General features: G+C 64.2%; 201 protein-coding genes, 17 tRNA genes and 1 pseudogene (2 of these 219 cut by a window edge). 83 read left to right on the forward strand and 136 right to left on the reverse strand.

Annotated elements, in window-relative coordinates:
* The 7 genes from K8U54_RS02225 to K8U54_RS02255 all read left to right on the forward strand — a co-directional run.
* Nucleotides 1-352, forward strand: partial view of a YebC/PmpR family DNA-binding transcriptional regulator gene (locus tag K8U54_RS02225; RefSeq protein ID WP_249908682.1) — the 3' portion only. The gene continues 350 nt to the left of window position 1, outside the view; only the last 352 of its 702 coding nucleotides appear in the window; its start codon lies off the left edge, out of view; its stop codon occupies nt 350-352.
* 126 nt (nt 353-478) lie between these two features.
* Entirely contained in the window at nt 479-1,066 is a 588-nt protein-coding gene (locus K8U54_RS02230; protein WP_249908683.1) for a hypothetical protein, read from the forward strand.
* 2 nt (nt 1,067-1,068) lie between these two features.
* Entirely contained in the window at nt 1,069-1,473 is a 405-nt protein-coding gene (locus K8U54_RS02235) for an NUDIX hydrolase (RefSeq protein ID WP_249908684.1), read from the forward strand.
* Nucleotides 1,474-1,855: 382 nt separating this feature from the next.
* Entirely contained in the window at nt 1,856-2,110 is a 255-nt protein-coding gene (locus K8U54_RS02240; RefSeq protein ID WP_249908685.1) for a hypothetical protein, read from the forward strand.
* A 151-nt stretch (nt 2,111-2,261) separates the two neighbouring features.
* Nucleotides 2,262-2,594 carry a DUF2025 family protein gene (locus tag K8U54_RS02245; RefSeq protein WP_249908686.1) on the forward strand — a complete coding sequence of 111 codons (333 nt, stop codon included), beginning with the start codon at nt 2,262-2,264 and terminating at the stop codon, nt 2,592-2,594.
* A 61-nt stretch (nt 2,595-2,655) separates the two neighbouring features.
* Nucleotides 2,656-3,054 (forward strand): GNAT family N-acetyltransferase, encoded by a 399-nt coding sequence (locus tag K8U54_RS02250; protein ID WP_249908687.1) that lies wholly within the window; start codon nt 2,656-2,658, stop codon nt 3,052-3,054.
* Between the two features lie 154 nt (nt 3,055-3,208).
* On the forward strand, nt 3,209-4,240 hold the full coding sequence (locus K8U54_RS02255) for a GGDEF domain-containing protein (RefSeq protein WP_249908688.1): 1,032 nt from the start codon (nt 3,209-3,211) through the stop codon (nt 4,238-4,240).
* Between the two features lie 1,036 nt (nt 4,241-5,276).
* Here K8U54_RS02255 and K8U54_RS02260 read toward each other — a convergent pair.
* The 4 genes from K8U54_RS02260 to K8U54_RS02275 all read right to left on the reverse strand — a co-directional run bounded on the left by K8U54_RS02260 (nt 5,277) and on the right by K8U54_RS02275 (nt 8,343).
* The gene (locus tag K8U54_RS02260) at nt 5,277-6,932 is read right to left on the reverse strand and encodes a cation acetate symporter (protein ID WP_249908689.1); all 1,656 of its coding nucleotides are present in this window, start codon (nt 6,930-6,932) and stop codon (nt 5,277-5,279) included.
* Nucleotides 6,929-7,240 carry a DUF485 domain-containing protein gene (locus K8U54_RS02265; RefSeq protein WP_249908690.1) on the reverse strand — a complete coding sequence of 104 codons (312 nt, stop codon included), beginning with the start codon at nt 7,238-7,240 and terminating at the stop codon, nt 6,929-6,931. The genes K8U54_RS02260 and K8U54_RS02265 overlap by 4 nt, the downstream gene beginning before the upstream one ends.
* A gap of 117 nt (nt 7,241-7,357) precedes the next feature.
* A complete protein-coding gene (locus K8U54_RS02270; RefSeq protein ID WP_249908691.1) occupies nt 7,358-7,702 on the reverse strand; it encodes a hypothetical protein in 345 nt (114 codons plus the stop codon).
* Between the two features lie 68 nt (nt 7,703-7,770).
* Nucleotides 7,771-8,343, reverse strand: a complete 573-nt coding sequence (locus tag K8U54_RS02275) for a flavin reductase family protein (protein WP_249908692.1) — start codon at nt 8,341-8,343, stop codon at nt 7,771-7,773.
* Between the two features lie 194 nt (nt 8,344-8,537).
* Here K8U54_RS02275 and K8U54_RS02280 point away from each other — a divergent pair, with 194 nt between their 5' ends.
* From K8U54_RS02280 to K8U54_RS02290, 3 genes are all read left to right on the forward strand, one after another.
* Nucleotides 8,538-10,247 carry an amidase gene (locus K8U54_RS02280; RefSeq protein ID WP_249908693.1) on the forward strand — a complete coding sequence of 570 codons (1,710 nt, stop codon included), beginning with the start codon at nt 8,538-8,540 and terminating at the stop codon, nt 10,245-10,247.
* A gap of 97 nt (nt 10,248-10,344) precedes the next feature.
* Nucleotides 10,345-11,058: an AzlC family ABC transporter permease gene (locus K8U54_RS02285; protein ID WP_249908694.1), complete on the forward strand. Its 714-nt coding sequence runs from the start codon at nt 10,345-10,347 to the stop codon at nt 11,056-11,058.
* Entirely contained in the window at nt 11,055-11,366 is a 312-nt protein-coding gene (locus tag K8U54_RS02290; protein WP_070886801.1) for an AzlD family protein, read from the forward strand. Before K8U54_RS02285 ends, K8U54_RS02290 begins: the two co-directional genes overlap by 4 nt.
* Nucleotides 11,367-11,540: 174 nt before the next feature.
* Here K8U54_RS02290 and K8U54_RS02295 read toward each other — a convergent pair.
* Together K8U54_RS02295 and K8U54_RS02300 are read right to left on the reverse strand one after the other, a co-directional pair.
* Nucleotides 11,541-11,616, reverse strand: a tRNA-Thr gene (locus K8U54_RS02295).
* Between the two features lie 68 nt (nt 11,617-11,684).
* Nucleotides 11,685-12,524: a CvfB family protein gene (locus K8U54_RS02300; protein WP_249908695.1), complete on the reverse strand. Its 840-nt coding sequence runs from the start codon at nt 12,522-12,524 to the stop codon at nt 11,685-11,687.
* Nucleotides 12,525-12,679: 155 nt separating this feature from the next.
* Between K8U54_RS02300 and K8U54_RS02305 the strand changes: the two genes are divergently transcribed.
* Both K8U54_RS02305 and K8U54_RS02310 read left to right on the forward strand, forming a co-directional pair.
* Entirely contained in the window at nt 12,680-12,871 is a 192-nt protein-coding gene (locus K8U54_RS02305) for a hypothetical protein (RefSeq protein WP_170833962.1), read from the forward strand.
* A gap of 234 nt (nt 12,872-13,105) precedes the next feature.
* Nucleotides 13,106-15,313, forward strand: a complete 2,208-nt coding sequence (locus K8U54_RS02310; RefSeq protein WP_434059979.1) for an LTA synthase family protein — start codon at nt 13,106-13,108, stop codon at nt 15,311-15,313.
* Nucleotides 15,314-15,886: 573 nt separating this feature from the next.
* Here the strand turns inward: K8U54_RS02310 and K8U54_RS02315 are convergent.
* Entirely contained in the window at nt 15,887-16,294 is a 408-nt protein-coding gene (locus K8U54_RS02315) for a transcriptional regulator (RefSeq protein WP_249908696.1), read from the reverse strand.
* A 154-nt stretch (nt 16,295-16,448) separates the two neighbouring features.
* Here K8U54_RS02315 and K8U54_RS02320 point away from each other — a divergent pair, with 154 nt between their 5' ends.
* The gene (locus K8U54_RS02320; RefSeq protein ID WP_249908697.1) at nt 16,449-18,224 is read left to right on the forward strand and encodes a S8/S53 family peptidase; all 1,776 of its coding nucleotides are present in this window, start codon (nt 16,449-16,451) and stop codon (nt 18,222-18,224) included.
* Nucleotides 18,225-18,287: 63 nt separating this feature from the next.
* Nucleotides 18,288-18,575 carry a hypothetical protein gene (locus tag K8U54_RS02325; RefSeq protein WP_249908698.1) on the forward strand — a complete coding sequence of 96 codons (288 nt, stop codon included), beginning with the start codon at nt 18,288-18,290 and terminating at the stop codon, nt 18,573-18,575.
* A 39-nt stretch (nt 18,576-18,614) separates the two neighbouring features.
* On the opposite strand, the gene K8U54_RS02330 is transcribed toward K8U54_RS02325, so the two are convergent.
* The 3 genes from K8U54_RS02330 to K8U54_RS02340 form a co-directional block, all read right to left on the reverse strand.
* On the reverse strand, nt 18,615-19,964 hold the full coding sequence (locus K8U54_RS02330; protein WP_249908699.1) for a DEAD/DEAH box helicase: 1,350 nt from the start codon (nt 19,962-19,964) through the stop codon (nt 18,615-18,617).
* Nucleotides 19,965-20,060: 96 nt separating this feature from the next.
* The gene (gene rarD / locus K8U54_RS02335) at nt 20,061-20,963 is read right to left on the reverse strand and encodes an EamA family transporter RarD (protein ID WP_249908700.1); all 903 of its coding nucleotides are present in this window, start codon (nt 20,961-20,963) and stop codon (nt 20,061-20,063) included.
* Nucleotides 20,964-21,244: 281 nt separating this feature from the next.
* A complete protein-coding gene (locus K8U54_RS02340; protein WP_249908701.1) occupies nt 21,245-21,559 on the reverse strand; it encodes a 3-phosphoglycerate kinase in 315 nt (104 codons plus the stop codon).
* 74 nt (nt 21,560-21,633) lie between these two features.
* Between K8U54_RS02340 and K8U54_RS02345 the strand changes: the two genes are divergently transcribed.
* From K8U54_RS02345 to K8U54_RS02365, 5 genes and pseudogenes are all read left to right on the forward strand, one after another.
* Nucleotides 21,634-22,551, forward strand: coding sequence for a LysR family transcriptional regulator (locus K8U54_RS02345; protein WP_249908702.1), 918 nt, complete (start codon nt 21,634-21,636; stop codon nt 22,549-22,551).
* A gap of 4 nt (nt 22,552-22,555) precedes the next feature.
* Nucleotides 22,556-22,702 (forward strand): annotated as a pseudogene (locus K8U54_RS02350) (alpha/beta fold hydrolase); the annotation flags it as partial.
* A 116-nt stretch (nt 22,703-22,818) separates the two neighbouring features.
* Complete coding sequence (locus K8U54_RS02355) at nt 22,819-23,373, forward strand: peptidylprolyl isomerase (RefSeq protein ID WP_249908703.1); 555 nt, start codon at nt 22,819-22,821, stop codon at nt 23,371-23,373.
* A gap of 128 nt (nt 23,374-23,501) precedes the next feature.
* Nucleotides 23,502-25,337 (forward strand): ABC transporter ATP-binding protein, encoded by a 1,836-nt coding sequence (locus tag K8U54_RS02360; RefSeq protein ID WP_249908704.1) that lies wholly within the window; start codon nt 23,502-23,504, stop codon nt 25,335-25,337.
* 198 nt (nt 25,338-25,535) lie between these two features.
* Complete coding sequence (locus K8U54_RS02365; protein ID WP_249908705.1) at nt 25,536-25,799, forward strand: DUF2790 domain-containing protein; 264 nt, start codon at nt 25,536-25,538, stop codon at nt 25,797-25,799.
* Nucleotides 25,800-25,841: 42 nt separating this feature from the next.
* Here the strand turns inward: K8U54_RS02365 and K8U54_RS02370 are convergent, their stop codons facing one another.
* Complete coding sequence (locus K8U54_RS02370; RefSeq protein WP_249908706.1) at nt 25,842-26,966, reverse strand: GNAT family N-acetyltransferase; 1,125 nt, start codon at nt 26,964-26,966, stop codon at nt 25,842-25,844.
* Nucleotides 26,967-27,310: 344 nt separating this feature from the next.
* Between K8U54_RS02370 and K8U54_RS02375 the strand changes: the two genes are divergently transcribed.
* Both K8U54_RS02375 and K8U54_RS02380 read left to right on the forward strand, forming a co-directional pair.
* Nucleotides 27,311-28,408: a porin gene (locus tag K8U54_RS02375; protein ID WP_074880517.1), complete on the forward strand. Its 1,098-nt coding sequence runs from the start codon at nt 27,311-27,313 to the stop codon at nt 28,406-28,408.
* A gap of 155 nt (nt 28,409-28,563) precedes the next feature.
* The gene (locus K8U54_RS02380; RefSeq protein ID WP_249908707.1) at nt 28,564-29,259 is read left to right on the forward strand and encodes a DUF2057 family protein; all 696 of its coding nucleotides are present in this window, start codon (nt 28,564-28,566) and stop codon (nt 29,257-29,259) included.
* A gap of 55 nt (nt 29,260-29,314) precedes the next feature.
* Here the strand turns inward: K8U54_RS02380 and K8U54_RS02385 are convergent, their stop codons facing one another.
* Both K8U54_RS02385 and gcvA read right to left on the reverse strand, forming a co-directional pair.
* Nucleotides 29,315-30,439, reverse strand: coding sequence for a beta-ketoacyl-ACP synthase III (locus tag K8U54_RS02385; protein ID WP_249908708.1), 1,125 nt, complete (start codon nt 30,437-30,439; stop codon nt 29,315-29,317).
* A 176-nt stretch (nt 30,440-30,615) separates the two neighbouring features.
* Complete coding sequence (gcvA, locus tag K8U54_RS02390) at nt 30,616-31,515, reverse strand: transcriptional regulator GcvA (protein WP_249908709.1); 900 nt, start codon at nt 31,513-31,515, stop codon at nt 30,616-30,618.
* 106 nt (nt 31,516-31,621) lie between these two features.
* Between gcvA and K8U54_RS02395 the strand changes: the two genes are divergently transcribed.
* Entirely contained in the window at nt 31,622-32,326 is a 705-nt protein-coding gene (locus K8U54_RS02395) for an SDR family oxidoreductase (RefSeq protein WP_249908710.1), read from the forward strand.
* Between the two features lie 73 nt (nt 32,327-32,399).
* On the opposite strand, the gene K8U54_RS02400 is transcribed toward K8U54_RS02395, so the two are convergent.
* Nucleotides 32,400-33,368 (reverse strand): NAD(P)H-quinone oxidoreductase, encoded by a 969-nt coding sequence (locus K8U54_RS02400; RefSeq protein ID WP_249908711.1) that lies wholly within the window; start codon nt 33,366-33,368, stop codon nt 32,400-32,402.
* Nucleotides 33,369-33,463: 95 nt separating this feature from the next.
* Here K8U54_RS02400 and K8U54_RS02405 point away from each other — a divergent pair, with 95 nt between their 5' ends.
* Nucleotides 33,464-35,587, forward strand: coding sequence for a carboxy terminal-processing peptidase (locus K8U54_RS02405; RefSeq protein WP_249908712.1), 2,124 nt, complete (start codon nt 33,464-33,466; stop codon nt 35,585-35,587).
* A gap of 194 nt (nt 35,588-35,781) precedes the next feature.
* The gene (locus tag K8U54_RS02410) at nt 35,782-37,566 is read left to right on the forward strand and encodes a bifunctional diguanylate cyclase/phosphodiesterase (RefSeq protein ID WP_249908713.1); all 1,785 of its coding nucleotides are present in this window, start codon (nt 35,782-35,784) and stop codon (nt 37,564-37,566) included.
* Here K8U54_RS02410 and K8U54_RS02415 read toward each other — a convergent pair.
* The 3 genes from K8U54_RS02415 to K8U54_RS02425 form a co-directional block, all read right to left on the reverse strand.
* The gene (locus tag K8U54_RS02415; RefSeq protein ID WP_070886769.1) at nt 37,548-37,913 is read right to left on the reverse strand and encodes a hypothetical protein; all 366 of its coding nucleotides are present in this window, start codon (nt 37,911-37,913) and stop codon (nt 37,548-37,550) included. The two genes, K8U54_RS02410 and K8U54_RS02415, sit on opposite strands and share 19 nt — an antisense overlap.
* Entirely contained in the window at nt 37,910-38,227 is a 318-nt protein-coding gene (locus tag K8U54_RS02420; RefSeq protein WP_249908714.1) for a helix-turn-helix domain-containing protein, read from the reverse strand. The genes K8U54_RS02415 and K8U54_RS02420 overlap by 4 nt, the downstream gene beginning before the upstream one ends.
* Before the next feature lie 128 nt (nt 38,228-38,355).
* On the reverse strand, nt 38,356-38,907 hold the full coding sequence (locus K8U54_RS02425; protein WP_249908715.1) for a TetR/AcrR family transcriptional regulator: 552 nt from the start codon (nt 38,905-38,907) through the stop codon (nt 38,356-38,358).
* A gap of 188 nt (nt 38,908-39,095) precedes the next feature.
* Here K8U54_RS02425 and K8U54_RS02430 point away from each other — a divergent pair, with 188 nt between their 5' ends.
* Together K8U54_RS02430 and K8U54_RS02435 are read left to right on the forward strand one after the other, a co-directional pair.
* Nucleotides 39,096-40,262, forward strand: coding sequence for an efflux RND transporter periplasmic adaptor subunit (locus K8U54_RS02430; protein WP_249908716.1), 1,167 nt, complete (start codon nt 39,096-39,098; stop codon nt 40,260-40,262).
* A gap of 14 nt (nt 40,263-40,276) precedes the next feature.
* Nucleotides 40,277-43,411: an efflux RND transporter permease subunit gene (locus K8U54_RS02435; RefSeq protein ID WP_249908717.1), complete on the forward strand. Its 3,135-nt coding sequence runs from the start codon at nt 40,277-40,279 to the stop codon at nt 43,409-43,411.
* 42 nt (nt 43,412-43,453) lie between these two features.
* Here K8U54_RS02435 and K8U54_RS02440 read toward each other — a convergent pair whose 3' ends face one another.
* The 7 genes from K8U54_RS02440 to K8U54_RS02470 all read right to left on the reverse strand — a co-directional run bounded on the left by K8U54_RS02440 (nt 43,454) and on the right by K8U54_RS02470 (nt 49,934).
* Nucleotides 43,454-44,836, reverse strand: coding sequence for a tripartite tricarboxylate transporter permease (locus K8U54_RS02440; RefSeq protein WP_249910379.1), 1,383 nt, complete (start codon nt 44,834-44,836; stop codon nt 43,454-43,456).
* Entirely contained in the window at nt 44,836-45,369 is a 534-nt protein-coding gene (locus tag K8U54_RS02445) for a hypothetical protein (RefSeq protein WP_249908718.1), read from the reverse strand. The genes K8U54_RS02440 and K8U54_RS02445 overlap by 1 nt, the downstream gene beginning before the upstream one ends.
* Nucleotides 45,370-45,485: 116 nt before the next feature.
* Nucleotides 45,486-45,896 (reverse strand): hypothetical protein, encoded by a 411-nt coding sequence (locus K8U54_RS02450; protein ID WP_249908719.1) that lies wholly within the window; start codon nt 45,894-45,896, stop codon nt 45,486-45,488.
* A 2-nt stretch (nt 45,897-45,898) separates the two neighbouring features.
* Entirely contained in the window at nt 45,899-46,357 is a 459-nt protein-coding gene (locus K8U54_RS02455) for an FAS1-like dehydratase domain-containing protein (protein WP_249908720.1), read from the reverse strand.
* Entirely contained in the window at nt 46,357-47,595 is a 1,239-nt protein-coding gene (locus K8U54_RS02460) for a CaiB/BaiF CoA transferase family protein (RefSeq protein ID WP_249908721.1), read from the reverse strand. Before K8U54_RS02460 ends, K8U54_RS02455 begins: the two co-directional genes overlap by 1 nt.
* A 153-nt stretch (nt 47,596-47,748) precedes the next feature.
* Nucleotides 47,749-48,651 (reverse strand): hydroxymethylglutaryl-CoA lyase, encoded by a 903-nt coding sequence (locus K8U54_RS02465; RefSeq protein ID WP_249908722.1) that lies wholly within the window; start codon nt 48,649-48,651, stop codon nt 47,749-47,751.
* Nucleotides 48,648-49,934: a hydroxymethylglutaryl-CoA reductase, degradative gene (locus tag K8U54_RS02470; protein WP_249908723.1), complete on the reverse strand. Its 1,287-nt coding sequence runs from the start codon at nt 49,932-49,934 to the stop codon at nt 48,648-48,650. Before K8U54_RS02470 ends, K8U54_RS02465 begins: the two co-directional genes overlap by 4 nt.
* 117 nt (nt 49,935-50,051) lie before the next feature.
* Here K8U54_RS02470 and K8U54_RS02475 point away from each other — a divergent pair, with 117 nt between their 5' ends.
* On the forward strand, nt 50,052-51,449 hold the full coding sequence (locus K8U54_RS02475; RefSeq protein WP_249908724.1) for a PLP-dependent aminotransferase family protein: 1,398 nt from the start codon (nt 50,052-50,054) through the stop codon (nt 51,447-51,449).
* A 6-nt stretch (nt 51,450-51,455) separates the two neighbouring features.
* Here K8U54_RS02475 and K8U54_RS02480 read toward each other — a convergent pair whose 3' ends face one another.
* Entirely contained in the window at nt 51,456-53,081 is a 1,626-nt protein-coding gene (locus K8U54_RS02480; protein WP_249908725.1) for a methyl-accepting chemotaxis protein, read from the reverse strand.
* Nucleotides 53,082-53,162: 81 nt separating this feature from the next.
* Entirely contained in the window at nt 53,163-53,969 is an 807-nt protein-coding gene (locus K8U54_RS02485) for an EAL domain-containing protein (RefSeq protein WP_434060008.1), read from the reverse strand.
* Nucleotides 53,970-54,319: 350 nt separating this feature from the next.
* On the opposite strand from K8U54_RS02485, the gene K8U54_RS02490 reads away from it, so the two are divergent.
* Nucleotides 54,320-55,321, forward strand: a complete 1,002-nt coding sequence (locus K8U54_RS02490; protein ID WP_249908727.1) for an AraC family transcriptional regulator — start codon at nt 54,320-54,322, stop codon at nt 55,319-55,321.
* Between the two features lie 177 nt (nt 55,322-55,498).
* Here K8U54_RS02490 and glpT read toward each other — a convergent pair whose 3' ends face one another.
* The 19 genes from glpT to leuC form a co-directional block, all read right to left on the reverse strand.
* Nucleotides 55,499-56,845 carry a glycerol-3-phosphate transporter gene (gene glpT / locus K8U54_RS02495; protein WP_249908728.1) on the reverse strand — a complete coding sequence of 449 codons (1,347 nt, stop codon included), beginning with the start codon at nt 56,843-56,845 and terminating at the stop codon, nt 55,499-55,501.
* A 332-nt stretch (nt 56,846-57,177) separates the two neighbouring features.
* Nucleotides 57,178-57,254: transfer RNA gene (locus K8U54_RS02500), tRNA-Asp, on the reverse strand.
* Nucleotides 57,255-57,351: 97 nt separating this feature from the next.
* Nucleotides 57,352-57,428: transfer RNA gene (locus K8U54_RS02505), tRNA-Asp, on the reverse strand.
* Between the two features lie 37 nt (nt 57,429-57,465).
* A tRNA-Val gene (locus K8U54_RS02510) sits at nt 57,466-57,541 on the reverse strand.
* Between the two features lie 99 nt (nt 57,542-57,640).
* The gene (locus K8U54_RS02515; RefSeq protein ID WP_249908729.1) at nt 57,641-58,405 is read right to left on the reverse strand and encodes an SDR family oxidoreductase; all 765 of its coding nucleotides are present in this window, start codon (nt 58,403-58,405) and stop codon (nt 57,641-57,643) included.
* Nucleotides 58,402-59,613, reverse strand: a complete 1,212-nt coding sequence (locus tag K8U54_RS02520) for an O-succinylhomoserine sulfhydrylase (protein ID WP_249908730.1) — start codon at nt 59,611-59,613, stop codon at nt 58,402-58,404. The genes K8U54_RS02515 and K8U54_RS02520 overlap by 4 nt, the downstream gene beginning before the upstream one ends.
* A 67-nt stretch (nt 59,614-59,680) precedes the next feature.
* Nucleotides 59,681-61,186 carry an amidophosphoribosyltransferase gene (gene purF, locus K8U54_RS02525; protein ID WP_075929523.1) on the reverse strand — a complete coding sequence of 502 codons (1,506 nt, stop codon included), beginning with the start codon at nt 61,184-61,186 and terminating at the stop codon, nt 59,681-59,683.
* 28 nt (nt 61,187-61,214) lie between these two features.
* Entirely contained in the window at nt 61,215-61,781 is a 567-nt protein-coding gene (locus K8U54_RS02530; protein WP_249908731.1) for a CvpA family protein, read from the reverse strand.
* 79 nt (nt 61,782-61,860) lie between these two features.
* A complete protein-coding gene (locus K8U54_RS02535) occupies nt 61,861-62,508 on the reverse strand; it encodes an SPOR domain-containing protein (RefSeq protein ID WP_249908732.1) in 648 nt (215 codons plus the stop codon).
* Complete coding sequence (gene folC, locus K8U54_RS02540; protein ID WP_249908733.1) at nt 62,492-63,799, reverse strand: bifunctional tetrahydrofolate synthase/dihydrofolate synthase; 1,308 nt, start codon at nt 63,797-63,799, stop codon at nt 62,492-62,494. Before folC ends, K8U54_RS02535 begins: the two co-directional genes overlap by 17 nt.
* A complete protein-coding gene (gene accD / locus K8U54_RS02545) occupies nt 63,796-64,680 on the reverse strand; it encodes an acetyl-CoA carboxylase, carboxyltransferase subunit beta (RefSeq protein WP_249908734.1) in 885 nt (294 codons plus the stop codon). The genes folC and accD overlap by 4 nt, the downstream gene beginning before the upstream one ends.
* Nucleotides 64,681-64,852: 172 nt before the next feature.
* Nucleotides 64,853-65,485 (reverse strand): phosphoribosylanthranilate isomerase, encoded by a 633-nt coding sequence (locus K8U54_RS02550; RefSeq protein ID WP_070886748.1) that lies wholly within the window; start codon nt 65,483-65,485, stop codon nt 64,853-64,855.
* A 58-nt stretch (nt 65,486-65,543) separates the two neighbouring features.
* Nucleotides 65,544-66,395, reverse strand: coding sequence for a tRNA pseudouridine(38-40) synthase TruA (gene truA, locus K8U54_RS02555; RefSeq protein WP_434059980.1), 852 nt, complete (start codon nt 66,393-66,395; stop codon nt 65,544-65,546).
* A gap of 159 nt (nt 66,396-66,554) precedes the next feature.
* Nucleotides 66,555-69,374, reverse strand: coding sequence for a FimV/HubP family polar landmark protein (locus tag K8U54_RS02560; RefSeq protein WP_249908735.1), 2,820 nt, complete (start codon nt 69,372-69,374; stop codon nt 66,555-66,557).
* Between the two features lie 146 nt (nt 69,375-69,520).
* Complete coding sequence (locus K8U54_RS02565) at nt 69,521-70,525, reverse strand: aspartate-semialdehyde dehydrogenase (protein WP_249908736.1); 1,005 nt, start codon at nt 70,523-70,525, stop codon at nt 69,521-69,523.
* A gap of 153 nt (nt 70,526-70,678) precedes the next feature.
* On the reverse strand, nt 70,679-71,791 hold the full coding sequence (asd, locus tag K8U54_RS02570) for an aspartate-semialdehyde dehydrogenase (protein ID WP_249908737.1): 1,113 nt from the start codon (nt 71,789-71,791) through the stop codon (nt 70,679-70,681).
* 54 nt (nt 71,792-71,845) lie between these two features.
* Entirely contained in the window at nt 71,846-72,928 is a 1,083-nt protein-coding gene (gene leuB, locus K8U54_RS02575) for a 3-isopropylmalate dehydrogenase (protein ID WP_249908738.1), read from the reverse strand.
* A gap of 196 nt (nt 72,929-73,124) precedes the next feature.
* Nucleotides 73,125-73,772, reverse strand: a complete 648-nt coding sequence (gene leuD, locus K8U54_RS02580) for a 3-isopropylmalate dehydratase small subunit (protein ID WP_249908739.1) — start codon at nt 73,770-73,772, stop codon at nt 73,125-73,127.
* An 11-nt stretch (nt 73,773-73,783) separates the two neighbouring features.
* Entirely contained in the window at nt 73,784-75,211 is a 1,428-nt protein-coding gene (gene leuC, locus K8U54_RS02585; RefSeq protein WP_249908740.1) for a 3-isopropylmalate dehydratase large subunit, read from the reverse strand.
* 333 nt (nt 75,212-75,544) lie between these two features.
* Here leuC and K8U54_RS02590 point away from each other — a divergent pair, with 333 nt between their 5' ends.
* Entirely contained in the window at nt 75,545-76,450 is a 906-nt protein-coding gene (locus K8U54_RS02590; RefSeq protein ID WP_249908741.1) for a LysR family transcriptional regulator, read from the forward strand.
* Nucleotides 76,451-76,540: 90 nt separating this feature from the next.
* The gene (locus K8U54_RS02595; RefSeq protein ID WP_249908742.1) at nt 76,541-79,465 is read left to right on the forward strand and encodes an EAL domain-containing protein; all 2,925 of its coding nucleotides are present in this window, start codon (nt 76,541-76,543) and stop codon (nt 79,463-79,465) included.
* A gap of 51 nt (nt 79,466-79,516) precedes the next feature.
* Here K8U54_RS02595 and K8U54_RS02600 read toward each other — a convergent pair whose 3' ends face one another.
* Nucleotides 79,517-79,969, reverse strand: a complete 453-nt coding sequence (locus K8U54_RS02600) for an Hsp20 family protein (protein WP_070886739.1) — start codon at nt 79,967-79,969, stop codon at nt 79,517-79,519.
* Nucleotides 79,970-80,089: 120 nt separating this feature from the next.
* Between K8U54_RS02600 and K8U54_RS02605 the strand changes: the two genes are divergently transcribed.
* The gene (locus tag K8U54_RS02605) at nt 80,090-80,836 is read left to right on the forward strand and encodes an SDR family oxidoreductase (protein ID WP_249908743.1); all 747 of its coding nucleotides are present in this window, start codon (nt 80,090-80,092) and stop codon (nt 80,834-80,836) included.
* Here the strand turns inward: K8U54_RS02605 and K8U54_RS02610 are convergent.
* Nucleotides 80,820-81,833, reverse strand: a complete 1,014-nt coding sequence (locus tag K8U54_RS02610) for a tRNA dihydrouridine synthase (protein ID WP_249908744.1) — start codon at nt 81,831-81,833, stop codon at nt 80,820-80,822. The two genes, K8U54_RS02605 and K8U54_RS02610, sit on opposite strands and share 17 nt — an antisense overlap.
* Before the next feature lie 156 nt (nt 81,834-81,989).
* Between K8U54_RS02610 and K8U54_RS02615 the strand changes: the two genes are divergently transcribed.
* Nucleotides 81,990-82,379, forward strand: a complete 390-nt coding sequence (locus tag K8U54_RS02615; protein WP_249908745.1) for a hypothetical protein — start codon at nt 81,990-81,992, stop codon at nt 82,377-82,379.
* A gap of 4 nt (nt 82,380-82,383) precedes the next feature.
* Here the strand turns inward: K8U54_RS02615 and K8U54_RS02620 are convergent, their stop codons facing one another.
* From K8U54_RS02620 to uvrB, 8 genes are all read right to left on the reverse strand, one after another.
* Nucleotides 82,384-82,818, reverse strand: a complete 435-nt coding sequence (locus tag K8U54_RS02620) for an acyl-CoA thioesterase (protein WP_249908746.1) — start codon at nt 82,816-82,818, stop codon at nt 82,384-82,386.
* A 214-nt stretch (nt 82,819-83,032) separates the two neighbouring features.
* Nucleotides 83,033-83,108: transfer RNA gene (locus K8U54_RS02625), tRNA-Glu, on the reverse strand.
* Between the two features lie 48 nt (nt 83,109-83,156).
* Nucleotides 83,157-83,232, reverse strand: a tRNA-Ala gene (locus K8U54_RS02630).
* A gap of 49 nt (nt 83,233-83,281) precedes the next feature.
* Nucleotides 83,282-83,357: transfer RNA gene (locus K8U54_RS02635), tRNA-Glu, on the reverse strand.
* Nucleotides 83,358-83,416: 59 nt separating this feature from the next.
* Nucleotides 83,417-83,492, reverse strand: a tRNA-Ala gene (locus K8U54_RS02640).
* Between the two features lie 146 nt (nt 83,493-83,638).
* On the reverse strand, nt 83,639-85,120 hold the full coding sequence (gene gltX / locus K8U54_RS02645; RefSeq protein ID WP_249908747.1) for a glutamate--tRNA ligase: 1,482 nt from the start codon (nt 85,118-85,120) through the stop codon (nt 83,639-83,641).
* 194 nt (nt 85,121-85,314) lie between these two features.
* The gene (locus K8U54_RS02650; protein ID WP_249908748.1) at nt 85,315-85,830 is read right to left on the reverse strand and encodes a nucleoside 2-deoxyribosyltransferase; all 516 of its coding nucleotides are present in this window, start codon (nt 85,828-85,830) and stop codon (nt 85,315-85,317) included.
* Nucleotides 85,827-87,842: an excinuclease ABC subunit UvrB gene (uvrB, locus tag K8U54_RS02655; protein ID WP_249908749.1), complete on the reverse strand. Its 2,016-nt coding sequence runs from the start codon at nt 87,840-87,842 to the stop codon at nt 85,827-85,829. Before uvrB ends, K8U54_RS02650 begins: the two co-directional genes overlap by 4 nt.
* 166 nt (nt 87,843-88,008) lie before the next feature.
* Here uvrB and K8U54_RS02660 point away from each other — a divergent pair, with 166 nt between their 5' ends.
* Entirely contained in the window at nt 88,009-89,205 is a 1,197-nt protein-coding gene (locus K8U54_RS02660) for an amino acid aminotransferase (RefSeq protein ID WP_249908750.1), read from the forward strand.
* 66 nt (nt 89,206-89,271) lie between these two features.
* Nucleotides 89,272-89,347 (forward strand) — tRNA-Asn (locus K8U54_RS02665).
* 340 nt (nt 89,348-89,687) lie between these two features.
* On the opposite strand, the gene K8U54_RS02670 is transcribed toward K8U54_RS02665, so the two are convergent.
* From K8U54_RS02670 to K8U54_RS02770, 21 genes are all read right to left on the reverse strand, one after another.
* Nucleotides 89,688-91,088: a sigma-54-dependent transcriptional regulator gene (locus K8U54_RS02670; protein ID WP_249908751.1), complete on the reverse strand. Its 1,401-nt coding sequence runs from the start codon at nt 91,086-91,088 to the stop codon at nt 89,688-89,690.
* A gap of 3 nt (nt 91,089-91,091) precedes the next feature.
* Nucleotides 91,092-92,297, reverse strand: coding sequence for a sensor histidine kinase (locus K8U54_RS02675; protein WP_249908752.1), 1,206 nt, complete (start codon nt 92,295-92,297; stop codon nt 91,092-91,094).
* A 205-nt stretch (nt 92,298-92,502) separates the two neighbouring features.
* Nucleotides 92,503-93,975 carry a sigma-54 dependent transcriptional regulator gene (locus tag K8U54_RS02680; protein WP_249908753.1) on the reverse strand — a complete coding sequence of 491 codons (1,473 nt, stop codon included), beginning with the start codon at nt 93,973-93,975 and terminating at the stop codon, nt 92,503-92,505.
* 185 nt (nt 93,976-94,160) lie between these two features.
* On the reverse strand, nt 94,161-94,457 hold the full coding sequence (gene fliT / locus K8U54_RS02685; protein ID WP_249908754.1) for a flagellar protein FliT: 297 nt from the start codon (nt 94,455-94,457) through the stop codon (nt 94,161-94,163).
* A gap of 30 nt (nt 94,458-94,487) precedes the next feature.
* The gene (fliS, locus tag K8U54_RS02690) at nt 94,488-94,865 is read right to left on the reverse strand and encodes a flagellar export chaperone FliS (RefSeq protein ID WP_249908755.1); all 378 of its coding nucleotides are present in this window, start codon (nt 94,863-94,865) and stop codon (nt 94,488-94,490) included.
* A 75-nt stretch (nt 94,866-94,940) separates the two neighbouring features.
* A complete protein-coding gene (gene fliD, locus K8U54_RS02695; RefSeq protein ID WP_249908756.1) occupies nt 94,941-96,389 on the reverse strand; it encodes a flagellar filament capping protein FliD in 1,449 nt (482 codons plus the stop codon).
* 63 nt (nt 96,390-96,452) lie between these two features.
* Complete coding sequence (locus K8U54_RS02700; protein WP_249908757.1) at nt 96,453-96,809, reverse strand: flagellar protein FlaG; 357 nt, start codon at nt 96,807-96,809, stop codon at nt 96,453-96,455.
* Nucleotides 96,810-96,880: 71 nt separating this feature from the next.
* A complete protein-coding gene (locus K8U54_RS02705) occupies nt 96,881-98,383 on the reverse strand; it encodes a flagellin (protein ID WP_249908758.1) in 1,503 nt (500 codons plus the stop codon).
* A 412-nt stretch (nt 98,384-98,795) separates the two neighbouring features.
* Complete coding sequence (flgL, locus tag K8U54_RS02710; protein WP_249908759.1) at nt 98,796-100,070, reverse strand: flagellar hook-associated protein FlgL; 1,275 nt, start codon at nt 100,068-100,070, stop codon at nt 98,796-98,798.
* Nucleotides 100,071-100,238: 168 nt separating this feature from the next.
* A complete protein-coding gene (flgK, locus tag K8U54_RS02715; RefSeq protein ID WP_249908760.1) occupies nt 100,239-102,284 on the reverse strand; it encodes a flagellar hook-associated protein FlgK in 2,046 nt (681 codons plus the stop codon).
* Nucleotides 102,285-102,290: 6 nt separating this feature from the next.
* Nucleotides 102,291-103,514, reverse strand: a complete 1,224-nt coding sequence (gene flgJ, locus K8U54_RS02720) for a flagellar assembly peptidoglycan hydrolase FlgJ (protein ID WP_249908761.1) — start codon at nt 103,512-103,514, stop codon at nt 102,291-102,293.
* A gap of 12 nt (nt 103,515-103,526) precedes the next feature.
* On the reverse strand, nt 103,527-104,624 hold the full coding sequence (locus K8U54_RS02725; RefSeq protein WP_249908762.1) for a flagellar basal body P-ring protein FlgI: 1,098 nt from the start codon (nt 104,622-104,624) through the stop codon (nt 103,527-103,529).
* Between the two features lie 12 nt (nt 104,625-104,636).
* The gene (gene flgH, locus K8U54_RS02730) at nt 104,637-105,350 is read right to left on the reverse strand and encodes a flagellar basal body L-ring protein FlgH (RefSeq protein ID WP_249908763.1); all 714 of its coding nucleotides are present in this window, start codon (nt 105,348-105,350) and stop codon (nt 104,637-104,639) included.
* Between the two features lie 61 nt (nt 105,351-105,411).
* Complete coding sequence (gene flgG / locus K8U54_RS02735; protein ID WP_249908764.1) at nt 105,412-106,197, reverse strand: flagellar basal-body rod protein FlgG; 786 nt, start codon at nt 106,195-106,197, stop codon at nt 105,412-105,414.
* 46 nt (nt 106,198-106,243) lie between these two features.
* Nucleotides 106,244-106,984 (reverse strand): flagellar basal body rod protein FlgF, encoded by a 741-nt coding sequence (locus K8U54_RS02740; protein WP_070886717.1) that lies wholly within the window; start codon nt 106,982-106,984, stop codon nt 106,244-106,246.
* A gap of 192 nt (nt 106,985-107,176) precedes the next feature.
* A complete protein-coding gene (locus K8U54_RS02745; RefSeq protein WP_249908765.1) occupies nt 107,177-108,580 on the reverse strand; it encodes a flagellar hook protein FlgE in 1,404 nt (467 codons plus the stop codon).
* 43 nt (nt 108,581-108,623) lie between these two features.
* Nucleotides 108,624-109,295 (reverse strand): flagellar hook assembly protein FlgD, encoded by a 672-nt coding sequence (gene flgD, locus K8U54_RS02750; RefSeq protein ID WP_249908766.1) that lies wholly within the window; start codon nt 109,293-109,295, stop codon nt 108,624-108,626.
* 14 nt (nt 109,296-109,309) lie between these two features.
* Entirely contained in the window at nt 109,310-109,753 is a 444-nt protein-coding gene (flgC, locus tag K8U54_RS02755) for a flagellar basal body rod protein FlgC (RefSeq protein WP_027906146.1), read from the reverse strand.
* Nucleotides 109,754-109,764: 11 nt separating this feature from the next.
* Nucleotides 109,765-110,175 carry a flagellar basal body rod protein FlgB gene (gene flgB, locus K8U54_RS02760; RefSeq protein ID WP_249908767.1) on the reverse strand — a complete coding sequence of 137 codons (411 nt, stop codon included), beginning with the start codon at nt 110,173-110,175 and terminating at the stop codon, nt 109,765-109,767.
* 285 nt (nt 110,176-110,460) lie between these two features.
* On the reverse strand, nt 110,461-111,288 hold the full coding sequence (gene cheR / locus K8U54_RS02765; RefSeq protein WP_249908768.1) for a protein-glutamate O-methyltransferase CheR: 828 nt from the start codon (nt 111,286-111,288) through the stop codon (nt 110,461-110,463).
* Nucleotides 111,289-111,390: 102 nt separating this feature from the next.
* On the reverse strand, nt 111,391-112,314 hold the full coding sequence (locus tag K8U54_RS02770) for a chemotaxis protein CheV (protein ID WP_249908769.1): 924 nt from the start codon (nt 112,312-112,314) through the stop codon (nt 111,391-111,393).
* Between the two features lie 80 nt (nt 112,315-112,394).
* Between K8U54_RS02770 and flgA the strand changes: the two genes are divergently transcribed.
* The 4 genes from flgA to K8U54_RS02790 all read left to right on the forward strand — a co-directional run bounded on the left by flgA (nt 112,395) and on the right by K8U54_RS02790 (nt 115,032).
* Nucleotides 112,395-113,153 (forward strand): flagellar basal body P-ring formation chaperone FlgA, encoded by a 759-nt coding sequence (gene flgA / locus K8U54_RS02775; RefSeq protein ID WP_249908770.1) that lies wholly within the window; start codon nt 112,395-112,397, stop codon nt 113,151-113,153.
* Between the two features lie 143 nt (nt 113,154-113,296).
* Nucleotides 113,297-113,632: a flagellar biosynthesis anti-sigma factor FlgM gene (gene flgM / locus K8U54_RS02780; RefSeq protein WP_249908771.1), complete on the forward strand. Its 336-nt coding sequence runs from the start codon at nt 113,297-113,299 to the stop codon at nt 113,630-113,632.
* Nucleotides 113,633-113,736: 104 nt separating this feature from the next.
* Nucleotides 113,737-114,204: a flagella synthesis protein FlgN gene (locus K8U54_RS02785; protein WP_249908772.1), complete on the forward strand. Its 468-nt coding sequence runs from the start codon at nt 113,737-113,739 to the stop codon at nt 114,202-114,204.
* 78 nt (nt 114,205-114,282) lie between these two features.
* Nucleotides 114,283-115,032 (forward strand): flagellar brake protein, encoded by a 750-nt coding sequence (locus K8U54_RS02790; protein WP_249908773.1) that lies wholly within the window; start codon nt 114,283-114,285, stop codon nt 115,030-115,032.
* A gap of 144 nt (nt 115,033-115,176) precedes the next feature.
* Here the strand turns inward: K8U54_RS02790 and K8U54_RS02795 are convergent, their stop codons facing one another.
* The 4 genes from K8U54_RS02795 to K8U54_RS02810 all read right to left on the reverse strand — a co-directional run bounded on the left by K8U54_RS02795 (nt 115,177) and on the right by K8U54_RS02810 (nt 121,515).
* Nucleotides 115,177-116,508 (reverse strand): MFS transporter, encoded by a 1,332-nt coding sequence (locus K8U54_RS02795; RefSeq protein WP_249908774.1) that lies wholly within the window; start codon nt 116,506-116,508, stop codon nt 115,177-115,179.
* Between the two features lie 156 nt (nt 116,509-116,664).
* Nucleotides 116,665-117,321, reverse strand: coding sequence for a YceH family protein (locus K8U54_RS02800; protein ID WP_434059981.1), 657 nt, complete (start codon nt 117,319-117,321; stop codon nt 116,665-116,667).
* Nucleotides 117,322-117,750: 429 nt separating this feature from the next.
* A tRNA-Arg gene (locus K8U54_RS02805) sits at nt 117,751-117,825 on the reverse strand.
* A gap of 222 nt (nt 117,826-118,047) precedes the next feature.
* Nucleotides 118,048-121,515 (reverse strand): indolepyruvate ferredoxin oxidoreductase family protein, encoded by a 3,468-nt coding sequence (locus K8U54_RS02810; RefSeq protein ID WP_249908776.1) that lies wholly within the window; start codon nt 121,513-121,515, stop codon nt 118,048-118,050.
* 465 nt (nt 121,516-121,980) lie between these two features.
* Here K8U54_RS02810 and K8U54_RS02815 point away from each other — a divergent pair, with 465 nt between their 5' ends.
* The 4 genes from K8U54_RS02815 (at nt 121,981) to K8U54_RS02830 (ending at nt 123,233) form a co-directional block, all read left to right on the forward strand.
* Nucleotides 121,981-122,448, forward strand: coding sequence for an Lrp/AsnC family transcriptional regulator (locus tag K8U54_RS02815; RefSeq protein WP_249908777.1), 468 nt, complete (start codon nt 121,981-121,983; stop codon nt 122,446-122,448).
* A gap of 178 nt (nt 122,449-122,626) precedes the next feature.
* A complete protein-coding gene (locus K8U54_RS02820) occupies nt 122,627-122,863 on the forward strand; it encodes a hypothetical protein (protein WP_249908778.1) in 237 nt (78 codons plus the stop codon).
* A 10-nt stretch (nt 122,864-122,873) separates the two neighbouring features.
* Nucleotides 122,874-123,020 (forward strand): hypothetical protein, encoded by a 147-nt coding sequence (locus tag K8U54_RS02825; protein ID WP_249908779.1) that lies wholly within the window; start codon nt 122,874-122,876, stop codon nt 123,018-123,020.
* Between the two features lie 30 nt (nt 123,021-123,050).
* Complete coding sequence (locus tag K8U54_RS02830; RefSeq protein WP_249908780.1) at nt 123,051-123,233, forward strand: PA3371 family protein; 183 nt, start codon at nt 123,051-123,053, stop codon at nt 123,231-123,233.
* Nucleotides 123,234-123,250: 17 nt separating this feature from the next.
* On the opposite strand, the gene phnN is transcribed toward K8U54_RS02830, so the two are convergent.
* Nucleotides 123,251-123,829: a phosphonate metabolism protein/1,5-bisphosphokinase (PRPP-forming) PhnN gene (gene phnN / locus K8U54_RS02835; protein ID WP_249908781.1), complete on the reverse strand. Its 579-nt coding sequence runs from the start codon at nt 123,827-123,829 to the stop codon at nt 123,251-123,253.
* 416 nt (nt 123,830-124,245) lie between these two features.
* Here phnN and K8U54_RS02840 point away from each other — a divergent pair, with 416 nt between their 5' ends.
* Nucleotides 124,246-124,575: an Arc family DNA-binding protein gene (locus K8U54_RS02840; protein WP_249908782.1), complete on the forward strand. Its 330-nt coding sequence runs from the start codon at nt 124,246-124,248 to the stop codon at nt 124,573-124,575.
* 119 nt (nt 124,576-124,694) lie between these two features.
* Here K8U54_RS02840 and mgtE read toward each other — a convergent pair whose 3' ends face one another.
* A complete protein-coding gene (gene mgtE / locus K8U54_RS02845) occupies nt 124,695-126,143 on the reverse strand; it encodes a magnesium transporter (protein ID WP_249908783.1) in 1,449 nt (482 codons plus the stop codon).
* Between the two features lie 321 nt (nt 126,144-126,464).
* Here mgtE and K8U54_RS02850 point away from each other — a divergent pair, with 321 nt between their 5' ends.
* Entirely contained in the window at nt 126,465-126,959 is a 495-nt protein-coding gene (locus tag K8U54_RS02850; RefSeq protein ID WP_249908784.1) for a DUF4124 domain-containing protein, read from the forward strand.
* Nucleotides 126,960-127,014: 55 nt separating this feature from the next.
* Here K8U54_RS02850 and K8U54_RS02855 read toward each other — a convergent pair.
* The 15 genes from K8U54_RS02855 to K8U54_RS02925 form a co-directional block, all read right to left on the reverse strand.
* Nucleotides 127,015-127,091, reverse strand: a tRNA-Arg gene (locus tag K8U54_RS02855).
* Nucleotides 127,092-127,200: 109 nt separating this feature from the next.
* Nucleotides 127,201-127,277: transfer RNA gene (locus K8U54_RS02860), tRNA-Arg, on the reverse strand.
* Nucleotides 127,278-127,387: 110 nt separating this feature from the next.
* Nucleotides 127,388-127,464 (reverse strand) — tRNA-Arg (locus K8U54_RS02865).
* A 68-nt stretch (nt 127,465-127,532) separates the two neighbouring features.
* Nucleotides 127,533-127,623: transfer RNA gene (locus K8U54_RS02870), tRNA-Ser, on the reverse strand.
* Nucleotides 127,624-127,684: 61 nt separating this feature from the next.
* Nucleotides 127,685-127,870, reverse strand: a complete 186-nt coding sequence (gene csrA / locus K8U54_RS02875) for a carbon storage regulator CsrA (RefSeq protein WP_013792214.1) — start codon at nt 127,868-127,870, stop codon at nt 127,685-127,687.
* Between the two features lie 179 nt (nt 127,871-128,049).
* The gene (locus K8U54_RS02880; RefSeq protein ID WP_249908785.1) at nt 128,050-129,288 is read right to left on the reverse strand and encodes an aspartate kinase; all 1,239 of its coding nucleotides are present in this window, start codon (nt 129,286-129,288) and stop codon (nt 128,050-128,052) included.
* A 110-nt stretch (nt 129,289-129,398) separates the two neighbouring features.
* On the reverse strand, nt 129,399-132,023 hold the full coding sequence (gene alaS / locus K8U54_RS02885) for an alanine--tRNA ligase (protein ID WP_249908786.1): 2,625 nt from the start codon (nt 132,021-132,023) through the stop codon (nt 129,399-129,401).
* A 315-nt stretch (nt 132,024-132,338) separates the two neighbouring features.
* Nucleotides 132,339-133,340 (reverse strand): low-specificity L-threonine aldolase, encoded by a 1,002-nt coding sequence (gene ltaE / locus K8U54_RS02890; RefSeq protein ID WP_249908787.1) that lies wholly within the window; start codon nt 133,338-133,340, stop codon nt 132,339-132,341.
* A gap of 37 nt (nt 133,341-133,377) precedes the next feature.
* Nucleotides 133,378-134,388 (reverse strand): succinylglutamate desuccinylase, encoded by a 1,011-nt coding sequence (gene astE / locus K8U54_RS02895; protein ID WP_249908788.1) that lies wholly within the window; start codon nt 134,386-134,388, stop codon nt 133,378-133,380.
* A 9-nt stretch (nt 134,389-134,397) separates the two neighbouring features.
* Nucleotides 134,398-134,682 carry a topoisomerase II gene (locus K8U54_RS02900; protein WP_249908789.1) on the reverse strand — a complete coding sequence of 95 codons (285 nt, stop codon included), beginning with the start codon at nt 134,680-134,682 and terminating at the stop codon, nt 134,398-134,400.
* Between the two features lie 41 nt (nt 134,683-134,723).
* The gene (astB, locus tag K8U54_RS02905; protein ID WP_249908790.1) at nt 134,724-136,079 is read right to left on the reverse strand and encodes an N-succinylarginine dihydrolase; all 1,356 of its coding nucleotides are present in this window, start codon (nt 136,077-136,079) and stop codon (nt 134,724-134,726) included.
* Nucleotides 136,076-137,530 carry a succinylglutamate-semialdehyde dehydrogenase gene (gene astD / locus K8U54_RS02910; protein ID WP_249908791.1) on the reverse strand — a complete coding sequence of 485 codons (1,455 nt, stop codon included), beginning with the start codon at nt 137,528-137,530 and terminating at the stop codon, nt 136,076-136,078. The genes astB and astD overlap by 4 nt, the downstream gene beginning before the upstream one ends.
* Nucleotides 137,531-137,806: 276 nt before the next feature.
* On the reverse strand, nt 137,807-138,823 hold the full coding sequence (astA, locus tag K8U54_RS02915) for an arginine N-succinyltransferase (RefSeq protein WP_249908792.1): 1,017 nt from the start codon (nt 138,821-138,823) through the stop codon (nt 137,807-137,809).
* Nucleotides 138,824-138,875: 52 nt separating this feature from the next.
* Nucleotides 138,876-139,892 carry an arginine/ornithine succinyltransferase subunit alpha gene (aruF, locus tag K8U54_RS02920; RefSeq protein WP_070886690.1) on the reverse strand — a complete coding sequence of 339 codons (1,017 nt, stop codon included), beginning with the start codon at nt 139,890-139,892 and terminating at the stop codon, nt 138,876-138,878.
* 126 nt (nt 139,893-140,018) lie between these two features.
* Nucleotides 140,019-141,239 carry an aspartate aminotransferase family protein gene (locus tag K8U54_RS02925; RefSeq protein WP_249908793.1) on the reverse strand — a complete coding sequence of 407 codons (1,221 nt, stop codon included), beginning with the start codon at nt 141,237-141,239 and terminating at the stop codon, nt 140,019-140,021.
* Nucleotides 141,240-141,687: 448 nt separating this feature from the next.
* On the opposite strand from K8U54_RS02925, the gene K8U54_RS02930 reads away from it, so the two are divergent.
* Nucleotides 141,688-141,957 (forward strand): hypothetical protein, encoded by a 270-nt coding sequence (locus K8U54_RS02930; RefSeq protein ID WP_249908794.1) that lies wholly within the window; start codon nt 141,688-141,690, stop codon nt 141,955-141,957.
* A gap of 78 nt (nt 141,958-142,035) precedes the next feature.
* On the opposite strand, the gene K8U54_RS02935 is transcribed toward K8U54_RS02930, so the two are convergent.
* The 3 genes from K8U54_RS02935 to K8U54_RS02945 form a co-directional block, all read right to left on the reverse strand.
* Nucleotides 142,036-143,088: an NAD(P)H-dependent flavin oxidoreductase gene (locus K8U54_RS02935; protein WP_249908795.1), complete on the reverse strand. Its 1,053-nt coding sequence runs from the start codon at nt 143,086-143,088 to the stop codon at nt 142,036-142,038.
* A gap of 118 nt (nt 143,089-143,206) precedes the next feature.
* Nucleotides 143,207-144,169 (reverse strand): sugar kinase, encoded by a 963-nt coding sequence (locus K8U54_RS02940; protein ID WP_249908796.1) that lies wholly within the window; start codon nt 144,167-144,169, stop codon nt 143,207-143,209.
* 210 nt (nt 144,170-144,379) lie between these two features.
* Nucleotides 144,380-145,600: an amino acid deaminase gene (locus K8U54_RS02945; RefSeq protein ID WP_249908797.1), complete on the reverse strand. Its 1,221-nt coding sequence runs from the start codon at nt 145,598-145,600 to the stop codon at nt 144,380-144,382.
* A gap of 174 nt (nt 145,601-145,774) precedes the next feature.
* Here K8U54_RS02945 and K8U54_RS02950 point away from each other — a divergent pair, with 174 nt between their 5' ends.
* The 5 genes from K8U54_RS02950 to K8U54_RS02970 all read left to right on the forward strand — a co-directional run bounded on the left by K8U54_RS02950 (nt 145,775) and on the right by K8U54_RS02970 (nt 151,083).
* A complete protein-coding gene (locus tag K8U54_RS02950) occupies nt 145,775-146,638 on the forward strand; it encodes a MurR/RpiR family transcriptional regulator (protein WP_249908798.1) in 864 nt (287 codons plus the stop codon).
* A 3-nt stretch (nt 146,639-146,641) separates the two neighbouring features.
* Nucleotides 146,642-148,105, forward strand: coding sequence for an N-acyl-D-amino-acid deacylase family protein (locus K8U54_RS02955; RefSeq protein ID WP_249908799.1), 1,464 nt, complete (start codon nt 146,642-146,644; stop codon nt 148,103-148,105).
* Nucleotides 148,106-148,121: 16 nt separating this feature from the next.
* Nucleotides 148,122-148,514 carry a RidA family protein gene (locus K8U54_RS02960; protein WP_249908800.1) on the forward strand — a complete coding sequence of 131 codons (393 nt, stop codon included), beginning with the start codon at nt 148,122-148,124 and terminating at the stop codon, nt 148,512-148,514.
* A 114-nt stretch (nt 148,515-148,628) separates the two neighbouring features.
* Nucleotides 148,629-150,098: a sodium:solute symporter family protein gene (locus tag K8U54_RS02965; protein ID WP_249908801.1), complete on the forward strand. Its 1,470-nt coding sequence runs from the start codon at nt 148,629-148,631 to the stop codon at nt 150,096-150,098.
* Nucleotides 150,099-150,228: 130 nt separating this feature from the next.
* Entirely contained in the window at nt 150,229-151,083 is an 855-nt protein-coding gene (locus K8U54_RS02970) for a DMT family transporter (protein WP_249908802.1), read from the forward strand.
* Between the two features lie 22 nt (nt 151,084-151,105).
* On the opposite strand, the gene K8U54_RS02975 is transcribed toward K8U54_RS02970, so the two are convergent.
* Together K8U54_RS02975 and K8U54_RS02980 are read right to left on the reverse strand one after the other, a co-directional pair.
* Complete coding sequence (locus K8U54_RS02975) at nt 151,106-152,917, reverse strand: glycoside hydrolase family 15 protein (protein WP_249908803.1); 1,812 nt, start codon at nt 152,915-152,917, stop codon at nt 151,106-151,108.
* Nucleotides 152,910-153,710, reverse strand: coding sequence for a glucose 1-dehydrogenase (locus K8U54_RS02980; RefSeq protein WP_249908804.1), 801 nt, complete (start codon nt 153,708-153,710; stop codon nt 152,910-152,912). Before K8U54_RS02980 ends, K8U54_RS02975 begins: the two co-directional genes overlap by 8 nt.
* A 148-nt stretch (nt 153,711-153,858) precedes the next feature.
* Between K8U54_RS02980 and K8U54_RS02985 the strand changes: the two genes are divergently transcribed.
* Complete coding sequence (locus K8U54_RS02985) at nt 153,859-154,356, forward strand: CinA family protein (RefSeq protein ID WP_249908805.1); 498 nt, start codon at nt 153,859-153,861, stop codon at nt 154,354-154,356.
* Here the strand turns inward: K8U54_RS02985 and K8U54_RS02990 are convergent.
* Nucleotides 154,353-156,146: a thiamine pyrophosphate-requiring protein gene (locus K8U54_RS02990; protein ID WP_249908806.1), complete on the reverse strand. Its 1,794-nt coding sequence runs from the start codon at nt 156,144-156,146 to the stop codon at nt 154,353-154,355. The genes K8U54_RS02985 and K8U54_RS02990 overlap by 4 nt on opposite strands.
* Nucleotides 156,147-156,589: 443 nt before the next feature.
* Between K8U54_RS02990 and K8U54_RS02995 the strand changes: the two genes are divergently transcribed.
* From K8U54_RS02995 to K8U54_RS03010, 4 genes are read left to right on the forward strand one after another with little or no spacing between them, the layout of a single operon-like run.
* Nucleotides 156,590-157,012 carry a YgaP-like transmembrane domain gene (locus K8U54_RS02995; RefSeq protein ID WP_249908807.1) on the forward strand — a complete coding sequence of 141 codons (423 nt, stop codon included), beginning with the start codon at nt 156,590-156,592 and terminating at the stop codon, nt 157,010-157,012.
* Nucleotides 157,013-157,057: 45 nt separating this feature from the next.
* The gene (locus K8U54_RS03000) at nt 157,058-157,471 is read left to right on the forward strand and encodes a helix-turn-helix domain-containing protein (protein ID WP_249908808.1); all 414 of its coding nucleotides are present in this window, start codon (nt 157,058-157,060) and stop codon (nt 157,469-157,471) included.
* Nucleotides 157,468-157,872, forward strand: coding sequence for a phage holin family protein (locus tag K8U54_RS03005; RefSeq protein WP_249908809.1), 405 nt, complete (start codon nt 157,468-157,470; stop codon nt 157,870-157,872). Before K8U54_RS03000 ends, K8U54_RS03005 begins: the two co-directional genes overlap by 4 nt.
* Nucleotides 157,869-158,537 carry a DUF3618 domain-containing protein gene (locus tag K8U54_RS03010; RefSeq protein ID WP_249908810.1) on the forward strand — a complete coding sequence of 223 codons (669 nt, stop codon included), beginning with the start codon at nt 157,869-157,871 and terminating at the stop codon, nt 158,535-158,537. Before K8U54_RS03005 ends, K8U54_RS03010 begins: the two co-directional genes overlap by 4 nt.
* Nucleotides 158,538-158,624: 87 nt before the next feature.
* Here K8U54_RS03010 and K8U54_RS03015 read toward each other — a convergent pair.
* Nucleotides 158,625-158,701 (reverse strand) — tRNA-Asp (locus tag K8U54_RS03015).
* Between the two features lie 12 nt (nt 158,702-158,713).
* Nucleotides 158,714-158,789 (reverse strand) — tRNA-Val (locus K8U54_RS03020).
* A gap of 321 nt (nt 158,790-159,110) precedes the next feature.
* Between K8U54_RS03020 and rdgC the strand changes: the two genes are divergently transcribed.
* From rdgC to sugE, 3 genes are all read left to right on the forward strand, one after another.
* Nucleotides 159,111-160,031: a recombination-associated protein RdgC gene (gene rdgC, locus K8U54_RS03025; protein WP_070886671.1), complete on the forward strand. Its 921-nt coding sequence runs from the start codon at nt 159,111-159,113 to the stop codon at nt 160,029-160,031.
* Nucleotides 160,032-160,281: 250 nt separating this feature from the next.
* The gene (locus K8U54_RS03030; protein ID WP_249908811.1) at nt 160,282-161,220 is read left to right on the forward strand and encodes a bile acid:sodium symporter family protein; all 939 of its coding nucleotides are present in this window, start codon (nt 160,282-160,284) and stop codon (nt 161,218-161,220) included.
* Between the two features lie 277 nt (nt 161,221-161,497).
* The gene (gene sugE, locus K8U54_RS03035) at nt 161,498-161,815 is read left to right on the forward strand and encodes a quaternary ammonium compound efflux SMR transporter SugE (RefSeq protein ID WP_249908812.1); all 318 of its coding nucleotides are present in this window, start codon (nt 161,498-161,500) and stop codon (nt 161,813-161,815) included.
* Nucleotides 161,816-161,849: 34 nt separating this feature from the next.
* Here sugE and K8U54_RS03040 read toward each other — a convergent pair whose 3' ends face one another.
* From K8U54_RS03040 to K8U54_RS03075, 8 genes are all read right to left on the reverse strand, one after another.
* Nucleotides 161,850-163,724: an MFS transporter gene (locus K8U54_RS03040; RefSeq protein ID WP_249908813.1), complete on the reverse strand. Its 1,875-nt coding sequence runs from the start codon at nt 163,722-163,724 to the stop codon at nt 161,850-161,852.
* Between the two features lie 95 nt (nt 163,725-163,819).
* Nucleotides 163,820-164,710 (reverse strand): LysR family transcriptional regulator, encoded by an 891-nt coding sequence (locus K8U54_RS03045; RefSeq protein WP_249908814.1) that lies wholly within the window; start codon nt 164,708-164,710, stop codon nt 163,820-163,822.
* A 253-nt stretch (nt 164,711-164,963) separates the two neighbouring features.
* A complete protein-coding gene (locus K8U54_RS03050; RefSeq protein ID WP_249908815.1) occupies nt 164,964-167,030 on the reverse strand; it encodes a pyridoxamine 5'-phosphate oxidase family protein in 2,067 nt (688 codons plus the stop codon).
* 194 nt (nt 167,031-167,224) lie between these two features.
* The gene (locus K8U54_RS03055; RefSeq protein WP_249908816.1) at nt 167,225-167,842 is read right to left on the reverse strand and encodes a glutathione S-transferase family protein; all 618 of its coding nucleotides are present in this window, start codon (nt 167,840-167,842) and stop codon (nt 167,225-167,227) included.
* A gap of 130 nt (nt 167,843-167,972) precedes the next feature.
* On the reverse strand, nt 167,973-168,302 hold the full coding sequence (locus tag K8U54_RS03060) for an AzlD domain-containing protein (protein ID WP_249908817.1): 330 nt from the start codon (nt 168,300-168,302) through the stop codon (nt 167,973-167,975).
* Nucleotides 168,302-169,012, reverse strand: a complete 711-nt coding sequence (locus K8U54_RS03065; protein WP_249908818.1) for an AzlC family ABC transporter permease — start codon at nt 169,010-169,012, stop codon at nt 168,302-168,304. The genes K8U54_RS03060 and K8U54_RS03065 overlap by 1 nt, the downstream gene beginning before the upstream one ends.
* Before the next feature lie 206 nt (nt 169,013-169,218).
* The gene (locus K8U54_RS03070) at nt 169,219-170,061 is read right to left on the reverse strand and encodes a helix-turn-helix transcriptional regulator (protein WP_249908819.1); all 843 of its coding nucleotides are present in this window, start codon (nt 170,059-170,061) and stop codon (nt 169,219-169,221) included.
* A gap of 3 nt (nt 170,062-170,064) precedes the next feature.
* Nucleotides 170,065-170,634: a GNAT family N-acetyltransferase gene (locus K8U54_RS03075; RefSeq protein ID WP_249908820.1), complete on the reverse strand. Its 570-nt coding sequence runs from the start codon at nt 170,632-170,634 to the stop codon at nt 170,065-170,067.
* Nucleotides 170,635-170,874: 240 nt separating this feature from the next.
* On the opposite strand from K8U54_RS03075, the gene K8U54_RS03080 reads away from it, so the two are divergent.
* Together K8U54_RS03080 and K8U54_RS03085 are read left to right on the forward strand one after the other, a co-directional pair.
* A complete protein-coding gene (locus K8U54_RS03080) occupies nt 170,875-174,351 on the forward strand; it encodes a hybrid sensor histidine kinase/response regulator (RefSeq protein ID WP_249908821.1) in 3,477 nt (1,158 codons plus the stop codon).
* Between the two features lie 266 nt (nt 174,352-174,617).
* The gene (locus tag K8U54_RS03085; protein WP_249908822.1) at nt 174,618-174,956 is read left to right on the forward strand and encodes an FKBP-type peptidyl-prolyl cis-trans isomerase; all 339 of its coding nucleotides are present in this window, start codon (nt 174,618-174,620) and stop codon (nt 174,954-174,956) included.
* 34 nt (nt 174,957-174,990) lie between these two features.
* Here K8U54_RS03085 and rmuC read toward each other — a convergent pair whose 3' ends face one another.
* Together rmuC and K8U54_RS03095 are read right to left on the reverse strand one after the other, a co-directional pair.
* A complete protein-coding gene (rmuC, locus tag K8U54_RS03090; RefSeq protein ID WP_434060009.1) occupies nt 174,991-176,400 on the reverse strand; it encodes a DNA recombination protein RmuC in 1,410 nt (469 codons plus the stop codon).
* 135 nt (nt 176,401-176,535) lie between these two features.
* Nucleotides 176,536-176,943 (reverse strand): tetratricopeptide repeat protein, encoded by a 408-nt coding sequence (locus K8U54_RS03095; RefSeq protein WP_249908824.1) that lies wholly within the window; start codon nt 176,941-176,943, stop codon nt 176,536-176,538.
* Between the two features lie 526 nt (nt 176,944-177,469).
* On the opposite strand from K8U54_RS03095, the gene K8U54_RS03100 reads away from it, so the two are divergent.
* The 5 genes from K8U54_RS03100 to K8U54_RS03120 all read left to right on the forward strand — a co-directional run bounded on the left by K8U54_RS03100 (nt 177,470) and on the right by K8U54_RS03120 (nt 181,777).
* A complete protein-coding gene (locus tag K8U54_RS03100) occupies nt 177,470-180,070 on the forward strand; it encodes a YdbH domain-containing protein (protein ID WP_249908825.1) in 2,601 nt (866 codons plus the stop codon).
* A gap of 14 nt (nt 180,071-180,084) precedes the next feature.
* The gene (locus K8U54_RS03105) at nt 180,085-180,276 is read left to right on the forward strand and encodes a YnbE family lipoprotein (protein ID WP_249908826.1); all 192 of its coding nucleotides are present in this window, start codon (nt 180,085-180,087) and stop codon (nt 180,274-180,276) included.
* Nucleotides 180,277-180,286: 10 nt separating this feature from the next.
* A complete protein-coding gene (locus tag K8U54_RS03110) occupies nt 180,287-180,631 on the forward strand; it encodes a YdbL family protein (protein ID WP_249908827.1) in 345 nt (114 codons plus the stop codon).
* Between the two features lie 151 nt (nt 180,632-180,782).
* Nucleotides 180,783-181,016, forward strand: a complete 234-nt coding sequence (locus K8U54_RS03115; RefSeq protein ID WP_249908828.1) for a zinc ribbon domain-containing protein — start codon at nt 180,783-180,785, stop codon at nt 181,014-181,016.
* Nucleotides 181,017-181,153: 137 nt separating this feature from the next.
* Nucleotides 181,154-181,777, forward strand: coding sequence for a LysE family translocator (locus K8U54_RS03120; RefSeq protein WP_249908829.1), 624 nt, complete (start codon nt 181,154-181,156; stop codon nt 181,775-181,777).
* Nucleotides 181,778-181,789: 12 nt separating this feature from the next.
* On the opposite strand, the gene K8U54_RS03125 is transcribed toward K8U54_RS03120, so the two are convergent.
* Both K8U54_RS03125 and K8U54_RS03130 read right to left on the reverse strand, forming a co-directional pair.
* On the reverse strand, nt 181,790-183,412 hold the full coding sequence (locus K8U54_RS03125) for a methyl-accepting chemotaxis protein (RefSeq protein ID WP_249908830.1): 1,623 nt from the start codon (nt 183,410-183,412) through the stop codon (nt 181,790-181,792).
* Between the two features lie 193 nt (nt 183,413-183,605).
* Nucleotides 183,606-184,331, reverse strand: coding sequence for a GntR family transcriptional regulator (locus K8U54_RS03130; protein ID WP_249908831.1), 726 nt, complete (start codon nt 184,329-184,331; stop codon nt 183,606-183,608).
* 136 nt (nt 184,332-184,467) lie between these two features.
* Between K8U54_RS03130 and K8U54_RS03135 the strand changes: the two genes are divergently transcribed.
* The 5 genes from K8U54_RS03135 to K8U54_RS03155 all read left to right on the forward strand — a co-directional run bounded on the left by K8U54_RS03135 (nt 184,468) and on the right by K8U54_RS03155 (nt 190,239).
* Nucleotides 184,468-185,289, forward strand: a complete 822-nt coding sequence (locus K8U54_RS03135; RefSeq protein WP_249908832.1) for an ABC transporter ATP-binding protein — start codon at nt 184,468-184,470, stop codon at nt 185,287-185,289.
* 13 nt (nt 185,290-185,302) lie between these two features.
* Nucleotides 185,303-186,292 carry an ABC transporter substrate-binding protein gene (locus K8U54_RS03140; protein WP_249908833.1) on the forward strand — a complete coding sequence of 330 codons (990 nt, stop codon included), beginning with the start codon at nt 185,303-185,305 and terminating at the stop codon, nt 186,290-186,292.
* Nucleotides 186,293-186,299: 7 nt separating this feature from the next.
* The gene (locus tag K8U54_RS03145; RefSeq protein ID WP_249908834.1) at nt 186,300-187,049 is read left to right on the forward strand and encodes an ABC transporter permease; all 750 of its coding nucleotides are present in this window, start codon (nt 186,300-186,302) and stop codon (nt 187,047-187,049) included.
* Nucleotides 187,050-187,098: 49 nt separating this feature from the next.
* Nucleotides 187,099-189,468, forward strand: coding sequence for a DUF3604 domain-containing protein (locus K8U54_RS03150; protein ID WP_249908835.1), 2,370 nt, complete (start codon nt 187,099-187,101; stop codon nt 189,466-189,468).
* A gap of 279 nt (nt 189,469-189,747) precedes the next feature.
* Entirely contained in the window at nt 189,748-190,239 is a 492-nt protein-coding gene (locus K8U54_RS03155; protein ID WP_249908836.1) for a hypothetical protein, read from the forward strand.
* Between the two features lie 7 nt (nt 190,240-190,246).
* On the opposite strand, the gene K8U54_RS03160 is transcribed toward K8U54_RS03155, so the two are convergent.
* Nucleotides 190,247-190,699, reverse strand: a complete 453-nt coding sequence (locus K8U54_RS03160; protein ID WP_249908837.1) for a DNA methylase — start codon at nt 190,697-190,699, stop codon at nt 190,247-190,249.
* A gap of 222 nt (nt 190,700-190,921) precedes the next feature.
* Between K8U54_RS03160 and yghU the strand changes: the two genes are divergently transcribed.
* Nucleotides 190,922-191,761, forward strand: coding sequence for a glutathione-dependent disulfide-bond oxidoreductase (yghU, locus tag K8U54_RS03165; RefSeq protein ID WP_249908838.1), 840 nt, complete (start codon nt 190,922-190,924; stop codon nt 191,759-191,761).
* Nucleotides 191,762-191,966: 205 nt separating this feature from the next.
* Here the strand turns inward: yghU and K8U54_RS03170 are convergent, their stop codons facing one another.
* From K8U54_RS03170 to K8U54_RS03200, 7 genes are all read right to left on the reverse strand, one after another.
* The gene (locus tag K8U54_RS03170; RefSeq protein ID WP_249908839.1) at nt 191,967-193,475 is read right to left on the reverse strand and encodes a tripartite tricarboxylate transporter permease; all 1,509 of its coding nucleotides are present in this window, start codon (nt 193,473-193,475) and stop codon (nt 191,967-191,969) included.
* Nucleotides 193,476-193,478: 3 nt separating this feature from the next.
* Nucleotides 193,479-193,937, reverse strand: coding sequence for a tripartite tricarboxylate transporter TctB family protein (locus K8U54_RS03175; protein ID WP_249908840.1), 459 nt, complete (start codon nt 193,935-193,937; stop codon nt 193,479-193,481).
* Between the two features lie 85 nt (nt 193,938-194,022).
* Nucleotides 194,023-195,003, reverse strand: coding sequence for a Bug family tripartite tricarboxylate transporter substrate binding protein (locus tag K8U54_RS03180; RefSeq protein ID WP_249908841.1), 981 nt, complete (start codon nt 195,001-195,003; stop codon nt 194,023-194,025).
* Between the two features lie 1,099 nt (nt 195,004-196,102).
* Nucleotides 196,103-196,702, reverse strand: coding sequence for a hypothetical protein (locus K8U54_RS03185; protein ID WP_249908842.1), 600 nt, complete (start codon nt 196,700-196,702; stop codon nt 196,103-196,105).
* A 77-nt stretch (nt 196,703-196,779) separates the two neighbouring features.
* Complete coding sequence (locus K8U54_RS03190) at nt 196,780-197,685, reverse strand: hypothetical protein (protein WP_249908843.1); 906 nt, start codon at nt 197,683-197,685, stop codon at nt 196,780-196,782.
* Nucleotides 197,682-199,091, reverse strand: coding sequence for an AAA family ATPase (locus K8U54_RS03195; RefSeq protein ID WP_249908844.1), 1,410 nt, complete (start codon nt 199,089-199,091; stop codon nt 197,682-197,684). The genes K8U54_RS03190 and K8U54_RS03195 overlap by 4 nt, the downstream gene beginning before the upstream one ends.
* Before the next feature lie 156 nt (nt 199,092-199,247).
* Nucleotides 199,248-199,550: a DNA-binding protein gene (locus K8U54_RS03200; RefSeq protein ID WP_249908845.1), complete on the reverse strand. Its 303-nt coding sequence runs from the start codon at nt 199,548-199,550 to the stop codon at nt 199,248-199,250.
* A gap of 90 nt (nt 199,551-199,640) precedes the next feature.
* Between K8U54_RS03200 and K8U54_RS03205 the strand changes: the two genes are divergently transcribed.
* The gene (locus K8U54_RS03205; protein WP_249908846.1) at nt 199,641-199,856 is read left to right on the forward strand and encodes a DNA-binding protein; all 216 of its coding nucleotides are present in this window, start codon (nt 199,641-199,643) and stop codon (nt 199,854-199,856) included.
* 106 nt (nt 199,857-199,962) lie between these two features.
* On the forward strand, nt 199,963-200,085 hold the full coding sequence (locus tag K8U54_RS25170) for a hypothetical protein (RefSeq protein ID WP_283939397.1): 123 nt from the start codon (nt 199,963-199,965) through the stop codon (nt 200,083-200,085).
* A 45-nt stretch (nt 200,086-200,130) separates the two neighbouring features.
* On the opposite strand, the gene K8U54_RS03210 is transcribed toward K8U54_RS25170, so the two are convergent.
* Together K8U54_RS03210 and K8U54_RS03215 are read right to left on the reverse strand one after the other, a co-directional pair.
* Nucleotides 200,131-200,661, reverse strand: coding sequence for a DUF4124 domain-containing protein (locus K8U54_RS03210; RefSeq protein ID WP_249908847.1), 531 nt, complete (start codon nt 200,659-200,661; stop codon nt 200,131-200,133).
* Between the two features lie 199 nt (nt 200,662-200,860).
* A tRNA-Ser gene (locus tag K8U54_RS03215) sits at nt 200,861-200,950 on the reverse strand.
* 291 nt (nt 200,951-201,241) lie between these two features.
* Between K8U54_RS03215 and imuA the strand changes: the two genes are divergently transcribed.
* From imuA to K8U54_RS03230, 3 genes are read left to right on the forward strand one after another with little or no spacing between them, the layout of a single operon-like run.
* Nucleotides 201,242-201,862, forward strand: coding sequence for a translesion DNA synthesis-associated protein ImuA (gene imuA / locus K8U54_RS03220; protein WP_249908848.1), 621 nt, complete (start codon nt 201,242-201,244; stop codon nt 201,860-201,862).
* Between the two features lies 1 nt (nt 201,863).
* The gene (locus K8U54_RS03225) at nt 201,864-203,273 is read left to right on the forward strand and encodes a Y-family DNA polymerase (RefSeq protein ID WP_249908849.1); all 1,410 of its coding nucleotides are present in this window, start codon (nt 201,864-201,866) and stop codon (nt 203,271-203,273) included.
* Nucleotides 203,270-206,356, forward strand: a complete 3,087-nt coding sequence (locus K8U54_RS03230; protein ID WP_249908850.1) for an error-prone DNA polymerase — start codon at nt 203,270-203,272, stop codon at nt 206,354-206,356. The genes K8U54_RS03225 and K8U54_RS03230 overlap by 4 nt, the downstream gene beginning before the upstream one ends.
* A 207-nt stretch (nt 206,357-206,563) precedes the next feature.
* Here the strand turns inward: K8U54_RS03230 and K8U54_RS03235 are convergent, their stop codons facing one another.
* The 6 genes from K8U54_RS03235 to K8U54_RS03260 form a co-directional block, all read right to left on the reverse strand.
* On the reverse strand, nt 206,564-207,019 hold the full coding sequence (locus K8U54_RS03235; protein ID WP_249908851.1) for a GNAT family N-acetyltransferase: 456 nt from the start codon (nt 207,017-207,019) through the stop codon (nt 206,564-206,566).
* 81 nt (nt 207,020-207,100) lie between these two features.
* Nucleotides 207,101-207,526 carry a group I truncated hemoglobin gene (locus K8U54_RS03240; RefSeq protein WP_434059982.1) on the reverse strand — a complete coding sequence of 142 codons (426 nt, stop codon included), beginning with the start codon at nt 207,524-207,526 and terminating at the stop codon, nt 207,101-207,103.
* A gap of 2 nt (nt 207,527-207,528) precedes the next feature.
* Nucleotides 207,529-208,395 (reverse strand): DUF3034 family protein, encoded by an 867-nt coding sequence (locus tag K8U54_RS03245; RefSeq protein ID WP_434059983.1) that lies wholly within the window; start codon nt 208,393-208,395, stop codon nt 207,529-207,531.
* The gene (locus tag K8U54_RS03250) at nt 208,392-210,698 is read right to left on the reverse strand and encodes a putative bifunctional diguanylate cyclase/phosphodiesterase (RefSeq protein WP_249908852.1); all 2,307 of its coding nucleotides are present in this window, start codon (nt 210,696-210,698) and stop codon (nt 208,392-208,394) included. Before K8U54_RS03250 ends, K8U54_RS03245 begins: the two co-directional genes overlap by 4 nt.
* A complete protein-coding gene (locus K8U54_RS03255) occupies nt 210,685-211,362 on the reverse strand; it encodes a methylamine utilization protein (RefSeq protein ID WP_249908853.1) in 678 nt (225 codons plus the stop codon). The genes K8U54_RS03250 and K8U54_RS03255 overlap by 14 nt, the downstream gene beginning before the upstream one ends.
* Before the next feature lie 177 nt (nt 211,363-211,539).
* Nucleotides 211,540-212,292, reverse strand: coding sequence for an AraC family transcriptional regulator (locus K8U54_RS03260; RefSeq protein WP_070886636.1), 753 nt, complete (start codon nt 212,290-212,292; stop codon nt 211,540-211,542).
* 197 nt (nt 212,293-212,489) lie between these two features.
* Between K8U54_RS03260 and lon the strand changes: the two genes are divergently transcribed.
* The 4 genes from lon to mdoH all read left to right on the forward strand — a co-directional run bounded on the left by lon (nt 212,490) and on the right by mdoH (nt 220,569).
* Nucleotides 212,490-214,877 carry an endopeptidase La gene (gene lon / locus K8U54_RS03265; protein ID WP_249908854.1) on the forward strand — a complete coding sequence of 796 codons (2,388 nt, stop codon included), beginning with the start codon at nt 212,490-212,492 and terminating at the stop codon, nt 214,875-214,877.
* A 177-nt stretch (nt 214,878-215,054) separates the two neighbouring features.
* Nucleotides 215,055-216,311, forward strand: coding sequence for an acyltransferase family protein (locus K8U54_RS03270; protein ID WP_249908855.1), 1,257 nt, complete (start codon nt 215,055-215,057; stop codon nt 216,309-216,311).
* Between the two features lie 143 nt (nt 216,312-216,454).
* Nucleotides 216,455-217,999, forward strand: coding sequence for a glucan biosynthesis protein G (locus tag K8U54_RS03275; protein ID WP_249910383.1), 1,545 nt, complete (start codon nt 216,455-216,457; stop codon nt 217,997-217,999).
* The gene (mdoH, locus tag K8U54_RS03280; protein WP_249908856.1) at nt 217,996-220,569 is read left to right on the forward strand and encodes a glucans biosynthesis glucosyltransferase MdoH; all 2,574 of its coding nucleotides are present in this window, start codon (nt 217,996-217,998) and stop codon (nt 220,567-220,569) included. Before K8U54_RS03275 ends, mdoH begins: the two co-directional genes overlap by 4 nt.
* Here mdoH and K8U54_RS03285 read toward each other — a convergent pair.
* The 3 genes from K8U54_RS03285 to K8U54_RS03295 all read right to left on the reverse strand — a co-directional run bounded on the left by K8U54_RS03285 (nt 220,552) and on the right by K8U54_RS03295 (nt 222,276).
* Nucleotides 220,552-221,343: a hydroxypyruvate isomerase family protein gene (locus K8U54_RS03285; protein ID WP_249908857.1), complete on the reverse strand. Its 792-nt coding sequence runs from the start codon at nt 221,341-221,343 to the stop codon at nt 220,552-220,554. The two genes, mdoH and K8U54_RS03285, sit on opposite strands and share 18 nt — an antisense overlap.
* A gap of 52 nt (nt 221,344-221,395) precedes the next feature.
* On the reverse strand, nt 221,396-221,764 hold the full coding sequence (locus K8U54_RS03290) for a DUF5064 family protein (protein WP_249908858.1): 369 nt from the start codon (nt 221,762-221,764) through the stop codon (nt 221,396-221,398).
* Nucleotides 221,765-221,964: 200 nt separating this feature from the next.
* Nucleotides 221,965-222,276 (reverse strand): DUF2288 domain-containing protein, encoded by a 312-nt coding sequence (locus K8U54_RS03295; RefSeq protein WP_249908859.1) that lies wholly within the window; start codon nt 222,274-222,276, stop codon nt 221,965-221,967.
* A 290-nt stretch (nt 222,277-222,566) separates the two neighbouring features.
* Between K8U54_RS03295 and K8U54_RS03300 the strand changes: the two genes are divergently transcribed.
* The 3 genes from K8U54_RS03300 to K8U54_RS03310 form a co-directional block, all read left to right on the forward strand.
* On the forward strand, nt 222,567-223,688 hold the full coding sequence (locus K8U54_RS03300) for a branched-chain amino acid ABC transporter substrate-binding protein (protein ID WP_013792295.1): 1,122 nt from the start codon (nt 222,567-222,569) through the stop codon (nt 223,686-223,688).
* Between the two features lie 118 nt (nt 223,689-223,806).
* On the forward strand, nt 223,807-224,730 hold the full coding sequence (gene livH, locus K8U54_RS03305) for a high-affinity branched-chain amino acid ABC transporter permease LivH (protein WP_249908860.1): 924 nt from the start codon (nt 223,807-223,809) through the stop codon (nt 224,728-224,730).
* Nucleotides 224,727-225,219, forward strand: partial view of a high-affinity branched-chain amino acid ABC transporter permease LivM gene (locus K8U54_RS03310; RefSeq protein ID WP_249908861.1) — the start only. It continues 767 nt past the right edge of the window; the window shows 493 of its 1,260 coding nt (coding positions 1-493); its start codon is at nt 224,727-224,729; its stop codon lies off the right edge, out of view. Before livH ends, K8U54_RS03310 begins: the two co-directional genes overlap by 4 nt.

Consider the following 225,219-nt stretch of genomic DNA (forward strand, 5'->3'; position numbering starts at 1 on the left):
GCTGGGCGGCAGCGGCTCGGTGGCCTGGGATTTCGACCACGTCGGGCTGATCGAAGCCTCCAGCGACAGCGGCGCCGACCCTGAACTGGCCGCCATCGAAGCCGGCGCCCAGGATTTCGACGAGGCCGACGAAGGCAATACGCTGTTCATCACCGAGCCGACCGACCTCGACCTGGTCAGCCGCGCCCTGCCCGAGCAAGGCTTCACCGTCAACTCGGCCAACCTGGGTTACCGCCCGAAGAACCCGGTTACCAGCCTGACGCCTGAGCAGCGCGAAGAGGTCGAAGCCTTCCTGGAGGCCATCGACAACCACGACGACGTGCAGAACGTCTACGTGGGCCTCGCCGGCTAAAACTAGCAGCAAGGGGCAAATTGCGGCAATCCATCACGGTATTGCTGCCATAACCCGGTATACTGTCCGGCTTCCTTCTGCGCCGACCACGGGCGCAGCGGGATACAGCCTTACAGGAGCTTCATCGTGCACAAATCCCTCTTTCTCGCCGCCTGCCTTATGCTCGGAGCTTGCAGCAGCGTCCCACACTCGTCGCCGGCACCACTTGCGGCCGACCAGGACAGCATCGTACGCAGCAACCTGGAGGCGATCCATAACGCCCAGGTCGTGCCGCTGCCGCTGGATCCAGGCAGCAAAGCGCCTCACGGCCTGGCAAGCGACGCCAGCATGCAGTTCGGCAGCTCGCTGTCCAACTACCGCGTCTATTCCCTGAAACTCAAGCAGGGCGAGCGCTATCGCCTCAACGTCAACTCGCTGTGCGACCACACCTGCATGGGCATCAACAAGTTCGCCCTGAAGCCCCGCGCGGTGCTGATGGACGCCTACGGCACGGTGATTCCCAACAAACCGACCCGCCCGGCCACGGTGATCGGCATGACCAGCATGGGCTGGGATGGCGAAGCGCCGGAAGATGGCACCTACTACCTGCTGGTGGCTGCCGACAGGGAAGACATCGGCCGCACCATCGTCATCGACGACGTGTGGATCAACAACTCGCCGCTGATGGCGGTGAAGGTCGGCCTGCTGGAAACCCCGCCCCGCCACCTGCGCTGAACATGCCGTCGCGCACCCTGAACATCGCCGCCGCCTGCCTGCTCGACGACGCCGGCCGGCTGCTGCTGGTACGCAAACGCGGTACCCGGATGTTCATGCTGCCCGGCGGCAAACGCGAAGCCGGTGAAAGCGCCCTGCAGGCCCTGGCCCGCGAGCTCGCTGAAGAACTCCACCTGCAGCTACCCGAGGCGGCGTTCACGCCGCTGGGCCATTTCAATGAAATGGCCGCCAACGAAGCCGATACCCGCGTGGCAGCCGATATCTTTCGCGCCGCCCTCCGCCATCCGGTTGCCCCGGCAGCCGAACTCGAGGCGTTGCGCTGGCTGGCGCCCCAGGATCCGCGCGGCGACGACCTGGCGCCGCTGCTGCGCCTGCATGTACTGCCGGTGATCTGGCCGCACGCCTGAGCGCACCTCTGCCTCTCGGGCGCCGATAGCCACTATCGAAGTGAATGATTTCTGCGCCGACGAGCCAGCCAATAGCCTAGGGTCTGTTGCCGTTTCACGCACGGCCGCGCCGGAGCCCGTTTTGCCGCGAGGCAAGGCACGAGCCGCGAAGTTTAGCTAGCTAAATGAGCCGGCGAGAAACGCAGCATCGCGGCAAAACGGGCCCGGCCCTTCGGGTTGCGCGAGAAATCTCGCCATGCGTTGTTGGAGGACTTGAAAAGGGAACGCCATTCCCTGCGTCCTCCGCCTAGCCTGGCGAGATTTCTCGCGGCAACGCGGCTCGCGTTGAAACGGCAACAGACCCTAGACACCATCTCAACGGCTTCGCTTACAGGTGCCCGCCATGCAACGTCCACTGCTCGTTCTGCTCACCCTCCTCACCCTCTCGCTAGCCGGCTGCGCCACCCCGCAGTCGGCCGCCGAACGCCCCTACACCGACGCCGAGATCAAGCAGTTCGCCCTGGAGATGCTCAGCCGCAGCGGCCTGCAATACGAGGATTACGAGAAGATCCGCAGCGCTCTGCAGGCACCCAGCTACCGCGTATCCAACTCGATCCGCGATGTCGGCCCGCAACCCCGCGTGCTGCCGGAAGGCTGATCGACCGCGCAGAGACGGCCTGGGCGACAGCTGCGGCAACGCGTACAGCATGGCGCAGCGGCCCGCTGCCGGTTCGTTGATCCACGGCAACGCCCTTCTGCACGCAGCGCTTAGCCTGAGCCGATCCATTGCGCTATCACGAGGGCTCACCATGGCTATCACTTCCGCCGGCATCTGCGCCGCTGCCGATCAGTTGCAAGGCTTCGTCGGCTTCAACGTCAAGACCGGCCAGCATATCGTGCGTTTCAGCGAAGACTCCTTCGGCCTGGACGTCGCCGAACAGAGCATCACCCCGACCAGCGAGTTCGTCTGGCAAGCCGCGGACGACGCCGAGCTGATGACCCTCAAGCGCGAGCGTCTGCGCCTGCTGGTCGAGCTGCGCATCGACGAGCGCCTGGCCATCAGCGAACCGCTGCGCGTCTACCTGCGTCGTGACGACCTGCCGGAGATCAGCGCCGTGCGCCTGTTGCAACGCAGCACCTGAGCCTGGCAGCCAGGGCAGCTGGAACGTAGACTGGCGCCCCGTCCATCACTACCTCACGTCAATGCCCGAGTTTCGCTGCCTGCCCGACCACCTGCGCCCCCTGGCCGACAAGTTCTACCGCAGCCAGCAATCGGCCATGCGCACCCGGGCGGCCCACCAGGTGTGGGTGGCCAAACGCACGCAGATCATCGCCGCGCTGTGCCTGCAGCCGATGGCTCACGGCCAGTGGCTGACCAGCCTGCTGGTCGACGCCGAGCAGCGCCGGCAAGGCGTGGCCAGCGCCCTGATCAGCCACGCCCTGCACGCGATCGACACACCGGTGTGGCTGTTCTGCCATCCCGATCTCGAACCCTTCTACGGCCGCCTGGGCTTCGCGCCCTGCCCATCGCCGCCCGCCCCCCTGGCCGAACGCCTGCAGCGTTACAAAAAGAAAAAGATATTGAACGTAATGGCACGTTGATATTTCATAAGAGCTGACGTGACGCTGGCAATCGAGCCACCTCGCTTCGCGATAGCCGCTACTGCCCACCGTGGCCGATACCCACGGATTCCAGCGCTACCGGGAAACGAGCACTGCTGCCAGGCGAACGCGCGACCAATGAGAACAACAGGCCATGGGCAGACCGTTCAATCGTGCTCTTGCGCGGCTGCGCAGGGACTTTCAGCTCTCCATCATTACCCTGATGGGGTTCTTCGGGGTACTCGGTATCTCGCCTTACGCCATCTATCGCCTGTCGCAAGGCAACTACGCGGTCGGTATCGCCGACACCATCATCGTGCTGTCGACCCTCTTCGCCATGGGCTACGCCTGGCGAACCGGCGACACGCGCAAGCCGGGGCTCTGCCTGATGGTCGTCGCCTCCCTGTGCGCCACGCTGATCGTCATCAAGCTGGGCATCAACGGCCTGTTCTGGATCTATCCGCTGATCCTTCTCAACTTCTTCATGGTGCCGCCGCTGCTGGCATTGCTGGCGACCGTCGCGGTGCTGGTCGCGCTGGTGGTCTACTCGAGGTTGATACCGGGTACGGTATTCGAAAACGATTACCAGATGCTGTCGTTCATCGTCACCGCGATGCTCTCCAGTACCCTCAGTTTCATCTTCGCCCAGCGCGCGAGCTACCAGCGCAAGCAACTGCAGTCCTGGGCCACCCGCGACGCGCTGACCGGCGCCCGCAATCGCCGGGTGATGGATCAGGAGTTGAAGATCGCCGTGGCGAACAAGCGCCGGCACGACATCAGCAGCGCCGTACTGGTCATAGACATGGATCACTTCAAGCAGGTCAACGATCGCTTCGGTCATGCGGTGGGCGATCAGGTGCTGGTGAATTTCGTCGAGCTGACCAATCGCTGCTTCCGCCACGAAGACCGGCTGTTCCGCTTTGGCGGTGAAGAGTTCCTGTTGCTGCTGTGCAATACCAACGAAAAGGGCCTGCGCACGGCCGCTCTGCAGTTGCAGGCGCAGATCGCCCAGCATCTGACCAGCCCGGGCGGACCGGTGACGGTGTCCATGGGCGGCGCCGTGCTGTACGCCAACGAGCGCTGGCAGGACTGGCTGCAGCGCGCCGATCACCAGCTTTATGAAGCCAAGCGCGCCGGACGCAACCGCATCCATATCGACACCTACCAGGTGGCCGCACTGGCCTAGCGAAGGCGGCAGCGGACTCTTCACTCCGCGCCGGCCGCTGGCTCGGCGAGCCTGTCTGGCCGAGCCTGTCCGGCCGAACCTGTCCGGCCAGACCAGCAGCCCGCCCCGAGGCCAAACGCTGGCACGTTCAGCCAGGTAGCCTGGCAAAAACGAACGCCCTCGTGCCTGCCCTTGAAGCAGCCTCTCGAGTGACGACGTAAAAACGCTCTTCGCATAGCTTGAGGAAAGTGCGGGTTAACACCGGACTGGCGAGTTTGTGTGAGCTGTCGATAATTCGGCACCTTCCATTAGCGCGCTGCCTGGCCGGATGGGTTTCGCCCCTTACGGGCGACTCACTTTCTTTGCTTGTGCAAAGAAAGTGAGCAAAGAAACACACCCCTACATACGGCCCCGGCTGCGCCGGGGTTCCCTCGCTCCATCACTGTTCCAGGGGCACGACCGGATGCGGCCCACTGACGAAAGGCCATCCCTGGCCCATCGCAGCTCTCGCGGCATCCATGCCGCTCAACCCCTTACACAGCGATTCCACTCGGCCTCCTGAAGGGGACTTGGGCGTCGTCTGTGAGATCGCAACTCGAGAGCAAAAGCAAAAACAGACGCTGCCTAACTTGAGTCCGTGGAAATCTTGCAAGCTCGCGCTCCGGTCCCGTCAGGAGGCCGAGTGGAGGTGTCGCGTAGGGGGATGAGCCGCATGGATGCGGCGAAATACCGATGGCGGCCCCGCTTAATGGGCCAGGGATGGCCCATGTAAGCCGGCCCCCGGAGCGGCGCCGGAGCGAGGGGAGTTTCGCGCAGCGAAACCCGGATGTCGGGGTGCCCTTCTTTGGCACACCTTTCTTGGGCAAGCAAGAAAGGTGTGGCGCCCGTAAGGGGCGCAACACAAAGGGTCAGTAGACGCAGTAATGGATAGTGCCAAGCCAGTAAGTGATACGCACACAAACTTGCCAGTCCGGTACCAAGCCTATCCTCCCCGCGAAATGCGAATAACAAAAAAGGGGCGACCCGCAGGCCGCCCCTTAGCTTACCCGTCGAGCGATCAGTGGGCCGAGGCGCCGCTGGCTCCCAGGCCGGTGTGCGAACGCACGAACTGCGGCAGGAACAGCGCACGTTCCTCTGCAGCCGCTTCGGACTTGTCGGTGATCGAGAAGAACCAGATACCGACGAACGCCACGATGATCGAGAACAGCGCCGGATACTCGTACGGGAAGATCGCCTGCGCGTGGCCGAGCACGGTGACCCAGATGGTCGGGCCGAGCACCATCAGCACCACCGCGGTGATCAGGCCCAGCCAGCCGCCGATCATGGCGCCCCGGGTGGTCAGGTTTTTCCAGTACATGGAAAGGAACAGCACCGGGAAGTTACAGCTCGCCGCGATGGAGAACGCCAAGCCCACCATGAACGCGATGTTCTGTTTCTCGAAGAGAATACCCAGGCCGATGGCCAGCACCCCCAGGCACACGGTGGTGATCTTCGAAACGCGCAGCTCGTCCTTTTCGTTGACGTTGCCCTTCTTGAACACGCTGGCGTACAGGTCGTGGGAAACCGCCGATGCGCCCGCCAGGGTCAGGCCGGCAACCACCGCGAGGATGGTGGCGAAGGCCACGGCCGAGATGAAGCCCAGGAAAATGCTGCCGCCCACGGCATTGGCCAGGTGCACCGCCGCCATGTTGTTGCCGCCGAGCAGCGCGCCGGTGGCGTCCTTGAAGACCGGGTTGGTGCTGACCAGCAGGATCGCGCCGAAGCCGATGATAAAGGTCAGGATGTAGAAGTAGCCGATGAAACCGGTGGCGTAGAACACCGACTTGCGGGCTTCCTTGGCATCGCTCACGGTGAAGAAGCGCATCAGGATGTGCGGCAGGCCGGCAGTACCGAACATCAGTGCCAGGCCCAGGGAGATCGCGGAAATCGGGTCCTTGACCAGGCCGCCCGGGCTCATGATCGCTTCGCCGTTGGCGTGGACCTTGATGGCTTCGGAGAACAGCGTGGCGAAGTTGAAGCCGACGTGCTTCATCACCATCAGCGCCATGAACGACGCACCGGAAAGCAGCAGCACCGCCTTGATGATCTGCACCCAGGTGGTGGCCAGCATGCCGCCGAACAGCACGTACATCACCATCAGGATGCCGACCAGTACGACCGCCACGTGGTACTGCAGGCCGAACAGCAATTCGATCAGCTTGCCGGCACCGACCATCTGCGCGATCAGGTAGAAGGCCACCACCACCAGCGAGCCGCTGGCCGACAGGGTGCGGATTTCCTTCTGCTTGAGGCGGTAGGACGCCACGTCGGCAAAGGTGTATTTACCCAGGTTGCGCAGGCGCTCGGCGATCAGGAAGAGGATCACCGGCCAGCCGACCAGAAAGCCGATCGAGTAGATCAGGCCGTCGTAGCCCGAGGTGAACACCAGGGCGGAAATACCCAGGAAGGAGGCGGCCGACATGTAGTCGCCAGCGATCGCCAGGCCGTTCTGGAAGCCGGTGATGCCGCCCCCTGCGGTGTAGAAGTCCGACGTTGATTTGCTGCGCTTCGAGGCCCAGTAGGTGATGCACAGGGTGCCACCGACGAAGGCCAGGAACATCAGGATGGCAGGGGTGTTGACCGCCTGACGTTGCACGTCACCGGTCAGCGCGTCGGCCCACAGGGCCGGTGCCATGGCCATCAGGGCCAGGGCGCCAAGGATACGGCCGATCATTTGCCCACCTCGTCCAGGATGGCCTGGTTCAGGTTGTCGAACTCGCCATTGGCGCGACGAACATAGATACCGGTGAGCACGAAGGCCGACAGGATCACGCCGACACCGATGGGAATGCCCCAGGTGATCGGCGAGTCGGCACTGATGCGGGTACCGAGCAGGCCAGGCACGAAAGCGATGAGCAGAATGAAGCCGACATAGATGCCGAGCATGATGGCGGAGAGTATCCAGGCGAATCGCTCGCGCTTGGCTACAAGCTCCTTGAAGCGCGGATTTTGCTCGATCCGCTGGTAGATGCTGTCGTTCATTTTATTGTTATCCTCCACAGCAGGATGCTGGTACGGATAACTGTATGTCAGCAGTCGACTTGCGACAGACGACCTTAGTCGAAGCCCTCTGTTTTTTAGACCAAAGTCTAATGCGACTTAGCGCCGCTGCTCGTACCGCTGGGTGCCCTGCCCCGGGTAACGCTGTACCTCATAACCGTTGGGATATTCGATGCTCTGGCGGATACCGCCGCGGGTTTCGAAGGTGGAGCTGCGCTGGCCGCTTTCGTAGCGGCTGGAGTCGATGCCCTGGGGAATCCGCTGGCCACCGTAGAGGTGGTAGCGCTCCTGCCGTTCATAGGTGTCGACGCTGCCGCTCGCTCCGGGGCTGACATAGGCCTTGGGAATCACGCGGATGGTCTGCGGCGCACGCTCGTCGGCGAACGTGGCGGAGGCGCCGGCCATGATGGTCAGCGCCAGGGCAAGACTGATCGATGCTTTCATGGCGAACTCCGTGCGAGGCGCCAATGCGCCCTCGATGCATGTCTATCTGGGACAACGCCAGACGCGGATCATTTGCGGGTCAGCGCCTCGCCGATGGCATAAAAGTGACCGCCGGCGACATGGTGAAGGCTGCGCCAGGCCGGATCGGCGTCCTCGAAATGCCAGCGCCCGTCGCGAAACACCCGGTCGTCGGCCCAGGCTGCGGTGACCTCGCCGATAAACAGGTCGTACGCCTGCTGGTTGTGCGGCTCGTCGATCAGCCGGCAGGCCAGCCATGCCGAACAGCCGGCCACGAACGGCAGATCCATGTCCCCGAGCGAAAACAGTTCGACGCCGCTGGCGGCCAGCTTGCCCGGTTCCTCGTTGAGACTGCGCGAGCCGACCTGATAGGTCAGCTCCAGCTGCGCGGCAGTGGGCACCTGGATGACGAACTGCCCGCTGCGCTCGACCAGCACGCGGGTGGCGGTGATCTTGTCGAGCACCACGGTCAGCTTGGGCGGATCGAAATCCAGGGCGCAGGCCCAGGCGGCGGCCATCACCCCGTCGACGCCATCATGACGGGCGGATACCAGTACCGTCGGGCCATGGCTGAGCAGTCGGTAGGCCTTGTCCAGGCTCACGGGCTTGATCGGATCGTGCATATTGGCATCTCACTGAAATCCAGGTGCCACTGTACAACATTGGGCCTGTGCAAAAAATTGAACGCCTGGGGCTGCCTCTTATGCACCGGTGGCACTAGAATCGACCCTCGACCGGCTCCGCATGAGCCGCCATTCCACCGGGCAAGAGGCACGCCAAGAACGTCGCCGGCCCGTGAGCCATCAGGGGTGACAGCATGTTCGAGGTAACCGAAGTCTCCATCGCCGAGCTGCGCGCCGCGCTCGAGGCCGGCCGCACTACCGCGGTCGAACTGGTCGAGGCCTACCTCGCGCGGATCGATGCCTACGATGGCGCCGAGACGGCCACCCGGCTCAACGCCGTGGTGGTGCATAACCCCGATGCCCTGAAAGAGGCCGAGGCTTCGGACGCCCGTCGCGCCCGTGGCGAAACCCTGAGCCCGCTGGACGGAATTCCCTACACCGCCAAGGACAGCTACCTGGTCAAGGGCCTGACCGCTGCTTCGGGCAGCCCGGCCTTCAAGGATCTGCTCGCCCAGCGCGACGCCTTCACCATCGAGCGCCTGCGCGCCGCCGGTGCCATCTGCCTGGGCAAGACCAATATGCCGCCGATGGCCAATGGCGGCATGCAGCGCGGCGTCTATGGCCGTGCCGAAAGCCCCTACAACGCCGATTACCTCACCGCGCCGTTCGCCTCCGGCTCCTCCAATGGCGCCGGCACCGCGACCGCCGCGAGCTTCTGCGCCTTTGGCCTGGCCGAGGAAACCTGGTCGAGCGGCCGTGGTCCGGCCTCCAATAACGGCCTGTGCGCCTACACGCCGTCGCGCGGGGTGATTTCGGTGCGCGGCAACTGGCCACTGACCCCGACCATGGACGTGGTCGTGCCCTTCGCCCGCACCATGGCGGACCTGCTGGAGATCCTCGACGCAGTCGTCGCCGACGATCCCGACACCCGTGGCGATCTGTGGCGCCTGCAGCCCTGGGTGCCGATCCCCAAGGCCAGCGAGGTACGCCCGGCGTCCTACCTGGAATTGGCCGCTAGGCCCGAAGCCCTGAAAGGCAAGCGCCTGGGCGTGCCGCGCATGTACATCAACAGGGACGAACTGGCCGGCACCAGCGAAAAGCCCGGCATCGGCGGCCCGACCGGGCAGCGCATCCATACCCGCGCCTCGGTGATCGCCCTGTGGGAGCAGGCGCGCGCTGCCCTGGAAAACGCCGGCGCCACGGTAGTCGAGGTGGATTTCCCGCTGGTGTCCAACTGCGAGGGCGACCGCCCCGGCGCGCCGACGGTGTTCAACCGCGGCCTGGTGTCCCGCGAGTTCCTGCATGACGAGCTGTGGGAACTGTCGGGCTGGGCCTTCGATGATTTCCTGCGCGCCAACGGCGACCCCAAGCTCAACCGCCTGGCCGACGTCGACGGCCCGCAGATCTTCCCCCACGACCCCGGCACCCTGCCCAACCGTGAAGACGACCTGGCCGCCGGCATGGACGAGTACGTGCGCATGGCCGAGCGCGGCCTCAAGGCCTGGGACGAAATCGCCAGCGTGCCGGACGGCCTGCGCGGCCTGGAGAAGACCCGCCAGCTCGACCTCGAACACTGGATGGACGAACTCGGGCTCGACGCCGTGCTGTTCCCCACCGTCGCCGACGTGGGCCCGGCCGACGCCGACGTCAACCCGCAATCCGCCGATATCGCCTGGAGCAACGGCGTCTGGGTCGCCAACGGCAACCTTGCCATTCGCCACCTCGGTGTGCCGACGGTTACCGTGCCCATGGGCGTGATGGCCGATATCGGCATGCCGGTCGGCCTGACCTTCGCCGGCCGTGCCTATGACGATAACGCGCTGCTGCACCTGGCCTCGGCCTTCGAAGCCACCGGCAACAAGCGGCAGATCCCGCCGCGCACGCCGCCCTTGAAGACCCGTTGACGGCACCACGGGATCGGCAGGCCAAGACCGCCGATCCCGATTTTCCCTCGGCAGCCTCGCCGCGCTGAACACCACCAAAGCCCCCATCAGGAGCCCCATGCCTGCCCCACAACAACGGTCTCTGCAAACCCTCGACCCCGCACTTACCTGGAATGGCTTCCGCCAGTTTCTGCCCATCTCGGCCTTCGTGGTGCTGTTCGGGCTGGCATTCGGCCTGGCCGCCACGCAAACCGGGTTGAGCAGCGCAACCAGCCTGAGCATGAGTGCCCTGGTGTTCGCCGGCGCCTCGCAATTCGCCGCGCTGGACATGTGGGGCACGCACATTCCGCTGGTGCCCCTGGCGCTGACGGTCTTCGCCATCAATGCCCGCCACCTGCTGATGGGCGCCACCCTGTATCCCTGGCTCAGCAACCTGCCGCCGGCCAAGCGCTACGGGGTGATGCTGGTGGCGTCCGACGCCAACTGGGCCATGTCGATGCAGGCCTTCGGCACCGACAAGCCCGGGCTCGGCCTGTTGCTCGGCGGTGGCCTGGCGCTGTGGCTGGCCTGGCTGATCGGCACCTGGCTGGGCATCTATTTCGGTAGCGCCATCGACGACCCGGTGAGCTTCGGCCTCGACATGGTGATGGGCTGCTTTCTGCTGGCCATGGTGGTGGGCGGCCAGAAGAACCTGCGCATGCTGGTCATCTGGGCGGTCGCCGCCAGCGCATCGCTGCTGGCCTACTGGTACCTGCCCAGCAACAGCCACGTGGTGGTCGGCGCCCTGGCCGGCGGTGCCCTGGGCGCTCTGTGGATGGAGAAACAACCATGATGCTCGAAACGGCCGGCTCCGGCGCTCTGATCGTGGTGGCCGTGATGGCCGTGGTCACCCTGGCCACCCGCTGGGGTGGCGTGTTCGTGATGTCATTCGTGCCGATCAACCTGAGAACCCAGCAGTTCATCAGCGCCATGTCCGGCTCGGTGCTGGTGGCCCTGCTCGCCCCCCTGGCGCTCGAAGGCGACGCAGGCGCCAGGCTGGCGCTGCTGAGCACCGCCATCGTCATGCTGCTGGTCAGGAAACCGCTTGCCGCCATTGCCGCGGGCATACTGGTCGCGGCCCTGGTTCGCCACCTGGTGTGACTCGGGACCAAGCGCGCCGGCCTAACGGAGACAGGGGAGGCAACGCAGCACACGACCACGGCGAGCGTGCGGACAATGCCTGGACGTAGAGTGCTGCGAGCCGTGTCTGAAAGACCGCCACGCAGCGGCCTTTGGGGAAATCCGCTGTGATTGGAGATTCACGGGGAAAACTAATGGTGCCGGAGACAGGAATCGAACCTGCGACCTTCGCGTTACGAGTGCGCTGCTCTACCGACTGAGCTACACCGGCGGGGCTCGCATTATTGGCAAGCGCCGCCTGCCGCTCAAGTGCTTTTTGCGACGCCTGTCGTGGTGGGGCTACTTGACCAGTTCGATGCGCTCGTCATGGATGCGGATCAGGCCCTGCTTGTACAGGCCGCCGATGGCTTTCTTGAAGTTGCCCTTGCTGACCCGGAACATCGCGCTGATACGCTCCGGCGCGCTCTTGTCGCTCAGTTCCAGCACCCCGCCACTGTCACGCAGGCGCTGCAGGATCTGTTCCCCGAGGCTGTCAGCGACTTGCTGGCCGACCGGTTGCAGGGCGAGGCTGATCTTGCCGTCGCTGCGCATTTCCTTGATGAAGCCCGGCTGGCGGATGCCGCCACGCATGTAGCCGATCACTTCGTTCTTGTGGATCAGGCCCCAGTGCTTGCCGTTGATGATCGCCTTGAAGCCCATGTCGGTGGGCTCGACCACCAGCAGGTCGACCTCTTCGCCAGCCTGGTAGGTGGCCGGCACCTTGTCCAGATAGCGATCCAGGCGCGCGGTGGCGGTGATGCGGCGGCTGCGCTTGTCGACGAACACGTGCACCACGCAGTAATCGCCGATCTGCAGCGGGCGCTTTTCTTCCGAATGCGGCAGCAGCAGGTCCTTGGGCAGGCCCCAGTCGAGAAACAGGCCCACGCGGTTGATGTCGACCACCTTGAGGCTGGCGAATTCGCCGACCTGCACCCTGGGCTTGTCGGTGGTGGCGATCAGCTTGTCTTCGCTGTCCAGGTAGACGAACACGTTGAGCCAGTCGTCTACCTCGCTCGGCGTCTCCTTGGGGATATAGCGCTTGGGCAGCAGAATCTCGCCGTCCGCTCCGCCGTCCAGGTACAGACCGAAGTCGGTGTGCTTGACGACCTGCAAGGAATTCATACGTCCGATAACAGCCATGGTACCTACCCTCGTTTCCAGGCCGGCAGTGTACAGGACTCGTCGCCGGGAAACCCGGCCGGCGACCGCGACCTCATCCATTGGTCATCGAATGAACAGCTGAGCGCTCAGCGGTGATACAATGGGCGGCCATCTTGATGACTCGAGTAGGCAATATGACCGTCATGCGCGTCAAAGCATCCCACAGCAAAGCCAAGCCCGCCCCTGCGGTGGAAACCAGTGAATCGATCGACGCTCAGGTAGCGGCGTTCCTCAAGTCCGGCGGCAAGATCCAGGAGATCGCCAAAGGCGTCAGTGGCCAGACCAATGGCCCCGCCAGCCGGCACATCACCATTTCCAAAAAGTGATTTTCTGCATCGACCTGCAGCGCCCCACGTCGGGCGCCAGGTCGGCAGTCTCTCCCCCTCGCCCGTCCGGGCAATGATTTGAACGACTTATTTCCCGTCTTCAGCGCTTGTCGCTGGCGATGAGCACATGCATGTTTCAAAATGATGTCAGCGTTTTTTCAGCGTTCGAGCCCTTGGTCGATCCAAAGGCCTGCTGAAAGCCATCGTCTGTCGATCATCGTTTAAGGAAGATACGTGCGTTCTCTCAGCCCCTGGCTGCAGCGGCCGACCAGCGCCCTGCTGGTACTGGTCATGCTGTTCATTGCATTGCCGTTACTTGGCCGCTATTCACTGGGCTGGTCGCACCCGTTCGGTTACCTCTCCGACCTGGCAATTGGCAGCCTGCTGCTGTGGCTGGCACTGCGTCGTCGCCTGTTCTTGGGCATTCCTCTGCCAGTGGCCTGGGTGGTCTTCAACCTGGGCACCGTCGAGCTGGTCAGCGCCGTAGGCCGCATGCCGGAACTGGCGGACCTGCATTACCTGACCGACCCTCAGTTCCTCAGCCACTCGACCCAAGGCGGCGGGCTGACCCATCCCTGGCTGGCCGGCGCGTTGATCCTGGCCGCACTGGCGTTCTTCGTCGTGCTCGCCGCGCGCCCGCCGGCGCGCAAACCGTCGGTTGCCTGGCTGCTGGCCCCCCTGGCGTTGTTCGCCGCCCACGCCGTCTACCAGTACCGCAGCCCCAGCGAAGCGGACCAGTGGGTGCAGTTCAACCTGCCCCATAAATGGCTGGCCGAAGGGCTCAGCCTCGCCCAGCTGGAGGTCGAGGACTGGATGAGCCGCGGCCAGCCCAACAGCCCACCGGATGTCACCGGCCTGACCCGCCTGGACATGGACGGCACGCCGCTGCTGGGGCCAGGCCGTGCCCGCAACGTGCTGATCGTTACCCTGGAAGGCATTCCCGGCGCCTATATCGACGCCAGCCGTCGGGCCATCGGCAGCCATTACCAGGCTGACCTGATGCCGCGCCTGAGCGCCTGGGCCGAGCGCGGCATGCTCACCAGCGACTACGTGCTGCACGCCCACCAGACCATTCGTGGCCTGTACGCGATGCTCTGCGGCGACTACGACAAGCTGGCCTCGGGAACGCCCAAGGGCCTCGAGCTGCTGGGCAATGCCGAGCGCGCCGCCCAGTGCCTGCCGGCCCAGTTGCGCGACAACGGCTTCAGCACCCACTTTCTGCAGGGCGCCGGGCTGCGTTTCATGGCCAAGGACCAGATCATGCCGCGCATGGGTTTCGACAAGACCCTGGGCCGCGACTGGTTCCGCAACACGCCGTACCTCGACTTCGCCTGGGGCATGGACGACCGCGCCTATTTCGAAGGCGCCCTGAGCTACGTCGATGGCCTGCGCAAGCACAAGACCCCGTGGATGCTGACCCTGCTGACCGTCGGCACCCACCAGCCCTATTCCGCGCCGGCCGATTACCTGGAGCGCCATGACAGCGCCAAGCAGGCCGCCATCGCCTACCTCGACGATGCCATTGGCGACTTCCTCGACGGCCTGCACCAGCGCGGCGTGCTCGACGACACCCTGGTGGTGGTGACCTCCGACGAATCCCACGGTATCGAGAACGTGCGCCTGGCGTCGGCCTGGGGTTTCAATCTCATGCTGGCGCCCGAGCAGGCGCAGTTGCCGTCGCTCAAGAGTGGCGTCTACGGGCACATCGACCTGACCGCCTCGATTCTCGACTACCTGGCCCTGCCGCTGCCGGCGAACATCGCCGGGCGCTCGATGCTGCGTGACTACCCCCATGGCCGCCAGATCATCTCCTATACCAATGGCCTGCTGCGCGAGCACGACGGCCAGGGCACGCTGACCGAATGCAACTTCCAGCAGGTCTGCCGGCGCTACGCCAGCCCGGGGTTCATCGCCGAGCACGCCGAGTACCTGGGCCGGGTCAGCGGCAAGCCGGCGCGCCAGGTGAGCCTGCGTGCCGAGCTGCTGGATCGCTCGTTGACCGATGGCCAGGACAACCAGGTGCTGCAGTTCGCCAGCAACGAGCGCATTCGCCTGCGCACCACACCGGGCGATGACTGGGCCGACAACCTGATCGGCGCCCAGTACCTGGAACTGCCCAAGGGCACCCAGACCCGCGTGACCCTGAAGATCAACGCGCTGAGCATGAGCGAAGCCGGTGCCACCCTGCGTCTGAAGACCAAGGAATTCGACCGGGACGTGCTGATCAACGTCCCGCCGATACCGCGCTTGAAGAAGGGCCGGCCGGTGGAGCTGAGCTTCGCCTTCGACAACCTGGATACCCGCAAGGCGTTCTCCTTCCACCTGATCGGCGAAGGCCAGGGGGCCATCGAAATCGCCGATTTCCGCGTCGAGACGCACCCGATCGAGACCGAGATGCTGGCTGCCAAGGTCGAGGAAGAACCCGAGGAACTGACCCAGTGACGAGACGGCTCACTGCTGGGCGTAGCGGCGTTCGATCTCCCGGTACTCGCCGCTGGTGATGATGGCGGCAAGGCCGCGGTCGAAGCGATCGATCCCGCAGCACCAACTGATAGGGCGTCGGCGGGAACGGCGGGGCCTCGGCCATGCGCTGAAACTCCTCGCCCAGCATCACCCGCGCACGCTGGAAAGCACGCACCGAATAATGGCCCAGGTCGGCGATACGCTCGATCCGGTAGCGCTGGCCTTCAGGGCCACGGCCACGTTGTCGTAACGGATATAGGGCCTGTTCACACTTCCGCACGGCCGCGCCGGAGCCCGGTGCAGGCGCTCCATCGGCGCGTAGGACGGCACCACCTTGATGCCGGCGGCCCGCGAAGCGGCAGCAACGTAGGTAGTTTTTCAACAGCCTGATAAGGCGGGTTTGTGCGTGCCGAAACCGATACGCAGCTCATTGGCCGTGGCATCGAGCGCCACCACCAGCAGCAGTCCGATTGCCTCGCCGCACCGACCCTGCCCATCAGCCTGGCAGGTCAGCGCGGTATGCACAGCTCGCAGCCAGGGCGCAGGAGGGTATCAGACCAGCGTCGCCCGTGGCGCCAGCCCATCGAACACCTCAGGCGTCAACGCCGCCAGGCCATGGCGGTCGAGCACCTCACGGGGGTGTTCCTCGCCCGGGAAGGTGCTGTCGATCATGCTCAGCAGTTGCGCGCCGCGCGGGGTGAGCACGAAGTTCTCGCCATTGCCGCCCTCAGCCTCGGGGCGCGGCGCGATGAAGCCGCCGTCGAGCAGCGTGGCCTCGTATTCGTCGGCCTGGGCCTTGAGCGAATCGAGGTTGTCGATCGGCTTGCCGGCCTGTTGCAGCGCCTCTGCCAGTTCCTCGGCGCAGCGGCGTGGCACGAATGGCTGGCCGGCGCCGGTCTGCACCTCGTGGAGCATGCGCTCGACAAGGTCCCAGTTATGGGTTTGCTGGTGAGTCGTCATCGCCTGTTCTCCTGTTGTCTTCGGCGCTTCACGCGCCTGTAGAGGTGTGACGTCGGCGCCGTGAACAAGGTTCGGGCTATCTGCCGAACGCAGCCTGAACCAAGGCCTGCGCCACCAGTCTGAGGCGCATCCCCCTGCACAAAGGATTTCTGCCATGCTCCGCCGGCCCCTGCTGCGCCCCGTCTTCAGCGCTCTGCTCGTGGCAGGCATCGTGCCCACGACACTGGCGGCCGAGCCGCTGCGGCTCAAGCACCTGTATCGCTGCGAAGACGTGCTCGACACCCAGCGCCAGACCTTCTGCCTCACGGCCAGCGGGGTGTCCGACGGCCAGTTGCAGGTACTGCTCGATGGCAAGCCACTGCCCGCCGGCGCCGTGAAACGTGAAGACGGGCTGCGTATCACCCTCGAGAGCAAGCGCTACCAGAGCGGCCCGCTGTGGCTGAAACAGGGCGACGAGTTGAGCAATCCGGTGTGGCTGTCGATGGCCGGCAGCCACGTTGTGGCTGCCAGGCCAGGTGAAGTGGCAGAGAACATGGACGGCCTCAACACCTATGTCGATCTGGTCAGCGTGGTCATCGAGGAAGATGCCGAGGGCCTGGACACCGCCAAGGCGCTGGCCAAGAAATACGGCGCCGAGGTGGTCGGCGCGATTGCGCCGCTCAATACCTATCAGCTGCGCCTGCCGGCCAAGGATCTGGTTCAGCGTGACGCCATGGTGCTGCGCCTGGGCAGCGAGCTGAGCGTGGATGCCGTGGTGATCGAGGAATCCTCCGCCGAGGAGCAGGAAGCGCCGGCGGGCGCGAGCCAGGAAGAGCAGCTGGGCGAAGAGGAATGGGCCGCCAACCGCTTCGTCGATGCGGTCAACTATTACCAGCGGCGGATTCCCTCCAAGCGCGCGCCCATCGACACCCAACCGGTACGTATCGGCCTGATCGAGCGCAACGTCGATTTCGATGCGCCGGACTTCAAGGATTACCTCGGCGCCGCCGAGCGCCAGGGCCACACACCGCATACCCGCCTGTACAGCCGCGATGCCGACAAGCCGGACGGCCACGGCTCCACCGTGGCCGGCATCCTCGCCGCACGCTGGAACGATGGTGGCAACACCGGTTTCCTGCGCGGCCTGGACGGCGCCGGCCCGGGCTTCGAGGTGATCGTCGACCGCAACTCCGATGCCGGCATCACCGCCAACATCGCTGCCTCGGTCAACCTGGTCGAGGACGGCGTGCGGGTGCTGAACTGGAGCTGGGGCATTCACCGTATCGGCGCCAGGAACATTCACGGCGACGAGATCGACTCGCTGGTGCGCTCGGGCGTCGCCATGAGCGGCTATGAAGAACTGCTGGAGGAATTCTTCCTGTGGCTGCGCCGCGAGCACCCGGATGTGGTGGTGGTCAACTCCGCCGGCAATGGCGCCTCGTTCTCCGGTGCCGACGACTATCGCCTGCCCTCCTCGTTCGTCACCGAACAGCTGTTCGTGGTCGGTGGCCACCAGCGCAGCGAGCGCAAGGACGTGGCCGTGGATGATCCGGCCTACGTCAAACGGCGCAGTTCATCCAACGTCGACACCCGCGTGGACATCACCGCGGCGGCCTGCGTGCGCGCCTCCACCGCCGAGGAGAACCAGCAGGGCAGCGTGCATTGCGGCACCTCCTACGCCACGCCATTGGTAGCTGGCGTGGTGGCCGCGCTGATGTCGATCAACCCGGACCTGCACCCCGATCAGTTGCGCATGCTGCTGCGCCGCAGCGCCATGACCATCGGTGAAGAATTCGATTTCGAGCCTACCGATGCCGACGACCTGACCGCGCCGATCCTGCCCTCGGAGCGCGGCTTCAACCTGCACGACAAGGACATCGGCCGCTCCGCCCGGCTGGACATGCAGAAGGCGCTGGACCTGACCGTCAGAAGCCTGAACAACAAGCAGTAACCCTGAACCTTGACGGCTGGCGGGCACTCAACCGCTCGAACGGGAAGGCGTGAGGATTGGAGCATGATCAAACATATCGCACTGCTTTGCGGCCTGGCTCTCGCCCTCTACGGCGTAGGCCAGGCGCAAGCCTGCACGGCCGACGAGGCGACCGCCAAGGCCCAGGAACTGGCAGCCAAGATCGAGGAAATCACCCAGCGCGACCCGGAGCGGGCCGCGGTACTGCGTCAGGAACTCAAAGAGGCGCCGCCGCAAAGCGCCGGCCAGCATGCCACCGACTGCGACGCCTATGACCAGCGCCTGCAGGAGCTGGAAGACATCGGCGGCGAGGTCGAGGAACAGGTGCAGTAGCCGGTCACCGGCAATCGTTGACGGTGACCGGAGTAGCCATCAGGCGTCGGTCGACGGCGCCTTGCGCTTGAGCGGCGCCAGGCCGTCCTGGCTGACCAGGCCTGCATCGCTCTTCGGCTTGTTCACCGTGTTGCGCTTGGCCGGAGTTTTCGCCGCGGGTTTCTTGGCGATCTTCTTGCCGGTTTTCGGGTCGACCTTTTTCTTCTTGGTGCCGGCGGCCTTGCCGGACGCCTTGAGGTTCTTCGGCCCCTGGTAGCTGCCCTTGAGTTCCTTGACGGTACGTTTCTCGAAGCGCTGCTTGAGGTAGCGCTCGATGCTCGACATCAGGTTCCAGTCGCTGTGGGTGATCAGCGAGATGGCCAGGCCTTCGGCGCCGGCCCGCCCGGTACGCCCGACACGGTGCACGTATTCGTCACCGGAGCGCGGCATATCGAAGTTGATCACCAGATCCAGGCCCTCGACATCCAGCCCGCGGGCGGCCACGTCGGTGGCGACCAGCACCTTGACGGCGCCCTGTCGCAGGCGATCGATGGCCAGCTTGCGATCCTTCTGATCCTTCTCGCCGTGCAGCACGAAGGTCTTGAATTCCTTGGCCACCAGCTTGCCGTACAGGCGGTCGGCCTGGGCACGGGTGTTGGTGAAGATGATCGCCTTGTCGTAGGTCTCGTTGCTCAGCAGCCACTCGACCAGCTGTTCCTTGTGGTAGTTGTGGTCGGCGGTGATGATCTGCTGACGGGTGCCTTCGGCCAGTTCGCTGACGCGGTTGAGCTGCAGGTGCGTGGGCTCGCGCAGCACCTTGGCGACCACCTCGCGCAGGCCGGCACCGCCACTGGTGGCGGAGAACAGCAGGGTCTGGTGCTCACGGCCGCACAGCTCGGCCAGGCGCTGCACGTCCTCGGCGAACCCCATGTCGAGCATGCGGTCAGCCTCATCGAGCACCAGTACCTCGACGTCGTCGAACAGCAGGTTGCCGGCGTTGGCATGCTCGATCAGCCGGCCGGGGGTGCCGATGACGATATCGATCTTGCGCAGCATGGCGGCCTGCACCTTGAAATCCTCGCCGCCGGTGATCAGCCCGGCCTTGATGAAGGTGTACTGGGCGAAGCGCTCGACTTCCTTGAGGGTCTGCTGAGCCAGTTCGCGGGTCGGCAGCAGGATCAGCGCACGCACGCTGACGCGGGCAGTGGAGCTGCCGTCACCAAGCAGGCGATTGAGCATCGGCAATACGAAGGCGGCGGTCTTGCCGCTCCCCGTCTGGGCAATCACCCGCAGGTCCTTGCCTTCCAGCGCCGGGGGAATCGCAGCGGCCTGCACCGGGGTCGGCTCGGTGAATTTGAGCTCGGCCACGGCTTTGAGCAGGCGTTCATGCAGGGCAAATTGGGCAAACACGGGGCAACCTCGATGCAAATGCTAAATCAGCCGCATAGGTTACCGCGTTCGCGCCTCGGGGCCGAATGCTTTCTCTGAGCGGTTAGTCGAAAGCACTCAAACCGCGGTGTGCATACGCCGCTGCTTGATCAGCAAGCGGCCGCTGTCCCAGCCCACCAACACCACGGCCACCCAGATCGGCAGGTAGGTCATGAACTGGTCCGGATCGAACCGTTCGCCGAGAAACAGCAGGCTGAACGCAAACAGCAGCACCGGCTCCACGTAGCTGAGAATGCCGAACAGCCCCAGCGGCAGCAGGCGCGACGAGGCCATCATCAGCGCCAGGGCGATGGTGCCCAGCAGCGCCATGCCCGGCACCATCCACCACAGGCGCGGATGCTCGACGAACATGCCGCCCGGCGCCCAATGGACGATCAGCCAGATGGCCAGGGGCGCCAGCACCAGCATCTCCAGCACCAGCCCGGGCAGCGCGTCCAGGCGCATCCAGCGGCGCAGCATGAAATACGGCGGGTAGCCCAGGGCCGTGACCAGGGTGACCCAGGAAAATGCCTGGGACTGCCACAGCTCGTGCAGCACCCCGGCCAAGGCACAGGCCACGGCGAGCCGCTGCAGCGGGCGCAGGCGCTCGCCATAGAACACCCGACCAGCCAGCACCATGGCCAGGGGCAGCAGGAAGTAACCCAGGGACACGTCGAGCATATGGCCGGTCAGCGGTGCCCACACGAACAGGAACCATTGCAGGCCGATCAGCGCCGCGGCCAGTGGCAATGCGGCCAGCAGCAGCGGCTCGCGGCCCAGGCGCTGCAGGGCGCCCAGCAGCAACGGCCATTGACGCAACAGGGTGAGCAGCAACAGCACGGCCGGAATCGACCACAGCACACGCTGGGCGAACACCTGGAAACCGTCCAGCGGCGTGAGCATCTGCACGTAACCGGGAATCAGGGCGAAGAGGATCGAGGCGCTGACAGAGAACAGCACGCCGGGTCCGGAAAGCGTCATCGCACACCTCGAAGATAGGAAAGTCGCCCCGAGCCGCTCAGCCGCTCGGGCCGTGGCACCACGCCGGCCGTCAGGCGAGCAGCGCTGCACGGATGGGCGGCGCACCATAACGGTTCGCTGGCCGGCAGACAATCCGCACGGCATGCCGTCTCCGTGGTGGCTGCCAGCCGCCTGCGCCAGGGGGAGGCTGCCCGGGTGACATCCGATAGGAAACGTTGATTATTCGTGGATAATCATCGATGAAGTTGATTTGTTCGGCCGCTGACCCTAGTCTGACCAGCCTATTGAGGCTGGCAGTCGAGCTGCACGCGCAGGCGGATGATGCTGCGTGCGAATTTCACCGTGAGGTTGCCGCTCTGCCCGGCTGCCAGCTTGACGCTACGGGTGCGCGGCGCTTCGGGGCCGTTGCGAAACACCGCCTTGCAGGCGGCGGCCTGCTGGCCGAAGTTCTGCACCCGTACGGCAGCCATGTTGTGATCGATTTCCTGGGTACTCGCCGACACTTCGGCGCCGTTGAACTGCTTTTCCAGTTCGATGGGATAGGCCTGCACCGCCAGCGGCACGCAGGCGATCAGTGCGCAACAGAGTTTTTTCATGGCCAGCCTCCGAGGTGAGCCGTCAGTTTAGAGCCAGGGCCCGTTCGTGCACAGCCGCTGGTCAAGGAGAACAGATGAAGGCTCCACGCGTTACCCTCGACCAATGGCGCACCCTGCAGGCCGTGGTCGACCACGGCGGCTTCGCCCAGGCGGCCGAGGTGCTGCACCGCTCGCAGTCGTCGGTCAGCTACACCGTGGCGCGCATGCAGGAACAACTGGGCGTGCCGCTGCTGCGCATCGACGGGCGCAAGGCGGTGCTCACCGAAGCCGGCGACGTGCTGCTGCGCCGTTCCCGGCAACTGGTCAAGCAGGCCAGTCAGCTCGAAGACCTGGCCCACCACATGGAACAGGGCTGGGAGGCCGAGGTGCGGCTGGTGGTCGACGCCGCCTACCCCAGCGCCCGCCTGGTGCGTGCCCTGACCGCCTTTATGCCGCAGAGCCGTGGCTGCCGGGTGCGCCTGCGCGAGGAGGTGCTGTCCGGCGTCGAGGAGGTGCTCAAGGAAGGTGTCGCGGACCTGGCGATCAGCGCCTACAACATTCCAGGCTTTCTCGGCTCGGAAATGAGCCCGGTGGAATTCCTCGCCGTGGCCCATCCCGATCACCCGCTGCATCGCCTGCAGCGCGAGCTCAATTTCCAGGACCTGGAAACCCAGATGCAGGTGGTGATTCGCGACTCCGGGCGCCACCAGCCCCGCGATATGGGCTGGCTTGGCGCCGAGCAGCGCTGGACGGTGGGCAGCCTGGCCACGGCGGCGACCTTCGTGGGCAATGGCCTGGGCTTCGCCTGGCTGCCGCGGCACATGATCGAGCGCGAACTCAGGGATGGCCTGCTCAAGCCGCTGCCGCTGGACAAGGGCGGCAACCGCAAGCCGGTGTTCTTTCTCTACGCCAGCAAGGACAAGGCCCTGGGCCCGGCCACGCAGATCCTTACCGACCTGATCCAGCGCTTCGACTCTGCGCCGCTCGACGCCGCTCCCGTTACGCCGGCCTGAGCCAATGGCCTTTTTCGAGCACCGCGGCTGCCGGCTGTACTTCGAGGAGCACGGCGCGGGATCGCCAGTGCTGCTGGTGCACGGCCTGGGCTCCAGCACCCTGGATTGGGAGCTGCAGATTCCGGTCCTGGCTGGCCGCCATCGGGTGATCGCCGACTCACGCCATGCCACGCCGCTCGACCAGCCCGAACACTTCAACCGCAGCCTGCTTGCCTTTCTGCAGGAAGTCGAAAACACTGCCGCCACCTCATCCAAGGACTAGACCCGATGCTGAAGAAACTCGCCCTTACCGCCTGCTCGCTGCTGTTCACCGCCCACCTGATGGCCGCGGAAAACCCCACGGTGCTGCTGACCACCAGCCTGGGTGAAATCGAGGTGCAGCTCGACGAGCAGAAAGCGCCGATCAGTACCCGCAACTTTCTCGCCTACGTGGACAGCGGCTTCTACAAGGGCACCGTGTTTCACCGCGTGATTCCGGGCTTCATGGTGCAGGGCGGCGGCTTCGACGAGAACCTGCGCCAGAAGCAGACCCAGCCGCCGATCAAGAACGAAGCCGACAACGGCCTGCACAACGTACGCGGCACCCTGGCCATGGCCCGTACCCAGGTACGCGACTCGGCCACCAGCCAGTTCTTCATCAACCACACCGACAATGCCTTCCTGGATCACGGCTCGCGCGACTTCGGCTACGCGGTGTTCGGCAAGGTGACCCGCGGCATGGAAGTGGTCGACCGTATCGCCCAAGTGCGCACCGCCAATCGTGCCGGTCAGCAGAACGTGCCGGTCGACCCGGTGGTGATTCTCGACGCCAAGCGCCTCTGATACTGCTACCCTCCTCCAGGTAACCCATGTGCCAGGGCACGTGGGTTTACCTCAGCGCCCCGCGCGCCTGCCCCTCGGCAGCCCTCTCCATTCGCCACTCCATCATCCGCCAGAGCAGACTGCACCCCATGTTGTTTCGCCGCTTCGAAAACCTCATCGACATCTTCAAACCCAGCCCCGACGTGGCGCCGCCCAGCGGCATGCTGCGCTTCTACGCCCATTACCTGAAGCAGGTATGGCCGCTGATGGTGGTGGTACTGGTGGTCGGGTTCTTCGCCGCGGTGATCGAAGTGGCGCTGTTCAGCTTTCTCGGCCAGTTGATCGACATGGCCCAGGCCACTGCCGATGCGCGCACCTTCTTCGCCGAGCACCAGGGCGAGTTGCTGTGGATGGCCCTGGTGGCGCTGATCATCAGGCCGCTGGTATTCGGCCTGCATAATCTGTTGACGCACCAGGCGATCAACCCGGGGCTGACCAACCTGATCCGCTGGCAGAACCACCGCTACGTGCTCAAGCAGAGCCTGAATTTCTTCCAGAACGACTTCGCCGGGCGCATCGCCCAGCGCGTCATGCAGACCGGCCCGTCGCTGCGCGACTCGGCCATGCAGGTGATCGACGCCCTGTGGCACGTGGTGGTCTACGCCGGCAGCGCGCTGTACCTGTTCGCCGCCGCCGACCTGCGGCTGATCGTGCCGCTGACGCTGTGGATCATCGGCTACAGCGCGGCACTCTGGTATTTCGTGCCACGCATCAAGGAGCGTTCGGCCGCTGCCTCGGCGGCGCGCTCCAAGGTCATGGGCCGGGTGGTCGATGGCTACAGCAACGTGGCCACGCTCAAGCTGTTCGCCCATTCCCGTGAGGAAGAAACCTACGCCCGCGAGGCCATGCAGGAGCTGCTCGACAAATTCCGCCTGCAGTCGCGCACCATCACCAGCCTGGATTTCCTGATCACCTGCATGAACGGCCTGCTGATCGTCGGCACCGGCGCCCTGGCCCTGTGGCTGTGGAGCGAATCGCTGATCAGCACCGGCGCCATCGCCCTGGCGCTGGGCCTGGTGATCCGCATCAACAACATGGCCGAATGGATCATGTGGGTGGTCAATGGCATCTTCGAGAACGTCGGCACCGTGCAGGACGGCATGCAGACCATCGTCCAGCCGCGCCACGTGCTCGACCACGAAGACGCCAGGCCCCTTGAGGTTCAACAGGGCGGCGTACGCTTCGACGCCGTGCACTTTCACTACGGCAAGCAGGGCGGCGTGATCAGCGGCCTGGACATCAACATTCGCCCCGGAGAGAAGATCGGCCTGGTCGGTCCTTCCGGTGCCGGCAAGTCGACCCTGGTCAACCTGTTGCTGCGCCTCTACGACCTGGAAAGCGGGCGCATCCTCATCGACGGCCAGGACATCGCCGAGGTCAGCCAGGAAAGCCTGCGCGCCAATATCGGCGTGGTTACCCAGGACACCTCCCTGTTGCACCGCTCGATCCGCGACAACCTGCGCTACGGCCGCCCCGACGCCAGCGATGAAGAGCTCTGGGCCGCTGCCCGCAAGGCCCGCGCCGATGGTTTCATCGCCACCCTCGACGACAGCCAGGGCGGCCTGGGCTTCGAGGCCCAGGTGGGCGAGCGTGGCGTCAAGCTCTCCGGTGGTCAGCGCCAGCGCATCGCCATCGCCCGGGTGCTGCTCAAGGACGCGCCGATACTGGTGCTCGACGAGGCCACCTCGGCGCTGGACTCGGAAGTCGAATCGGCGATCCAGGAAAGCCTCGACAGCCTGATGGACGGCAAGACGGTGATCGCCATCGCCCACCGCCTGTCGACCATCGCGCGCATGGATCGCCTGGTGGTGATCGACAAGGGCCAGGTGATCGAGACCGGTACCCATGCCGAGCTGATCGCCCGCGGTGGCCTGTACGCGCGCCTGTGGCAGCACCAGACCGGCGGCTTCGTCGGCGTCGACTGAGACCGGGTGGGCGCTCGTCCGGCGCGGCTGCCAGCGGCAAACTAGTTAGCTAGCTAACAGATATCAATTTTCATGATACCCACTAACGAGACCATCAATTTCCGCCGCTTCGGCTTTGCTGGTCATATGAGTCCACCAGGCAACGCAATCGAATGGGTCGATGCGGTTGCCGGCCATCGAACCATCGAGGACTCCATCATGAAAGTCGCAACCGCTATTACCGCCCTGCTCTCCAGTCTCGCCCCTGCCGTGTTCGCAGCCGATATCCAGAACAAACCGGGTGCCGGCCTGCCGACCGAGGATTACCACTACGGCATGAAAGTCGATGTACAGAAGGTGCTCTACCGCACCGACGTTACCGACAAGCGAGGCGTGGTGCCGGTGATCATGGTCTACACCGACAGCCAGGGTGAAACCCACAAGATGCGTTTCCTCGAGTGGGGCGGCCGTTACGATGGTTGATCGGGCGCATGCTGCACGCTGCGGGCAACCGCAGCGCGCCGCTCACGCCTGCCGGTAAGGCAACATGGCCCGCGCCTGTTCGGCATAGGCCAGCACACCCAGCCGTTCCTCCTGCAGAAACCCCGCCACCGCATCACGCAAGCCCTCGTGCACCAGGTAGTGCCAGGAGTGGGTGAGGGTCGGCTCGAAGCCACGAATCAGCTTGTGCTCACCCTGGGCACCGGCATCGAAGCGCTGCACCCCCTGGGCGATCGCCTGCTCCATGCCCTGATAGAAGCAGGTCTCGAAGTGCAGCCTGTCGAACTCGGCCAGGCAACCCCAGTAACGCCCATACAGGCTGTCGCCACCCTGCACGCTGAAGGCCATGGCCACTGGCTGCGCAGCGCGGCAGGCCAGCACCACGCGAATCGCCGCGGGCATGCGCTCGGCCAGCAGGCTGAAGAAGTCGCGGGTCAGGTAGGGCCGCTGGCCACGCAGGTGGTAGGTATTGGCGTAACAGTGGTAGACGAAATCCCACTCCGCTTCGCTCAACTGGTGCCCCTCGCGCCAGTCGAACGCGATGCCCTGCCCGGCCACCTGCTCACGCTCCTTGCGCATCTGCTTGCGCTTGCGCGAGCTCAGGGTATCGAGGAAATCCTGAAAGTCCCGGTAGCCACGGTTGTGCCAGTGGAACTGGCAGCCCAGGCGCTGCAGCCAACCAGCCCGATCTTGCAGCACCTGGTCGCCAGCGGCATCGGTGAAATTGACGTGCAGGCTGGAGAGCCCCTGCTCCTCCAGCGTTGCCGTGACGCCATCAAGCAGCTGCCCTGCCGCCGCGGGCGAACCCAGCAGGCGCTGGCCCGTCACCGGCGAAAACGGAATGGCGCCGAGCAGCTTGGGGTAATAGCCGATCCCGGCGCGGCGGCAGGCGTCGGCCCAACCGTGATCGAACACGTATTCGCCCTGGGAATGGTATTTGACGTAGGCCGGCAGCGCCGCCAGGGGCTGCCCTTGTGCACCGAGCAACAGCTGATGGGCAGCCTGCCAGCCACTGCGCCCACCGACACTGCCGCTGTCCTCCAGGCTGGTCAGAAAGGCATGGCGCAGAAACGGCTGCTCGCTGGACAACAGCGCATCCCAACTCGCAGCCGGCACGCCGTGCAAGGAATCGGCGAGAACAAGGGTCATGGCAAGGCTCCAGCAGGAAATATCCAGGGCAGGTCGTGGGACTGCAACCAGCATGATGCCGTCGCATATGGGCGACCACAACCGCCGCCATCCTCAAACTTTAATAATCGACCTATAAGGTTCGGCCGCGTGATTACGCCCCTTCGACACCCCCTTCCGGCGCCCGCCAAAAAAGCCTCATATCAAGCGCAACCTTCTGATTTTCAAAAAGTTCCCCAGACTTGAAAATGTCACGCCACAGCAAGCCTTCTGTCACATCCGATTTCCATAATCGCCTCCGTCCAAACCGACGATGTCATGCCACCGGCACTGACGGCGTTTCATAAACGAAGGAGCTTTTTTCAATGAAGATGAAGTTGATTGCGGTTGCTGTTGGTGCTGCCCTGTCGGTACCTGCTGTGGCAATGGCAGACGTGAGCATCTACGGCCGTGCGCACGTATCGGTTGACTACCTCGATGACGGTGCCCGTTATTCCGAAACCAACCTGTCGAGCAACTCCTCGCGTCTGGGCTTCAAGGGCGACCATGAAATCAACCCGGATCTGAAAGCCTTCTTCCAGATCGAGCAGCAGATCAACTTCACCACTGGCTCGTCCGATGGCGGCACCAGCTTCGCCACCCGCGATACCTTCGTCGGCCTGGGCGGCAACTTCGGCGCCATTCAGGTCGGCCGTTTCGACAGCCCGTTCAAAGTCGCTCGCGGCCCGTTCAACCTGTTCGGTGACCAGGTCGGCGACATGAACAACCTCGCCCGCGTCACTGCCGGCCGCCTCGACGAGCGTTACGACAACACCATCCAGTACACCACCCCCGACTTCAGCGGCTTCAACGTCAAAGTGGCCTATTCGATGTACCGCGGCCAGTCGCTCAACATCACCGACACCACTGCGAACAACGAAGACAGCGACGCCTTCAGCACCTCGCTGAACTACCTCGGCGGCCCGCTGGAAGCCTCCCTGGCCTACGAGAAGGTCGAAGAAGACACCCTGCGCGGCGAAGCCGACTCCATCCGCGCCGCTGTCGCCTACAAGATCGTCGACAACTTCAAGCTGGTCGGTTTCTACCAGACCACCGATTTCGATGGTGTCAGCACCACCACCAGCGCTCAGCGCGATGCGGGTACTTTCAACGTCTACGGTCTGGGTGGCGAGTTCGCCATTGCCAAGAACACCGCACTGAAAGCCACCTGGATGACCAACGACAGCGACGCCGATGATTCCGACGCCACCATGTGGGTCGTAGGCATCGAGCACAAGCTGGACAAGGCCGTACGCGTCTATGCCAACTATGCGGTAGTGGATAACGACGACAACGTCGCCTACTCGCCGTGGATGCAATCCCGTACCGCTAACCCGCAGAACCAGTCGGTCGTCAACGGGGTGAACGAAGCCGCTGGTGAAAAAGCCGCCGGCTTCACCGTAGGTCTGCGCTACGACTTCTGATCCCGCCCGCGGATTGGAATGAAAACGAGCCGGGCTGTTCTTCGAGAGCAGCCCGGCTTGTCATTTAACTGACACCTCTCCGTCTTATTCTCGCGTTCGAAATGTAACCGTCCCCGTACCGCCGCCACCGGCGGGTCTTCTCCCTAGGAGTCTTCATGCGCCGTTTGTTCGTTATCGCCCTGGCCGGGCTGCTGGCCGCTTGCGCTCAGCAGCCCAAAGTTCAGCTGTATTCCGGTGCACCTCAGCCGCAGAGCGAAGTGCTGACTGTCGTGGTACCTGGCGAGCTGGAAATCCGCAGCATCAACGGCCAGCCCTACAAGGCGGCCAATGCTGCCTACAACCTGGATGACAAGCAGCTGCTGCTGCAGCCGGGTGCCTATCAGGTTCAAGCCTTCTACAAGAATGGCTTCGACGTTGCCGGCGGTATCAGCCATGAGATAGTGCGCAGCCGCACCGCAATCTTCGACATCGATGGCAAAGCGGGCGACGTGTGGCGCCTGGAATTCGACCGCCCGCAGAACCTGTCCGAAGCCAAGAAGTTCGAAGAAGAATTCAAGGCCTGGGCGGTGAACACGCGCACCGGTGAACGTGAACAGGCCCAACAGGGTAATCGCAACGTTTCGGCACTCGCGGCCTTGATGGGCACCAGCGAAATCGCCGCTCAGCCCACCACCGTCGCCCCGCTGGGCAATACTCCGGCACAAGCCGCACAGCCGGTGGCGCTGCAGCCTGCGCCGGCCCAGGCTGCCGCCCTGCCGCACAACGACGCCACCCTGACCACACTGCAGCAAATGTGGAACCTGCTGACCCCGGAAAGCCGCGCCGCCTTCCTGAAATGGGCCAAGCAGTAAGCGATGAACCGAGCTCCTGCCACCGGCGGGAGCTCATCCTCAGCGCTCACCGCACTCAGCGTTTGCGCAGAATCACGCTGCCGATCGAGTAGCCGGCGCCAAACGAGCTGAGCACACCCAGGGTGCCTGCCGGCAGATCATCCTGGTGCTTGTGCAGGGCAATCACCGAGCCGGCCGAACTGGTATTGGCGTAGGTGTCGAGAATCACCGGCGCCTCATGGGCCTCCGGGTCACGGCCCAGCAGCTTGCGAGCGATCAGCTGGTTCATGTTGAGGTTGGCCTGGTGCAGCCAGAAGCGCTTCACATCGGCCACATCCAGGCCATTGTCCTGCAGGTGGGCGGCGATCAGTTCGGCCACCATCGGGCAGACCTCCTTGAACACCTTGCGCCCTTCCTGCACGAACAGCCGACCTTCGGCCACTGCACCTGCCTCGTCGGCGGCGCGGTTGAGAAAGCCGAAGTTGTTGCGGATGTTGTTGGAAAACTGGGTCAGCAGCTTGGTGCCGACGATCTCGAACTGATGCTCGGAGGTCGCCAGGTCCGCACGCTCCAGAATCACCGCCGTGGCCGCGTCGCCAAAGATGAAATGGCTGTCGCGGTCGCGGAAGTTCAGGTGCCCGGTGCAGATCTCCGGGTTGACCATCAGGATCGCCCGCGCCTGGCCGAGTTGAATGCTGTTGGCCGCGGCCTGGATGCCGAAGGTCGCCGAGGAACAGGCCACGTTCATGTCGAAGCCGAAGCCCTGGATACCCAGCGCCGCCTGCACTTCGATGGCCACCGCCGGGTAGGCGCGCTGCAGGTTGGAACAGGCGACGATCACCCCGTCGATGTCCGCGGCCGTCTTGCCGGCACGGGCCAGCGCCTCTTCGGCGGCCGCCACCGCCATCTCGCAGAGAATGCCCCACTGCTCGTTATCCCGCTCGGGGATCGAGGGCACCATGCGTTGCGGGTCGAGGATGCCCTGCTTGTCAATCACGAAACGGCTCTTGATGCCCGAGGCCTTCTCGATGAAGGCGCTGTTCGACTCGTTCAGCGCCTCGATCTCGCCGCGTTCGATGGCCGCGGCGTTGTCCGCATTGAACTGCTGCACATAGGCATTGAAAGACGCCACCAACTCGTCGTTGGAGATGCTGTTGGCCGGGGTATAAAGGCCCGTACCGCTGATGACGACGTTATGCACGCTGCTTCCTCTTGTTCGTGGCGATGGCCTGGCAGACCGCGGCGAAGGGCCGGCGGCACCGGTGCACGGGCGAGCGACACACGTCGCTTCACAACCCGTTTTCACTGGCGCTCAAGTGTGCCACAGGCCTGGGGGTCTCGCCCATTGGGCAGATAAGCCGGGAATCGAAGACGCGGTCATCGAAGATCGTCGCGGGTCTGCGCCAGCAGCCAGTCACGAACCATCGCGAAGGGTGCCTGCTGCCTGACGCGCCGTGGGCCGAGCAGATAGAACCCGCGGTCGTCCCGCAACGTGGCGTCAAAGGGGTTGATCAGGCGCCCGGCCTGAATGTCCCGGGCGACAAAAAAACGATTGGCCAAGGCAATGCCCTGGCCCGCGATCGCCGCCTCGATGGCCAGTGACGTCTGGTTGAAGCGCACGCTTCTGGCAGAGGCCTGCAGCGCGTCGGGGAACAGCAGATCGAGAAACCGCGGCCAGAGGTTGTGGGCGTCATGCAGCAAGGGATAACGCGCCAGGGTCTGCAGGTCGTCCGCAGCGCCCAGGCGTTCGAGCAACCCGGGGCTCACCACGGCGACAATCGCCTGCTCCAGCAACAGCTCGGCGTGCAGGCCAGGGCCGAACGGCGGGCAGCCATAACGCACGGCCATATCCACACCATCGTTGTGAAAGCTGGAAAGCCGCTCGCTGGCGAGGATTCTCAGGTCGACGTCCGGGTGACGCGCCGAGAAGTCCGGCAGTCGCGGAATCAGCCATTTCGAGGCGAATGTCGGCGTCACGCTGATCGTCAGGTGCGAGGGCGCCGGCCGCAGCGCCCGGGTGGCGTCAGCGATCTGCTCGAAGGCCCGGCGCACGCTCTGGCTGTAGCCTCTGCCGCTCTCGGTCAGCGCCAGACCACGCGCCTGGCGCTCGAACAGCTTGACTGACAGATCAGCCTCCAGGGCTCGAACCTGCTGCGCCACCGCGCTCTGGGTAACGCCCAGCTCATCGGCGGCCAGGCGAAAATTCAGATGCCGCGCCACCACCTCGAATACGCGCAGGGCATTGAGCGATGGCAAATGGCCGAACTCTTCCGACATGACTGTAGTTTTTCTACTGATTAAGGGTACCAGGGCTGCCTCTCTGCCTGGCCAGGCAAGCTGTTAGCCTCACAGGACATTCATCTGCATCTGTGGAGACAATACGATGCCTGTAGAAAAAGTAGCAATCATCACGGCTGCCGGCAGCGGCATGGGCGCCGCAGCCGCCCGACGACTCGCGGCCGATGGCTTCAGGGTCGCCATCCTCTCGTCGTCGGGCAAGGGCGAGGCGCTGGCTGCAGAGCTGGGCGGCTTCGGGGTGACGGGCAGCAATCAATGCGGCGAGGATCTGGAAAAGCTGGTCGACGGCACGCTGGCGCGCTGGGGGCGCATCGACGTGCTGGTCAACAGCGCCGGCCACGGTCCACGGGCACCGATTCTGGATATCAGCGACGAAGACTGGCACCGCGGCCTGGACACCTATCTGCTCAACGTGATCCGCCCGACCCGCCTGGTCACACCGCTCATGCAGAAGCAGAAGGCCGGGGTGATCATCAACATATCCAGCGCCTGGACGTTCGAACCCAGTGAGCTGTTCCCGACCTCGGCGGTGTTTCGCGCCGGCCTGGCGTCGTTCACGAAGATCTTCGCCGACACCTATGCAGGCGACAATATCCGCATGAACAACGTACTGCCGGGCTGGATAGACAGCTTGCCGGCCACCGAAGCGCGCCGGACCAGCGTGCCGTTGCAACGCTATGGCAGCAGCGAGGAAGTCGCGGCGACCATCGCCTTTCTGGCTTCCGCGGGAGCCGCCTACATCACCGCCCAGAACATCCGGGTGGATGGCGGCGTGACCCGCGCCGTCTGATCGCCGCGCCTTGCCGCCGAGCTACTGCGGATGACCGCGAGCGCCCACCACCCTGGACGCTCGCCGGCGGACCTCAACTCAGGCTGTCGTCGATGACCAGCACCAGCTTGCCGTTGACCTGGTTGCCTTCCAGGGTCGCGTAGGCTTCGTGGGCCTCGGCAATCGGGAAGGTGCGGGCCAGTTGCGGCTTGAGTCGCCCCTCGCTGAACAGCGGCCACACGTGCTGGCGCAGGTCACGCAGCAGTTCGGCCTTGAACAGATCGTCGCGGTTGCGCAGCGTCGAGCCGATCAGCTGGATGCGCTTGCCGAGCACCTGGGCCATGTCGATCTCGGCCTTGCGCCCGCCCATCAGGCCGATGTTCACCCAACGGCCATCGCGCGCCAGCAGCTTGAGATTGAGCGCGGCGTAGCTGGCGCCAACCGGGTCGAGGATGACCTCGAACGGGCCGAAATCATCCGCCACCTGCAGGCCGTCCTCGCCGCGGATCGCGCCGCCGCTGGCGCCCAGGCTCTGGCAGTACGCGAGGCGTTCCTGGGAGCCGACGGTCACCCAGCAGCTGCTGCCGAAGGCCTTGCACAGCTGGATGGCCGCCGAGCCGACGCCACTGGCGCCGGCATGCAGCAGCACCTTCTCGCCAGGCTTCAGACCGGCCAGCTGGAACAGGTTTAGCCAGGCGGTGGCGTACACCTCGGGCAGCCCCGCGGCCTCGTGCAGCGACAGGCCTTCCGGCACCGGCAGCACGTGGCGGGCATCGACCACCACCTGTTCGGCCACCCCGCCGCCGGCCAGCAAGGCACAGACGCGATCGCCCACCTGCCAGTCGTCACAACCCGGCCCCACTTCACTGACGATGCCCGCGCACTCCAGGCCCAGCGTGTCGCTGGCACCCGGTGGTGGCGGGTAATTGCCGGCCCGCTGCAACAGGTCGGCGCGGTTCAGGCCCGCTGCCGCCACACGAATGCGTACTTCCCCTACATCACAGGCAGGTGTGGGACGATCGACCCATTCCACCTGCCCTTCAACGCCTTGCAATGCTTTCACGGTGCCTCCATAGTGCATTTGAACCTGGCCCGTCGCTCAGCGACGGGCCTTTGCATTGCGCCGATGGAACCTGGCGCCCTCAAAGACGGCCTAATATGCGTTATCAACTGTCCCCACGTCGAATCAGCATGAAGCGATCCTTTATCAGCGCTACCCTGGCCCTCGTTCTCGGGCTGGGCGCCTTGCCCCTTGCGGCCAAAACCACCCAGGCCGACTCGTGGGAGTACCTGCAGCCCGATCGTGATCAGGTGATCGCCAGCCTCAACGTGGTCGAATTGCTGCAGCGCCATCACTACAGCAAGCCTCCGTTGGACGACGCCCGCTCGGAAAAGATCTATCAGGGTTACCTGAAAATGCTCGACCCGGCGCGCAGCTACTTCACCGCCGCCGACATCGCCGAATTCGACCGCTGGAAGGACAAGTTCGACGACCTCCTGAAGAAGGGCGACCTGGAACCCGGCTTCCATATCTACAAGCGCCATCTCGAACGCCAGCAGGAGCGCCTGAACTACGTGCAGGGGCTGCTGGCCAAGGGCGTCGACAAGATCGACTTCACGGTTGACGAGAGCCTCCTGGTGGACCGCGAAAACGCCCCCTGGGCCAAGGACGTCGCCGAACTCGACGACCTGTGGCGCAAACGCCTGAAGGACGAAGTGCTGCGCCTGAAGCTGGCCGGCAAGGAACCCAAGGCGATCCAGGAACTGCTCACCAAGCGTTACAAGGCGCAGCAGGCGCGCCTGCAGCAGACCCGCAGCGAGGACGTGTTCCAGGCCTACATCAACGCCTTCGCCATGACCTACGATCCGCACACCAACTACCTGTCACCGGACAGCGCGGAAAACTTCGACATCAACATGAGCCTGTCCCTCGAGGGCATCGGCGCCGTGTTGCAGAGCGACAACGAGCACGTCAAGGTGGTGCGCCTGGTACCCGCCGGCCCGGCCGAGAAGAGCAAGCAGATCTCCCCTGCCGACAAGATCGTCGGGGTCGGCCAGGGCGACGACGAAATCGTCGACGTGATCGGCTGGCGTCTCGATGAAGTGGTCAAGCTGATCCGCGGCCCGAAAGGCTCGCGCGTACGCCTGGAAGTGATCCCGGCCAGCAATGCGCCGAACGACATGACCAGCAGGGTGGTCAGCATCACCCGCGAGGCGGTGAAGCTCGAAGAGCAGGCGGCCAAGAAATCCATCCTCAAGCTCGATCAGGGCGGCCGTGCCTACAAGCTGGGGGTGATCGAAATCCCGGCGTTCTACCTGGACTTCAAGGCCTTCCGTGCCGGCGACCCGGATTACAAGAGCACCACCCGCGACGTCAAGAAGCTGATCACCGAACTGCAGGCCGAGAAGGTCGACGGTATCGTCATCGACCTGCGCAACAACGGCGGCGGTTCCCTGCAGGAAGCCACCGAACTGACCGGCCTGTTCATCGACAAGGGCCCGACCGTGCTGGTGCGCAACAGCGATGGCCGTGTCGACGTGCTCGCCGACGAGCAGGATGGCGCCTTCTACAAAGGCCCGATGGCCGTGCTGGTCAATCGCCTGTCCGCCTCCGCGTCGGAAATTTTCGCCGGCGCCATGCAGGACTACCACCGCGCACTGATCCTCGGTGGCCAGACCTTCGGCAAGGGCACCGTGCAGACCATCCAGCCGCTGAACCATGGCGAACTCAAGCTGACCCTGGCCAAGTTCTACCGGGTTTCCGGGCAGAGCACCCAGCACCGCGGTGTGGTGCCGGACATTGCCTACCCGGACGTGATGGACAACAAGGAAATTGGTGAAAGCGCGCTGCCCGAGGCCATGCCCTGGGACAGCATCCGCCCGGCGATCAAGCCGGAGCTGGATCCGATCAAGCCGTTCCTCACCGAACTGAAGAACCGCTACGACGCCCGCACCGCGGACAACCCGGACTTCAACTTCGCCCGCGAACGCCTGGCCCTGTCCCGCGAGCTGATGGCCGAAAAGACCGTCAGCCTCAACGAAGCCAAGCGCCGCGCCCAGCAGGCCGACATCGAGAAGCGCCAACTGGCGATCGAGAACGCCCGCCGCAGCGCCAAGGGCGAAGAACCGCTCAAGGAGCTGAAGAAGGAAGACGAGGACGACGTGCTGGCCCAGGCCGAGGAAGACAAGAAGACCAAGCCGGAAGACGACGCCTACCTGACGGAAACCGGCCACATCCTCATCGATTACCTCAAGCTCAACACCCGCCTGGCCAAGCAGTGATCACAGGCCAGCGGTAACCCAAAGGGCGTCGCGACTACGACGCCCTTTTTTTATTGCCTGGGCGATTGCCGGCAGTGCCAGAAAAACCATCCATTTGATTCTGACGCCCCAACCCATTCATCAATCGGTCATCGTTCTGTAGTCGAATATGGCCAATAGCCATCCCCGCCATCCGATTCGCATAGAGATTCGCCATGACCGTCACCGAACAGTTGAGCTCGCTGGGCCAGATCCTCGCCCACGGTGATCTGCATAGCCTGTTCCAGCCCATCGTGTCGGTCGCCGAACGGCGCATCCTCGGCTACGAGGCGCTGACCCGCGGCCCGTCCAACAGCCCCCTGCATTCGCCGCTGACCCTGTTCGCCGCGGCCCGCCAGACCGGCCTGCTCAGCGAGCTGGAGCTGGCCTGCCGCAAGAGCGCCTGTCGCCGGTTCAGCGAGCAGCAACTCGATGGCTTGCTGTTTCTCAACGTCTCGCCGGATTCGCTGCTCGACGCCAACCACCAGCCAGGCCGCACCCTGCAATTGCTGCAGGCCTACGGTATCGCCCCCAGCCGGGTGGTCATCGAACTGACCGAGCAATCGCCCACCGACGATTTCTACCTGCTCGACACCGCCCTGCACCATTACCGCGACATGGGCTTCTCCATCGCCCTGGATGACCTGGGTGCCGGCTATTCCAGCCTGCGCCTGTGGTCGGAACTGCGCCCCGACTACGTGAAGATCGACCGGCACTTCATCGACGGCATCCACCGTGATGCGGTGAAACGCGAGTTCGTCGGCTCCATCCTGCAGATGGCCAAGGCCTCGCGCTCCAAGGTGATCGCCGAAGGCATCGAGCTCGAGGAAGAACTCGCCGTGCTCTGTGAGATGGGCGTCGACCTGCTCCAGGGCTACCTGCTCTGCCGCCCCCAGGAGACGCCACCCACCGACGCCCGCAAGATGCTGCCTGCCGTCGGCCAGGCGCCTACGCCGCTGGGCGAGGAAGGCACCGACCTCACCGCCCTGCTCAACGAACAATTGGCGGTCTGCGTTTCCACCCCCACCGCCGATGTGTTGGAAGCGTTTCGCGCCCAGGCCAACCTCAATTCCCTGGCGGTGCTCGACGAAGAGCAGCGCCCGGTGGGCATCGTGCACCGCCATTCGCTGTCGGACGTGCTGCTCAAGCCCTTCGCCACCGAGCTGTACGCGCGCAAGCCGATCAGCCGGCTGATGAGCAACGATTTCCTGGCGGTGGAGATCACCCAGTCGCTGCAACAGGTCAGCCGCCTGCTGACCAGCCGCGCCCGCCAGCGCATGGAAGAGGATTTCGTGATCACCGTCGAGGGCTGCTACCAGGGGCTGGGCCGGGTGATCGACGTACTCAAGCTGATCACCGAGCTGAAGATCCAGCAGGCCCGCTATGCCAACCCGCTGACCCTGCTGCCGGGCAACGTGCCGATCCAGCAGTGCCTGGCGCGCCTGCTGCAGCAGAACCGCGAAGCGGCGATCTGCTATGTCGACGTCGACAGCTTCAAACCCTTCAATGACCTGTACGGCTATGCCAAGGGCGATGAAGTGCTGCTGTGCCTGGCCCACTGCCTGAACGAGCGCATCGACCCCAGCCGGGACTTCGTCGGTCATATCGGCGGTGATGATTTCCTGCTGGTGTTCGGCTCACGGGACTGGCGCACGCGGCTCAATCAGCTGCTGGAGGATTTCCAAGCGCAGTGCCGGCGCTTCTACCTGGACGAGCACCTGGACGCTGGCTGCTTCATCAGCCACAACCGCCAGGGCCAGCGCGAGGAGTTTCCGCTGCTGTCATTGTCGCTCGGCGTGGTCCACCTGCACCCACAGCATTGCCCGCAGCTGGACGCCAGCGAGCTGGCCGGCCTGGCCTCCGAAGCCAAGCGCCAGGCCAAGGCGATACCGGGTTACAGCCTGCACGTGATCGACACCCATACCTTGCAGGAGCGCACCGCTCAGGCCTCGGCGGGATAATCGAACTCGAATACCCGGGCCACTTCCGAGGCGTGCCAGGATGCCGCCGCGACCCCATCGGGTGCGCCGTCGAAGCGGCCCAGGCGTGACACGCACTCGAAGAAACCGGTGCGCGGCAGGCGGCTGGCGCCCTGGCTGATCACCAGGGCGCTGCGCAACGGGCGGTCGCTGCGCGCATCCAGTGCGGCCAGGTGTTCCAGCGCGGCGGTGAGGGTCTGCATGGCGGGGGCCGGCAGCGACAGGCGCTCGATCAGCGCGCGATAGGTCAGCAGATGGCGCTGGCGCCGGGCATCGTCGAGGGCCGCGAGCAGCGCCTCCCAGTGTGCCCGGCTGATGCGCACGCTCATGCCTGCCAACCCGAGATGCCGAGTACCCAGGCCAGTGCACGCAGGATGGCCGCATCGGGCTGGCGCTCACCGCTTTCGATCATGCCCAGGTAATGGGGGCTGATCCCCACGGCCCGCGCCAGCTCATCGCGGCTCAGGCCCTTGGCCTCGCGCAATGCGCTCAACTCGGTCAGCGCTTTCGGGGCATCGACAGCCGGCTGACTCGCCGCTGTCACGGCGCCCTGGCCGGCAGCCTGGAGCAGCGCCTGATAATCGGCCCACGGCACGACCGCGTACTCCGGTTCACCGTCACGCTCGATCACTTGTACATTCATGCTTGGTTTCTCCGCGAGGCGCAGCGTCCCTCTGCGTAATCCGGCTCAGGGCCACGACATGAGCCGCATACTACCAGCCCTCCGGCCCGGCGCGCTCGTCAGACATCTGCCGGCCGTGACCAGGGCCCTCAGGTTGCCGCCCCCTGCATGAAGAACGTCTGCAGCGACGGGCCCATGCTGGCCCGCGCCACCCGCCCGCGGCGCTCGCCGTCGACCAGGCCGAACAGCAGCGAAGCGAACAGCTCGGTCAGCACCGGCGCGCCGATGTCGATGCGAAACACGCCCTCCTGCTGACCGCGCAGGAAGTACTGATCCAGCGCATTGGTGTACGGCAGCCAGCGCGCCTCCTCGCCGCACTCGTGCAGGGAGTCCGGGCGCCACTGGAACATCAGGAAAACCAGCAGGTCGCGGTGCACCAGATGCCCGTCCACCAGGCGTTGCAAGGCTTCGGGCACCGGCGCATGCTGCAGGTCGGCCTCGGCGATGACCTGGTTCATCACTTCGCAGCCATAATCGAAGAGCATTTCGATCAGGTTGTCGCGGGTGCCGCAGTAGCGATTCAGGGTCGCCTTGCTCACACCAGCCGCCTGGGCGATCTCCTTGAAGGTGCCGCGCGGGTGCTCGACCATGGCCACGGCCAGGGCTTTGAGCAGTTTTTCTTCAGCGACAGGTCTTGGCATCACTACATTCTTCTCGGAGCTCAGCGGCACGGCCGCGCCATTGTGCAGGAAAATCCTAGGCGTTCAAAAGGACCGCCAATTTTAGACACAAAAAATGCAAATGAGACAATATTGACTCACATGCACCTATAAACGACCATTCGCGCCTTTCAAGGACTAACTGGATTGGGCATCGCCCCAGGTGAAACATGAGCAGGATTGGCACCCGTCACGTCGTATCGGCTATCACCCTTGCAATCGTCATCGGCCTGACCGGCTGTGACAAAGGCGAACAGGGCTGGGGCGAAGCGCCGCCTCGCGAGGTGGATGTCCTCACCATCAAGACCGAGCCCTTCACCGTGGTGGCCGAATTGCCGGGGCGTATCGAACCCGTACGCGTCGCCGAGGTTCGTGCCCGGGTCGCCGGTATCGTGCTCAAGCGCACCTTCGAGGAAGGCGCCGACGTCAAGGCCGGTGACCTGCTGTTCCAGATCGACCCCGCACCGTTCAAGGCCGCGCTGTCGCGCGCCGAGGGCGAACTGGCCCGCGCCGATGCGCAGCTGTTCCAGGCCCAGGCCACGGTCAAGCGTTACGAGCCGCTGGTGAAGATCAACGCGGTCAGCCAGCAGGACTTCGACGTGGCCCGCGCCACCCTGCGCAGCGCCCAGGCCGACAAGCGCTCGGCCCAGGCCAACGTGGAAACCGCCAAGCTCGACCTGGGTTACGCCCAGGTGCGCGCGCCCATCGCCGGGCGCATCGGCCGTGCCCAGGTCACCGAGGGCGCGCTGGTCGGCCAGGGCGAGGCCACCCTGCTCGCCCGTATCCAGCAACTCGACCCGGTGTATGCCGACTTCAGCCAGCCGGCTGCCGATGCCCTGCGCCTGCGCGCCGCCATCGCCGACGGCAAGGTCTCCGGCGATGGCGACAAGACCCTGTCGCTGCGCGTCGACGGCACCGATATCCAGAGCCAGGGCACGCTGCTGTTCACCGACATTTCGGTGGATCGCAGCACCGGGCAGATCGCCCTGCGCGGACGCTTCGACAACCCCCAGGGCGTGTTGCTGCCGGGTATGTACGTGCGCGTGAGCACGCCCCAGGGGCTCGACCAGGACGCCATCCTGGTGCCGCAGCGCGCCGTGCAGCGCGCCGCCGACGGCCAGGCCAGCGTGATGCTGCTCGGCGCCGACGATACCGTGGAAGCACGGCCGGTCACCACCGGCGCCATGCAGGGCGGCCGCTGGCAGATCACCGACGGCCTGAAGGCCGGTGACCAGGTGATCACCAGTTCGCTGTCGGCCATCCGCCCCGGCGCCAAGGTGGTGCCACGCCGCCCCGGCGCTGACGCCCAGACCGCCACCCCTTCCCAGGCGCAATAAGCCGGAGCATCGACATGTCCTTGTTTTTTATCCGGCGCCCGAACTTCGCCTGGGTGGTCGCGCTGTTCATCACCATGGGCGGTCTGCTGGCCATCCCCTTCCTGCCGGTGGCGCAGTACCCCAACGTGGCACCACCACAGATCACCGTCACCGCCACCTACCCAGGCGCGTCGGCCCAGGTGCTGACCGACTCGGTCACCAGCGTGATCGAGGAAGAGCTCAACGGCGCCAAGAACCTGCTGTACTTCGAGTCCACCAGCAACGCCAACGGTATCGCCGAGATCACCGTGACCTTCCAGCCGGGCACCGACCCGGAGCTGGCCCAGGTCGACGTGCAGAACCGCCTCAAGCGTGCCGAAGCGCGCATGCCCCAGGCCGTGCTGACCCTGGGTATCCAGACCGAACAGGCCACCGCGGGCTTTCTGCTGATCTATTCGCTGACCTACAAGGATGGCAGCGCCAACGACGACACCACCGCCCTGGCCGACTACGCGGCGCGCAACATCAACAACGAGATCCGCCGGGTGCCGGGTGTCGGCAAGCTGCAGTTCTTCGCCTCCGAAGCGGCGATGCGCGTGTGGATCGACCCGCAGAAGCTGGTCGGTTACGGCCTGTCGATCGACGACGTCAACAACGCCATCCGCGCCCAGAACGTGCAGGTGCCGGCTGGCGCCTTCGGCAGCACGCCGGGCAGCGCCGAGCAGGAGCTGACCGCGACCCTGGCGGTCAAGGGCACCCTGGACAACCCCGAGGAATTCGCCGCCATCGTGCTGCGCGCCAACCAGGACGGCTCGCGCCTGACCCTGGGCGACGTGGCGCGTATCGAGGTCGGCAGCCAGGACTACAACTTCGGCTCGCGCCAGGACGGCAAGCCCGCCGTGGCCGCCGCCGTGCAGCTGGCCCCGGGCGCCAACGCCATCCAGACCGCCGAGGCGGTCAAGCAGCGCCTTACCGAACTGTCCGCCAACTTCCCGGACAACGTGCAGTTCTCGGTGCCCTACGACACCTCGCGATTCGTCGACGTGGCCATCGACAAGGTCATCATGACCCTGGTCGAGGCCATGGTGCTGGTGTTCCTGGTGATGTTCCTGTTCCTGCAGAACGTGCGCTACACCCTGATCCCGTCCATCGTGGTGCCGGTGTGCCTGCTCGGCACCCTGACCTTCATGTACCTGCTGGGCTTCTCGGTGAACATGATGACCATGTTCGGCATGGTGCTGGCCATCGGCATCCTGGTCGACGACGCCATCGTGGTGGTCGAGAACGTCGAGCGGATCATGGCCGAAGAAGGCCTGGAGCCGGTGCCGGCGACCATCAAGGCGATGGGCCAGGTGTCCGGGGCGATCCTCGGTATCACCCTGGTGCTGTCGGCGGTGTTCCTGCCCCTGGCGTTCATGGCCGGTTCGGTGGGCGTTATCTACCAGCAGTTCTCCCTGTCGCTGGCGGTGTCGATCCTGTTCTCCGGCTTCCTGGCGCTGACCTTCACACCGGCGCTGTGCGCCACCATTCTCAAGCCGATCCCCCAGGGGCATCACGAGAAAACCGGTTTCTTCGGCTGGTTCAACCGCAAATTCACCGGGCTGACCGGGCGCTACACCAACCTCAACAGCAAGCTGGTACCGCGCGCCGGGCGCTTCATGTTCATCTACCTGGGCATCGTGGTGCTGATGGGCTTCTTCTACCTGCGCCTGCCGGAATCCTTCGTGCCGGTCGAAGACCAGGGCTACATGATCGTCGATATCCAGCTACCACCCGGCGCGACGCGCGAGCGCACCTCGGCCGCCGGCAAGGAGCTGGAGGAGTTCCTCGCCTCCCGCGAGGCCGTGGCGACCTCCTTCCTGGTGCTGGGCTTCAGCTTCTCGGGCATGGGCGAGAACGCTGCGATCGCCTTCCCGCTGCTCAAGGACTGGTCCGAACGTGATTCGGAGCAATCGGTCGAGGCCGAGACGACCGCGGTCAACGGCCGCTTCGCCAACCTCGACGACGGCGCCATGATGGCCGTGCCACCGCCACCGATCGATGGCCTGGGCAACTCGGGCGGCTTCTCCCTGCGCCTGCAGGACCGCGGCGGCCTTGGCCGCGAGGCGCTGCTGGCCGCCCGTGACGAGGTACTCGGCAAGGTCAACGGCAACCCGCTGTTCCTCTACGGCATGATGGAAGGCCTGGCCGAAGCGCCGCAGCTGCGCCTGGTCATCGACCGCGAGCAGGCACGCGCCCAGGGCGTCAGCTTCGAGTCGATCAGCAATGCGCTGTCCACCGCCTTCGGCTCCTCGGTGATCAACGACTTCGCCAACGCCGGGCGCCAGCAGCGCGTGGTCGTGCAGGCCGAACAGGGCGCACGGATGACGCCGGACAGCGTGCTCAGGCTGCACGTGCCCAACGACAGCGGCAGCCTGGTGCCGCTGAGCGCCTTCGTGACCACCCAGTGGGAACAGGGCCCGGTGCAGGTGGCGCGCTACAACGGCTACCCCTCGATCCGCATTTCCGGCGACGCCGCACCCGGGGTCAGCACCGGCGAGGCGATGGCCGAACTGGAGCGCATCGCCGCCGGGCTGCCGGAGGGCATCGGCTACGAATGGACCGGCCTCTCCTACCAGGAGAAGGTCGCCAGCGGCCAGGCGGCGATGCTCTTCGCCCTGGCCATCGTGGTGGTGTTTCTGCTCCTGGTGGCCCTCTACGAGAGCTGGGCGATCCCCCTGGCGGTGATGCTCATCGTGCCGGTCGGCGCCCTTGGGGCGGTGCTCGCGGTGACGGCCATCGGCCTGCCCAACGACGTGTACTTCAAGGTCGGCCTGATCACCGTGATCGGCCTGGCGGCGAAGAACGCCATCCTCATCGTCGAGTTCGCCAAGGACCTGTGGGAAGACGGCTACTCGTTGCGCGATGCTGCCATCGAGGCCGCACGCCTGCGCTTCCGGCCGATCATCATGACCTCCATGGCCTTCATGCTCGGCGTGGTGCCGCTGGTGATCGCCAGCGGCGCCGGCGCCGCCAGCCAGCGCGCCATCGGCACCGGGGTGCTCGGCGGCATGTTCAGCGCGACCCTGCTGGGGGTGATCTTCGTGCCGATCTTCTTCGTCTGGGTGCTGTCGCTGCTGCGCACCAAGCCCAAGCAGACCGACCATCACCCGCTGCATAAGGCGCAATGATGAACAGGGGCGGGCAGGCGAAAGCCGCACGCCCCTCCTCGTTCAGTTCAACAAGGCGATCAACGCGGGAACGCTGAGCACCGCCGTGTAGTAGCCCATGAACTGCACGCCGATGTTGAAGCCCAGGAAGCGCCCCAGAAGGCCGCCGAGCAGACCGATGGTGACGATCACCAGCAGCCCGAGCAGGCCACCCTCCCAGATCCCCACCACCAGCACCAGGCCGATGAAGGTGGCGATCACCGCTTCGTGGCTGATCCTGCGGGACACGAAGGAAGCCGCCTGGTGGGCGAAATTCATGGTGAAGGGGTAGGCGATCACGATGGCCACCAGCACCGCCATCATGCCGTAGCCGAAGAACTCCCAGTTGTTGAGCAGGTTATGCAGGTTGTTGACCTCACCGGTGGCGGTGTCCACGCTGAAGCGTGGCGGTGCGTTGAACAGCGGCGCGGCCGGCCCGGCAGCCACCGGGCTGAGCGGCAGGCCGAAGGCGATCAGCGGGATCAGCGCCTCGGCGATGTAGGTCGACTCGGTGACCCCGTTACGGGCGGTGATCACCGTGGTCAGCCGCTCGTAGGCCTGCTTGACGCGCGCACCGATCAGCTCGCCCATGATCACCGTCATGGCCACCGGGCTGAACACGAAGGTGGCACTGGTCACGCTCGCCGCCATGGCGGTCATGCGCGTCTGGCGCTTGTTGATCACCCGCAGCGGGTTGGGAAAATAACCGCGCCAGCCCTTCATGTCCGGCGCCAGGGAGAACACCCGGTACTGGTCGCGACGCATGCGTTCGCGCTCGGCGGGTGCCAGCATCGAGAACAGCGAGGTGATCAGTGGCGCCACGGCGATGCCGAGGAAATAGCTGACCGCCAGCTTGACGCCGTACTGGGCCGTCAGCGTCTGCAGGGCGACGATCACCAGCACGAACGGCAGCAAGGCCAGCACCGAGGCCCAGCGCCCCGCCGAGAAGTAGGCGATGGTAAAGGCGGCGCAGAGGAACACCCAGGGGGCGAACTGCTTGATGACGTCGCCGAACGGCGCCAGCAGCACGGCGAACAGCACCGCCAGCGGTACCGCGATGACGGCCGCCACGGCGCCACCGGAAATCATCTTGCGCAGCGCCACGTGGGGCACGCCGAGGCGGCGCAGGTGGTTGGCATCGCCGATCAGCGCGGTCGCCGAGGTATCACCGGGAATGCCCAGCAACGCCGTGGGTACCGCGTGGGTCATGTGCTTGGCCACCGCACCGGCCAGGAAGAAGGTGAGAATGCCGGCCGGCGGCGCGCCGAGCAGCACCACGAGCATGGTCAGGGGCGCCAGGGTGGTGGTTTCGTCGGTGCCCGATACCAGGCCGATGGCCGAGAACAGCACCGCGCCGAACAGGCCTAGGGCCAGGGCCATGAGGATTTCGTAGAGCAGGCCTTCCATCACGAACGCCCTCCGCTCAGCGCCAGGGAATCGCGCGTATCCACGTCGGCCTCGGCACGCTGCTCGCGGGTCTGTTCTTCCCGGGCCTGGGCATCCCGGAACAGCTCGTAGAGGCCGAGCTCGTGGAGTTCGGCGAGCACCTCGGGCGAGGTCTCCTCGAGACGGCCAAGGCTGCCGTATTCCTTGAGCAGGTCAGCCACCACCTGCTCGCGAAAGGCCGGGTCCGCCACGTGCTCGACCACGTCACGCTTGGGCTTGAACAGCATGGCGCTGATCGCGCCACCGCCCAGGCAACCGAGAATGCCGAACAGCATGGCATAGGCCTTGGCCATCTGCGCCGACTCGACCAGGCCGTCGAGTATCCACAGCGCCAGCCCGTAGGCACCCAGGCTGACGATGGCGCTGACGATGATCGCCAGTACCAGATGCCGGGCATCGACGGTGTCGCCCCATACTTCGTAGAGGTTGTCGGTGTTGCGGGCCGCGTCCGCGCTGGGCGGTGTCGCAGCCGGTCTGGCAAGCTCTTGGCTCATGGTGTCCCCCGCCCTTTCGGGCTCTTGTTGTTATTGAGGAAGCAGCTGGTTGGCGACCGCAAGGTCGGGTTCGTGTGCACGCCAGGTGCCGGCCATGGCGCCCGCGTCGCTGTTGTTCAGGCCGCGCCGGCAAGGCGCAGGCTGGCGCCTCCCTGGGTGATCACCTGGCCCGCCTGGTTGCTCAGGCGCAGCGCCAGGGTCACGCGTCCGGCCTCTACCGCAACGACTTCACCGGCGGCGGTCAGCACATCGCCGATATAACCGGCGCGCCGGTTGCTGTACTGGAAGCTCAGCAACTCGTCGCCCTCTTCCATCCAGTCGTAGACCAGCTGGGTCAGCCAATCGCCCTGCAACGGGCCGTCCACGAGTAGCGCCGGATGCCCCTCATTCTGCTGGGCATAGGGCAGGTCATAGTGGATACGGTGGGCGTTCCAGATGGCCGCGTTGTACAGGAACAGCTGCACGGTACCGGGCCGGTATTCGCGCTCGGGCAACCGCTGGCCCGCCCTGATCGTCTGCCTGGCCATGCTCACCTCGCGATCCGGGTCAGGCGTTCGGTCACGACCGGCTCGCCCGCTTCGGTTTCAAAACGGTTCTCGAACACCAGAAAGATCAGCGGCCCCTCGGCGCCCTGTTTCTGGTAGATATCCAGCAGGGTCTGCCGACACAGCAGCACGTCGTCGGCAAAGATCCTGCGGTGCACCTGGTAATCGCTGCCGCCGGCCATGATGCGCTTGAGCGGCAACTCGGGGATCAGCGGGTCGTCGGGCTTGTGTCCGTCCTCCAGCAGCTGCTCCAGGGGCAGCACCGGCATCATCGCGCTGAACAGGAACAGCAGCGGCGCCTCGTCGCCATCGAGATAACGACGCTGACGCTGCCCGGTGGCCACCGCGTATTTCCTGATGTCGTTGCGGTTCACCTCGAAGCGCGACGGCGGCAGCGAGGTGCCGATACTGCGCCGCGCCGCAGCGCTGATCAGATCGACCATCAGATCACCCCCAGGCGAACCAGCTCGGCGTATTCGGCTTCGTCCAGGCCCAGCCACTGGCGATAGATGGCGGCGTTGTGCTGGCCGACCGAGGGGGCGCTGGCGCCGCGCTCCAGAGTACCGCCGGAGAGTTTGATCGGGTTGCCGAACACCTCGAAGCGCGCCCCCTGGCAGTCGACGGGCACCACCATGTCGCGTTCGCGCAGATGGGGGTCGGCCACCACTTCATCGATGCTCTTGATCGGCGACAGCGGGAAACGGTCACCGGTCATGGCCTCCAGCTCGGCCTTGGTATGGGCGCCGAGCCAGCGCTCCACGGCAGGCTTGACCTTGCGCAGGTAGACGTCGGTCTCGAAGCGCTTGGCCATGCTGTCGACCTCGGGGTCGCTGGCCATCGCCTCGTCGCCGAAGGTCAGGCAGGCCTCGCGCCAGAACTTGTCGGTGTAGGCACCGAAGAACACGTAGCCATCCTTGCAGGCGTAGCGCCCGTAGGGGCGCACGAACGGATGGCCATTGCCCTCGGGCACCGTGACCTTGCCGGTTTCGGTGTAGGTCACCAGGGCGTTCTCGGTGAGCGAGACGATCGAGTCCTGCTGCGACACGTCGACCAGCTGGCCCTGGCCGCTGCGTTCCGCTTCACGCAACGCACCGAGGGTACCGATGGCCGCATACAGCGCGGCGGACAGATCGCCCAGCACCGTGCCCACGCGCATCGGCTCCTCCACCGTGCCGTTCATCGACCACAGGCCGCCGCTGGCCTGAGCGCTGCTGTCAAAGGCAGGCCGCAGCGAGTTCGGGCCGTACTGGCCGAAGCCACTGATGGCAGTGCACACGATGGCCGGGTTGACCTCCCTGAGCACCTCGTAGCCCAACCCCAGCCTGGCCATGGTGCCGGGCCGGAAGTTCTCGATGACGATATCGGCCTTGCGCACCATGTCCAGGAAGGTGGCCTTGCCCTCGGCCTTTTTCAGGTCCAGGCAGACCGCCATCTTGTTGCGGTTGAACTGGGCGAAGAAACCACTTACCGGCTCGCTGCTGCTGCGGCTGAGGGGCGGAAATTCGCGGGTTAGGTCGGGATCGGCGGGGTTCTCGATCTTGATCACCGTGGCCCCCATGTCGGCCAGCAGCATGGCGCAGTAAGGGCCGGCGACGACGCGGGTCAGGTCGAGGATGGTCACACCCTTCAGGGGCCCGGTGGTTCTGGCGAAGCTCGCCAATGCATCGGTCAGCGAATTCATGGGTTCTCCTGTGTCGTACGTCGTCGGGGCGCAGAGGCGCTGCCATGGAAAAGCCGAAGTACGCTGGGACAGTGAATCGACGGAGTGCTCCGGGCAGTGCGACCTGAGGCTGTCGCGGCTGCCCGTAGCCGTTCCGGGTTGTTGTTCTGTGCCTCAAGGCGCCCTTCCATGCATGGCGTTGGCCACCCTCGAGGCCGAGGGTTTGCCCAGCGCCGCGTCGATGAAAGCCCCGGCCTCGAGCAGTGCCGGCAGGTCCACGCCGGTTGCCAGGCCCTGGCCCTCGAGCAGATAGACCAGTTCCTCGGTGGCCACATTGCCGGTGGCGCCGGGCGAATAGGGGCAGCCACCGAGGCCGGAAACCGAGCTGTCGAACACCCGCACACCAGCCTCCAGAGCGGCCTGGAAATTGGCCACCGCCATGCCGTAAGTGTCGTGGAAATGCCCGGCCAGTGCCGTGATCGGCACCTCGCTGGCGCAGGCCTGGATCAGCGCTCTGGCCTTGCCTGGCGTGCCTCGGCCGATGGTGTCGCCCAGGCTGATCTCATAGCAGCCCATGGCGTGCAGCTCGCGCACGACCCGCAGCACATCGGCCACCGGCACCTCGCCCGTAAACGGGCAACCGAGCACACAGGAGACATAACCGCGTACCGCCACGCCCTGCGCCAGCGCCTTGGCCAATACCGGCTGGAAACGCTGCAGGCTTTCGGCGATGGAGCAATTGATGTTCTTCTGCGAAAACGTCTCGGAGGCCGCGGCGAAAACCGCCACCTCCCGGCACCCGGCCTGCAGCGCAGCGTCGAGCCCCTGCAGATTGGGCACCAGCGCCGTATAGGTCACCCCGGGGCGTTGCCCGAGGCGGCGTAGCACCTCGCCGGAGTCGGCCATCTGCGGCACCCAGCGTGGCGATACGAACGCACCGGCCTCGAGGGTCCGCAGCCCAGCCGCGACCAGCCGCTCGATCAGCGCCACGCGCACCTCGACCGGCAGGGTCAGGGCTTCGTTCTGCAGGCCGTCGCGGGCACCGACCTCCACCAGCCTGACCGCAGGCATGCTCATTGCCCGCGCTTTTCGCGCAACAACGCCTCGGCGCGGTCGGCGCGCACGTCGCGGGTCTCGACCATGCGCTTGACCAGCCAGTCCAGCTCATCGCCACGGGCACCGGCCGACAGCGCGATATTGCGTGCATGCAGGGCCATGTGGCCGCGCTGGATACCTTCGGTGGCCAGGGCGCGCAAGGCCCCGAGGTTCTGCGCCAGGCCGACGGCGACGGCGATCTCGCCCAGCTCCTGGGCGCTCTTCACACCGAGAATGCGCAACGACAGCTGGGCCAGTGGATGGGTCTTGGTGGCGCCACCGACCAGGCCGAGGGGCATGGGCATCTCGAGGGTGCCCACCAGGTGGCCCTGGCGATCCTTCTCCCAGGTGGTCAGGGAGCCGTAATGGCCATGGCGGCAGGCATAGGCATGGGCGCCCGCCTCCACGGCCCGCCAATCGTTGCCGGTGGCCACTACCAGAGGGTCGATGCCGTTCATGATGCCCTTGTTGTGGGTCGCGGCGCGGTACGGATCGATGGCCGCGAAGGTATAGGCATCGATCACCCCTTCGATGACCTCGGTGCCCTTGTACTCGGCGGTATCCAGATGTTCCGGGGCGATCCGCAACTGGGCACGGGCCAGGCGCAGATCGGCGAGGTTGGAGAGGATGCGCAGGCGCACCTTGCCGCCGGTGAGCTGCTCCATCAGCGGCGCCACGGCCTCGGCCATGGTGTTCACGGTGTTGGCGCCCATGGCGTCGCGCACGTCGACGATCAGGTGCGCGACCAGCATCGGCCCCCGCGGGCTGTCGATAAAGGTATGCACCTCGATATCACGGCAACCGCCGCCCAGGCTGTTCAGCAACTGGTCCTTGCTGTTGGCCAGGGTGATGATCTCGTCCTTGTTGCGCAGCAGGCTGAGGCGCGCGTTGTAGGGATCGCTGACACCGATGATCTGCACCTGGGCACGCATCAGCGGCGCACTGCTGGAAGTCTGGAAGCCACCTGCGGGGCGGGTCAGCTTGGCCATGAACGAAGCCGCAGCCACCACCGAGGGCTCCTCCACCACCAGCGGGATGAGCATCTCCCGGCCGTTGATGCGGAAGTTGCTGGCCAGGGCGTAGGGCAGCTCGAACGTGCCGATCACGTTCTCGATCATGCCGTCGGCGATCTCCAGCGGCAGCGCACCGGCGTCACGCAGAAGCGCGGTGTCCGCGGCGGACAGGCCGAGCAGTTGCTGCACGTGGTCGAGACGTTGCGAGGGGGACAGGTTACGGAAATCGGGCAGGCGGGAATCGATCGACATGGGCGCTCCTCGGGGAGTCGTTTGTTCTTGGTTGAGACGAACGTTAGCCGCACTGTATCCCTGAAAGAAGGTACAGTTTGCCCGGACACTTCATTCCTGTACCCAGGGATTTGCGCCATGCCCAGACCCACCCTTGCCCAGAAAGTCGCCGATGCCATCGCCAGGCAGATCGCCGATGGCGCCCTGCAGGCAGGCAGCAAACTGCCCTCGCTGCGCGAGTACATGCGCCTGCACGGGCACTCCAAGAACACCGTGATCACCGCCTACGAACACCTGGCCTCCCAGGGGCTGGTGGAGGCCCGCCACGGCAAGGGGTTCTTCGTCTGCAGGACCGTCAGCGCCAGCGTCGAGGATGACGAAGCACAGCCCTATACCCGGGCGCTGGACACCATCTGGATGATGCGCCAGCAGTTCGTTCGCGACCCCGGCCATTCGCACCTCGGCGAGGGTTTTCCGCCGGTGGAATGGCTGATGGACATGCGCCTGGACAAGTTTCATCGCCAGGTGGTGCGCGGTGGCGTGACCACCCTGTTTCGCTACGGCACGCGGCTGGGCAACCCCGGCCTGCGCCAGCGCCTGGCGCAAAAGCTGGCGGACTACCGCATCGCCGTCTCGCCGCGGCAACTGGTCACCACCCTGGGCGCCAACCACGGCATGGACCTGATCATCCGCCGCTACGTCATTCCCGGCGACGCGGTGCTGGTCGAAGATCCGGGCTATTACCCGCTGTTCGGCAAATTGCAGCTGCAGGGCGCGCGCATGCTCGGCATACCGCGGGAGGCCGACGGGCCGGATCTGGATGCCCTGGAGCAGGTGTTGAAAAGAGCAAGGCCCAAGCTGTTCTTCCTCCAGTCGGTGGGCCACAACCCCACCGGCTCGGACATCTCCCCCGCCAAGGCCCACCGCCTGCTGCAGCTTGCCCAAGCGCATGACCTGCTGCTGGTGGAGAACGACGCCATGGCCGACTTCAAACCCAGCTCGGCCACCAAGCTGACGGCACTGGACCAGTGCGAGCGCACCCTGTACCTGGGCAGTTTTTCCAAATCGATTTCCGCCGCCTTGCGCGTCGGCTTCATCGCCGGCAGCAAACAGCGCATCGAGGAACTGGCCGACCTGAAGATGCTGCTGCACAACAGCGGCGCCGAATACAGCGAGCGCACCATCGAGGTGATCCTTGGCGAGGGGCATTTCCTGCGGCACCTGTCGCGCCTGCAGGATCGCCTGGGCGCCGCCACGCAACGTGGCCTCGCGGTGCTCGACGAGCTGGGTGCCGAGGTGTTCTGCCGGCCGCAGCAGAGCCTCTACCTGTGGGCGCGCTTTCCCGGCATCGATGACGCCACCGCCCTGACCCGCCATTGCCTGACCCAGGGGGTGATGCTCGCGCCGGGCTCGATCTTCGCCGTCAACCGGCAGACACCGGTGCCCTGGACGCGCCTCAACGTGGCCTACCTGGATGATCCGGCATTTCGCCGCAGCCTGATGCGCCAGGCGCAACTGGGTGTCGGTACCCGGTGACGTCGGTCAGACCCGGAAGGCGGTAACCAGGCCATTGAGGCTGACCGCCAGGCACGAAAGCTCCTGGCTCGCCGCGCGGGTCTGGTTGGCGCCGGCCGAGGTCTGCTGCGACAGGTCGCGAATGTTCACCAGGTTGCGATCGACCTCGCGGGCCACCTGGGCCTGCTGCTCCGCAGCGCTGGCGATCACCAGGTTGCGCTCGGTGATCGCGGCGATGGCCTGCACGATCGCCTCCAGGGCATCCCCCGCCGACTGGGCCAGGGTCAGGGTGGCACCGGCACGTGAACTGCTGTTGTGCATGGCCGTGACGGCCTGTTCGGTACCGCGCTGGATGCCCTCGATCATCTGCTCGATTTCCCGGGTCGATTGCTGGGTGCGGTGCGCCAGGGCGCGCACCTCGTCGGCCACCACGGCGAAACCACGTCCCTGCTCCCCTGCCCTGGCCGCCTCGATGGCAGCGTTCAGGGCCAGCAGGTTGGTCTGTTCGGCAATCGAGCGAATCACCGTGACCACCTGGCTGATCTCGCGGACGTTGCCGGCCAGCTTGCCGATCTCGCCGGAGGTATCGCTGACGTCCCGGGCCAGCAGGTGAATCGAATCGACGGTCTGGCGCACCTGGTCCTGCCCGAGGCGTGCGGTCTGGTCCGACTGGCGCGACGCCTCGGAGGTACTGACGGCATTCTGCGCCACCTCCTCCACCGTGGCGGTCATCTGGTTCACCGCCGTGGCCGCCTGTTCGATTTCCTCGTTCTGCAGGTGCAGGCCGCGGGTCGCATCCTCGGTCACCGCATGCAGCTCTTCCGACGACGAGGCCAGCTGGTTGGAAGACTCGCCGATGCGCTGCAAGGTGTCGCGCAGGCTGCGCTGCATGGCTGCCAGCGCCTGAAGCAGCTGGGCAGGCTCGTCACGGCCGTGATCGTCGACGTCCCGAGTGAGGTCACCGGCGGCGATGGTCTGCGCCACCTCGACGGCCCTGCCGAGCGGCTTGACGATGCTGCGCGTCAGGTAGATCGCCAGCAGGATGGTCATCACCGTCGCGATGATCACCACCAGCACGACGATGCTGGTGCTGTGCTCGTACACCGCGTCGCTCTCGCCAAAGGCCTGCATGGCGCCCTGGCGGTTGAACTCGGTCAGCTCCCTCAGCTTCCTGACCAGCAGATCACCTTCCTCGGCCATCACCCCGGTCAGAATCCGCCCGGCGCCGTTGCGCTCACCGCGCAGCATCAACTCGACCACTTCGCCCTGGTGCTGCAGGTAGCGATCCTTGATGCCGAGCAGCTCCTGGAGCAGGATCCGCTCGGCGTCGGAGTCAACCAGCGCCGTGTAACGGTTCTGCGCACTGCCCAGATCCGCCTTGGCCGCGTCCAGCCCCGGCAGGGCGGCACGCCTCGCCTGCTCGGTGTCGAGCGCATAGAAGCGCAAGGTCAGCGCCCTGACCCGCATGGCCGAAACGCCCAGGTCGTTCAATGCCAGGGTGGATGGAAACCACTTGGCCTCGATGGCATCGCTCATGTTGTCCATGCGCTGCATCTGCGACAGCGTGATGACGCCCAGCAGCACCAGCAAGGTCGCCAAGGCGGCGAAGCAAAGGCCGGCACGCAAGCCGATTTTCATAGTTCTGAGCGACATCAATCCTGCCCTTTCGTTATCGGTTGCCCTTTCGGGAATGGGGTAGCGGTTACACGCGGCTGTCGCCGCCCATTGGCCTGGTCAATCGGCCTGCAGCACACAGGGCCTGTCGAGCCCGTCGAGCAGCTTCTGCGCGCGGGCGAACAGAAACCCCTGCACCCACTGGGCCTCGCATTCGCGACTGATCGCCAGGTCATCCGCGGTCTCGATACCCTCGACCACCACATGGGCGGCCAGGGTGTTGCACAGCCCTACCAGGTGCCTGAGGGTCTTGGCATGCAGGGAGGAGCGCCGGGCACGCTGCACATAGCCCTGATCGATCTTGATGATGTCCGGCTGTGCCTGCTGGATGAAGGCCAGGGTGCCGAACCCCGAGCCGAAATCGTCGATGGCCACGTGGCAGCCGGTGCTGCGCAACTGGTGGACGAACTCCACGGCCTGGTCATGGCTGATCGGCGCCGAGCTTTCGGTGATCTCGATGACCAGGCGCGAGGCGATGCCGCTGTCGGCGAGGCGCTGCAGCACCTGCTCCCAGTGATAGTCGAGGGTGGCGCTCTGCGCGGAAACGTTGCAGCCCAGGGTCAGCGTGGGGTGCCTTGCCAGCAGGCTGATGATGGCCTCGACGACGCAGCGGTCGAGGCGGCGCATCGAATGCCTGCGCTCCAGCACCGCGAACGGATTGAAGCCCAGGGGCTCGCCGTCGCTGCGCAGCAACCCCTCCTGGTAGAGCGTGCGTGCGGTATCCGCCGCTGCCCTGACCGGCTGGAAGGCCAGGTGAAACCGGCCGCGCTGCAACTGCTCGTAGACATACCGCACCCGCGCCTCATCGGACGAAACGGTGGCTGCGCAAATGGCATCGAGGTCGGGCAGTGGGCGGGCGGCAAACATCGAGGGCATTGTGTGTCATCCATAACTGATCAGCTAGATCGCCACCTCGCAAACGTTTGCTATGGCAGCTTGCCGCTGCTATTCGCTAACATCGCCAGCCTATTGAAAAGACTGCACGCCCCCATCAAGAGGCGCAGCAGCGATGCAAACGACGGCTGATGGTCGTGCGGCTTGGCAGAGAGGTGTCAGAGGTGACGCTGAAGCGCCCTTCGCGGCTAACGGGGCGATACGCCCAGGCCGCCCATGTTCCCAGCGCATCAGGGCAATGACCAGTGTTCCCAGGCGCCCGGTTGTTGTCCGCACGTGCATTCACCGTTCATCTCACCGCCAGCGGCTTTCCAGGACACGCGATGTACACAGTGACGAGAAACTGCTTCCAGGTGATGGCGAAGACCTTTCTCGAGCAAGGGGTCGACCCAAGCCAGCTCGACCAACAATTGCTGCAGGCCTTGAGCAGCGGCGCATCGATCACCTTGGCCCAGGTGTACAGCCTGTTCAGCCAGGCCAGCGAACAGACCGCCAATCCCGACATCGGCCTCGGCACCTATGCCCATGCCCACCCCAGCGCCCTGGGCGCTCAGTGTTACCCATTGATGTCCAGCCCGACCCTGGGCTGCGCGCTGAAGCTGATGGTCGACTACCACCCGCTGACCACCAATGGCTCGCACTACCTGCTCGAACAACGCCAGGACACCCTGAAGCTGATCGGCCTGGAAGTCGGCACGTCGCCGATACCGGCGCCGCGGGCCTTTATCGATGCTGGCGCCGCGCTGACCCTGGGCGTCATCCACTGGCTCACGCCTCATCAACGCCCCCAGCCGCTGGGCGCCGAGTTCACCTATGCACAGCCGGCCGATACCGGCCGCCTGCGCCAGTTGTTCGGCGACAACCTGCACTTCTCGGCGCCGCACAACAGCCTGATATTCAAGGCGCGCGACGGTGCCATCGCGCTGCCAACGGCCAATGCGGCGCTGCACGTCATGCATCAGGAATACGCACAATCGCGCCTCGACGACCTGGTCAAGGGTTCGATCGCCGCGCGCGTGGGGCGCCTGCTCGCGCAACAGCTGACCCTGGGCATCAATCTGGATCTGAGCGCGGCCGCCAGTACCCTGCTGATCAGCAAGCGCGGCCTGCAGAAGGCACTGGAACGCGAAGCGGTGAGCTTCATCCAGCTGCAGGAAGAGTCGCGCCTGAAGCTGGCGCACAATCTGTTGCGCAACTCCACGCGCAGCCTCAAGTACATCTCGGCCACCCTCGGTTTTCGTGACCAGAGCAGCTTTCACAAGGCGAGCATGCGCTGGTTCGGCATGCCGCCCAGCCAGTATCGCAATCACCTGGGCGCCTGCTGAACGGCGGGCAGCCTGTGCCGCCACGCGCTTGTCACGCGGCACGCCATCGGTGAGGGCAGGAGAAGATGTGGATGCCGGGCATCGCGCTTCGGCATGAACAGGCTGGCAGGACACGGGTGACCGCCAGCTGCACGAGCCGTCCAACGCGTGGCGGGCGCCACGCGTTGGACGGTGCGATCAGGTCGCCCGCTCTTCGCTAGGCGCCTTCTTGTGCCACAAGGTCGGGATCAGGAACACGATGGCCAGCAGGCACGCGCCGACCAGCAGCACGAAGCCGCCATCCCAGCCGAAGTGGTCGACCGTGTAGCCCATCGCCGCGCTCGCCGCCACCGAACCGCCGAGGTAGCCGAACAGACCGGTAAAGCCTGCCGCGGTACCTGCCGCCTTCTTCGGCGCCAACTCCAGCGCGTGCAGGCCGATCAGCATCACCGGGCCGTAGATCAGGAAGCCGATGGCCACCAGCGCCGCCATGTCGACGATCGGGTTACCCGGTGGGTTCAGCCAGTACACCACGGTCGCCACGGTCACCAGGGCCATGAACACCACGCCGGTCAGGCCGCGATTGCCACGGAACACCTTGTCCGACATCCAGCCGCACAACAGCGTGCCGGGAATGCCCGCCCACTCGTAGAAGAAGTAGGCCCAGGAGCTCTTGTCGACGGTGAAGTGCTTGACCTCCTTCAGGTAGGTCGGCGCCCAGTCCAGCACGCCATAGCGCAGCAGGTAGACGAATACGTTGGCCAGGGCGATGAACCACAGCATCTTGTTGCGCAGCACGTACTTGACGAAGATTTCCTTGGTGCTGAATTCCTTCTCGTGGCTGTCGTCGTAGCCTTCGGGGTAGTCGTTCTTGTACTTCTCGATCGGCGGCAAACCGACCGATTGTGGCGTATCGCGCATGGTCGCAAAGGCGAAAACGGCGATCAGCATCGCCACCGCAGCAGGGACGTAGAATGCCGCATGCCACTCGTTGAACAGGCCCATGCCGAGCAGGAACAGCGGGCCGATCAGGCCACCGCCCACGTTGTGGGCGACGTTCCATACCGACACCACGCCGCCACGCTCCTTCTGCGACCACCAGTGCACCATGGTCCGGCCACTGGGCGGCCAGCCCATGCCCTGGGCCCAGCCGTTGATGAACAGGAGGATGAACATGATGGTCACGCTGGAGGTTGCCCAGGGCGCGAAACCGAAAACGAACATCACCCCAGCCGACACCATCAGGCCGAACGGCAGGAAGTAGCGGGGGTTGGAGCGGTCGGAAATCAGCCCCATGAGGAACTTCGACAAGCCATAGGAGATGGCGATGGCCGACATCGCCAGGCCCAGCTGCCCACGGGTATAGCCCTCCTCCTCGATCAGGTAGGGCATGGCCAGCGAGAAATTCTTACGCAGCAGGTAGTAGCCGGCATAGCCGATGAAGATACCGGCGAAGATCTGCCAGCGCAGGCGGCGGTAGGTGCTGTCTATCTGGTCATCGGGCAGAGGTTCCCGATGGGGGGCAGGACGGAAGAAGGCGAACATCCAAAGGCTCCAGTTCTTGTTTTAGCTGCAGATGCGAATGTGACAGTTATGTGACATTTTCATTTGCGAAAATAGCACTCGCTAGTGAAGCGGTAAAGCCAGGAACCTGTTGGAATTCGAACTAAATGAGCGATTCAGACCGAAGGCTGCGCAAGCTTCGGTAATCCATGCAATAACCGGATGCGCAACCCGCGAGAGGCAGTGAGCCAGGCAGCACGTGAAGGGCACTGCCCCCGCCTGTCAGGCGGCAAGCAGCGAGGAACCGGCGGGCAGAAACAAGAAAAGCGACCCTAGGGTCGCTTTTCAGGAAACCTGCTCGAGGCAGGTGGATATGGCGCAGCGGACGGGACTCGAACCCGCGACCCCCGGCGTGACAGGCCGGTATTCTAACCGACTGAACTACCGCTGCGTGTCGGTGGACTTGCGTCCATGGAACTCGTGCTTCGTCAGATGGTAAAGCCTGGCTTTCCCATCACATCCCAGACCTGAGTCGGGGATGGAAAATATGGCGCAGCGGACGGGACTCGAACCCGCGACCCCCGGCGTGACAGGCCGGTATTCTAACCGACTGAACTACCGCTGCGCGTCGGTGGACTTGCGTCCGTTTCTCTCAAGGCAAGTGGTGGGTGATGACGGGATCGAACCGCCGACCCTCTGCTTGTAAGGCAGATGCTCTCCCGGCTGAGCTAATCACCCTTGGCCTTGCGAGGACGCGAAATTTACGCGGGCACCCAACCTAAGTCAAGGCCGGCGTTGAATTTTTTTCAAAAAAGACGCGATGCACCCGATCACGCCTCAGCGGTAGATCATCTTGCGCGTCATGCCGCCGTCGGTGACGAACTCCTGGCCGGTCACGAAGCCCGCCTCGGCCGACAACAACCAGGCCACCAGCGCCGCCACATCCTCGACCTGCCCTACCCGCCCGACCGGGTGCTGCGCGTGGTCCTCAGCGCTCAGCGGCTCGCTGGCGCGCTGCGCGGCAGCGCGGGAATCGATCCAGCCCGGGCTCACCGCATTAACCCGAACCTCCGGGCCGAGGCTGACGGCCAGCGCATGGGTCAAGGCCACCAGCCCACCCTTGCTGGCCGCATAGGCTTCGCTTTGCGGCTCGGACTGGCTGGCCCGGGTCGAGGCCATATTGACGATGGCACCACCCGAGGCACGCAAGTGCACGGCGCAATGCTTGGCGAGCAGCATCGGCCCGCCAAGGTTGACCGCCAGTACCTGATTCCACTGCACCAGGGACAGGTCTTGCAGCGGGCCGTTATGGGGGCTGGCCACCCCGGCGTTGCACACCAGGGCGTCGAGCCTGCCGAACCGGGCGATGACCGCCGCTACGCCCCTCTCGACCTGAGATTCATCGGCCACATCCATGGCCACGAACATCGCGTTGCCGCCCAGGGCCGCAGCGACCGCGTCGCCCTGGCTGCCCGCCAGGTCGCAGAGCGCCACCCGCCAGCCATGGTTCAGCAGCCAGCGCGCCACGCCCTCACCGATGCCACGGGCAGCGCCGGTAACCAGCGCAACGCGGCCCTGTTCCTCAACAAAGCCCGCGCTCACAGCGCTTGCAGACCGCGGCTCAGGTCAGCCTTGAGGTCGGCGATATCTTCCAGGCCGACCGCGACGCGAATCAGACTGTCACGAATCCCGGCATTCTCGCGCTCCTGCGGCGACAGGCGACCATGGGAAGTCGTGGCCGGATGAGCGATGGTGGTCTTGGTATCACCCAGGTTGGTGGTGATGGAGATCACCCGCGTGGCGTCGATGAATCGCCAGGCCCCCTCCCTGCCGCCCTTGACCTCGAAACTGACCACGGCGCCGAACGCGCTTTGCTGGCGTGCGGCGAGTTCATGCTGCGGATGGCTGGCGAGCCCGGCGTAATGCACCTTCTCGATCCCCTCCTGCTGTTCCAGCCAGCGTGCCAGCTCCAGCGCGCTGCTGCAGTGGGCCTGCATGCGAATGCGCAGGGTCTCCAGGCCCTTGAGGAAGATCCAGGCATTGAACGGGCTGAGGGTCGGCCCGGCGGTGCGCAGAAAGCCCACCACCTCGGTCATCAGCTTGGCGCTGCCGGCCACCACGCCGCCCATGGCACGGCCCTGGCCATCGATGTACTTGGTCGCCGAGTGCATGACGATGTCCGCGCCGAGCTTCAGCGGCTGCTGCAGGGCTGGCGTGCAGAAGCAGTTGTCCACCGCCAGCAGCGCGCCGCGCTCATGGGCGATGGCCGCCAGGGCGGCGATATCGACGAGCTCGGCCAGGGGGTTGGAGGGCGACTCGACGAACAGCAGCCGGGTGTTCGGCTTGAACGCGGCGGCCCAGCCCTCGAGGTCGGCCAGCGGCACATAGTCGACCTGCACGCCAAAGCGCTTGAGGTACTTCTCGAACAGGCTGATGGTCGAGCCGAACACGCTGCGCGAGACCAGCACATGATCGCCAGCGCTGCACAGGCTCATGACGATGGACAGGATCGCCGACATGCCCGACGCCGTAGCGACCGCCTGCTCGGCGCCCTCCATGGCGGCGATACGCTCTTCGAAAGCACGCACCGTGGGGTTGGTGTAACGCGAATAGACGTTACCCGGCACTTCCCCGGCGAAACGCGCCGCGGCATCCCCAGCGGTGCGGAACACATAGCTGGAGGTCGGGAACAGCGCCTCGCTGTGCTCGCCTTCCGGCGTGCGGTGCTGGCCGGCACGGACCGCCAGGGTGTCGAAGCCTACGCCGTCGAGATCGCTGTCGAGCCGACCGGCTTCCCAATCCTGTGTCATATCCTTTTCCTCATCCAGAAAACAGGCCGGGCCCAAAGGGCCCGGTTGTTGAATCATTTAACATCGATCAGTTGTTGTACAGATCGATGATCTCGCTGACCGCTTGCGACTTGGCCTTGTTGCCATCGTTGCGGGCCAGGTCGATGCGATTCAGGTAAGCCTCGTCGACATCGCCGGTGACGTACTCGCCGTCGAATACCGCGCTGTCGAACTGTTCGATCTTGATCTTGCCGCCACCGACCGCTTCCTTCAGGTCGTCGAGATCCTGGTAGACCAGCCAGTCGGCGCCGATCAGCTCGGCCACCTGCTCGGTGGTGCGACCATGGGCGATCAGCTCGTGGGGGCTCGGCATGTCGATGCCGTAGACGTTCGGGTAGCGAACGGCCGGTGCCGCGGAGCAGAAATACACGTTCTTGGCACCGGCTTCGCGGGCCATCTGGATGATCTGCTTGCAGGTGGTGCCGCGCACGATGGAATCGTCGACCAGCATCACGTTCTTGCCGCGGAACTCCAGCTCGATGGCGTTGAGCTTCTGGCGTACCGACTTCTTGCGCGCCGCCTGGCCCGGCATGATGAAGGTCCGGCCGATGTAGCGGTTCTTGACGAAGCCCTCGCGGAACTTGACGCCCAGGTGGTTGGCCAGCTCCAGCGCCGAGGTGCGGCTGGTATCGGGAATCGGGATGACCACGTCGATATCGTGGTCCGGGCGCTCGCGGCGAATCTTGTCGGCGAGCTTCTCGCCCATGCGCAGGCGCGCCTTGTAGACCGACACGCCGTCCATGATGGAGTCGGGGCGCGCCAGGTACACGTGTTCGAAGATGCACGGCTTGAGCTGCGGGTTGGGCGCGCACTGGCGGGTGAACATCTGGCCTTCTTCGGTGATGTACACCGCCTCGCCCGGCGCCAGGTCGCGGATCAGGGTGAAGCCGAGGACGTCCAGGGCGACGCTTTCGGAGGCGATCATGTACTCGACGCCTTCGTCGGTGTGGCGCTGACCGAACACGATCGGGCGAATGCCGTTCGGGTCGCGGAAACCGACGATGCCGTAACCGGTGATCATCGCCACCACGGCATAGCCGCCACGGCAGCGCTTGTGCACGTCCTTGACCGCGGCGAACACGTCCTCTTCGCTGGGGTTGAGCTTGCCGCGCACGGCCAGCTCATGGGCGAATACGTTGAGCAGCACCTCGGAATCGGAGTTGGTGTTGACGTGGCGCAGATCCGATTCGTAGATCTCCTTGGCCAGCTGCTCGACGTTGGTCAGGTTGCCGTTGTGCGCCAGGGTGATGCCGTACGGCGAGTTGACGTAGAACGGCTGGGCCTCGGCCGAGCTGGAGCTGCCCGCGGTCGGGTAGCGCACATGGCCGATGCCCATGTGGCCGACCAGGCGCTGCATGTGGCGCTGCTGGAAGACGTCGCGCACCAGGCCGTTGTCCTTGCGCAGGAACAGGCGCCCTTCATGGCTGGTGACGATACCGGCAGCATCCTGGCCGCGGTGCTGGAGGACGGTGAGGCCGTCATACAGCGCCTGATTGACGTTCGATTTACCGACGATACCGACAATGCCACACATGTGACGCAACCCCTACTCAGTGAAACGACTATTTACCGGTGCCGACAGGAGAAGCCCCCTGCAGCACCTCTTTGAACGGCAGCTCGACCGGCTCGCGTATACCGCTGGCCAGCCACTCGCTGGACACACCCAATATGAGGTTCTTCGACCAATCTGCAACCAGCAGAAAATGCGGCAGCAAGGCCGACTGCTGCCACCAGCTGTCCTGCTGCACCGGCCCCAGGCTGAGCAGCCCGACCGCCACCACGACCAGCAAGGCCCCGCGGGCGGCGCCGAACACCATGCCCAGGAAGCGATCGGTGCCGGACAGGCCGGTGACCCGGATCAGCTCGCCGATCAGGTAGTTGATCAGCGCACCGACCAGCAGCGTCAACACGAACAAGATCACGCAGGCAGCGATGACGCGGGCGGACGGGGTTTCGATATAGGCGCCCAGGTGCTGCGACAGCGCGCCGCCGAACATCCAGGCGACCACGCCGGCGATGATCCAGGTGACGAGCGACAGGGCTTCCTTGACGAAGCCTCTGCTCAGACTGATCAGACTCGAAACGGCGATGATGGCGATGATCGCCCAATCGACCCAGGTGAATGCCACGATGCAGGCTACCGATGGAAGAGGCGCTGCATTTTAGCAGAGCCCTGCCCATCGGTTAAGCGCGGATGCGTGCGATGCGTCAGTTGCTTTCCGGCTGGAAGCGCACCACGAAGCCATTGAGCTTGTGCTGACGGTTGAGCTGGTCACGCAGGCGATCGGCCTCGACACGCTCGACCAGTGGCCCGACGAACACCCGGTTCATGCCATCGGCCGTGCGGATATAGGCGTTGTAGCCCTGGGCGCGCAGGGTCTTCTGCAGCGTTTCGGCGCCCGGACGGCTGGACAGGCTGGCCAGTTGCACCGACCAGCTGACCGGCAGGCTGTTGACGTCCAGACGCTCGACCGGCGCCTTTTGCGGCGGCGGCGCCACCTCGGCCGGTTTGCTCGGCGTAGGCTGGGCAGCCGGAGGCGGCGTGGGCGCTGGTGGCTCGCTGGCCGGCAGCTCGACGATGGGCTGCTCGACCGGCGCCTGGGCTTGCGCCTGCTCGGCCGGCGCGCCGTCACCCGGCACCGGCTCCTGAGGCAGCTCCTGGGGATCGGGCACGATCACCGGCTGCATTTCGATCTCCGGGGTGACCGGTTTGGCGGGAATGCTCGGCGCATCGACCACCACGTGCCGCAGCTCGTCGGGACGGGAAAGCAGCATCGGCAGGAAAATCACCGCCAACGCGACCAGTACCAGTGCGCCGACGATACGTTGCTTGGTTCCACTATCCAGCATTGCCATCCTGCACATCCTCCTGGGCGTAGCGCTCCAGCCACATCAGGGCTTCGGCCACGCAGAAAAAAGACCCAAAGAGCAGAATTTCATCCCCTGCCGCGGCACGTTCGCACTGCGCTTCGAGGGCGCTGGCGACATCGCCATGGGCCTCGACCTGGGCACCACGGGATACCAGGTGCGCCTGCAGCTCGGCGGCAGGACGCGAGCGCTCGCTGGGCAGGGTCGTCACCGCCCAATGGGCGATATCGGCCAGCAGCGGCGTCACCACGCCGGGCAGCTCCTTGTCGGCCAACAGGCCGAATACCGCCAGGCGCCGCCCGGCACAGGCGCGCGCCTGCAGCCGACCGGCGAGAAACTGCGCGGCATGGGGATTGTGCCCCACGTCGAGCAACAGAGTGAGGGACTTGCCGCGCCAGTTCAAGTGACGACGATCCAGGCGACCGGTCACCCGGGTGGCCTGCAGGGCATCGGCGATTTTCTCGGCGTCCCAGGGCAGGTCGAGCAAGGCGTAGGCCTGCAGCGCCAGCGCGGCGTTTTCCATGGGCAGGTCGAGCAGCGGCAGGTCGTCCAGGCGCAGCACCTCGCCAACAGCCGTGAGCCCGTACCAGCTCCAACCCGACTCGTTGACGCTCAGGTCGAAATCCCGGCAACGCAGGAACAATGGCGAATCGAGTTCGGCGACTCGCTCGAGCAGCGGCAGCGGCGGATCGAAATCACCACACAGCGCCGGTTTGCCTGGCCGCATGATGCCGGCCTTCTCGAAGGCCACCGACTCCCGGGTATCGCCCAGCCAGTCGGCATGGTCGACACCGATGCTGGTGATCAGCGCGAGATCGGCATCGATCAGGTTGACCGCGTCCAGGCGCCCGCCCAGGCCGACTTCGAGCACCGCCACATCCAGCCTGGCGCGCTCGAACAGCCAGAACGCGGCCAGGGTGCCCATCTCGAAATAGGTCAGCGAGGTGTCGCCACGGGCCGCCTCGACGGCCGTGAAGGCCTCGCAGAGGCCGGCATCGCTGGCCTGCTCGCCATCGATCTGCACCCGCTCGTTGTAACGCAGCAGGTGCGGCGAGCTGTACACCCCGACCTTCAGGCCCTGGGCGCGCAGCAGCGACGCGACAAAGGCACAGGTCGAGCCCTTGCCATTGGTGCCGGTGACGGTGATCACCCGCGGCGCCGGTCGGCCAAGGCCGAGGCGTGCCGCGACCTCGCGGGAGCGCTCCAGGCCCATGTCGATGGCGCTTGGATGCAGACGCTCCAGGTACGCCAGCCACTCGGCCAGGGAGCGCTGGGTCATGCGCTGACCGGCAGGGCAGCAGGGGACGGCTGGTGAGTGAACTGCGCCAGCAGGCGGGCCAGGCGCGGACGCAGCTCGGCACGATGGATGATCATGTCGATGGCGCCGTGCTCGATGAGGAACTCGCTGCGCTGGAAGCCTTCGGGCAGCTTCTCGCGAACGGTCTGCTCGATCACCCGCGGGCCGGCGAAGCCGATCAGCGCCTTGGGCTCGGCGACGATCACGTCACCCAGCATCGCCAGGCTGGCGGAAACGCCGCCATACACCGGGTCGGTCAGCACCGACACGAAGGGAATGCCCTCTTCACGCAGGCGCGCCAGTACTGCCGAGGTCTTGGCCATCTGCATCAGCGAGATCAGCGCTTCCTGCATGCGCGCGCCACCGGAGGCGGCGAAGCAGATGAACGGGCAGCGCTTTTCCAGGGCCACGTTGGCGGCCTGCACGAAACGCTCACCGACGATGGCACCCATGGAACCGCCCATGAAGGCGAACTCGAATGCGCAGGCCACCACCGGCATGCCTTCCAGGCTGCCGCTCATGGCAATCAGCGCGTCCTTCTCACCGGTCTGCTTCTGGGCAGCCACCAGGCGGTCCTTGTACTTCTTGCTGTCGCGGAATTTCAGGCGGTCGGACGGTTCCAGATCGGCACCGATCTCCTCACGGCCATCGGCATCCAGGAAGATGTTCAGGCGGGCGCGGGCGTCGATGCGCATGTGGTGGTTGCACTTGGGGCAAACGTCCAGGGTCTTTTCCAGCTCCGGCTTGTACAGCACCGCTTCGCAGGATGGGCACTTGTGCCACAGGCCTTCAGGTACCGAACTCTTCTTGACCTCGGAACGCATGATCGAGGGGATCAGTTTGTCTACCAGCCAGTTGCTCATGCTCTCAATTCTCCAACGCTGTAGGCTTCAACATGCTTGCTGCACATGACAAGCGAATTCACAAAGTGGTCGCCGCCGGGGCCGGCCTGCTGCCCGCCACCTGCTTCGACCACGAAAAAAGCGCGCACTGTTGGCGGCGATAGCAGTATGGACGGCTCGCTGCGCGGCGCCGTCACATCGAGTCTCCAACCGCACGCACCGCGCGCACGAAGTTCTCGACCTTGGCGGCATCCTTGATGCCCTTGCTCGCTTCGACACCGCCGCTGACATCCACGGCATAGGGGCGCACCTGAGCGATGGCCGCCGCCACGTTGCCGGGCGTCAGGCCGCCGGCGAGGATCACCGGCTTGCTCAGGTTCGCCGGCACCAGCGCCCAGTCGAAGGGCTGCCCGGTGCCACCGGGCACACCGTCCACGAAGGTATCGAGGAGCACGGCGCGGGCGCCCGGGTAGGCATCCACCAGCGCGGCGACGTCATCGCCCGCGCGTACACGCAGCGCCTTGATGTACGGCCGGCCCAGCGCCTCGCACGCCGCCGGGCTTTCGTCGCCGTGAAATTGCAGGAGATCCAGGGGGACGGCGGCCAGCACCGCTTCGATGTCGCGCGGCGGCATGTCGACGAACAGGCCGACGGTGGTCACGAATGGCGGCAGGCCGGCGACGATGGCTTGCGCCTGCTCGACCGAGACCGCCCGCGGGCTGGGCGCATAGAACACCAGCCCGATGGCATCGGCGCCCGCCGCCACGGCAGCCAGCCCATCCTCGAGACGGGTAATCCCACAGATCTTGCTGCGAACGACTGACAAAAGACGAATACCTCCGCGAAAGGCCGGATGGTAACAAATGACCGGCCAGGGCGCGCCATTAATTGCTGCGCGCCGCCACGTCCTCGAGACCGGACAGGAAGTGCGGCCCCAGGTAACGGGTCGGCAGGTCGAATTCCTCTGGGTAGTCCACCTGTACCAGATACAGCCCGTACGGGTGAGCGGTCACCCCGCCGGTGCGCCGTACGCCGGTGCGCAGCACCTGCCCGGCCCACTCCACCGGCCGCTCGCCGGCGCCGATGGTCATCAGCACGCCGGCGATGTTGCGCACCATGTGGTGCAGAAAGGCGTTGGCGCGGATATCCAGGACGATGAAGCGGCCATGCTGCAACAACTCGAGGTGGTGGACCGTCTTGATCGGCGACTTGGCCTGGCACTGCCGGGCGCGAAAGGCGCTGAAATCATGGGTGCCGAGAAATACCTGGGCCGCTTCGCGCATGCGCTCGACATCCAGCGGGCGGTGGTTCCAGGTCACCTCCTCGGCCATGTGCGCCGGGCGGATCTGGTCGTTGTAGATCACGTAGCGGTAACGCCGTGCCATGGCGCAGAAGCGCGCATCGAAATGGCTCGGCATCGCCTTGGCCCAGGTGACGCTGATATCGCCCGGCAGGTTCATGTTGGCGCCCATCACCCAGGCGTGCATGGAGCGCTCGACGCGGGTGTCGAAATGCACGACCTGGCCGCTGGCATGCACCAGCGCGTCGGTACGCCCGGCACAGCTGAGCGTCACCGGAGCGCCACCGGTAACCTTGGACAAGGCCGTTTCGAGGGACGCCTGGATCGACGGAACACCATCGCGCTGACGCTGGAAACCGCGGTAGCGGGTGCCGCGGTACTCGACACCCAGGGCGATCTTGTAAATGCCGACGGCAGCCATTTCGGCTGCCGTCATTTGTTCGTTAATCAATTGGTTACGACCAGATCAAGACTGCAATGCCGACAATTATACCGCCACCCAGGCAGGCCGCCACGCCAGCCGCCAATTTAGTTGTGCGCCGCAGATGCAAAAACGGCAGCCTTCGGGCTGCCGTTTTCTCCAATCAACTGCTCGTCAAACCAGTTTGCCGATCAGCTCTCGTGCTTCCTGCTGCTGACCCTCGTTACCTTCGGCGATCACTTCATCGAGGATGTCACGGGCACCCTCGCTATCGCCCATATCGATGTAGGCCCGTGCCAGATCCAGCTTGGTGGCGGTCTCGTCGGTGCCGGAGAGGAAGTCGAAATCATCGTCGTCATCGAGCGGCACGTTATCGGCCTGCATGTCCTGTGGCGTCTGCTGACCTTGTTGCTCGAGGCTCTCGGCCAGTTGATCCAGCTCGGCGGTCACGTCGTCGAGCTGGGCGGCAAAACTGGTGCCGCTGCTCGGCTGGGCCGGCTCGTCATTGAGCGACAGGTCGAAGTCGGCGGGCAGGCCGAAATCATCGCCCTTGTCGTTGTCCAGAGCCGAGGACAGATCCGCCAGCTCAGTCGCCGGCTTGTCGGCGTCGTCGTCCAGGCTGAGCAGGAAGTCATCGTCCTGCGTGGTAGCGGGAGCGGCCGGCGTGTCGAGGTCCAGGTTGAAGTCCGCCAGCTCACCGCCCGGCGCCTGATGGCTGGCGGGCTCGTCACCCAGATCCAGGTCGAAGTCCAGGGGCTCGTTCTGGCTCGCCACCGCTGGCTGCGCCTGCACATCCTCCAGGCTCAGGGTGTCGATTTCGTCGAAACGAGCAACGTCATCCTGCGACTTGGGCTGCGGGTCTGCAGCGAATTCGGCTTCGAGGGCGTCCAGATCCAGATCGAAGGCATCGTCGGCCGCCGGCTGCAGCGGAGCCACTGGCTGCTCGGGCTCGTCCAGGGCCAGGTCGTCGAGGCTGAAAGCGTCCAGGTCGTCGGCAGCGGCGGTGCCGGCCAGGGCGGCGGTACCACCGAGCACGACCATCGCCGGGTAGCGGCTCTTCAACTGCTCGACCTGGGCGTTGGCGCCACCGATCTCGCGCAGTTCGTTTTCCTGGCGGGCAAAGCCCTCGCGATCACCCAGCTCGGCGTAGACCTCCATCAGCTTCAGGCGCAGGTCGGTGCGATGCGGCTCGTCGTTGATCGCGTTGTGCAGCAACTCGGCCGCCTGGTTGAAGCGACCGTAAGCGATATAGATGTCCGCCTCGCCCAAGGCGTCTCCGGTCTGGGCAGTCACCCGCTCTTCGCTCACCGGCTGGGACAGGGCCACCTGGTCGTCCGGCAGATCGTTCAGGCTGTCGGCCGGCAGCTCCAGATCGCTGTCGAAACGGTGGGTGTCCTCTTCATAGGTCGCCAGGCTGGCCTCTTCCTCTTCGGCCTTGCGGGCATTGCGACGCGACAGGATCAGCAGCACCAGCAGCAGCGCCAGCAGCAGGCTGCCGCCGATCAGGCCGAGCATCATCGGGTTGGCCAGCAGGTTGTCGAGGGCGCTGTCTTCTTCGACCGGCTCGGGTGTGGCGGCGACCGGTGCCGGGGCAGGCGCTTCGGCAGCAGGAGCGGTCGGCTCGACTGGCGCGGTCGCCTCGGGGGCTGGTGCAGGTGCAGTCTCGGCGGCCGGTGCCTCGGCGGTTGGCTCAACTGCCGGCTGAGCGGCCGATGGATCAACCGGGGCCGACTCGGGTACGGGCTGATTCTCGGCAGGCGCCTCGGCAGCCGGCGCAGCGGCGGCCGGTGCCCCGGCAGCCTGGTTCGCCGACTCCGCTGGCGCGGAAGCAGCACCTGCGCCTGCGCCGCCAGCGGCCTGACCGCTGGAGGCAGAGACATCGGCCTGCAACTTGGCCAACTGGTTGTCCTTGAGCTGAATCAGGCGCTGCAGCTTGTCGAGCTGGCTCTGCAGGTCACCCATGCGATCCTTGAGCTCGTCGTTCTCGCGGCGGGTCGAATCCAGGCTTTCCTGGGTCACGGCCAGCTGATTGGCCAGCGCGGCGTTGTTGGCAGCACCACTCTCGCTGCCCGAGGTGGCCTTGCCGGCTTCGGCAGCCACCAGCTTGAGCTTGTCCTCGCTGGTGACTTCGGACGGCGCCGCGCCCGCTGCGCTGCGCCGCGTGGCATCGATCTGCCGGCTACCGGCGGCGGCCGGGGCACTGCGGCCCTGGCGCCAGGAACTGTTCTGCGCGGCTACCTGGGCCAGCGCTTCAGACTGGCTGCGGCGGGCGATCTGCTGGTCGTCGGGCAGACGCAACACCTGGCCGCTCTTCATGCGGTTGATGTTGCCGCCAATGAAGGCATCCGGGTTGAGATCCTGAATGGCCAGCATCTTCTGATGAACGCTGCCGCTGCCACCGGCACGCTGGGCGACCTCCCACAGCGTGTCGTTGGCGTTGGTGCGGTAGTCACCACCAGCGCCACCGGCACGCGGCACTGCCGGGGCACTGGCCGGCGGAGCGGCAGCACGGGGTGCGGCGCTCGGCGCCGGACGCGGTGCGGGCGCCGGCGCGGCGACCGGCAATTGCGGGGCCGCCGCGGCTTGCGGGGAATACAGCGGCGGATCAAGCAGCAGGGTGTACTCGCGCAGCAGACGGCCATTGGGCCACAGCACTTCGACGAGGAAATTCAGGTAGGGCTCGCGAACCGGCTTAGTGGAGGTGACGCGAATCACGCTCTTGCCGTTGGGTTTGACGATGGGTGTGAACTTGAGGTCGGTCAGGAAATACTGGCGGTCGACGCCAGCCTTGTTGAACTCTTCGGGCGAGGCCAGCGACGGGCGCATTTCCGCGGCAGACAGGTCGCGCACATCGAGCAGCTCGATTTCCGCCACCAGCGGCTGGTTCAGAGACGACTGCAGTGTCAGCTCACCGACCCCCAGCGCATGCGCCATACCGGAAGACAGCGCCGTCGCCGCAGCGATAGCCAGCACCAGTTTACGAACCCGAACCATAGCCTTTTCCTTTGTGTTGACGACTCTCGCACAACGAGAGGATAGATGATCGCCGGCTGCCCCCTTGCAGGCCCCCCAGCCAACGATCAGCGCGCTCAGTATTTGCCAAGCTCGAATAGATATGCAGATTTCCCGATAAGTATCTTTTACAGGTGGTGTTTTATCAATAACTCGCCCAGCTGTACGGCGTTCAAAGCGGCACCTTTTCGCACATTATCAGACGCAATCCACAAAGTGAGTGCGCAGGGATCGTCCATGCCACGGCGCACGCGGCCTACGTAGACTTCGTCCTGGCCGACCGCGTCACCGACGACGGTGGGGTAGTCGCCCGCCTCGACCAGTTCGATACCTGGCGCCGCCTCCAGCGCGGCCATGACCTCGTCCAGTTCTACAGGTGTAGACGCCTGCACGGTGACACTCAAACTGTCGCCGAAAAAAACCGGAACCTGATGACAGCTGACCGCCACCTTAAGGTCGCTGCCAAGCAGCGCCCTGACGTCAGCGTGGATGCGACGCTCCAGGGAGCCGTGGCCCTCGGCATCCGGCTCATCCACCTGGGCGAGCACGTTGAACGCCATCTGCCGGCCGAACAGACGGGGCTCCAGCGCACGGCCGTTGAGCAACTCGGCCGTTTGCCGCGCCAGCTCGCCAACCCCTTCCCGGCCACGACTGGACACCGCCAGGCCCGCATCGATCACCAACCGCTGCACCTGCAGCTGCTCGCCCAGGGCGCCGAGCACCAGGCCGACGGCCACGGCCACCGACGACGGGCTGGTCACCGCGAACGGGGCCTGGCCGGTGATCGCTCCGGCGTTCACTTCCGGCACCACCCGCGGCGCCATGTCGGCGGGCAGCGCACCGGTGACGTCGATCAGCGAGCAGCCGGCCTGGCGTACCGCCGCGGCATGGGCCCGGGTCACCGACGGGTCGGCGGCGAAGAACGCCAGCTGAACGCTGCGAAAGTCGAACCCCTCCACCGTGCGCACGCGCAGATTGCGCCCCTTGAATGCCAGGGTACGCCCGGCCGACTCGCTGCTGGCCAGCAGGTGCAGGTCGGAGACGGGAAAGTCGCGTTCTTCGAGGAGTTGCAGCAGGGATTCACCGACACTGCCGGTGGCGCCGACAACGGCGATAGCAAAGGTAGAGGTCATGAAGGAGGCCTGAAGCCGGGTAGCTGAAACAGACCCGGCACTCTACCGAAAAGCAGAGGGGCGGGCGACGGCAATCGCAAGCGATCACCCTCACCCCCCCCTCTCCGCGTCAACAGCCACTTTTGACGCGCCGGGCAGCGCGCCGGTGGCGAATCAGCGCTCCAGCAGGATGCGCAGCATGCGCCGCAGCGGCTCGGCGGCGCCCCACAGCAGCTGGTCGCCCACGGTGAAGGCGCCCAGGTACTGCGAACCCATGTTGAGTTTGCGCAGGCGGCCGACCGGCACGCTCAGGGTACCGGTCACGGCCGTCGGGCCGAGTTCGCGGATACTGGCTTCGCGGTGGTTCGGCACCAGCTTGACCCAGGGGTTGTGCTGGCTGATCAGGCCTTCGATGTCGGTCAGCGGCACGTCCTTGTTGAGCTTGATGGTCAGCGCCTGGCTGTGGCAACGCATGGCGCCGATGCGCACGCAGATGCCGTCGACCGGAATCGGATTCTTGAAGCGACCGAGGATCTTGTTGGTTTCCGCCTGGGCCTTCCACTCTTCGCGGCTCTGCCCGTTCGGCAGTTCCTTGTCGATGTAGGGGATCAGGCTGCCGGCCAGCGGCACGCCGAAGTTGTCGACCGGGAAGGCGTCACCGCGCATGGCCTCGGCGACCTTGCGGTCGATGTCGAGGATGGCGCTGGCCGGGTCGGCCAGTTCATCGGCCACGGTGGCGTTGATGGTGCCCATCTGCTTGATCAGTTCGCGCATGTTCTGGGCGCCGGCGCCGGAGGCCGCCTGGTAGGTCATGGCACTCATCCACTCGACCAGGCCGGCTTCGTACAGGCCGCCGAGGGCCATCAGCATCAGGCTGACGGTGCAATTGCCGCCGATGTAGTTCCTGGTGCCGGCGTCCAGTGCGTGGTCGATGACCCGGCGGTTGACCGGGTCGAGCACGATCACCGCGTCGTCGGCCATGCGCAGCGAGGACGCCGCATCGATCCAGTAGCCCTTCCAGCCGGCTTCGCGCAGCTTGGGGAAGACTTCATTGGTGTAGTCGCCACCCTGGCAGGTCAGGATCACGTCCAGGCCCTTGAGCTCGTCGATGCTGTAGGCATCCTTGAGCGCTTCGGTTTCCTTGCCAATGGCCGGGCCTTGGCCGCCCACATTGGAAGTGGTGAAGAACACCGGCTCGATCAGATCGAAATCCTGTTCTTCCAGCATGCGCTGCATGAGCACGGAACCGACCATGCCCCGCCAACCGATAAGACCTACACGTTTCATAACCACTACACCTATATGAACAAGCCGCCGGACAGTTTCCAGCGGCCTGGAAGATTACAGACTACGCAGCGCTTCGACTACCGCATCACCCATTGCCGCCGTGCCGACCTTGGTCGTACCCGCCGAATGGATATCGCCGGTGCGCAGGCCCTGGTCGAGCACGCGGCTCACGGCCAGCTCGATGGCGTCGGCGGCCTGGGTCTGGTTGAAGCTGTAACGCAGCAGCATCGACACCGACAGGATGGTCGCCAGCGGGTTGGCAATGCCCTGCCCCGCGATATCCGGCGCCGAACCGTGGCACGGCTCGTACATGCCCTTGTTGTTGGCATCCAGGGACGCCGAGGGCAGCATGCCGATCGAGCCGGTGAGCATCGAGGCTTCGTCGGAGAGGATGTCGCCGAACATATTGTCGGTGACCATCACGTCGAACTGCTTGGGCGCACGCACCAGTTGCATCGCCGCGTTGTCCACGTACATGTGGCTCAGCTCGACGTCCGGGTAGTCCCTGGCGACTTCCTCGACCACCGCGCGCCACAGCTGGCTGGAGGCCAGTACGTTGGCCTTGTCCACCGAGCACAGTTTTTTGTTGCGCACCATGGCCATGTCGAAGCCGACCTTGGCGATGCGACGGATTTCGCTCTCGCTGTAGGGCAGCGTGTCGTAGGCCATGCGCTCGCCATTTTCCAGCACCTTGCTCTCGCGCGGCTGGCCGAAATAGATGCCGCCGGTCAGCTCACGGACGATGAGAATGTCCAGGCCCGCCACCACTTCCGGCTTGAGCGAGGAGGCCTCGGCCAGTTGCGGATAGAGGATGGCCGGACGCAGGTTGGCGAACAGACCGAGCTGCGAGCGGATCTTCAGCAGGCCGCGCTCGGGGCGGATGGCCGGGTCGATCTTGTCCCACTTCGGGCCGCCGACGGCGCCGAGCAGCACGGCATCGGCCGCACGGGCGCGCTCCAGGGTCTCGTCGGCCAGCGGCACACCGTACTTGTCCACGGCCGCGCCACCCAGCTCGTCGAACGACAGCTCGACGTCGAGGGCGAACTTGTCGTTGGCCAGGCGCAGCACCTTGACCGCTTCGGCCATGATCTCGGGGCCGATGCCGTCGCCAGGGAGAACCAGAATCTGCTTGCTCATACGTTTTCCTTCATTACCTTCGGGTCGCCGGCCTTGCCGTGTGCGACCTGTGAAAACCCGAACAGGCCCGCGGCCATCACCCTGCCGCGAGGGGCGCCATATTCGGCGCCTGCTTCGACGGGGTCAAGGCACGACGGGCCCATCCACTGATAACACGTAACCTTATCTTTCCGCGCCACCAGCGGGCGCGGCGGGTTTACTTGATGGCGCCGAACAACCAGGGCTGGCGCTGCTGGTAACAGACCTCGAACGCACGAATCGCCTCGGCGTCCTGCAGGGTCAGGCCGATGTCGTCCAGGCCGTTGAGCAGGCAGTGCTTGCGGAAAGCGTCGACCTCGAAGGCGTACTGCACGCCATCGGGGCGGGTCACGGTCTGCGCGTCGAGATCGACGGTCAACTGATAACCCTCGGTGGCCTCGGCCTGCTCGAACAGCGCATCCACCTCTTCATCCTTGAGGATGATCGGCAGCAGGCCGTTCTTGAAGCTGTTGTTGAAGAAGATATCGGCGAAACTCGGCGCGATCACCGTGCGGAAGCCGTACTCGTCCAGCGCCCAGGGTGCGTGCTCGCGGCTCGAGCCGCAACCGAAGTTCTCGCGGGCGAGCAGCACGCTGGCACCCTGGTAGCGTGGGAAATTGAGCACGAAATCCTTGTTGAGCGGACGGTTGGAGTTGTCCTGGTTGGGCTGGCCGACATCCAGGTAACGCCACTCGTCGAACAGGTTGGGGCCGAAGCCGGTACGCTTGATCGACTTCAGGAACTGCTTGGGGATGATCTGGTCGGTGTCGACGTTGGCGCGGTCGAGCGGACAGACCAGGCCGGTGTGTTGGGTAAAGGCTTTCATCATCTCTCTCCTCAGGCCTGGATCAATTCACGCACATCGATGAAGCGGCCGGTAACCGCCGCAGCGGCGGCCATGGCCGGGCTGACCAGGTGGGTACGCCCACCGGCGCCCTGGCGGCCTTCGAAGTTGCGGTTGGAGGTCGAGGCGCAATGCTCGCCACTGCCGAGTTTGTCCGGGTTCATCGCCAGGCACATGGAGCAGCCTGGTTCACGCCATTCGAATCCGGCTTCGATGAAGATCTTGTCCAGCCCTTCGCTTTCCGCCTGGGCCTTGACGAGGCCGGAGCCCGGCACCACCAGCGCCTGCTTGACGGTGGCGGCGACCTTGCGGCCCTTGGCCACCTCGGCGGCGGCGCGCAGGTCCTCGATACGCGAGTTGGTGCACGAGCCGATGAACACGCGGTCGAGCTGAATGGCGGTGATCGGCTGGTTGGCCGCCAGGCCCATGTACTTGAGGGCGCGGGTGATCGAATCCTTCTTGACCGGGTCGCTTTCCCGAGCCGGATCCGGCACGTTCTGGTCGACGGCAAGGACCATCTCGGGCGAGGTACCCCAGCTGACCTGCGGCTTGATGTCTTCAGCACGCAGCTCGACCACGGTGTCGAAGTGCGCATCGGCGTCGGACACCAGGTCGCGCCAGACCGCCACGGCCTGCTCCCAATGCTCGCCCTTGGGCGCGAACGGGCGGTCCTTGACGTAGGCGATGGTCTTCTCGTCCACCGCCACCAGGCCGACACGGGCACCGGCTTCGATGGACATGTTGCAGATGGTCATGCGCCCTTCCAGGGACAGCTCGCGGATCGCGCTGCCGGCGAATTCCAGGGCATGACCATTGCCGCCGGCGGTACCGATCCTGCCGATCACGGCGAGCACGATGTCCTTGGCGGTGACGCCGAACGGCAACTTGCCCTCGACGCGCACCTGCATGTTCTTCATCTTCTTGGCGACCAGGCACTGGGTGGCGAGCACGTGCTCGACCTCGGAGGTGCCGATGCCATGGGCCAGCGCACCGAAGGCGCCATGGGTGGAGGTGTGCGAGTCGCCGCAGACCACGGTCATGCCCGGCAGGGTGGCGCCCTGCTCCGGGCCGACCACGTGGACGATGCCCTGGCGCACGTCGTTCATCTTGAATTCGAGGATGCCGAAGTCGTCGCAGTTCTCGTCCAGGGTCTTGACCTGGATGCGCGACACTTCATCGGCGATGGCGTCGAGGCCACCAAGGCGCTCGGCGCGGGTGGTCGGCACGTTGTGGTCCGGCGTGGCGATGTTGGCGTCGATGCGCCATGGCTTGCGTCCGGCCAGGCGCAGGCCTTCGAAGGCCTGGGGCGACGTCACTTCGTGAAGGATATGGCGGTCGATGTAGATCAGCGACGAGCCATCGTCGCGGCGCTTCACTTCGTGCATTTCCCACAACTTGTCGTAGAGCGTTTTGCCTGCCATCAGCCTGTTCCTCATCGGTCTTCGGGCACCTCTAAAAACTATCTACGTTGTCATCGCCGCGTTGAAAACAGGCTCGGATGCGAGTCCAATCAAAATGCTCATTTACAACTCGTAAACTCCGCTTTTTCGCCTGTTTTCGCCTTGCGCTGACTGCCTCGAACACGTTTTTAAAGGCGCCCGTTCTATGCCAGGGCAATAGCCCCTTGGCTTATGGGGAGAATGCTATGCGCGGCTGGCGAATAACTCAAATTCATATTTTTCATCCAGAAGATTCCCGATCGGAATTGCTATAGCATCGAGGTTTACCGCCCTGCACTACCATCGGAAATGCCCATGGATCTCGCCACCCTCAATGCCTTTATCGCCATCGCCGAACTCGGCAGCTTCTCCGAAGCCGCCATTCGCCTGCACCTGACCCAGCCGGCGGTGAGCAAACGCATCGCCAGCCTCGAGCAGCAATTGCGCGTGCGCCTGTTCGACCGCCTCGGCCGTGAGGTCAGCCTGACCGAGGCCGGCCGCGCCCTGTTGCCACGCGCCTACCAGATTCTCAACGTGCTGGAGGACACCCGTCGGGCGCTGACCAACCTCAATGGCGAGATCACCGGGCGGCTGACCCTCGCCACCAGCCACCATATCGGCCTGCACCGCCTGCCGCCGTTGCTGCGCGCCTTTACCCGCGCCCACCCGCAGGTGGCGCTGGATATCCAGTTCCTCGACTCCGAGGTGGCCTACGACGAAGTGTTCCATGGCCGCGCCGAGCTGGCGGTGATCACCCTGGCGCCGGACACCCGCGATCCGGTCCGCGCCGTGCCGGTGTGGGACGACCCGCTGGATTTCGTCACCGCGCCTGAACATCCATTGGCCCAGGGCACGGGCGTGACCCTCGCCGACGTAGCCCTGCACCCGGCGGTGTTTCCCGGCGGCAACACCTTCACCCACCACATCGTGCAGCGCCTGTTCGAGGCCGAGGATCTGACGCCCAACATCGCCATGAGCACCAACTACCTGGAGACCATCAAGATGATGGTCTCCATCGGCCTGGCCTGGAGCGTGCTGCCGCGCACCATGCTCGATGAACAGGTGGCCCGCCTGCCCTTGCCCGGCATCCAGCTGTCGCGTCAGCTCGGTTATATCGTGCATACCGAGCGCACCCTGTCGAACGCCGCCAGGGCCTTCATGCAACTGCTCGACAGTCATCGCGACAGTCTTGCTTTAGCGCCGGGGCAGCAGCTAACGTGACAACCATGCCGGCCATCTGCCGGCATTCACGCAGCACAAGCACCAATAGCCCGGTTTCCCGCCTCGCCGGGCTTTTGTAGAGGAAGGGTCATGGGCAATTCCAACGACAAACGCCCACCGTTGCCCCATGTACCGGTGCTCGACCCAGCCGAGTTCGAAAAGACCTGGCGCGACAGCCAACACCTGCTGGCCGCCCTCAATGGTGCCGGACTCGGCGCCTGGTTCTGGAACGTCGACACCGGCGAGGTCAGCTGGTCCCGCGGCGCCCAGAAGGTATTCGGTCTCGACCCGACCCGCCCGCTCAGCGCCCCCGTCGACTATATCGGGCTGATTCCCGAGGAGGAGCGCGGCGAAGTGCTGCGTATGTTCCAGGCGGTGATCGATGGCTCGCCCACGGCCGAGCCGATTCGCCATCGCATTCGCTGGCCGGACGGCAGCCTGCGCTGGATCGAGATCACCGGCAGCCTGCAGGCCGGCGCTGGCGGCCAGAACCGGATGTTCGGCGTGGTGCGCGACATCACCCGCCAGCGCGCCCAGGAACAGGCCCTGGCCGACAGCCAGGAGCGCCTGCGCATGGCGCTCGAATCGGCCGATCTGGGCACCTGGGACTGGCACATCCCCAGCGACACCCTGTTCGCCTCACCGCGTGCCGCCGTCCTTCACGGCCTGCCGGACGCGGCCTTCCAGGGTCCCTTCCCGGACTTCTTCGCCCACGTGCCCGCGCAGGACCTTCAGGCCCTGCGCCAGGCCTATCGCGACCTGCTGCCCGACAACGGCCAGGACTCCCAGGTGACCTACCGCACGGTACACGCCAACGGCCAGACCCATTACCTGGAAAGCACCGCCAAGCTGCACCGCGATGCCCAGGGCCAGCCCGTGCGCATGACCGGCATCATGATCGACACCAGCGAACGCACCTTGCGCGAGCAACGTCTGCAAGCCTCGGAACGCAAGTTCGCCATGGTCTTCCAGGCCAGCCCCGACCCGATCTGCGTCACCACCCTGCCGGAAGGCCGCATTCTGGAAATCAATCCGGCGTTCACCCAGGCCTTCGGCTGGCGGCCGGCGCAAGTCAGCGGCCGCAATATCTTCAAGCTCGAGCCCTGGCAGGTGCTGCCGGAGGACTCGCCGCTGCGCGCCAAGATTCTCAGTGGCACCGACCTGACCGACGAACGCATCGACCTGCACGACCCGCAAGGCCGCCTGATGAGCTGCATCGTGTCGTGCCGGCGCCTGGAACTGGCCGGCCAGCCCTGCGTGCTCAGCAAGTTTCGCGACATCACCGAGCAGCAACGCGCCGAGTCGGCGCTCAAGGCCAGCCAGGAAAAATTCTCCAAGGCCTTTCACTCCAGTCCGGACGCCATCACCATCACCACCCGCGACACCGGTCGCTACATCGAGATCAACGACGGGTTCACCCGCCTCACCGGCTACAGCGCCGAGGAAGTCATCGGCCGCACCTCGACCGAAGTGGGCATCTGGCCCGACGATCACCAACGCCAGCGCCTGCTCGCCACCCTGCGCGAGCAAGGCCATATCCAGCGCATCGAGATGAGCGGTCGCGACCGCCACGGCAAGCACCTGGAAGTGGAAATCTCGTTCGAACCGATCGAGCTGGATGGCACCCAGTGCCTGCTGGTCACCGCCCGCGACATCAGCGAACTCAAGGCCGCCCAGCAGCAGATCCAGCACCTGGCCTACCACGACCCGCTGACCAGCCTGCCCAATCGCGCCCTGCTGATGGATCGCCTGACCCAGCAGATCGCCCTGCTGCAGCGCCATGCGCTGCGCGGCGCCCTGCTGTTTCTCGACCTCGATCACTTCAAGCACATCAACGACTCGCTCGGCCATCCGTTCGGCGATGCGGTGCTCAAGCTGATCACCGCCCGCCTGGAAGTCAGCGTGCGCGAGGAGGACACCGTGGCGCGCCTGGGCGGCGACGAGTTCGTGGTACTGCTCACCGGCATCGAGGGTACGCTGGAAGACGTCATCAGCCACGCCGGCCAGGCCGCCGAAAAGCTGCGCACCCTGCTCAGCGAACCCATGCTGCTCGAAGGCCATCGCCTGCAGGTCACCCCGAGCATCGGCATCGCGCTGATCCCCGACCACGGCCAGACGCCGGCCGACCTGCTCAAGCGCGCCGACATCGCCCTGTACCGCGCCAAGGATTCGGGCCGCAACGCCATTCAGCTGTTCCACAGCTCCATGCAGCACGCCGCCAGCGAGCGCCTGCGCCTGGAGAACGAGCTGCGCACGGCCCTGAGCCGCGGCGAATTCGAGTTGTATTTCCAGGCCCAGGTGGATGCCCGAACGGACCAGATCATCGGCGCCGAAGCACTGTTGCGCTGGGCCCACCCGACTCTCGGCGAACAGTCACCGGCGCTGTTCATCCACGTGCTGGAGGAAAGCGGCCTGATCCTCGAGGTCGGCGCCTGGGTGATGGTCGAGGCCTGCCACGCCTGCGCGCGGCTGCTGGAGGACGGCCTGATCGACGAGCGCTTCAGCCTGTGCGTGAACATCAGCACGCGGCAGTTCCGCCAGGGCGATTTCGTCGAGCGCGTCGAGCATTGCCTGCGCCAGAACAGGCTGCCCCAGGGCATGCTCAAGCTGGAAATCACCGAAGGCATCGTCATCGAGGATATCGACGACACCATCAGCAAGATGAACCGCCTGCGCAAGCTGGGCGTCAGTTTCGCCATGGACGATTTCGGCACCGGCTACTCGTCGCTCACCTACCTTAAGCGCCTGCCGGTGGACGTGCTGAAGATCGACCAGTCGTTCGTGCGCGATGCCACCAGCAACCCGAGCGATGCGGAAATCATCCGCGCCGTGGTAGCCCTCGGCCTCAGTCTGGGCCTGGAGGTGATCGCCGAAGGCGTGGAACAGCAGAGCCAGCTGGACTTCCTGCAAAGCCAGGGCTGCAACTGCTACCAGGGCTACCTGTTCAGCCGCCCGCAACCGCTGCCGGCCTTCCGCGCCCTGCTCGCCCCCGGCCACCAGCGCCTGCCGCACTGAAATGGAAAAGGCGCCACAGGGGCGCCTTTTCCGGTGTACCGGTGCTGGAGATCAGTTCTCCAGTGCCGGACGTGCCGACCCGATCGGGATGCGCTTGGCCTTGGCCTCTTCCGGCACATGGCGCTCCAGCTCGATGTTGAGCAGGCCGTTCACCAGGCTGGCGCTCTTGACCTCGATATGATCGGCCAGGCGGAACGACAGCTTGAACGAACGCTGAGCGATGCCCTGATACAGGTAGGTGACATTGTCACCGTTGCCATTGCCCGCACGCTTGCCGCCGGTCACGGTCAGCACGCCGCGCTCGACCTGCAGATCCAGATCTTCATCCTGGAATCCAGCGGCAGCGATGACGATCCGGTACTGGTCGTCGGCATGCTTCTCGACGTTGTAGGGCGGGTAGCTGCTGCTCGTCTCGTTGCGCATCGCCGATTCGAACAGGTCGTTGAAACGGTCGAAGCCAATGGACTGACGGAACAGCGGGGTCATGGAAAATGCAGTGCTCATGGTAGATCTCCTGAATAGTCAGCGAGTGATAAGGTGCGGGACCCGTCTTCGGCATCCCACGGTGAGAAAAATGTGGATGGCCGAAAAAATTTCAAGGGCCCCGAAAAGGAGATTTTTTCGATGAGCAAGGTGATGCTGGTCACCGGTGCCAGTCGCGGCATCGGCGCGGCCACGGCCAGGCTGGCGGCGCAGCAGGGCTACCGCGTGGTGGTCAACTACCAGCGCCAGCGTGACGCCGCCGAGGCGCTCGTCGAGGCGATCACAGCCCTGGGCGGCCAGGCGCTGGCACTGCAGGCCGACGTGGCGGACGACGCTCAGGTGCGCCGGCTGTTCGCCGAGATCGACTCCCATCTGGGGCGCCTGGACGTGCTGGTCAACAACGCCGGCATGCTGGAGCAGCAGATGCGCCTGGAACGGATGAGCCTGGAGCGCTGGCAACGGGTGTTCGCCACCAACGTGTACGGCAGCTTCCTGTGCAGCCGCGAGGCGATCGTACGCATGTCCACCCGCCAGGGCGGGCATGGCGGCGCGATCATCAATCTGTCGTCGATTGCCGCGCGCCTCGGCGCGCCGGAGGAGTACATCGACTATGCAGCGGCCAAGGGCGCGATCGACAGCATGACGGTGGGACTGGCCAAGGAACTCGCCGCCGATGGCATTCGCGTCAATGCCGTGCGCCCCGGGGTGATCGACACCGAGATCCACGCCAGCGGCGGCGAGCCGCAACGGGTGGCGCGCGTCGCGGCCAGCGTGCCGCTGGGCCGTGGCGGGCGCGCCAGCGAGGTGGCCGAGGCGATTCTGTGGCTGGCCAGCGATCAGGCCAGCTACACCACCGGCTCGTTGCTGGACGTCAGCGGAGGGCGCTGAGCGCCTCGTCGTTGGCTTCGAGCGCTTGCAGAGCACTCACCTGCGCCGGCGCGATGCTTACGCCCAGCAGCGCGTCGATGACCTCGCAGGTGGTTTCCCGCCGCACCAGGGCGAACAACTCGACCGCCTCCGGGTAGCTGCGCGTGAGCATCGCCAGCCACTGCTTGAGCCGGCCAGGGGCGTAGCGCGGCGAGATCTTGCGCCGCGCCTGCAGCCAGAATTCGGCCAGCAGCGGCTGCAACTCTGCCCAGGTCATCACGCCAGCGTCTCGCCCCGCCTCTGCCGCGGCGATCTGCCGGGCCAGGTCGGGCCGCGCCACCACGCCACGGCCGAGCATGAAATGCTCGGCACCGCTCACCTCGCGGCAGCGCCGCCAGTCCTCGACGGACCAGATATCGCCGTTGGCATACACCGGCACGCTGACCACTTCCTGCACCCGCGCCACCCACTCCCAGTGCGCTGGCGGCTTGTAGCCCTCGACCTTGGTGCGTGCGTGCACGACGATCTGCGCGGCGCCGCCTTCGGCCAGCGCCCGGGCGCAATCGAGGGCCAGGTCCTTGTGATCGAAGCCCAGGCGCATCTTGGCGGTAACGGGAATGGCCGCCGGCACGCTGCGACGCACTTCGCGCACGATGGCGTGCAGCAACTCCGGTTCCTGGAGCAGTACCGCGCCGCCGCGGGACTTGTTCACCGTCTTGGCCGGGCAGCCGAAATTCAGGTCGATCACCGGCGCGCCGAGCACGCAGGCATAGGCGGCGTTGTCGCCCAGGCACTTGGGGTCGGAGCCGAGCAGTTGCACGCGCAGCGGCGTGCCGGCAGCCGTACGGGCGCCGCTGAACAGCTCGGGCGCCAGCTTGCGGTAGGTCGACCGGGGCAGCACACGATCGGTGACGCGGATGAACTCGGTCACGCACCAGTCGATGCCGCCGACCCGGGTCAGCACATCGCGGAGAATTTCATCGACCAGCCCCTCCATGGGCGCCAGGGCGATCTGCATGGCAATACTCTCGAACTATCTGGGGAACCCGGCGGAATCGGCCGGAAAACGGCGCGTAGTGTAGCGGCGAGACGCGCATCAGCCCAGCGGCGTGGCGGCTGAACACCTGCCGCCCCAGGCAGTCCATTGCAGTGACGACTACCGATTGGAATCACCATGAGCCCACTCTTGTTGCGCGGTGCCCCGCTCGCCCTGCTGCTGGCCGCCACCAGCGCCCTGGCCGTCACGCCGATCTCCGTGGGCGTGCCACTGGATCCGGCAGCGGCTGCCAAACTGATCGTCAGCCGTGACCGCAATGCCCCCAACGCCTGCGATCTGCAGGTGCGCATCGACGAGCAATTGGTGGTGGCCCTACCGGCCGGCGAAAGCGTTACGCTGGACGTGCCCAGCGGCGAAAGAACCGTTGTGCTGACCCCTTCACGGGAAGGCTTCTGCGCCGAGATCGACCTGCTAAGCAGCCAGTCGATACTGCTGCAACCCGGCGAGGTCAGGCGCTACCAGGCGGTCTACGAGGAACAGAAGCTGTTTCTGGCGCCGCAGCAGTGACCACTCAGGCGGGCAGCAATGCCCTGCCATAGCCCTCGACGAACTCGGCCGGCATGCGCTTGGGCCGTCCGCTGGACAGCTCGATGCACACGAAGGTGGTACGGGCACGCAGCAGGGTGGCGCCATCCTGGGGACGTATCAGCTGAAAGCAGCGATCCATCTTCAAACGCTGATCGGATGCGACGATCCAGGTGCCCATCTGCAACGCCTGGCCTTCGTAGGCACTGCTCAGGTAGTCGATCTCGTGGCGCACCACCGCCATGGCCCGATCCAGACGCCGATACTCGATTAGGTCCAGCCCCAGCGATTGCGAATGCCGCCAGGCGCAGCGTTCCAACCAGGTCACGTAGACGGCGTTGTTGGCGTGGCCGAGGCCGTCGATATCCTCGCTGCCGACCAGCAGGTCGATGGTGAATGGATCAGGGCGATCCCAGTTCATGGCAGACGCCCCAGCGCGCGCAGCGCTGCAATGGTGTGAGTCAGCTTCATGGGGTGGCTTCCCTTGTCGACGGAACGAGCCTGACCTTAGGGGCTAAGCCTTGCGCAACGCAAGGTCTGCATCAACAAAGCGGCCAGCACTTTTCGGGCGCGCAAAAACAAAAGGGCCACTTCGTGAGAAGTGACCCTTAAAAATCCCGCAGAGCGGGCAAAAATGGCGTCCCCTAGGGGACTCGAACCCCTGTTACCGCCGTGAAAGGGCGGTGTCCTAGGCCACTAGACGAAGGGGACGAAACCTTCGAAGAACAAGGCCAGCACTCGGCTGGCCTTGTCGTGGATTGGTGGAGCTAGACGGGATCGAACCGTCGACCTCTTGCATGCCATGCAAGCGCTCTCCCAGCTGAGCTATAGCCCCAGAACCTTGCGGTCTGGCTGCAATGCCTAAGCACTGCAGCTGGAAATAATGGCGTCCCCTAGGGGACTCGAACCCCTGTTACCGCCGTGAAAGGGCGGTGTCCTAGGCCACTAGACGAAGGGGACGCAAATGCCCTTCTTTACAACTCAACCCGCTCCTTAGAACCGGTTGTGGCATCCGAGATTGGTGGAGCTAGACGGGATCGAACCGTCGACCTCTTGCATGCCATGCAAGCGCTCTCCCAGCTGAGCTATAGCCCCATCTCGAGGACGGGGCGCATGTTAAGTGCGCCCCTGCACCCTGTCAACAAAATTTTAGCCGGTGGTGCATTTTTTTTCGCTGACATAACAAACACTTACCGCAAACCGCTGGCTGCCGGCCGCCCACGGCGACCGGCGGCCGAAAATCAGCCGATGCTGGCCAGCAGTTTTTCCCACTCCTTGTTCTCCTTCTTCGACACGCCACCGAGCAGCTCGATGGCCTGGCGCAGGCGGAAACGGGTAAGGTCCGGGCCGAGAATCTCCATGGCGTCGAGCACCGATACCGAACTGGCCTGGCCGGTGACGGCGGCGAACATCAGTGGCATGGCATCACGCAGTTTCAGCTCCAGATGCTCGACCACCGCCTGGATGCACCCGGTGATGCGCTCCTTTTCCCACTGGCGCAGCGCTTCGAGCTTCCATAGAACCAACTGCATGAGTTGGCGTACCTGATCGTCCGACAGCTTCTTGTGGGCGAACAGTGCTTTGTCCGGCTGCACACCGCCTGCGAAGAAGAAGCTGGCCAGTGGCGCGATCTGGCTGAAGGTTTCCACCCTGCCCTGCACGTGGGGCGCGATCTTCATCAGGTAGTCGCTGTTGAAGGCCCACTTCTGCACGCCAGCGGCGAACTCTTCGACGCTCAGGTCGCGCATCCACTGGCCGTTGAGCCAGGACAGCTTCTCCAGATCGAAGATCGGCCCGCCGAGGGAGACGCGCTGTACGTCGAAATTGGCGATCATCTCGTCGAGGGTGAATTTCTCGCGCTCGTCCGGCATCGACCAGCCCATGCGGCCCAGGTAGTTGAGCATCGCCTGGGGCAGGAAGCCCATGCGCTCGTAGAAGGTGATCGAGGTCGGGTTCTTGCGTTTGGACAGCTTGCTCTTGTCCGGGTTACGCAGCAGCGGCATGTAGCACAGCTGCGGCTTTTCCCAGCCGAAGTATTCGTACAGCAGGATCAGCTTGGGCGCCGACGGCAGCCACTCCTCGCCGCGCAACACGTGGGTGATCTTCATCAGGTGGTCGTCGACCACGTTGGCCAGGAAGTAGGTCGGCAGGCCATCGGTCTTCATCAGCACCTGCATGTCCATGCGATCCCAGGGGATCTCCACGTCGCCGCGCAGCATGTCCGGCACCACGCAGACGCCCTCGCTCGGCACCTTCATGCGGATCACGTGGGGCTCGCCCGCTGCCAGGCGGCGCTGCACTTCCTCGTTGGAGAGCAGCAGGCCGCGGCCGTCGTAGCGCGGCGTCTCGCCACGGGCCATCTGCTCGGCACGCATCTGGTCGAGCTCTTCCGGGGTGCAGAAGCAGTAGAAGGCATGGCCTTTCTCGACCAGTTCCAGGGCGTACTTGCGGTAGATCTCGCCACGCTCGCTCTGCCGGTACGGGCCATAGGGGCCGCCGACGTCCGGGCCTTCGTTCCACTCGATGCCCAGCCAGCGCAGGGCATCATAGATCTGCTGCTCGGACTCGCGGGTCGAACGGACCTGATCGGTATCCTCGATGCGCAGGATGAACTCGCCGCCGTGCTGCCTGGCGAAGCACAGGTTGAACAGGGCGATGTAGGCGGTGCCGACGTGAGGATCGCCGGTGGGCGACGGAGCGATGCGGGTACGAACGGTGGTCATGGAAAGTCCCGAGCAGGTAAGACTGAAAATGGCATGGGCTGGCCCCGCACCCAGACCGCATGAGCGGTCGGCGCAGGCGCCATGGATGACGCGAGAAAGCGAAGGGAACGAATATTAACAGGCCAGCCCCGGCTGGCTCCAGCGAAGCTGGGCGCCGGCCGCTGGCGAGTGTGGCACCATGGCGGGCCGCCGGGTCAGATGCCCGAAGCGCCACGCAGATAGCGACCCAGCGCCGCGGCGCCCTCCTCCACACTGGCGCTGCAGCCTGCCCAGGAGCAGGCGAGCATCAGGTTGCGCGGCAGGCCGAAATCCTCGATGAAGTAGCCATCGGCATCACGGCCCGCTGCGTCACCGGGCAACCACTGGCGCATGCTGCCCTTCGGCTGGAAGTACGCCCACACCGGCTTGCCCAGGGCCACCGCCGCGCCGACCTCGAATGCGGTACCGGAATCCGGCTCCGAGCCGCGAAAGGGATTGAGGTTGGCCAGCACGGCGTCGGCATCACGGATCATCGCCAGGTTGAGCCGGCAGATCTGCGCCGCCTGCTCGGCGGGCGCCAGGCCCCCGGGCACTTCGTTATCGAACGGATAGAGCCCCTCGAGCCCCTGCTCGCGACACAGACGCTTGAGGTACTCGCCCCGCTCCACGGCATCGCTCCTGAACACGTCGAAGCCGGCCAGGTAGACCCTTGGGTGAGCTGCCGCACTCATACCGCGAGTAGCCGTTCACGCAGCTTCTGGATTTCGTCGCGCATCTGCGCCGCCGCCTCGAATTCCAGGTCGCGGGCCAATTCGAACATCTTGTCCTCCAGCTGGCGGATACGCTTGGTGATCTCCGCCGGCGAGCGCAGCTCCGCTTCGTAGCGCGCATTGTCCTCGGCGGCCTTGGCCATGCCTTTGCGCTTCTTGCTGCGCGCACCCGGCACCACCGCACCTTCGAGAATGTCCTTGATGTCCTTGACCACGCCCTTGGGCACGATGCCGTTGGCCTCGTTGAAGGCCAGTTGCTTCTGCCGGCGCCGCTCGGTCTCGCCGATGGCGCGCTCCATGGAACCGGTCATGTTGTCGGCGTAGAGAATCGCCCGGCCGTTGAGGTTACGGGCGGCGCGGCCGATGGTCTGGATCAGCGAGCGCTCGCTGCGCAGGAAGCCTTCCTTGTCGGCGTCGAGAATCGCCACCAGGGCGACCTCCGGCATGTCCAGGCCCTCGCGCAGCAGGTTGATGCCGACCAGCACGTCGAAGGTGCCGATGCGCAGGTCGCGGATGATCTCCACCCGCTCGACCGTATCGATATCCGAGTGCAGGTAGCGCACCTTGACGCCATGATCGGCCAGGTAATCGGTCAGGTCCTCGGCCATGCGCTTGGTCAGGGTGGTGACCAGCACGCGCTGCTCGGCGGCCACGCGCTTGTTGATCTCCGACAGCAGGTCGTCGACCTGGGTGCGCGCCGGGCGCACTTCCACTTCCGGGTCGACCAGGCCGGTGGGGCGCACCACCTGCTCGATCACCCGCCCGGCGTGGTCGGCCTCGTAGGGCCCCGGCGTGGCGGAAACGAAGATGGTCTGCGGGCACGCGGCTTCCCACTCCTCGAAGCGCATGGGGCGGTTGTCCAGCGCCGAGGGCAGGCGGAAGCCGTACTCGACCAGGGTTTCCTTGCGCGAACGGTCGCCTTTGTACATGGCGCCGACCTGGGGCACGCTGACGTGGGACTCGTCGATCACCAGCAGCGCTTCGGCCGGCAGGTAATCGTACAGCGTGGGTGGCGGCGCCCCCGACGGGCGGCCGGACAGGTAGCGCGAGTAGTTCTCGATGCCGTTGCAGTAGCCCAGCTCGAGAATCATCTCCAGGTCGAAACGGGTGCGCTGCTCCAGGCGCTGGGCCTCGACCAGCTTGTTGGCGCCGCGCAGGTAGTCGAGGCGATCCTTGAGCTCGACCTTGATCTTCTCCACCGCCTCGAGCAGCGTGTCGCGGGGCGTCACGTAGTGGCTCTTGGGGTAGAAGGTGAAGCGCGGCAGGCGTTGCAGCACCTCGCCGGTCAGCGGATCGAAGGCGCTGATGTTCTCCACCTCGTCGTCGAACAGCTCGACGCGGATCGCTTCCAGGTCCGATTCGGCCGGGAAGATGTCGATCACGTCGCCACGCACCCGGAAGGTCGCCCGGGCGAAATCCATGTCGTTGCGGGTGTATTGCAGCTCGGCCAGGCGGCGCAGCAGCGCGCGCTGATCCATCTTGTCGCCACGGTCGAGGTGCAGCACCATCTTCAGGTACTCCTCGGGGCTGCCCAGGCCGTAGATCGACGACACGGTGCAGACCACGATGACGTCCTTGCGCTCGATCAGCGCCTTGGTCGCCGACAGGCGCATCTGCTCGATATGGTCGTTGATCGAGGCGTCCTTCTCGATGAAGGTATCCGACGACGGCACGTAGGCCTCGGGCTGGTAGTAGTCGTAGTAGGAGACGAAATACTCCACCGCGTTGTTCGGGAAGAACGACTTGAACTCGCCATACAGCTGCGCCGCCAGGGTCTTGTTCGGCGCCAGCACCAGGGTCGGACGCTGCACCTGGGCGATGACGTTGGCCACGCTGAAGGTCTTGCCGGAGCCCGTCACGCCGAGCAACGTCTGGTGCGAAAGCCCGGCTTCAAGGCCCTCGATCATCTGCCGGATCGCCTCGGGCTGGTCGCCGGCAGGCTCGAAACGGGTGACCAGTTGGAACTCGGACATAAATACCTCTGCAAAGGCTGTGACGCCACGACAACACGTGCGTCATACCTGATGTACGCTGTCGCGACACCGAATATGGGCCGCTATACTAACGGCCCGCTTGCGCAACCCCTAATCCAGTTGCCGGGTTGCTCGATACTCACCTCACCACAGAGCTGCCGCCCCCATGAGTCTGTTCTCCGCCGTCGAAATGGCTCCGCGCGATCCCATCCTGGGCCTCAACGAAGCATTCAACGCCGACAAACGCCCTGACAAGGTCAACCTTGGCGTGGGTGTCTACACCAACGAAGAAGGTCGCATCCCGCTGCTGCGCGCCGTGGTCGAAGCGGAAGCGGCGCTCACCGCTGCCCGCGCCCCCCGTGGCTACCTGCCGATCGAAGGCATCGCCGCCTACGACCAGGCCGTGCAGAAGCTGCTGCTGGGCAACGACTCGCCGCTGATCCAGCAGGGACGGGTGATCACCACCCAGGCCATTGGCGGCACCGGCGCGCTGAAGACCGGCGCGGACTTTCTCAAGCGCCTGCTGCCCGACGCCACCGTGGCGATCAGCGACCCGAGCTGGGAGAACCATCGCGCCCTGTTCGAAGCCGCCGGTTTCCCGGTGCGCAACTACCGTTACTACGACGCCTTCAGCAACGGCGTGAACCGTGGCGGCCTGCTCGAGGACCTGAAGAACCTGCCGGCGCGCTCCATCGTCGTGCTGCATGCCTGCTGCCACAACCCGACCGGCGTCGACCTGACCCCCGAAGACTGGCAGGCGGTGCTGGAAATCGTGCGCGAACGCGAGCATGTACCCTTCCTCGACATCGCCTACCAGGGTTTTGGCGACGGTATTGAAGAAGACGCCGCGGCGGTACGTTTGTTCGCCCAATCTGGCCTGACCTTCTTCGTCTCCAGCTCGTTCTCCAAGTCGTTCTCGCTGTACGGCGAGCGCGTCGGCGCCCTGAGCATCGTGGTCGGCGACCAGGACGAAGGCAGCCGTGTGCTGTCCCAGGTCAAGCGGGTGATCCGCACCAACTACTCCAACCCGCCGACCCATGGTGCCAGCGTGGTCGCGGCCGTGCTCAACAACCCGCAACTGCGGGTGATGTGGGAAACCGAGCTGGGTGAAATGCGCGATCGCATCCGCACCATGCGCCTGGCCATGGTCGAGCAGCTGGCAGACCTGAACGCCAAGCGCGACTTCGGCTTCGTCGCCGAGCAGCGCGGCATGTTCTCCTATTCGGGGCTGACCACCGAGCAGGTCGAGCGTCTGCGCAGCGAATTCGGCATCTACGCCGTGGGCACCGGCCGCATCTGCGTGGCGGCCCTGAACACCCGTAACCTGCCGGTGGTGACCAAGGCCATCGCTGCCGTTCTGTAAGTTGCCTGGGGGAAGTCGGCAGATGCTTGACTTCCCCTTCGTAATCAGTAGGATACGCGTCGTTGTTCCGCGATAGCTCAGTCGGTAGAGCAAATGACTGTTAATCATTGGGTCCCTGGTTCGAGTCCAGGTCGCGGAGCCAAATTCAGAAGCCTCGGTTGATCCGGGGCTTTTTAATGCCTGCCGAAAAGCTGCCTCTGGGTGCCAGCGCGGTAGGGCGTACTCGCGAAGCAGTACGCCGTTGCCGCTGTGGCAGGATCGATATGGGTTGGCGGACTGTTCGCTTCGCTCCTGAATCCGCCCTACCCGCTAAACCTCATCGGGCCATAGCATGCCGAAGAGCGGTAGTGGTACGGGGAGGACTGTCGGCGCCTATTCACGGTGGGAGCGCGCCATGCGCGCGAAATCACGGGCATGGCCCGTTCCCACGAAGCTCGAGCGCCGTTTCTGTACAGGCCCGACATTTCAAGCCTTGCGCGAGCTCAGCTGGCGTAGAGATACGCCTCGACATCCATCCCGGCATCGCGCATCTGCGCCAGCTTGTAGCGCAGGGTGCGCGGGCTGATGCCCAGGCGCTCGGCCGCCTCCTTGCGACGCCCGCGCTCGGCGCGCAGGATATCGATGATCACCTGGTACTCCCGGCGCCGCAGGTCCTCACCCAAGGCGCCATCCGCCACGCTGGCGTCCGGCACTACCGGCATCGCCACGCCTGGCACCACCGCCAGCGGAGGCTGGGACGGCTGAGCGAAACCGATCGGCGCGGTCAGGCACAGATCCTGAGGTTCGATAACGCCGTTCTGCTGGAGAATGACCGCGCGCTGGATGGCGTTGTCCAGCTCGCGCACGTTGCCCGGCCAGGCATGGCGGGTCAGGCAGGCGACCGCCTGGGGGGAAAGGCGCAGCGGTGCCAGGTTCATCTTCTTCACATATTTGGCCAGCAGCCGCTCGGCCAGCGGCAGGATATCCGCCGGACGCTCACGCAGCGGCCGCCAGGCCAGGGGGAAAACCGAAAGGCGATAGAACAGGTCCTCACGAAAACGCCCCGCCGCCACCTCGGCCGCCAGGTCGCGGTTGCTGGTCGCCAGCACGCGGATGTCCAGGCTGATCGGCTTGCGGCCGCCGACCCGCTCCACCTCACGCTCCTGCAGCACACGCAACAGTTTGGCCTGCAGGGCGAGCGGCATCTCGGAAATTTCATCGAGCAGTATGGTGCCGCCCTCGGCCAGTTCGAATTTGCCCGGCGCGCTGGCGACGGCCCCCGTGAAGGCGCCCTTCTCGTGACCGAACAGGGTGGCTTCGAGCATATTGTCCGGGATCGCCGCGCAGTTGATGGCGATGAAAGGCCCCTTGGCGCGCTGCGACTGCTGATGAAGATAACGGGCCAATACCTCCTTGCCGGTCCCCGACTCGCCGCTGATCAGCACGGTGGAATCGCTACGGGCGACCCGTGCCGCCAACTCGAGCAGTTGCAGACTGGCCGGCTCGCAGGCCACCGGACCGTCCTGCTCCGAGTCGCTGGCACGCCCGAGTGCATGGCGCGCCACCAGCGACAGCAGGGTCTTGGGCTCGAACGGCTTGACCAGATAGTCGACCGCCCCACGGCGTATCGCCTCGACGGCACGCTCGACAGCGCCGAAAGCAGTCATCAGCAGTACAGGCAACTGTGGCTGGCGTTCGCGGATGGCGCCGAGTAGCTGATGACCATCCATGCCCGGCATGTTCACATCACTGATCACCAGTCCGAACGGCTCCTGGGCGATGGCGACCAGCGCCGCTTCAGCGCAGTCGACGGCCCGGTAATCATGACCACCGAGCTCGAGGGTGTCGGCCAGGGCTTCGCGCAGTGCGCGATCGTCTTCAACCAGCAGGACTTTGGCAGCCATGGGTCACTCCTGAATCGTGGGGTGCGCTGGGGTAATCAGCGGCAGAATCAATAAGGCGCAGGTACCGCGACCTGGCCGCGAACGCAGCTGCAGCTCGCCCTGATGAGCGCGAGCGACTGCCTTGACCACTGCCAGCCCGAGGCCAGTGCCGGTGGTCTTGGTGGTGAAGAACGGTTCGCCCAGGCGCGCCAGCGTCAGCGCATCGATACCGGGGCCGTCATCACTGATACACAGACGCAATGTGGAGCCGCGCCGGTAGGCATGCACCTTGAGGCGCACGCGCTGCCCCGCTGCCTGGATCGAGTTCTCGACCAGGTTCAGCAGGGCACCCACCAGCGTGTCGCGGTTGCAGAGCAGCTCGCCACCCCGGGCATCGCACTGCCAGCGAACGTCGATGCCCTGCACCACCGACTCGCCGGCCTGCCTGAGCGCCTCGAACAATCGAGCGGGATCGAGTCGGTCCGCGAGTGGCAGCTCGCCGCGGGCGAACACCAGCATGTCGCGCACCTGGTGTTCGAGTTCATGCAGCCGTTCTTTCAAGCGTCCGGCAAAGCGCTGCTGCTGCTCGGCCGGCAGCACCTGCTCGGTCAGGTGACTGGCATACAGCAGCGCCGCCGACAACGGCGTGCGCACCTGATGCGCCAGAGAGGCAACCATACGCCCCATGGCGCTCAGCCGCTCGTGCCGCGACAGCTGATCCTGCAAGCGACGGGTTTCCGTCAGATCGGTCAGTAATACCAACTGGCCTGGCTCGCCCTGCAGCGAGCGGGTGGAAATCGACAGACGCCGGCCATCGGCCAGGGAAATTTCGTGACCATCATCATGCCGGGGGGCGAAACGCTGGGCGATCACGTCCCGCCAGAGCCGCCCAAGCAATGGCTCACCCAGCATGTGCCGCGCTACCGGGTTGGCTTCGCGAACAACGCCATGGCCATCGATGACCACCACGCCGCCCGGCAACAAATCCAAGAGGCTTTGCAGGCGATTGGCCAGGCGCTCCTTTTCGTTGAGCTCCTGCACACGCTGCTCAGTGACTTGGGCAAGCTGGCCAGTCAGTTCATTGACGCGATTTTCCAAGAGGCTGTACGAGCTACCTAGCCGGCTCGACATCTGCTCGAACAAGGCCAGCGACTGCTCCAGCTCCCCACGCTCCGCACCTACCGGCGATGAGGTATCCAGGGAAACATGACGTTGCGGGCTTGGTTTCATTGCACTCTCTCGCGTGGCGAGCCGTCAGAAGGCGGTCATTTGCCAAGGAGATAGCAATACTCATGCCTGAAAATAAAACTCTTTATTTTCAATAGCATAAGGATTTAATGGGCAGCAGACCGTCAATTGACTGACTGCAAGAGCGTTAATGCTCTGAGGGAACAGGTGGGCTGTAGCCCACCCTGAAAGATTTAGGACAGGCGAGTCAGTCGTCGCCCATCTCGTCTTCGCGACGGCTCATGCCGTACTTGCGCATCTTCTCGACCAGCGTGGTACGGCGGATGCGCAACCGCTCAGCAGCGCGAGCAACGACACCACCGGCATCATCAAGGGCCTGTTGAATGAGTCCCTGCTCGAGATTGCCAAGATAATCCTTGAGGTCCAGCCCCTCGGCCGGCAGCATCGCCGCCGACAACACGGATGGCGCCGACGAGGTCAGTACCGCACGCTCGTCCAGCTCATCACGCAGGCTAGCCGCCAGTTGCTCGTCTTCATCATCGACATGACGGAATTTCTTCGGTAGCTCGCCCACACCAATCACGCCGTAGGGATGCATGATCGCCATGCGCTCGACCAGGTTGGCCAACTCACGAACGTTGCCCGCCCAGTCATGGCGACAGAGCGACATGATGGCGGCCGAGTTGAAGCGGATGGAGCCACGCTTCTCGTGCTCCATGCGCGAGATCAGCTCGTTCATCAGCAGCGGGATATCTTCGATACGCTCACGCAGCGGCGCCATCTCGATGGGGAATACGTTGAGGCGGTAGTACAGATCCTCACGGAAGCTGCCGCTCTCGATCATGCTCTCGAGGTTCTTGTGGGTCGCGGCGATGATGCGCACGTCGGCGTTCTGGGTCTTGTTGCTGCCCACGCGCTCAAATGTGCGCTCCTGCAGAACCCGCAGCAGCTTGACCTGCATGGGCAACGGCATGTCGCCAATCTCGTCGAGGAACAGCGTGCCGCCGTTGGCCAGCTCGAAACGCCCGGCCCGGCTGGTAATTGCGCCGGTAAAAGCGCCCTTCTCATGCCCGAACAGCTCACTCTCCAGCAACTCAGCCGGGATGGCCCCACAGTTGACCGGCACGAACGGCGCTTCGCGGCGCTTGGAGTGATAGTGCAGATTGCGCGCGACCACTTCCTTGCCGGTGCCCGACTCGCCCAAAATCAGCACGCTGGCTTCGGTATCAGCCACCTGCTGCATCATCTGCCTGACATGCTGAATGGCGCGGCTGGTGCCTACCAGGCTGCGAAACAGATTGGGCTCGCGCTGCCGACCACGCTCACGCGCCTGGTCATACATCTCGCGATAGACCTGGGCACGGTGCAGAGAATCGAGGAGTTTGTTGTAGCTGGGCGGCATTTCCAGAGTCGCCAACACCCGCCGACGAAAATCGTCCGGCCAATCCGTGGTGGCATGCTCGTGCAGCATCAGCACCGGCAGGTTTTCGTCCCAAGCGGCAAACTGCTTGAGCAGATCCAACGCCCCGCCCTTGAGCTGCACCTCGCCAAGCAGGACGCCCAGGATGCTTCTGCTGGAGTCGATCTGCTCCGCGACGTCACGCCACTCACTGCTGCCGCAAGCGAGATGGTCTTCACCAAGGAAATTAAGAATTACTGAAAGGTCGCGACGACGTTCGAGGTTGTCGTCGATCAGCAGAAGCTTGGTTTCACGCCACATAGTTGTTCGGCCCAAAGAGAGAAAGCCACCAAGCGCTCTAGCGCCGGCATATAGCCAGCAGTAAAGTAAATTATTGGCGCTTAGTCAATTTTATGGCGTTAAAATTTTAAATCAGAACTAAATGGAGGGATTTTGCAAAAAGATCAATCCGAGCATGCAGAAAATAGCAATAGCAAGCTACGCCCTTAACCAAAAAGCTGATAGATCTTTGCGCCCTGCTTGGACTGGTTCAATTGGATTAATTCGAGCGCCAGACGCTCGCGCTCAGCCTTACAAGCACCGACCAGTTCCTTGTAAAGATCCAAAAGCTCCTGCATTCGCTCACGCAATACACCGTCATCGTCAGCGGCATCAACCATGGCATCGTCGACAGCCTGCCTGCATTGCAAATCCAGCTCCCCGATAGCTGCCCAATCTTGGGTGGCTAGAGCGTCACGCATGGCAGTACCAGTAGTCTGTAGGCGCAGAACGGATGTGTTCATTGAGAAATTCCCTATCACTATTCCGGGAAGTTAGGCGATAGCGTCCCAGCCGGACTTTACTTCTCGAAGCAAGCTAGCGACTTCATCCAATTTGGCCGGGTCATTAACGCGATTGCCCTCGAGCAAACGCATGATCATGTACTCGTAAAGCTTATCCAGGTTTGCGACCAAATCGCCCTCCACCTCTCGATCCAGCGCTTCTCGCAGACCACCGATGATCGCGATTGCCTTGCCCAGCAGCTCGCCCTTTTCAGAGAAAGCCCCGCGCTCAAGTGCGCCTCTCGCCTGGTAGATCCGATCAAGCCCACCCTGCATCAGCATTTGGATGAGACGATGCGGGCTAGCTTCGGTCACTTGAGCTTGGACGTCCACACGCTGGTATTGCTTCATTGCAGCCATAGATCTCACGAGGCACCTCCTCAGGCATCAAACCACTTACCTAATGTATCGGTAAGCGCTGCAAAACCTTGATGCCTTAAGCCATCATTTTTTGCTGTTACCAGAGGCCCACGGCATATTTTCGAGAGAAGAGGCCAAGCTGGAAGCCGTGTTGGACAATTGCGCATACATCATGTCCATGGCGTTGAACTGCTTGAACAAGCGAGTTTCCAGGGCCTGCATGCGTAGATTGAGCGACTCTTTCTGCTTATCGATACTGGTCAAGGTTGTCCGTAAAGCCTTGTCGCGCTGCTCGATCACGCCTCCTGTTTGCACGTATGGGTCGACCTTGTTCGACAACCGTGCAGCCAACCCCGAATCACCGGTAAAAAGAGAAGAAATGGACTCAAAATTGTCAGTCAACTGCTTGTCAAGCTTCGCGCTGTCAACCGCCAACGTCCCGTCTTTTTGGGTAGTGATGCCCAGATCGGCAAGTGAACGTACCCCGCCACTTCCTTCCGGTGCACTGACCAACTCGGCACGTACAGCACTAATAATCCCGCGAGCCATTGCATCACCGACCAAGCCTGCTGCTAAAGGTGCCTTGCCCTCGCCTACTGAAGTGACCTTGGTTTCAGCACTCATCACCCCCATCAACTTGTTATAGGCATCGACAAAATTTTGGATACTCGTCTTGACGCCACCCTTGTCTTGGGCAACACCGACTGTAATTGGCGCACCAGCTGTCGTCACCGTTTTTAAATTGAGAGTCAACCCTTCAATCGCGGAATCGACAGTATTGCTTTTGCTAACGACCTTAAGGCCATCAACGGTCAGCTCGGCACTCTTGGCACGGGTGATTATCCGAGCAGCAGACTCATCTGCAGCAACAGCGGGGTCGGGATCGTCAACAGCGGGAGCGGTGAAAGCCAACCTCGAAAGATTAACGCTGCCAGTCCCATCATCGGGTGCGGCAACGACTGATATATCCTCGCCCGCACCTGTGGTTGTGCTGCTCAACACCAGGCGTGCACCGGAGCTATCGTTGACGATCGTTGCGGAAACGCCTTTCTCGGCACCGGCTTTATTGATGGCATCACGAACGCCAGTCAGCGTATTGTTGCTGGAATCGATCGTGATAGCTGGCAAAGCGGTATTTCCGACCTTGATGGTAAGAGAGCCCTTACCGAAGGTGGCGTTACCGCTATCGGCGATTGAGGCCAGCGCAACTTTACTGCTACTCGCCAAGCTCTTGACTTCAACTTGGTAACTGCCTGCACCAGCCTTCAAACCAGCGGTAGCAGTCAAAACATCAGGTTTCGAAGAGGTCGCAGTTCGAGCCTGAAATAGTGCTGGACTGTTGATCAGTGCAAGTGCACTTTTAAATTCACTAAGAGCGCTTTTCACCGCACCTAAGGAGGTGATGGTCGTAGTGGATTTTTTCTCGAGGTTGTCAAGCTGGGTCTGCTTGGGGCTTCGCTCTGCCGCAACCAGGGTTTTCACGGTTTTGTCTATATCAATTCCGCTTCCACCGATACCTGTTATCCCAGCCATGATAGCCTCCGTCAAAAATATGCTACTTACGTGATACTAGCTTCCACAGTCAAGAATCGTGCCTTAAGCCTTAGCCTCGAACATCAAACTACGCACATCTTCCAGCCGGGCGGCCAGCTCAAGTACCTCTTTGGAAGGTATCTGCCTCACGACTTTGCCTGACTCGCCATCAATGACTTTCACTACCACGTCACCGGTCGAATCATCCACCGAAAAATTCAGATCCCGTTGAAGGTTCTGAATCTGAGAGTGGATTTCCACCACAGCAGAATCAACCTGGGATCGACTAGCCGTTGACTGGCCATCCTGATCGGCAGCTTGCGCAGAAACGGCAGATGCCCCGGAAGCCTTTTGACTGCCAGGGCTGGTCGTAGCTGAGGCTTGCACAAGCGTATTGCCCGCGACTTTGTTGATATCCATGATTCACCTCGTATCAATGGATAAAGGAGGGGCTAGCCCCTCCTTTATTTACTTCTCCGTAACGACTCGCGTTACTGCAGGAGGCTGAGCACAGACTGCGGCAGCTGCTTGGCCTGGGCCAGGATCGCAGTACCGGCTTGCTGCAGCACCTGGTTTTTGGCCAGCGTGGCGGTTTCGGCAGCGAAGTCAGTATCCTTGATGCGGCTACGGGCAGCTTCGGCGTTCTCCGAAATGCTCTGCAGGTTGGAGATGGTATTGTCGAAGCGGTTCTGTACGGCACCCAGATCCGAACGCTGCGAGTCGATAAACGCGATGGCGGCGTCGATCACATCGATAGCATTCTGCGCACCGTAAGCAGTACTTACATCAACATCGCTAATTTTTGACAATGTGCCTGCAGACTCTCCTGTTACCTTAGCTACAGCAGTGCCAGTTAATGAATAAGCTGCAGATGAGCTCAGTTTAACGGCACCTGTTGCAATAGCACCCGTTGCAACTGCAGCGATGTCCTGAGCAGCGGAAAGATCGCCCGCATTATCACCGTCAGAGTCTTCAGCTGATCGCGCCTGAAGCTTAATATCTGCAGCAACAAGTGCAGCAGGGGTAGCTGCATTGCTCATGCCGCTTGCGGTGAACTTCATAGAAGCACCGTCTGCAGAACTAATTTCAAGCGTACCGTTGCCATTTACTTTTGCACTAATACCGGCACCACTCGCATTGACAGCACTAACAACCTGCTCAGCACTAGTTAGTCCTTTTAGGTCAATAGTGGAGTCGACTTTAGTATTATCAGATTTAGATAGCTCAATTTTCAGATCGAACGTGCCTACGTTACCAGACAATGTGAGCACGGCATCAGTACGAGCAGAGGCCTTAACTGGCGATCCTGCGGCATTGATTTTCTTCACAACTTCAGAGGCTGTGTCAGTCACAACCATATCCTGAGCTTTGAACTCTTTACCATTGGCGGAGATGGTCATTGTACCATTTGGCTGATAATTGGTAGCCGTAGCACCGAGTACTGCGGTACCAAGAACACTGCCGCTCTTATCAGATGTGAATGCACCAATCTTGTTAGAGCTGGCATTACCAATTGTCACATCGATAGTTTCGTTCGAATTCGCACCAACCTGGAAGGCAGTAGCGCCGAACGAGCCGTCCAGCAGCTTACGACCACCGAAGGTGGTGGTTTCGGCGATACGACTCAATTCGTTTTGCAGCGCGCCAACTTCTTTTTGCAGCGCGGAGCGGTCAACCGAGTCGTTACTGCCGTTGGCAGCCTGCAGGGACAGATCACGCATACGCTGCAGGATGTTGGTGGACTGCTGCAGAGCGCCTTCAGCGGTCTGAGCCAGGGAGATGCCGTCGTTGGCGTTACGCACCGCAACGTTCAGGCCGCTGATCTGGCTGGTCAGGCGGTTAGAGATTTGCAGGCCTGCTGCGTCATCCTTGGCGCTATTGATGCGGCTACCGGTAGACAGGCGCTGCATGGAGGTTGCCAGGGAGTTGGACGAAGACTGCAGGTTACGCTGGGTGTTCAGCGACGCGATGTTGGTATTTACAGTAAGTGCCATGATTGCATGCCTCCAAGGGGCGGGTACTAAAGGTAGCCGGGTGGTGCGAGCGCTTGGGCCATCGCCTTGCTCAGGCACCCAGTTACTTCGCATTCGTAGTCTTTATCGGCGTATTCGGTGGAAGCTTTAGGGCCCTGCTAATTTTTTTTGCAAGCCCTTTTCAACTCGTGCCGCCTGCAGGCATTGGGTAGCTGACTGCACCTGCTAGAAAGGATATCGACCGGATTGCGAAGGCCTGAAGGGCTACCAATGATCAGCGATTACCTCTGGCAGAGATAAACGCCAGCGGCTGCAAACTCCCAGCCCAACAACGTTTGGCTAAAAAAGCAAAGCCTGATCAGCACATGCAAAACTCACCGCGACGTGTGCGCCGAGCTGGCACGCCTCACAAGTCGAACGCAAGGCGGAAGCGTTAAAGCTTATTGAACAGGTTCAAGCCGCTGATTTTTACGTAGCTTTGCTGCGCCGCTTCGAGAATCAATGTCTGGAACGCCAAGCGCGGCATCGCCTCCGCATAGTCAAGCTCGCGCAGCTCTGCCTGGGTCGACTTGTTGACCAAGGTAACGTCATCGTTATCGGCTTTTGCGCTATCAATGATGTTCAATCTGGCACCGATATCCCCGCGTGCGCTGTCCACATTGATACTGGCGTTCGACAAATTCGTCAGGGCCTGCGCGACTGCATCGCGAACCACGAAATTGCCCTCAGGTGTGGATGGTTCGCCTTCCAACGCCTTGCGCAAATTGGCAATGGAGTCCAGCACACCTTGCTTCTGGGCATTTTGATCCGCGGTGATCTGAATACGCTCGCCGCCAACTGGTGTGCCGTTGAAGTTGACTACAACACCTCGGAAAACCAGCTTGTCAGTGCTCTCCGCACGGCCGTCCACTGCACCGTCACCTAACTCGGCTCCGGTTTGGGCATCGTAGATTTTATAGCTATTGGGATCGGTATCACTGAAGACGATATCTATCCCTGCGTCAGGGAACTTGGGGTTACCTGCGAAGGCAACTTCATCCTGAACGAGAGGGGTCGATGTCCTGAGGGTTGACCCTGCAGGCGTTGTGTATGGCACGGGCGGCGTACCAACTGTAGTTGGCACCGCGGCCTGCAGGCGGCCTGCATTGATGATGTTCTGGAAAACCTTCTTGCCGTTATCGCTAATGGGAACGCTGAGGGAGCTTGCAATCTCGACCTTGCGCTGCCCCTCATCACCCTCATAGCTATAACTGCCATCCGCATTGCGAACGAACGGTTCCGACTTGCCTTGGAAGCCTGAAAACAGGTACTCACCACGGGCATTCTTGCTGTTCATTAGCCCTAGAAGCTCATCCTCGCGCTCGCGCAACTCTGCAGCAATCGACTTGCGGTCGTCGGCACTAAGCGAGCCACCGCCAGCACGTACGGCGAGCTCTTGCACCCGCTGTAATACCGTATTGACCGAGTTAAGCGTTACGTCTTCCTGAGTCAGGCTGTTCTGCGCGGCCGTCAGATTGTCCTTGTACTGTGTCAGTACATTCTGCTGCTGCTCGAGTTGCAGCAGGCGCACCGATGCCACCGGGTCATCGGCCGGAGTGAGGATTCGATTGCCGGTGCTGATCTGTTCCTGAGTGCGAATGGCATTGGCGTAGTTGCGCTGCAGGCCTTGAACGCCGTTGTTGAACGCCTGGAGAGTGGAAATACGCATAACTGCCTCGCCTTGTCTGGCGGCCCGGGATCTACCGGTACCGCACCCCTTTGGGGATTTCTACCATTTAGCCATTGCTGATGGTCAGAACGAAATGATCGTTAACTCGTTTGCCCGATCTTGCTATGCATCGAGCTGGATGCAGCTGCACCATCAAACTGAATGCCCCTATCGGAATGCTCCAATCAGGGTATCGAACAAAGAGCGCGCAACTTGAATAACCTGAGCCGAAGCGTTGTAGTACTGCTCGAACTTGATCAGATTGGCTGCCTCTTCGTCCAGGTTGACCGCCGAGAGTGAGTCACGGTTGTCCTGAGCTTGCTTGAGGATAGCCCCGGTGGCGTCGTTATCCTGGCGAGCCTGGGCGGTCAGCGTGCCGACACGCTCGATCAGGTCGCCATAGCTGTCGGTAAAGCTGGAGCCGGTGGCGATACCGGTAACACTGGGATCCACGCCCACCACTTGTTTGTTTTGCAGGCCCACCAATGCCAAGGCGTTGCGGTTATCGGAGACGCCGTTCAAGTTGAATGCAATGTTGAAGCGATCACCATCTTGTGGACGGCCGCTAACACTCATATTGATAACAATGCCACCAGGCATACTCAGTTGGTAATTATTCTGCTGACCAGGCTCGAATTGTGGCGTAGGTGCGGGGATGATCGGCTGCCCCTTGCTGTCAACGCGCGTCAACGTCGCACCTGCTGGCAACTCGAAACTGTTTGAAGCGGCATCGTATGTCAATGCAACCGGTGGCGTAACAGGAAAGGCTGTTGCCAAGGCCGACGGATTGATGTCACTGCCAGTAGTCTGCAGCGTTGGCTGAGTGATTACGCCATTACCGCGGTTCTGCAGATTGGCCTCAGAGCGAATCGGCGCGGCGAAGGCCAATTGGTCGGCCTGGTCTAGAACTGTGGACATGGTCGACGCGCCAATACGCGTCGGCTGCAGCACAAAGAAATCGTCCTTTGCAGGCGCCGGTGAACCTATGACTACTTGGAAACCCTGATCACGCCCAGCGCTATCTTGGAAACTTAGGGTACCAGCCGGATTCTGAGTCACTGTCATCGGCTGGTTGTCACTCAAGCGGCGCGCCGAGTAGTTGGTGCCGTCGAACTCCAACCGATAATCACTGGTGGTCAATACCGAGCTGTTGGTGATGTTTAGCACTGGCGCTGCGTTACTGCTATTGGTGGACGCAGGCAGCACGCGCAAACGAGCCAGCGCCTCCTCGTTGAAGTCACCAAAGAGCTTGGTACCGACCTGCCCCTTGAGATCCAAGCCCTGCCCCAACTGGCTGTTGACCTGATCACTGATCGACAGTGCGAGGCGACCCAGAGAGTTGAAGGTCTTGTCCAGCACGTCTTCGCGATAACGCAAGATGCCTCCCAACTCCCCGCCTGTAACCTGGGTGGTTATGGTTTGCCGAGCCGAGCCAACGATGAATTGGATCTCTGAGCGATTCGGGTCGTTAGTACCCGGTACCACCTCTAAACGAGCTGCGTTACTACCGATTACTAACGGCTGGCCAGAACCGATAAAAACGTTCTGTGAGCCGTCGTTCTGCGCCACGACATTGACGCCTACAAAGGTCGAAAGTTGACGCACCGTTTCTTCGCGCGCATCCAACAGATCATTAGGCTGACTGCCATTGGCCTGGGCGATGGAAATTGACTCGTTGAGGCTGGCAATGGAACCAGCCAATCGGTTGATCTGCTCGGTAACGGCACCCATCTGCTTGTTGGCGAAGCTGTTCTGTTCATTCAGGCGGTCGTAGACGGTATTGAACCGCCGACTCAGGCCTTCAGCCTCAGAAAGCACCAGCTGCCGTGCAGGCAGGTTCGAGGGATCCTCGGCGGCCGTCTGCAATGCTGAGAAGAATTTCTGCAGGGACGGCGTAATGCCCGTAGTCGTGCCGGCCAGCAACGAATCCAGTTGGTCAATCTGGCTCTTATATGCCTTTACATCACTGTTCAACGACGTGCTGCTACGCAGCTGGGTGGTGAGAAACTCACTGTAACTACGGCGAATGTCTACCAGCGTGGTGCCACTGCCGATATAGCCGGCACCGCTGAATTGCGGCGTGCGCGTTGCCTGGATGGTGTCCTGCCGCGAGAACCCTGGGGTATTGATATTGGTGATGTTATGCCCGGTCACCGACAGCGAGGTCTTGTTTGCCGCCAGGCCCGACAGGCCAATATTCAGTAGGTCAGCCATGCTTCATCATCCCCGATTCGAGGGCGCGCCGTTGGCGGCGATCATCTGGTAAGTCGACAGCTTGCGGGCGATCTGCGAAACCTTGCGGGCGTACTGCGGATCGGTGGCATAGCCGGCTTTCTGCAATTCGCGGGCGAACTGCTCGGGGTTGGCGGTGGAGCTCAGCGCCTTTTCGTACCGCCCGTTGCTCTGCAGGAAGCTCACGTAATCCTCGAAGCTGTGGGCGAAGGATTCGTAGGAGCGAAACGAGGCCGCCTCCTTCACCGGTTTGCCGTTCTGGTATTCGGTGGTCATCACCCGGGCGGAATCGCCGCCCCAGGTGTTGTGGGTCTTGATGCCGAACAGGTTGTAGCTGCTGCTGCCATCGCCCTGCTTGATGATCGACTTGCCCCAGCCGGTTTCCAGCGCCGCCTGGGCGACCAGGTAGGTGGGATCGACGCCCAGCTGGGCCGCGGCCTTCTCGGCCATCGGCAACATGGTTTCCATGAATTCCTTGGCCGACTTGAACGTCGTGCGGCTGGCGATCTCCTCGCTGCCATTGATGTTCAGGCGGCGTTCGGCCGGTGCGGCGTAGGCCTTGGCCGGCAACCAGTCGCCCTTGGCCAGCGGCTTGCCAACGGCGTCTCCGGCCGGCGTATTGGCCACTGTAGTGGCCGTGGGCGACTCGGCGCCCGGCACGATGCCGGCCTGGATGCGCTGGGCCAGTTTGCCTGGCAACGACAGTCGGCGCTGATTGATCAGCGTCATGTCGTTGCGCTCGGGATCTGCCGCCGCGCCGATCTTCTCGACCCGCGCCGGCGCCCCGTCGGCAGCGGCTTCGCTGCGTGCCAGCGGCTTGCTCGGCGCCGCCGGCACGGGCGCGTCGACCTGGGCGAACGGGTTGGGCCGGTCGCTGACGTTCTTCATCTTCGACATCTGTCGCGCCATCACGTCGGCCAGACCGATACCGTTCTTGTTGCCGGCCATGGTCACCGACAACTGCTGGTCGTACATGTCCTGGTAGGTCTTGGCCTCGTTGCTGTTCATGAAGTTGCCTTCACCGAACACTTCGTTGGCCGAACGCATGGTCTTGAGCATTTCATTGAGGAACAGCGACTCGAACTCCTTCGCAACCTTGCGAATGTTCTCCTCATTGTCGCCACCCACCTTGAACTGGCTGAGGCGATTGAGATCGGTGTAGGCACCGCTGTCGACGGTGCTGGTGCCGGCGGCCGAGAGTCGAGTATCCATGTCGCGTGTCCTTTAAATCACGATCAGGTCGGCCTGCAGGGCGCCGGCTTGCTTGAGCGCCTCCAGGATGGCCATCAGGTCGGAAGGCGCAGCGCCCACCTGGTTCACTGCCCGCACGATTTCGTCGAGGGTGGTACCCGGGCCGAACTTGAACATCGGCTTCTGTTCTTCGTCCGCACCGACGCGCGAACGCGGCACCACGGCGGTTTCGCCGCCGGACAGCGCGCCCGGCTGGCTGACGATCGGGTCTTCGGTGATGGTCACCGTCAGGCTGCCGTGGGTCACGGCGGCAGGCTGCACCCGCACGTTCTGGCCGATGACGATGGTGCCGGTACGCGAGTTGATGATCACCTTGGCCACCGCCTGGCCGACGTCGACCTCGAGGTTTTCCAGAATCGACAGATAGTCGACGCGCTGGCTCGGATCGAGCGGCGCGCTGACGCGGATCGAGCCGCCATCCAGCGCCTGGGCCACACCCGGGCCGAGCAGCTCGTTGATGTGATCGACGATGTTCTTGGCGGTGGTGAAATCCGGGCGGTTGAGGTTCAGGGTCAGGGTGTTGCCCTGATCGAAGCCGCTCGGCACCGGACGCTCGACCGTTGCACCGCCGGGGATACGACCGGCCGACGGCACGTTGACGGTGATGCGCGAACCATCGGCACCGCTGGCGTCGAAGCCGCCCACCACCAGGTTGCCCTGGGCGATGGCGTAGGTGTTGCCGTCGATCCCCTTGAGCGGCGTCATCAGCAGGCTGCCACCGCGCAGGCTCTTGGCATTGCCGATCGAGGAAATGGTCACGTCGATGGTCTGGCCAGGCTTGGCGAACGCCGGCAGGTCGGCGTGGATGGACACCGCCGCGACGTTCTTCAGCTGCACGTTGCCGCCCTCCGGCACCTTGATGCCGAACTGCGCCATCATGTTGTTGAAGGTCTGCACGGTGAACGGGGTCTGGGTGGTCTGGTCGCCGCTGCCATTGAGGCCCACGACCAGGCCGTAGCCGATCAACTGGTTGGTGCGCACGCCCTGGATGCTGGCCAGGTCCTTGAGCCGCTCGGCTTGAGCGGTCGAGGCCAGCAACAGCGCAGCGACGGTGATGATCCATTTACGCATGATCATTTACCCTCAGAACGGCCACAGCGGGCTGACGAAGAAGCGATCTAGCCACCCCGGCTGGCTGGCATCGGCGAAGGCGCCGGTACCGGAGTAGGTGATGCGCGCATCGGCGATACGGGTCGAGGCCACGGTGTTGTCGCGAGCCACGTCGTCGGAGCGCACCAGGCCGGCGATACGTACCAGCTCGTCGCCGGTGTTGAGGGTCATCCACTTCTCGCCGCGCACCACCAGCAGGCCGTTGGGCAGCACTTCGGCCACTGTCACGGTGATCGAGCCGGTCAGGCTGTTGCTCTGCCCGGCCTGGCCGGAGCCGCTGGTGTCACGCTGGGCACCATACTGGGCGCTGAGCCCCAGGTTCTCGGCCTTCAACGGGTTGAGACCGGAGCTGGGGTTGTCGATCGACACACCGCCACCGAACAGGGAGGTCAGGCCGATATTGGCATTGCTGTCCTTGGACAGCTGCGAGCTGGCGTTCTTGCTGGCCTGCATCCGCTCGCTGAGGCTGATGGTGATCACGTCACCCACGCGAAAGGCCTTGCGATCGCCGTACAGGTTGTTTTCGAACCCTGACTGGAAGATCGAGCCATTGTTCTGCGCTGCCGGCAGCGGTGTGCGCGGCAGTACAGGTGCGTAGTACGGATCGTTGGGCTTGGCAGCAGGCGCCACGCAGCCACTCAGCACTACGCTGCCGAGAATCGAGAACACACACACCAAGCGGTTCATAACCACTACCTCACAGCGTTCAGGCGTATCAGGGGGCGGGCTGCTGCCCTACCCCGGGGTCTTAAAGGTTCTGGGTAACGAAGGACAGCATCTGGTCGGCGGTGGAGATGACCTTGGAGTTCATCTCGTAGGCACGCTGGGTGGTGATCATGTTGACCATCTCCTCGACCACGCTGACGTTGGAGTTTTCCAGGGTGTTCTGCAGGGTCGTGCCCAGGCCGTTGAGGCCGGGCGTACCGACCTGGGGCGCACCGCTGGAGGCGGTCTCCAGGAACAGGTTGTTGCCGATCGCTTCCAGGCCCGCCGGGTTGATGAAGTCGGCGATCTGCAGGTTGCCGACGATCTGCGGCTGCGGGTTGCCGGTGGTGGTGACCGAGGCGGTGCCGTCCTCGCCGACGGTAAAGGTGCGCACTTCCGGCGGCAGCACGATGGCGGGCTCCAGGGCGAAACCCTGGGAGGTGACCACCTGGCCGTTGGAGTTCAGGTGGAAGCTGCCATCACGGGTGTAGGACACCGTGCCATCGGGCATCAGCACCTGGAAGAAGCCACGACCATTGACCGCCATGTCCATCGGTTGCTCGGTGGTCTGCAGGCTGCCGGCGGTGAAGATCTTTTGCGTGCCGTTGATGCGCACACCGGTACCCAGCTGCAGGCCGGACGGCAATTGGCTGTCCTGGCTGGACTGCCCGCCTGGCTGGCGACGGATCTGGTACAGCAGGTCCTCGAACTCGGCGCGGTCGCGCTTGAAGCCCGTGGTGGACACGTTGGCCAGGTTGTTGGAAATGGTCGTCAGGTTCATGTCCTGAGCGGACAGGCCGGTCTTGCTGACCCAAAGTGCCGGAAGCATAGCATTTCTCCTCGGGCGCCGGATTCATGGCGCCGCGCGTTGGTTATCAGCTCATTTGCAAGACACGCGCCATGGCGGTGTCATTATCTTCTGCCGTGCGCATCATCTTGACGGACAGCTCGAACTGCCGGGACAGCGCCAGGATCGAGGTCATCTCCTCGACCGCATTGACGTTGCTCGACTCCAGAAAGCCCGAGGTGATCTGCACCGTGGCGTCGGCTTCCGGCGGCTGCGGGCCGTTGAAGCGGATCAGCCCGTCGGTGCCTTTCTGCATCTGCTTGAGGTCAGGATTGACCAGTCGCAGCCGGTCGACCTCGGCCAGCACCCTGGGCGCTTCGCCGAGGGCGCGGATACTGATGGTGCCGTCCTGGCCGATCTCGATCTTCTGCTCGGGCGGCACGGCGATGGGACCGGCATTGCCCATCACCGGCATGCCATTGCCGGTGCGCAGCATGCCCTGGGCATCCACGTTCAGGCTCGCGGTGCGCACGTAGGCCTCGGTGCCGTCGGGGGCCTGCACCGCCAGCCAGCCCTTGCCGCCGATGGCGACGTCCAGATCGCGCCCGGTTTCCTGCAGCGAGCCCGGCGTGAAGTCGGTCCCCGGTCGCTCGCTCATGGCGAATACGCGCGACGGCTGGGTCTCACCGAAAATCGGCATGGAACGGGCCTGCTCGAAATCACGGCGAAAACCGGTGGTGGAGATGTTCGCCAGATTGTTGGCGTGGGCACGCTGGGCCAAGGTGTTGTTATGGGCACCAGTCATGGAGACGTACAGCATCTTGTCCATGTTTCCTCCGAGGTGGGCGACGCGCCCGCGACTCTGACCACACCTCAAAAGCAATACACATGCCACATTCCAAAAGTAATTCTAACCCATTGAATTTAAATGATTTTAATAAAATAAAAAGGCTCCCGAAGGAGCCTGTAATTTGTCGCTCGGCGAGCCGTTGCCGGTTCCGGCAACGACTCCCTGACGCTATCAACGCAGGTTGATGATGGTCTGCGTGATGGCGCTCTCGGTTTCGATGGTCTTGGCGTTGGCCTGGTAGTTGCGCTGCGCCACGATCAGGTTGACCAGCTGGTCGGACAGCTCGACGTTGGAGTCCTCCAGCGCGCCCGACTGCAGGCTGCCCAGGGTGCCGCTTCGCGGCGTGCCGATCACCGGCTCGCCGGATTCCGAGGACTGCACCCACGCGGTCTTGCCCACCGGCGTCAAACCCTGCATGTTGGCGAAATTGGCCAGCACCAGCTGGCCCTGCACCTTGGTCTGACCATTGGTGTAGCGGGCGAAAAGAACGCCGGTCTCGTCGATCTCGAGCCCCGCCAATTCGCCGGTGCTGTAGCCGTCCTGCACGACCTTGGCCACCGAGAAGGTGCTGTTGTACTGCGAGGAGCCACGGAAATCGAACTTCACCTCGGCACTGGCTTCGGAACCGTTGGCAGCCCAGGTGGTGCCTTCGGCATTGGTGGGCGCTGCCGGAATCCAGCCATTCATGCTGATGGAACCGTCCGGATTGACGCTGAGCCCGGTGCTCAGGCCGGCCGGATTGACGGCCTGCAGCTTGCCGGCAGCGTCGAAGCTGATGCTGGCGGAAAGCGGCTGGGTATTGGCCGGATTCAGCGGGTTACGGCCGTCGACCAGAATCTTGACGTCCCAATTGTTCGCCCCGGTCTTCACGAAATACTGAGTGAAGGAATGCGCATTGCCCTGGGCGTCATAGATGTTCACCGATGTGGAACGGTTGTAACTGGTCGGGTCCGCCGGGTTGAAGGTCGCATTGGCCGCTGCCTGAGCCGCTGCAATTTCGGCCGCAGTCGGGTTGGCGGGATCGGCGGCGTTGGCAATCTCCCGGTCATAGGCACTCTGCCTCAGGACCGGCACGCTCTCGGTCGAGTTCAGGTTGAACGGCTGAGTGATGGTGCTCGTCGAGCGCGGCGCCTGGCTGGCGGTTTCCACCTTCAGGTTGCCGATGATGCCGTTCTGCAGGTTGCCGTTGGCGTCCACGCCGTAGCCCTGCAGGTTGTGCCCGAAGTTGTTGACGATGAAACCTTCACGGTCGGTGCCGAAATAACCGGCACGGGTGTAGCTGATGTCACCGTTGTTACTGGTACGGAAGAAGCCACTGCCATTGATGGCCAGATCCAGCGAGTTCTTCGTGTAGTTGATGTTGCCCTGGCTGAACAGCTGGGATACATCGCTGAGCAGCACGCCACTGCCGATCGGATTGGAGCCGCTGCTGAGCATCGACGAGGCGTACAGGTCGGCAAACTCGGCACGTGACTGCTTGAAGCCGGCGGTGCCGGCGTTGGCGATGTTGTTACCCGTCACATTGAGGTCACTGGTCGCAGCGCGCAGGCCACTCAGACCGATATTGAACGACATGAAAATTCTCCTTGCCGAATACCCGGCAGTTACAGCCTGTTAATTACTGACCAATGACCTGCACCTGCGACAACGGCACATTGCCGATCCCCGCCAGGTTGAGCATCAATTCATTGCCACCCAGGGTGACGCTGTCGACGTTGGCCGGCAGCAAGGTATAGAGCCCCTTGGTTTCGTTGCCGTACGTGGCCTGGGCCTCGAACTTGTAGGTGCCCGGCTTCATCACGTTGCCGCTCGAATCCTTGCCGTCCCAGATGAAGCTCACGTTGCCGGCCTGCTGCTCGCCGAGGTTGATACGACTGACCACCGCGCCGGAGCTGTCGTAGACGTTGACGTACACGTTGCTGCTGCTGGTCGGCAGCACCGCGCTGGCCTTGAAACTCTCGCTGGTATCGACGACAGCCTTGTCGACCGGCACGATCACCTTGCGCCCGACCAGCGAGGAAGCCTGCAGCGCCTGGGACGACTGATAGCCGGAGAGGATGGTCTCCATGCTCGAATTGAGCTTCTCGACCCCCTCCACGGTACTGAACTGCGCCAGTTGCGCGATGAACTCGCCGTTGCCCTGGGGCTCCAGCGGGTTCTGGTTGTTCAACTGGGCCACCAGCAGGTTGAGGAACTGGTCCTTGCCCAGCTCCTTGTTCTGCGTGCTGTCCTGCTTGACCTGGTATTTGTCCAGTACGGAACTGGCGCCTACGCCATCAACGGTGCTCATCGCTCACTCCCGGCTCACTGACCCAAGGTCAGAACGCGCTGCATCATCTGCTTGGCGGTATTCATCATTTCCACGTTGGTCTGGAAGGCACGGCTGGCGGAGATCATGTCCGCCATCTCCTCGACCACGTTGACGTTGGGGTAATACACGTAGCCGGCCTCGTCCGCCGCCGGATGATTGGGCTCGTAGCGCGGCATCAGGCTGCTCTGATCCTCGACGATGCCCAGCACCTGCACGCCGGCACCGGACTGATCCTGATCGGCGAACAGCGAGCCGTTGGTGCCACCCTGCGCGTTCTGAAAAACAGTGGCGAACACCGGATGGCGTGCGCGATAGGTCTGGTCGATGCTCGACGAGACGGTTTCGGCGTTGGCAATGTTGCTGGAGATGGTATTGAGGCGGGTGCTCTGGGCACTCATACCGGTTCCGGCGATATTGAACACACTGGTCAGGGACATGTCAGGCTCCTTTATTCACCACGCAGGGCGCTCATGAGCCCTTTGAATTTACTATTGAGCAGCGTGAAGCTGGTCTGGAAGGCCACCGCGTTCTCGGCGTAATTGGCCTGCTCGACCTGGGCATCGACGGTGTTCTGGTCGATGGAGGGTGCGGTAGGCGTGCGATACGCCAGGGCCGCGTCGCCCATTGGCACGCCTTCTGCTGCAATATGCCGACTGTTGGTGGTCTGCAGCCCTGCACTGCCACTGCCGCTGCCCTTGGCTGCCTGCTGCGCCAGCACCGAGGCGAAATCCAGGTCGCGTGCCTTGTAGTTGGGGGTGTCGGCGTTGGCCATGTTGTTGGCCAGTACCTCGGCCCGCTGGGCACGGAAGCCCAGGGCCTTCTCGTGGATGCCAAGTGCCTTGTCGAAACTGATGCTCATCTCAGGGACCTTTGCCGTAGCGGCTCGCCTGTTCTCGTGCAAAGACCACAGCAAGGCACGTGCCAATTTATTTTTCTGCTTATAAATCAGCTAGATCACTGGAAAACAGAAGGCTTAGAAGGTCCAGGCGGCAAAGCTTTTCCGCCGTTTGGCAAGGCTGCAGCGGCAATATCGACGGCAATTTGCCGCTTTTCTGACGCCGCGACGACAGAACATCGTCGGTGGCCTGGACGGAAAAAACAAACGGGAGGCCATGGCCTCCCGTTTGTTTTCAGGGTGCGGCAATCACTTTGCCTTGTAGATGATGCCTGGGCTGCATTGCACCATCTGGTACTTCTCGGGCAACCCGTTGAGCGCCTCGGATGCGCCGAGAAACAGGTAACCACCAGGTTTGAGCATGGCGTGGATGCGCGTGAGGATGTCCTTCTTCACTTCCGCCGAGAAGTAGATCAGCACGTTGCGGCAGAACACGATATCGAACTTGCCAAGGCTGGCATAACTATCGAGCAGGTTCAGCGGTCGGAATTCCACGCGGCTCTTGATGGCCGGCTTCACCACCCAGCGCCCCGGCCCCTTGGGGTCGAAATAGCGTTGCAGGCGCTCCTGGGCCAGGCCGCGACCCATGGCCAGGCTGTCATATTCGCCGGACTTGCAGTTGTTCAGCATGGTGGGCGACAAGTCGGTGGCCACGATCTGGATGCCCGCCTTGAGCTGGCCGATATTGCTGCGCTCGAACTCATCGATGCTCATCGACAGCGAGTAAGGCTCCTGCCCCGACGAACAGGCGGCCGACCAGATACGCAGGCGCTGCCCCGGGTAGGCCTTGAGCAGCTCGGGCAATACGCGATTCTTCAGCACTTCGAAGGGATAGGTGTCGCGAAACCACAGGGTCTCGTTGGTGGTCATGGCATCGACCACCTGCTCGCGCAAGCCACTGCGTGGCTGGTTCTGCATGCGCTGTACCAGCTCGCCCAGGGTCTTGATGCCGTTGCTTTCCATCAGCTTGTTGAGCCGACTGGAAACCAGGTATTGCTTGTTGCTGCCCAGCACGATGCCACAGGCTTTTTCCAGAAAGATCCGGAATTGCTCGAAATCCAAATTACCTGAAGACACTCGTGAGGCCTCGTCCATCTGTTGAATCGGATACGGCGAACGCTCCCAGGAGCGCTCGCCGGTTTGGCTGCGATACCCACAGCCTTGTTGACGCGGTGACGATCAGCCAGCCTTGATGCGTTCGACCACCCGGGAAGCCAGATCATCCGGGCGGAATTTCGCCAGGAAATCGTCGGCCCCCACTTTCTTCACCATGGCCTGGTTGAACACGCCGGACAGCGAAGTATGCAGCAGAATGTGCAGCTTCTGCATGCGCGGGTCGGTCCGGATGGCCGCGGTCAGGGTGTAGCCGTCCATCTCCGGCATCTCGATATCGGAAATGATCATCAGCAATTCCTGCTCCGGCGACTTGCCCTCCTCGACCATCGCGCGCAGAAACTCGAGGGCCTGGCGACCGTCGTTAAGCGCCGTGACCTCCACGCCGACGGTTTGCAGGCAACGCATCACCTGCTTGCGAGCGACCGAGGAGTCATCGACGATCAGCACGTGCTGGCTGACGGCCTTGGTCTGCACTTCGGCGTCGACCACGCCTGCCGAGATCACTTCGGACGTGGGCGCCACTTCGGCGAGAATCTTCTCGACGTCGATGATCTCGACCAGCTTGTCGTCGAGCCGGGTGACCGCGGTCAGGTAGTGATCGCGCCCGGTGCCCTTGGGTGGCGGGTGGATCTCTTCCCAGTTCATGTTGACGATGCGCTCAACCGAACGCACCAGGAAACCCTGCACCTTGGTGTTGTATTCGGTGATGATCACGAAGCTGCCGTTGATGTCACCCAGCGGACGCTTGCCCGTGGCGATCGACAGATCCAGGATCGGAATCGTACCGCCGCGGATATTGGCCACGCCTCGAACCACCGGGCTCGACTTGGGCATGATGGTGAGTTTCGGGCACTGCAACACCTCCTTCACCTTGAAGACGTTGATCCCGTACAGCTGAGAGCCGTCGAGACGAAACAGCAGCAGTTCCAGGCGATTTTGCCCAACCAGCTGAGTTCGCTGGTTGACCGAATCCATCACACCGGCCATGTACGGGGCTCCCAAGATTCCAGTAACACATCAGATTTGGTTAGCGTAGCAGGCGGCACGCGCCTTGCTTCGAACCAGACATGAATGCACAAATGACAATTATCCGACGCGCGATGGCCAAGAGCCTTCGTTGCCTGGCAGTTTTACCTGCTTTGCTGGCGCTCGGCTATAGCACACTGACGACTGCCTCCGTCACCCTGCCCGATCAGCTTATCGGCGAGACCCAGCGCTTTCTTGAGCAGGCAGTTGCAGACTATTTGCAACGCAGCAATATTCAGGCGCGCCACGAGGTGCAGATCAACCGCCTCGACCCACGGCTACGCCTGCCCCTGTGCGATCAAGCGCTGACGATCACCCTGGAAACCCCGGCCGAACCGGTTGGCCGGGTGACGTCGCGGGTGCGCTGCGACGGAACCTCACCCTGGACCGTGTTCGTTCCCGGCCAGGTGCGTCTTTATCGCGAGGTGGTCACCGTGGTACGCCCGGTCAAGCGCGAAGGCGTACTCGGTGAAGGCGACCTGACCCTCGCCGAGCGCGACGTCGGCCTGCTCAACCAGGGCTACATGATCGACCTGGACCAGGCGCTTGGCCGCAAGACCACCCGCCCGCTGCAACCCGACCAGGTGCTGTCGCCCACCTTCATTCGCCAGGCGGAGGTCATCCGCCGTGGCGATCAGGTGGTGATCAGCGCACGCAGCGGCGGCATCAACGTGCGCATGCCCGGCGAAGCGCTTTCCGACGGGGCCGTGGGCAAGCAGATCAGCGTACGCAACCAGCGCTCGCAACGCGTGGTGCGCGCCCGCGTGATCGGCCCCGGGCAGGTAGAAGTAGCGATGTGAGAACGGCTTGACCAACGGACTGGCTGACGAGCGGCCAAGGCTGTTTTAGACTGTGCAGGCGACGCGATTTTTTTGCCTAAAGTTTTTCCGGGCACAGCCGACACACTAGGCAAGCGTCCACACACCGTTAGAGGTTTTGCATCATGGTCATCGACTTCAACCGACTCAACAGCTCCACGCCAGCCAGCACTACCCGTGCAGGCAGCACCCAGGGCGGCAAGAACGAAGCCATCGACAACAAGGCCGCCGGCAGCACCGCCGCGGCTCAGCCGACCACTGCCGGCAGCAAGAGCGGCGAGTCCGTTCAGCTGAGCAGCGAAGCACAACAGTTGCAGAAAACCGTCGACAAGCTGCGTGACCAGCCTGCCGTCGATAGCGATCGAGTGGCCAGGCTGAAACAGGCCGTGGCCGACGGTAGCTACCAGGTCGACAGCCAGCGCGTCGCCAGCAAGCTGCTCAATTTCGAATCCCAGCGCTAGTCTTCGGCTCGCCTGGGGTGTTGGACGCCCGGAAACTGTCTTGATGCCAGTCCGCTGCCACAGCAGACGCGCGCCTGAAGGTTTCACCCCAGAGAGCCCGAACCATGAACATCACGCCCCTGCTCGACCTGTTCAACGAGGATATCGGCCACGCAGCGCAACTGCTTGAGCTGATCGACGCCGAATACCATTCCCTGGGTGAACATGACCTGAGCAAGTTGCAGGACATTCTCGCCAGCAAGCAGCCGTTGCTGGCCACCCTCGAGCAACACGGCAGAAGCCGCACCCAAACCCTGCTCAACCTGCAGTTGAGTCCTGACCGCTCGGGCTTGCAGGCGCTAGCCGAACGCTCGGACAAGGGCGACGAACTGATCCAGGCCAGTGAGCAGTTGAGCGAGTTGCTCGAGCGCTGCCAGGAAGCCAACCTGCGCAACGGCCGGATCATTCGCTCCAGCCAGAAATCCACGGCCAGCATGCTCGGCATCCTGCGCGGCGCGGAAACGCCGTCGCTCTATGACAGCAGCGGCAGTACCGCTAAGATCGGCAACAAACGCCCGCTCAGCCAGGCCTGACATAACGACAAGATGCGCGGTGATGCACCCGCTGCCTCACCTAACGCAGCAGTACCTTGCCCCGGAGATCACTGGACCGTGTCCAACCCCTTCGCTCAGGACTGTGGCCCGCAACCTCCCAAGGTGCTCAAGGCGCCGGTGGAAATCGTTGCCAACCTACGTCTCCTGCAACAACATCATGACCCGCTGACCCTGACGTTTCACGAGCGCAACCAGCGCTTCCAGAGCTATGTCATCGACATCGACCGCGAGCGCAACCTGCTGATTCTCGATGAGATGATTCCCACTGATGGCGAACGCTACCTGCAAAATGGCGAAGCCTTCAGCGTCGAGTCGCTGCACGACGGCGTACGCATCGCCTGGGAATGCCCGACGGGCATGCGCACGGGTGAGCACGAGGGGGAACGCTGCTACGTCGGCGCCATTCCCACCGAGGTGCATTACCACCAGCGACGCAACGCCTTTCGTGCCGCGCTCAAGCAATCGGAACAGGTCAAGGTACAACTGGGCGGAACGCGGCTGCGCAATCCGCTCGAAGGCCTGATGCTGGACATCTCCGCCTCGGGCTGCAAGATTCGGCTACCTGGCGACGCCAGCAAGCAGTTGCAACCTGGGCAGATCTACGAGGTGTTCAGCGCACAACTGCCCGTCGGCAAGCTGGAGACGGCCATCGAGCTGCGCCATACCCGCTATGACGACAAGCTTGACGTCACCTTCGCCGGCCTGCATTTCGACAACCTGAGTGGCCTGCAGCAGCGCCTGATCGAACGTTTCGTCTACCAGTTGCAGCGCGAGGCACGCCGCTTCGAGAGCGACACCTTTCTCTAGGGTCCGTTGGCGTTGCAACGCGAGGCGGCGTTTCTCGCCGGCTCACCTGGCCTGCCACACTTCGCGGCTCGTGCCTTGTCTCGCGGCAAAACGGGCTCCGGCGCGGGCAGGCGTGAAACCCCAACAGCCCCCAGCCCACCCGCGTCAGGCCTGCGGCGTGGGGGAAGGTTGCGGCTCATCGCGCTGGGTTGTGGCGCCTTCCGGTTCGCTTGCCACGGGCTCCTGCATCTGCTCCTGCACCACCTGCTCGTCGACCCGTGGATCCAGTGCCGCCACCAACGGCGATGCGGTCATGTTCACCGGCATGGCCACGTGTTGCAGCGGCGCATCGTCGACCTGATGCAGGTGAGTGACGATATTCGAGCGCACCCGCCAGACCAGGAACAGCCCGCACAGGCAGAAGAACGCATACAGCATGTTGGCGCCGAAAAAGCGCATCAGCACACCGACCAGCAGCGGGCCGATGCAGGCGCCGACCCCGAAGGTGACCAGCAACATGGCGGTCAGCGATACCCGCCGGTCCGTCTCGACGTGGTCGTTGGCGAACGCCACGGCCAGTGGGTACAGGCTGAACTGCAGCATGCTGACGATGAAACCCACCGAAATCAGCAGTAACAGGGGCGCCTCGGTCAGGATCGCCAGTGGCAACGCCACCAACAGCAATGCGCCGGCCATGCCGCGTATCAGCTTGACCCTGTCGAAGCGGTCAGACAGCCAGCCCAGCGGCGCCTGCACCACCAGCCCGGCGAGGATGCAGCAGCCCATGAAGATACCGATCTGTTCGGTGGCCAGCCCCATCTCGGCGGCGTAAAGCGGCGCCAGGCCATAGAAGGAGCCGATCATCAGGCCGGCAACGCCGATGGTGGTAAGCGACAGCGGAACGCGGCGCAAGAAGAAGCGCATCTCCAGCGGCGCGGGGCGCAGCGGCGCCGGGTGCAGGCGCCGGGTCAACGCCACGGGCACCAGGCACAGGGCGAACGACAGTGCCACCAGCATCAGCAGCTCCAGCCCCAGGGTCGGATGCACCACCAGCACCAGTTGGCCGAGCACCAGTCCCAGGTAGGACGCGGCCATGTAGCCGGCGAATACCAGGCCACGCTGCTTGGTTTCCGCCTGCTCGTTGAGCCAGCTTTCGATCACCATGTACTGACACATCATGCCCAGGCCGACCAGCACACGCAGCACCAGCCACGCCGGCAGCCAGTCGAGCAGGCCGTGACCGAGCACTGCCGCCGTCACCACGCCGGCGCAGGCCACGTAGGCGCGGATATGGCCCACGCGGGCGATCAGCCGGTGACCGATCTTGCCGCCCAGCACCAGGCCGAAATAGTTGGCCGCCATCAGTGCACCGGCCCATACGCCCTCGCCGGATTCGGCCAGGCGCAGCGCCAGGTAGGTACTCAGCAGGCCCGAGCCCAGCAGCATCAGGACGGTGGCGATGTAGAGGGAACTGAAGGATTTCCAGATCAGGCGCATTGGACTGCAACAACTCCTTGTACCGGCTTCTAGAGCAGGCCTATGTTCGACGGGCGACCAGGCAAGTCACCCTGCATCCAAGGCTACCAAGCTGCCGCTGTGCCATATGGATGGTACGCATCGGGCACAGTTCACTCATTCCAAGCACCCTAGGGCTCAGTCGGCTGCCTTGTTTTCCAGCAGCGCCAGCCGCGCCTCCAGGGCGCCGATACGCGCCTCGAGCGCCTCCAGCCGCTCCGCCGCGCCACCACTCGATGGCTCCTGGCGCTGTGCCCGCTCCTGCAGTTGCGCCTGCAGCTGCTCGGGATCACCGAGCAGCTGGGCATACCGGTCCTCACGCTGCCCAGGCTGGCGCCCGACCAGGGCCACCAACTGCCGGCCGATCATTCGCTCGAGGTTGTGCTGCACCTGCTGGGTATCATCGAAATCGTACTGGCGGTTGCTGCGCGCCAGCAACTCACCGGTGGTCTGCGGCCCCCTCAGCAGCAGCAGACCGAGCAAGGTCACCTGGGGCGCCACCAATTCCAGGGCCTTGTCGATCCGATGCTCCCAGCGATCGGCACGGCTGCCCATGACCAGGCGCACGAAACCGCGCTCCTCCAGGTTGCGCAATCCCTGCCCTACTGCCCCCTGGGCGAGGTTCATCAGCGGGTCACGGCTGGTTTTCTGGTTACAGGCGAGCACCAGCGCATTCAGGGTCAGCGGATAGGCTTCAGGGGTGGTGGCCTGCTTTTCGATCAGGCAGCCCAGGATGCGCGCTTCAGCGGCGCTCAACGGAGACGTGTCGTTGCTATCTTCGGTCATGTCGCTCACCAGGCCTGGGGATTGCCCCTAGCGTAGCCTGAGTGCGCTGCGGTTGACACAGGTGAAGCGGATTTTGTGGTCATGCAAGTCGCTGATTTTCAACGCACACGCAATCGACGACCGAGGCAAACGATAAATGAGAAGTATTTTTATTGACTAATAATCGAGAATGACTATTATCTACATCACCAGCCGCGAGGCTGGTTGGATAACCTGAAGGCTTCCTGGTCGGACGCTTCCAGTTTATCTCCTCATCAGGCTAATCACGGTTATTGACCCGGCTTTTTGCCGGGTCTTTTTTTGTGGTCTGCCGACCCTGCCGACCACCCTTCGGGAGAGCCGACGCCAAAAATCGCTCCCGGCGATTTTTGGCCTTCTTTCAGGCTAACGCGAACCGGCACACGACCGCCATCGAGGGCGGACATCGGGTGCGGATCATGGCGTCCCCTGCTGGAATCGAACCAGCATCTAGCCCTTAGGAGGGGCTTATTCTATCCGTTGAACTAAGGAGACCCGATCGATCCGGCGCCCTTGGCGGGCTGTTGAAAAACTAGCTGCGTTGCCATCGCGGCGTTAAAAACAGGCTCAAAATGCTCATGTACTATTCGTACACTCCGCTTTTTCGCATGTTTTTGCCTTGCGCTGTCTGCCTCGCCTACGTTTTTCAACGGCCTGTTTGGGCGCCGGGCGGCATGTTAACCAGCGCAAGCAGATTTGTCATGTCGGTGCAGGCAATCAGGCCGCCGGCTCGAACAGTTTCACGACCACCGCCTGGCCCGACTTGAGCCTCGCCTGCAAGTGTTGCTCCTGGGCGCGCACCCGCTCCACGGCCTTTTCCTTGACGTGCCCATAGCCACGGATCTGCTCTGGAAGCTCGGCGATGGCCAGCGCGGTGTCGTAGTTGCCCGCATCCAGCGCCTCCAGCAACTGACCAACACTGCGCTCGTAGTCGCCGATCAACGCCTGCTCCAACTGCCGCTCCTCGCTACGGCCGAACGGATCCAGCCAGGTGCCACGCAGTACCCGTAACTTGGCCAGTACCTTGAAGGCACTGAGCATCCACGGCCCGAAGCTGCGCTTGCGCGGTTCCCGCGTCACCGGATCGGTGCGGCTCAGCCAGGACGGCGCCAGATGGAACTGCAGGCGGAAATCGCCCTGGAACTGCGCGTGCAGTGCCTCGCTGAACGCTGCATCGCTGTACAGGCGTGCCACCTCGTACTCGTCCTTGTAAGCGAGAAGCTTGAAGTAATAACGCGCCACCGCCTCGGTCAGGCGCTGCCGGGGATCCGTGTCACGGGCGCGAACGCGACCGACCAGCTGACGGTAGCGATCGGCATAGCGGGCGTTCTGATAAACCGTCAGGCGTGCGACACGATCTTCGATGATTTCATCGAGCGTCGTGCAGCGCTTGCTCTCGGCGCCCTGCGGGCGCACCAGGCGCTCGATGGCAGCGGCGTCGTAGGCCGCCCGACGCCCCCACAGAAACGCCTGCTGGTTGAACTCGACCGCCACGTCGTTCAGTTCGATGGCCCTGTCGATGGCTTGGGCGCTGATGGGCACCAGGCCTTTCTGGTAGGCATAGCCGAGCATGAACAGGTTGGTGGCGATGCTGTCGCCGAGCAGACGGGTCGCCAGTTGCGTGGCATCAACGAACCAGGTTTTCTCGGCACCTACGGCGTCGATCAGCGCCTGGCGCATCGCCGGTCCCGGTACCTGAGCGTCCGGGTTGCGGGTGAATTCCGCCGTGGCCGCCTCGTGATCATTGATCACCGCGTGGGAAACCTTCTCGTTGAGCTTGGCCAACGCGTCCTCACCGGCGGCCACCACCAGGTCGCAGCCGATCAGCAGGTCGGCTTCGCCGGCGGCGATCCGCACGGCGTAGATATCGTCCTGCCGGGCGGCGATGCGCACGTGGGTGTTCACCGGCCCGAACTTCTGCGCCAGGCCGGCCTGATCGAGCACGGTGCAGCCCTTGCTTTCCAGGTGCGCGGCCATGCCCAGCAGCGCGCCCACGGTGGTCACGCCACTGCCGCCGACGCCGGGCAGCAGGATGTTCCAGGGCCGTTCCAGGGATGGCTGCCGCGGCTCCGGCAAGGCCACGAACAGCGCCCCGGCACCGAGCGCCTGGGGTTGGCGCAGCTGGCCGCCGTGCACGGTGACGAAGCTGGGGCAAAAGCCATCGAGGCAACTGAAATCCTTGTTGCAGGCGTTCTGGTCGATTTCCCGCTTGCGCCCCAGCTCGGTTTCCAGGGGCAGCACCGACAGGCAGTTGGACTTCACGCTACAGTCGCCACAACCCTCGCACACCGCAGCATTGATGAACGCACGCCGCGCCGGATCGACCAGCTTGCCACGCTTGCGACGACGACGTTTCTCGGTCGCGCAGGTCTGGTCGTAGATGATCACCGACACGCCCTTGAACTCGCGCAGCTCGCGCTGCACCGCGTCGAGCTCGCGGCGATGATGAAAGCTGGTGATCGGCGCGAAGGTCGAGCGGCTGGGGTACTTGTCGGGCTCGTCACTGACCACCGCGATGCGTTTGACGCCTTCGGCGAATACCTGCTGGCTCAGCTGATCGACCCGTAATTCGCCGTCCACGGGCTGGCCGCCGGTCATGGCCACCGCATCGTTGTAGAGAATCTTGTAGGTGATGTTCACCCCCGCCGCCACCGCAGCACGCAGCGCAAGATGGCCGGAATGGAAGTAGGTACCGTCACCCAGGTTCTGGAACACATGGGGGGTATCGGTAAATGGCGCCTGGCCGATCCAGGTCACCCCTTCGCCGCCCATCTGGGTAAAGGTGTCGGTGCTGCGGTTCATCCATTGGGTCATGTAGTGGCAGCCGATGCCGCCCATCGCACGGCTGCCCTCAGGCACCTTGGTCGAGCTGTTGTGCGGGCACCCGGAACAGAAATGCGGCGTGCGCACGGTGCTGTAACTGCGCGCCGCCAGGGCCTTTTCCTTGGCCTCGAGAAAGCCCAGGCGCGCCTCGATCGCGGCGCTGGTGTAGATCGGCGCCAGGCGCCGGGCGATGACCCGGGCGATCATCGCCGGGGTCAGCTCGCCCAGGTTGGGCAGCAGTGACTGGCCCTGCTCGTCGAACTCGCCGACCACCCTGGGCCGTTTGCCCACCGGCCAGTTGTAGAGCTGCCCGGTCAACTGATCCTCGATGATGCTGCGTTTTTCCTCGACGACCAGAATCTCGTCCAGGCCCTCGGCGAAGCCATGCACGGATACCGGCTCCAGCGGCCAGCTCATGCCGATTTTCAATACCCGCAGACCGATCTGCGCGCAGAGCGCCTCGTCCAGGCCCAGGTCATCCAGTGCCTGACGCACATCGAGGTAGGATTTGCCGGTGGTGATGATTCCCAGGCGCGGATTGGGCGCATCGAGCATCACCTTGTTGAGGCCATTGGCACGGGCGAAGGCCCGGGCGGCGTAGATCTTGTAGACGTTGAGGCGCTTTTCCTGGGCCAGGGGCGGGTCGGGCCAGCGAATGTGCACGCCGTCCTCGGGCAATTCGAAGTCAGCCGGGATGCTGACCTGCACCCGCTGCGGATCGACATCCACCACGGCCGAGGAGTCGACGTTCTCGGCAATGGTCTTCAGCGCCACCCAGCAGCCGCTGTAGCGCGAAAGCTCCCAGCCGATGATGCCGTAATCGAGGATCTCCTGAACGTTGGCCGGGTTGAGCACCGGCATCGACGCGGCGATGAAGGCATGCTCGCTCTGGTGCGCGATGGTCGAGGATTTGCAGCCATGGTCGTCACCGGCCAGCACCAGCACGCCGCCATGGGGCGACACGCCGGCGGAGTTGCCATGCTTGAACACGTCGCCGCTGCGATCGACACCGGGGCCCTTGCCGTACCACATGGCGAATACGCCGTCGTAGCGTGCACCGGGAAACAGGTTGGTCTGCTGGCTGCCCCACACCGCCGTGGCGCCAAGCTCCTCGTTGACCCCTGGCTGGAAATGAATGGCGTTCTGCTGCAGGAACTCGCGCGCCTCCCACAGGCTCTTGTCCAGGCCGCCCAAGGGCGATCCACGATAGCCGGAGATGAAACAGGCGGTATTCAACCCGGCGGCCGCGTCCCGCTGCTTCTGCAGCATGGGCAGGCGGGTGAGCGCCTGGGTGCCGGTGAGGTACAAATGGCCCGTCGCGAGACGGTATTTGTCGTCCAGACGGATTTCGGCCAGAGACATAAGACGGCGCTCCTGTTGTTTTTATAGCGACCTGTCAGGTGACACGGTTAATCACCTGCCTGCATCCATTAGGGTCTGTTGACGTTTCAACGCGAGCCGCGTTGCCGCGAGAAATCTCGCCAGGCTAGGCGGAGGACGCAGGCAATGGTTGTTCCCTTGCCAAGTCCTCCAACAACGCATGGCGAGATTTCTCGCGCAACCCGAAGGGCCGGGCCCGTTTTTGCGCGATGCGGCGTTACTCGATGGCTCATTTGGCCCACCAAACTTCGCATCTCGTGCCTTGCCTCGCGCAAAAACGGGCTCCGGCGCGGCCGTGCGTGAAACGTCAACAGACCCTAGTATCACTGCGAGGATGACTGCCTTAAGCATAGACCGGAGCGTGGCGATTTTTTCTTTCCCATTCATGCCGTCAACGCCAATACTGCGCATGAACGTTTCGAAAATAATCACAAATGGGAAACGAACATGCATGACTCCCTGAGCGTCATTGACCGTCGCATTCTTCGCCTCATGCAACGCAATGCCGATCTGAGCGCGGCGGAGATCGCCAAGAAGGTCGAGCTGTCCCAGTCGCCCTGCTGGCGCCGTATCAATCGCCTGCAGGAAGATGGGTTCATCGAGCGCAAGGTCGCGCTGCTCAGCCACAAGCGCCTGGGCTTCACCATCACGGTATTCGTCAGCATCAAGCTGTCGGCCCACGGGCGCAGCAACCTGGATGAGTTCGAACGCGCGATCGCCGGTTATCCCCAGGTCATCGAGTGCTACACCATGGCCGGCAGTTCGGACTATCTGCTCAAGGTGGTGGCACGGGATATCGCCAGCTACGAGCGTTTTCTACGCGACCAGTTGCTGCAGCGACCCCATGTCCAGGAGGCCCATTCCGGTATCGCGATGAGCGAAGTGAAACGCACGACCGAACTGCCTCTGGATTGAGCCCCAACAGCAGCCGTGCATTTTGCAACGCGGCAATCCAGGCACCTTGCAACATGCACGGAAAAGCCTAGGAGCATCATATTCAAATCATTGATTTTAAAGGGTTTTTCTAGGGTAAATTCCTGGCACGAGAACTGCTATTTCCCTCGCATAGAATTCGAATGCGAGAACCCATTCCATGAACAGCCTCATCGCCCTGGCCACCGCCATCGCTCTGACCCTACTTGCAGGGGCCGCATTCGCCAATTTCCAGAACAACCAGCAGCAGGCGACTGCCATGCAACTGGTTCAGCAGATCCGCGCCACCCCGGTGCAATTCCAGCACGCCACCCAGGTCGAGCCCGGCCAGTTCGTTGCCAAGCCGCTGACCACCAGTGAGTGGCAGCCGAGCCCGCAACAGCGCTTCACCTTCTGAGCGCCTGACCATGTGGAGCGTATTCTTCCCCGGTTTCGTGCTGCTGCTGGCCACCATCACCTGTGCGTCCATCTGGCTGATCGACGGGCTCTCGGATCGAGTCCCGCCGCAAAGCTCCAACGATGAGCACAATGGCCCCCACGATCCCTTTTTCTAGATGGCAACCCTGCCGCGCGAGGAGAGCATGATGTCTAAACCAGCGGTGTTGTTTCTGCTGATCGCCTTTCTATCCGGCGTAGCGCTGGCCGTACCCGATCAAGCCCAGTGGCTCACCGCGTTCGCCAAGATCACCCTGGCGGTAAGCGGTGTGTCGTTGGCCGTCGCCCTGCTGATCGGCAAGCGCGTCAAGTTCGACCCCATTCTGCGCTAAGCACGGGCGTTCACCGCTCAGGTAGCCTTGCCGGCCGGTGGGTTTTCAATGATATTGAGCAGCCGCTTTACCGTGGCCTCGAGGTCTGCGGAGTTATCGAGACGCAGGATGCCGGGATCATTACGCAACGAATCGCTCTCGGCGAACGCGGCGCTGCGTGCCAGCCTCGCCTCGATCTGATCAACGCTCTCGCGAGCCCGTTTCAGCAGCCTGGCCCGCAGAATGGCGGGCTCGACCTCCAGCAGAACCGCTACGAGGGTCGGGTACTTCCCGCGAGCCTCCCCCAGGTACTCCCGCGATCCATTGACCACCACCTGATACCCCTGCTTGAGCCAGGTATCGATTTCCCCGGGGATGCCATAGGCCAGGCCGTTGGCGCGCCACACCATGGCGAAGTTTCTTGCGGCTTCCAGCGCGGCGAAGGCCTGTGATGAAACGGCAACGGCTTCCTCGCCCGCCGCCTCGGCCGACCGTGTGATCACGCGACGAGCAATCCGCTGGCGCGATTCGTCGAGGCGCTGTTGCAACCCTTGCAGCACGCTGTCTTTGCCAGCGCCGGAAGGCCCCATCAGATAGATCAGCCTGCCATCGTTCATGAAACCACCTCTGCTCTGGATAGCAATCGTCAGCCCCACCGCCGCGGCGGGGCCAAGTCACCGCTGATGATACCCAGTTCGCATACCGAGCAGATCGCAGCGCATTCAACTGCATAAGAATGATTTTTTTATCTCGATAACTGAAGAAATTCATCAAGTGCGGCCCACTGCCATCCACAGGAAATGCGACGCTGCGCGCAATCGGAATCAATTCCGACAAGTTGTGCTGGCAAAAAGCCTGTACCCGGGCCAGAATACGACACGTAATTGGCGTCAATTATCCGCTAGCACGATGTACGATCACCAGACAAAATGCCGACGTCGTTGAACGGCACACGCGAAAGATGGTCAGAACCTGACATTCCGTAGCTATATGCCATTACAGCTTCGTTTCCCTGAACTAATTTGGTTGATGTATGCGCCCTATGAAACAGGCTATCTACTCCAGCCGTACGGCTGACAAATTCGTCGTTCGGTTGCCCGACGGCATGCGCGAACGCATTGCTGATGTGGCCCGTCAACACCACCGCAGCATGAACTCCGAGATCATCGCTCGCCTGGAGCAGAGCATGCTTCAGGAAGGCGCCCTGGACGATGAGCTCGGCACCCGCCTCGACAGCCCCGAGCTTTCGTTGCACGAGCGAGAGCTGCTGCAACGCTTTCGCCAGCTGTCGCGCCGCCAACAGAACGCCCTCGTCGCGCTGATCGCGCACGATGCCGAGATGGCCGCCGGCAACGACGACTGATGGGACTGCGGCATTAGGCGCAGGGAAAGCCCTGCCCCACTTGCGACGCCCCGCAAGCGATGGCAAGGCCACAAAAAAACCGGCTCAAGGCCGGTTTTTTATTGCCTGTCGACTGCTGTTTAGAGCAAGAACAGCGATGCCAGTCCCAGGAAGATGAAGAAGCCGCCGCTGTCGGTCACCGCGGTGATCATCACGCTGGCGCCCATCGCCGGGTCGCGCCCCATGCGCATCAGGGTCATGGGAATCAGCACGCCCATCAGCGCGGCAAGCAACAGATTGAGGGTCATCGCCGCGGTCATCACCACCCCCAGCGACCAGCTGTCGTACAAGCCGTAGGCCACGACCCCGATCACCCCACCCCATACCAGGCCGTTGATCAGCGCCACGCCCAACTCCTTGCGGATCAGCCGTGAGGTGTTGCCATTGCCGGTACTGACCTGATCGAGCGCCATTGCACGCACGATCATGGTGATGGTCTGGTTGCCGGAGTTACCACCGATACCGGCCACGATCGGCATCAGCGCCGCCAAGGCCACCAGCTTCTCGATCGAACCTTCGAACAACCCGATGACCCGCGAGGCCATGAACGCCGTGACCAGATTGACCGCCAGCCAGGCCCAACGGTTGCGCACCGACTTCCAGACCGAGGCGAAGATATCTTCTTCCTCGCGCAGACCCGCCATGTTGAGAACTTCGCTTTCGCTCTCCTCACGGATCAGGTCGACCATCTCATCGATGGTCAGACGACCGATGAGTTTGCCGTTCTTGTCCACCACCGGCGCGGAAATCAGGTCATAACGCTCGAACGCCTGGGCGGCGTCGTAGGCATCCTCGTCAGGGTGGAAGCTGACCGGATCATTGGCCATGACCTCGGCGACCTGCTTGTCCGGGTCGTTGACCAACAGGCGCTTGATCGACAGCACGCCCTTGAGCACACCGTCGTAATCGACCACGAACAGTTTGTCGGTATGGCCTGGCAATTCCTTGAGACGACGCAGGTAGCGCAACACCACCTCGAGGCTCACGTCCTCGCGAATGGTGACCATCTCGAAGTCCATCAGCGCACCGACCTGCTCCTCTTCATAAGAGAGCGCGGAGCGCACCCGCTCCCGCTGCTGGGCGTCGAGGGTTTCCATGAGCTCGTGCACGACGTCACGGGGCAGCTCGGAGGCCAGGTCGGCCAGCTCGTCGGCATCCATTTCCTTGGCAGCCGCGAGGATCTCATGATCCTCCATGTCGGCCAGCAGGGTTTCCCGCACGGCATCGGACACTTCGAGAAGGATGTCACCGTCGCGATCGGCCTTCACCAGTTGCCAGATGGCCAGGCGATCTTCCAGCGGCAGAGCTTCGAGAATGTAGGCGACGTCGGCAGAGTGCAGTTCGTCGAGCTTGCGTTGCAGCTCGGCGAGGTTCTGCCGGTGCACCAGACCTTCGACGCGGTCGTGGTGCGGGCCTTCCTGGCGATGGGTCAGGTCTTCGACCAGCCTGTGCCGCTGCAACAGTTCGACGACCTGAGCGAGTCGATCCTGCAGGCTTTCTTGCGGCTTCTTGGCTTCTACTTCGGTCATGGCACACTCCGCCCCCAGCGGCGGCGCGCGCCAGCGAGGGTCAATCAGTCAATACGTGATTGCACACTTGGAATTCTGAGTTACTACTGGGTAAGTCCATGGAAGGGATCCACAAGCCCCGGCGGGGCTGACGGCGCGAATAATAACATGCCAATCGGCCACGTACGTGACAAAGCCATGGCGGGACAAGCGCTTGCAGCATTTTCTTGAGGACCTTGACACGAGTCCGAGTGATGCGACGCCGCCAAGCCGCAGCAAGACACCTGGCAGTGGCGAGGGCATGGGCTAAGCTTGCCAGCACTGGTCAAGGAGGACATCGTCATGCACGGGATGCATTGCGCAGCCATCTGTGCCATCTTGCTCTGCCCCACCCTATCACCGGCCTCGAGTGTCTTTCGCTGCGAAGATGCCGACGGCCACGTCACCTTCACTCGCCACGGCTGCAGCGACAATCAGCAGCAGCACACGCAGCGCACCCATAATCCAAGACCCGGAAGCGGCGACGCCGTTCCACTGGCAACGCCACAAAGCGCCAGCGGCGCCACAGCACCCGGCCGCGAGCGCACCCTGACCGTGGTCGGCGGCCGGCAGGACGGCTGCGACAATGCCGTTACCGGCAACGCCAGGCGCGAGGCGATCATCAGGAAACAGGTGCGCGCCGGCATGACGCGCAGCGACGTGGAGAGTGCCCTGGGCAAGCCCGAACGCATCAGCAAGCGTAATGGCCAGACCACCTACCACTACGCCAGCAGGCATAACAACGAACGTCGCACCGTCACCTTCGACCAGAATGACTGCGTGACCGGTAGACGCTAAGGGGCTAACGCCAGACAAAGAAAAAGGGCCTGCATCGCTGCAGGCCCTTTTGGTATGGCGGACTCAGGAGGATTCGAACCTCCGACCGCTCGGTTCGTAGCCGAGTACTCTATCCAGCTGAGCTATGAGTCCGTTACAGATCACCTGACAGCTACTACGCTTTCACGCGATTTTTGGCGCTTTTAGACCAGATCACCGCTGGTTGAAACAAACGATTTGCACTGCTGCAAGCCATTCAATATGGCGGACTCAGGAGGATTCGAACCTCCGACCGCTCGGTTCGTAGCCGAGTACTCTATCCAGCTGAGCTATGAGTCCGTTACAGATCACCTGACAGCTACTACGCTTTCACGCGATCTTTGGCGCTTTTAGACCAGATCACCGCTGGTTGAAACAAAATGGCCTGCACTGCTGCAAGCCATCCAATATGGCGGACTCAGGAGGATTCGAACCTCCGACCGCTCGGTTCGTAGCCGAGTACTCTATCCAGCTGAGCTATGAGTCCGTTGGTGTTTTTATACCAGATCACCTCTGGTTGTTTGCCAGCCCGGTAGAACCCGGCTTGCCAAATAATGGCGGAGAAGGGGGGATTCGAACCCCCGACACCCTTTTGAGGTGTACTCCCTTAGCAGGGGAGCGCCTTCGGCCACTCGGCCACCTCTCCGCAACACGGGGCGCATGATAAACATGTTTTCCCCGTTTGCAAACCAAAATTTTGAGAAAAATTAATGGTTTGGTTCTTCGCCCTTCTCTTTTTGGATGCGCTGGTAAATCTCTTCGCGGTGAACGGCGACTTCCTTCGGCGCGTTGACGCCAATCCGCACCTGATTACCTTTAACACCCAATACGGTGACAGTGACTTCGTCACCCACCATCAGGGTCTCTCCGACCCGGCGAGTCAGAATCAGCATTCCTTTCTCCTTACGGATTCAATTTCGGACAACAAGTCTGCAAACGTGAAAAGCGTCGGCCGGACGCGACAGCGACCCGCCAGCACTCAAGTATTGACCAGCACGGACGGAAGGAAAGTTCCACCAACACCAACCAAAACAACAAAAGGCGCGGGGAGCCGCGCCTTTTGCAGGATGCCTCAGTCGCCCTGACGGGCCGGGGCATCGAGTTCGAACGCAGTGTGCAGGGCGCGCACCGCCAATTCCAGATATTTCTCTTCGATGACCACCGACACCTTGATCTCGGAGGTGGAGATCATCTGGATATTGATGTTCTCCTTGGCCAGCGCCTCGAACATGCGGCTGGCCACACCGGCATGGGAACGCATACCCACGCCGACGATGGACACCTTGGCGATGTTAACGTCTCCGACCACTTCCCGGGCACCGAGTTCGCGCGCGGTGGCTTCGAGCACCTGCTGAGCGTTCTGGTAGTCGTTGCGGTGCACGGTGAAGGTGAAGTCGGTGGTGTTATCGTGCGCGACATTCTGCACGATCATGTCCACTTCGATGTTGGCGGAGCTGATCGGGCCGAGAATCTTGAACGCAACGCCCGGCAGGTCAGGCACGCCACGGATGGTCAGCTTGGCTTCGTCGCGATTGAAGGCGATGCCGGAGATGATCGGCTGTTCCATGGATTCCTCTTCATCAAGGGTAATGAGGGTACCCGGACCCTCCTGGAAGCTGTGCAGAACGCGCAGCGGGACGTTGTACTTGCCGGCGAATTCCACCGAACGGATTTGCAGCACCTTGGAGCCGAGGCTGGCCATTTCCAGCATCTCTTCGAAGGTGATCTTCTCCAGGCGCTGGGCCTTGGGCACCACGCGCGGGTCGGTGGTGTAAACGCCATCTACATCGGTGTAGATCTGGCATTCGTCAGCCTTCAGGGCGGCCGCCAGGGCCACACCGGTGGTATCGGAACCGCCACGGCCGAGGGTGGTGATGTTGCCGTGTTCGTCGACGCCCTGGAAACCGGCGACCACCACCACGCGGCCCGCCTTGAGGTCGGCGCGAATGTTGGTGTCGTCGATGCTCAGAATGCGCGCCTTGGTGTGCGCACTATCGGTCAGGATCCGTACCTGGCTGCCGGTGTAGGACACCGCCGGCACGCCACGCTTGATCAGCGCCATGGCCAGCAGGGCGATGGTCACCTGCTCGCCGGTGGAGACCATGACATCGAGCTCGCGCGCAATCGGCTGGTCATCGCTGATCTGCTTGGCCAGGTCGATAAGGCGATTGGTCTCGCCGCTCATGGCGGACACCACGACGACGATGTCGTCCCCCCTTTCGCGGAATTTCTTCACCTTCTCGGCGACCTGCGCAATACGCTCGACGGTGCCGACGGAGGTACCGCCGAATTTCTGTACGATCAAAGCCATTTCAAAGCTGCCTCAGCCCGTGAAGGGCGCCCATTAAACAGACAACACCGCACACCCAGGCCGCTCGCCGGGCATGGCGAGCGGCCTGGTCACGCTTGAGTTACAGGGCCTTAGAGGCCCTGCTCGACGAACGGGCCGACCAGGGCCAGGGCGCCGTCGAGCGCAGCCGCATCGACCCCGCCACCCTGCGCCATGTCCGGGCGACCACCACCCTTGCCGCCGACAGCCGCGGCGGCCTGTTTCATCAGGTCGCCGGCCTTCAGCTTGGTGGTCAGGTCCTGGGTCACGCCAGCCACCAGCACCACCTTGTCGTCCTGCACGCCGCCGAGCAGGATCACCGCGCTGCCGAGCTTGTTCTTCAGTTGATCGACCAGCGCCAGCAGGCCCTTGCCATCCAGGCCATCGATGCGCGCGCCGAGCGTCTTCACGCCCTTGACGTCCACGGCCGAGCCGGCCAGGTCGCTGCCCGCCGCACTGGCGGCCTTGGCCTTGAGCTGCTCGAGCTCCTTTTCCAGCTGGCGATTGCGATCGAGCACGGCCGAGAGCTTGTCGAGCAGATTGTCGCGGCTGCCCTTGACCAGGCTCGCCGCCTCCTTGAGCTGCTCCTCGGCGCCGTTCAGGTAGGCGAAGGCCGCTGCACCGGTGACCGCTTCGATACGGCGTACGCCGGCCGCCACGCCACCTTCGCTGACGATCTTGAACACACCGATGTCGCCGGTACGGTTGGCGTGGATGCCACCGCACAGCTCGACCGAGAAGCCATCGCCCATGGTCAGCACGCGCACGCTGTCGCCGTACTTCTCGCCGAACAGCGCCATGGCGCCCTTGGCCTTGGCGCTTTCGATGTCCATCTCCTCGGTCTGCACCGGGGTGTTGCGACGCACTTCGCGGTTGACGATCTCTTCGAGCTCTTTGAGCTGCTCGGGCTTGATCGCCTCGAAGTGGCTGAAGTCGAAACGCAGGCGCTGGCTGTCGACCAGCGAGCCCTTCTGCTGCACGTGCTCGCCGAGCACCTGGCGAAGCGCGGCATGCAGCAGGTGGGTGGCCGAGTGGTTGAGGCCGGTGGCGGTACGCACCGAGGCATCCACTTCGGCGTTGATGGTGGCGCCGACGCTCAGGCTGCCCTTGCTGACCACACCGTGGTGCAACCAGGCGCCACCGACCTTGGTGGTGTCGCGCACGTCGAAACGCACGCCCGGGCCTTCGAGGAAGCCACAGTCACCGATCTGGCCGCCGGATTCGGCGTAGAACGGCGTCTGGTCGAGCACCACCACGCCCTCCTCGCCCTCATTCAGGGTGTCGACGGCCTGACCGTCGCGCAGCAGCACCAGCAACTGGCCACTGGCGACGGTGGCGCCGTAGCCGAGGAACCGGGTATCGGCGTCGACCTTGACCAGGTTGTTGTAATCCACACCGAAGGCGCTGGCGGAACGGGCGCGGATGCGCTGGGCTTCCATCTCCCGTTCGAAGCCGGCTTCGTCGAGGGTCAGCTCACGCTCGCGGGCGATGTCGCCGGTCAGGTCCATCGGGAAGCCGTAGGTATCGTACAGCTTGAAGATCACTTCACCCGGAATCACCGTGCCTTCGAGCTCGGCCAGGTCCTGTTCGAGGATCTTCAGGCCCTGCTCCAGGGTCTTGGCGAACTGCTCTTCTTCGGTTTTCAGCACGCGCTCGATATGCGCCTGCTGCTGTTTCAGCTCGGGGAAGGCTTCGCCCATCTCGCGGGCCAGGGCCGCGACGATCTTGTGGAAGAAGCTGCCCTTGGCGCCCAGCTTGTTGCCGTGGCGGCAGGCGCGGCGAATGATGCGCCGCAGCACGTAGCCGCGGCCTTCGTTGGACGGGGTGACACCGTCGGCGATCAGGAAGCTGCAGGAACGGATATGGTCCGCCACCACCTTCAGCGAGGCGTCGCCGTTGTTGGCGCAGCCGATGGCCTGGGCGCTGGCATCGAGCAGGCTCTGGAACAGGTCGATCTCGTAGTTCGAGTTGACGTGCTGCAGCACCGCGCTGATGCGCTCAAGGCCCATGCCGGTGTCAACGCTCGGCGCCGGCAGCGGGTGCAGCACGCCGTCGGCGGTGCGGTTGAACTGCATGAACACGTTGTTCCAGATTTCGATGTAGCGGTCGCCGTCTTCTTCGGGCGAGCCGGGTGGACCGCCCCAGATGTGCTCGCCGTGGTCGAAGAAGATCTCGGTGCACGGGCCGCAGGGGCCGGTATCGCCCATGGTCCAGAAGTTGTCGGAGGCGTAAGGCGCGCCCTTGTTGTCGCCGATGCGGATCATCCGCTCGGCCGGTACACCGACTTCCTTGTTCCAGATGTCGTAGGCCTCGTCATCGGTGGCGTAGACCGTGACCCAGAGCTTGTCCTTGGGCAGCTTCAGCCACTTGTCGCCGGTGAGGAATTCCCAGGCGAAGTGGATGGCATCACGTTTGAAATAGTCGCCAAAGCTGAAGTTGCCGAGCATTTCGAAGAAGGTGTGGTGACGCGCGGTATAACCGACGTTTTCCAGGTCGTTGTGCTTGCCACCGGCGCGCACGCACTTCTGGCTGGTGGCGGCGCGGGTATAGGCGCGCTTTTCCAGGCCCAGGAAGCAGTCCTTGAACTGGTTCATGCCGGCATTGGTGAACAGCAACGTAGGGTCGTTGTTCGGAATCAGGGAGCTGGAAGCGACACGGGTGTGCCCCTTCTCTTCGAAGAAGCTCAGGAAAGCTTCACGGATTTCTGCGCTTTTCATTGGCATTTTCCAGGAAAACAGGCGGCCAGGCAGGCTGTGTGAAAACGTGGTGAGCGAAGGTCAGGCAAGGCAAAAATCGGTGAGGAAGCGGAGTTTACGAGCTGTAAATGAGCATTCCGAACCGATTTTTAACGCAGCATGGCCGAGCGCAGTAGCTTTCACACAGCCTGCACGGCAGAGCCGGCAAAAGCCCGCATTATATCGGGCTTGTCCGCGGCGGCTAGGGCATGGGCTGATTTATTTGCACGCGGCGCGATGGCCGGAAAACGCCGGCTGCAGCGGCCAGGGCGAAACCTGCGCCGCCTGCAAGCAGACTTAGGTACGGAAGGCGGCGAAGGCCTCGATGACCTGGGCCATGGCGCCGGCGTCCACATCCAGGTGCGTGACCATGCGCAGACGCGGCGCGGCGCTCAGACGGATACCACGCTCGGCGCAGAAGGCCTTGAGCGCCGCGGCGCGCTCGCCGACCTGCACGTAGACCATGTTGGTCTGCACCGGCTCGACCGCATAGCCCAGTTCGCGCAGGCCGGCCGCCAGGGAATCGGCATTGGCGTGATCCTCGACCAGGCGTTCGACCTGATGGTCCAGGGCATACAGCCCGGCGGCCGCCAGCACACCGGCCTGGCGCATGCCACCGCCGACCATCTTGCGCAGGCGCCGGGCCTTGCCGATCAGCGCTTCGCTGCCGCACAGCACCGAGCCGACCGGCGCACCCAGGCCCTTGGACAGGCACACCGACACCGAATCGAAATGCCGGGTGATCTCCCGCGCCTCGACACCCAGCCGGACCGCGGCGTTGAACAGCCGTGCGCCGTCCAGGTGCAGGGCCAGGCCTTTGTCACGGGTGAAGGCCCGGGCCTCGGCCAGGTACTCCAGGGGCAGCACCTTGCCCTGCATGGTGTTTTCCAGCGCCAGCAGGCGGGTGCGGGCGAAATGGAAGTCGTCCTGCTTGATCGCTGCCTCGACCCTTGCCAGATCCAGAGAGCCGTCGTCTTCCATGTCCAGCGGCTGGGGCTGGATGGAACCCAGTACGGCCGCGCCACCACCCTCGTATTTGTAGGTGTGCGCCTGCTGGCCGACGATGTATTCGTCGCCGCGCTCGCAATGGGCCATCAGGCCGAGCAGGTTGCTCATGGTGCCGGTGGGCACGAACAGCGCGGCGGCGAAGCCCAGATCCCGGGCCAGGCGCTGCTCCAGACGGTTGACGGTGGGGTCTTCGCCGTACACGTCGTCGCCCAGCTCGGCGGCCAGCATCGCGTCGCGCATGCCGGCGGTGGGTTGGGTCACGGTGTCGCTACGCAGATCGATGATGGGCATGGGCACTCCTGTGCATGCAAGGGATGGGTTTCGGCGCTCACGCCAGCAGCGAAGCCTCGGCCGGCACGATGAGAATGCCGGCCCGCTGGCCGTTGTGCACCTTGGGGTTGGGAAAGATGATGCGCGCACCCTGCTCTTCCACCACCCAGCGGCTGTTGGCCAGGTCCTCGGCAAGCAGGTAGCCGGGCGCCAGTTCGGTGAAGTTTTCCACGTCAGCCGGCAGGTGCAGGGTGAAGGCATCGCTGTGCTTGATCAGCTCGCGGGCGAAGGCGAACAGCTTCAGGCGATCGATGGCATGGTCCTCGAGTGGCGGCTCGTTGCCCTCGACAAGGGCCTGCAGGCGCAGCTCGAGAAGGTCCAGATTGACCCGCTCGTTATGGCCGAACGGCCTGGCCTTGCCCAGTTCCAGGGTGAAGGCTTCGGCTCCCAGCTCGGCATAGGTATAGGCGCTGAAGGTGGTCGAGGGCTTGCTCTGCAGCAGCACCGCATCGATGCCGGCGGCCTGCAGGCGGGCGCACTCGCGACGCGATTGGCGACGCCCCTCGGCCCAGGGGTAAAGGGCGAACTGTTCGATGCGCGAGGCGCGGATCGCGGTGTGCAGGTCGTAATGCAGACGCTCGCGGCCAGGGTCGGCGAAGAACGAGGAAACCAGGTGCTCGAGCTCACAGGCGCGCATCGCCTCGGCACCGCTGCTCAGCTCATGACGGCCGCTGAACAGCCGGTTGAGGTCCTGTTCGACGAAACGCTCGCCGCGGCGCATCGCCGCCGGGTTGCCGAACAGCAGCAGCACTCGGGCACGGGGCTGCAGTTCGTTGCGGGCGATGCGGCGCAACAGGCGGTCGAGCAGCTCGATCGGCGCGGTCTCGTTGCCATGGATACCGGCTGAAAGCAGCAGGTCCATGCCGTTGTCGCGCCCACAGGCCGGGGTGATTTCAAGGGCGCCCTCGGCCAGCCAGCGCAAGCGCGTGCCCTGCGGCGTCAACTGGATCTTCGAGGCCGGCTCATGGCCGGTCAGGGTCAGTTCGAGCAGTTTGCCGAGGGCGAGCATGGGCGTACCTCAGTGATTGCAGTCCGGGCCATGGACGTGGTCGTCGTCGGCGTCGTCATCGGCCGGCTCCATTTCCAGCTCCAGGCTGACCAGGTTGGTGGCCAGCGGGCGCAGCAGCAGGTTGGCGTATTCGCTGTCGCCCTCGGCGACATCCACGCCGATCATCAGCTGGCCGTTGCCGACCTGCTGAATCCACACCTCCTTGCCTTGCCACATCACGGCAAAACGGGTGCACGAGGTTTCCAGCTGGGTACCGTCGGCGTCTTCGAGGATCAGTTGCAGGGCGTCGCTCATGGTTGCTCCAGTGTGTCAGGGCGGCTCGCGGGTGAGCCGCCTCAAGTGAGTTGAAAGGGGTACACGGCGCCGAGATCGAGGATCTTCGTCAACTCATCCAGCGCCGTGCGGCATTCGTCGAGCAGTTGCGGGTCGGCCAGGTCATGCTCGCTCAGGCGATCGCGGTAGTGGCGGTCGACCCATTGCAGCAGTCGCTCGTACAGCTCGGGCGTCATCATCACCCCCGGGTTCATCGCCGCCAGCTCCTCTGCCTGCAAGGCTACACGCAAGCGCAGGCAGGCGGGGCCGCCGCCATTCTGCATGCTCTGCTTGAGGTCGAAGGCGCGCACCTCGGCGATCGGCCCGTTGCTGCCCAGCAGCGTCTGCAGGTAGGCCCAGACCCGCGGATTGCCGCGGCACTCCTCCGGCACCACCAACAGCATACGCCCGTCGGCGCGGCTCAACAGCTGACTGTTGAACAGGTAGGAGCGCACCGCGTCCTCGACCGCCAGCACGTGGCGCGGCACACACACCGGCTGCAGCTGCCCGCCCAGGCGCGCGAGCTTGTCGCCCAGCTCACCGACCACCCGCTCGCTGTCGAGAAAGGCGTCCTCGTGGTGGAACAGCACCTGGGCATTGCCCACCGCGATCACGTCGTTGTGAAACACCCCCTGGTCGACCACCGCTGGGTTCTGCTGGGCGAATACCACGGCGTCGTCGGCGAGGCCGTGCAGCCGCGCCACCGCCTGTGAGGCCTCCAGGGTCTGGCGCGCCGGGTAGCGCTGCGGGGCGGGCAGGCGCAGGTCGAAGGCACTGCGGCCGAACACGAAGAACTCCACGCCCCGCTCGCCATAGTCGCGGCAGAAGCGGGTGTGATTGGCCGCGCCTTCGTCGCCGAACTGGCTGACCGCCGGCAAGGCGCCGTGGTGGGCGAAATAGCGCTCGTCGGCGAACATCGCCGCCAGCACCCGACTGGTGGTGGGGTGCTCGATGGAGCGGTGAAACTTGCAGTTGAGGTTGGCGGCGGTGAAATGCACGCGGCCGTCGGCCGTGTCGGCGCTGGGGCTGACGGTCGCCGCGTTGGCCGTCCACATGCTCGAAGCCGAACAGCTGGCGACCAGCAGGGGCATGGCTTCGCGCGCCGCCTTTTCGATCACCTGGGCGTCGCTGCCGGTAAAACCGCAGCTCCGTAGCGCGTGCACATCGGGACGCTCCTGGGGGGCGAGCACCGCCTGGGCGAAGCCCATGTCCATCAGCGCCTTCATCTTGGCCAGGCCCTGGCGCGCCGCTTCCCTTGGGTTGGAGGCGACCTGGCAGTTGCTTTGCGAGGCCACGTTGCCGTGCGACAACCCGCCGTAGTTGTGAGTCGGACCGACCAGTCCGTCGATGTTCAACTCGCAGGAGGTGGGTCGGCTCATAGGCTGACTCCCGGTGCCAGGCTGTCGGGCAAGGCCAGCTGCTCGCTTTCCAGCGAAGCGACCGGGTAGGCGCAGTAATCCGCCGCGTAGTAGGCGCTGGGGCGATGGTTGCCCGAGGCGCCGATGCCGCCGAACGGCGCGCTGCTGGCGGCGCCGGTCAGCGGCCTGTTCCAGTTGACGATGCCGGCGCGGCTGCGCAGCCAGAACTGCTCGTAGCGCTCGCGCGAATCGGACAGCAGGCCGGCGGCGAGCCCGAAGCGGGTGGCGTTGGCCTCGACGATGGCCGCGTCGAAGTCGGCGTAGCGGATCACCTGCAGCAAGGGCCCGAACACTTCTTCATCGGCACGCGGCTGCACGGCGGTGACGTCGATGATCCCCGGCGTCAGCAGCGCCGCGCCCTCGAGCGGCTGGCTCATGCCCAGCAGCGACCGCGCGCCCTTGTCGATCAGCCGCGCCTGCACCTTGAGCAGGTGCTGGGCGGCATCCAGGGAGATCACCGCGCCCATGAACGGCGCCGGCTCGGCATCGAAGGCACCGACCTTGAGGCTGGCGGCCACGCTGACCAGCCGTGCCAGCAGCGCCTCGCCCCCCTCGCCCTCGGGCACCAGCAGGCGGCGCGCGCAGGTACAACGCTGACCAGCGGAAACGAACGCGGACTGGATGATGCAGTACACCGCGGCATCGATATCGGCAGGCTGATCGACGATCAGCGCGTTGTTGCCGCCCATTTCCAGGGCCAGGATGGTTTCCGGGTGGCCGCCGAACTGGGCATGCAACAGGTTGCCGGTGCGGCTGGAACCGGTGAAGAACAGGCCATCGATACCCGGATGAGCCGCCAGCGCGGCGCCGGTTTGCCGCGCGCCCTGCAGCAGGTTCAGCACGCCGGCCGGCAGCCCGGCCTCGATCCAGCACCGCAGTGTCAGCTCGGCGACCTTAGGGGTCTGTTCGCTGGGTTTGAATACCACCGTGTTGCCGGCCAGCAGGGCCGGCACGATATGCCCATTGGGCAGATGGCCGGGGAAGTTGTACGGGCCGAACACCGCCACCACGCCGTGGGGCTTGTGGCGCAGCATGCTGCCCTGGGGGCCGCTGCGCTGACCGGTACGTTCGGCATGGCTGTGGATCGAGATGGCCACCTTGGCGATCATGCTGGCGACCTCGCTCGTCGCCTCCCACAGCGGCTTGCCGGTCTCCTCGCCGATGGCGTGGGCGAGTTCTTCCTGCCGGCTTCTCACTACCGCGGCGAAACGTTCGAGCACCGCGATGCGCTCGCTCAACGGTGCCGCCGCCCAATCGGCAAAGGCCTCGCGGGCCGCCTGCACGGCGGCCTCGACCTGGGCCGCGTCGGCTTCGCGGCCCACCCAGAGCACCTGCTGGCTGACCGGGTCGAGGGATTGCAGGGCATCGCCCTGTCCTAGCTGCCAGAGACCTGCAATGTAATGCGTGCTCATGGTCTATCACTCCAGGCTTCACGGTTGCACGGGCCGGTGCGAGGCGACGGCCCGTTACCTGTAACGGCTGCCGCTCTATGACGACCTTAGAACCTGTTCAAAGTCTGCTGCGCGTCGGCACTGCGGCGTTAAAAACAGGCTCGGACTGCTCATTTACAGCTTGTAAACTCCGCGTCCTCGCCTGTTTTCGCCTTGCATTGCTCTAGCTCGCGAGACTTTGAACAGGCTCTTACCGGCCGGGGCGGCGCGCCACCCCGGGTCACATCAATGGGTTGCTCAGGCCTTTACCGCCAGGGGCACCGCCCGCACCTGGTCGCCGACATTCAGGCGCAGCCGCCTGGCGGTCAATGGGTCGACCACCAGGGTCCCGGCGGCCATCCGCGCGCGGGCCGCGGTGATGCGGCAATCCGCCTGTTTGCGGTTGTGTACCAGGTACACCGGCGCGTCGTCACCCGGCGTGCCGATGGCCAACACCAGCAGCTGGCTGTCGCGAATCGCGCGGATCTTGGCGGTTTCCGCCTCGATGGCCGGGCCGGCGTCGAAGATATCGACATAGCCCTGGTAGCTGAAACCCTCGGATTTGAGCATCGCCAGCGCCGGCTCGGTATCCGGGTGCACCCGGCCGATCACCTCACGGGCGGCCTCGGACAGAAAGCAGGTGTAGAGCGGAAAACGCGGCATCAGCTCGGCGATGAAGGCCTTGTTGCCGACGCCGGTCAGGTAGTCCGCCTGGGAAAACTCCATGCGGAAGAAGTGTCGGCCCAGGCACTCCCAGAACGGCGAGCGTCCCTGCTCGTCGGAGACGCCGCGCATCTCGGCGATGATCTTGTCGCCAAACTGCTCGCGAAATTCGGCGATGAACAAGAAACGCGCCTTGGACAGCAAGCGCCCGTTCAGGCCGGTGCGGTGATCGGCATGCAGGAACAGCGAGCACAGCTCGGAATGACCGGTCAGGTCATTGGCCAGAAACAGCGTCGGCACCTGGCGGTGGATGCCCAGTTCCTGGGAGGCGCAGACGGTCAGGCCGACCCGGTAGTTGTACCAGGACTCGCGCAAGCCGACCCCACCGGCGATGGCGGAGATGCCCAGCACGCGGCCGTCGTCATCCTCGAGCACGAACATGTAGTCGCAGTCGCCGCGCTCGGCTTCGCCGCTGAAGGTCTTTTCGGCGCGGCCGACCCGGTAGGCCAGGCGCGCTTCGTTGGCCGGCAGAGTGGTCAGGCCGGTGCCGGTGCTGCGCGCCAGGTCGATCAGTGCCGGCAGGTCACTGGCACGTACGGAGCGAACGATCATGCTGCCTCCGGAAAATGGCGAGCCAGACGGGTGGCGTTTACGATGGGCAGGCTCATACCGCCACCAGCCTTACCTGGCCGCCCTCGGCGACGCCAAGGATCTGCGCGGTCTGCGGGTCGAGCAGCGCAGGCTGGCCCGGCGCCCAATTGAGTTCGGCGACCACGGCGCGAAAGCCCTGCAACTGCTCGTTGCTGACCAGGTACGCCTGGCCGCCCTCGCCCGCTTCGCCGAGCATCACCGGCACCACCGCGCTCTGGGCGATGGTGCGAATGCCCGAGGTACGTGCGTGCAGGGTCGGGCCGCCGTCGAAGATATCGATGTAGTGATCGGTTTCGAAGCCGTCGCGCATCAGGATGTCGAACGACACCTGGGCACGCGGATGCACCAGGCCCATGGACTCCTGGGCGGTATCCGGCAGCAGCGGCACGTAGATGGGGTAATGGGGCATCAGCTCGGCCAGGTAGGCACGGCTGCGCAGCCCGCACAGGCGCTCGGCCTCGGCGTAGCTCATGCCGAAGAAATGCCGACCGACCGCATCCCAGAACGGCGACTCGCCGGCGTCGTCGCTCTCGCCGACGATCTCCACCACCATGGCATCGGCGAAGCGCGCCGGGTGGCAGGCGGCGAACAGCAGGCGCGCGCGGGAGTTGAGCTCGGCCCACACGCTGTCGACCAGCCCGCGCTCGACATAGAAGCTGGTCAGCAGGCTGTTGCCGGTCAGGTCGTGACACAGCGACAGCACGTGAATCTTGTTGTGGATCTTCAACTCACGGGAGTTGTGAACGAAGGTCTCGTTGCGAAAGCTGTAGAACGGTTCGGAGTAGCCTGCCGAGGCGACGATGCCGGAGCAGCCGGACAGGCGGCCGGTTTCGCTGTCTTCGAGCACGAAGAAGTAGCGTTCCTCGCCGTTGAAGCTGACCTCGGCGGCGAACGACGCCTCCGAGGCGGCGATCTTGTCGCGCAGCCGCTCGGCGTTGTCGGGCAGCGAGGTGACGCCCACCGGGCTGTCCGCGGCCAGGCGCTGCACTTCGGCAAGGTCGGTCATTCGCGCAGGGCGCATAACCAGCATGGGGTCACTCCTTCAGCAAGGCGGGGGCATGGCAGCCCAGGCAGCGAGAATCATCGTCCATGGGGCTGGCCGGCATCTGCCGACGCAGCGAATTGAGCAGGCGGCGCCCAGCCGCCCGTAATGGGGTCAGGCGCCAGCCAGTTTGGCGACGGCACGCTCGAAGCGATCCAGGCCCTCGTCGATGTCGGCATCCTCGATCACCAGGCTGGGGGCGAAGCGCACCACGTCCGGGCCGGCCTGCAGGATCATCAGGTTCTCCTCGGCCGCCCCATCGAAGAACTCCCGCGCCTTGCCCTTCCACGCATCGGCCAGCACCGCGCCAATCAACAGGCCCATGCCGCGCACGCCGGAGAACACCCCGTATTTCTCGCCGATCTGCAGCAGGCGCGCCTTGAAGCGCGCGTGCTTGGCCTTGACGCCTTCCAGCACTTCGGGCGTGTTGACCACATCGAGCAGCGCCTCGGCGACCGCGCAACCCAGCGGGTTGCCGCCATAGGTGGTGCCGTGGGTGCCAACGGCCAGGTGGCTGGCCAGCGCCTCGGTGGTCAGCATCGCGGCGATCGGGAAACCGCCGCCCAGGCTCTTGGCGCTGGACAGCACGTCCGGGGTCACGCCGTAGTGCTGGTAGGCATACAGATGGCCGGAGCGGCCGACGCCGCTCTGCACTTCGTCGAACACCAGCAGCGCGTTGTGCTGGTTGCACAGTTCACGGGCGCCCTGCAGGTAGGCCAGGTCCGCCGGCAACACGCCGCCCTCGCCCTGGATCGGCTCGATGACCACGGCGCAGGTCTTGTCGCTGATCGCGGCCTTCAGGGCCTCGAGGTCGTTGTAGGGCACGTGGGTGATGCCCTGGATCTTCGGCCCGAAACCATCGGAGTACTTCGGCTGACCACCGACGCTGACCGTGAACAGGGTGCGGCCGTGAAAGCTGTTGGTGGCGGCGATGATCTCGTACTTGTCGGCGCCGAAACGGTCGTGGGCCACGCGGCGCGCCAGCTTGAAGGCTGCCTCGTTGGCTTCGGCGCCGGAGTTGCAGAGGAACACCCGCTCGGCGAAGGTGGCATCCACCAGCTTCTTGGCCAGACGCAGTGCCGGTTCGTTGGTGAACACGTTGGAGACGTGCCACAGCTTGCCGGCCTGCTCGGTCAGGGCCTTGACCAACGCCGGGTGAGCATGGCCCAGGGCGTTGACGGCGATGCCGCCGGAGAAGTCGATCAGCTCGCGACCGCTCTGGTCCCAGACGCGCGAGCCGGCGCCGCGCACCGGCACGAACGCAGCGGGGGCGTAGCTGGGCACCATCACCTGGTCGAAATCGGCGCGTTGCACCGGGTCGTGCTGAACGGACATCGGGACTCTCCTGACGAGACACGCAGGCCGGCCAGGCCTGCGATGCGAAAGATTGTAGGGGGTGCTCATGGGCCGGCATTGCCCGCATGCGACAACTTCTTACAGCGCCGTTGCGGGCCGGGCCGGGCGAAACCCGTCCGTCGGCTGGCGAGGCGCAGTTTAAACGTTGCGGCTGTCTCGACGCACGGGTCGACTAACATTTATCCACAGTACCCATCGAGATAAGGGATTCAGCAAGGGATTTGCCGGCCCTGGCGCATGAAAAATATTTTCATTCGCCCTGCTGCAGCGTATTGCCAGCGCCTGGCGTGACGGTGATATCATTTTGATCACAGTGCGTCGTTCCATTGTGAACGGCGTCTCACTGGCGGCCCATCAAGGATCTGATGGCCTGACGCAGGTTCCCTTCAATGCTGTGCATCGACTCGTCCAGTCAAGGAAGCACGTGATGAACGCCAAAGAAAAACAACTGACCGAACTGCTCACCCTCACCTCTCGCAGCATCACCCACATGACTGCCGCCATGACGGCGTTGTCCTTCGACCTGCTGCGTAGCGATGACAGCGGCGTTCGCTCTGCCGCTTCGAAGATGATCACCCGCCTCGGCGCGGTGAGCCAGGAACTGGATCAGCAATGGGTGCTGATCAGTGAACTGACCGGCGTCGAAGCCCCCATCCGTGTCGATGCCATCGAGGAAGTCCAGCTGCACTCCGCCTGAGCGCGCGACCTCTCACCTGGGCCGAGGTTTCCATCGGCCCCTGCTCCATTCCCTCGTGACTCGACGCCATCCCGGAGGCTAGGTGCGTGCCACCAGGTATTCGCGCTGCAGCACCTCCACCAGCTCAGCCGCCGGCATCGCCCGCGCCAGGGCCGCACCCTGGCCGGCCCAGTGGGCTGCGAATTCGGCGTTGCCGGCCTTGGCAGCGGCAGCGATCAGCTGTTTGCCGGCATCGTAGGCGATGCCGAAACCCGGCACTGCGGGGTGGCCGGGCGCGCCAACCTCAGCCATGAAACGATTGACGATGCCACGCGCCGGGCGCCCGGAAATCACCCGGGTGACCTGGGTCAGCTGCGCCCGCTCGCTGCCCAGCATGCGCCGATAGGCCTCGTTGGCGGCCGACTCGGGGCAGAGGATGAACGCGGTACCCAGCTGTGCGGCGCAGGCGCCCAGGTTCATGACCGCCGCGATACCGGCACCGTCCATGATGCCGCCGGCAGCGATCACCGGGCGCGACAGGTGCTTGACCAGCACCCGCACCAGGGCCAGGGTGCCGATGCCCTGGTCGTGGGCGGGATCGAACACGCCGCGGTGGCCACCGGCCTCGATGCCCTGGGCGACGATGATGTCGATGCCCGCCTCCTGGGCCAGCAGCCCTTCTTCCAGGGTGGTGGCCGAGGCCAGCAAGGTGATGCCGGCCCGCTTCAAGGCATCGATACGTTCCTGGGGCGGTAATCCCAGATGAAAGCTGACGATCGGCGGGCGTTCCTCCAGCAGCACCTCGAGCTGCCCTTCATCCTCCTGGAAGCTGCAGTAGATATCCCGGATAGCCGCTGGCGCCACGGCGCCGAACTCGGCGAAATAGGGTTGCAGGTGCGCCAGCCATGCCCGCTCCACGGCGGCGTCGGCAACGCTCAGGCGGTGGCAGAACACGTTGATATTGAAGGGCTTGCCGGTGGCGGCGCGGGTTTCCCTGATCATCTGCCGGCCGGCCTCGGCCTGCACCGCGGCGATGGAAATCGAGCCCAGCCCGCCGGCATTGCTGACCGCCGCCGCCAGAGCGGGGGTGGCGGTGCCCGCCATGGGCGCTTGAATGATCGGCAGGTCGATACCCAATACGGCGCAGCTCATACGGCGATCCTCTAGAGCGTTCAAGACAGGAACCGGGAAGATAGCCCAACTCGCCTCGAACAGGCCATGCCAGGCGCAGCGCCAAGACTGCCACACTGGCGTCGCGGGCAGCAGGACATCAGCGCAACGCCGGCATGCTCGGCATCGCCGCCAGGGGCATCAGCGCGCCCGGGTGCTGGATCACCCTGCCGGCCAGACGGTGCCCCCAGCGTGCCGCCGCCTCGAGCCCGCCGCCATGCAGGCGGGCGGCCAGGTAGGCCGCACTGAACGCATCGCCGGCGGCGGTGGTATCCACCACCCGCTCGACCGGCTCGGGTTCGACTTCGCCGCGGCCATCGGCCGTGTGCAACAGGCAACTGCGCGCACCGCGCTTGACCACCACCTCGCCTACGCCGAGGCCTGCGTAATGACTGAAGAGCTGCTGCGGGGTGGCGAAACCGAATACGGCGACATCGTCCTCCCAGGTAACCAGTGCGATGTCGACCATGCCCAGCAGCGCTTCATGCTGCCTGCGCGCATCGGCCGCGCCAGGCCACAGGCGCGGCCGGTAATTGTTGTCGAAGACGATGCGCGTGCCCCGGCCGCGTGCCTGGCGCAGGGCCTCCAGCAGGCGCTCGCGCCCCTCGACCGTGAGAATGGCCAGGCTGATACCGCTGAGATACAGCGTGTGATAATCGCCAAGCGCCGCCAGCAGCTCGTCGGCGCCCGGGCCATCGAAACAATGGCGGGCGGCGGACTCGCCCCGCCAGTAGAGAAAACTTCGCTCGCCCTGGGCGTCGGTCTGGATCATGTACAGGCCCGGCAGCCGATCCGCCAGCACCCGCACGCGGCCATCACCCACGCCGTCTTCACGCCAGCGCGCGCGCATCGCCTGGCTCAACGGGTCGTCGCCCACGGCGGTGAGGTAGTCGATCGCCACGCCTTCGCGCCGGCACAGGCGGTTCAGGTAGATCGCCGTGTTCAGCGTGTCGCCGCCGAAGCCTTGGCGCATGCCGCCGTCAGCCTGCCGTTGCAGCTCGACCATGCACTCGCCGATCAGGCCGACCGCTATCGGTGATGTCTGGTTGGTTGGGGTCGACATGGAGGCTCCTGTATCTGCGTGCATCAGGGTTGAATAGGCCATCTACCGGGATCTCAGAGCCTATTCAAAGTCTCGCGAGCTAGAGCAATGCAAGGCCTAGGCGGCCCCACAAAAACAGGCGAGGACGCGGAGTTTACGAGCTGTAAATGAGCAGTCCGAGCCTGTTTTTAACGCCGCAGTGCCGACGCGCAGCAGACTTTGAACAGGTTCTCAGAAGCGCGTCGGCATCACCTCCAACACCTCCAGCGCCTCGTCGACCAGCAGCACCTGCCGCCATTTGTCGAAGGTGAGGCAAGGGTGCGAGGTGCCGAAGGAAAGAATGTCGCCGACCGCCAGGGTCTCGCCGGCCGGCACCGACAGGAACAGGTGCTGATCCATGATCATACGCACGCCCCAGCCACGCACGTCCTGTGGGGCCTGGCCTTCGCGGTACAGATGCTGGGGCATCGGCAAGTCGGGGTCGCAGCCGATGTCGCGCTTGCCGAGGGCGACGATGGCCAGGCCCGGCTCAGGCAGCGATTGCACATGGGCGAACACCTCCAGGGCAGGCAGCAGCTCGCCCTCGAGGTCCGCATGGCGCGCCTTGACCTCCTCCATCGCGCCGGCATACAGCTTGTGGTCGTGCACCACGTAGCAGCCGGGGCGCAGCAGCGGGATGTACTGGCCGCGCAGCTCGGCGCGGTCGAAGGCTTCGGCGATCAGATCGAACCATTTGGAGCCGGAGGCGGTGACCACCGGCTTGTCGGCGGTAAAGGCAGCGCTGCGTTTCAAGCGCATCAGGGTGTCCACCAGGCGCGCGCCATAGGCCCGCACATCGGCAATCGGCGTTTGTCCGCCAATGATGCCCTCGTAGCCCTCGATGCCGGACAGCACCAGGGCGCTCGACTGCTCCAGCGCCATCAGCAGCGCCTCCAGCTCGCCATCGTTGCGCACGCCACAACGGCCGCCCTCGACGCCCAGCTCGATCATCACCTGCAATCGCAGGCCGCGGGCCGCGAAGAACGCATCCAGCGCGCGGACGTTGGCCACGCTGTCGACCACGCAGTGGAACTCAGCGCCCCTGGCGATGAGATCGGCCACCAACGCCATGTTCGCGGCGCCGACCAGCTGGTTGGCCATCAGCAGGCGCGTCACGCCGTGCTCGAACGCCGCCATGCACTGGGTGGCGGTGGCGAGGGTGATGCCCCAGGCCCCGGCGTCGAGCTGACGCTGGAACAGCGCCGGCGTCATGGTGGTTTTGCCATGGGGCGCCAGCCGCGCAGCGTGGCGCTCGGCGAAGGCTTGCATCCAGGCGATGTTGTGCGCCAGTGGGCGCTGGTACACCACCGCGGCCGGCAGGCTGACGTCGCGCAGCAAGGCGCGCCCGCTACCGATGATCGCGGCTTTCTCCACGCCGCTCGGCGGCGCGTCGTTCTGGTCAGCAGGCTTCATGTCTGGATCCTTGTCGATTTCTGGGCGCGGAAAGCCGTGCCGCCGCGCCTCGCAGGGTCACCTGGATTGAATCACGGAAAATAACTATCACAAATAAATTTTTTAAGTTAGAAATTAACAATTGCCAGGCAGGGCTTTTTCAGCCCTGCCCCGGGTCAGCCTTGGAGCCCCGAAGTGAATCTGGAAATCGACATCCTGTCGCGCATCACCGAACGTTATCCGACCCTGCGCGAAGCCGAGCGCAAGGTCGCGGCCATGATCATCGACGATATCGATTTCGTGACCAGCGCCAACATTTCCACCATCGCCGCCCGTGCCGGTGTCAGCGATGCCAGCGTCACCCGTTTCGCCAAGTCCATCGGCTGCCAGGACGTGCGCGAACTCAAGCTGCGCCTGGCGCAGTCGCTCGCGGTGGGCCGGCGCTTCATCCAGGAGGCCAGCGAAGAGGACGGCATCGGCGCGGTATACGAGATCGCCAAGCAGACCCTGGACCTCAACCGCGAGCTGATCGCCAACGCCGATATCGAGGGTGCCCTGGACCTGCTCGACGGCGCCCGGCAGATCGTCATCTTCGGTGCCGGTGGCGGCTCGGTGGTGCTCGCCCAGGAGATGCAGTTCCGCCTAGTGCGCCTGGGTTATGCGGTCAGTGCCTACTCCCAGGCGCTGATGCCGCGCATGGTCGCCGCCACCCTCGACCCCAGCGATCTGGTGGTGGCGCTGTCGGTGACCGGCTTCACCCCGGAAATCGTCGATGCGGCGCGTATCGCCCGCAGTTACGACGCCCAGGTACTGGCGCTGACCGCCTCGGACTCGCCCCTGGCGCAGCAGGCCACGGTGGTTCTGCCGATTGCCGCCCGGGAGACCGACTTCATCTACCACCCCTCGTCATCGCGCTACGCCATGCTGGCGGCCATCGACGTGCTCGCCATGAGCCTGGCGTTGCGCCACCGGCAGCGCTCGCGGGACAAACTGCGGCGCCTGAAGCTGACCCTCGACAGCCACCGTGGCGGCGACAACCGCCAGCCACTGGGAGACTGAACCATGTCGCAGCACGCCAACCTGCTGATTCGCAACGTGCAGCTTATCGACGGCACCGGGGCCGCGCCCTACCGGGGTGACCTGGCGGTGCACGGCGAGCGCATCGTCGCGCTCGGCGACCTGCGCGATTGGTCGGCGGACAGCTGTATCGAGGGCCACGGCCGCTGCCTGTGCCCCGGCTTCATCGACGTGCACACCCATGACGACAGCAACGTCATCCGCATGCCGGAGATGCTGCCCAAGCTCACCCAGGGCGTGACCACGGTCATCGTCGGCAACTGCGGGATCAGCGCCTCGCCGGTGCGCCTGCCCGGCCCCAGCGTTCCCGACCCCATGAACCTGCTGGGCCGGCTCGAGGATTTCCGCTACCCGACGTTCGCCGCCTATGCCGAAGCGGTGAGCGCCGCGCAGCCAAGCGTCAACGTCGCGGCACTGGTCGGGCATACCGCATTGCGCGCCACGCTCATGGAGCGTTTCGACCGCCCCGCCAGCGCCGAGGAAATCCAGCAGATGCGCGGCGCCCTGCGCCAGGCCCTGGCGGAGGGTGCCATCGGCATGAGTTCGGGGCTGGCCTACATGAATGCCCGCCACGCCCCCGAGGCTGAGATGCGCGCCCTGGTCGAAGAGGTCGGCGCGGCCGGCGGTATCTACACCACCCATCTGCGCGACGAGTTCGCCGGGCTGCTCGACGCCATGGACGAGGCCGTGGCGACCGCTCGCCATGGCAGGGCGCCGCTGGTGATCTCCCACCTCAAGTGCGCGGGCGTCGGCAACTGGGGCACGGCGCCCCTGGCCCTGGCAAAGCTCGAGGCGGCGGCGCGGCAGCATCGCTGTCACTGCGACTGCTACCCCTACACCGCCGGCTCCTCGACCCTGGACCTCGGCCAGGTCACCGATGAGTTCGAGATCTTCATCACCTGGTCCGACCCGCATCCGGACATGGCGCGCCAGACCCTGCAAGCCATCGCGGCCAGCTGGGGCGTCTCGCTGCTCGAGGCCGCCGGCCGCCTGCAGCCGGCCGGCGCGGTGTATCACAACATGGCCGAAGACGACATGCGGCGCATCCTGGGCCATCCGCTGAGCATGGTCGGCTCCGACGGCCTGCCCAACGACCCCCACCCGCATCCCAGGCTATGGGGCGCGTTTCCGCGGGTGATCGGGCATTTCTGCCGCGACCAGGGGCTGTTCAGCCTGCCCGAGGCCATTCACAAGATGACCGGGCTGTCCGCGCGCAACTTCGGCCTGGCCGATCGCGGCGAGCTGCGCGTCGGCGCCTATGCCGATCTGACGCTGTTCGACTTCGCTGCGGTGCGCGACAGCGCCACCTTCGCCAACCCCATCGCCGCGGCGCAGGGCATCGAACTGGTGGTGGTCAACGGCGCGGTGGCCTACCGCCACGGGCAACTCGAAGCGCGCGCCGGCCGCCTGATCAAACGCCCCGAAAAATCCCCCCACTCTGCAACCTGAACCAAGGAGAAACTCCATGAGCATCAAACGTTATGGCGCCGAAGGCGGAACCGGAACCGGTGGGCAGAAGCTGCCCTTCTCACGCGCGGTGGAAGCCGGCGGCTGGCTCTACGTGTCCGGCCAGACACCGATGAAAGACGGCGAAGTGGTCGAGGGCGGCATCATCGAACAATCGCGACTGGCCTTCCAGAACTGCCTCGACATCATGGCCGAGGCCGGCTACGGCGTCGAAGACGTGGTGCACGTGACCACCGTGCTCACCGACGCGCGCTACTTCAGCTCGTTCAACAAGGTGTTCAAGGAAATCTTCGGCGACCATCCGCCGGCGCGCATCTGCAGCGTCCAGGACCTGGTGGTCGACTGCAAGGTCGAGGTGGACGTGAAGTGCTTCAAGGTCTCGCGCGCCTGACCCACCACCCGCCCGGAGGAGTCCCCTTTCATCACCACAGCAACGAGCCGGCGCCACGCTGCCCGGCTCGCTGACCGCTACCTCATCAACAATCATTCCAATCTGAGGTCAGGTATGAACAGCAACATCTTTCTCGGCAGTTTCTTCGTCTACCTCCTGGCCATGATCGCGCTGGGCTGGTGGGTATCGCGCCACCATCGCTCCACCGGCGACGACTTTCTTCTCGGCGGGCGCAGCATTCCGCTGTTTCTCACCATCGGCACCACCATCGCGACCATGGTCGGCACCGGCTCGAGCATGGGCGCGGTGGGTTTCGGCTACAACAACGGCTGGGCCGGTGCGCTGTACGGCATTGGCGGGGCCGTCGGGATTCTGCTGCTGGCCGTGCTGTTCGCCTCGGTGCGCAAGCTGCGCTTCATGACCATGAGCGAGGAACTGGCCTACTACGTGGGCGGCAGCCGGGTGGTGCGCAACGTGGTGGCGCTGCTGATCTACATCGCCAGCATCGGCTGGCTGGGCGCGCATATCCTTGGCGGCGGCATGTACCTGGCGTGGATCACCGGCATCGACCTGAACACCGCCAAATTCGTGGTCGCCATCGGCTTCGGCCTGTACTGCGTGATCGGCGGCTACCTGGCCGTGGTGTGGACCGACACCATCCAGGCCATTCTGCTGTTCATCGGTTTCATCGCCATGGCGGTATTCGCGCTGATCGAGATCGGCGGCTTCGAGCATCTGGCTGACAACATGGACATCAGTACCACCGGTTTTCTGGGCATAAGCAGCCTGGGGCCGATCCCGGCGATCTCCCTCGCCGCCGTGGTCGCCATCGGCGTGCTGGCAACGCCGTCCTTCCGCCAGCGCATCTACTCGGCAAACTCGGTGGCCAGCGTACGCCAATCCTTCATCGTCACCGGTGTGCTGTACCTGGGTTTTTCCATCATTCCGGCGATCATCGGCATGGCCGCGCACACCCTGGCGCCTAACCTGGAAAACAGCAATTACGCGTTCCCGTTCCTGGCCACCCAGGTGCTGCCGCTCTGGCTGGGCTTGCTGGTGATGATCGCCGGCCTCTCCGCGACCATGTCCAGCGCCAGCTCGGATGCCCTGGCGGGTGTGTCGATCATGATGCGTGACCTCTACATCCTGGTCACCGGCCACACCCCGCCGGCCGAGCGCGTGGTGCGCTATTCGCGCTTCGCCCTGCTGTTCACCATCGGCATGGCCCTGGCCTTCGCCCTCACCTCGGACAACATCATCAGCTACATCACCAAGATGATCGCCACGGTCATGGCCGGCATGTTCGTCTGCGCCATCCTCGGCAAGTTCTGGGGCCGCTATAACTGGCAAGGCGCGATTGCCACCCTGGTCGCGGCCTCCAGCACCTCGTTGGCGATCATCAGCCATGCCGGCTGGAGCGCCTACTGGGGCAACCCGAGCATTCCCGCGGTTATCGCGGCAGTGGTGGCCGGCGTGCTGGTATCGCTGCTCACCCCACGCTGCCAGATCACCCCGGAACAGGCGCTGGCCCGGGTGACCGAAGAGCGCGAGGCGATGGAGCCGCCGGTGAAGATCGTTTCCTGAGAGCGTGGCAGACCTAAACCGCTTTTAAACGCGCGCGGTAACCGGCACCTTAAAGCCTGTAGGCCCGCGCGCTTTAGCGTGCGACGCAAACCTTCCTGAACTGCGCGACATTTCCCAGGCGTTCCACCCGATGAGTTCTCGCACCGCCCACCTGCAACTCCACACGGCCGCCTTGCTAGTCGGCGTCTCGGCACTGTTCGGCGAGTCGCTGAAGGTCAGCGCCAGCATGATCGTGCTCGGCCGCTCGGCCTTCGCGCTGCTGGCGCTGAGCCTGTTCTGCCTGTGCCTGAACAAACGCCCATGGCGCGCCGTGAATCCGCGCACCGCCGCCACCCTGCTGGCCACGGGGGTGACGCTGGGCGCGCATTGGTTGCTGTTCTTCTTGGCGGTGCAGACCGGCGGCGTGGCCGTGGCAACCCTGGGCTTCGCGTCGTTCCCGGCCTTTACCGCGGTGATCGAACGCGTGGTGTTCGGCCAGCGCCTGGGGCGTGCCGATCGCTGGATTCTGCTGCTGGTGTCGATCGGGCTGATCCTGATCACCCCGTCGTTCGATCTGCGCGATGGCGCCACCATCGGGCTGCTCTACGGCGTGCTGTCCGGCGCGGTGTACGCGGCGATCGCGGTGGCCAACAAGCATGTCTCCGGCAAGGTCGATGGCCTGGCGTCCTGTTGGTGGCAATGCCTGGCCATCAGCCTGGCCTTGCTGCTCTGGTGCCTGCCGGAGATCCCGACGGTCAGTACCGGGGACTGGTGGCAGCTGGCGGCGCTGGGCGTGTTGTGTACCGCCCTGGCCTACAGTCTGTTCATCGCCTCGCTGCGCCATGTGCGTGCTCACACGGCGGCGGTGGTAATCACCATGGAGCCGATCTACGCCATCGCCGGTGCCTGGCTGCTCTTCGGCGCCGTGCCGACCGCCGGCATGCTGCTCGGCGGTGCGCTGATTCTCGGCGCGGTGGCCTGGTCCGGGCTGCACAGCAAGCGCTAGAGACTCATGGATGGCAGCCCTATCAAGGCTGCCAGGTGGTGCGCTCGCCACTGAGCCGGTGATCGAGAAAACTCGCCGCGCTGATCAGCGCCAGGTGGCTCAGCGCCTGGGGCGTATTGCCCAGGTGATGGCCGCGTCGATCCAGCTCTTCGGCGTACAAACCCAGGGGATTGGCATAGCGCAGCAGCTGCTCGAACTCCAGATGGGCCTTCTCGATCCGCCCGGCGCGCGCCAGGCACTCCACGTACCAAAACGAGCAGGCGATAAAGGAGCCCTCCTCGCCCTCCAGCCCGTCGTCGGTGCGGTAGCGATACACCATGCCGTCGCGCACCAGTTGCTGCTCGATGGCCTCCAGAGTGGCCAGCCAGCGCGGATCGGTGGCGGCGACGAAGCGCATCAGCGGCATCAGCAACATCGAACCGTCGACGTCCTGGCAGCCGATGCGCTGCACGAAATGACCGCAATCCTCGTCCCAGAAGTTGTTCCAGATATCGTCGTGAATCGCCTGGCGTTCGTCGTTCCAGCGCGCGAAGGGCGCCGGCAGCGAGCGCTTCTGGGCCAGGCGGATGGCGCGATCCAGGGCCACCCAGCACATCAGCCGCGAATGCAGGAAATGCTGCTCTTCGCCACGGATTTCCCAGATGCCCACGTCCTTCTGCCGCCAGCTGTCACAGACCTGATCGACGATGCCCACCACATGCTTCCAGCCGTCGTGGGAAATCGCCTCGCCATACTTGTTGGCCAGGTACACGGCATCCAGCAGTTCGCCGAAGATATCCAGCTGGGTCTGCTCATGGGCTTCGTTACCGATACGCACCGGCTTCGCGCCGCCATGGCCGGCCAGGTGATCGAGGGAGCTTTCCGGCAGGTGGTGCTGCCCGCGCAGGCTGTAGAGAATGCGCAGGTGCGCGGGGGTTTCCGAGCAATCGTCGACGCGATCGCGCACCCAGCGCATGAAGGCGTTGGCCTCCTCGGAAAAACCCAGGCGCATGAACGCGTAGACGGTAAACGACGCATCGCGGATCCAGGTGTAGCGGTAATCCCAGTTGCGTTCGCCGCCCGGCGCTTCGGGCAGGCCGTAGGTGGCGGCGGCGATGATGCCGCCGTGCTTGCGCGAGGTCAGCAGCTTGAGCGCCAGGGCCGAGCGATGCACCATCTCGCGCCAGCGCCCACGGTAATTGGATTGCTTCATCCAGCGCCGCCAGTACTTCAGGGTTTCCTGCAGGCAATGCGCGCAGGCGCCGGCAGCCACCAGTGGATCATCCGGCGCACCGAGCACGAACTCCGCATGCTCGCCTTCACGCAATTCGAATTCGGCGATGGCGCATTGCTCATCGATACGCAACGGCTGGCTTGCCGATAGCCGCAGGCTGGGCTGGCCTGGCGCGTGGAACAGCACATCGTCGCCATCGCTCTCGGCCACCGTGGCGGCGCGGCTGTAATCGTGGCGCACCCGGCAGCGCAGGCGGATCGTGGCACTGCCGGAGACCACGCGAATGTTGCGGATCAGCCGCGGCGCGGCGTCGACATCGGTGTTGATCGGCATCAGGTCGGTGCACTCCACCACCGCCTGTTCGTCCAGCCAGCGCGTCTGCAGCACGTTGGTATCGGGCAGGTAGAGTTGCTGGCGACGGGCGTCGGGCAGGTCCGGGGCCAGTTGGAACACCCCGGCGTCGGGCGTATCGAGCAGGGCGCTGAAGATCGACGGGCTGTCGAAGTCAGGCCAGCAGAAGAAGTCCACGCAACCACTGTCGGCCACCAGCGCGGCACTGCGCATGTCACCGATGATGCCGTGGGCCTCGATGGGCATCTGACGATCCTGGATATCAGCCATTGTCACGAAACTCCGGGTAAAGGCTCATGCCGCCGTCGATGAACAACGTGGTGCCGTGGACGTAGTCGGCCAGGTCGGATGCCAGCCACACCACCGCATTGGCGATGTCCCGGGCGTCGCCGATGCGGCCATAGGGGATCAGCTCGAGGAGCTTGTCGGCCGCCTCGCCTTCGGTAGCTTCGCGGTTGATCGCCGTGCGGATCGCTCCCGGCGCAATGGCATTGACGCGGATACGCTGCTCGCCGACCTCCTGGGCCACGCTGCGCATCAACAGGTCGAGCCCACCCTTGGAGGCGGCATAGTTGGCGCGCCCGGCCCAGGGAATCAGCTGGTGCACGGAGCTCATCTGGATGATCTTGCCGGCAGCGCGGGAGACCTCCTCACGAATGCCCTGTCTGGCGAACTGCCGCAGCGCCGCACGCACGCAGAGGAACTGGCCGGTGAGGTTGACCTGCAGCACCTGGTTCCACTCGTCCAGGCTCATGTCCACGGTTGGCGCATCGCGCTGCATGCCGGAGTTGGCCAGCAGGATGTCGAGCCGCCCGAAGGTGGACAGGGTGTCGGCGAACAGCGCCTCGACCTCCGCCTCGCTGGACACATCCGCCTTCACGGCGATGGCCCGGCCGCCGCCATCGCGGATTTCGGCGGCAAGCCGCTCGGCGGCCTCGCGCCCGGAACGGTAGTTGAGCACCACCGCGGCGCCCGCCTCGGCCAAGGCCTTGGCCGAGGCCGCGCCGATACCGGAACTGGCGCCGGTGACCAGCGCGACCTGGGATTGCAGAGAGATGAGCATGGCCGTTCCCCTTTCCTCGACTTGCTACACCTGACTGGAAGCCAAGCGGCAGAGTTCAGGGAAAAGCCCGTTGCCGTCGATCAGGACGCCAGCACCTACCCCGCCGGATGCCCATCAAAGAGGAATCGGTCATGCGAGGAGAACCGCCATGCAAGAAATCGAAGCGCTGCTCGACTATCTCAAGCGCCACAAGCTGTACCTGACCACCGCCGAATCCTGCACCGCCGGCCTGGTCGTGGCCTTGCTCGCCAAGCACCCCGGCAGCGGCGAATGCCTGGACAGCGGCCACGTGGTCTATTCGCCAGCGGCCAAGAAACGCCTGCTGGGGGTCAGCCAGGAAATCCTCGACCGCTTCAACCTGACCAGCGAAGAGGTGGCGCGGGCGATGGCCAGCGGCGCCTTGAACGGCAGCCCGGCCAACGTTGCGGTGGCCACCACGGGCGTGGCCGGCCCCGAGCCCCAAGGCGAGATCGCCCCAGGCACGCTGTGTTTCGCCTGGGCCTTTCGCCTGGCCGACGGCAGCACCCGGCTGTTTTCCAGCACCGAACAGTTTGCCGGCGACCGTTCGCGAATTCTCGACGAGGCCGCCCGCTTCGCACTGCTGCGCCTGCCGGAGCGGCATGCGCAGTTCCTTGCCGAAGGCTAACCGCGACGCTTGCCCGGCAGGATCGAACCCAGCACCTGCTTGGTGGCCTGGCGCAGGATGCCGCCCTGGTTCGGATCGCCCTGCCACAAGGTCGACGCGAAGGCCTTGGCCTGGGCCAGGGTGATGTGCGGCGGCAATGGCGGCACGTCCGGGTCGGTCTTGAACTCGATCACCACCGGGCGATCAGCCGCCAGCGCCTGCTCCCAGGCGCCCGCCACATCCTCTTCACGGTCGACGTAGATGCCCTTCAGGCCGATGGACTCGGCGAACTGGTGGTAGGCCACGCTGGGAATATCCTGGGACGCCGAAAACTTCGGGTCGCCCTCCATCACCCGCTGCTCCCAGGTCACCTGGTTGAGGTCTTCGTTGTTGAACACCGCGCAGATCCAGCGCTTGTCCTGCCACTCGTGCCAATACTTGGCCACGGTGATCAGCTCGGCCATGTTGTTCATCTGCATCGCGCCATCACCGACCAGCGCCACCACCGGGCGATCCGGGTGGGCGAACTTGGCGGCAATCGCATAGGGCACCGCAGCGCCCATCGACGCCAAGCCGCCGGACAGCGAGCAGAGCATGTCCTCGCGCATCTTCACGTCACGGGCGAACCAGTTGGCGCAGGAGCCGGAATCGCTGGTCACCACGGCGCGGTCGGGCAGCCGCGGCGACAGCTCGTAGGCGACCCGCTGCGGGTTGATCGGCGAGGCAGAGGCCAGGGCGCGGCGCTTCAGGGTGGTCTGCCACTGCGCCGTCCAGCGCTCGATGCGCTTGCGCCAGGTGCGCAGCGTCTTGCGTTCGAGCAGCGGCAGCAACGCCCGCAAGGTATCGGCGGCATCGCCCTGCAGGTTGACCTCCATGGGGTAGCGCAAGCCGAGCATGTCCGCCTGGATGTCGATCTGCACGGCGCGTGCCTGGCCTTCCTTGGGGAGGAATTCGGCATAAGGAAAGCCCGAGCCGATCATCAGCAGGGTGTCGCACTCGTTCATCATCTGGTAACTGGGCTTGGTGCCCAGCAGGCCGATGGAGCCGGTCACCCAGGGCAGGTCGTCAGGCAGCGCCGCCTTGCCGAGCAGCGCCTTGGCCACGCCTGCACCCAGCACATCGGCCACGTCGGTAACCTCCCTGGCGGCGCCCAATGCGCCTGCGCCGATCAGGATCGCCACCTTCTTGCCGGCATTGAGCACCTCCGCGGCGCGCTGCAAATCGGCGTCATAGGGCACCACGTGCGGCCGGCTGTAACCGACACCGGAATGCAGGGTGCCGTGCTCGCGGGGCGGTTCCTCGTAGGGCAGGGTCTGCAGGTCGTTGGGCAGGATGATCGCCGTCACCCGGCGATCGCCCAGGGCGGTGCGGATACTGCGGTCGACCAGGTGGCGGACCTGGGACGGCGCGCTGGCCTGCTGCACGAAGGCCCCGGCCACGTCCTTGAACATCGACAGCAGGTCCACCTCCTGCTGGTAATGCCCGCCCAGGGCGTTGCGTGCCTGCTGGCCAACGATGGCCAGCACCGGCATATGGTCCATGCGCGCATCGTACAAGCCGGTGAGCAGATGGGCCGCGCCCGGGCCCGAGGTGGCGATGCACACGCCCAGGTCCCCGGAGAACTTGGCATCGGCCGCTGCCATGAAGGCGGCCATTTCCTCATGGCGCGCCTGGATGAAACGGATCTTGCCCTCGGTCTTGGCCAGGGCGCCGAATACGCCGTTGATGCCATCCCCCGGATAGCCATAGATGCGTCGTACGCCCCATTGATGGAGGCGTTCGACGATGAAATCTGCGACGGTCATGCTCATGGATAACTCGCTCGAAGTTCAGGCCCGCGTGGGCCGACATGGATGGAGTTGCCACGCGACGTCTGGGTGCGCGACGGTGCGGCCGGGCAGCCTGGCTACCGGGCACAGGAATCTTGACCGGCATCGATCGGCAGAGGTTTAAGGTTTCGGCTCCAGCCGCTGCGCCTGTGCCAATGCGGGCCGGGCGCCCCAGGACGGGCCGGCAAAAAGATCGAACATGCAGCGCCGGCCACCCTCAAACCACGTAGAGCAGCGCACCGAGGAACGTGGCATGACCCAGCGAATACCCGACCCGACCCAGGCACCCGACTTGCCGGGCGAGCCTCCACCCCTCGGCCAGCCTCAGCAACCCGACAACGATGCGTTACCGGACAAGCCGCAGCCAGACCCCGTTTGAGCACGCGCGCATGACCGGCCGTCATCCATCAGGCAGGAGTGAACATATGGTCGCCTTCGAACCGCAATCGCAACCCGAACGACAGGGCCCGGCACCCCAGAACGTAAGAGGCTGGGAGCGCCTGTTGTCCATCGGTGGCGGGCTGCTGCTGGCCGTGCTGGGCGCCAGCAAGCATGGCCAACAGGGCAAGCGGCAGTTGAGCGTCGGCGGCTTGCTGCTGTTGCGCGGGCTGAGCGGACATTGCAGCGTGAAGAGCGCGGTGGACGACCCGCTGGCCGAGATCCGCTACCTGCGTGCCCGCGTGCAGCGCTTGCAGGAGCTGGTGCTGATGGCCGAGGAAGTGGCCGAGCGCACCCAGGCAGCCCCGGTGGTGCCCGTTGCCGTTGCCCCGGCGCCGGTCCCGCCTGCGCCAATGGATCCGGGCTCGCCGATCGCCGACGAATTCGCCAGCCGCGAACAGAGCCGCTAGCCAGCCTTACGTATCGCCCTTTTCATGCATCACAGGTGTAGTCATATGGACAACGACAGCAAAGACCGCCCGCACAAGCGCCCTGCCAGGATCATTTCCGGGCACTGGCAGCACGATGCCCAGGAGCAGCTGCGCGCCCGCATCCAGGCCGAGCAGTCGCATACCGATGAACTGGAAGCCCTGGCGAACATCGCCCGCTCCACCATCGCCGACCTGGAAAACCCCGATGCCGCGCCATCGCCGGATCGCCTGCGCGAGGCCGCACGCCAGCTCGCCGCCCTGCGCGACACCCTGAACAACTACAGCGGCCATGCGGCGCACAGCGTCGACCGCTTTGCCCGCCAACACCCACTATGGCTGGCAGCCGGCGGCCTGGCGGCAGGCCTCCTGGTCAGCGGCGTGCTGTGCAAACGCCGCAGCCGCAAGGACGGCTACCCACAAGGAGGAGCGCTGCGATGAACGATGATCCCCGGCACCCGCCACTGGAGCCATCCCTGCTCGGCCTGCTGCGCCAGCTGACCCGGGAAGTACAGACGCTGTTCACCAAGGAACTGGCGCTGGCCAAGGTCGAGCTCAACGCCTCGCTGCAAGCCACCAAGACCGGTATCGCGGCGGTCGCCGGTGGCGCCATCGTGCTGCTGTGCGGCGTACTGATGCTGCTGCTCGCCGCCGTCTATGGCCTCAGCGAGGTGATGCCGCCGTGGGCGGCCGCGCTGATCGTCGGCGTGGTGGTCATCATCATCGGCCTGATCATGCTCAAGATCGGCCAGCAGAAATTCGCCCCTTCCCAACTCACCCCCGAGCGCACCCTGGATTCCTTGCAGAAAGACAAGGAAGCGGTGCAGAGGCAGATGTCATGAGTGCCAATAGCAGCATTGCCGCCGAATCGCGCAAGCCACCGGAAGTTCTCGAGCAGGAAATCGATCAGCAACGTGATCGTATCGACGCCCTTATCGATGCCGTGGAAGCACGCCTGAAACCACAACGACTGATCGACCAGGCGCTGGCCTACGGCCGTGAGAGTGGCGGCCTGGAGATGGCCGAGCGCCTGGGGCAGACCCTCAAGGCCAACCCGGTTCCCGTGGCCATGACCGCCATCGGCCTGGCGTGGCTGGCCGTGGAGCAGACCCGCCGGCACGCCCCGAAGGCGCCGGAGCCTGACCTGCCGGACGATCACGAATCCCTGGCCGAGGCCGTGCACAACGCCAGGCAGTCGCTGGAACAAGGTACCCAGGCCGCCCGGCGCAAGCTGCATGACCTGGCCGACGGCGCCAGCGCCGCGACGGCGCAAGTCAAGCAGAGCGCGGATGCCGTAGGCCGGGCCGTGCACCGCCACCCCTGGGCCTTCGCCGCAGCCGGCTTGGCAGTGGGCGCGCTAGCCGGCCTGCTGGGCACCGGCCGCCAGCGTTCGCCTGAGGCGGACATCGCGCGGGAAACCTACGTGGTACCGGATATCGAAGCCGGTTTCGAGGAACTGGCCGAGGAGCTGGATGACGAGCCCCCCTTCCGCCCTGGCGCCATCTGACTTCAGGAAATCCAGAAACGAAAAAAGCGCCCTAGGGCGCTTTTTTACGTTGCTTCCGGGTGTTCAGTGGGCCCTGGAAGCGATATATGGCGCAGCGGACGGGACTCGAACCCGCGACCCCCGGCGTGACAGGCCGGTATTCTAACCGACTGAACTACCGCTGCGCATACCTCGATTGGTGGGTGATGACGGGATCGAACCGCCGACCCTCTGCTTGTAAGGCAGATGCTCTCCCGGCTGAGCTAATCACCCTTCACTCTCGAAGTGGGGCGCATTCTAGAGAGCGACCTGCCCCTTGGCAACCCCCTTCGTGAAAAAAATTTATTGGCGATCCAAAGGCTTAGCAATCACTGCCATTTGGCGGGGCAAATGACACAACGGCTTGATACAGGGTTGGCCTAATCCACCAGCGGAAGGAATAATGCGCCCTCGCGCGGGTCTGATCGTCGCGCGGCGTGCTTCCCCGTCCGCCGCCGGACTGCCCATGCGCTGCCCGAGGCAGCTGCCATGCGCCCGAATTGAAGATTTCCTGCGCGCCGCGGCGCGCACCCGTTAACTGGAGACAACCCGCTCATGTGGTTTCGCAACCTGCTGGTCTACCGCCTTACCCAGGACGTCGACTTCGACACCGAAAAACTGCAGGCCGCACTGGCCGCCAAGCCGGCCCGCCCCTGCGCCAGCCAGGAACTGGCCACCTATGGCTTCGTCGCCCCGTTCGGCAAGGGTGAAGACGCGCCGCTGGTGCACGAGAGCCAGGGCTTCCTGCTGATCTCGGCGCGCAAGGAAGAACGCATCCTGCCCGGCAGCGTGGTCAAGGACGCCGTCAAGGAAAAGGTCGACGAGATCGAAAGCGAGCAGATGCGCAAGGTCTACAAGAAGGAACGCGAGCAGATCAAGGACGAGATCGTCCAGGCCTTCCTGCCCCGCGCCTTTATCCGCAAGTCGGCGACCTTCGCCGCCATCGCGCCGGCCCAGGGCCTGATCATCGTCAACGCCTCCAGCCCCAAGCGTGCCGAAGACCTGCTGTCGACCCTGCGTGAAGCCATCGGCTCGCTGCCGGTACGCCCGCTGACCGTGAAGATCGCCCCGAGCGCGACCATGACCGATTGGGTCAAGGCCCAGCAGGCTGCCGCCGACTTCCACGTGCTGGACGAATGCGAACTGCGCGACACCCACGAGGATGGCGGCATCGTGCGCTGCAAGCGTCAGGACCTGACCGGCGAAGAGGTGCAGCTGCACATGAGCTCGGGCAAGCAGGTCACCCAGCTGTCCCTGGCCTGGCAGGACAAGTTGTCCTTCGTGCTCGACGACAAGCTGGTGGTCAAGCGCCTGAAGTTCGAAGACCTGCTGCAGGAGCAGGCCGAGCAGGATGGCGGCGACGACGACCTGAGCCAGCAGGACGCCAGCTTCACGCTGATGATGCTGACCCTGATCGAGTTCCTGCCGGCACTGTTCGAAGCCCTGGGCGGCGAAGACACCCCACAAGGGCTCTAAAGGCTGCTGCGCGTCGGCCCTGCGGCGTTAAAAATAGGCTCGAAATGCTCATGTACAAAAGTACACTCCGCTTTCTCGCCTATTTTTGCCTTGCAGGGCTCTAGCTCGCGCGCCTTTCAATTGCAGCTGTTCTCTAACAACAGTCCAATACCCCACCCCATCTGACAGCCACCGCTGTCTATCCAACAATAACTGGCCGCACAGCGCTCCGCCTTCGGAGCCTGCTACGGCTTCATAGAGAATTTCTGCCATGTCCGCCCTGATCGCCCTCAGCCGCTTCGTCGGCAACACCTTTGCCATCTGGGTTCTGCTGTTCGCCGTGTTGGCGTTCATGATCCCTGGCGCATTTCTACCGCTTACGGCATTCATCGTGCCACTGCTCGGGTTGATCATGTTCGGCATGGGTCTGACCCTGAAGACCGAGGACTTCCGAGAGGTAGCTCGGCATCCGCTGCGCGTGCTGGTCGGCGTGCTCGCCCAGTTCATCATCATGCCGGGCATGGCCTGGCTGCTCTGCCAGCTGTTCGCTCTGCCGCCGGAAATTGCCGTTGGCGTGATCCTGGTCGGCTGCTGCCCGGGCGGCACCGCCTCCAACGTGATCACCTGGTTCGCCAAGGGCGACGTGGCGCTGTCCGTCGGCATCACCGCGGTGACCACCTTGCTGGCGCCGATCGTCACCCCGGCACTGATCTGGCTGCTGGCCTCGGAGTGGCTGCCGGTGTCGTTCTGGGCGATGTTCAGCTCGATCCTGCAGATGGTGCTGCTGCCGATCGTCCTCGGCCTGGTGGCCCAGCGCCTGCTGGGCGAGCGGGTCAAGCTGGCGGTCGAGGTGCTGCCGCTGGTATCGGTGGTGTCCATCGTCGCCATCGTCGCCGCGGTGGTGGCGGCCAGCCAGGCGAAGATCGCCGAATCGGGCCTGATCATCATGGCCGTGGTGATGCTGCACAATACCCTCGGCCTGGGCCTCGGTTATCTGGCCGGCGTGTTGACCGGCATGCCGCTGGCGCAGCGCAAGACGCTGTCCATCGAGGTCGGCATGCAGAACTCCGGGCTTGGCGCGGCCCTTGCCAGCGCACACTTCTCGCCATTGGCGGCGGTGCCCAGCGCGCTGTTCAGTGTGTGGCACAACCTCTCCGGCGCGCTGCTAGCGACCGTGCTGCGCCGCATCAAGGATGAGCGCGACAAGTAAGCGGACGTTAGCAACAACCGCCATGGGTGGGCTAAAGCCCACCCTACAGCACATACACATCGATCGTAGGGTGGGCTTCAGCCCACCAGCCAGTATGAATTGATGGCAGCGTGCTCTCCCACGCATAGACACGACGATCTGCTTTATCGCAACACCTCGCGTCCAACCGACTTGCCCAAGCATGCTCTTCATGCACAATAGCGGTGCACGCCGGGGACGACCCCGGGTTTGCGTGCCTACTGCCGGGGACGACCCCACCGCTATCCGTGAGGGTCATATGTCCTGGATCATCCTGTTCTTCGCCGGCCTGTTCGAGGTCGGCTGGGCCGTCGGCCTGAAGTACACCGACGGCTTCACCCGCCCGCTTCCCACCGTGCTGACCATCGCCGCCATGCTGGTCAGCCTGGGCCTGCTCGGCCTGGCCATGAAGGAACTGCCCCTGGGCACCGCCTACGCCATCTGGACCGGTGTGGGCGCCGTGGGCACAGTGATCGCCGGGATCATCCTGTTCGGCGAGTCCATGGCGCTGGTCCGCCTGGCCAGCGTGGCGCTGATCATCTGCGGCCTGGTCGGCTTGAAGATGAGCCACGGCTGAAACGAAAAGCCCGCCGATTGGCGGGCTTCTTCATTCAGCGATTATCCCCACGCAGGGCCTGCACCTCGGCCTGCAACACCTGGCGGGTCGCCGCCGTTGCCTCGATGGGCGCGCCCACCACCAGGTCGACCCGCGACCAGAAGCGGCGGAACAGGCCCTTGCGCGGATCACGGCTGAAGAAACTGCCCCACAAGCCGCCCAGCGCCATGGGAATCACCGGCACCGGGTAATCCTGGAGGATGCGCTCGACGCCCGCCTTGAACTCGTCGATCTCGCCGTCGGCGGTCAGCTTGCCCTCGGGGAAGATGCACACCAGCTCGCCGTCGCGCAGGTACTCGCCGATGCGCTTGAACGCCGCATCGAACACCAGCAGGTCCTCGCTACGCCCGGCGATCGGCACCGTACCGGCGGTGCGGAAGATGAAGTTGAGCACCGGCAGGTTGTAGATCCTGTAGTACATGACGAAGCGCACCGGCCGGCGCACCGCACCGCCGATCAGCAGCGCATCGACGAACGACACGTGGTTGCACACCAGCACCGCCGGCCCCTCTTCCGGAATCGAGTCGAGGCCCTTGTGCGACACCCGGTACATGGAGTGGCCGAGCATCCAGATCAGGAAGCGCATGGTGAATTCGGGGACGATCTTGAAGATGTAGCTGTTCACTGCCACGTTCATCAGCGAGATGACCAGGAACAGCTGGGGAATCGACAGCCCGGCGACGCTGAGGAACAGGATCGACACCACTGCCGATACCACCATGAACGCCGCATTGAGGATGTTGTTGGCGGCGATCACCCGCGCCCGCTCGTTCTCGGCGGTGCGCGACTGGATCAGCGCATACAGCGGCACGATGTAGAAACCACCGAACACGCCGATGCCGAGAATCGAGGCCAGCACCCACCAGGCGTGGCCGAAGCCCAGCAGCGCCAGCCAGTCGTAGGGCTGCGCCGCCTCGGGAATGCCCCCCGACGCCCACCACAGCAGAATACCGAACACCGACAGGCCGATGGAGCCGAACGGCACCAGGCCGATCTCCACCTTGCGTCCGCTCATCCGTTCGCAAAGCATCGAGCCCAGGGCGATGCCCACCGAGAATACGGTAAGGATCAGCGTCACCACGCTCTCGTCGCCGTGCAGCCACTCCTTCGAATAGGCCGGGATCTGCGTCAGGTACACCGCGCCGAGAAACCAGAACCACGAGTTGCCGACCAGCGAGCGCGACACCGCCTTGGGTTGCGTCAGGCCCATGCGCAGGGTCAGCCAGGTCTGCCGGAAGATGTTCCAGTCCAGGGTCAGGTCCGGCAGCGCCGCACTGGCCTGTGGAATGCCGCGGGCCGACAGGTAGCCGAGCATCGCCACCAGCACCACCGAGGCGGCGACGATCACCCCGTAATGCGCACTGGTGAGCATGAGACCGGCGCCGATGGTGCCGGCCAGGATCGCCAGGAAGGTGCCCATTTCCACCAGCGCGTTGCCGCCGACCAGCTCTTCGGGCTTGAGCGCCTGGGGCAGGATCGAGTACTTCACCGGGCCGAACAGCGCCGATTGCAGGCCCATGGTGAACAGCACCGCGAGCATCAGCGTCAGGTTGCCGAGCAGCACACCCGCCGCACCGACGGCCATGATGAAAATCTCGAAGAACTTCAGCCGACGGATCAGCAGGTCCTTGGCGAACTTCTCGCCGAACTGGCCGCCAAGGGCGGAAAACAGGAAGAACGGCAGGATGAACAGCATGGCGGCGACGTTGACCAGCAGGTCGCGATCCGTGTCGAGGTTGAGCTTGAAGAGAATCGCCAGGATCAACGACTGCTTGAAGATGTTGTCGTTGAATGCACCGAGCAGCTGGGTGATGAAGAACGGCAGGAAGCGCCGGCTTTTCAGCAGAGCGAATTGCGATTGCTGACTCATCGAGACCTTTCCTTATGCGGATTCGATGAGCATTGGACTGCAACGGCCCGGGCAAAGCCACAGCCGCGGAGATTTTTGTCGACCGCTGCGCCTTTTCAGTTGAACAGCGGGTTGCCGCGCAGCCGCGCCACCGCCAGGTCGACGAAGGCGCGTACCTTGGCCGGCGCCTGGCGGCCTTCGGGATACAGCACGTGGATCGGCAGCGGCGGCTCCTCGAAGCCATCGAGCACGATCTGCAGGGCGCCCTCCTGCAACGCCTGGCCGACCTGATAGTGCAGCACCCGGGTCAGCCCCCAGCCAGCGCGCGCCGTGGCGATGGCCGATTCGTTGGTGTTGCACTGCAGCACCGGATCGACGAGCACCCGTTGGCCCTCGGCAAAGCGCCACTCCGGCGAGGCCCAGGCGCTCTGCGAAACGGCGATACGGTGGTGTTTCAGCTCGGCGGGCGTGGTCGGTACGCCATATTTCGCGAGGTAGGACGGCGCCGCACAGATCACCCGGCGCACCGAGCCGACCTGGATGGCGGTGAAGCCCGAGTCCGCCAGGTGACCGATACGCACTGCCACGTCGATGCCCTCATCGACGATGTTCACCGGGCGGTCGACGAAAAAGGTCCGTGCGTGCATGCCCGGATAGGCATCCAGGTAATCGAGCACCAGGGGCAGCACGTGCAGGTGGCCGAACATCGACGCCGCGGTGACGGCCAGGGTGCCGGACGGCTCGGCGTAATGGCCGGCCGCGGCCAGTTCCGCCTCGGCGATGTCGGCGAGAATGCGCCGGCAGTCCTGCAGGTAGCGACTGCCCGCATCGGTGGTCTTCACCGAGCGCGTGGTGCGCACCAGCAGCCGTGCGCCGATCAGGTCCTCGAGGCCGGCGACGATGCGTGTCACCGCCGGCGCGCTCATGTGCAGCTGCCGCGCGGTACTGGCGAAACTGCCCGTCTCCGCGACCTTTACGAATACCCGCATTGCCTGCCAACGATCCATCTGCCCGCTCCTCTGCTCAAGCGCTGGCTGCGCTGGTGGCGCAGCCCAGCGAGTATGCCGTATCCAAGCGTCTTGAGCGGCGATGCCATTTAAGGCTGCACGGTCAGGCGCCTATGCAGGAGCGCATGCCTGCCATCCGCAATCGCGTAGGAGAGGCTTCAGCCTCGAGCTCTTGTGCGCCCTGCCGGCCGAATTCGAGCCTGAAGGCCCACAAAAGCTGCGCGGACTGCCACAGATTCGGTTGCTGCACCGATCAGAGCGCCAGCTCGAGGCGCCCGTCATCGGCGCCTTGCGGCTGCGCCGGCACTGCACAGCAGATCAGCACTTCATCGTCGCCGTGGGGCGCGCTGGGTTCTTTCAGGTAGCTCACCGCGCCTTTCACCAGCCGTGTCTTGCAGGTACCACAAGAGCCTTCGCGGCAACTGAACTCCGGTTCCAGGCCGCGGGCTTCGGCCAGTTCAAGCAAGGTGCCGGAGCCTGGCGTCCAGCGCCCCTCCTTCAGCGATTCGGTAAACAGCACCGGCACCGCCTCGGTGGCCGGCGGAGCCGTCACGGCGGCCGTCGCCGGCCGATCGGGGCGACGCACCAGGGACGCCGGCCCGAAGCCTTCGGCGTGAATGCGCCCGTCGGCGATGTTGTAGCCGCGCAGGCCGTCGTACAGCCCCTGGGTGAAGGCCGGCGGCCCGCACAGGTAGAAAGCGTAATCGTCGAAGGCCAGATAACGGGTCAGCAGTGCCATATCGATGCGCCCGGCGGTGTCGTAATCGACACCCGGCTCGGCGCCACTGGTGTCGCTCAGCACCCGCACCAGCCTGACCGCGCCCTGGGCCGCGGCCACCAGATCGGCCAGCTCGCGGTCGAAGGCCCGCTCGGCCTTCGAGCGCGCGGCGTAGAACAGCGTGACCGGCTTGATCCGCTGCCGGCGCCAGCCTTCGTAGACCACATGGCGCAGCATCGCCAGCATCGGCGTGATGCCGATACCGCCGGCCAGCAGCACCAGCGGGCGCTGCTCCTGCGCGTCGAGGGTGAATGCCCCGGCCGGCGCGCGGGCGTCGATCAGGTCGCCCTCGCGCAACCCGTCATGGATGAATTGCGACACCCGCCCCTCGCGCTTGACGCTGATCCGGTAGATGCCGTCGGCCGGCGCCACCGACAGGGTGTAGGTGCGAATCAGCGGCTTTTCATCCACGCCAAGCTGCAGCCGGATCGGCAGGTGCTGGCCAGCCAGGTGCGGCAACAGCCCGGCGCCATCGACCGGTTCGAGGTGCAGCGAGCGGATCGAGCGGCTTTCCTGAACGATGCGCGTGATCTTCATCGGCCGCCACTGGGTGGCGTACCGGGCGGCGCGCAGCTGATCGGCGGCCTGCTGCCAGTTGCCGGTGAGCAGCGAACTGTCCGCCCAGCCGTCATCGCGCAGGGCCCAGCGCAGAGCCATGGCGCCCGGGCGGCGAAGGATACGCCGGGCCCGGAACGTCCACAGCCGTTCGGCCCCCTGGAAAGCAGCGATTTCCGGTGAGTCGAAGATGACCTCGGCGTCGCCGCTCAGTTGCAGCACATCACCCGTGGCGAAATCCACGAACAACAGGCCGGCCCTGCCGTTGAGCACGATATTGCCGAGGGTGGAAAAGAACAGGTTGCCGTTGAAATCCGGGATGGTCAGGGTGCCATCCGCCGCGACCCGCACGAAGCCGCTGTTGCCGCCACGGTGCGAAACGTCCACCTGGCGATGCCCCTCGACATCGGCGTAGGTGGCCACGAAAAAGGTGTCGGCGCCTTCGATCACTGCCCGCGCCGCGGCATCCAGCGCCGGCAGCTGCTCGACGGTAGCGGCGAACGGCGCCGCCGGATCACGGGCGAAGGTGAAGTCGCGCTGCTGGATATAGCGCGGGCAATTGCCGAAGCTCTGCTCGACCTCCACCCGCAGGCCCTGCGAACCGGCCGCCACCACACCATTCATGCGGTTACGCCGGCGGGTGTGCAGCTCGATACCCAGCAGCCCCAGCGCGGCGCCCTCGCCCATGCCCTGAGCGATGGGATCACCGGCCTGCGGCCACGCGGCGATATCCAGCACGGTAGGCGCTGGCGAGGTCATGAAACCAGCCTGCCCTTCGAGCATGCCGGCCCAGGGGTCGCCTTGCGCATCCACGCTGCCCAGCACGATAAACGGCAGCTGGGCGTAGAACTCGCGGTGCTGGTCGGGCATGAAGTCGCGCACCACACGCTGGCCGACCGCGTCCATCCGTTCGGCGACGCCGAGCTGGTTCTGGATGAAGGTTTCGCCCTGGTGCCAGGTGGCGGGCGTGCTCGTCAGATCGCTCATGGCTGTTCTCCCGGTGGCGGCAGCGGCGTGGATGCTTAGAACCTGTTCACGAGCTAGCGAGCTAGAGCCATACAAGGCAAAAACAGGCGAGGAAGCGGAGTTTACGTGCTGTAAATGAGCATTCTGACTGGGCTGGCAATCCAGCCTGTTTTTAACGCCGTAGGGCCGACGCGCAGCAGATCGTGAACAGGTTCTTAGGCGTTGGCAGTCAGCCCGGCAGCGGTCTCGGGAATCGCGACGAAGCCCGGCAGCGCTTCGATGCGCGCCAGAAAGGCGCGGACCTGCCCGTAGGCCGACAGGTCGACGTTGCCTTCCGGCGCCCGGGCCAGGTAGCTATACAACGCCACGTCGGCGATGGTCGGATGATCGGCGGCCAGCCACTGGCGATCGCTCAGGTGACGCTCCAGGCGGGCGAGCAGCACATGGGCGCGGGCGATCACTTCCTCGGCGTTGAAATCGGCACCGAACACCGTGATCAGGCGCGCTGCGCACGGCCCGTAAGCCAGTTCGCCGGCAGCCACGGACAGCCAGCGCTGCACCGCGGCGGCACCGGCCGGGTCTTCCGGCAGCCAGTCGGTACGCCCGGTCTTCTTGGCCAGATACACGAGGATGGCGTTGGAATCGGCGACCACCACGCCGTCGTCATCCAGCACCGGCACCTGGCCGAAGGGGTTGAGCGCAAGGAACTCGGGTTGTTTGTTGGCACCGCCGGCCAGGTCGACCTCGACTAGCTCGGGCTTCAGGCCCAGCAGCGAGGCGAACAGAACGGCGCGATGGGCGTGGCCGGACAGCGTGACGTGATGGATTTTCATGGGTCGGCTCCTGGCTGAAGGTGGGCCGGGAGAAGTCCCGATCCGTGCAACCAGCTTGCGACCCAGGGGCGTTTTGAGGAATACCCGTTGTTGGCACTACTTTATTGCGACAAGCGGAACAATCGCCTGGTCAGATCGGTAACTGCCCCAGCGCCCAGCGCAACCCGAAGAAGATCAGCAGCCCACCGCCGATGGTCGACAGCAGATGACGCGTCACCACGGCAATCCCGATGGTCGCCAGGCCCGCCAGCAGGTAGGCGTTGTCCCAGCTCAGCGCCCAGTGGCGGCCATCGGGCAGCAGCATGGCCGGCACCACGATGGCGGTCAGCACCGCGGTCGGCACGTAGTGCAGGGCCTGGCGCACCGCCACGGGAAAGCGCAGGTCGGGAAAGGCGAACAGGCTGTAGCGGGTGGCGAAGGTGATCGCCAGCATGCCGAAGATCAGAATCCAGTTTTCCATCAGCAGAGCTCCTCCTGCAGCGGCCGTTGATGACGCTCCAGCGCCACGCCGACGACGATGCCGGCAAAGGCGGCGGCCATCAGCCCGAGCTTGTACGGCAGGTCGTGAAAGATCAGCGCGACCACCGCCGCCACCAGCGCCGCGGCAATTTGCGGGCGGTTGCGCAGCATCGGCACCACGATGCCCACGAAGGTGGCGATCATCGCGAAGTCCAGCCCCCAGGCGGCGAGGTTCGGCACCGCCTGGCCGAACAGCAGGCCGATCAGCGTGCAGCCGATCCAGTTGCCATACATGGCCAGGCCCGCGCCAAGAAAGTACCAGTGCTTGTTTGGCGAGTCGTCGCGCTGGGCGTAGCGCTGCTGCACCACGGCAAAGGCTTCGTCGGTCAGCCAGAACGCCAGCGGGATGCGCCAGCGCTTGGGCAGGTGGCGCACGAAGGGCTGCAGGGTGGCGCTGTACAACGCATGGCGCAGGTTGACCACCAGGGTGGTCAGCCACAGCACCGCCAGGGTGGCGCCGCCGCTCAGCAGGCTGACCGCGATGAACTGCGCGGAGCCGGCGAACACCAGCACCGACATGCCGATGGTCTGCCAGGCGTCGAGCCCGGCGGCGCCGGCCAGGCTGCCGTAGATGATGCCGAACGGCATGGTGCCGAGCAGCATCGGCAGCATGTCGCGCAGGCCCTGGAAGAATTCTTGGTATCGGGACATCGACTCGTCGCTTGGCTGGAAAGACCGCCTGTGGGCGATCAGGAGCGCATCAGGCTAGCCCAGCCGGTCTCCGCTGTCTTGAACGATCTTGCGCAGTTTTCGCGACACTCGGGATTCTCTGCTGTACCTGTGGGAGCGGGCCATGCCCGCGATTTTTCGCGCGCATGGCGCGCTCCCACTGACTTCTGCCCTGGGTATCGCTTCGCTCAACCACAGGCTACAGGGCTGTGATGGCAGGCCTTGCGGTACTCGCCGGGCCCCACGCCATACACCTGCTTGAACTGCCGCGTCAGGTGGCTCTGGTCGGCGAAGCCCAGTTGCAGCGCCACGCTCAGCGGCGCGCAGCCATCGCGCAGCAACGCCCGCGCCTGTTCCAGGCGCCGCTGTTGCAGCCAGGCATGGGGCGGCAGGCCGGTGGCGCGGCGAAACACCCGGGCGAAATGAAACGGCGAGAGGTTCACCGCAGCCGCCAACGCTTCCAGTGTCGGTGGCTCGCCCAGGCGCGCGACCAAGAGTTCCTTGGCCAGGCGCACGGCACGGGGCTCCTGGCCGGGCACGGCTGCCTGCCTGACCCCGGCATGCCGCTGGAACAGCATCAGCAGCGTCTCGCGCCAGGCGGTCTGTTGCTGCAGCACGCTGGCGTCACTGTCGAGCAGGCGATGCAGCTGGCCGAACGCCTGGTGCAACTGCATATCCTGCAGCACGCTGGCGGCGAACGACGGCAAGCCGCGTTGCGCCAGCCCGAGCTCGTCGAGCACACCGCTGACCTGTGCCGGAGCCGGGTAGAACGCCCGGTATAACCAGCCCTGCTCATGGGCGGCCGAGCCGGTGTGCACTTCGTCGGGGTTGATCAACACCATGCTGCCAATCGGCGCCAGGTGGTCGGCGCCACGATGGCGAAAGCGCTGGGCGCCGCCCTCGATCACGGTGAACACGAAGCCTTCATGTACATGGGGGGTGAAGCGCTGCTTGATATAGCGCGCCTGCAGCAGCTCCACGCCGGCCAGCGCGGGGCTTTCCCAAAAGCGGATGCGCTCGCCGGCAGGCATGGCTCACACGCCGAAGCGTGCCTCCAGCCCGGCCTTGACCAGCGGCCACTCCTGGTCGGTGATGCTGTACAGCACGGTGTCGTCGAGGCGCCCGTCGGCCAGGCGGCGATGGTTGCGCAGCAGCCCTTCGCGAACCGCGCCGAGCTTTTCGATGGCGCGCTGGGAGCGCAGGTTGCTGGCCGCGGTTTTCAGCTGCACGCGCACCATCTGCCAACTCTCGAAGGCGTGGCGCAGCATCAGGTACTTGACCATGTTATTGAGGCCCGTGCCGTGCTGGGCGGCGTCCAGCCAGGTCCAGCCGATTTCCACGGCCGGCAGGGTCGGCATGAAGTCGGCGAACCGCGTGGTGCCGACGATCTGGTCGGCGAGGCGAATCACCAAGGGCAAGGCGCGCTCCTCGCGCTGCTCTTGCAGGGCCAGGCGATACCAATCCAGGCGCTGGGTACCGTTCATGTAGAGCAGTTCCTCGCGGTTGGCTTCGGCCAGGCTGACCAGCGCCGGAATATCGCCATCGAGCAACGGTTCGATGCGCAGGGCACCGCGCTGCAGGGTGATCAATTGCGGCTTGAACATCGTTTTTTTCTCCACGTGCGACGCTGCCAGGCGGGGCAGTTTCTCACCGAACAACCGGCCTGTCTGCCTAAAAACCAGTGAGCACAGGGTGCCGCAAACCCGCCCCCCTGCCCCTGCGACCTTGGTAGCGCCTGACGCTACGCCGCTTTGCTGCGACACTAGGCAGGTGAGCGCAAACCGCCAGCGCAGGCAGGCCGGGATGCGCTCGCCTCACCACCCTCATGTTTTCATGGAGTCTGCATGTCGCTGTCCAGTTGGCTTATCGCTGCAGTCGCCCTGCTCTACATGGCCGTGCTGTTCGCCATCGCCTTCTACGGTGACCGCCGCCGCAAACCGCTGCCGCCGAAGGTCCGCGCCTGGGTCTACTCGCTGTCGCTGGCGGTGTACTGCACCAGCTGGACCTTCTTTGGCGCCGTCGGCCAGGCCGCCGAGCAGCTGTGGTCGTTCCTGCCGATCTACCTGGGGCCGATGCTGCTGTTGCTGTTCGCCCCCTGGGTGATCGAGAAGATGGTGCTGATCAGCAAGCAGGAAAACATCACGTCTATCGCCGACTTCATTGCCGCGCGCTATGGCAAATCGCAGTCCCTGGCCATCGTCGTGGCGCTGATCTGCCTGGTCGGCGTGCTGCCCTACATCGCCCTGCAGCTCAAGGGCATCGTGCTCGGCGTCAACCTGCTGATCGGCTCGGAAACCGACCCTGCCGGCACCCGCGCCCAGGACACCGCGCTGATCGTCTCGGTGATCCTGGCACTGTTCACCATCCTGTTCGGCACCCGCAACCTGGACGTTACCGAGCACCACCGCGGCATGGTGCTGGCCATCGCCTTCGAATCCCTGGTCAAGCTGCTGGCTTTCATCGCCGTCGGCGCCTTCGTCACCTACGGGCTGTACAACGGATTCGGCGACCTGTTCAGCCAGGCGCAACGCAGCGCCGAGCTGGAGGCATACTGGGCCGAGGCGGTGAACTGGCCGGCGATGCTGGTGCAGACCGGTATGGCGATGATCGCCATCGTCTGTCTGCCGCGGCAGTTCCACGTCACCGTGGTGGAGAACACCGACCCCCGTGATCTGCGCCTGGCGCGCTGGGTATTCCCGCTGTACCTGCTGCTGGCCGCGCTGTTCGTGATTCCCATCGCCCTGGCCGGGCAGATGCTGCTGCCGGGCGGAGTGAGCCCGGACTCCTTCGTGATCAGCCTGCCGCTCGCCGAAGCCCACCCGGCGCTGGCCCTGCTGGCCTTTATCGGCGGCGCCTCGGCAGCCACCGGCATGGTGATCGTCGCCTCGGTGGCGCTGTCGACGATGATCTCCAACGACATGCTGCTGCCCTGGCTGCTGCACCGCAAAAGCACCGAGCGGCCGTTCGAGGCCTTCCGCCACTGGATGCTCACCGCGCGACGGGTCAGCATCGTGCTGATCCTGCTGCTGGCCTATGTGTGCTATCGGCTGCTTGGCACCAACGCCAGCCTGGCGACCATCGGGCAGATCTCCTTCGCCGCCATCGGCCAACTGGCGCCGGCGATGTTCGGCGCCCTGGTGTGGAAGCAGGCCAACCGCCGCGGCGTGTTCGCCGGGCTGATCACCGGCGCCGCGCTGTGGATCTACACCCTGGTGCTGCCGGTGCTGGCCCGTGGCCTGGGCTGGCCGCTGGATATTTTCCCCGGCCTGCGCACCCTGCTCTACGCGCCAATCGGCTTCGAGGTCGACGCCCTGACCCGCGGCGTGGTGCTGTCGCTGGCCGGCAATCTGACGCTGTTCGCCTGGGTATCGTTCTTCTCGCGCACCCGGGTGTCGGAACACTGGCAGGCCGGGCGCTTCGTCAACCACGACTTCGGCAGCAAGCAGGGCGGGCGCAGCGCCCTGGCCGTGCAGGTCAACGACCTGTTGCTGCTCGCCGGCCGCTTCGTCGGCGAAGAGCGCGCGCTGGACAGCTTCAGCCACTTCGCCCGGCGCCAGGGCAAGGCCTTCAACTCGGCGCAACCGGCCAACAGCGAATGGATCGCCCACACCGAGCGGCTGCTCGCCGGCGTGCTCGGCGCCTCGTCGACCCGGGCGGTGGTCAAGGCCGCCATCGAAGGCCGCGACATGCAGGTCGAAGACGTGGTGCGCATCGTCGACGAAGCCAGCGAGGTGCTGCAGTTCAACCGCGCCCTGCTGCAGGGCGCCATCGAGAACATCAGCCAGGGCATCAGCGTGGTCGACCAGTCGCTGCGCCTGGTGGCCTGGAACCAGCGCTACCTGGAAATCTTCGAGTACCCGGACGGGCTGATCTGCGTCGGCCGGCCGATCGCCGAGATCATCCGCTTCAACGCCGAGCGCGGCATGCTCGGCAGCGCCGACGTCGAGGAAAGCGTCGCCAAGCGCCTGTACTGGATGCGCCAGGGCACCGCGCACAGCTACGAACGGGTATTCCCCAATGGCCGGGTCATCGAGCTGATCGGCAACCCGATGCCCGGTGGCGGCTTCGTCATGAGCTTCACCGACATCACCGAATTCCGCGAGGCCGAGCGCGCCCTCAAGGCCGCCAACGAGGGCCTCGAGCAGCGCGTCGCCGAGCGCACCCATGAGCTGTCGCAACTGAACAAGGCGCTGACCGCCGCCACCGGCGTGGCCGAAGCCGCCAACGCCTCGAAAACCCGCTTTCTCGCCGCGGTCAGCCACGACCTGATGCAACCGCTCAACGCCGCCCGGCTGTTCTCCGCCGCCCTCTCCCACCAGGAAGAAGCGCTGCCCCAGGAAGCCCAGGAACTGGTGCGCCACCTGGACAGCTCGCTGCGTTCCGCCGAGGACCTGATCAGCGACCTGCTGGACATCTCGCGCCTGGAAAATGGCCGCATCACCCCGGATCGCAACGCCTTCGTACTCAACAGCTTGTTCGACACCCTGGGTGCCGAATTCAAGGTGCTGGCCGCCGAGCATGGTGTCGACTTCCATATGCAGGGCAGCGCGCTGCGGGTAGACAGCGACAGCAAGCTGCTGCGCCGCGTGCTGCAGAACTTCCTGACCAACGCCTTTCGCTATGCCAAGGGCCGGGTGCTGCTCGGCGTGCGCCGCCAGGGCGGGCACCTGCGCCTGGAAGTATGGGACCGCGGCCCGGGCATACCCGAAGACAAGCGGCAGACCATCTTCGAGGAATTCAAGCGCCTGGACAGCCACCAGACCCGCGCCGAAAAAGGCCTGGGCCTGGGCCTGGCCATCGCCGACGGGCTGTGCCGGGTGCTCGGCCACAGCCTGGAGGTGCGCTCCTGGCCAGGCAAGGGCAGCGTGTTCAGCGTCACCGTGCCGATCGCCCGCAGCCAGGCCCCGGTAGCCCAGCGGGCGCGCCCCGAGGGCAACGGCCAACTGCTCACCGGCACCCAGGTGCTGTGCATCGACAACGAAGAAAGCATCCTCACCGGCATGCACAGCCTGCTGTCGCGCTGGGGTTGCCAGGTGTGGTCGGCGCGCACCCGGGCCGAATGCGAGCAACTGCTCGACGAGGACGTACGCCCGCACCTGGCGCTGGTCGACTATCACCTCGACGAAGGCGATACCGGCACCGAGCTGATGGCCTGGCTGCGCACCCGCCTGGGCGAACCGGTGCCCGGGGTGGTGATCAGCGCCGACGGCCGCCCCGAACTGATCGCCCAGGTACATGCCGCCGGCCTGGATTTCCTGCCCAAGCCGGTCAAGCCCGCGGCGCTACGGGCGCTGATCAGCCGGCATTTGCCACGGCAGTAAGGCGACCACGATAGCGATGCAGTCCCCGTGGGAGAGGCTTTAGCCTCGAGCTTTTTGTTTTCCTTGATAAAAAACTCGCGGCTAAAGCCGCTCCTACAAGGTCGCGAGCGGCTGCTTTCGCCCCACATTGCTGCCATCGCCTCTCATTTGACATACGGCTGGCCCGGTCGTGAACGAATTGCACGTCTCCACGACGCTCGCCGCTGTTGCAAAGCCCCGCATTTCCTGCGAAAAACGCGGCCCTCTGCACTCTCGGAATCACGGCAATGAGCGACGAACTACGTATCGAAGATATCCACCCGGGCGACGGCAAGGCGGTGGTCAAGGGCGCGCTGATCACCACCCAGTACCGCGGCTGGCTGGAAGACGGCACCGAGTTCGACTCGTCCTATTCGCGGGGCAAGCCGTTCCAGTGCGTGATCGGCACCGGGCGCGTGATCAAGGGTTGGGACCAGGGCCTGATGGGCATGCAGGTCGGCGGCAAGCGCCGGCTGTTCGTGCCGGCGCACCTGGCCTACGGTGAACGTTCGATGGGCGCGATCACGCCCAACTCCAACCTGAGCTTCGAAATTGAACTGCTGGACGTGCTGACCCGGGACGACTGAGCCGCAGCATCGCAGTCGATCGCAAGATTCTGGCTCAGTCCGGCTCCAGCTCATCCAGCGGCAGCCCGGCTGCACGTTCGAGCAGCTCGGGCGGCAGGCTCTTGCTGGCCCGGGCGCCGAGCAGCTTGAGGTTTTCAGCGCGACTGATGAGGTTGCCGCGGCCGTCGACCAGCTTGTTGCGTGCGCCGGAATAGGCCTTGTCGAGCTGCTGCAGGCGCATGCCGACTTCATCCAGATCCTGGATAAAGGCCACGAACTTGTCGTACAGCGCCCCTGCCCGCTCGGCGATTTCCCGGGCGTTCTGGCTCTGCCGCTCCTGGCGCCACAGGCTGTCGATCACCCGCAGGGTAGCCAGCAGCGTGGTCGGGCTGACGATCACGATATGCTGGTCGAAGGCTTCCTGGAACAGCCCCGGGTCGGCCTGCAAGGCCGCCGCGAAAGCCGCCTCGATGGGCACGAAGAGCAGCACGAAATCCAGGCTGTGCAGCCCGTCGAGGTGCTGGTAATCCTTGAGCGACAGGCCCTTGAGATGGCTGCGCAGCGACAGCACGTGCTGCTTCAGCGCTACCTGCCGCGCCGTTTCCTCGCTGGCCGACACGTACTGCTGATAGGCGGTGAGGCTGACCTTGGCATCGACCACCACCTGCTTGTCGCCCGGCAGCTGGATCAGCACGTCCGGCTGGAAACGCTCGCCCTCGGCGCTCTTCAGGCTGACCTGGGTGTGGTACTCGCGGCCCTTCTGCAGGCCGGCATGTTCGAGCACCCGCTCGAGTACCAGCTCCCCCCAGTTGCCCTGGGTCTTCTGGCCCTTGAGGGCCTGGGTGAGGTTCATCGCCTCCTCGCTCAGGCGCTGGTTGAGGCCCTGCAGGCGCTCCAGCTCCTTGCCCAGGGAAAAACGCTCGCGCGCCTCCTGCTGGTAGCTTTCCTCGACGCGCTTCTCGAAGGCCTGGATGCGCTCCTTGAGGGGGTCGAGCAGCTGCCCCAGGCGCTGCTGGCTGGTTTCCGAGAAGCGTTGCTCACGCTCGTCGAAGATCCTGCCGGCCAGCTCGGCGAACTGCGCGCGCAAGGCATCGCGGGCGCCTTGCAGATCTTCCAGGCGCTGCTGGTGGTTTTCCTGCTGTTCGTGCAATTCGGCCGCCAGCCCCGCCCGCTCGCTATCCAGGCGACGCAGTTCGGTTTCCTGACGCTCACGCACGGCCTGGGCGCCCTCGAGCTGCTCGCGGGCCAGTTGCAGGTCGTTCTGCAGCAAATGGGTTTCACGGCGCAGCGCCGCCAGTTCGGCCTGCTGATCGGCCTTGATCTCGAGGATCTCGGCCAGCTCGTCGCGGCAGTTGTCCAACTGCGCGCTGAGGCCGGCCTGGGCCAGCTGCGCCGCATTCATGCGCTCCAGGGCGAGGCCCGACTGCAGCCGCATCTCCTCGGCCTGGCGCAGGGCGGCAGCCATGCGCAGCCACAATGGAACGGCAGCCAGCAGTGCGCCGACCAGAACAGCCGGCAACAGGGTCAGGAGGTCGAAAGGCATAAAGGCATCCAGGCAGAACTGCCGGGCAGTATAACCGCCCAGGCCGCTCGACAGCGGCTACAGACGCTGCAGCAGGTTCCGCGCCTCGTCGTGCCCCTGCAGCGCCGCCAGCTCCAGCCAGTGCCGGGCCTGCTCCGGCTCGAGGGTGCGCGGCTGACAGTACAGACGGCCCAGCTCCAGCTGCGCCAGGCCGTCGCCGGCACGCGCCGCCTGGCGCAGCAGCTCCAGGCCGATGCGGCGGTCGCGGGTATTGCCGCACTCGCGGCAGAGCATCTGCCCCAGCCGGCTCTGCGCCTGAACCACACCATGGCGCGCCGGCTGCTTGAGCAGGCGGCCGGCGATGCGTTTCACACTGGGCGTATGGCCCAGGCGCGGGCTGTCCAGCAGCCACGTGGCGACACGGACGGGAACCTGGGTACGGACGGGAAGGGTATGAAGTTCACTGCGGGGTAGAACGCGGGGCATAAGACTAAAGCGGGGCTTTGGAACAGGCGCGCCACTCTACTCTTTTTTATTCACGGGTAAAGCCCCGGCCCGCCCCAGAGCGGCTGCGCATGACAATCCACAGAAGCTGTGGATAACGTTGTGGGTATGGTGGGCGAAATATCCCCTAACACTGATGGAACGGGCCTCCCGGTCAAACTGCTCATTTTTTCACCACATCAAAAAAGTCTATATTTTTCATAAACTTATATTTATGCCTACGCTATTGCTAGGCTTTTGACAAGTGGCAATATGCAGCTTGACAAGCTGCTTCCCGATTGTGCACAAGTCCGCCGGCGATGCCGCTGAAATGCCCCTTTTAGGGGGCGAAATCAGCCTTGACAACGCGGCACGCCACGACCGGCGGGGCGCGCAGCCCGTGCACCAAATCCGCCCCCGTCATCGGCGCGTCATGAAACTGTGAAGCACCAAACAGGCGCGCAGGGTTTGGCAGCCCCCAGGGGTTCGGGTTAACGTCAGCCATTCATCCGTTCGTGGACCCATAGCCATGCTCAGCCGCCGCATCTGGCTGCGACTGTCCGTCACATTTGCCCTGCTGCTGATGCTGGTCGTCGCCGTTTATCTGGGTGGCCGCTACCTGTTGCAGCGCAGCGGCATCGAAACCCTCGACTGGCACGGCGCCTCGATCTCGGGCGCGGGCCTGCGAATCGATAGCCTGGCGCTACGCCAGCGCAGCGCTGCCGGCACCCTGGCGCTGCACGGCCATGACCTCGACCTGGCCTGGCGCGACTTCGCCTTCAGCCCGCCGTTCTGGCGGCATGTGGATATCGACCGTTTGTCGCTCGACTGGCAACCGGCACAGCAGGATGCCCCAAACGCCACGCCATCGACCGACCTTGATCCGCGGCAGTTGGCGGCGCCGCTGGCCCTGCTGCCACACAGCCTGACGATCACTGATGTCGAGGCCACCCTGCCCTGCGCCCGCGGACGATGCGTCGCCAGCGGCAGCCTGGCGCTGCAGCGCAGTGAAGATGAACGCATCGCCATGCGCGTGAACCTCGCTCAGCAGGCGCAGATCGTGAGCGCCGCGCTCGACCTCGAACCAGGCACTGACGCGCTCGACTTGCAGGTGACCCTGGCGGTGGACCAGCAGCCCCAGGCGAGCCTGACCAGCCGCCTGCAGCAGCACGGCGAGGGCCTGACCTGGACGGGCCGGCTCGAGGCCAGCGACCTGACCCAGGCCGCCGCAGTGCAGAACCTGCTGAGCGCCTGGGCACTGCCCGAAGGCAAGCAATGGCCGGCAGCCCCCGGCGCGGCCGGCCTCGAAGGCAGCTGGCAGCTCGACCTGCCACGCCGCCAGCTGGAGGTGAACAACCTGCTGGCAGCCAGCGGCCGGTTCGATGTACGCGGCAACCTGCCAGAACCCTGGCCAGTGCCTGGCGTCGGCCTGCTGCAGGGGCGACTGGCCCTGGCGGCGCACAATCAAGGTCAGCAGTGGATCGCCAGCCGCGTCGAGGCCGATCTGCAGCTCAGCGAGCCCAACCCCGACTGGCTGACGGCGCTGCCGCCGGAACTGCGCAGCGACTCCCTGCACGTGCAGGTGCAAGCGGATACGCCACTCACCAACCTGCGCCCAGAATTGGCCGAGCGCAGCCTGCCCTTGCAGGTGACGGCTGCACTGCGCGGCACCACGCGCCTGGATCTGCACGGCCGCGTCGCCGTCGCCAGTTCGGCGCCCTGGGCGCTGCAGTTCGCCGATACGCGCCTGACCACGCGCACCGCCAGGGCGAACCAGGCCGGCTGGCAAGCCACCGAGCTGCGCAGCGAGCTGAATCTGGCCGGTTACGCTGACGCCAGCGCAATCGAACTGAGCCTTGCCCAGGGTTCGCAGTTGCAGGCCGCCAGCCTGAAAGGCGCCGCGCTGGCCGCGCAGAAGCTGCGGGCCGATCTTGGCGGCAGCGACCTCAGGCTGGCGCTGCAGGCGGGTGCCCTGCAGGGCTGGCAATTCACCGGCCCGCTGAACCTGAGCACCACGCGCCTGGAACAGGCCAACCTCAAGCCCCAGGGCTGGCGTTTGCAAGGCCAGCTGACCGCCGCCGATGGGGCCGGCACCCTGCAAGGCAAACTGGGCAACGACAGCGAACTGCAACTCGACCTCGATGCCGGCCTCGATGCGCAGCAGAACCTGCAGCTCAGGGCCACCCTCGGCGAGCTGTTCCTGCGCTCCGGCAACCCCCTGGCCAAGACCCTGGGGCAATGGCCCGAGCTGCTCGAGCTCAACAGCGGCCGCCTGAATGCCAACGCCGACCTGACGCTGGCCTCCGGCAGCAGCGCAGCAGACCTCAACCTGAACCTGACCGGCGCGGGCCTGGGCGGCATCTATGACCGCACGGAACTCAGCGGCCTGGACACCCGAATGCAGTTCAAGCTGGCGCGCCAGCGTTTCGAGCTGTACATCCCGGAACTGAAAATCCAGCAGGCCAACCCCGGCCTGCCGATCGGCCCCCTCGAAGCGCGAGTGCGTTACGGCGCGCCGCTGGCCACTGCCGCCAGGGGCCGGCTGGAGGTCAACCTGGCGCGCAGCGCGCTGATGGGCGGCCAGGTCACCCTCACCCCAGGGCAATGGGACCTGGCCGCCGGTGATCAGCTGTTTCCCATCCAGATCCGCGGCCTGGAACTCCAGCAGCTGTTCGCCCTCTACCCCGCTGAAGGCCTGGCCGGCAGCGGCACCCTGGACGGCGACCTGCCGGTGCGCCTGGGCCAGAACGGCATCGAGATCGATAACGGTCACGTCGCCGCCCGCCAGCCCGGCGGCTACCTGAAGTTCAGCTCCGAGAGGATCAAGGCCCTGGGCCGCAGCAACCCGGCGATGCAGCTGGTCACCCAGTCCCTGGAAGACTTCCGCTTCACCACCCTGAACAGCGCGGTCGACTATGATCAGCACGGCACGCTGACCCTGGGGATGCGCCTGGAAGGCCAGAACCCGGCCATCGAGAACGGCCGGCCGATTCACTTCAACATCAACCTGGAGGAAGACATCCCCAACCTGCTCGCCAGCCTGCAGCTGACCGACCGGGTCAACGACATCATCACGCGGCGCGTGCAGCAGCGAATGCTGCAGCGCAACACCGCCCCCAAGGAGCCTTGACGAGGAGAAGCGCCATGCGCTTGCGTAGTTGCATCACCGCCCTGCTGCTGGGGCTGCTGACCACAGCCTGTACCCCGACGGTACAACTGGCGATGCCCAACGAGCCGATCAACATCAACCTGAATGTGAAGATCGAGCACGAGATCTATATCAAGGTGGATAAGGCGCTGGACGACGTGTTCAGTGAATCCAGCGGACTGTTCTGAGGAGCCACGCATGAACCTGATCAAACCCTTCGCCGGCCTGCTGCTGTTGTTCAGCCTGAGCCTGCCGGCCCATGCCATCAGCCTCAACGAGGCGATGTCCGCCCTGGGCGACGCCAAGGCCAGCGGCCAGCTCGGCGAAATGCCCAATGGCTACCTGGGCGTGGTCAAAGCCGGCGGCCAGGCCGACGAGATCGCCAAGCTGATCAACGCCGCGCGCCGCGCCGAGTACCAGAAGCTCGCCCAGCAGAACGGCATCCAGCTCAGCGACGTGGAAACCATCGCTGGCCAGAAGGCCATCGACAAGACCCCGGCGGGCCAGTACATCCAGCAGCAGGGTCAGTGGCGCCGCAAGTAACCGTACAGAGCGCTCGCCGCCTACTGCGAGCGCCTTCTCAATTCCCAGCAGAACATCCCGCAGCCCGCGCCAGCTCTGCCCTGCAGCGGAACTCGGCTACCGGCGCCCAGTCTCACCTCCAGCTATCGCCACTGATCAATGGATGACCGAGATGAGCCTTATCGACTGCCCCGAGTGCCAACACCGCATTTCCGACAAGGCTTATGCCTGCCCACAATGTGGCAACCCGATGAAGCCGCAGCCCGGCAATCGCTGGCTGACCGAGAAGAACGTCGGTCAAGTGGCCGGCGCCACCACCGCCTGGCTCACGGCACCCTGGATCGCCCGCCTGGTGTTTGGCGTGGTGGCGATGATCTGTATCACCGTGATCATCGTCGCCGGCTGAACCTCGTTCAGGGGCGGCGCAGCAGCCGCGCCGCGTCCTTGGCGCCCTGCCCTCACCCACCTGACGATTTTCTTCAATACGGCACGAGTAGCGCGACGCCAGACTGGCGGCATCTTTCTCGACAAGCGATGCCCGCCATGCAGCAGTTCTTGATCATTGCCGCCGCCCACTTCCTGGCGCTGATGTCTCCCGGCCCGGATTTCTTTCTGGTCGCCCGCACCTCCCTGGCAGCGGGCTGGCGGGTCGCCAGCGGTGCCTGCCTGGGCATTGCCGTGGCCAATGGGGTGTTCATCGTCGCGGCGTTCAGCGGCGTGTCGGTGCTGCAGCAGGGCAGCGCGCCCTTCATCACCCTGCAACTGGTCGGCTGCCTGTACCTGCTGTACCTGGGCGTGCTGTTCATTCGTCATGCCGGCAGCAGCCTGCTGCAGGCCCCCGGCGAGGCGCCGCCCGGCGGGCGTACTTCCTGGCTGCAGGCGGCCGGCATGGGGTTTCTGTCCGGCCTCCTCAACCCGAAGAACGCGCTGTTCTATGTCAGCCTGGCGAGCATGCTGGGGGCCCAGAGCAGTGCCGCCTGGAAGACGTTCTATGGCCTGTGGATGTTTGCCGTGGTGCTCGGCTGGGACCTGCTGGTGGCCCTGGCCATCGGCAATGGCCGCCTGCTGCGCCGCTTCCAGCGCGCCCTGCCGCTGCTCGAGCGGCTCTCGGGCCTGGTGCTGATCGCCCTGGCGCTGGGCATGCTGGTGATGCTGCCCAGGGCATGAGGCGGCCGGCTATCAGCCTCTCAACCGAGCCGCCAGTGTCGACAGGTCGCCGGACAGCCCCTGCAGGGCGCGGCTCGCCGATTCGCTGCGCTGCAGGTCGGCTTCATTGCTTTGCGCGATGGACACGATCTCGGCCAGGTTGCGGGCGATGTCCTCGGCCACCGAGGTCTGTTCCTCGGCCGCCGTGGCGATCTGCCGGTTCATGTCGCGGATGGCTTCCACCGCCTGGGTGATGCTGTGCAGGCGCTCACCGGCGACCCCGACCTGGGCCCTGCCGGCCGCGCTCTGCTGGGCCCCTGCAGCAATCGCGACGCTGGCCTGCTTGGAGGCGCCTTGCACATTGGCGATCAACTGGTGAATCTCGCTGATCGAGCTGGCGGTGCGCGACGACAGGTTACGCACCTCGTCGGCCACCACCGCGAAGCCGCGGCCGGCCTCACCGGCGCGCGCGGCCTCGATGGCAGCGTTGAGGGCCAGCAGGTTGGTCTGGTCGGCAATGCCGCGGATCACTTCCAGCACGCCGCCGATGCGCTCGCTGTCGCTGTCGAGCCGGGCGATCACCTCGGCGGTGCGGCTGATCTCGCCATGCAGCTGCTCGATGGTGGCGATGGTACTGGCCATGGTGGTTTCACCCTCCTGGGCCGCCTGGTCGGCCTGGTCCGCGGCGCGCGCTGCACTGGCGGCATGGCGCGCCACCTCCTCTGCCGTGGCGCTCATCTCGTGCATGGCGGTGGCGACCTGGTCGGTGCGGGTGAACTGGTCGCGAATGCCCTGGCCGATATGCCCGGCCACGCTGCTCAGCGCTTGCGTGGCGGCGTCCAGCTCACCGGTGCCGCGGCGCAGTTGCTGGGACAGCGCCTGCATGAACTCGCGCAGGCGATTGGCGGCCTCGGCCATCTGCCCGACCTCGTCTTCACGACCTTCGCTCAGGCGCTCGCCGAACTGCCCGCGGCTGAGCAGTTCGAGCTGCCCGGTGGCCTGCAGCAGCGGCGTGGTAATGCGGCGGTTGACCAGCCAGGCGCTGAACAGCGCCAGCAGCACGCCGAGCCCGAGCATCGCCAGGCTGCCGAACAACACGCTGCGCTGGGCGTTTTCACTCAGTTGCCTGGCGCTGGCCTGGCTGCGCGCATGCAACTCGTCGACCAGTAACGACAACTGCTCGGTGGTGGCCCGGTCGATACCCTTGACCGCGGCATCGCCGGCCTGGGCAGAAAACCCTGCGGCGGCAAAGGCCTGGAAGCCACGGCGATAGGCCTGGCCCATCTCGGCGTGGGCAGCGCGCAACTCGCTCAGCCGCTGGCGCAGCTCGGCGTTGTCTGCACTATCGATCAACGTGCCGATCTGGGTCTGCACCCGCTGCTCTTCCTCCTGAAACTGCTGCCAGTAACGGTTGCGTTGCGCTTCGTCAGCACCGCGCAGGAGCACGTTCTTCCATTCCTGGACCTGGATCTTGAAGGCCAGGTTGGCGCCGTCCACCTGGCGTGCTTCTTCCAGCGGGCCGCTGAGCAGCGCCCCATAGCCATCCAACTGGCGCGACAACAACGCAAAGCCGGCCAGCGCAATCAGCAACATCAACACCAGGCCACCGCCAATCAGCAACACCAACTGGGCACGCAGCGAACGACCAAAGCTCATGGAAATCTCGAACGGGAGGGAGGTGCGGCGATCTTATGAAGATTGCATGACAGATATGTTGCAGCGAGATAACCAGCCGGCAGTGAGGCCAGCCGCTGGCACAGGCAATCAAGGCCGGTAATCCGCACGGGCAGGCGAATGCAAAGCGACAGGCCGCGTTTCCACCGCCTGAGGCTGTTCCGGCGCGGATGCCTCAGGGCCTGGTCTTGAACACCCCGCTGAGCACGAACGCATAGCGCTCAGGCCGGATGAAGAAGGTGGTGCGGTCGCAGCAGGTGTTGTCCTCGAACCAGGAGGTGCGCTCCATCACCAGCAGCGCCGTACCGCGCTTGACGTCCAGGTGCCTGGCCAGCATGGCATCGGCCTCACGGGCGCGAATGGCCATGTCTGCCCGTACCACCGGGCGTCCGGTTACTCGCTCGAATACCGAATAGAGCGGCACCGATTCCATCTGTTGCCAATCCACCTCGGCCAGGTCACCAACCAGGTGGCTGACCGCAAAGGCAATGGGCTCCTCATCGACGAAGTGCAGGCGCTCGACGCTGACGCACTTACCCGAGAACAACCCATTCAGCTCCGCTGGCACTGCCTCCATGCGATGGCCGAGCAACCGCATGCTCGGCTTGAGGCCTTGCAGAAGTAGCGATTCGTGAAAGCTGCGCAGTGCATCCAGGTCATGGCGCACCTGCTGCGCGGCTACGTAGGTGCCCTTGCCCTGCTTACGCTCCACCACGCCATCGTCGCCCAGCTTGCCCAGCGCCAGGCGGATGGTCACCCGGCTGACGGCGAAGCGCGCCACCAGCTCCGCCTCCGAGGGCAGCTTGCCTGTAGGCCCGAAGGCACCCTGCTGAATCTCCTGCAGCAACTGCTGGGCAATCTGTTCGTAGAGGGAGGTCGAGCTTTCACGTTGAAGGGTCACGGGGCGGTTCCATGTCAGCGAAGCCAGGGTGATGGCGTCTTGCTTCTAAGGTTATGAATTTTCAATATTGGGACAACTTGTATTAATACGTATTATACCAACCACATACATTGTAAATGACCTGACGCCACTTGCCATGCCTGATACCGCCACCGCCGTTACTCCGCACACCGATGCCCTCAGCGTTCAGGACGTGGATTTCACCTATGCCAACGGACACACCGTATTTCGCGGCTTCAGCCTGAGTGCCAGGGCCGGTGAGTTCGTCGCGATTCTTGGCCCCTCCGGTTGCGGCAAGACCACCCTGCTCAATCTGCTCTCCGGTTTCCAGCGGCCACAGTCCGGCCAGGTGCTGGTCAATGGCGCGCCAACGCGCCCGGAGCTGCCCGAGTTGGGCTATGTGTTCCAGAGCCCGCAGCTGTTTCCCTGGCTCAACGCCCTGGAAAACGTGCGTTTCGGCTTGCGTGTCGAAGGCCGCCTAGATGAGACGGAGCAGCGCCAGCAGGCGCTGCGCTACCTGCGCCTGGTCGGCCTGGAGAGCGCCGCCGAACGCCTGCCACGACAGCTTTCCGGTGGCATGCAACAGCGCGTGTCTCTGGCCCGCGCCCTGGCCCTGGAGCCCGACGTGCTGCTGATGGACGAGCCCTTCGCGGCGCTGGATGCGATCAGCCGCGCCAGCATGAACGAGGAGACCCTGCGCCTGTGGGCCGAGCTGGGCCAGACCGTGCTGTTCATCACCCACGACATCGACGAAGCGGTGTTTCTCGCCGACCGCGTGGTGGTGCTGAACATCGCGCCCGGAGGCATCCACAGCGAGCTGGCCATCGACCTGCCGCGCCCGCGCAACAACTTGGAAACCCGCCGCCTGTCGGCCTTCCTCGATTACCGCAACGAACTGATGCAGCGCATCGCCGAGGTCATGGCGCGCTCGCCGTTCGCACTCGACTCCACCACCTGACAACGAGCCTCACATGATCAAGAAACTGCTTGTGCCTGTTGCCCTGGCGGCAACCTCCTGGCTGGGTGCCGCCGACGCGGCGCAACCGCTGCGCATCGGTTACGTGTTCGCCATGGCCAATGCCCCGGTGCTGATCGCCGAGAAACAGGGCTACTACCAGGACGAAGGCCTCGACGTGGACATCAAGGCCCTCGGCGATGGCCCGGTGATTCAGCAGGCACTGGCTGCCCACGAGCTGGACGTGGCCTATGTCGGCACGCCGCCGGTGTACCAGTGGTACGCACGCGGCCTGCAGAGCGTGATCCTGGCCAAGGTCAACTACGGCCAGGCCGCGGTACTGGCCGGCAGCCAGACCGATATCCATACACTGGATGACCTCAAGGGCCACAAGCTGGCCGGGGTGAAGAAAGGCAGCGGCATGGACGTGCTGCTGCGCGGTTACGTGCTCAAGGAGCACGCCGGCCTCGACCCGGACACGGACCTGGACATCATCGACCTGCCACCCGGCAACATGAACGCGGCGCTGGATCGCGGCATCGTCGACGCCGCCTTCTCCTGGGAGCCCTTCGTCAGCCAGGCGCTGCTGCGTGGCTCGGCGCGTCTGCTGCTGGACGTCAACCAGGCTCTGCCGCAATACCCCTGGTACGTGGTGATCGGCCTGCCGAAGACCCTGCAGGAACGCCCGGACGATGTGGTCAAGCTGCTGCGCGCCCATCGTCGCGCCATCGATTTTCTCAACGAACAACCGGAGCAAGCCAACAGAATCATCGCCGAAGCCTTCAAGCTGGAAACCATCCAGCGCCCCGACGGCAGCCAGGCCAGCGGCGAACAGATCGTCGCCGAAGCACGCAAGCGCCTGGGCTGGTCTGCCGAACTCAAGGAGCAGGATCTGCAGTTCATCCAGCGCCTGATGGATTACTCCAATTCGCTGAAATTCATGGACACCAAGGTGCCCCTGAACGACCTGGTCGACACCTCCTACCTGCAGAAAGCCGCGCGCTGAGTCGATGATGAGATTGCCAACACCCAACTGGGGTTGGGCCTCGCTGCCCTTCCTGCTGCTGGTCTGGATCGCCCTCGCCAGCCGCTTCCCCAGCTACGTACTGCCACAGCCCTGGGTGGTCGCGGCCGAAGCCCTGCGCTGGCTCGAGGACGGCTCGCTGTGGAAGCAGTTCAGGGCCAGCGCCCTGGAAGAGCTGGCTGGCTTCACCAGCGCCGTGCTGGTGGCCGTGCTGCTCGGCACCGCGGCCGGCATGTCGCGGCGCTTTCGCGACTTCATCGCACCACTCAACAGCCTGTTCATGGCCATCCCGCCGATTGCCTGGGCACCGCTGATCCTGATCGTCTTCGGCTTCGGCTTCTTCTCCATCGTGCTGGTGATCTTCATCGCCGCGGTGTTTCCCATGGCGGTGGCCATTCAGGAAGGCGTGCTGGGCATTCGTGATGGCGAAGTACGTGCCGCGCGAACCCTGGGCGCCAACCGCCGGCAGTTGCTCTGGTATGTCTACCTGCCGGCGTCCCTGCCGTTTCTCACCGCCGCCCTGCGCATTGGCTTCAGCCAGGGCTGGCGGGCGCTGGTAGCTGCAGAAATGATCGGCGCCTCCCAGGGCATCGGCTGGATGGTCTCCATGGGCGGGCAAATCGGCAACGCCAGCCAGGTGCTGCTCGGCATCGCCATCATCGGCCTGCTCGCCTGGCTCATGGAAAGCCTGGTGTTCCGCCGCATCGAGCGTCACTACCAATCCTGGCGCGCGGCCTGAGCGGCGTGCCCCTTCACTTTCTTCAGCTTGCCATGCATGAGGTAGCACCGTGACCCAGACCTTCGACCCCAAGGATGCCGGCCACTACATCGCCCCGACCGGCCTTTACGCGCGCAACAAGGCGCGCCCTTTCCTGGGCAGCATCCGCTGCGACCGGCAAACCCTGACCGCCGGGCAGTGGGATGAAATCACCTTCGTCTACGAGGTGGGTGCCAGCGGCCTGGCCGACGGTGCCTGGCTCAAGCTGGCGTTCAAGTTCTACTCGGACTGGGCACTGTTCCAGACCTCGGACCCGAGCGCCGCCAACTACGTCAGCGTCGAATACCAGGCCGGCGAGCTGGTGCCCGGCCAGAGCCCGGCGACCGTGCAGCACCTCAAGGCCCGTTTCGACCAGAAAGGCCACGAACGTCCGTTCCAGAAGGCCATCCTGATCGACATCGTCGACGGCTACATAAACCCCGGCGACCGCATTATCATCCGCCTCGGCGATCGTCGTCAGGGCGGGCCGGGCACCCGAGTGCAGAGCTTCGTCGAAAAGGACTTCCGCCTGCGCCTGTTCGTCGACCCGCTGGGTAGCTCGAAATTCGCCGAGGTGCCGGGGGATCTACTGCTCGACATCGTGCCCGGCATTCCCGAGCGCCTGCTGGCGATCGCCCCGCGCCTGGTCGGCAAGGCGCAGCCGTTCGACGTGCTGGTGCGTGCCGACGACGCCTGGGGCAATACCTGCCGCGGCCTCACCCTGCACGGTGAACTGCTGCTCGACGGCCCCGATGGCAACAGCCTGCAACTGCCTTTCGAGCTCGCCAACGAGGGCTGGGCAGTGGTGCGCCTGCCAGCCATCGCCCTGACCGAACGCGGTGAGTGGTCGATCCGCGCCTTGGCGAACGACACCGGCATCCAGCCGGCACAGGCCTACGTCAACGTCGATGCCGCACTGACCGGCCTGCGCCCTCTGTACGCCGACCTGCACGTGCACTCCGATGACACCGTCGGCACCAACGACACTATCTACAACCTCAGCTATGGCCGCGATGTCGCCGGCCTCGACGTGCTCGGCTACACCGCCAACGATTTCAACATCACCGAACAGCGCTGGGACGCTGCGGTGGCGCTGATCCACCAGCTCAACGAACCCGGTCGTTTCGTCTGCTACCCAGGCACCGAATGGTGCGGCAACTCCTGCGCCGGTGGTGATCGCAACGTGGTGTTCCTGCATGAAGGCAAGCCGGAGTTTCCCTTCGACAACCAGGGCCGACTGGTGCGTTCCTTCGAGTGGAACGAGTTCACCGCCGGCACCATCAAGCCCGGCGCCTGGCCCGTCGACGAACTCTACGCGGCCTACGCCAGGAACCCCGAAGGCCACCTGATGATGCCCCACGTGGGCGGCCGCCGCTGCAACCTCGACTGGCACCACCCCGAGCTGGAGCGCCTGGTGGAAGTCGGCTCGGCCTGGGGGCAGTTCCACTGGGTCTATGCCGAAGCCCTGCAGCGCGGCTACCGGGTCGGTGCCGCGGCCAACAGTGACGAGCATCAGGGCCGCTGCGGCGGCGGCGTACCTGCCACTGCCGTCTTCGGCTCCCGTGGCGGCCTGACCGGGGTGATCGCCGAGGCCTTCGACCGCGCCGCCGTCGGCAAGGCCCTGCGCGCCCGGCATACCTTCGCCACCACGGGCGAGCGCAGCTATGCCCTGCTGCGTCTTGGCGAACACCTGATGGGCGATGTGCTCACCGCCCAGGCCAGCGACGCGCTCGAATACCGCCTGCTGGGCGACAGCGGCTGGGAACAGATCGACCTTTTCAGGGGGGAACAGCGCATCTGGTCGCGCAACCTGCATCAGGAAGCGGGTCTGTCTTCACGGCATATCCGTTTGCGCCTCGGTGGCGCGCGCATCAAGGACCGTTATCGCGGCGCCTACTGGAGCGGCGAGATCAGCATCAGCGGCGCGCTGATCAACGGCTTCCACTTCCTCGGTGCCGACCACCCGGAGCAGAGCGTATGGCGCAAGAACGCCACCACCCTGGCCTTTCGCACCGACACCAATGGCGACATCGACAGCCTGGAAATCGAACTGTCGAGCCTGGCCGGCGCCCGCATCAGCCTGAACGGCCGCGTCGACAGCTATATCAAGGTCGGTGACCCGCTGACCCCGCAACCCCACGTGCACGCGCCGACCGTGAGCCTGGACATCACCGGTGCCCAATTGCTGGAGCACAGCGAAGTGGTCGAGCAGCTCTCCGGCGCCGAACTGCAGGTATCGCTGGAGCAGATGACCGCTCAGCCGCTGCCGCGTGAAGTGCAGGGCCGGATCGAGCTGGCAAAGCTCGCCCTGGAAGTAGGCCGCGAACATCCGCTGTTCATCTGCGCCCGGCAGCGCGATCAATCGCGGGTGTGGACTTCGGCGCTGTTCGTCACGCGCTGATACCGCAAGGCCCTAGCGGGCAATCCGTGAGGGTCTGCTCGGGTATCGGCTCACTGCCGCTCATGGCTGGCGCGCGCTGAATGGGCTCCGCCGCGGCCGTGCGTAAAACGGCAACAGGCCCTAGAGCCGGGCGGCGGCCTTGCCGAGGGGTGCCCGCGCTGCCGGCTGCCTATCTGCGAACGCGTCCATGACGGCATGGCACGAACTTGCTCCAACACGGCGGGCAAGACTGCATACAATGCCCACCCGCTTCCAGCCACGCACAAGGATCCTGCCGCCATGGCCTCTCCCGACAAGCAGAAAAAACGCGCCCAGCGGGCCAAGACCAAGGCCAGGCAGAACCGCATGGCCAAGCCCAAGGCCAATGTCGTGCACCCGCTGCTGGCCAACCCGCTGATCGACGAGCCCTTCGATGACGTGGAGATCGACCTTGGCACCTTCGACTTCAAGGACATCGAGGAGAACGGCTTCGACCCGGCGCATTTCGACGACCTGTTCCAGGCCATGCACAAGGCCGAAGCCATCAGCCTGCTCGCCCTGTGCCTGGTGTATTTGCAGTACCCGGTGCTGGAGCTGGTGATCGCCGAGGAAGACCCGGAAGCGGCGACCGACTTCATGATGGGGCTGCTGATCGTCTACCGCGGCCTGTTCCACCACGAGGACGAAGACGCTGCCGTGCAGTGGATCGGCGGCGAAACCTTCCAGGCGGCCTACAACGAGGCCTCGGAGATTCTGCAGAAGAAGAATGCCCGTGGCGGTGCGCGCGCCTGACCGCTGGTTAGTCGTTGCTCCCATAAAGCCCGGCCTCGGCCTCGCGCATGAAGATCTCCATCGTCTTCGGGCCGATGCCCTCGAAGGACAACAGGCGCTGTTCGAAATCGTCCCGCGTAGGGCTTTGCTGGCGGATGGCGGTAACGCTGCCGCCGTACTCGTCCAGTAACTTGCGGCTGAGCTTGTGCAGGCGCGCCGCGGTGGAAATGTCGTAACGCACGTAGCGCGCCTGCCCGAGCAGCCGCACCAGTTGTTGTTGGCTGCAATGGGCGAGCTTGGCAGGCGTGTCCAGCCCATGCTGCTCGACGAGGATCCGGTAGGCCCGCTCGGCCACCGCCTGCTGGATCGGTTTGCCGAACACGAAGCTCGCCAGCAGCCACTTGAACAGCGCCGTCTCATCCGCCTGGTCGAGCCCGGCCGCGAGCCCCAGCGGCTGTGCGCTGATGCGTTTTTCGGCCATGCCTGCCCTCCTCGCCAATTCGCCCTACCTCAAGTCAGAACCCCGCAGGCGCATGAGGTTTCAGCGGCAGCGGGATCGCAAGCGTGGCGTTCTTTATGCAAACGCAGCCCTTTATCAACCCGGTCGATACCCAACATGCACCATGGCCTCTCGAATAACGGGCGTAATCGGGCTAGCCTCGCGTCCACATGCATTGCCCATCACGCCGATAGCGAGGATTCGATGACCCAATCAACCTATGTTCCGCCCAAGGTATGGCAGCACCTTGAAGCTTCCGGTGGCCAGTTCTCCAAGATCAACCGCCCCACCGCCGGCGCGACCCACGACAAGGAACTGCCGGTCGGCAAGCACCCGCTGCAGCTCTATTCCCTGGCCACGCCCAATGGCGTGAAGGTGACCATCCTGCTCGAGGAGCTGCTGGCCCTGGGGCACAGCGGCGCCGAGTACGACGCCTGGCTGATCCGCATCGGCGAAGGCGACCAGTTCTCCAGCGGCTTCGTGGGCGTCAACCCGAACTCGAAGATCCCCGCCCTGCTCGACCGCAGCGGCGACACGCCGATCCGCGTGTTCGAGTCCGGCTCGATCCTCTTGTACCTGGCGGAGAAATTCGGCGCGTTCCTGCCCAGGGACCCGGCCGGCCGTACCGAAACCCTCAACTGGCTGTTCTGGCAGATGGGGTCGGCGCCCTACCTGGGCGGCGGCTTCGGGCACTTCTACGCCTATGCCCCGGAGAAGTTCGAGTACGCCATCAACCGCTTCACCATGGAAGCCAAGCGCCAGCTGGACGTACTCGACCAGCGCCTGGCGCAGAACCGCTACCTGGCCGGCGACACCTACACCATCGCCGATATCGCCGTATGGCCCTGGTATGGCGAGCTGGTGCGCAACAACGTCTACGGCGCCGCCGAGTTCCTCTCTGCCCACGAGTACACCCACGTACAACGCTGGGCCAACGAGATCGCCGAGCGCGAGGCGGTAAAACGTGGCCGCCGGGTGAATCGCACCTGGGGCGATGAGTCCGAGCAGGTGCCGGAGCGGCACGGGGCGGCGGACTTGGCGTAAGCGCGGATAGCGCCAGCGCAAGCGGGTCGTTCAGATGTAAAAACCAAGCCCCGATGCTTTTTGGCATCGGGGCTTGGTTCTATCTGGCAGGGTTATTTGCCTGTCGACTCATGCAGATTGATCGACAGCTCAGGCAGCGTTACTCATTTTCCACATCCCAAAAAGCCGAGCCCCACCAAACACAGCGAGGCCCGAGCCATTCACGTCAGGCCGCCGCCTGCACGCGACGTACCCGGCGACGCCAGCCGCGCCACATCGGCAGGACGATCATCACGGCCACCAGTACCCAGGTACCGATGCTGATCGGGCTGGAGAACAGGATGCCCAGCTCGCCGTTGGAAATCGACAGCGCGCGGCGCAGGTTCTGCTCCATCAGCCCGCCGAGGATGAAGCCCAACAGCACCGGTGACAGCGGAAAGTCCATCTTGCGCATGATGTAGCCCAGCGCACCGATGGCGACCATCAGAAACAGGTCGAAGGTGGTCGCGTGCACCGCGTAGACGCCGATGCCGGTGATGATGGCGATCACCGGCACCAGGGCCCAGGTCGGCACGGCCAGGATGCGGGTGAACAGGCCGATCATCGGGATGTTGAGAATCAGCAACATGACGTTGGCGATGAACAGCGAGGCGATCAGGCCCCAGACGATATCCGGCTGCTGCTCGAACAGCAGCGGGCCCGGGGTGATGTTGTACAGCGTCAGGGCGCCGAGCATCACCGCGGTGGTGCCCGAGCCGGGAACGCCGAGGGTCAGCATCGGCACCAGGCCGCCGCAGGTGGAGGCGCCGATGGCGGTTTCCGGCGCGGCCAGGCCCCGAATGTCGCCCTTGCCGAAGTTGCCGCTGGCGCCGGCCATGCGTTTCTCGGTCATGTAGGCCACCGCGCTGGCCAGGGTGTTACCGGCGCCCGGCAGCACGCCGATGATGAAACCGGAGATGCTGCAACGCAGGTTGACCATGGCCACCGAGGCCGCTTCCTTGACGTTGAACAGCATGCGCCCGGTGGTCTTCACCGCCACGTGGCCATGGTGGGTCTTCTCCAGCAGCAGGAGAATCTCGCTGATCGAGAACAGGCCCAGCACCAGCACCACGAACTGGATACCGTCGGCCAGGTGCACGCTGTCACCGGTAAAGCGGTACACGCCGCTGTTGGCGTCGATACCGACCGCCGACAGGAACAGGCCGATCAGCGCGGCGACGAAGGTCTTCAGCGGCTTGTCCCCGGCCATGCCGCCCAGGCAGACGATGGCGAAGACCATCAGCACGAAGTATTCGGCCGGCCCGAAGGCGACGGCCCAGGCCGCCAGCAGCGGGGTGAACAGCACCATGCAGCAGGTGGCTAGCAGTGCACCGATGAACGAACTCCAGGCCGACAGCGACAGGGCGATGCCCGCCTTGCCCTGGCGCGCCATGGGGTAGCCGTCCAGGGCGGTCATCACCGTGGAGGCCTCGCCGGGAATGTTCAGCAGGATCGAACTGATCCGGCCGCCATACTCGCAGCCCAGGTACACCGCCGACAGCAGGATCAACGCCGACTCCGGCGGCAGGCCGAGGGCGAAGGCGATGGGAATCAGCAGGGCCACGCCGTTGATCGGCCCCAGGCCCGGCAGCAGGCCGACCACGGTGCCGATCAGCGTGCCGATCAGGGCGGTGATCAGGTTGTAAGGGCTCAGGGCGATGCCGAAGCCGTGCCCCAGATAGCTCAGGGTTTCCATGGGTCAGTTCTCCAGCGCGGCCAGCGGGCCAAGGGGAAGTGGAACATCCATCACACGGTCGAACAGCCAGTACAGCAGCACGCTCATGACCACCACCACGACGGCGCCAGGCAGCCAGCGCCCGCCGTACAGCCGGGCCATCGGCACGCCGATGAGGATCGAGCTGAGAATGAAGCCCAGGGGTTCGAAGGTGGCGGCGAACCCCAGCAGCAAGGCGAAACAGGCGACCACCTTGGTCAGGGTCGCGCGGTCCAGCTCGGGCTCGTCATCGGCGCGCGCCACAGGCGTCGGGCGGATCGCCAGAAACACCAGCGCCAGGCCCATCAGGCCCAGGATCAACAGCGGAAAGGCCCGCGGGCCGACCGGCTCGTAGGAGAACGGCGCCTGGTAGGGCCAGGCCATCACGGCCAGCACCACGCACGCAGCCAACAGCGACACGGCGAAAATGCGTTGCAGGATCATCGGGAAAATCCTCATCGAGCGAGCACACGCCACCCCGCGCTGCCGTTACCGACAGCGCCATCGTCCATGGGGCGTGCGTTCGCGCTTACTGGGTCAGGCCGAACTCGCCAGCCAGTTTCTTGTAGTCGGCGACCTGCTTCTTGACGTACGCATCCAGCTCGTCGCCGGTCATGGCGAAGGGATAGAGCTGGCGCTCGGTACGCAGCTTGGCGAAGTCTTCGGAGGCGAGCAGCGTGTCGAAGGCGTTCTTCCACCAGGCATACGCCTCGTCGCTGACCTTCGGCCCCAGGTAATAGCCGCGGATCACCGGCCAGGTAACGTCGAAGCCCTGCTCCTTGGCGGTCGGGATATCCGAGACGATCGGCCCTTCCAGGCGCTGGTCGGCCAGCACGGCAAGAATGCGCATGTCGCCGGACTGCACGTGGGGCACGGAGTCGGAGATGTCGGTACTCGCTACCTGGATATGGCCGCCCAGCAGGGCCGTCGCCAACTCGCCACCGCCCTCCATCGACACGTAGCGCATCTGCTTGGGATCGACGCCGCCGGCCTGGGCGATCAGCGCGGTCTGTACCCAGTCCTGGCTGCCCACGGTGCCGCCGGCACCGATGACCACGCTGCCGGGGTTGGCCTTGAGCGCGGTGATCAGGTCACCGAGGTTCTTGTAGGGCGAATCCGCTCGCACCGCGATGGCGCCATAACTGGTGCCCACGGCCGCCAGCCACTTCACGGCGTTCTCGTCGAAACGACCGAACTTGCCCTGAGCGAGGTTGAGCAGCGAGCCACTGGAAAACGCGGTGATGGTGCCCGCATCAGCCGGCCGCTGGGCGACCACCGCGTTGTAGGCCACGGCGCCGATGCCGCCAGGCATGTAGGTCACGCGCATCGGCGACTTGAGCAGCTTCTCCTGCACCAGCGCGCTCTGCGCAAGCTTGCAGGTCAGGTCGAAGCCACCGCCGGGCGACGCCGGCGCGATGCACTCGGGGCGACGCGGCTCATCGGCCAGCGCCTGGCCGGCCAGCAACGCGCAACAAGCGGACAGGAGAACACGACGAAACATGGGATTCATGGAACGCACCTCTGATTATTTTTGTAGTACGAACAGGCGCCCTCGCAGAAGCTGCAAAGGCAGAGATAAATACCGTGCAGCTGGTCAGGCAGCGGCCAGGGTCAAACCCGGCGCAGGAGGCCGAACGGCAAAGGCATAACGGGGAAAGGCGTGAACGGATGCGGCACAGCGGGCGGTGACGAGCATGGGATGGCTCTCCACTGATTATTATTGTTAGGCGGCTTTTTCAGAGGCCGTCCGCCGGTGGTACACCGGTTACAGCATTAATACGCCCGAAACCTTTCGTAAAGCTTTCAGGGGTGTTGTGGGGAAGAAAAATGTGCGGGGCTTTGGGGCGAGGCGGCGTTGCGCTCTAGGAGATTGCGGGAGGAAGCAACATTGGCTGCCGATTCTGGTGTGAACGCGCCACGGCACTAGGTGGGCGGAAAATCTTCCATGCCAGAAATACAAAGCCCCTGGGATCTTCGGAAGATTAAGGGGCTTTGTGTTATTCGGGATGGTGGGAGGATAGGGATTTGAACCCGTTTTTGAGCGGTTTCAGTGCGTCACAGTGCGTGCCAATCTGTGATTTCTGGGGGCCTCAGCGTGTCGATTCGTGGCTGTGTGGCATAGTGTTTTCGACACTTTTTCGACACATTTCATGATTCGTTGAGAACGTCTTGCCCGCCTCTTGACCAGTCAATTGCCCTTAGGTGACGATTGAAGCCCGCTGCGATTTGTTCGCATCTAAGGATAGATATGCGACCTGTAATGAAAAACAATCCATGGCCCAGATGGCTTCAGCACTTCCCTATGGCAGGAATGCTGATTCTCATCGCTATAACGTCTACCAAGCCAATTACGCTAACAGGCCTTGCTATTGCCCTTTGCATCATTCCTTTTCTTTGCCTTTTTATCTTAGCAATTGCAAGTCGCTGGAAGAAAAGATCTGGTGGCAGCAAATTCATGAACATAATAGCATTTATATTATTGATAGCATTTTTTGCCACCATCCATTTTACCGCAAGCAACATGCCACCTTATATAGGCGAGCACTTTTGCAAAAGCAAAAAAAACATAATATCTCGCTGTTATTCTGGCGAGTAAATCCGCCACTCAACTATCTAATTCCACCTTGATTCCTGCTATTCAAATCCATACGCATTTTACAATTACGGTGCTCTATGCTGCCTTTCGCATATGGGCAGTAATCTCGAAGCCTTGGATCAGCCTTGCCAACAATTACTATTTCTTGCTGTTTTGGCTTCGGCTTATATGCCTCTCTTGGAACTGGAGTAGACGGCACAACGTTCCTTGCGCCTTGAGGCACATAGGTAGCGTCGCTGAATGAGGTTTGCCGCTCTTGTTGTTTCTCAGCTTGAGCACGTGACCACTCCTGAAGCTCTCGCTGTGCCTGAGCGTCTGGCTGTGCTTCTTCGCTGGATCTGATCCAGTTCTTTTCTTCCATCGGCGCTGGGTTATAGCGCTGTTGGCTGGCTAGCTGGCGTGCCCGCACTTCTTCGTTATGCTTTCGTATCGCTTCAGCATTCAGGCGCGCTGCTTGTGCTTCAGCACGGGGGTTTGGCTTCATCTGACTAGATGCTAGGTAGAGCGCGCCACCAGTAATACCTAATCCAAATACTAGCGATAAGCACCATAGGATGGTGTTTCCAGCTTTGCGCTGGATTCTGGAAGGCGCGTCATCCCAGTCTGCATTCATATAAACCTCTCCATGGTAGAAATAAATCTGCCCCCTTTTAATCGAAACCTATTAACTTAATCCAACCCCACTACTATTCAATAACCCTTAGACTTCAAACGGAAAATTTTATTTGTTGAGCTTCTGAAATCACTAACAACATCCGAAGCATAAACGCAATGAACTGTCACGTCCCCATCGCTGTTAGTCCAAACACCTCCCCTCCCAAAACAATCTAATCCGCTTGAGAAAACCATCTGAAATCGATTACCAAGAAAAACAAACCTATCATGATAATTTTTTATCGTCTCATCACTTGCCTGCAGACACTCTACAGTCCCATTAACCTTATTCTTATTTAAAAAAGCTTGCAGCTCTTGCTGATCAAGAAGGCCTCGCCTAACATTATTTAAAAAGTTTGACATTACGACTATTTTGCATTTTTTATCACAGTACTTGGTTAACTCAATGATAAAATCAGCACCAGCCGCATTAATAGTCTTATCGAAAATAAATATTCGATTTTCTCGCTTGAAATACTTAGATATCACCACGGGCTTCAGCTTTCCACCCGTCTTTAGCGATATTATTTCTGCTATTTTAGCGCCTCCAGGCGATTCCCCAGGGACTACGGAATATGAATTAGCCTCTACAATATCAACGCCCCATGAAGATGGGTCAAGCTTTTGAAACTGATTGAGCGAACTAACAATCATCGCACCTGAACTGTGATATGCCGCACCCAGATAATTCGAGTGAACGCAATTAGTATTTAGCTTGTAACCACTTAAACTCTCAGGAGATACTAGGCAATAATTGCTGCCAGTGCTAAACACTCGATCAAACCAAACCTTATAACCACCAACCCCATCTGTTATATTGAGATACTGTTCTACAATTGCTGGAGTAACGCCTATAACAGATGAGTGTGCAGCAATAAAAATATCAGGATACAAACCTGAAAAACAAGCTTCTAAAACATCCTTTTCTATAACAGACCTCATAACGACTTCCCTGCCAGCTTGCTTATTTTATTATTTATCATTTGCTTGGTTAAGTTGTAAGATTCATCAAAGAAACCGGCAGGCCACCCTTCAACGAGCTCTCCATCATCATTGATTTCAATTTCAAATGAAGTATTGCCCTCCTCGCTAGGAAAGTATACGACCCTCAAATCACTCTTACTTATCCCGACTGCCTTGCTTATCGAATTCTCAGATATTGCCAATTGCAATCCACGCAGAAGGTGCTCACTATGCGTTTCAATTATGAAGCGGATACCACTACGGCTTGCCTCCACCAAAAACTTAGAAAAGGCCACTTGCGCGCTGGGGTGAAGATGTAGCTCTGGCTGTTCTATTACCAAAGTATTACCTGGTTTAAGAGCCGCAGCCTGAACAATTATTGGTAGTATCTGTGAGAATCCAAAGCCTACATCCTGAATGGAGTCTGCCACTCCTTTACGAGTAATCTTTAGCTTCACTAGCTCCTCGTAATCCTCAACTTCAATGGATCTCCCAGGAAACAACAGTTTTATCCAGCGCAAAATTTTTAAGTATGCGTCTTTATTATCCTTGATACTCTCACTACTACGCTTCAGGTAGGAGATAACCGATGGCGTATTTTCCCCCTTTGGACCCACATCAGAACTTGCTGCCGAAAGTGTGTAGCTTCTATTTGGGCTTGATCGCAAAGGGCCTAGGTACTTATATTTTTCGTGAAGCTGAAACAATGCATACATGTATCGCTCCAGCACTCTAATTTTAGTAGAAGAAACATCGTCTTCCTTCCCTACTGAATGCAGCGAGAAGCTAAAACCCTCAATGTACTTAAGTTTCGTTTTGAGAGAAGCTAATCGTTTAATCTCTTTATCTGCAAGAGCATCCTTGCCTCTCCCGTACATGAATGCCATGGCTTTAAGTGCATCAGGATCTACAGTAATAGTGTAATACGCCTTGGTTTCAGCTCTTTTTAGGGTAAAAACCAGCCGCTCGCTGCCATCACTAAGCTTAACTCCACCTTCAATTAAATAAATCCTTGCCTGCTCTGTATAAGGAGAGCGGTCATAACATAGCTTTGTTGACAGGTGCGTTATCGAGCTTTCGAGATTAGCAAAAGGGACCGACCATGCTTCTGCTTTCGTCAGCAAATTGAATGTTATTTTATTAGCCGTTCGATGATCGTGAACATAGTCTTTATATACGCCCAGATTCGCATAGTCTCCCTGAGTGACGAGTGGCTCGTGCTTGTTTCGCATCCAACTAAACGTCTGCAGTAGTGCTGCGATACCTTTCAAGGCTGATGATTTACCTGAGCTATTCTGCCCATACAAAAGCGTAATAGGCCTAGTCAAGTCCAGCGACTCTTCCTTAAAGCGTTTGAAATTATTAAACCTAATATTTTCGATCATGCAGCCACCTAAAGTCCTGAATAAATCAATATAAATATTGTATCTATAGCAAATGATCTTTATGTGGTATTGAAAATAAAATCCTTTTCCACTATGAATTTCCTTTTAATCTATCTTCGCGCGTGTACCAGCGCTCCATGACCTTAGTAGTAATCGCTATCCCGCGCTCTGATTGGACAAGTTTCGGTTGGCCTCGTCGTAGTCGGGGCTTACTTGTCCTTTATCTGGCATGACCTCCCCGGTCATCAGCCACCAGCGGTATTGCGGGTACAGCTTCCCTAGAAGCTCCACTTCTTCCGCACCAATGCGCGCTCTGCCCCGCTTGATGCTTTGCCAGCGCACGTAGTCCTTGCTGTTCACCTCTGCCAGCTCTTTGAGGCTGGTTGCGTTCAGCAATTGATGCGCTCTATCGGCCATGCCTTGAGCCATTAACAAATACCATTTATGGAATATTGCCATAATGCACCTCTATGGATATTATCCATATGGACTATATCCATGAGGCAAGTTCACTGCCTCGAATATTGACACGAATAGGCACGGAACGACATGGGACTAGAAGAGTTGGACGCCAACAAGCTGATAGGCCCGCAACAGGACGTTGAAACCATCGAAACCTGGGCGGATCGCAACGGCATCACCTACGCCACGGCGCGCTCCTGGGCCATGCGTGGTGTGCTGCCCACCGTAAAGCTCGGCAAACGCCGCATGGTCAACAGCGCCATGCTCCGGCAGTGGTTGCTTGAGCAAAATTGGACAGCATGAAGATTCGCTACGCCATGGAGGCTTGCATGGCCACCAACGCCGCGTCCGATACCACATCGCCAAGCCAACCGAACATCCTGTGCCAGAGCGCCAGAGAGGCTGACCTATGATCCGTTATCTGTTCATCGCCGCTCTTGCCTTCGCAGGTGGCTATGCGTGTGGCGCCGCTGATGGTTTCACCTATGCCATGCGCGTTCTACCGCTGTCGGCGCAGCTTTATGCGCAGTGAGGTACCTGGAATGATAGAGAGATCGTATTCAGCAGATGGGCGTGACTATCGCTTCTGAGCTCTACTCATACCCTTCTTCATCGCGTCCTCGGCTGCCCCCGTGCAAACCGCTACACCAAGCCCTACCGAGAGACATTGATAGTGTTTTTCATTCACTCCAGAGCTGGCGAGGCAGTTCTGCATGCTGAGTTCTGCACTGCCTTTCTCCAGTTTGCTAAGCACCTTGGCGTTCTCGGCTTCGGATATCTGCTTGGCTTTCAATAAAGCGACAGACAGCCCCTTGAGATCCTCGACCTCTTCGGTAGCCCAGCGGATTGCGCTGGTACACATCTGCCGTTTCGAAGGCTTGGTTTCTTTCGATGAGGAGTTTGGTGTTGCGTAGGGGGTTTGCGGCGCGACAGCCGTACCGTCTCCGATATACCCATGATTGATCTTCACAGGCTCGACGGGCTGGGCAACGGGTGGCTGGCTACTGAAGTGTTTCTGCCCCTTCTCGTCTACCCAGGTATAGACCTGCGCATGGGCCAAGGTGACGAAAAGCATGAGTGACAACGGAAGCATCCTGCGACCGGGCATTTTTCAGTTCCTTTGAGGTGCGATCTTGCACCCTGCCAATCTAATACTCGGCAGTTTGCCTGCCAACAGATTTGCGCACCGCAGCTGCCAATTGCTTCACAGATCGCTATCAACCGGTCGCAGGTTTCGACACTTTGCATGCCGCAGATAGCAAAAGCCCCCGAAACTCTAGGAATTTCAGGGGCTTATGCTTGAGATATGGCGGGAAGATAGGGATTTGAACCCTAGGTACCATCGCTGATACAACGGATTTCGAATCCGTCCCGTTCGGCCACTCCGGCATCTTCCCAGGCGGCGCGCATGATATCAGCAGAATTCGCTTTGGCGAAGCCCATCGCGTAATTTTTTTCGCGTGCTATCAAATGCTTGGCTCATTTGCCGGTAACGGCTGCGTGGCAACTGGCTGGTTGGCGTGCCCGATGCCGCGCGCCAGAGCCCGTGGTATCGGGGCTGTGGCCCGGAGTCTATCGGCATCGGGAAGCGCTGGCCGAGCCTGCTGCCATCCGCTCGGCGGATAGTGCCTTGCTGGCCGGGCAGAATACTGTACATTTGAACAGTATTTTTCTTGCCCCTATCTGCCATGTCTTCCGTCGTCGCTATCGATCATCTGCTCAATGAGCGCCGTATCTGGCGTGGCCAGGGCATTGTCGCGCCCAGCGGCCACCAGCCCACGGGCAACGCGGCGCTGGATGCTTCGTTGCCAGGCGGTGGCTGGCCGGAAGCAGCGTTGAGCGAGCTGCTCGTCGAGGCGCCAGGTATCGGTGAGCTGCGCGTGGTGCTGGCGACATTGGCGCGCTTGAGCGCTGCCGGGGAGCGGGTGGTGTTGGTCGCGCCGCCCTACGTGCCCTACCCCGGCGCCTGGTCGGCAGCGGGGGTAGAGATGAAGCAGTTGGCGCTGATCCAGGCGAGCGCGCGGGATGCCTTGTGGGCGGCCGAGCAGTGCCTGCGTTCGGGCTGTTGCGGGGCGGTGGTGCTGTGGCCGCAACGGGCCGATGACCGTGCCCTGCGCCGCCTGCAGATTGCCGCCGAAACCGGGCAGACCCTGGCCTTCGCCTACCGCCCACTGCATGAGGCGCGCAACCCTTCGCCGGCGGCCTTGCGTCTGACCATCCAGGCTCGGCCCGCCCAGGTGCGGGTGCTCAAGTGCCGAGGTGGGCAACCACCGGCGCGCACGTTTGATTTGAGCGGCTGGGGCTTTTGATATGCGCTGGGCGTGCATCCTGCTGCCGCAACTGGCCATGGACGGCGTGTTGCGTGGCCGTGAAGAGGCCGAAGCGCCGCTGGTGCTGCTGAGCGGCACACCGCAGCGGCGCATGTTGCAGGCGGTCAACCCGGCCGCGCGGGCGCTCGGCCTGCGCCCGGGGCTGACGCTGACGGCGGCGCAATCCTTGAACTGCGCATTCGCCAGCGCCGAGTACGACCCCGCCGACATCGAGCGCTGGCGCAGCTTCCTGGCGGCCTGGGCCTACGGTTTCAGCTCCCAGGTGAGCCTGCACTATCCGCGCTGCCTGCTGCTGGAGGTGCAATCGAGCCTGTCCCTGTTCGGCCCCTGGCCGCGCTTCGAGGCGCGCTTGCGTGAGGAGCTGACGGCACTGGGCTTTCGCCATCGCATCACCCTGGCGCACCACCCGGCTGCGGCGCGCATGCTCGCCAACCTGCACGACGGCCTGGCGATCACCGACGAGCAGGCATTGCGCGAGCGGCTGGCGGCCATGCCGCTGGATCGCATCGGCCTGTCCGAGGAGCTGGTCACCACGTTGGCGCGCATGGGCCTGCGCCAGGTGCGTCAGTTGCAGGCGCTGCCCCGCGACAGCCTGGCGCGGCGCTTCCCGCCCGAGTTGCTGGCCGGCCTGGATACCCTGATGGGCCTGCGCCCGCTGGCACTCGACTACTACCGCCCGCCGGATGTGTTCGACAGTCGGCTGGAGCTGCACTTCGAGGTGGAGTCGACCCAGGCCCTGCTGTTTCCGCTGCGCCGCCTGATCGCCGACCTAGCCGCCTACCTGGCGGGCCGGGACTGCGGCGTGCAGCGTTTCGTGCTGCACCTGGAACACCGTGACGGTGACGACAGCCTCTTGCCCGTCGGCCTGCTCAGTGCCGAGCGGGAGGCGGCGATGCTGCTGGAGTTCACCCGCGGCCGCCTGGAGCAGCTGCAACTGCCGTCACCGGTATTGGCACTGCGCCTGGTGGCCCGCGACCTGCCCACCTTCGTGCCGCAGCACCAGGCCTTGTTCGAGGACCGGCCGCAGCAAACCCTGGGCTGGGAGCAGCTGCGTGAGCGCCTGCGTGCGCGCCTGGGTGACGACGCCGTGCAAGGCCTGGCCGCCCATGCCGATCACCGCCCGGAGAAGGCCTGGCGCACGGAGACGAGCCGCATTGCGTTGCCCGGCCCGAGCGGCGCGCGGCCCAGCTGGCTGCTGCCGGAGCCACAGGTGCTGCGCGAGCCGCTGCATATTCTCAGCGGCCCGGAGCGCATCGAATCCGGCTGGTGGGATGGCGAGGACGTGCGCCGCGACTACTACCTGATCGAGACCCGCAGCGGCCAGCGCGGCTGGGCCTTTCGCAGCGTCGGCGAAGACGGCCCGTTGCGGCTGCACGGCTGGTTCGCATGAGCCTGCCCGACTACGCCGAGCTGCACTGCCTGTCGAACTTCAGTTTCCAGCGCGGTGCCTCCAGCGCCGCCGAGCTGGTCGAGCGCGCCAAGCTGCTCGGCTATCGCGCCCTGGCGATCACCGATGAATGCACCCTGGCCGGTATCGTGCGGGCCTGGCAGGCCGCCAAGGAGCATGGTGTGAAGCTGATCGTCGGCAGCGAGCTGAGGCTGCAGAACGGCGCCCGGCTGGTCCTGCTGGTCGAGAACCTCGCCGGTTACCAGCGTTTGTGTGCGCTGATAACCCGCGCCCGGCGGCGCGCGGAAAAGGGCCGCTACATCCTGCTCGACGAGGATCTGCCCGTGGAGCCGGACGGGTTGCTGGCCATCTGGCTGCCGGCACCAGACGACAACGCCATGGCTGGTGCCTGGCTGCGTGAGCGCTTTGCCGAACGCCTGTGGCTGGGGGTGGAGCTGCACCGCAGCGGCAACGATGCGGCGTTGCTGCAGCATGGCCTGGGCCTGGCCCGGCAACTGGGCATCCCTGCCGTGGCCTGTGGCGACGTGCATATGCACGCGCGTGGCCGCCGCGCCCTGCAGGACTGCATGACCGCCATCCGCCACCACCTGCCCGTGGCCGAAGCCGGCGCCCATCTGTTCGCCAATGGCGAGCGGCACCTGCGCCGCCGTGAGGAACTGGCCGAGCTGTATCCGCCCGAGCTACTCGCCGAAACCCTGCATATCGCCGAGCGTTGCCGGTTCGATCTCGATGAGCTCCAGTACCAGTATCCCCACGAGCTGGTGCCGGCCGGGCATACCCCCAGCTCCTGGCTGCGCCAGCTGGTCGAGGACGGCATTCGCTGGCGTTGGCCTGACGGCATTACCGAGCCAGTACGCAAGCAGATAGACAAAGAGCTCTCGCTGATCGGCGAGCTGCAGTACGAAAGCTATTTCCTCACCGTACACGATATCGTGCGCTTCGCCCGCGAGCAGTCGATTCTCTGCCAGGGGCGTGGCTCGGCGGCCAACTCGTCGGTGTGCTTCGCCCTGGGCATCACCGAACTGAACCCGATGGCCAAGGGCAGCCGCCTGCTGTTCGAGCGTTTCCTGTCCCGCGAGCGCAACGAGCCACCGGACATTGACGTGGATTTCGAGCACGACCGCCGCGAGGAAGTCATCCAGTACGTGTTCCGCCGTTATGGCCGCGAGCGCGCGGCGCTGACCGCGGTGGTCAGCACCTACCATGGTGCTGGGGCGATTCGCGACGTGGCCAAGGCCCTGGGTTTGCCGCCCGATCAGATCAACGCCCTGGCCAGTTGCTGCGGCCGCTGGAGCGACCGCATCCCCGATGCCGAACGCCTGCGCGAGGCCGGTTTCGACCCGCAGAGCAAGGTGCTGCACCGGGTGCTGGTGCTGGCTGGCGAGCTGATCGGCTTTCCCCGTCACCTCTCCCAGCACCCTGGCGGTTTCGTGATTTCCGAGACGCCCCTCGACACCCTAGTGCCGGTGGAAAACGCCAGCATGGCCGAGCGCACGGTGATCCAGTGGGACAAGGACGATCTCGACGCCGTCGGCCTGCTCAAGGTCGATGTGCTGGCCCTCGGCATGCTCAGCGCCCTGCGCCGCTGCTTCGACCTGCTGGCCGCCTACCGCGGCAAACGCTGGACGCTGGCCAGCCTGCCGGCCGAGGATCAGGCCACCTACGAGATGATCAGCCGCGCCGATACCCTGGGGGTGTTCCAGATCGAATCCCGCGCGCAGATGGCCATGCTGCCACGCCTGCGACCGAAGACCTTCTATGACCTGGTGATTCAGGTCGCCATCGTGCGGCCGGGGCCGATCCAGGGCGATATGGTGCATCCCTACCTGCGCCGCCGCACCGGCGAAGAAGAAGTCACCTACCCCTCCGAGGAATTGCAGCCGGTGTTCGAGCGCACCCTGGGCGTGCCGCTGTTTCAGGAACAGGTGATGGAGCTGGCGATCATCGCCGCCGATTACTCACCCGGCGAAGCGGACGAACTGCGCCGCGCCATGGCCGCCTGGAAGCGCCATGGCGGCCTGGAGCCGCACCGTGAGCGGCTGACCAAGCGCATGCTCGAGAAGGACTACCCGATCGAATACATCAACCGCATCTTCGAGCAGATCAAGGGCTTCGGCAGCTACGGCTTTCCCGAGTCCCACGCCTCCAGCTTCGCCCTGCTCACCTACGCCAGTTGCTGGCTCAAGTGCCACGAGCCGGCGGCCTTCGCCTGCGCGCTGATCAACAGTTGGCCGATGGGTTTCTACAATCCCGACCAGGTATTGCAGGACGCCCGCCGCCACGGCCTGCGCATCCACCCGGTGGACGTGCGCCACAGCGCCTGGGAATGCACCCTGGAAGATATCGGCAAGCCGCAGCCAGCGATTCGCCTGGGGCTGTGCCTGGTGAAAGGCTTTCGTGAAGACGCGGCGCTGCGTATTGTCTCGGCCCGCGAGCAGGCGGCATTCGGCGATATCGCCGACCTCTGCCAGCGCGCCCGCCTCGATAACAACGCCCGCACACGCCTGGCCGACGCCGGCGCCCTGCAGGCCCTGGTTGGCCATCGCCACCAGGCGCGCTGGGCCATCGCCGGGGTGGAGCCGCAGCTGCCACTGTTCGCCAGCCTGCCCGCCCAACAGGAAACCGCCATCAGCCTGCCGCGCCCCAGCGTCGGCGAGAACCTGCTGACCGACTACGCGACCCTGGGCACCACCCTCGGCCCGCACCCGCTGGCGTTGCTGCGCGGCAAACTCAGGGCCGCGCGCTGCCGCAGCCGTCGCGAACTGGAGCGTGTGGAGCCCGGCAGGATGGTCAGCGTGGCCGGCCTGGTGATCGGCCGCCAGCGCCCACAGACCGCCAGTGGCGTGACCTTCGTCACCCTGGAGGACGAGTTCGGCATGATCAACGTACTGGTGCGCCTGGAACTGGCCGAGCGCCAGCGCAAGACGCTGCTGCAATCGCGGCTGTTGCGCATCGACGGGCATCTGGAGGCCGCCAATGGCGTGCAGCACGTGATCGCCGGGCGGCTGGTCGACCTGACCGACTGGCTGGTGGGACTGGATGTGCGCAGTCGGGATTTTCATTGAGGCGGGATGCAGCATTGTGGTTACGCTGCGGGGGGCTGCCACGCCGGCATTGGGGTTGGTCCGGCCTTTTGTGGGAGGGCGCCATGCGCCCGATTTTGTGGGAACAGGCGGAGATGCCCGGTACATGCCCGAGAGCTGTCGCGCGCATGGACTAGGCGTCCCCGCGCGCTCCCACACAGGTCAGTAGTACTGCCGCATTACCGTCGCTTACAGCGCCCGGCGCATACCGATATGCGGAATATCGTCTTCCAGGTATTCATCGGTAGCCGCCACGAACCCGTAGCGGCCGTAATACCCCTGCAGGTGCGCCTGGGCGGACATATAGACGGGCAGGCCCGGCCAGCGCAGCCCACAGGCCAGCAGTGCCTGCTCCATCATGCTGTGGCCAAGCCCGGTGCCCCGCGCGCTGGGCGCGGTGACCACGCGGCCGATCACCACCTCACCATCATTGAGCGCCGGGTCGAGCAGGCGTAGGTAGGCCACCAGCTCCTCGCCGTGCCAGCCCAGCAGGTGGCAGGTGTCGCCCTCCAGGTCACGGCCATCGACTTCCAGGTAGGGGCAGTTCTGCTCGACCACGAATACCTGGGTACGCAGCGCCAGGGCGGCGTACAGCTCGGTCTTGGTCAGTTCGGTGTGGTGTTTGCAGTGCCAGGTGACGGACATGGTCGGCTCGCGGCTGGAGGGTTCAGGGGGCAGCCGGTGACTCTACCCGCTTCGCCCCCTTTCGTCATGGACGCAACCGCTCTATTTCCCGATCACCTGCCCACGCAAGGGCGCCAGGCGCGCCAGCAGGCGGTTCTGCACGGGCGTCGGCACGCCCTGGCTGTCCATCGAGGCCTGCAGGTTCTCGACCAGGGCGTTGAAGTGGCTGGGCGACAGGTTCTGGCCCTTGTGGCTTTCCTCGAGGGAGTCGCCGGTGTACACGCAGGGCCCGCCGGCGATCACGCAGAACTTGTCGACCAGCTTGTCACGCAGCCCGGCGATATCCACCCTGGCAAAGAACTGCACGATGCGCGGGTCGCCTGCCACGTTGATCAGCATGCCCTCGACGATGCGGGTGATGCCGGGCTTTTCGCCCAGGTCGCGGTACAGGCTGTCGTCCTTGGCCGGCTGCTGCGCGCAACCGATCAGTACCAGCGCCAGCAGCGCAACGCACAGTGAACGCAGCATGCTCAGAAACTCCCCTGCACGGACAGGTAGGCACCGTTCTGGTCATCCAGGGTGGCGATCTCGCCAAGGCGCGCGTAGGCCAGCACGATGGCCAGGTGCTTGTTGGGGAAGTAGCCGACGAACAGGTCGGCCCAGTCGCTTTCGCCGGCGAAGTTGAGGTTGTCCGGTTTTTCCCGGTACTCGACGCCCACTGCCCACTGGCGGTTGAGCAGCACGGCCACCGAGCCCTCCTTGAGCACCGAACGGCGGTCACGGCGATCGCCACCGAAGCCCAGCAGGCCCAGCTCGTTGGCGCGGCTGTAGCGTACGCCGCCGTTGAGCAGCAGGTTGTAGCCGAAGGCCCCGCCAAGGATCAGCCGGCTGGCGGTCAGGTAGCCTTCGGTGTCCTCGTCGCGCTGGGCGCCGACCAGGCTGGGGATCAGGAAGTCCTTCTGGCGCTTGTGCTGGATGCCCAGCGACACCTGGGGCAACTGGTCGTAGATCAGGTCGCCGAACAGGCGCACCTTGATACCGAAGATATCCTGGCTGAGGCTGTTTTCCGGCAGGCTCAGGTCACGGGCCAGGTTGCCCAGGTCGAGGCGCTGGCGCGCGTAGGACAGCTCGATGCGGTTGTCATAGGCTGCCGCCACGCCGGCCACGTCCAGGCGGTAGTCAGCGGTTTCCACCCGCGTGGCGAACACGTCGGCGCCCCACTCGCCCTTCTCGCCATAGCCGGCCAGCACGGCCCAGGGCGTGATGCCGCCACCGGCAGCGCCTTCCAGGCTGCTGGCCCCGCCGGTGGCCAGCAAGCGGCCTTCGCCGGCCAGGGCGGCCGAGGTGAACATGCCCAACAGCAGGGCGCCGGTCAGTTGCGATAGCCACATGGTCAATGCACCAGGGAAACGGGAGAAATTGACGGCCGCTGCATCCAGGCCTCGAACGCCTGCGCCGCCAGGGGTCGGCTGATCAGGTAGCCCTGCACGCTGTCGCACTGCCAGCGGTCGAGCAGGTCCAGGCTGCGCTGCAGCTCGACGCCCTCGGCCACCACCTTGAGGCCCAGGCTATGGCTCATCTCGATGGTCGAGCGCACGATCACCGCGTCCTCGCTGGTGTCGTCCAGCTCACGGATAAAGGACTGGTCGATCTTCAATTCCTGCACCGGCATGCGCTTGAGCTGCGCCAGTGAAGAATAGCCGGTGCCGAAGTCGTCCACCGACAGGCCGATTCCTTTTTCACGCAGCCCGTGCAGCACCTGCAAGGCCGCCGCCGGGTTGAGCATCACACCGCTCTCGGTGATTTCGAAGATCAGTTGGGCGGCCGGAACCTGGTAATGGGCCAGCAGCCGACCGACGCGGGTAGGCAGTTCGGTATCGATCAGGTCTTCGGTGGAGATGTTCAGCGACAGCTGCACCACCCGCCCGCGCTGACGCCATTCCTGCAGCTGGCGCACGCCCTCCTCGATCACCCAGGCAGTCAGGGTCTGGATGCTGCCGGTACGCTCGGCCAGCGGGATGAACTCGCCTGGCGACACCATGCCGAACTGCGGATGCTGCCAGCGCAGCAGGCCCTCGGCCTGGATGCGCGCCGGGTTGCGCACGTCCAGCTTGGGTTGGTAGTGCAACAGCAGTTCCTCGCGCTGCGCAGCGCGGCGCAAGTCGCGGATCAGCTGCACCTGACGCTGCTGAACGGCGTCGCGGCCGCTTTCGTAAACCTGGATGCGCCCGGCCAGATGGCCGGCGTCCTGCATGGCGATGCCGGCGCGGCGCAGCAGTTCTTCCGGCGTCACGCCATCACTGGGAAAGCCGGCGATGCCGATGCGGCAATCCAGGGCGACGTCCACGTTATCGATACGAAACGGCTTCATGGACAGCTGCTGCACCCGGTCGGCCGTGGCCACCGCGCTGTCGACGTCGGCGCCATCGAGCAGCAGCACGAACTCGTCGCCGTGCAGCCGCGCCAGGCTGTCGGAGGGGCGCAACGCCGCCTGCAGGCGGGTGGCCAGTTGCTGCATGACGCGGTCGCCACCGCCCGCCTCGCAACTTTCGGTAACCGTGCGAAAGTTGCCGATGCCCAGGTACAGCAAGGCGATATGCCGCTCGGCCATGATCGCACTGCTCAGGCGTTCGAGCGCCAGGTTGCGATTGGGCAGGCCGGTCAGGGAGTCGTGCAGGGCGTTATGGGCCAGTTGCCGCTCACGCTCGGCGATGCCGTGCTGCATGCTCTGGAAGGCACTGGCCAAACTGCCGAGTTCATCGGAGCGGTCGAGGGCCAGCGGCACCTCGTAGTCGCCCTGGCCAACCCGCTGCGCCGCACCGGCCAGCTGGCGGATTGGCTGCGACAGGCTGCGCGCCAGCAGCAGCGCACCGAGCAGGGACGCCACCAGGGCGGCCACGGCGATCAGCAGGATCTGCCTGTTGAGGGCAGCCACCGAGCCACGGGCCTGTTCGAGCGAGCGCTGCAACAGCGCCTGCACGCGAAAGCCGTCACCGCTGGCGAGTACCAGGCGTTGCACCAGAAAGGGTTCATCGCCATGCATGACCTCGCCGCTGTCACCGTCGAAGGTGATCATCGGCATGTCCTGCAGGGTGCTTATGCGCACGTCCGGCTGGCCTTCCATGCTGCCAGTGAGGGTCAGCTCCAGGTGGGTGAGCTGATTCAGCTCGCGGGCGAACCCTTCATCGATGGCGAACCCCGTCACCAGCCGCGCGATCGGCACCGGGGCATTGACGGTGGCCTGCACCAGCAGATAGATGCGGCCATCGACCGGCATGAGCAGGCTCTGCCCATGCCGACTCAATTGCCCGTTGATCTGCTCGGCCCGTGACACGGACAGCGGCGCCAGTGTGCTGGCGGTCAATTTGCCATCCATGTCGAACATCATCACCACGCCGGCATTGATCCGCGCGCCATGATTGAACAGCGCCGAGCGGATGGTCGCCTCGTCGCCGCTGGCCACCGCTTCGCGGAAGCCGAAATCGGCGGTCAGCACCTGTACCGCGTCGCGCAGCTGCCGGGCGTGGACGTCGAGCAGTTGCCCGAACACGCCGGTCCCCACCTCCAGCTGCTCGCGCGCCTGGGTGCGGATCGACGCAGTGGTGGCCGCCTGCACGGCGAAATACAGCGCGCCGATCACCACCAGCAACAGCAGGATCAGCACACTGGCGATACGCGCCTGGAAGCTAGTGCGAACCATGTTCCACGGCTTTCTTGAAGGCATCGCCAAAGGCGCTGGGTGGCGCGCCCGGTGGCTCGGCCTCACTGGCGGCTTCGACCGGCAGGGCGAAGCGCTGCGCCGCGGTGCCCTCGACCTTGAACGCCTCGCCCTGACGCGGCTGCATGTCGGGCAGCGCCGAGTGCCATAGGGTGGCGCGGTAGTCGCCAGCCGGCAGGTTGTCGAAGCGGACCTTGCCCTGGGCGTCGCTGACGGCGAACCAGGGATCATCGGTGACGTAGATGTAGCCCACCATCCAGTCGTGGATATTGCAGCCCAGCACCACCAGGCCGGGCTTGTCGAACAGCACCGGTTCGCTGGGCGTGCCCTGGTACAGACGCAACTCGAAGCGTTTGGCCGGCGAGAACGAATAGACCTGGTGACGAATGTCGTCGCGATTGGGAAAGGTCACTGCGGTGCCGGTGCGCACGGCCAGCACGCTGGGCACGAAACGCATCTCCTGCTGGTCCATCACCGCCTTGCCCGGCGCGGCGGCGCCGCCCGCCGGGCCCTGCAACGTCACCACGGCATTGGCCAGCGGCGCGCCCTTGGCGTCCACCACGTCACCCTGCAGGCTGGCGGCCTCGACGAGGCCCAGCGCGCCGATCAGGTACAGGGGTGCAGCGAGAAAGAGAGGTTTGGTCATAGGCGCTCGTCAAGGGCTGCTCAGCCCTGCCGTGAGGCCACACGGGCCTCTACGCTGATCAGGGAGGTCTGCGGAGAAGATTAGCCGCCCTCTGGGATAAGTTCGAGCTTTTATGAAGGCCGATAAAGTCAAAAAGCCACTATCGGACGAAAAGCCTTCGAAACCGCGCCGCGAGCGCTACTCGCTGCCGCGCAGGCGCTTTGGCGTGAGCCCCAGATAGCGGCGCATGGCGGTGGTCAGTGCGCTCTGGCTGGAGAAGCCGCACTCCTCGGCGATACGCACCAGTGGCAGCCCGCTGCCCCGCAACAGCCGGGTGGCGCGATCGAGGCGCGCCTTGAGCAGGTACTGGTGCGGCGTAAGGCCGACGCTGTCCTTGAACTGGGCGTGGAAATGGCTCGGGCTCAGGCAGGCGACATGGGCCAGCTCGGCCACGCTGATGCGCCGTGCCAGGTTGTCGGCGATGTAACCGTCCAGACGTTGCACGTCCAGCGAGCCATGGCCACGAACGGACGGCTCGCCGAACAGCCGCAGGTGCAGGGCGCGCAGCAGCACGCCGCCCAGCGAACGGGCCAGCAACGGGTCGCTGCCGTAGCGCTCCAGCTCGGCGCCGGCGTAGCAGAGCAGGTGCTGGAAGTCGGCATCGAGCTGCGGGTAGCGCGGGGTGTCGAACAGGTGGCCGAGCAGTTGCAGGTCTTCGCTGCTCATGTCCTGCTCGTTGAGGTCGACGATCAGCATGCGGTTGTCGCCGATACCGGCGAACTGGTGGTCGGCATCGCCCGGCACCAGGCAGGCGCGCATGCGGCACACCTCGCCGCCACGCCCCACCACCTCGAACTCGGCACGCCCGGACACCGACATCACCAGTTGATGGTGGTCATGGGTATGTTCGTGGGCCTGATCGTCCAGGCGCATGAGGCGGGCGTTGAGCATGATTCGCGACTCAAGGGGCGACGCGCGCACTCTACCGCGTTGCCGGGCAAAACTGTATGGGTGGCGACAGGAGGCCTGGCGACGCCGAAAGCGCAGTGCCGGCAGGGCTGACAAGCGAAACGCCTGACACAGGAATAAATGTTGAAAAAAGCCGACGGCGCCCCATCTAACCCTCAACGTCAATAGACAGGTGCCGCATGAACGACCCGCACGATATCGAGATCGCTTCGGAGCAAGCCAGCCACAGCCTGATGCTCCCCGGCCAGAACCTGCCGGACAAACTCTATGTAATTCCGATCCACAATCGCCCCTTCTTTCCGGCGCAGGTGCTGCCGGTGATCGTCAACGAGGAGCACTGGGCGGAAACCCTGGAGCTGGTCAGCAAGACCGAGCACAAGACCCTGGCCCTGTTCTATGTCGACAAGCCGGTTACCGATCCCCGTCACTTCGACACCTCCAGCCTGCCCGAGCACGGCACCGTGGTGCGCGTGCACCATGTCAGCAACGACGACGGCAAGCTGCAGTTCGTCGCCCAGGGCCTGACCCGGGTGCGCATCCGCGGCTGGCTCAAGCATCACCGCCCGCCCTACCTGGCCGAGGTCGACTACCCGCGCAACGCCAACGATGCACGTGACGAGGTCAAGGCCTACGGCATGGCGCTGATCAACGTGATCCGCGAGCTGCTGCCGCTCAACCCGCTGTACAACGAGGAGCTGAAGAACTACCTCAACCGCTTCAGCCCCAACGACCCGTCGCCGCTCACCGACTTCGCCGCGGCCCTGACCACGGCGCAATCGAAGGTGCTGCAGGAAGTGCTCGACACCGTGCCGATTCTCAAGCGCATGGAGAAGGTGCTGCCGCTGCTGCGCAAGGAAGTCGAGGTCGCGCGCCTGCAGAACGAACTCTCCGACGAGGTGAACCGCTCGGTGGGCGAGCACCAGCGCGAGTTCTTCCTCAAGGAACAGCTGAAGATCATCCAGCAGGAGCTGGGCATCACCAAGGATGATCGCAGCGCCGACGCCGAGCAGTTCAGCGGGCGCCTGGAGGGCAAGACCCTGCCCGAACAGGCACGCAAGCGCATCGACGAGGAGATGAACAAGCTCTCCGTACTGGAGACCGGCTCGCCGGAATACGCGGTCACCCGCAACTACCTGGACTGGGCCACCAGCGTGCCCTGGGGCGTGGTCGGCAAGGACAAGCTGGACCTCAAACATGCCCGCAAGGTGCTCGACGATCACCATGCCGGCATGGACGACATCAAGCAGCGCATCACCGAGTTCCTCGCCGTCGGCGCCTTCAAGGGCGAGATCGCCGGCTCCATCGTGTTGCTGGTCGGCCCGCCGGGCGTGGGCAAGACCAGCATCGGCAAGTCCATCGCCGAATCCCTGGGCCGGCCGTTCTACCGGTTCTCGGTGGGCGGCATGCGTGACGAGGCCGAGATCAAGGGCCACCGCCGTACCTACATCGGCGCCCTGCCCGGCAAGCTGGTGCAGGCGCTCAAGGAGGTCGAGGTGATGAACCCGGTGATCATGCTCGACGAGATCGACAAGATGGGCAGCAGCTTCCAGGGCGACCCGGCCTCGGCGCTGCTGGAAACCCTCGACCCGGAGCAGAACGTCGAATTCCTCGACCACTACCTGGACCTGCGCCTGGACCTCTCCAAGGTGCTGTTCGTGTGCACCGCCAATACCCTGGACTCGATTCCCGGGCCGCTGCTCGACCGCATGGAGGTGATTCGCCTGTCCGGCTATATCACCGAGGAAAAACTGGCCATCGCCAAGCGCCACCTGTGGCCCAAGCAACTGGACAAGGCCGGCGTGTCGGCCAGGCAACTGTCGATCAGCGACAGCGCCCTGCGCGCCCTGATCGAGGGCTATGCCCGCGAAGCCGGCGTGCGTCAGCTGGAGAAGCAGCTCGGCAAGCTGGTGCGCAAGGCGGTGGTCAAGCTGCTCGACGACCCACAGACCAAGGTCAAGATCGCCGCCAAGGACCTGGAAGGCTACCTGGGCATGCCGGTGTTTCGCAGCGAGCAGGTGCTGTCCGGCGTCGGCGTGATCACCGGCCTGGCCTGGACCAGCATGGGCGGCGCCACGCTGCCGATCGAGGCCACCCGTATCCACACCCTCAACCGCGGCTTCAAACTCACCGGCCAGCTCGGTGAGGTGATGAAGGAATCCGCGGAGATCGCCTACAGCTACGTCAGCTCCAACCTGAAGACCTACAAGGGCGACCCGACCTTCTTCGACCAGGCCTTCGTGCACATGCACGTGCCCGAGGGCGCCACGCCCAAGGACGGGCCGAGCGCCGGCATCACCATCGCCAGCGCCCTGCTCTCCCTGGCCCGTAACCAGGCCCCGAAGAAAGGCGTGGCGATGACCGGCGAGCTGACCCTGACCGGCCAGGTGCTGGCCATCGGTGGCGTACGCGAGAAGGTCATCGCCGCGCGCCGGCAGAAGATCCACGAGCTGATCCTGCCCGAGGCCAACCGCGGCTCCTACCAGGAGCTGCCGGACTACCTCAAGCAGGGCATCACCGTGCACTTCGCCAAACGCTTCAGCGATGTCGCCAAGGTGCTGTTCGACTGATCGTCCCACTGACCGGCTGCCAGGCCTGGCAGCCGGTCAGCTCTCCGCTGCCGCTCTGCTGGCAAATCGATAGATCGAAACCCGAATGCTGCTGTCAGAACCTGACCCGGCTGCCGTGAGGCTCGCCTGTGCAGGTCGATCCGTGCCGGGGCGATGGTCGATATAAGGAGAACGGGGATGCCCCGCACCGACAAGGAACACTTCATCGGGCTCGAGTGGCTGCGCTTCATACTCGGCCTGTACATCGTGGTCTTCCACACCCTGCACAACTACCCCGAACAGCAGTTGCCGATCATCAAGCAGCTCAGCGGCGCGGGCTTCTTCGCCACCAGTACCTTCTTCGTGCTTTCCGGCTTTCTGCTCGCCCACGTCTATTGCCAGCGCGGTCAACTGCGCGAGCCGGCGGTGAGCTTCTGGAGCAAACGCTTCGCCAACCTCTACCCACTGCATATCTTCTCGCTGCTGCTGACCATCTCGGTGATCTTCGTCATCAGCAGCCTGGGCATTCCGCCGGACGACACCAAGGCCAGCGTGCGCTTCGTGGTGTACGACACCAACGAGGACATGACCGATATCTCCCGCGCCACGCTCGAGCATTTCATGAGCAACGGCGAGCTGGCCTTCAACAGCGTGCTGCAACTGCTGATGCTGCAGGCCTGGAACCCCTTCTACCTGACCTTCAACGCGCCGCTGTGGTCGATCTCCACGCTGTTCTTCTTCTACCTCACCTTTCCCTTCGTGGCGCCGCGCCTGGCGCGCCTGAAGCACAAGGTGCTGTGGCTGGGCATCATCACCCTGATCTATCTGATTCCGCCGGTGCTGGTGATTCTCAACGGTGACTACGGCATGCCGTTCACCGGCATCCTGCACCGCAACCCGCTGGTGCGCCTGCCCGAGTTTCTCGCCGGCATTCTCGCCTACGGGCTGTTCCGCGACCTGCAGGACGCCGGCCGGACCCCGGGCGCGGGCGGCGTCGGGCTGATGATCGCCACGGTACTGGCCTGTTTCCTCGGCACCGCCTGGCTGATCGAAGGGCCGCAGTTCTGGTACTACCTGCTGCACAACGGCCTGCTGCTGCCGGCGCAGATCATGCTGATCTACGTCTGTGCGCTGGCAGCCTCGCCAGGCAGCGAAGCGGTGCAACGCTGGTCACAGCGCCTGGGCGCCGCCTCGCTGCCGCTGTTCGTGCTGCACGTGCCGGCCTTCACCCTGTTCTCCCGTTCGGAAAAGCTGTTGGGCGTGGCCTCCAGCGACTGCTTCGCCAGCTGGGCGCAGTGCGCGGTGCGGGCGGGCGAGCAGGAGCTGTCGATCGTCTTCTACCCACTTTTTCTGCTGCTGACGGTGATCCTCTGCGTGTGGGCCCAGGAGAACGCCGTGGTGCCGACCCGCAAGCGGCTGCTCAAGTGGCTGCCGGTGCGGCGTAGCACAAGCTGAGCCAAAGGAAAGGAAATTCCCAGGAATCATCTGCAACGACGACGGTCGGAAGGAAGTGTTCGGCCGACCGTGCCGCTGTTTCTTACTGTTTTCTGGAGGGATCCGTGATCCTCAAAACCGTCAAGGCATCTGTCCGCCACAGCATGCTTCCAGCTGCGCTGTGCCTGGCCTGCACCACCACGTTGTTCAGTGCCCAGGTGCTGGCTTTCTCCCTCGATGACGTGGCTTCGCAAGCCAAGGGGTTGCTGGACAAACCTTACGCCGCCCCTGCCAGCAACCTGCCCAGCGAATTGCGCACCCTGTCGTTCAAGGACTACCAGCAGATCAAGGCACGTGAAGACAAATACGAATGGGCCGACAGCAAGACGCCCTTCAAGCTGAGTTTCTATCACCAGGGCATGCACTTCGAGACCCCGGTGAAGATCAACGAAGTCACCGCCACCAGCGTCAACGAAATCAAATACGACCCGGCCCGCTTCGATTTCGGCGACCTGAAGGTCGATCAGGACGCCACCAAGGAGCTGGGCTACGCCGGCTTTCGCGTCATGTACCCGGTCAATGAAAAGGACAAGCTCGACGAAATCATGAGCCTGCTCGGCGCCAGCTACTTCCGGGTGGTCGGCAAGGATCAGGTCTACGGTACCTCGGCCCGCGGCCTGGCCATCGACACCGCGCTACCCAGCGGCGAGGAATTCCCCTATTTCCGCGAATTCTGGATCGAGCGGCCAAAGGCCGGTGACAAGCACCTGGTGATCTTCGCCCTGCTCGACTCGCCCCGCGCCACCGGCGCTTACCGATTCATCCTGCGTCCTGGCAACGACGCGGTGGTCGACGTCAAGTCCCGGGTATTCCTGCGCGACAACGTCAACAAGCTGGGCGTCGCGCCGCTGACCAGCATGTTCCTGTACGGCAGCAACCAGCGCTCCGCCAAGGCCAACTACCGCCCTGCCCTGCACGACGCCAACGGCCTGGCGATCCATACCGGCAGCGACGAGCACATCTGGCGCCCGCTGAACAACCCGCAGAACCTGGCGGTGAGCACCTTCGAAGTGCAGAACCCGAAAGGTTTCGGCCTGCTGCAACGCGGCCGCGACTTCGCCCAGTACGAAGACCTGGACGACCACTACGAGCAGCGCCCCAGCGTGTGGATCGAACCCAAGGGCGAATGGGGCAAGGGCAAGGTTGAACTGGTGGAGATTCCCACCCCGGACGAAACCAACGACAACATCGTCGCCTTCTGGACGCCCGACGAGCAGCCCAAGCCGGGTGAACCGATGGAGTTCGACTATCGCATGCACTGGACCAAGGACGAGCGCGCCCAGCTGGGCCAGGACATCGCCTGGGTCAAGCAGACCATGCGCAGCGCCGGTGAGGTCAAGCAGCCCAACCTGACCCGCAAGCTCGATGGCAGCATCGCCCTGCTGGTGGACTTCGAAGGTCCGTCCCTGGAAGCGCTCAAGCCTGACGCCGCAGTGGCCAGCAACTTCAGCATCAACGACAACGCCGAAGTGCTGGACAACCAGTTGCAATACAACAAGGCCACCAAAGGCTGGCGCATGACGGTGCGCTTCAAGGTCAAGGATCCCAAGCAAGCGGTGGAAATGCGCGCGGCCCTGGTCGAGGGTGACAAGACCCTCAGCGAGACCTGGAGCTATCAACTCCCGCCCAACACGGTTACCCCCCAATGAAAACCACCGAGCAGTCCGCCCTGGACGAGTACCTGGACAGCCTGCCTCTGAGTGCCACCGAGCGCGAAGCGCTGGCTGATTGTCGCGACTTCACCGAACTGCACAGCCGCCTGGGCCGCGTGCCGGCAGCGGAGGCCGAAGAGGCCGTGCACAAATCCGCCGCCCGCCGTATCGAACTCGGCGCCGGCGAGCCGCTGGAAGCGACCGGCCTGCTCTCTCTCGATGCAGCCGGGCGGCCGGTTCTGCGCACCGCGCCGCCGCTCAACCGCACCAAGATGACCCCCGAGCCGTGGCGCACCAACCTGCTGACCCGCGGCTTTCGGGCGCTGTTCGGCAAGGCCAATCCGCCGCGCCCGCCCAAGCGCGAACTGGAGCCGGCCCGCTGGCGCCGGGTCGGGTCGTTGCGCCGTTACGTGCTGCTGTTGCTGATGCTCGGCCAGACCGCCGTCGCCACCTGGTACATGAACAGCATCCTGCCCTACCAGGGCTGGGCGCTGATCAACCTGCAGGAAGTGATGGAGCAAGGTTGGCAGGAAAGCTTCTTCCAGGTGCTGCCCTACCTCGTGCAGGGCAGCATCCTGGCGTTGTTCTCCCTGTTGTTCTGCTGGGTATCGGCCGGTTTCTGGACGGCCCTGATGGGCTTCTGGGAGCTGCTGCGCGGCTATGATCGCTACGGCATTTCCGGCAGCAGCGCCGGCGACGAGCCAATCGACCCGAAGGCGCGTACCGCGATCATCATGCCGATCTGCAACGAGGACGTGCCCCGGGTGTTCGCCGGCCTGCGCGCCACCTACGAGTCGGTGAAAGCTTCCGGCGAGCTCGACCAGTTCGACTTCTTCGTGCTCAGCGACACCGGCGATGCCGATATCGCCGTGGCCGAGCAGCGCGCCTGGCTGGAGCTGTGCCAGGAGACCGAAGGCTTCGGCAATATCTTCTACCGCCGTCGTCGCCGCCGGGTGAAGCGCAAGAGTGGCAACATCGACGACTTCTGCCGCCGCTGGGGTGGCGATTACCGCTACATGGTGGTACTCGACGCCGACAGCGTGATGAGCGGCGAATGCCTGACCAAGCTGGTGCGGCTGATGGAAGCCAACCCCCAGGCCGGCATCATCCAGACCTCGCCGAAAGCCGCAGGCATGAACACCCTGTATGCACGCCTGCAGCAATTCGCCACCCGCGCCTACGGCCCGCTGTTCACCGCCGGCCTGCACTACTGGCAGCTCGGTGAATCCCACTACTGGGGCCACAACGCGATCATCCGCATGCAGCCGTTCATCGAGCACTGCGCCCTGGCGCCGTTGCCGGGCAAGGGTTCGTTCGCCGGTGCGATCATGTCCCACGACTTCGTCGAGGCGTCGCTGATGCGCCGCGCCGGCTGGGGCGTATGGATCGCCTACGACCTGCCGGGCAGCTACGAGGAACTGCCGCCCAACCTGATCGACGAGCTGCAGCGCGACCGACGCTGGTGCCACGGCAACCTGATGAACTTCCGCCTGTTCCTGGTCAAGGGCATGCACCCGGTGCACCGCGCGGTGTTCCTCACTGGCGTGATGTCCTACCTGTCGGCACCGCTGTGGTTCATGTTCCTGCTGCTTTCCACCGCCCTGCTGGCCATCCACACGCTGATGGAGCCGCAGTACTTCCTGGTGCCCGGCCAGCTGTTCCCGGTGTGGCCGCGCTGGAATCCCCAGCTGGCGGTGACGTTGTTTTCCACCACCCTGACCTTGCTGTTCCTGCCCAAGCTACTTGCCGTGATCCTTATCTGGGTCAAGGGCGCCAAGGCTTATGGCGGCGCCTTCAAGGCGACCCTGAGCATGCTCCTGGAAATGCTCTTCTCGGTGCTGCTGGCGCCGGTGCGCATGCTCTTCCACACCATGTTCGTCACCGCTGCGTTCCTGGGCTGGTCCGCCACCTGGAATTCCCCGCAGCGCGACAACGGCATCACCACCTGGGGTGACGCCACGCGCCGTCATGGTTGGCAGGCATTGCTGGGCATGGCCTGGATGGCCGGCGTGGCCTGGCTCGACCCGAACTTCCTGTGGTGGCTGTCGCCGATCGTGGTGTCGCTGATGCTGTCGATCCCGGTGTCGGTGTTCTCCAGCCGGCTCAGCCTGGGCCTGGGTAGCAAGAAGGCCAAGTTGTTCCTGATTCCCGAGGAATCCAACCCGCCCCAGGAGCTGCTGTCCACTTACGCCTACACGCGGCACAACCGCGAACACGCTATGGAAAACGGTTTCATCGAAGCAGTGCTGCGGCCCTTCCCCAATGCCCTGGCCTGTGCCATGGCCACGGCGCGTCATGGTCAGGCACCGCTGCTCGAGCGGGCGCGCCAGCGTGCGCTGAGCGAGGCGCTGGAACTGGGCCCGAAAAAGCTCGATGGCAAACGCAAGCTGGCGCTGCTCAGCGACCCGGTGCTGCTGGCCCGCCTGCACGCGCAGTTGTGGCAACAGGCCGAACAGCACCCGCTGTGGCGCCATGCCTACAACCAGAGTGCGCCGGCCCAGCCAAAGCATGACAACCAGGCGCTCAAGGTGGCGCCGGTTGGCAGCGCCTCACCCCTGGTCAACTGACCGCCACGCGGTCATCCAACCCAGGCTGGCACGGGTATCGCCCTCTTCGGGGCGGTACTCGGCGCCCAGCCAGCCGCGGTAAGCGGCCTTCTCCAGCGCCCCGCGTACGGCAGTGAAATCGATACCGCCACTGCCTGGCGCACCCCGACCCGGGCAATCGGCGAATTGCACGTGGCCGATTCGCCCCGCCAGCGCCTGCACTGCCAGCACCGGGTCGATGCCCTGCCGGGCCATATGATAGATATCCAGCTGCACCTGGAAATTCTCGTGATCCACGGCGGCCAGAAGCGCCTGCAGATGCTGCGGCGTATTGACCAGAAAGCCCGGCATATCGAGGGGATTGATCGCCTCGCTGACCACCCCGATGTTCAACAACCCGAATGCCTCGGCGGCCTTGCGGATATTGCCCGCCAGGGTATCGAGCGCCTGCTCGCGCTGGAGCCCTTCGGCCAGGCGCCCCGGCAATAGGTTGACGAACTGCGGGCGCACCATGGCCGCATAGGTCAGGGCTTGCTGCAGCGCCTCATCGAATGCCGCCTGGCGCTGCGGCACCGCGGCCAGGCCAGGGCCGCCGTCGAGAAAGTCACCTCCGGGGAAATTCATCAGCACCAGCGGCAGGCCTGCCCGCTGCAGCTCGTCCTTCAGGCGCACCGCTGGTACCGGGTAAGGAAACTGGATCTCCACACCCTCGAAACCTGCGGCGGCGGCAGCCACGATGCGCTCGAGCAAGGGGCGCTCGGTGAACAGCATCGTCAGGTTGGCGGATAGCTTCATGCGTGACTCCCTGATTGGCCGTCCTCAACGGCGCGAACGTTACCTGACAAGCTCAGAGCCCATCCTTTTCCAGGTGATCGAGGTTCACCGGATCTCCGCTATGGGCATCCAGGCGATGTCGAATGTCCTCGAACATCTGGTCGAACTCGTCATGTTCGTGGCTGATCAGCACCACGCCCGTCGGCAGACCATGCTTGTGCGCCAGGCGGCTGACCACACTGGCGAAGTTGAAGGCGGTGTCGCGGTGCAGCTCGAAGGATTCCTCGAATGCCGTGCCGTCGACCTCGCCCTTCAAGGTCATGTGCAGCATCGGTCCCTCCGCTGCATCCTGGCGGATGTCGTAATGCAGGTCGATGGCGTAGCGCGGGATGTCGGCGGTTGCCGCGCCGTTACTGCGGTGAAAATGGCCGGGCTCGAACATGGGGTTGTCTCCTGTGCTGGGAAATTGGCCGAGGCGCCAGTCAACGTCGGACGCTTCACCATAGACAGCCAGGGTGCAGGATGATGCGAAAACCCGGTCGCACCATAAAGAAGCACAACAAGCACCAATAGTGGGCATTTTCGAAACATGCGAGGCGCCGCAAATACCCACCTCAGAGCGCTTGATACGCCCGTTTGAACTCAGTGCTTCTTTTCGGCGCGCTCCTGCACCAGTACCCAGGGTGCGACGACCACGGCCCACAAGCACGGATCGCGGTTGACCAGGTCCTCGGCACGGGCATCGGCCAACACCGCGACATCTCCTGCCTCCAGCCAGGCGGCGACCTGCTCCTGGCGGTTTTCAGCCACCGCTTCGGCCACCTCGATCAGATCCCGTTCGCCGTCGACCCACAGTAACGAGCCGCGGGCGAAGAACGGTTGCAGCTCTTGCCAGGTGATGGGAGCGGTTTCGCCGAGCAGTTTGGCATAGAGGGTGCTTGGTTGTTCGTTCATGGCAGTTCCGTATTCCGATGGCCGTTTTTTGACGGTCGTCATGATAACGACGGACGGCTGACAGGCAAGGGACTGTCAACCGTCCGGCGGTCAGGAACTAGCCGTTTTTCTATACATTTCTTGCAATTACGCGACATTCTTACCGATCTCTTTCGACTGCCGACTTTCCAAGGCGCAAATCCGCGCTCTACACTGTATCGGTACAGTTGCCGGGGATATGGCCGGAAGTCGACTCCGGTTCTGCTGCTTTGGCTACCAGAACTACAACAAAACACAACGAGTGGAGCACTATGAACAACGCTACTAAGCAGATTTCCAAGCTGTTCGCCGCTATGGCCCTGGCTGGTTGCGCCAGCTACTCGGTCGCCGCCGACACCATCAAGATCGCCATGGCCGGCCCGGTGACCGGTGCCGTCGCTCAGTACGGTGAAATGCAGTTCGTCGGCGCCAAGATGGCCATCGAACAGATCAACAAGGCCGGCGGCGTGAACGGTGCTCAACTCGAAGGCGTGGTCTATGACGACGCGTGCGATCCCAAGCAGGCCGTGGCCGTTGCCAACAAGATCGTCAACGATGGCGCCAAGTTCGTCGTTGGCCACCTGTGCTCCAGCTCCACACAGCCGGCTTCGGACATCTACGAAGACGAAGGCATCCTGATGATCACCCCGGCTGCCACCAGCCCGGAAATCACCGCCCGTGGTTATGAGCTGATCTTCCGCACCATCGGCCTGGACAGCCTGCAGGGCCCGACCGCCGGCAACTTCATCGCCGACCACATCAAGCCGAAGAACGTCGCCGTCATCCACGACAAGCAGCAGTACGGTGAAGGCATCGCCAGCGCCGTCAAGCAGACCCTGGAATCCAAGGGCGTGAAGGTCGGCGTATTCGAAGGCATCAACGCCGGCGACAAGGACTTCTCCTCGCTGATCGCCAAGCTCAAGCAGCAAGGCATCGACTTCGTCTACTACGGCGGCTACCACCCGGAACTGGGCCTGCTGCTGCGCCAGTCCAAGGAAAAAGGTCTGGACGTTCGCTTCATGGGCCCCGAGGGCGTAGGCAACAAGGAAATCTCGGCCATCGCCGGTCCGGCCTCCGAAGGCCTGCTGGTGACCCTGCCGCAATCCTTCGACCAGGATCCGAAGAACAAGGCGCTGGTCGAGGCCTTCAAGGCCAAGAACGAAGACCCGAGCGGTCCGTTCGTGTTCCCGGCCTACGCCGCCGTGCAGGTCATCGCTGGTGGCATCGAGAAAGCCGGCAGCACCGACACCGCCGAAGTGGCTGCAGCCCTGCGCGCCAACACCTTCGAAACCCCGACCGGCACCCTCGGTTTCGACGAGAAGGGCGACCTGAAGAACTTCAACTTCGTGGTCTACGAATGGCACCAGGACGGCACCAAGTCCGAAGCCAAGTAAGTCCCCCGCCTGAGCTTAAAGCCCACTGCACATGCAGTGGGCTTTGTTTATTAGAAAGAATTCCGGTTTCGCGCTGCGCCACAAGCGCTGCCGTGCGCGCAAACCCAGGAGTTAGGCAATGCCTGATCTTTATCACTACCTGCAACAGCTGCTCAACGGCCTGACCGTCGGCAGTACCTATGCCCTTATCGCCATTGGCTACACCATGGTGTACGGCATCATCGGCATGATCAACTTCGCCCACGGCGAGGTGTACATGATCGGTTCCTACGTCGCCTTCATCGCCATCACCCTCCTGGCGATGATGGGCCTCGACAGCCTGCCGCTGATCATGATCTGCGCCTTCGCGGCGAGCATCATCGTCACCAGTGCTTTCGGTTACAGCATCGAACGGGTCGCCTACCGGCCGCTACGCGGCGGCAACCGGCTGATCCCGCTGATTTCGGCGATCGGCATGTCGATCTTTCTGCAGAACGCCGTGATGCTTTCCCAGGACTCCAAGGACAAGGCCATCAGCAACCCGCTGCCCGGCAACTTCGTGTTCGGTGAGAGCGCCATGAACGGCGTGGTGGTTTCCTACATGCAGGTGCTGATCTTCGTGGTCACCTTCCTGACCATGATCGGCCTGACGCTGTTCATCTCCCGCTCCCGCCTGGGCCGCGCCTGCCGCGCCTGCGCCGAAGACCTGAAGATGGCCAACCTGCTGGGCATCAACACCAACAACATCATCGCCCTGACCTTCGTGATCGGCGCTGCTCTGGCCGCCGTCGCGGCCGTGCTGCTGGGCATGCAATATGGCGTGATCAACCCGCACCTGGGCTTCCTGGCCGGCATCAAGGCATTCACCGCCGCGGTACTCGGCGGCATCGGCAGCATCCCCGGCGCCGTGCTCGGCGGCCTGGTGCTCGGCGTGGCCGAAGCCTTCGGCGCCGACATCTTCGGCGACCAGTACAAGGACGTCGTGGCCTTCAGCCTGCTGGTGCTGGTGCTGCTGTTCCGCCCGACCGGCATCCTCGGCCGTCCGGAGGTTGAAAAGGTATGAGCAAGAACCTCAAGACCGCCCTGTTCAGCAGCATCCTGCTGCTGCTGATCTCCTACCCGATTCTCGGCCTCAAGCTCAGCGTCGTCGGCATCAGCCTGCAGGTGCAGGGCGCCAGCGCGCAGACCCTGTGGACCATAGGCATCGCCGCCGCGCTGCTGTTCGTCTGGCACCTGGTGCTGCGTGATCGCCTGCTTGGCGGGGACAAGCTCAAGGGTGCGCTGCCGAGCATGCCGGCGAACCTCAAGGACACCCTGACCCTGCCCAGCGTGCAACGCTGGATCATGCTGGCGCTGTTCGTGGTGGCATTGGCCTGGCCGTTCTTCGGCTCCCGCGCGGCGGTGGACATCGCCACGCTGATCCTCATCTACGTGATGCTGGGCATCGGCCTGAACATCGTGGTCGGCCTCGCCGGCCTGCTCGACCTGGGTTACGTCGGCTTCTACGCCGTGGGCGCCTACACCTACGCGCTGCTCGCCGAGTACGCCGGTT

The organism is Pseudomonas fulva, assembly GCF_023517795.1.
GTDB classification, from domain to species: Bacteria; Pseudomonadota; Gammaproteobacteria; order Pseudomonadales; family Pseudomonadaceae; genus Aquipseudomonas; species Aquipseudomonas fulva_D.

What these genes read in the sequence shown, in the direction of transcription:
- K8U54_RS02235 (WP_249908684.1), top strand. Translation starts at nt 1,069, where the DNA reads ATGCCGTCGCGCACCCTGAACATCGCCGCCGCCTGCCTGCTCGACGAC.
- K8U54_RS02240 (WP_249908685.1), top strand. Translation starts at nt 1,856, where the DNA reads ATGCAACGTCCACTGCTCGTTCTGCTCACCCTCCTCACCCTCTCGCTA.
- K8U54_RS02245 (WP_249908686.1), top strand. Translation starts at nt 2,262, where the DNA reads ATGGCTATCACTTCCGCCGGCATCTGCGCCGCTGCCGATCAGTTGCAA.
- K8U54_RS02250 (WP_249908687.1), top strand. Translation starts at nt 2,656, where the DNA reads ATGCCCGAGTTTCGCTGCCTGCCCGACCACCTGCGCCCCCTGGCCGAC.
- K8U54_RS02255 (WP_249908688.1), top strand. Translation starts at nt 3,209, where the DNA reads ATGGGCAGACCGTTCAATCGTGCTCTTGCGCGGCTGCGCAGGGACTTT.
- K8U54_RS02260 (WP_249908689.1), bottom strand. Translation starts at nt 6,932, where the DNA reads ATGATCGGCCGTATCCTTGGCGCCCTGGCCCTGATGGCCATGGCACCG.
- K8U54_RS02265 (WP_249908690.1), bottom strand. Translation starts at nt 7,240, where the DNA reads ATGAACGACAGCATCTACCAGCGGATCGAGCAAAATCCGCGCTTCAAG.
- K8U54_RS02270 (WP_249908691.1), bottom strand. Translation starts at nt 7,702, where the DNA reads ATGAAAGCATCGATCAGTCTTGCCCTGGCGCTGACCATCATGGCCGGC.
- K8U54_RS02275 (WP_249908692.1), bottom strand. Translation starts at nt 8,343, where the DNA reads ATGCACGATCCGATCAAGCCCGTGAGCCTGGACAAGGCCTACCGACTG.
- K8U54_RS02280 (WP_249908693.1), top strand. Translation starts at nt 8,538, where the DNA reads ATGTTCGAGGTAACCGAAGTCTCCATCGCCGAGCTGCGCGCCGCGCTC.
- K8U54_RS02285 (WP_249908694.1), top strand. Translation starts at nt 10,345, where the DNA reads ATGCCTGCCCCACAACAACGGTCTCTGCAAACCCTCGACCCCGCACTT.
- K8U54_RS02290 (WP_070886801.1), top strand. Translation starts at nt 11,055, where the DNA reads ATGATGCTCGAAACGGCCGGCTCCGGCGCTCTGATCGTGGTGGCCGTG.
- K8U54_RS02300 (WP_249908695.1), bottom strand. Translation starts at nt 12,524, where the DNA reads ATGGCTGTTATCGGACGTATGAATTCCTTGCAGGTCGTCAAGCACACC.
- K8U54_RS02305 (WP_170833962.1), top strand. Translation starts at nt 12,680, where the DNA reads ATGACCGTCATGCGCGTCAAAGCATCCCACAGCAAAGCCAAGCCCGCC.
- K8U54_RS02315 (WP_249908696.1), bottom strand. Translation starts at nt 16,294, where the DNA reads ATGACGACTCACCAGCAAACCCATAACTGGGACCTTGTCGAGCGCATG.
- K8U54_RS02320 (WP_249908697.1), top strand. Translation starts at nt 16,449, where the DNA reads ATGCTCCGCCGGCCCCTGCTGCGCCCCGTCTTCAGCGCTCTGCTCGTG.
- K8U54_RS02325 (WP_249908698.1), top strand. Translation starts at nt 18,288, where the DNA reads ATGATCAAACATATCGCACTGCTTTGCGGCCTGGCTCTCGCCCTCTAC.
- rarD (WP_249908700.1), bottom strand. Translation starts at nt 20,963, where the DNA reads ATGACGCTTTCCGGACCCGGCGTGCTGTTCTCTGTCAGCGCCTCGATC.
- K8U54_RS02340 (WP_249908701.1), bottom strand. Translation starts at nt 21,559, where the DNA reads ATGAAAAAACTCTGTTGCGCACTGATCGCCTGCGTGCCGCTGGCGGTG.
- K8U54_RS02345 (WP_249908702.1), top strand. Translation starts at nt 21,634, where the DNA reads ATGAAGGCTCCACGCGTTACCCTCGACCAATGGCGCACCCTGCAGGCC.
- K8U54_RS02355 (WP_249908703.1), top strand. Translation starts at nt 22,819, where the DNA reads ATGCTGAAGAAACTCGCCCTTACCGCCTGCTCGCTGCTGTTCACCGCC.
- K8U54_RS02360 (WP_249908704.1), top strand. Translation starts at nt 23,502, where the DNA reads ATGTTGTTTCGCCGCTTCGAAAACCTCATCGACATCTTCAAACCCAGC.
- K8U54_RS02365 (WP_249908705.1), top strand. Translation starts at nt 25,536, where the DNA reads ATGAAAGTCGCAACCGCTATTACCGCCCTGCTCTCCAGTCTCGCCCCT.
- K8U54_RS02370 (WP_249908706.1), bottom strand. Translation starts at nt 26,966, where the DNA reads ATGACCCTTGTTCTCGCCGATTCCTTGCACGGCGTGCCGGCTGCGAGT.
- K8U54_RS02375 (WP_074880517.1), top strand. Translation starts at nt 27,311, where the DNA reads ATGAAGATGAAGTTGATTGCGGTTGCTGTTGGTGCTGCCCTGTCGGTA.
- K8U54_RS02380 (WP_249908707.1), top strand. Translation starts at nt 28,564, where the DNA reads ATGCGCCGTTTGTTCGTTATCGCCCTGGCCGGGCTGCTGGCCGCTTGC.
- gcvA (WP_249908709.1), bottom strand. Translation starts at nt 31,515, where the DNA reads ATGTCGGAAGAGTTCGGCCATTTGCCATCGCTCAATGCCCTGCGCGTA.
- K8U54_RS02395 (WP_249908710.1), top strand. Translation starts at nt 31,622, where the DNA reads ATGCCTGTAGAAAAAGTAGCAATCATCACGGCTGCCGGCAGCGGCATG.
- K8U54_RS02405 (WP_249908712.1), top strand. Translation starts at nt 33,464, where the DNA reads ATGCGTTATCAACTGTCCCCACGTCGAATCAGCATGAAGCGATCCTTT.
- K8U54_RS02410 (WP_249908713.1), top strand. Translation starts at nt 35,782, where the DNA reads ATGACCGTCACCGAACAGTTGAGCTCGCTGGGCCAGATCCTCGCCCAC.
- K8U54_RS02415 (WP_070886769.1), bottom strand. Translation starts at nt 37,913, where the DNA reads ATGAGCGTGCGCATCAGCCGGGCACACTGGGAGGCGCTGCTCGCGGCC.
- K8U54_RS02420 (WP_249908714.1), bottom strand. Translation starts at nt 38,227, where the DNA reads ATGAATGTACAAGTGATCGAGCGTGACGGTGAACCGGAGTACGCGGTC.
- K8U54_RS02425 (WP_249908715.1), bottom strand. Translation starts at nt 38,907, where the DNA reads ATGCCAAGACCTGTCGCTGAAGAAAAACTGCTCAAAGCCCTGGCCGTG.
- K8U54_RS02430 (WP_249908716.1), top strand. Translation starts at nt 39,096, where the DNA reads ATGAGCAGGATTGGCACCCGTCACGTCGTATCGGCTATCACCCTTGCA.
- K8U54_RS02435 (WP_249908717.1), top strand. Translation starts at nt 40,277, where the DNA reads ATGTCCTTGTTTTTTATCCGGCGCCCGAACTTCGCCTGGGTGGTCGCG.
- K8U54_RS02440 (WP_249910379.1), bottom strand. Translation starts at nt 44,836, where the DNA reads ATGGAAGGCCTGCTCTACGAAATCCTCATGGCCCTGGCCCTAGGCCTG.
- K8U54_RS02445 (WP_249908718.1), bottom strand. Translation starts at nt 45,369, where the DNA reads ATGAGCCAAGAGCTTGCCAGACCGGCTGCGACACCGCCCAGCGCGGAC.
- K8U54_RS02450 (WP_249908719.1), bottom strand. Translation starts at nt 45,896, where the DNA reads ATGGCCAGGCAGACGATCAGGGCGGGCCAGCGGTTGCCCGAGCGCGAA.
- K8U54_RS02455 (WP_249908720.1), bottom strand. Translation starts at nt 46,357, where the DNA reads ATGGTCGATCTGATCAGCGCTGCGGCGCGGCGCAGTATCGGCACCTCG.
- K8U54_RS02460 (WP_249908721.1), bottom strand. Translation starts at nt 47,595, where the DNA reads ATGAATTCGCTGACCGATGCATTGGCGAGCTTCGCCAGAACCACCGGG.
- K8U54_RS02465 (WP_249908722.1), bottom strand. Translation starts at nt 48,651, where the DNA reads ATGAGCATGCCTGCGGTCAGGCTGGTGGAGGTCGGTGCCCGCGACGGC.
- K8U54_RS02470 (WP_249908723.1), bottom strand. Translation starts at nt 49,934, where the DNA reads ATGTCGATCGATTCCCGCCTGCCCGATTTCCGTAACCTGTCCCCCTCG.
- K8U54_RS02475 (WP_249908724.1), top strand. Translation starts at nt 50,052, where the DNA reads ATGCCCAGACCCACCCTTGCCCAGAAAGTCGCCGATGCCATCGCCAGG.
- K8U54_RS02480 (WP_249908725.1), bottom strand. Translation starts at nt 53,081, where the DNA reads ATGTCGCTCAGAACTATGAAAATCGGCTTGCGTGCCGGCCTTTGCTTC.
- K8U54_RS02485 (WP_434060008.1), bottom strand. Translation starts at nt 53,969, where the DNA reads ATGTTTGCCGCCCGCCCACTGCCCGACCTCGATGCCATTTGCGCAGCC.
- K8U54_RS02490 (WP_249908727.1), top strand. Translation starts at nt 54,320, where the DNA reads ATGTACACAGTGACGAGAAACTGCTTCCAGGTGATGGCGAAGACCTTT.
- glpT (WP_249908728.1), bottom strand. Translation starts at nt 56,845, where the DNA reads ATGTTCGCCTTCTTCCGTCCTGCCCCCCATCGGGAACCTCTGCCCGAT.
- K8U54_RS02520 (WP_249908730.1), bottom strand. Translation starts at nt 59,613, where the DNA reads ATGACACAGGATTGGGAAGCCGGTCGGCTCGACAGCGATCTCGACGGC.
- purF (WP_075929523.1), bottom strand. Translation starts at nt 61,186, where the DNA reads ATGTGTGGCATTGTCGGTATCGTCGGTAAATCGAACGTCAATCAGGCG.
- K8U54_RS02535 (WP_249908732.1), bottom strand. Translation starts at nt 62,508, where the DNA reads ATGGCAATGCTGGATAGTGGAACCAAGCAACGTATCGTCGGCGCACTG.
- folC (WP_249908733.1), bottom strand. Translation starts at nt 63,799, where the DNA reads ATGACCCAGCGCTCCCTGGCCGAGTGGCTGGCGTACCTGGAGCGTCTG.
- accD (WP_249908734.1), bottom strand. Translation starts at nt 64,680, where the DNA reads ATGAGCAACTGGCTGGTAGACAAACTGATCCCCTCGATCATGCGTTCC.
- truA (WP_434059980.1), bottom strand. Translation starts at nt 66,395, where the DNA reads ATGACGGCAGCCGAAATGGCTGCCGTCGGCATTTACAAGATCGCCCTG.
- K8U54_RS02560 (WP_249908735.1), bottom strand. Translation starts at nt 69,374, where the DNA reads ATGGTTCGGGTTCGTAAACTGGTGCTGGCTATCGCTGCGGCGACGGCG.
- K8U54_RS02565 (WP_249908736.1), bottom strand. Translation starts at nt 70,525, where the DNA reads ATGACCTCTACCTTTGCTATCGCCGTTGTCGGCGCCACCGGCAGTGTC.
- asd (WP_249908737.1), bottom strand. Translation starts at nt 71,791, where the DNA reads ATGAAACGTGTAGGTCTTATCGGTTGGCGGGGCATGGTCGGTTCCGTG.
- leuB (WP_249908738.1), bottom strand. Translation starts at nt 72,928, where the DNA reads ATGAGCAAGCAGATTCTGGTTCTCCCTGGCGACGGCATCGGCCCCGAG.
- leuD (WP_249908739.1), bottom strand. Translation starts at nt 73,772, where the DNA reads ATGAAAGCCTTTACCCAACACACCGGCCTGGTCTGTCCGCTCGACCGC.
- leuC (WP_249908740.1), bottom strand. Translation starts at nt 75,211, where the DNA reads ATGGCAGGCAAAACGCTCTACGACAAGTTGTGGGAAATGCACGAAGTG.
- K8U54_RS02590 (WP_249908741.1), top strand. Translation starts at nt 75,545, where the DNA reads ATGGATCTCGCCACCCTCAATGCCTTTATCGCCATCGCCGAACTCGGC.
- K8U54_RS02595 (WP_249908742.1), top strand. Translation starts at nt 76,541, where the DNA reads ATGGGCAATTCCAACGACAAACGCCCACCGTTGCCCCATGTACCGGTG.
- K8U54_RS02600 (WP_070886739.1), bottom strand. Translation starts at nt 79,969, where the DNA reads ATGAGCACTGCATTTTCCATGACCCCGCTGTTCCGTCAGTCCATTGGC.
- K8U54_RS02605 (WP_249908743.1), top strand. Translation starts at nt 80,090, where the DNA reads ATGAGCAAGGTGATGCTGGTCACCGGTGCCAGTCGCGGCATCGGCGCG.
- K8U54_RS02610 (WP_249908744.1), bottom strand. Translation starts at nt 81,833, where the DNA reads ATGCAGATCGCCCTGGCGCCCATGGAGGGGCTGGTCGATGAAATTCTC.
- K8U54_RS02615 (WP_249908745.1), top strand. Translation starts at nt 81,990, where the DNA reads ATGAGCCCACTCTTGTTGCGCGGTGCCCCGCTCGCCCTGCTGCTGGCC.
- K8U54_RS02620 (WP_249908746.1), bottom strand. Translation starts at nt 82,818, where the DNA reads ATGAACTGGGATCGCCCTGATCCATTCACCATCGACCTGCTGGTCGGC.
- gltX (WP_249908747.1), bottom strand. Translation starts at nt 85,120, where the DNA reads ATGACCACCGTTCGTACCCGCATCGCTCCGTCGCCCACCGGCGATCCT.
- K8U54_RS02650 (WP_249908748.1), bottom strand. Translation starts at nt 85,830, where the DNA reads ATGAGTGCGGCAGCTCACCCAAGGGTCTACCTGGCCGGCTTCGACGTG.
- uvrB (WP_249908749.1), bottom strand. Translation starts at nt 87,842, where the DNA reads ATGTCCGAGTTCCAACTGGTCACCCGTTTCGAGCCTGCCGGCGACCAG.
- K8U54_RS02660 (WP_249908750.1), top strand. Translation starts at nt 88,009, where the DNA reads ATGAGTCTGTTCTCCGCCGTCGAAATGGCTCCGCGCGATCCCATCCTG.
- K8U54_RS02670 (WP_249908751.1), bottom strand. Translation starts at nt 91,088, where the DNA reads ATGGCTGCCAAAGTCCTGCTGGTTGAAGACGATCGCGCACTGCGCGAA.
- K8U54_RS02675 (WP_249908752.1), bottom strand. Translation starts at nt 92,297, where the DNA reads ATGAAACCAAGCCCGCAACGTCATGTTTCCCTGGATACCTCATCGCCG.
- K8U54_RS02680 (WP_249908753.1), bottom strand. Translation starts at nt 93,975, where the DNA reads ATGTGGCGTGAAACCAAGCTTCTGCTGATCGACGACAACCTCGAACGT.
- fliT (WP_249908754.1), bottom strand. Translation starts at nt 94,457, where the DNA reads ATGAACACATCCGTTCTGCGCCTACAGACTACTGGTACTGCCATGCGT.
- fliD (WP_249908756.1), bottom strand. Translation starts at nt 96,389, where the DNA reads ATGGCTGGGATAACAGGTATCGGTGGAAGCGGAATTGATATAGACAAA.
- K8U54_RS02700 (WP_249908757.1), bottom strand. Translation starts at nt 96,809, where the DNA reads ATGGATATCAACAAAGTCGCGGGCAATACGCTTGTGCAAGCCTCAGCT.
- K8U54_RS02705 (WP_249908758.1), bottom strand. Translation starts at nt 98,383, where the DNA reads ATGGCACTTACTGTAAATACCAACATCGCGTCGCTGAACACCCAGCGT.
- flgL (WP_249908759.1), bottom strand. Translation starts at nt 100,070, where the DNA reads ATGCGTATTTCCACTCTCCAGGCGTTCAACAACGGCGTTCAAGGCCTG.
- flgK (WP_249908760.1), bottom strand. Translation starts at nt 102,284, where the DNA reads ATGGCTGACCTACTGAATATTGGCCTGTCGGGCCTGGCGGCAAACAAG.
- flgJ (WP_249908761.1), bottom strand. Translation starts at nt 103,514, where the DNA reads ATGGATACTCGACTCTCGGCCGCCGGCACCAGCACCGTCGACAGCGGT.
- K8U54_RS02725 (WP_249908762.1), bottom strand. Translation starts at nt 104,624, where the DNA reads ATGCGTAAATGGATCATCACCGTCGCTGCGCTGTTGCTGGCCTCGACC.
- flgH (WP_249908763.1), bottom strand. Translation starts at nt 105,350, where the DNA reads ATGAACCGCTTGGTGTGTGTGTTCTCGATTCTCGGCAGCGTAGTGCTG.
- flgG (WP_249908764.1), bottom strand. Translation starts at nt 106,197, where the DNA reads ATGCTTCCGGCACTTTGGGTCAGCAAGACCGGCCTGTCCGCTCAGGAC.
- K8U54_RS02740 (WP_070886717.1), bottom strand. Translation starts at nt 106,984, where the DNA reads ATGGACAAGATGCTGTACGTCTCCATGACTGGTGCCCATAACAACACC.
- K8U54_RS02745 (WP_249908765.1), bottom strand. Translation starts at nt 108,580, where the DNA reads ATGTCGTTCAATATCGGTCTGAGTGGCCTGCGCGCTGCGACCAGTGAC.
- flgD (WP_249908766.1), bottom strand. Translation starts at nt 109,295, where the DNA reads ATGAGCACCGTTGATGGCGTAGGCGCCAGTTCCGTACTGGACAAATAC.
- flgC (WP_027906146.1), bottom strand. Translation starts at nt 109,753, where the DNA reads ATGTCCCTGACCAGTGTGTTCAATATCGCCGGAACCGGTATGAGTGCC.
- flgB (WP_249908767.1), bottom strand. Translation starts at nt 110,175, where the DNA reads ATGAGCATCAGTTTCGACAAGGCACTTGGCATCCACGAGAAGGCCCTG.
- K8U54_RS02770 (WP_249908769.1), bottom strand. Translation starts at nt 112,314, where the DNA reads ATGGCCGGTGTGATGGATTCGGTCAACCAGCGAACTCAGCTGGTTGGG.
- flgA (WP_249908770.1), top strand. Translation starts at nt 112,395, where the DNA reads ATGAATGCACAAATGACAATTATCCGACGCGCGATGGCCAAGAGCCTT.
- flgM (WP_249908771.1), top strand. Translation starts at nt 113,297, where the DNA reads ATGGTCATCGACTTCAACCGACTCAACAGCTCCACGCCAGCCAGCACT.
- K8U54_RS02785 (WP_249908772.1), top strand. Translation starts at nt 113,737, where the DNA reads ATGAACATCACGCCCCTGCTCGACCTGTTCAACGAGGATATCGGCCAC.
- K8U54_RS02795 (WP_249908774.1), bottom strand. Translation starts at nt 116,508, where the DNA reads ATGCGCCTGATCTGGAAATCCTTCAGTTCCCTCTACATCGCCACCGTC.
- K8U54_RS02810 (WP_249908776.1), bottom strand. Translation starts at nt 121,515, where the DNA reads ATGTCTCTGGCCGAAATCCGTCTGGACGACAAATACCGTCTCGCGACG.
- K8U54_RS02815 (WP_249908777.1), top strand. Translation starts at nt 121,981, where the DNA reads ATGCATGACTCCCTGAGCGTCATTGACCGTCGCATTCTTCGCCTCATG.
- K8U54_RS02820 (WP_249908778.1), top strand. Translation starts at nt 122,627, where the DNA reads ATGAACAGCCTCATCGCCCTGGCCACCGCCATCGCTCTGACCCTACTT.
- K8U54_RS02825 (WP_249908779.1), top strand. Translation starts at nt 122,874, where the DNA reads ATGTGGAGCGTATTCTTCCCCGGTTTCGTGCTGCTGCTGGCCACCATC.
- K8U54_RS02830 (WP_249908780.1), top strand. Translation starts at nt 123,051, where the DNA reads ATGTCTAAACCAGCGGTGTTGTTTCTGCTGATCGCCTTTCTATCCGGC.
- phnN (WP_249908781.1), bottom strand. Translation starts at nt 123,829, where the DNA reads ATGAACGATGGCAGGCTGATCTATCTGATGGGGCCTTCCGGCGCTGGC.
- K8U54_RS02840 (WP_249908782.1), top strand. Translation starts at nt 124,246, where the DNA reads ATGCGCCCTATGAAACAGGCTATCTACTCCAGCCGTACGGCTGACAAA.
- mgtE (WP_249908783.1), bottom strand. Translation starts at nt 126,143, where the DNA reads ATGACCGAAGTAGAAGCCAAGAAGCCGCAAGAAAGCCTGCAGGATCGA.
- K8U54_RS02850 (WP_249908784.1), top strand. Translation starts at nt 126,465, where the DNA reads ATGCACGGGATGCATTGCGCAGCCATCTGTGCCATCTTGCTCTGCCCC.
- csrA (WP_013792214.1), bottom strand. Translation starts at nt 127,870, where the DNA reads ATGCTGATTCTGACTCGCCGGGTCGGAGAGACCCTGATGGTGGGTGAC.
- K8U54_RS02880 (WP_249908785.1), bottom strand. Translation starts at nt 129,288, where the DNA reads ATGGCTTTGATCGTACAGAAATTCGGCGGTACCTCCGTCGGCACCGTC.
- alaS (WP_249908786.1), bottom strand. Translation starts at nt 132,023, where the DNA reads ATGAAAAGCGCAGAAATCCGTGAAGCTTTCCTGAGCTTCTTCGAAGAG.
- ltaE (WP_249908787.1), bottom strand. Translation starts at nt 133,340, where the DNA reads ATGCCCATCATCGATCTGCGTAGCGACACCGTGACCCAACCCACCGCC.
- astE (WP_249908788.1), bottom strand. Translation starts at nt 134,388, where the DNA reads ATGCTCGCCCTCGGCAAACTGCTCGAACTGACCCTGACCGGCCATGAG.
- K8U54_RS02900 (WP_249908789.1), bottom strand. Translation starts at nt 134,682, where the DNA reads ATGAGCGACGCCCTGCAACTGATCCTCGAAGACGCCGACGGTACCCAG.
- astB (WP_249908790.1), bottom strand. Translation starts at nt 136,079, where the DNA reads ATGAGCCGACCCACCTCCTGCGAGTTGAACATCGACGGACTGGTCGGT.
- astD (WP_249908791.1), bottom strand. Translation starts at nt 137,530, where the DNA reads ATGAGCACGCATTACATTGCAGGTCTCTGGCAGCTAGGACAGGGCGAT.
- astA (WP_249908792.1), bottom strand. Translation starts at nt 138,823, where the DNA reads ATGATCGTTCGCTCCGTACGTGCCAGTGACCTGCCGGCACTGATCGAC.
- aruF (WP_070886690.1), bottom strand. Translation starts at nt 139,892, where the DNA reads ATGCTGGTTATGCGCCCTGCGCGAATGACCGACCTTGCCGAAGTGCAG.
- K8U54_RS02925 (WP_249908793.1), bottom strand. Translation starts at nt 141,239, where the DNA reads ATGTCCGTTCAGCACGACCCGGTGCAACGCGCCGATTTCGACCAGGTG.
- K8U54_RS02930 (WP_249908794.1), top strand. Translation starts at nt 141,688, where the DNA reads ATGAACGCCAAAGAAAAACAACTGACCGAACTGCTCACCCTCACCTCT.
- K8U54_RS02935 (WP_249908795.1), bottom strand. Translation starts at nt 143,088, where the DNA reads ATGAGCTGCGCCGTATTGGGTATCGACCTGCCGATCATTCAAGCGCCC.
- K8U54_RS02940 (WP_249908796.1), bottom strand. Translation starts at nt 144,169, where the DNA reads ATGTCGACCCCAACCAACCAGACATCACCGATAGCGGTCGGCCTGATC.
- K8U54_RS02945 (WP_249908797.1), bottom strand. Translation starts at nt 145,600, where the DNA reads ATGAAGCCTGCTGACCAGAACGACGCGCCGCCGAGCGGCGTGGAGAAA.
- K8U54_RS02955 (WP_249908799.1), top strand. Translation starts at nt 146,642, where the DNA reads ATGTCGCAGCACGCCAACCTGCTGATTCGCAACGTGCAGCTTATCGAC.
- K8U54_RS02960 (WP_249908800.1), top strand. Translation starts at nt 148,122, where the DNA reads ATGAGCATCAAACGTTATGGCGCCGAAGGCGGAACCGGAACCGGTGGG.
- K8U54_RS02965 (WP_249908801.1), top strand. Translation starts at nt 148,629, where the DNA reads ATGAACAGCAACATCTTTCTCGGCAGTTTCTTCGTCTACCTCCTGGCC.
- K8U54_RS02970 (WP_249908802.1), top strand. Translation starts at nt 150,229, where the DNA reads ATGAGTTCTCGCACCGCCCACCTGCAACTCCACACGGCCGCCTTGCTA.
- K8U54_RS02975 (WP_249908803.1), bottom strand. Translation starts at nt 152,917, where the DNA reads ATGGCTGATATCCAGGATCGTCAGATGCCCATCGAGGCCCACGGCATC.
- K8U54_RS02980 (WP_249908804.1), bottom strand. Translation starts at nt 153,710, where the DNA reads ATGCTCATCTCTCTGCAATCCCAGGTCGCGCTGGTCACCGGCGCCAGT.
- K8U54_RS02985 (WP_249908805.1), top strand. Translation starts at nt 153,859, where the DNA reads ATGCAAGAAATCGAAGCGCTGCTCGACTATCTCAAGCGCCACAAGCTG.
- K8U54_RS02990 (WP_249908806.1), bottom strand. Translation starts at nt 156,146, where the DNA reads ATGAGCATGACCGTCGCAGATTTCATCGTCGAACGCCTCCATCAATGG.
- K8U54_RS02995 (WP_249908807.1), top strand. Translation starts at nt 156,590, where the DNA reads ATGGTCGCCTTCGAACCGCAATCGCAACCCGAACGACAGGGCCCGGCA.
- K8U54_RS03000 (WP_249908808.1), top strand. Translation starts at nt 157,058, where the DNA reads ATGGACAACGACAGCAAAGACCGCCCGCACAAGCGCCCTGCCAGGATC.
- K8U54_RS03005 (WP_249908809.1), top strand. Translation starts at nt 157,468, where the DNA reads ATGAACGATGATCCCCGGCACCCGCCACTGGAGCCATCCCTGCTCGGC.
- K8U54_RS03010 (WP_249908810.1), top strand. Translation starts at nt 157,869, where the DNA reads ATGAGTGCCAATAGCAGCATTGCCGCCGAATCGCGCAAGCCACCGGAA.
- rdgC (WP_070886671.1), top strand. Translation starts at nt 159,111, where the DNA reads ATGTGGTTTCGCAACCTGCTGGTCTACCGCCTTACCCAGGACGTCGAC.
- K8U54_RS03030 (WP_249908811.1), top strand. Translation starts at nt 160,282, where the DNA reads ATGTCCGCCCTGATCGCCCTCAGCCGCTTCGTCGGCAACACCTTTGCC.
- sugE (WP_249908812.1), top strand. Translation starts at nt 161,498, where the DNA reads ATGTCCTGGATCATCCTGTTCTTCGCCGGCCTGTTCGAGGTCGGCTGG.
- K8U54_RS03040 (WP_249908813.1), bottom strand. Translation starts at nt 163,724, where the DNA reads ATGAGTCAGCAATCGCAATTCGCTCTGCTGAAAAGCCGGCGCTTCCTG.
- K8U54_RS03045 (WP_249908814.1), bottom strand. Translation starts at nt 164,710, where the DNA reads ATGGATCGTTGGCAGGCAATGCGGGTATTCGTAAAGGTCGCGGAGACG.
- K8U54_RS03050 (WP_249908815.1), bottom strand. Translation starts at nt 167,030, where the DNA reads ATGAGCGATCTGACGAGCACGCCCGCCACCTGGCACCAGGGCGAAACC.
- K8U54_RS03055 (WP_249908816.1), bottom strand. Translation starts at nt 167,842, where the DNA reads ATGAAAATCCATCACGTCACGCTGTCCGGCCACGCCCATCGCGCCGTT.
- K8U54_RS03060 (WP_249908817.1), bottom strand. Translation starts at nt 168,302, where the DNA reads ATGGAAAACTGGATTCTGATCTTCGGCATGCTGGCGATCACCTTCGCC.
- K8U54_RS03065 (WP_249908818.1), bottom strand. Translation starts at nt 169,012, where the DNA reads ATGTCCCGATACCAAGAATTCTTCCAGGGCCTGCGCGACATGCTGCCG.
- K8U54_RS03070 (WP_249908819.1), bottom strand. Translation starts at nt 170,061, where the DNA reads ATGCCTGCCGGCGAGCGCATCCGCTTTTGGGAAAGCCCCGCGCTGGCC.
- K8U54_RS03075 (WP_249908820.1), bottom strand. Translation starts at nt 170,634, where the DNA reads ATGTTCAAGCCGCAATTGATCACCCTGCAGCGCGGTGCCCTGCGCATC.
- K8U54_RS03080 (WP_249908821.1), top strand. Translation starts at nt 170,875, where the DNA reads ATGTCGCTGTCCAGTTGGCTTATCGCTGCAGTCGCCCTGCTCTACATG.
- K8U54_RS03085 (WP_249908822.1), top strand. Translation starts at nt 174,618, where the DNA reads ATGAGCGACGAACTACGTATCGAAGATATCCACCCGGGCGACGGCAAG.
- rmuC (WP_434060009.1), bottom strand. Translation starts at nt 176,400, where the DNA reads ATGGCTGCCGCCCTGCGCCAGGCCGAGGAGATGCGGCTGCAGTCGGGC.
- K8U54_RS03095 (WP_249908824.1), bottom strand. Translation starts at nt 176,943, where the DNA reads ATGCCCCGCGTTCTACCCCGCAGTGAACTTCATACCCTTCCCGTCCGT.
- K8U54_RS03100 (WP_249908825.1), top strand. Translation starts at nt 177,470, where the DNA reads ATGCTCAGCCGCCGCATCTGGCTGCGACTGTCCGTCACATTTGCCCTG.
- K8U54_RS03105 (WP_249908826.1), top strand. Translation starts at nt 180,085, where the DNA reads ATGCGCTTGCGTAGTTGCATCACCGCCCTGCTGCTGGGGCTGCTGACC.
- K8U54_RS03110 (WP_249908827.1), top strand. Translation starts at nt 180,287, where the DNA reads ATGAACCTGATCAAACCCTTCGCCGGCCTGCTGCTGTTGTTCAGCCTG.
- K8U54_RS03115 (WP_249908828.1), top strand. Translation starts at nt 180,783, where the DNA reads ATGAGCCTTATCGACTGCCCCGAGTGCCAACACCGCATTTCCGACAAG.
- K8U54_RS03120 (WP_249908829.1), top strand. Translation starts at nt 181,154, where the DNA reads ATGCAGCAGTTCTTGATCATTGCCGCCGCCCACTTCCTGGCGCTGATG.
- K8U54_RS03125 (WP_249908830.1), bottom strand. Translation starts at nt 183,412, where the DNA reads ATGAGCTTTGGTCGTTCGCTGCGTGCCCAGTTGGTGTTGCTGATTGGC.
- K8U54_RS03135 (WP_249908832.1), top strand. Translation starts at nt 184,468, where the DNA reads ATGCCTGATACCGCCACCGCCGTTACTCCGCACACCGATGCCCTCAGC.
- K8U54_RS03140 (WP_249908833.1), top strand. Translation starts at nt 185,303, where the DNA reads ATGATCAAGAAACTGCTTGTGCCTGTTGCCCTGGCGGCAACCTCCTGG.
- K8U54_RS03145 (WP_249908834.1), top strand. Translation starts at nt 186,300, where the DNA reads ATGAGATTGCCAACACCCAACTGGGGTTGGGCCTCGCTGCCCTTCCTG.
- K8U54_RS03155 (WP_249908836.1), top strand. Translation starts at nt 189,748, where the DNA reads ATGGCCTCTCCCGACAAGCAGAAAAAACGCGCCCAGCGGGCCAAGACC.
- K8U54_RS03160 (WP_249908837.1), bottom strand. Translation starts at nt 190,699, where the DNA reads ATGGCCGAAAAACGCATCAGCGCACAGCCGCTGGGGCTCGCGGCCGGG.
- yghU (WP_249908838.1), top strand. Translation starts at nt 190,922, where the DNA reads ATGACCCAATCAACCTATGTTCCGCCCAAGGTATGGCAGCACCTTGAA.
- K8U54_RS03170 (WP_249908839.1), bottom strand. Translation starts at nt 193,475, where the DNA reads ATGGAAACCCTGAGCTATCTGGGGCACGGCTTCGGCATCGCCCTGAGC.
- K8U54_RS03175 (WP_249908840.1), bottom strand. Translation starts at nt 193,937, where the DNA reads ATGATCCTGCAACGCATTTTCGCCGTGTCGCTGTTGGCTGCGTGCGTG.
- K8U54_RS03180 (WP_249908841.1), bottom strand. Translation starts at nt 195,003, where the DNA reads ATGAATCCCATGTTTCGTCGTGTTCTCCTGTCCGCTTGTTGCGCGTTG.
- K8U54_RS03185 (WP_249908842.1), bottom strand. Translation starts at nt 196,702, where the DNA reads ATGAATGCAGACTGGGATGACGCGCCTTCCAGAATCCAGCGCAAAGCT.
- K8U54_RS03190 (WP_249908843.1), bottom strand. Translation starts at nt 197,685, where the DNA reads ATGAGGTCTGTTATAGAAAAGGATGTTTTAGAAGCTTGTTTTTCAGGT.
- K8U54_RS03195 (WP_249908844.1), bottom strand. Translation starts at nt 199,091, where the DNA reads ATGATCGAAAATATTAGGTTTAATAATTTCAAACGCTTTAAGGAAGAG.
- K8U54_RS03200 (WP_249908845.1), bottom strand. Translation starts at nt 199,550, where the DNA reads ATGGCAATATTCCATAAATGGTATTTGTTAATGGCTCAAGGCATGGCC.
- K8U54_RS03205 (WP_249908846.1), top strand. Translation starts at nt 199,641, where the DNA reads ATGGGACTAGAAGAGTTGGACGCCAACAAGCTGATAGGCCCGCAACAG.
- K8U54_RS25170 (WP_283939397.1), top strand. Translation starts at nt 199,963, where the DNA reads ATGATCCGTTATCTGTTCATCGCCGCTCTTGCCTTCGCAGGTGGCTAT.
- K8U54_RS03210 (WP_249908847.1), bottom strand. Translation starts at nt 200,661, where the DNA reads ATGCCCGGTCGCAGGATGCTTCCGTTGTCACTCATGCTTTTCGTCACC.
- imuA (WP_249908848.1), top strand. Translation starts at nt 201,242, where the DNA reads ATGTCTTCCGTCGTCGCTATCGATCATCTGCTCAATGAGCGCCGTATC.
- K8U54_RS03225 (WP_249908849.1), top strand. Translation starts at nt 201,864, where the DNA reads ATGCGCTGGGCGTGCATCCTGCTGCCGCAACTGGCCATGGACGGCGTG.
- K8U54_RS03230 (WP_249908850.1), top strand. Translation starts at nt 203,270, where the DNA reads ATGAGCCTGCCCGACTACGCCGAGCTGCACTGCCTGTCGAACTTCAGT.
- K8U54_RS03235 (WP_249908851.1), bottom strand. Translation starts at nt 207,019, where the DNA reads ATGTCCGTCACCTGGCACTGCAAACACCACACCGAACTGACCAAGACC.
- K8U54_RS03240 (WP_434059982.1), bottom strand. Translation starts at nt 207,526, where the DNA reads ATGCTGCGTTCACTGTGCGTTGCGCTGCTGGCGCTGGTACTGATCGGT.
- K8U54_RS03250 (WP_249908852.1), bottom strand. Translation starts at nt 210,698, where the DNA reads ATGGTTCGCACTAGCTTCCAGGCGCGTATCGCCAGTGTGCTGATCCTG.
- K8U54_RS03255 (WP_249908853.1), bottom strand. Translation starts at nt 211,362, where the DNA reads ATGACCAAACCTCTCTTTCTCGCTGCACCCCTGTACCTGATCGGCGCG.
- K8U54_RS03260 (WP_070886636.1), bottom strand. Translation starts at nt 212,292, where the DNA reads ATGCTCAACGCCCGCCTCATGCGCCTGGACGATCAGGCCCACGAACAT.
- lon (WP_249908854.1), top strand. Translation starts at nt 212,490, where the DNA reads ATGAACGACCCGCACGATATCGAGATCGCTTCGGAGCAAGCCAGCCAC.
- K8U54_RS03270 (WP_249908855.1), top strand. Translation starts at nt 215,055, where the DNA reads ATGCCCCGCACCGACAAGGAACACTTCATCGGGCTCGAGTGGCTGCGC.
- K8U54_RS03275 (WP_249910383.1), top strand. Translation starts at nt 216,455, where the DNA reads ATGCTTCCAGCTGCGCTGTGCCTGGCCTGCACCACCACGTTGTTCAGT.
- mdoH (WP_249908856.1), top strand. Translation starts at nt 217,996, where the DNA reads ATGAAAACCACCGAGCAGTCCGCCCTGGACGAGTACCTGGACAGCCTG.
- K8U54_RS03285 (WP_249908857.1), bottom strand. Translation starts at nt 221,343, where the DNA reads ATGAAGCTATCCGCCAACCTGACGATGCTGTTCACCGAGCGCCCCTTG.
- K8U54_RS03290 (WP_249908858.1), bottom strand. Translation starts at nt 221,764, where the DNA reads ATGTTCGAGCCCGGCCATTTTCACCGCAGTAACGGCGCGGCAACCGCC.
- K8U54_RS03295 (WP_249908859.1), bottom strand. Translation starts at nt 222,276, where the DNA reads ATGAACGAACAACCAAGCACCCTCTATGCCAAACTGCTCGGCGAAACC.
- K8U54_RS03300 (WP_013792295.1), top strand. Translation starts at nt 222,567, where the DNA reads ATGAACAACGCTACTAAGCAGATTTCCAAGCTGTTCGCCGCTATGGCC.
- livH (WP_249908860.1), top strand. Translation starts at nt 223,807, where the DNA reads ATGCCTGATCTTTATCACTACCTGCAACAGCTGCTCAACGGCCTGACC.